179 protein-coding genes, 7 tRNA genes, 3 rRNA genes, 4 pseudogenes and 1 riboswitch (2 of these 194 running past the window's edge) are annotated in these 230686 nt (G+C 65.5%); of the genes and pseudogenes, 60 read left to right on the top strand and 133 right to left on the bottom strand.

Going from position 1 to position 230686, the window contains the following annotated elements:
* A protein-coding gene (locus BBSC_RS03785) for a metal ABC transporter solute-binding protein (protein WP_231649038.1) crosses the window boundary here: on the bottom strand, positions 1–711 show its 5' portion. 225 nt of this gene lie to the left of the window's left edge; only the first 711 of its 936 coding nucleotides appear in the window; the start codon lies at positions 709–711; its stop codon lies beyond the left edge, outside the window.
* Between the two features lie 210 nt (positions 712–921).
* The gene (locus BBSC_RS03780; RefSeq protein WP_046726084.1) at positions 922–1689 is read right to left on the bottom strand and encodes a hypothetical protein; all 768 of its coding nucleotides are present in this window, start codon (positions 1687–1689) and stop codon (positions 922–924) included.
* 49 nt (positions 1690–1738) lie between these two features.
* Here BBSC_RS03780 and rpmB point away from each other — a divergent pair, with 49 nt between their 5' ends.
* The 9 genes from rpmB to BBSC_RS03735 all read left to right on the top strand — a co-directional run bounded on the left by rpmB (position 1739) and on the right by BBSC_RS03735 (position 7435).
* A complete protein-coding gene (gene rpmB, locus BBSC_RS03775) occupies positions 1739–1966 on the top strand; it encodes a 50S ribosomal protein L28 (RefSeq protein ID WP_046726085.1) in 228 nt (75 codons plus the stop codon).
* Between the two features lie 97 nt (positions 1967–2063).
* Positions 2064–2234 carry a 50S ribosomal protein L33 gene (rpmG, locus tag BBSC_RS03770; RefSeq protein WP_033518232.1) on the top strand — a complete coding sequence of 57 codons (171 nt, stop codon included), beginning with the start codon at positions 2064–2066 and terminating at the stop codon, positions 2232–2234.
* Positions 2235–2418: 184 nt separating this feature from the next.
* Entirely contained in the window at positions 2419–2724 is a 306-nt protein-coding gene (gene rpsN / locus BBSC_RS03765) for a 30S ribosomal protein S14 (protein ID WP_033518234.1), read from the top strand.
* A 65-nt stretch (positions 2725–2789) separates the two neighbouring features.
* Positions 2790–3047, top strand: coding sequence for a type B 50S ribosomal protein L31 (locus BBSC_RS03760; protein WP_033518235.1), 258 nt, complete (start codon positions 2790–2792; stop codon positions 3045–3047).
* 24 nt (positions 3048–3071) lie between these two features.
* On the top strand, positions 3072–3194 hold the full coding sequence (gene rpmJ, locus BBSC_RS03755; protein ID WP_033518237.1) for a 50S ribosomal protein L36: 123 nt from the start codon (positions 3072–3074) through the stop codon (positions 3192–3194).
* Positions 3194–3361, top strand: coding sequence for a 50S ribosomal protein L32 (rpmF, locus tag BBSC_RS03750; RefSeq protein ID WP_033518238.1), 168 nt, complete (start codon positions 3194–3196; stop codon positions 3359–3361). Before rpmJ ends, rpmF begins: the two co-directional genes overlap by 1 nt.
* A gap of 151 nt (positions 3362–3512) precedes the next feature.
* Positions 3513–5186, top strand: a complete 1674-nt coding sequence (locus BBSC_RS03745; RefSeq protein WP_033518240.1) for a metal ABC transporter solute-binding protein, Zn/Mn family — start codon at positions 3513–3515, stop codon at positions 5184–5186.
* Between the two features lie 156 nt (positions 5187–5342).
* A complete protein-coding gene (locus BBSC_RS03740) occupies positions 5343–6578 on the top strand; it encodes a permease (protein WP_046726086.1) in 1236 nt (411 codons plus the stop codon).
* Positions 6579–6610: 32 nt separating this feature from the next.
* Positions 6611–7435: a TIGR03943 family putative permease subunit gene (locus BBSC_RS03735; RefSeq protein WP_033518284.1), complete on the top strand. Its 825-nt coding sequence runs from the start codon at positions 6611–6613 to the stop codon at positions 7433–7435.
* 306 nt (positions 7436–7741) lie between these two features.
* On the opposite strand, the gene BBSC_RS03730 is transcribed toward BBSC_RS03735, so the two are convergent.
* The 5 genes from BBSC_RS03730 to BBSC_RS03710 are packed head-to-tail and all read right to left on the bottom strand — an operon-like array spanning position 7742 to position 14608.
* The gene (locus BBSC_RS03730) at positions 7742–9286 is read right to left on the bottom strand and encodes an ABC transporter ATP-binding protein (protein ID WP_197074442.1); all 1545 of its coding nucleotides are present in this window, start codon (positions 9284–9286) and stop codon (positions 7742–7744) included.
* On the bottom strand, positions 9283–10053 hold the full coding sequence (locus tag BBSC_RS03725; protein WP_051923258.1) for an energy-coupling factor transporter transmembrane component T: 771 nt from the start codon (positions 10051–10053) through the stop codon (positions 9283–9285). Before BBSC_RS03725 ends, BBSC_RS03730 begins: the two co-directional genes overlap by 4 nt.
* 4 nt (positions 10054–10057) lie before the next feature.
* Entirely contained in the window at positions 10058–10690 is a 633-nt protein-coding gene (locus BBSC_RS03720) for an MptD family putative ECF transporter S component (RefSeq protein WP_081893045.1), read from the bottom strand.
* Between the two features lie 34 nt (positions 10691–10724).
* Entirely contained in the window at positions 10725–12698 is a 1974-nt protein-coding gene (locus BBSC_RS03715) for an ABC transporter ATP-binding protein (protein WP_144414405.1), read from the bottom strand.
* Complete coding sequence (locus BBSC_RS03710) at positions 12695–14608, bottom strand: ABC transporter ATP-binding protein (protein ID WP_046726087.1); 1914 nt, start codon at positions 14606–14608, stop codon at positions 12695–12697. The genes BBSC_RS03715 and BBSC_RS03710 overlap by 4 nt, the downstream gene beginning before the upstream one ends.
* Before the next feature lie 370 nt (positions 14609–14978).
* Here BBSC_RS03710 and BBSC_RS03705 point away from each other — a divergent pair, with 370 nt between their 5' ends.
* Together BBSC_RS03705 and BBSC_RS03700 are read left to right on the top strand one after the other, a co-directional pair.
* The gene (locus tag BBSC_RS03705; protein WP_033518242.1) at positions 14979–15431 is read left to right on the top strand and encodes a Fur family transcriptional regulator; all 453 of its coding nucleotides are present in this window, start codon (positions 14979–14981) and stop codon (positions 15429–15431) included.
* Positions 15432–15628: 197 nt separating this feature from the next.
* Positions 15629–15976: a hypothetical protein gene (locus tag BBSC_RS03700; RefSeq protein ID WP_033518244.1), complete on the top strand. Its 348-nt coding sequence runs from the start codon at positions 15629–15631 to the stop codon at positions 15974–15976.
* Positions 15977–16044: 68 nt separating this feature from the next.
* Here the strand turns inward: BBSC_RS03700 and BBSC_RS03695 are convergent, their stop codons facing one another.
* On the bottom strand, positions 16045–16644 hold the full coding sequence (locus BBSC_RS03695) for a TetR/AcrR family transcriptional regulator (RefSeq protein WP_033518246.1): 600 nt from the start codon (positions 16642–16644) through the stop codon (positions 16045–16047).
* Between the two features lie 285 nt (positions 16645–16929).
* Here BBSC_RS03695 and BBSC_RS03690 point away from each other — a divergent pair, with 285 nt between their 5' ends.
* Genes BBSC_RS03690 through BBSC_RS03675 form a run of 4 tightly spaced genes read left to right on the top strand, consistent with a single transcriptional unit; the run spans position 16930 to position 21838 of the window.
* Positions 16930–17631 (top strand): ABC transporter ATP-binding protein, encoded by a 702-nt coding sequence (locus BBSC_RS03690; RefSeq protein WP_033518248.1) that lies wholly within the window; start codon positions 16930–16932, stop codon positions 17629–17631.
* A 4-nt stretch (positions 17632–17635) separates the two neighbouring features.
* Positions 17636–21049, top strand: coding sequence for an ABC transporter permease (locus tag BBSC_RS03685; protein ID WP_231649042.1), 3414 nt, complete (start codon positions 17636–17638; stop codon positions 21047–21049).
* A 7-nt stretch (positions 21050–21056) separates the two neighbouring features.
* Entirely contained in the window at positions 21057–21506 is a 450-nt protein-coding gene (locus BBSC_RS03680) for a hypothetical protein (RefSeq protein ID WP_033518251.1), read from the top strand.
* Positions 21503–21838: a hypothetical protein gene (locus tag BBSC_RS03675; RefSeq protein WP_152600880.1), complete on the top strand. Its 336-nt coding sequence runs from the start codon at positions 21503–21505 to the stop codon at positions 21836–21838. Before BBSC_RS03680 ends, BBSC_RS03675 begins: the two co-directional genes overlap by 4 nt.
* Before the next feature lie 259 nt (positions 21839–22097).
* Here the strand turns inward: BBSC_RS03675 and BBSC_RS03670 are convergent, their stop codons facing one another.
* The 4 genes from BBSC_RS03670 to BBSC_RS03655 form a co-directional block, all read right to left on the bottom strand.
* Positions 22098–22511: a Fur family transcriptional regulator gene (locus tag BBSC_RS03670; RefSeq protein WP_033518295.1), complete on the bottom strand. Its 414-nt coding sequence runs from the start codon at positions 22509–22511 to the stop codon at positions 22098–22100.
* 215 nt (positions 22512–22726) lie between these two features.
* Positions 22727–23884 (bottom strand): 5-(carboxyamino)imidazole ribonucleotide synthase, encoded by a 1158-nt coding sequence (gene purK, locus BBSC_RS03665; RefSeq protein ID WP_033518254.1) that lies wholly within the window; start codon positions 23882–23884, stop codon positions 22727–22729.
* Positions 23868–24365 carry a 5-(carboxyamino)imidazole ribonucleotide mutase gene (gene purE, locus BBSC_RS03660; RefSeq protein WP_033518255.1) on the bottom strand — a complete coding sequence of 166 codons (498 nt, stop codon included), beginning with the start codon at positions 24363–24365 and terminating at the stop codon, positions 23868–23870. The genes purK and purE overlap by 17 nt, the downstream gene beginning before the upstream one ends.
* Before the next feature lie 146 nt (positions 24366–24511).
* Complete coding sequence (locus tag BBSC_RS03655) at positions 24512–25501, bottom strand: zinc-binding dehydrogenase (RefSeq protein ID WP_033518257.1); 990 nt, start codon at positions 25499–25501, stop codon at positions 24512–24514.
* Positions 25502–25754: 253 nt separating this feature from the next.
* Here BBSC_RS03655 and BBSC_RS03650 point away from each other — a divergent pair, with 253 nt between their 5' ends.
* Complete coding sequence (locus BBSC_RS03650) at positions 25755–27710, top strand: 1-deoxy-D-xylulose-5-phosphate synthase (protein WP_033518258.1); 1956 nt, start codon at positions 25755–25757, stop codon at positions 27708–27710.
* A gap of 382 nt (positions 27711–28092) precedes the next feature.
* Here the strand turns inward: BBSC_RS03650 and BBSC_RS03645 are convergent, their stop codons facing one another.
* The 3 genes from BBSC_RS03645 to BBSC_RS03635 all read right to left on the bottom strand — a co-directional run bounded on the left by BBSC_RS03645 (position 28093) and on the right by BBSC_RS03635 (position 31879).
* The gene (locus BBSC_RS03645; protein WP_033518260.1) at positions 28093–29622 is read right to left on the bottom strand and encodes an ABC transporter permease; all 1530 of its coding nucleotides are present in this window, start codon (positions 29620–29622) and stop codon (positions 28093–28095) included.
* Between the two features lie 8 nt (positions 29623–29630).
* Positions 29631–30995 (bottom strand): COG1361 S-layer family protein, encoded by a 1365-nt coding sequence (locus BBSC_RS03640; RefSeq protein ID WP_046726089.1) that lies wholly within the window; start codon positions 30993–30995, stop codon positions 29631–29633.
* Positions 30996–31156: 161 nt separating this feature from the next.
* On the bottom strand, positions 31157–31879 hold the full coding sequence (locus tag BBSC_RS03635; protein ID WP_144414514.1) for an ABC transporter ATP-binding protein: 723 nt from the start codon (positions 31877–31879) through the stop codon (positions 31157–31159).
* A gap of 306 nt (positions 31880–32185) precedes the next feature.
* Between BBSC_RS03635 and BBSC_RS03630 the strand changes: the two genes are divergently transcribed.
* Positions 32186–32506, top strand: coding sequence for a zinc-ribbon domain-containing protein (locus tag BBSC_RS03630; RefSeq protein WP_051923259.1), 321 nt, complete (start codon positions 32186–32188; stop codon positions 32504–32506).
* Between the two features lie 276 nt (positions 32507–32782).
* On the opposite strand, the gene BBSC_RS03625 is transcribed toward BBSC_RS03630, so the two are convergent.
* A tRNA-Arg gene (locus BBSC_RS03625) sits at positions 32783–32856 on the bottom strand.
* A 408-nt stretch (positions 32857–33264) separates the two neighbouring features.
* On the opposite strand from BBSC_RS03625, the gene BBSC_RS03620 reads away from it, so the two are divergent.
* The 3 genes and pseudogenes from BBSC_RS03620 to BBSC_RS03610 form a co-directional block, all read left to right on the top strand.
* A complete protein-coding gene (locus BBSC_RS03620; protein ID WP_033518262.1) occupies positions 33265–34269 on the top strand; it encodes a DsbA family protein in 1005 nt (334 codons plus the stop codon).
* Positions 34270–34366: 97 nt separating this feature from the next.
* The gene (locus BBSC_RS03615; RefSeq protein WP_051923260.1) at positions 34367–35137 is read left to right on the top strand and encodes a GNAT family N-acetyltransferase; all 771 of its coding nucleotides are present in this window, start codon (positions 34367–34369) and stop codon (positions 35135–35137) included.
* Positions 35138–35274: 137 nt separating this feature from the next.
* Positions 35275–36798, top strand: a pseudogene (locus tag BBSC_RS03610) (aldehyde dehydrogenase family protein); the annotation flags it as partial.
* Positions 36799–36919: 121 nt separating this feature from the next.
* On the opposite strand, the gene BBSC_RS03605 reads toward BBSC_RS03610, so the two are convergent.
* Both BBSC_RS03605 and BBSC_RS03600 read right to left on the bottom strand, forming a co-directional pair.
* Complete coding sequence (locus BBSC_RS03605; protein WP_033518264.1) at positions 36920–38116, bottom strand: SLC13 family permease; 1197 nt, start codon at positions 38114–38116, stop codon at positions 36920–36922.
* A 229-nt stretch (positions 38117–38345) separates the two neighbouring features.
* The gene (locus BBSC_RS03600) at positions 38346–40736 is read right to left on the bottom strand and encodes an alpha-L-arabinofuranosidase C-terminal domain-containing protein (protein ID WP_081893047.1); all 2391 of its coding nucleotides are present in this window, start codon (positions 40734–40736) and stop codon (positions 38346–38348) included.
* Between the two features lie 192 nt (positions 40737–40928).
* Here BBSC_RS03600 and BBSC_RS03595 point away from each other — a divergent pair, with 192 nt between their 5' ends.
* The 5 genes from BBSC_RS03595 (at position 40929) to phnX (ending at position 47946) form a co-directional block, all read left to right on the top strand.
* A complete protein-coding gene (locus tag BBSC_RS03595) occupies positions 40929–41798 on the top strand; it encodes a MurR/RpiR family transcriptional regulator (protein ID WP_033518266.1) in 870 nt (289 codons plus the stop codon).
* A gap of 308 nt (positions 41799–42106) precedes the next feature.
* A complete protein-coding gene (locus tag BBSC_RS03590; RefSeq protein WP_033518268.1) occupies positions 42107–42892 on the top strand; it encodes an ABC transporter ATP-binding protein in 786 nt (261 codons plus the stop codon).
* A gap of 1 nt (position 42893) precedes the next feature.
* Positions 42894–45764: an extracellular solute-binding protein gene (locus BBSC_RS03585; RefSeq protein ID WP_081893048.1), complete on the top strand. Its 2871-nt coding sequence runs from the start codon at positions 42894–42896 to the stop codon at positions 45762–45764.
* 109 nt (positions 45765–45873) lie between these two features.
* Positions 45874–47082 carry a 2-aminoethylphosphonate--pyruvate transaminase gene (locus tag BBSC_RS03580; RefSeq protein WP_070098291.1) on the top strand — a complete coding sequence of 403 codons (1209 nt, stop codon included), beginning with the start codon at positions 45874–45876 and terminating at the stop codon, positions 47080–47082.
* Positions 47083–47160: 78 nt separating this feature from the next.
* Positions 47161–47946, top strand: coding sequence for a phosphonoacetaldehyde hydrolase (gene phnX / locus BBSC_RS03575; protein ID WP_033518270.1), 786 nt, complete (start codon positions 47161–47163; stop codon positions 47944–47946).
* 33 nt (positions 47947–47979) lie between these two features.
* Here the strand turns inward: phnX and BBSC_RS03570 are convergent, their stop codons facing one another.
* The 4 genes from BBSC_RS03570 to dnaG all read right to left on the bottom strand — a co-directional run bounded on the left by BBSC_RS03570 (position 47980) and on the right by dnaG (position 53582).
* Positions 47980–48192 carry a helix-turn-helix domain-containing protein gene (locus tag BBSC_RS03570; RefSeq protein WP_438837811.1) on the bottom strand — a complete coding sequence of 71 codons (213 nt, stop codon included), beginning with the start codon at positions 48190–48192 and terminating at the stop codon, positions 47980–47982.
* Positions 48189–48857 carry a DUF2975 domain-containing protein gene (locus BBSC_RS03565; RefSeq protein ID WP_049184912.1) on the bottom strand — a complete coding sequence of 223 codons (669 nt, stop codon included), beginning with the start codon at positions 48855–48857 and terminating at the stop codon, positions 48189–48191. The genes BBSC_RS03570 and BBSC_RS03565 overlap by 4 nt, the downstream gene beginning before the upstream one ends.
* 192 nt (positions 48858–49049) lie before the next feature.
* A complete protein-coding gene (locus BBSC_RS03560) occupies positions 49050–51194 on the bottom strand; it encodes an LTA synthase family protein (protein ID WP_051923261.1) in 2145 nt (714 codons plus the stop codon).
* A gap of 255 nt (positions 51195–51449) precedes the next feature.
* Positions 51450–53582 (bottom strand): DNA primase, encoded by a 2133-nt coding sequence (gene dnaG, locus BBSC_RS03555; RefSeq protein ID WP_033519325.1) that lies wholly within the window; start codon positions 53580–53582, stop codon positions 51450–51452.
* A 456-nt stretch (positions 53583–54038) separates the two neighbouring features.
* On the opposite strand from dnaG, the gene BBSC_RS03550 reads away from it, so the two are divergent.
* Positions 54039–55061: a nucleoside hydrolase gene (locus BBSC_RS03550; RefSeq protein ID WP_051923262.1), complete on the top strand. Its 1023-nt coding sequence runs from the start codon at positions 54039–54041 to the stop codon at positions 55059–55061.
* Positions 55062–55103: 42 nt separating this feature from the next.
* On the opposite strand, the gene BBSC_RS03545 is transcribed toward BBSC_RS03550, so the two are convergent.
* The 5 genes from BBSC_RS03545 to alr all read right to left on the bottom strand — a co-directional run bounded on the left by BBSC_RS03545 (position 55104) and on the right by alr (position 63793).
* Positions 55104–56423, bottom strand: coding sequence for a deoxyguanosinetriphosphate triphosphohydrolase (locus tag BBSC_RS03545; protein WP_033519326.1), 1320 nt, complete (start codon positions 56421–56423; stop codon positions 55104–55106).
* Positions 56424–56588: 165 nt separating this feature from the next.
* Positions 56589–57236 carry a hypothetical protein gene (locus BBSC_RS14160; RefSeq protein ID WP_051923263.1) on the bottom strand — a complete coding sequence of 216 codons (648 nt, stop codon included), beginning with the start codon at positions 57234–57236 and terminating at the stop codon, positions 56589–56591.
* Positions 57237–57493: 257 nt separating this feature from the next.
* Complete coding sequence (locus BBSC_RS03535; protein ID WP_051923264.1) at positions 57494–59143, bottom strand: SpaH/EbpB family LPXTG-anchored major pilin; 1650 nt, start codon at positions 59141–59143, stop codon at positions 57494–57496.
* Between the two features lie 222 nt (positions 59144–59365).
* Positions 59366–62005 carry a DUF7604 domain-containing protein gene (locus BBSC_RS03530; RefSeq protein WP_144414403.1) on the bottom strand — a complete coding sequence of 880 codons (2640 nt, stop codon included), beginning with the start codon at positions 62003–62005 and terminating at the stop codon, positions 59366–59368.
* A gap of 429 nt (positions 62006–62434) precedes the next feature.
* Positions 62435–63793 (bottom strand): alanine racemase, encoded by a 1359-nt coding sequence (gene alr / locus BBSC_RS03525; protein WP_033519329.1) that lies wholly within the window; start codon positions 63791–63793, stop codon positions 62435–62437.
* 295 nt (positions 63794–64088) lie between these two features.
* Here alr and BBSC_RS03520 point away from each other — a divergent pair, with 295 nt between their 5' ends.
* Complete coding sequence (locus BBSC_RS03520) at positions 64089–65504, top strand: amino acid permease (protein ID WP_033519330.1); 1416 nt, start codon at positions 64089–64091, stop codon at positions 65502–65504.
* 77 nt (positions 65505–65581) lie between these two features.
* On the opposite strand, the gene BBSC_RS03515 is transcribed toward BBSC_RS03520, so the two are convergent.
* From BBSC_RS03515 to BBSC_RS03485, 7 genes are all read right to left on the bottom strand, one after another.
* Entirely contained in the window at positions 65582–66067 is a 486-nt protein-coding gene (locus BBSC_RS03515; protein ID WP_046726090.1) for a histone acetyltransferase, read from the bottom strand.
* A 363-nt stretch (positions 66068–66430) separates the two neighbouring features.
* Positions 66431–66913, bottom strand: a complete 483-nt coding sequence (locus tag BBSC_RS03510; protein ID WP_033519332.1) for an S-ribosylhomocysteine lyase — start codon at positions 66911–66913, stop codon at positions 66431–66433.
* A 186-nt stretch (positions 66914–67099) separates the two neighbouring features.
* Positions 67100–69136, bottom strand: a complete 2037-nt coding sequence (locus tag BBSC_RS03505; RefSeq protein WP_033519334.1) for a RecQ family ATP-dependent DNA helicase — start codon at positions 69134–69136, stop codon at positions 67100–67102.
* A gap of 212 nt (positions 69137–69348) precedes the next feature.
* A complete protein-coding gene (locus BBSC_RS03500) occupies positions 69349–70530 on the bottom strand; it encodes a cystathionine gamma-synthase (RefSeq protein ID WP_033519335.1) in 1182 nt (393 codons plus the stop codon).
* A 96-nt stretch (positions 70531–70626) separates the two neighbouring features.
* On the bottom strand, positions 70627–71649 hold the full coding sequence (locus BBSC_RS03495; protein ID WP_033519336.1) for a pyridoxal-phosphate dependent enzyme: 1023 nt from the start codon (positions 71647–71649) through the stop codon (positions 70627–70629).
* 1123 nt (positions 71650–72772) lie between these two features.
* On the bottom strand, positions 72773–74122 hold the full coding sequence (locus BBSC_RS03490) for a hypothetical protein (RefSeq protein WP_033519337.1): 1350 nt from the start codon (positions 74120–74122) through the stop codon (positions 72773–72775).
* Positions 74123–74230: 108 nt separating this feature from the next.
* Entirely contained in the window at positions 74231–74692 is a 462-nt protein-coding gene (locus tag BBSC_RS03485; RefSeq protein ID WP_081893050.1) for a PadR family transcriptional regulator, read from the bottom strand.
* A 192-nt stretch (positions 74693–74884) separates the two neighbouring features.
* Between BBSC_RS03485 and BBSC_RS14400 the strand changes: the two are divergent.
* Positions 74885–75307 (top strand): annotated as a pseudogene (locus BBSC_RS14400) (GNAT family N-acetyltransferase); the annotation flags it as partial.
* A 107-nt stretch (positions 75308–75414) separates the two neighbouring features.
* Here the strand turns inward: BBSC_RS14400 and BBSC_RS03475 are convergent.
* Complete coding sequence (locus BBSC_RS03475; protein WP_033519338.1) at positions 75415–76149, bottom strand: GntR family transcriptional regulator; 735 nt, start codon at positions 76147–76149, stop codon at positions 75415–75417.
* A gap of 223 nt (positions 76150–76372) precedes the next feature.
* On the opposite strand from BBSC_RS03475, the gene BBSC_RS03470 reads away from it, so the two are divergent.
* Positions 76373–77803, top strand: a complete 1431-nt coding sequence (locus BBSC_RS03470) for a PTS transporter subunit EIIC (protein ID WP_033519339.1) — start codon at positions 76373–76375, stop codon at positions 77801–77803.
* A 37-nt stretch (positions 77804–77840) separates the two neighbouring features.
* Positions 77841–78875, top strand: coding sequence for an ADP-ribosylglycohydrolase family protein (locus BBSC_RS03465; protein WP_033519340.1), 1035 nt, complete (start codon positions 77841–77843; stop codon positions 78873–78875).
* Between the two features lie 77 nt (positions 78876–78952).
* On the opposite strand, the gene BBSC_RS03460 is transcribed toward BBSC_RS03465, so the two are convergent.
* The 3 genes from BBSC_RS03460 to BBSC_RS03450 all read right to left on the bottom strand — a co-directional run bounded on the left by BBSC_RS03460 (position 78953) and on the right by BBSC_RS03450 (position 80563).
* Positions 78953–79690 (bottom strand): AAA family ATPase, encoded by a 738-nt coding sequence (locus BBSC_RS03460; RefSeq protein WP_033519341.1) that lies wholly within the window; start codon positions 79688–79690, stop codon positions 78953–78955.
* A gap of 9 nt (positions 79691–79699) precedes the next feature.
* Complete coding sequence (locus tag BBSC_RS03455; RefSeq protein ID WP_033519342.1) at positions 79700–80131, bottom strand: hypothetical protein; 432 nt, start codon at positions 80129–80131, stop codon at positions 79700–79702.
* 210 nt (positions 80132–80341) lie between these two features.
* A complete protein-coding gene (locus BBSC_RS03450; RefSeq protein ID WP_033519343.1) occupies positions 80342–80563 on the bottom strand; it encodes a helix-turn-helix transcriptional regulator in 222 nt (73 codons plus the stop codon).
* Between the two features lie 365 nt (positions 80564–80928).
* Here BBSC_RS03450 and BBSC_RS03445 point away from each other — a divergent pair, with 365 nt between their 5' ends.
* Positions 80929–81939: a D-2-hydroxyacid dehydrogenase family protein gene (locus BBSC_RS03445; protein ID WP_033519344.1), complete on the top strand. Its 1011-nt coding sequence runs from the start codon at positions 80929–80931 to the stop codon at positions 81937–81939.
* A gap of 239 nt (positions 81940–82178) precedes the next feature.
* On the opposite strand, the gene BBSC_RS03440 is transcribed toward BBSC_RS03445, so the two are convergent.
* From BBSC_RS03440 to BBSC_RS03430, 3 genes are all read right to left on the bottom strand, one after another.
* Entirely contained in the window at positions 82179–83114 is a 936-nt protein-coding gene (locus BBSC_RS03440; protein ID WP_033519345.1) for a hypothetical protein, read from the bottom strand.
* Positions 83111–83998, bottom strand: a complete 888-nt coding sequence (locus tag BBSC_RS03435; RefSeq protein WP_051923265.1) for an ATP-binding cassette domain-containing protein — start codon at positions 83996–83998, stop codon at positions 83111–83113. Before BBSC_RS03435 ends, BBSC_RS03440 begins: the two co-directional genes overlap by 4 nt.
* Before the next feature lie 100 nt (positions 83999–84098).
* Entirely contained in the window at positions 84099–84467 is a 369-nt protein-coding gene (locus tag BBSC_RS03430; RefSeq protein WP_033519346.1) for a GntR family transcriptional regulator, read from the bottom strand.
* Positions 84468–84721: 254 nt separating this feature from the next.
* Between BBSC_RS03430 and BBSC_RS03425 the strand changes: the two genes are divergently transcribed.
* Complete coding sequence (locus BBSC_RS03425; protein ID WP_033519347.1) at positions 84722–84952, top strand: hypothetical protein; 231 nt, start codon at positions 84722–84724, stop codon at positions 84950–84952.
* Here BBSC_RS03425 and BBSC_RS03420 read toward each other — a convergent pair.
* From BBSC_RS03420 to BBSC_RS03400, 5 genes are all read right to left on the bottom strand, one after another.
* Positions 84925–85725, bottom strand: a complete 801-nt coding sequence (locus BBSC_RS03420) for an ABC transporter ATP-binding protein (protein ID WP_046726091.1) — start codon at positions 85723–85725, stop codon at positions 84925–84927. The genes BBSC_RS03425 and BBSC_RS03420 overlap by 28 nt on opposite strands.
* Complete coding sequence (locus tag BBSC_RS03415; RefSeq protein ID WP_081893053.1) at positions 85722–86576, bottom strand: ABC transporter ATP-binding protein; 855 nt, start codon at positions 86574–86576, stop codon at positions 85722–85724. Before BBSC_RS03415 ends, BBSC_RS03420 begins: the two co-directional genes overlap by 4 nt.
* Complete coding sequence (locus BBSC_RS03410) at positions 86573–87481, bottom strand: ABC transporter permease (protein ID WP_161787661.1); 909 nt, start codon at positions 87479–87481, stop codon at positions 86573–86575. Before BBSC_RS03410 ends, BBSC_RS03415 begins: the two co-directional genes overlap by 4 nt.
* Positions 87482–87600: 119 nt before the next feature.
* The gene (locus BBSC_RS03405) at positions 87601–88578 is read right to left on the bottom strand and encodes an ABC transporter permease (RefSeq protein WP_033519348.1); all 978 of its coding nucleotides are present in this window, start codon (positions 88576–88578) and stop codon (positions 87601–87603) included.
* 130 nt (positions 88579–88708) lie between these two features.
* Complete coding sequence (locus tag BBSC_RS03400; RefSeq protein WP_033519349.1) at positions 88709–90406, bottom strand: ABC transporter substrate-binding protein; 1698 nt, start codon at positions 90404–90406, stop codon at positions 88709–88711.
* Between the two features lie 134 nt (positions 90407–90540).
* On the opposite strand from BBSC_RS03400, the gene BBSC_RS03395 reads away from it, so the two are divergent.
* A complete protein-coding gene (locus BBSC_RS03395) occupies positions 90541–91308 on the top strand; it encodes a type III pantothenate kinase (protein WP_033519350.1) in 768 nt (255 codons plus the stop codon).
* A 360-nt stretch (positions 91309–91668) separates the two neighbouring features.
* On the opposite strand, the gene BBSC_RS14040 is transcribed toward BBSC_RS03395, so the two are convergent.
* The gene (locus BBSC_RS14040; protein WP_197074443.1) at positions 91669–95376 is read right to left on the bottom strand and encodes an oligopeptide:H+ symporter; all 3708 of its coding nucleotides are present in this window, start codon (positions 95374–95376) and stop codon (positions 91669–91671) included.
* Between the two features lie 328 nt (positions 95377–95704).
* Here BBSC_RS14040 and BBSC_RS13620 point away from each other — a divergent pair, with 328 nt between their 5' ends.
* Positions 95705–96661 (top strand): helix-turn-helix transcriptional regulator, encoded by a 957-nt coding sequence (locus BBSC_RS13620; protein WP_051923266.1) that lies wholly within the window; start codon positions 95705–95707, stop codon positions 96659–96661.
* 93 nt (positions 96662–96754) lie between these two features.
* On the opposite strand, the gene BBSC_RS03380 is transcribed toward BBSC_RS13620, so the two are convergent.
* The 5 genes from BBSC_RS03380 to BBSC_RS03360 all read right to left on the bottom strand — a co-directional run bounded on the left by BBSC_RS03380 (position 96755) and on the right by BBSC_RS03360 (position 104781).
* Positions 96755–98131 carry an ABC transporter substrate-binding protein gene (locus BBSC_RS03380; protein WP_033519969.1) on the bottom strand — a complete coding sequence of 459 codons (1377 nt, stop codon included), beginning with the start codon at positions 98129–98131 and terminating at the stop codon, positions 96755–96757.
* 232 nt (positions 98132–98363) lie between these two features.
* Positions 98364–99722 (bottom strand): ABC transporter substrate-binding protein, encoded by a 1359-nt coding sequence (locus BBSC_RS03375; protein ID WP_033519966.1) that lies wholly within the window; start codon positions 99720–99722, stop codon positions 98364–98366.
* A gap of 547 nt (positions 99723–100269) precedes the next feature.
* Complete coding sequence (locus BBSC_RS03370) at positions 100270–102345, bottom strand: beta-galactosidase (protein ID WP_033519967.1); 2076 nt, start codon at positions 102343–102345, stop codon at positions 100270–100272.
* Between the two features lie 410 nt (positions 102346–102755).
* Positions 102756–103745, bottom strand: coding sequence for a carbohydrate ABC transporter permease (locus BBSC_RS03365; protein WP_046726279.1), 990 nt, complete (start codon positions 103743–103745; stop codon positions 102756–102758).
* A 100-nt stretch (positions 103746–103845) separates the two neighbouring features.
* Positions 103846–104781, bottom strand: a complete 936-nt coding sequence (locus tag BBSC_RS03360; RefSeq protein ID WP_034535508.1) for a carbohydrate ABC transporter permease — start codon at positions 104779–104781, stop codon at positions 103846–103848.
* Between the two features lie 212 nt (positions 104782–104993).
* Here BBSC_RS03360 and BBSC_RS03355 point away from each other — a divergent pair, with 212 nt between their 5' ends.
* Positions 104994–105983, top strand: coding sequence for a LacI family DNA-binding transcriptional regulator (locus tag BBSC_RS03355; protein ID WP_033518902.1), 990 nt, complete (start codon positions 104994–104996; stop codon positions 105981–105983).
* 324 nt (positions 105984–106307) lie between these two features.
* Here BBSC_RS03355 and BBSC_RS14455 read toward each other — a convergent pair.
* The 11 genes and pseudogenes from BBSC_RS14455 to BBSC_RS14345 all read right to left on the bottom strand — a co-directional run bounded on the left by BBSC_RS14455 (position 106308) and on the right by BBSC_RS14345 (position 118174).
* Positions 106308–107184 (bottom strand): annotated as a pseudogene (locus BBSC_RS14455) (pseudouridine synthase).
* 106 nt (positions 107185–107290) lie between these two features.
* Positions 107291–109183, bottom strand: a complete 1893-nt coding sequence (gene glmS / locus BBSC_RS03345) for a glutamine--fructose-6-phosphate transaminase (isomerizing) (RefSeq protein ID WP_033518903.1) — start codon at positions 109181–109183, stop codon at positions 107291–107293.
* Between the two features lie 120 nt (positions 109184–109303).
* Positions 109304–110134 carry an amino acid ABC transporter ATP-binding protein gene (locus BBSC_RS03340; RefSeq protein WP_081893056.1) on the bottom strand — a complete coding sequence of 277 codons (831 nt, stop codon included), beginning with the start codon at positions 110132–110134 and terminating at the stop codon, positions 109304–109306.
* Positions 110135–110150: 16 nt separating this feature from the next.
* Complete coding sequence (locus BBSC_RS03335; RefSeq protein ID WP_033518904.1) at positions 110151–111134, bottom strand: amino acid ABC transporter permease; 984 nt, start codon at positions 111132–111134, stop codon at positions 110151–110153.
* A gap of 62 nt (positions 111135–111196) precedes the next feature.
* Positions 111197–112126 (bottom strand): ABC transporter substrate-binding protein, encoded by a 930-nt coding sequence (locus BBSC_RS03330; protein ID WP_046726068.1) that lies wholly within the window; start codon positions 112124–112126, stop codon positions 111197–111199.
* 76 nt (positions 112127–112202) lie between these two features.
* Positions 112203–112682 carry an SsrA-binding protein SmpB gene (gene smpB, locus BBSC_RS03325; protein ID WP_033518906.1) on the bottom strand — a complete coding sequence of 160 codons (480 nt, stop codon included), beginning with the start codon at positions 112680–112682 and terminating at the stop codon, positions 112203–112205.
* Positions 112683–112757: 75 nt separating this feature from the next.
* Complete coding sequence (locus BBSC_RS03320) at positions 112758–114146, bottom strand: CHAP domain-containing protein (RefSeq protein WP_033518907.1); 1389 nt, start codon at positions 114144–114146, stop codon at positions 112758–112760.
* Between the two features lie 262 nt (positions 114147–114408).
* The gene (gene ftsX, locus BBSC_RS03315; protein ID WP_033518909.1) at positions 114409–115332 is read right to left on the bottom strand and encodes a permease-like cell division protein FtsX; all 924 of its coding nucleotides are present in this window, start codon (positions 115330–115332) and stop codon (positions 114409–114411) included.
* On the bottom strand, positions 115329–116714 hold the full coding sequence (ftsE, locus tag BBSC_RS03310) for a cell division ATP-binding protein FtsE (protein WP_046726069.1): 1386 nt from the start codon (positions 116712–116714) through the stop codon (positions 115329–115331). The genes ftsX and ftsE overlap by 4 nt, the downstream gene beginning before the upstream one ends.
* Positions 116715–116769: 55 nt before the next feature.
* Positions 116770–117900, bottom strand: a complete 1131-nt coding sequence (gene prfB / locus BBSC_RS03305) for a peptide chain release factor 2 (protein WP_033518910.1) — start codon at positions 117898–117900, stop codon at positions 116770–116772.
* Positions 117901–118042: 142 nt separating this feature from the next.
* On the bottom strand, positions 118043–118174 hold the full coding sequence (locus BBSC_RS14345; protein WP_269429186.1) for a hypothetical protein: 132 nt from the start codon (positions 118172–118174) through the stop codon (positions 118043–118045).
* 94 nt (positions 118175–118268) lie between these two features.
* Between BBSC_RS14345 and dapD the strand changes: the two genes are divergently transcribed.
* Positions 118269–119273, top strand: a complete 1005-nt coding sequence (dapD, locus tag BBSC_RS03300; RefSeq protein WP_033518911.1) for a 2,3,4,5-tetrahydropyridine-2,6-dicarboxylate N-succinyltransferase — start codon at positions 118269–118271, stop codon at positions 119271–119273.
* A gap of 101 nt (positions 119274–119374) precedes the next feature.
* On the opposite strand, the gene BBSC_RS03295 is transcribed toward dapD, so the two are convergent.
* The 3 genes from BBSC_RS03295 to BBSC_RS03285 form a co-directional block, all read right to left on the bottom strand.
* On the bottom strand, positions 119375–120667 hold the full coding sequence (locus BBSC_RS03295; protein WP_033518912.1) for a citrate synthase: 1293 nt from the start codon (positions 120665–120667) through the stop codon (positions 119375–119377).
* A 552-nt stretch (positions 120668–121219) separates the two neighbouring features.
* A complete protein-coding gene (map, locus tag BBSC_RS03290; RefSeq protein WP_033518919.1) occupies positions 121220–122002 on the bottom strand; it encodes a type I methionyl aminopeptidase in 783 nt (260 codons plus the stop codon).
* A gap of 720 nt (positions 122003–122722) precedes the next feature.
* The gene (locus tag BBSC_RS03285) at positions 122723–123631 is read right to left on the bottom strand and encodes an HdeD family acid-resistance protein (protein ID WP_046726070.1); all 909 of its coding nucleotides are present in this window, start codon (positions 123629–123631) and stop codon (positions 122723–122725) included.
* A 164-nt stretch (positions 123632–123795) separates the two neighbouring features.
* Between BBSC_RS03285 and BBSC_RS03280 the strand changes: the two genes are divergently transcribed.
* Positions 123796–125877 (top strand): M13 family metallopeptidase, encoded by a 2082-nt coding sequence (locus BBSC_RS03280; RefSeq protein ID WP_033518920.1) that lies wholly within the window; start codon positions 123796–123798, stop codon positions 125875–125877.
* Between the two features lie 114 nt (positions 125878–125991).
* Here the strand turns inward: BBSC_RS03280 and BBSC_RS12775 are convergent, their stop codons facing one another.
* The 10 genes from BBSC_RS12775 to BBSC_RS03230 all read right to left on the bottom strand — a co-directional run bounded on the left by BBSC_RS12775 (position 125992) and on the right by BBSC_RS03230 (position 138474).
* The gene (locus BBSC_RS12775) at positions 125992–126762 is read right to left on the bottom strand and encodes a single-stranded DNA-binding protein (protein ID WP_081893057.1); all 771 of its coding nucleotides are present in this window, start codon (positions 126760–126762) and stop codon (positions 125992–125994) included.
* 679 nt (positions 126763–127441) lie between these two features.
* Positions 127442–129223, bottom strand: a complete 1782-nt coding sequence (locus BBSC_RS03270; RefSeq protein WP_033518921.1) for a proline--tRNA ligase — start codon at positions 129221–129223, stop codon at positions 127442–127444.
* A gap of 141 nt (positions 129224–129364) precedes the next feature.
* Complete coding sequence (locus BBSC_RS03265; RefSeq protein WP_051923268.1) at positions 129365–130711, bottom strand: polysaccharide deacetylase family protein; 1347 nt, start codon at positions 130709–130711, stop codon at positions 129365–129367.
* Positions 130712–131088: 377 nt separating this feature from the next.
* Positions 131089–131520 carry a hypothetical protein gene (locus BBSC_RS03260; protein WP_033518922.1) on the bottom strand — a complete coding sequence of 144 codons (432 nt, stop codon included), beginning with the start codon at positions 131518–131520 and terminating at the stop codon, positions 131089–131091.
* A gap of 141 nt (positions 131521–131661) precedes the next feature.
* On the bottom strand, positions 131662–133077 hold the full coding sequence (locus BBSC_RS03255; RefSeq protein WP_033518923.1) for a DEAD/DEAH box helicase: 1416 nt from the start codon (positions 133075–133077) through the stop codon (positions 131662–131664).
* Between the two features lie 118 nt (positions 133078–133195).
* Positions 133196–134044: a Cof-type HAD-IIB family hydrolase gene (locus BBSC_RS03250; RefSeq protein WP_033518924.1), complete on the bottom strand. Its 849-nt coding sequence runs from the start codon at positions 134042–134044 to the stop codon at positions 133196–133198.
* Positions 134045–134083: 39 nt separating this feature from the next.
* Positions 134084–134734: an oligoribonuclease gene (gene orn, locus BBSC_RS03245; RefSeq protein ID WP_033518925.1), complete on the bottom strand. Its 651-nt coding sequence runs from the start codon at positions 134732–134734 to the stop codon at positions 134084–134086.
* Positions 134735–135046: 312 nt separating this feature from the next.
* Positions 135047–136591, bottom strand: coding sequence for an IMP dehydrogenase (gene guaB / locus BBSC_RS03240; RefSeq protein ID WP_033518926.1), 1545 nt, complete (start codon positions 136589–136591; stop codon positions 135047–135049).
* A gap of 69 nt (positions 136592–136660) precedes the next feature.
* Positions 136661–137818 (bottom strand): MraY family glycosyltransferase, encoded by a 1158-nt coding sequence (locus BBSC_RS03235; protein WP_033518927.1) that lies wholly within the window; start codon positions 137816–137818, stop codon positions 136661–136663.
* Positions 137815–138474 (bottom strand): L-threonylcarbamoyladenylate synthase, encoded by a 660-nt coding sequence (locus BBSC_RS03230; protein WP_033518928.1) that lies wholly within the window; start codon positions 138472–138474, stop codon positions 137815–137817. The genes BBSC_RS03235 and BBSC_RS03230 overlap by 4 nt, the downstream gene beginning before the upstream one ends.
* A gap of 179 nt (positions 138475–138653) precedes the next feature.
* Between BBSC_RS03230 and BBSC_RS03225 the strand changes: the two genes are divergently transcribed.
* Positions 138654–139322, top strand: coding sequence for a sugar O-acetyltransferase (locus BBSC_RS03225; protein WP_033518929.1), 669 nt, complete (start codon positions 138654–138656; stop codon positions 139320–139322).
* A 7-nt stretch (positions 139323–139329) separates the two neighbouring features.
* Here BBSC_RS03225 and BBSC_RS03220 read toward each other — a convergent pair whose 3' ends face one another.
* The 10 genes from BBSC_RS03220 to BBSC_RS03175 all read right to left on the bottom strand — a co-directional run bounded on the left by BBSC_RS03220 (position 139330) and on the right by BBSC_RS03175 (position 148179).
* Entirely contained in the window at positions 139330–140034 is a 705-nt protein-coding gene (locus BBSC_RS03220; protein ID WP_033518930.1) for an ABC transporter ATP-binding protein, read from the bottom strand.
* Positions 140034–140894 carry an ABC transporter ATP-binding protein gene (locus BBSC_RS03215; protein WP_033518931.1) on the bottom strand — a complete coding sequence of 287 codons (861 nt, stop codon included), beginning with the start codon at positions 140892–140894 and terminating at the stop codon, positions 140034–140036. The genes BBSC_RS03220 and BBSC_RS03215 overlap by 1 nt, the downstream gene beginning before the upstream one ends.
* A gap of 1 nt (position 140895) precedes the next feature.
* On the bottom strand, positions 140896–142005 hold the full coding sequence (locus BBSC_RS03210; protein ID WP_081893058.1) for a branched-chain amino acid ABC transporter permease: 1110 nt from the start codon (positions 142003–142005) through the stop codon (positions 140896–140898).
* Between the two features lie 2 nt (positions 142006–142007).
* The gene (locus BBSC_RS03205) at positions 142008–142934 is read right to left on the bottom strand and encodes a branched-chain amino acid ABC transporter permease (protein WP_033518932.1); all 927 of its coding nucleotides are present in this window, start codon (positions 142932–142934) and stop codon (positions 142008–142010) included.
* A 172-nt stretch (positions 142935–143106) separates the two neighbouring features.
* The gene (locus BBSC_RS03200) at positions 143107–144297 is read right to left on the bottom strand and encodes an ABC transporter substrate-binding protein (RefSeq protein ID WP_033518933.1); all 1191 of its coding nucleotides are present in this window, start codon (positions 144295–144297) and stop codon (positions 143107–143109) included.
* A 273-nt stretch (positions 144298–144570) separates the two neighbouring features.
* Positions 144571–145503, bottom strand: a complete 933-nt coding sequence (gene prmC / locus BBSC_RS03195) for a peptide chain release factor N(5)-glutamine methyltransferase (protein ID WP_033518934.1) — start codon at positions 145501–145503, stop codon at positions 144571–144573.
* A 127-nt stretch (positions 145504–145630) separates the two neighbouring features.
* Positions 145631–146719 carry a peptide chain release factor 1 gene (gene prfA / locus BBSC_RS03190; protein WP_033518935.1) on the bottom strand — a complete coding sequence of 363 codons (1089 nt, stop codon included), beginning with the start codon at positions 146717–146719 and terminating at the stop codon, positions 145631–145633.
* Between the two features lie 170 nt (positions 146720–146889).
* Positions 146890–147102, bottom strand: a complete 213-nt coding sequence (rpmE, locus tag BBSC_RS03185; protein ID WP_033518936.1) for a 50S ribosomal protein L31 — start codon at positions 147100–147102, stop codon at positions 146890–146892.
* 127 nt (positions 147103–147229) lie between these two features.
* Positions 147230–147303: transfer RNA gene (locus tag BBSC_RS03180), tRNA-Ile, on the bottom strand.
* Positions 147304–147411: 108 nt separating this feature from the next.
* On the bottom strand, positions 147412–148179 hold the full coding sequence (locus tag BBSC_RS03175) for an ECF transporter S component (protein ID WP_231649018.1): 768 nt from the start codon (positions 148177–148179) through the stop codon (positions 147412–147414).
* Between the two features lie 240 nt (positions 148180–148419).
* Here BBSC_RS03175 and BBSC_RS03170 point away from each other — a divergent pair, with 240 nt between their 5' ends.
* Positions 148420–150006 (top strand): xylulokinase, encoded by a 1587-nt coding sequence (locus tag BBSC_RS03170; protein ID WP_033518937.1) that lies wholly within the window; start codon positions 148420–148422, stop codon positions 150004–150006.
* Positions 150007–150405: 399 nt separating this feature from the next.
* On the opposite strand, the gene BBSC_RS03165 is transcribed toward BBSC_RS03170, so the two are convergent.
* The 4 genes from BBSC_RS03165 to BBSC_RS03150 all read right to left on the bottom strand — a co-directional run bounded on the left by BBSC_RS03165 (position 150406) and on the right by BBSC_RS03150 (position 156849).
* Positions 150406–151482 (bottom strand): Gfo/Idh/MocA family protein, encoded by a 1077-nt coding sequence (locus BBSC_RS03165; protein WP_033518952.1) that lies wholly within the window; start codon positions 151480–151482, stop codon positions 150406–150408.
* 5 nt (positions 151483–151487) lie between these two features.
* Entirely contained in the window at positions 151488–153506 is a 2019-nt protein-coding gene (locus BBSC_RS03160) for a right-handed parallel beta-helix repeat-containing protein (RefSeq protein ID WP_046726071.1), read from the bottom strand.
* A gap of 392 nt (positions 153507–153898) precedes the next feature.
* Positions 153899–155242, bottom strand: a complete 1344-nt coding sequence (xylA, locus tag BBSC_RS03155) for a xylose isomerase (protein ID WP_033518938.1) — start codon at positions 155240–155242, stop codon at positions 153899–153901.
* A 377-nt stretch (positions 155243–155619) separates the two neighbouring features.
* Positions 155620–156849 carry an ROK family protein gene (locus BBSC_RS03150; protein ID WP_033518939.1) on the bottom strand — a complete coding sequence of 410 codons (1230 nt, stop codon included), beginning with the start codon at positions 156847–156849 and terminating at the stop codon, positions 155620–155622.
* A gap of 288 nt (positions 156850–157137) precedes the next feature.
* Here BBSC_RS03150 and BBSC_RS03145 point away from each other — a divergent pair, with 288 nt between their 5' ends.
* Entirely contained in the window at positions 157138–158079 is a 942-nt protein-coding gene (locus BBSC_RS03145) for a DMT family transporter (protein ID WP_033518940.1), read from the top strand.
* Here BBSC_RS03145 and BBSC_RS03140 read toward each other — a convergent pair.
* Positions 158070–158629 (bottom strand): annotated as a pseudogene (locus BBSC_RS03140) (TSUP family transporter). The gene BBSC_RS03145 and the pseudogene BBSC_RS03140 overlap by 10 nt on opposite strands.
* A 303-nt stretch (positions 158630–158932) precedes the next feature.
* Between BBSC_RS03140 and BBSC_RS03135 the strand changes: the two are divergent.
* The 3 genes from BBSC_RS03135 to BBSC_RS03125 all read left to right on the top strand — a co-directional run bounded on the left by BBSC_RS03135 (position 158933) and on the right by BBSC_RS03125 (position 161958).
* The gene (locus tag BBSC_RS03135; RefSeq protein WP_033518941.1) at positions 158933–159265 is read left to right on the top strand and encodes a DMT family transporter; all 333 of its coding nucleotides are present in this window, start codon (positions 158933–158935) and stop codon (positions 159263–159265) included.
* 417 nt (positions 159266–159682) lie between these two features.
* On the top strand, positions 159683–160630 hold the full coding sequence (locus BBSC_RS03130) for an ROK family glucokinase (protein WP_033518942.1): 948 nt from the start codon (positions 159683–159685) through the stop codon (positions 160628–160630).
* Positions 160631–160830: 200 nt separating this feature from the next.
* Positions 160831–161958: an alpha/beta hydrolase gene (locus tag BBSC_RS03125; protein WP_081893059.1), complete on the top strand. Its 1128-nt coding sequence runs from the start codon at positions 160831–160833 to the stop codon at positions 161956–161958.
* A 317-nt stretch (positions 161959–162275) separates the two neighbouring features.
* Here BBSC_RS03125 and BBSC_RS03120 read toward each other — a convergent pair whose 3' ends face one another.
* The 7 genes from BBSC_RS03120 to BBSC_RS03090 form a co-directional block, all read right to left on the bottom strand.
* Positions 162276–163253 (bottom strand): aldo/keto reductase family protein, encoded by a 978-nt coding sequence (locus tag BBSC_RS03120; protein WP_033518943.1) that lies wholly within the window; start codon positions 163251–163253, stop codon positions 162276–162278.
* A gap of 195 nt (positions 163254–163448) precedes the next feature.
* Entirely contained in the window at positions 163449–163868 is a 420-nt protein-coding gene (locus BBSC_RS03115) for a peptide deformylase (RefSeq protein WP_033518944.1), read from the bottom strand.
* Between the two features lie 6 nt (positions 163869–163874).
* Positions 163875–164723, bottom strand: coding sequence for an aldo/keto reductase (locus BBSC_RS03110; RefSeq protein ID WP_033518945.1), 849 nt, complete (start codon positions 164721–164723; stop codon positions 163875–163877).
* A 101-nt stretch (positions 164724–164824) separates the two neighbouring features.
* Positions 164825–166270: a DHA2 family efflux MFS transporter permease subunit gene (locus BBSC_RS03105; RefSeq protein ID WP_033518946.1), complete on the bottom strand. Its 1446-nt coding sequence runs from the start codon at positions 166268–166270 to the stop codon at positions 164825–164827.
* Complete coding sequence (locus tag BBSC_RS03100; RefSeq protein WP_231649019.1) at positions 166263–166862, bottom strand: MarR family winged helix-turn-helix transcriptional regulator; 600 nt, start codon at positions 166860–166862, stop codon at positions 166263–166265. The genes BBSC_RS03105 and BBSC_RS03100 overlap by 8 nt, the downstream gene beginning before the upstream one ends.
* A gap of 113 nt (positions 166863–166975) precedes the next feature.
* A complete protein-coding gene (locus BBSC_RS03095) occupies positions 166976–167338 on the bottom strand; it encodes a DUF488 domain-containing protein (RefSeq protein ID WP_033518956.1) in 363 nt (120 codons plus the stop codon).
* A 143-nt stretch (positions 167339–167481) separates the two neighbouring features.
* Positions 167482–167558: transfer RNA gene (locus BBSC_RS03090), tRNA-Asp, on the bottom strand.
* A gap of 629 nt (positions 167559–168187) precedes the next feature.
* Between BBSC_RS03090 and ettA the strand changes: the two genes are divergently transcribed.
* Together ettA and BBSC_RS03080 are read left to right on the top strand one after the other, a co-directional pair.
* Positions 168188–169864, top strand: coding sequence for an energy-dependent translational throttle protein EttA (gene ettA / locus BBSC_RS03085; RefSeq protein WP_033520057.1), 1677 nt, complete (start codon positions 168188–168190; stop codon positions 169862–169864).
* Positions 169865–170067: 203 nt separating this feature from the next.
* Positions 170068–170973 (top strand): acyl-CoA thioesterase, encoded by a 906-nt coding sequence (locus BBSC_RS03080; protein ID WP_033520056.1) that lies wholly within the window; start codon positions 170068–170070, stop codon positions 170971–170973.
* 87 nt (positions 170974–171060) lie between these two features.
* Here BBSC_RS03080 and BBSC_RS03075 read toward each other — a convergent pair whose 3' ends face one another.
* The 12 genes from BBSC_RS03075 to BBSC_RS03020 form a co-directional block, all read right to left on the bottom strand.
* Complete coding sequence (locus tag BBSC_RS03075) at positions 171061–171600, bottom strand: DUF3180 domain-containing protein (protein WP_033519843.1); 540 nt, start codon at positions 171598–171600, stop codon at positions 171061–171063.
* Positions 171597–173138, bottom strand: coding sequence for a 2-amino-4-hydroxy-6-hydroxymethyldihydropteridine diphosphokinase (gene folK, locus BBSC_RS03070; RefSeq protein WP_033519844.1), 1542 nt, complete (start codon positions 173136–173138; stop codon positions 171597–171599). The genes BBSC_RS03075 and folK overlap by 4 nt, the downstream gene beginning before the upstream one ends.
* A gap of 274 nt (positions 173139–173412) precedes the next feature.
* Positions 173413–174324, bottom strand: coding sequence for a dihydropteroate synthase (gene folP, locus BBSC_RS03065; RefSeq protein WP_033519845.1), 912 nt, complete (start codon positions 174322–174324; stop codon positions 173413–173415).
* Positions 174325–174420: 96 nt separating this feature from the next.
* Entirely contained in the window at positions 174421–174987 is a 567-nt protein-coding gene (gene folE / locus BBSC_RS03060; RefSeq protein ID WP_033519846.1) for a GTP cyclohydrolase I FolE, read from the bottom strand.
* 161 nt (positions 174988–175148) lie between these two features.
* A complete protein-coding gene (ftsH, locus tag BBSC_RS03055; RefSeq protein ID WP_033519847.1) occupies positions 175149–177239 on the bottom strand; it encodes an ATP-dependent zinc metalloprotease FtsH in 2091 nt (696 codons plus the stop codon).
* Positions 177236–177799 carry a hypoxanthine phosphoribosyltransferase gene (hpt, locus tag BBSC_RS03050; RefSeq protein WP_081893072.1) on the bottom strand — a complete coding sequence of 188 codons (564 nt, stop codon included), beginning with the start codon at positions 177797–177799 and terminating at the stop codon, positions 177236–177238. The genes ftsH and hpt overlap by 4 nt, the downstream gene beginning before the upstream one ends.
* Positions 177768–178871 carry a tRNA lysidine(34) synthetase TilS gene (gene tilS, locus BBSC_RS03045; RefSeq protein ID WP_033519850.1) on the bottom strand — a complete coding sequence of 368 codons (1104 nt, stop codon included), beginning with the start codon at positions 178869–178871 and terminating at the stop codon, positions 177768–177770. The genes hpt and tilS overlap by 32 nt, the downstream gene beginning before the upstream one ends.
* Positions 178871–180322: a D-alanyl-D-alanine carboxypeptidase/D-alanyl-D-alanine-endopeptidase gene (locus tag BBSC_RS03040; protein WP_033519852.1), complete on the bottom strand. Its 1452-nt coding sequence runs from the start codon at positions 180320–180322 to the stop codon at positions 178871–178873. The genes tilS and BBSC_RS03040 overlap by 1 nt, the downstream gene beginning before the upstream one ends.
* A 27-nt stretch (positions 180323–180349) precedes the next feature.
* A complete protein-coding gene (locus tag BBSC_RS03035; RefSeq protein WP_033519853.1) occupies positions 180350–182032 on the bottom strand; it encodes a hypothetical protein in 1683 nt (560 codons plus the stop codon).
* Positions 182029–182964, bottom strand: coding sequence for an ABC transporter ATP-binding protein (locus BBSC_RS03030; protein ID WP_374042862.1), 936 nt, complete (start codon positions 182962–182964; stop codon positions 182029–182031). Before BBSC_RS03030 ends, BBSC_RS03035 begins: the two co-directional genes overlap by 4 nt.
* Before the next feature lie 192 nt (positions 182965–183156).
* Positions 183157–184380 (bottom strand): glycosyltransferase family 2 protein, encoded by a 1224-nt coding sequence (locus BBSC_RS03025; RefSeq protein ID WP_033519858.1) that lies wholly within the window; start codon positions 184378–184380, stop codon positions 183157–183159.
* Positions 184380–185942 carry an AI-2E family transporter gene (locus tag BBSC_RS03020; protein WP_033519854.1) on the bottom strand — a complete coding sequence of 521 codons (1563 nt, stop codon included), beginning with the start codon at positions 185940–185942 and terminating at the stop codon, positions 184380–184382. The genes BBSC_RS03025 and BBSC_RS03020 overlap by 1 nt, the downstream gene beginning before the upstream one ends.
* Before the next feature lie 66 nt (positions 185943–186008).
* Between BBSC_RS03020 and BBSC_RS03015 the strand changes: the two genes are divergently transcribed.
* A complete protein-coding gene (locus tag BBSC_RS03015; protein ID WP_033519855.1) occupies positions 186009–186887 on the top strand; it encodes a glycosyltransferase in 879 nt (292 codons plus the stop codon).
* Positions 186888–187063: 176 nt separating this feature from the next.
* Here BBSC_RS03015 and fucO read toward each other — a convergent pair whose 3' ends face one another.
* The 9 genes from fucO to galE form a co-directional block, all read right to left on the bottom strand.
* Positions 187064–188215 carry a lactaldehyde reductase gene (gene fucO, locus BBSC_RS03010; RefSeq protein ID WP_033519856.1) on the bottom strand — a complete coding sequence of 384 codons (1152 nt, stop codon included), beginning with the start codon at positions 188213–188215 and terminating at the stop codon, positions 187064–187066.
* A 226-nt stretch (positions 188216–188441) separates the two neighbouring features.
* Positions 188442–189269, bottom strand: a complete 828-nt coding sequence (locus BBSC_RS03005) for a sulfite exporter TauE/SafE family protein (protein WP_046726072.1) — start codon at positions 189267–189269, stop codon at positions 188442–188444.
* A gap of 657 nt (positions 189270–189926) precedes the next feature.
* Positions 189927–190043 (bottom strand): 5S ribosomal RNA (gene rrf / locus BBSC_RS03000).
* Positions 190044–190215: 172 nt separating this feature from the next.
* Positions 190216–193290 (bottom strand): 23S ribosomal RNA (locus tag BBSC_RS02995).
* Between the two features lie 456 nt (positions 193291–193746).
* A 16S ribosomal RNA gene (locus BBSC_RS02990) occupies positions 193747–195271 on the bottom strand.
* Together the 16S, 23S and 5S rRNA genes form the textbook arrangement of a ribosomal RNA operon.
* 1582 nt (positions 195272–196853) lie before the next feature.
* Positions 196854–196929: transfer RNA gene (locus BBSC_RS02985), tRNA-Phe, on the bottom strand.
* Positions 196930–196973: 44 nt separating this feature from the next.
* Positions 196974–197047 (bottom strand) — tRNA-Asp (locus tag BBSC_RS02980).
* A 199-nt stretch (positions 197048–197246) separates the two neighbouring features.
* Positions 197247–198266: a DUF4190 domain-containing protein gene (locus BBSC_RS14155; protein ID WP_231648942.1), complete on the bottom strand. Its 1020-nt coding sequence runs from the start codon at positions 198264–198266 to the stop codon at positions 197247–197249.
* Between the two features lie 190 nt (positions 198267–198456).
* The gene (gene galE / locus BBSC_RS02970; RefSeq protein ID WP_033519860.1) at positions 198457–199470 is read right to left on the bottom strand and encodes a UDP-glucose 4-epimerase GalE; all 1014 of its coding nucleotides are present in this window, start codon (positions 199468–199470) and stop codon (positions 198457–198459) included.
* Between the two features lie 138 nt (positions 199471–199608).
* Positions 199609–199708, top strand: a riboswitch (TPP riboswitch).
* An 83-nt stretch (positions 199709–199791) separates the two neighbouring features.
* On the opposite strand from galE, the gene BBSC_RS02965 reads away from it, so the two are divergent.
* From BBSC_RS02965 to BBSC_RS02950, 4 genes are all read left to right on the top strand, one after another.
* Positions 199792–200934, top strand: coding sequence for a phosphotransferase (locus tag BBSC_RS02965; RefSeq protein WP_033519874.1), 1143 nt, complete (start codon positions 199792–199794; stop codon positions 200932–200934).
* An 84-nt stretch (positions 200935–201018) separates the two neighbouring features.
* A complete protein-coding gene (locus tag BBSC_RS02960) occupies positions 201019–201987 on the top strand; it encodes an ABC transporter substrate-binding protein (RefSeq protein ID WP_046725964.1) in 969 nt (322 codons plus the stop codon).
* A gap of 142 nt (positions 201988–202129) precedes the next feature.
* Positions 202130–202942 carry a tRNA (guanosine(46)-N7)-methyltransferase TrmB gene (trmB, locus tag BBSC_RS02955; RefSeq protein ID WP_046725965.1) on the top strand — a complete coding sequence of 271 codons (813 nt, stop codon included), beginning with the start codon at positions 202130–202132 and terminating at the stop codon, positions 202940–202942.
* 123 nt (positions 202943–203065) lie between these two features.
* Positions 203066–203140: transfer RNA gene (locus tag BBSC_RS02950), tRNA-Glu, on the top strand.
* 162 nt (positions 203141–203302) lie between these two features.
* Here the strand turns inward: BBSC_RS02950 and BBSC_RS02945 are convergent.
* The 3 genes from BBSC_RS02945 to BBSC_RS02935 all read right to left on the bottom strand — a co-directional run bounded on the left by BBSC_RS02945 (position 203303) and on the right by BBSC_RS02935 (position 205460).
* Entirely contained in the window at positions 203303–203815 is a 513-nt protein-coding gene (locus BBSC_RS02945) for a low molecular weight protein-tyrosine-phosphatase (RefSeq protein ID WP_033519861.1), read from the bottom strand.
* Between the two features lie 124 nt (positions 203816–203939).
* On the bottom strand, positions 203940–204599 hold the full coding sequence (locus BBSC_RS02940; protein WP_033519862.1) for a dihydrofolate reductase: 660 nt from the start codon (positions 204597–204599) through the stop codon (positions 203940–203942).
* 60 nt (positions 204600–204659) lie between these two features.
* Complete coding sequence (locus BBSC_RS02935) at positions 204660–205460, bottom strand: thymidylate synthase (RefSeq protein ID WP_171818096.1); 801 nt, start codon at positions 205458–205460, stop codon at positions 204660–204662.
* A 195-nt stretch (positions 205461–205655) separates the two neighbouring features.
* On the opposite strand from BBSC_RS02935, the gene BBSC_RS02930 reads away from it, so the two are divergent.
* On the top strand, positions 205656–206069 hold the full coding sequence (locus BBSC_RS02930) for an OsmC family protein (protein WP_033519864.1): 414 nt from the start codon (positions 205656–205658) through the stop codon (positions 206067–206069).
* Between the two features lie 119 nt (positions 206070–206188).
* Here the strand turns inward: BBSC_RS02930 and BBSC_RS02925 are convergent, their stop codons facing one another.
* The 4 genes from BBSC_RS02925 to BBSC_RS02910 all read right to left on the bottom strand — a co-directional run bounded on the left by BBSC_RS02925 (position 206189) and on the right by BBSC_RS02910 (position 210499).
* A complete protein-coding gene (locus BBSC_RS02925; protein ID WP_033519865.1) occupies positions 206189–207226 on the bottom strand; it encodes a universal stress protein in 1038 nt (345 codons plus the stop codon).
* A 190-nt stretch (positions 207227–207416) separates the two neighbouring features.
* Positions 207417–208190, bottom strand: coding sequence for a C40 family peptidase (locus BBSC_RS02920; protein ID WP_033519866.1), 774 nt, complete (start codon positions 208188–208190; stop codon positions 207417–207419).
* A 251-nt stretch (positions 208191–208441) separates the two neighbouring features.
* Entirely contained in the window at positions 208442–209179 is a 738-nt protein-coding gene (locus tag BBSC_RS02915; RefSeq protein WP_231648944.1) for an NlpC/P60 family protein, read from the bottom strand.
* Positions 209180–209449: 270 nt separating this feature from the next.
* The gene (locus BBSC_RS02910; RefSeq protein ID WP_033519869.1) at positions 209450–210499 is read right to left on the bottom strand and encodes a CHAP domain-containing protein; all 1050 of its coding nucleotides are present in this window, start codon (positions 210497–210499) and stop codon (positions 209450–209452) included.
* Between the two features lie 420 nt (positions 210500–210919).
* On the opposite strand from BBSC_RS02910, the gene serC reads away from it, so the two are divergent.
* Together serC and BBSC_RS02900 are read left to right on the top strand one after the other, a co-directional pair.
* Positions 210920–212068 (top strand): phosphoserine transaminase, encoded by a 1149-nt coding sequence (gene serC / locus BBSC_RS02905; RefSeq protein ID WP_033519870.1) that lies wholly within the window; start codon positions 210920–210922, stop codon positions 212066–212068.
* Positions 212069–212221: 153 nt separating this feature from the next.
* A complete protein-coding gene (locus tag BBSC_RS02900) occupies positions 212222–212476 on the top strand; it encodes a hypothetical protein (protein ID WP_033519871.1) in 255 nt (84 codons plus the stop codon).
* A 44-nt stretch (positions 212477–212520) separates the two neighbouring features.
* On the opposite strand, the gene BBSC_RS02895 is transcribed toward BBSC_RS02900, so the two are convergent.
* Positions 212521–213861 carry a sensor histidine kinase gene (locus BBSC_RS02895; protein ID WP_081892819.1) on the bottom strand — a complete coding sequence of 447 codons (1341 nt, stop codon included), beginning with the start codon at positions 213859–213861 and terminating at the stop codon, positions 212521–212523.
* A 175-nt stretch (positions 213862–214036) separates the two neighbouring features.
* Here BBSC_RS02895 and phoU point away from each other — a divergent pair, with 175 nt between their 5' ends.
* Positions 214037–214717 carry a phosphate signaling complex protein PhoU gene (gene phoU, locus BBSC_RS02890; protein WP_033519872.1) on the top strand — a complete coding sequence of 227 codons (681 nt, stop codon included), beginning with the start codon at positions 214037–214039 and terminating at the stop codon, positions 214715–214717.
* A 407-nt stretch (positions 214718–215124) separates the two neighbouring features.
* Here phoU and BBSC_RS02885 read toward each other — a convergent pair whose 3' ends face one another.
* The 3 genes from BBSC_RS02885 to BBSC_RS02875 all read right to left on the bottom strand — a co-directional run bounded on the left by BBSC_RS02885 (position 215125) and on the right by BBSC_RS02875 (position 217982).
* Positions 215125–215865: a phosphoglyceromutase gene (locus BBSC_RS02885; protein ID WP_033519925.1), complete on the bottom strand. Its 741-nt coding sequence runs from the start codon at positions 215863–215865 to the stop codon at positions 215125–215127.
* A 134-nt stretch (positions 215866–215999) separates the two neighbouring features.
* Entirely contained in the window at positions 216000–216977 is a 978-nt protein-coding gene (gene menA / locus BBSC_RS02880) for a 1,4-dihydroxy-2-naphthoate octaprenyltransferase (RefSeq protein WP_306558675.1), read from the bottom strand.
* 87 nt (positions 216978–217064) lie between these two features.
* Positions 217065–217982, bottom strand: a complete 918-nt coding sequence (locus tag BBSC_RS02875; RefSeq protein WP_051923109.1) for a type IV secretory system conjugative DNA transfer family protein — start codon at positions 217980–217982, stop codon at positions 217065–217067.
* A 138-nt stretch (positions 217983–218120) separates the two neighbouring features.
* Between BBSC_RS02875 and BBSC_RS02870 the strand changes: the two genes are divergently transcribed.
* Positions 218121–219302 carry an IS1249 family transposase gene (locus tag BBSC_RS02870; protein ID WP_033519926.1) on the top strand — a complete coding sequence of 394 codons (1182 nt, stop codon included), beginning with the start codon at positions 218121–218123 and terminating at the stop codon, positions 219300–219302.
* 347 nt (positions 219303–219649) lie between these two features.
* On the opposite strand, the gene lysS is transcribed toward BBSC_RS02870, so the two are convergent.
* Positions 219650–221335 carry a lysine--tRNA ligase gene (gene lysS, locus BBSC_RS02865; RefSeq protein ID WP_033519927.1) on the bottom strand — a complete coding sequence of 562 codons (1686 nt, stop codon included), beginning with the start codon at positions 221333–221335 and terminating at the stop codon, positions 219650–219652.
* Between the two features lie 513 nt (positions 221336–221848).
* Between lysS and BBSC_RS02860 the strand changes: the two genes are divergently transcribed.
* The 4 genes from BBSC_RS02860 (at position 221849) to BBSC_RS02845 (ending at position 226474) form a co-directional block, all read left to right on the top strand.
* A tRNA-Pro gene (locus BBSC_RS02860) sits at positions 221849–221922 on the top strand.
* 104 nt (positions 221923–222026) lie between these two features.
* Entirely contained in the window at positions 222027–223214 is a 1188-nt protein-coding gene (locus BBSC_RS02855) for an MFS transporter (RefSeq protein ID WP_033519928.1), read from the top strand.
* A gap of 296 nt (positions 223215–223510) precedes the next feature.
* On the top strand, positions 223511–225718 hold the full coding sequence (locus tag BBSC_RS02850; RefSeq protein WP_070098289.1) for a DUF4037 domain-containing protein: 2208 nt from the start codon (positions 223511–223513) through the stop codon (positions 225716–225718).
* A gap of 135 nt (positions 225719–225853) precedes the next feature.
* Positions 225854–226474 (top strand): DUF4125 family protein, encoded by a 621-nt coding sequence (locus BBSC_RS02845; protein WP_033519930.1) that lies wholly within the window; start codon positions 225854–225856, stop codon positions 226472–226474.
* Positions 226475–226578: 104 nt separating this feature from the next.
* Here BBSC_RS02845 and BBSC_RS12765 read toward each other — a convergent pair whose 3' ends face one another.
* Positions 226579–227337, bottom strand: coding sequence for a hypothetical protein (locus BBSC_RS12765; RefSeq protein WP_051923108.1), 759 nt, complete (start codon positions 227335–227337; stop codon positions 226579–226581).
* Positions 227334–229451 (bottom strand): PspC domain-containing protein, encoded by a 2118-nt coding sequence (locus tag BBSC_RS12760; protein WP_162180132.1) that lies wholly within the window; start codon positions 229449–229451, stop codon positions 227334–227336. The genes BBSC_RS12765 and BBSC_RS12760 overlap by 4 nt, the downstream gene beginning before the upstream one ends.
* 320 nt (positions 229452–229771) lie before the next feature.
* Here BBSC_RS12760 and BBSC_RS02825 point away from each other — a divergent pair, with 320 nt between their 5' ends.
* Positions 229772–230686, top strand: the 5' portion of a protein-coding gene (locus tag BBSC_RS02825) for an ATP-binding protein (protein WP_065422495.1). 480 nt of this gene lie beyond the right edge of the window; 915 of the gene's 1395 nt are visible here — the first part of the coding sequence; it begins with the start codon at positions 229772–229774; its stop codon lies off the right edge, out of view.

Here is a 230686-nt window from a genome sequence, read left to right as displayed (position 1 = left end):
CTCGCTCTCGTTGGCGGAGGCCTGGGCGTAGCCGGTCGGGGTGTCGTCGGTCATGCCCAGATCATCGGCGAGGTACCAGGCCACGGACTCGGTGGCCGCGTACGGCAGCCCCTTGGTCTTCGCGGAGGCCTGCTTGATCGCGTCCTCCAGCTTCTGCTCCTGCTCGTGCCAGGTCTTGTTGAGCTTCTCGTAGTCGTCCTTGTTGCTCGGATCGGCTTTCTGGTAGGCGGCGGTGATCGCGTCGGCGGTGGAGTTGCGCACGGCGGCGGAGAACCAGACGTGCGGGTTGTCGCCCTCCTTCTTGCCGGCGGTCTCGGCCGCGTCGATCAGCGTGGCCTTGGTGGACTTGGCCGCCTTGCTGGCCCACGGGTCGTAGTCGGCGCCGTTCACCACGGCGACCTTGGCGCTGCCGAACTTGGCGACGTCCTGGCTGGTCGGCTCGTAGTCGTGCGCCTCGACGTTGGTGTTGCTCATGATGCTGGTGACGTCGACGTGGTCGCCGCCCAAGTCCTTGGCGACCGATCCCCACTGGTTGATGGACGCGACGACTTCGATCTTGCCGCTCGCCGCGGAACCGGAATCGCTCGACGAACCATTGCTCGCGCCGCTCGTGGAGCCGCAGGCGGCGAGCGAGATCGCCGCCACGCCGGCCACCGCGAGAGCCGCGATGCGCGTGAATGCGGAACGGATGGAACCATGCATGTTATTCATGACCTATACGCTTTCATATCCTCTGCTTGTGTCATCGGCATCGGTGCCGGAACATGCGGCCGGCGGCGCTTACGCCCCCAAACCACGTCCCCCTTGCCGACCATGAGTCACTATACACCGTAATGAGACTCATTTTCATTATCTTTACCAATCGGCGTTTCGCGTTCCTTCGCAGCGCCGGGCACCCCGGCACAACAGGCGCGGCTCCCTCTACAGCAGGCTCACCGCATGGTCCCGCGAGCAGAGCAACTGCAGCGAAACGTCGTGCGCATCCTCATGCACCACCGCGCCGCGCTTGGCGATGGCGCGGATGATGTCGCGGCACGCGCATTCGCCAAGCGCGTCGACGTGACGGGCCAGGCACCCGCTGCCGACCACCGGCAGCTCCAGCACATGCGACGCCTCGCGGATCAGACGGGAGACCACCGCGCCGGTGGAGCGCTCGTCGAACAGGGAATCGTCGGCGCCGACGCCGCACAGGCACAGCAGGTCGTCGTCGAAGAAACGCTCCTCGAACTCGTCCAGACCGACCGCATCGGCGATGGCCGCGACTCGGGACCCCTCGCCCCAGTCGTCGAGCCGGAACAGATCGTCCAGATACTGCGCGACCGGCGTGGCCTCGACGCCGATCGGCAGCGAGATCAGCACCGAGTCGACCCGCCCGGCCACCGATTCGAGCAGCCGGGCGGCATGGTGCTTGACCTCGCAGCTCAGGCAGCAATCCTGCAGGGCGAAGGAATCGGACGTGCCGAACATGGCGCCACCCTCCATCGGCTCATCCATGCGCCAGACGACGTCGAGCCCCGACTCGGCGTCGTCGTCGCGGCGCACGTCGTAGGTGATGGAGCAGACGGACGGGCAGGAGTCGACCAGCGAGAACGCGACCGCGTCCATGCTGAGCCGATCGACCCCGGTGAGCAGCGTCACCGCCATGCCGACCTCCGCGTTTCCCCGTGATTGCAGTACCGAACGAGTCATAACAACCTCTCTGATTTGATAATGATTCTCATTATGCTATATTGGCGGCATGACCAAACAATGTCAAATGCTGGGCAAGCGCGCCTCGAGAGGCAACCGCATATCCCACTCGCACAAGAAAACACGCCGAACCTTCAGCCCGAACCTGCAGTCCAAGAGGTACTGGGTGCCGTCGCTCCAGCGCCACGTCACGCTGACGCTCAGCACGAAGGGGCTCAAGACCGTCGACCGCATCGGCATCGAGGCGGCGCTGGCGCGCATCGCGCGCAACGGCTGAGCGCATCGGAAACCGAAACCGCCACGCCACGCCCGGCGCGGCGACCACATACGCAAGCGGCCACATCGGCCGCGGCGAGCACACATAAAGGACTGTCATGGCAAGCAAATCGGCGGACATCCGCCCGGTGATCACCCTCAAATCCACGGCCGGCACCGGATTCACCTACACCACCACCAAAAACCGGCGCAACACGCCGGACCGCCTCGAGCTGACGAAGTTCGACCCGGTCGTGCGAAAGCGCGTGATCTTCCGCGAGACGCGCTGAATCAGACGCGCCGAATCACACTTCGCCCGGCGGCACATGCAACGCGGCCGCGCCGGCGGCGGATCGCCGTTCCCGGCATCGCCCGCGGTTTCTCCTATCGGCCATCCGCCGCACGCGCGCCGCGCGCCCCTTATCGGGCGCCGTCGGGCGATCATCATCCACCAACATTCCCAAGGAGGCCATTGTGGCCAAAACCAGCAAAATCAACAAGCAGCTGCTGCGCGAACGCATCGTCGCCAAATACGCCGAGCGCCGCGCGCAATACAAGCGGGACAGCGTCAATCCGCATCTGCCGGCCGACGCGCGGGCGGAGGCGATGCGCAAGCTGCAGGCGCTCCCCCGCGACGCCAGCCCGACCAGGCTGCGCAACCGCGATTCGATCGACGGGCGGCCGCGCGCCTACAACCGCAAATTCGGCCTGTCGCGCATCAACCTGCGCGAGAAGGCGCACAAGGGCGAACTGCCCGGAGTCGTGAAGTCCAGCTGGTGACCGCCAGCGGCCGACCGGCCTATCGGAACGACAACGAATAGCACACGAACGACAAGGACAACAACATGAAACCAGACATCCATCCAAGCTACGGCTATGTGGTCTTCCGCGACCGCTCGGCCGGCAAGGCGTTCCTCACGCGCTCGACGCTGGCGGCCAAGGCCTCGAGCCTGCCGACCATCGAATGGGAGGACGGCAACACCTACCCGCTGGTCGACGTGGAGGTGTCGGCCTGCAGCCACCCGTTCTACACCGGCAAGAGCCGCGTGGTCGACTCCGCCGGGCAGGTGCAGAAGTTCAACGCCCGCTACGGCAGGAAATAGCCCGAAAGGAACACAAAGGACACCATGAAGGTCAAGGCATCGATCCGCTCGCTGGCGCGCAAGGACGGCTCATACGTCGTGCGCCGGCGCGGCCACCTGTACGTGATCAACAAGAAGAACCCCCACTGGAAAGCGAGGCAAGGCTGATGGCGCTGCCCAAAGTCAGAACATCACGGGCGAACACGCACGCGCGGCGGGCCAACTGGAAGGCCAAGGCGCCGCAGCTGTCCACGGTGCGCACGCCGGACGGACAGACCGTGCAGGTACCGCAGTACCTGGCGGCCGCCGTGCGCAAGGGCTACGTGAAGCCCTGATCCGTTCCCGGTCGTTTCCGGCCATCTCCGATCGGGGACGACCGGAACACCGCCGAGATACCGCCGGGCGCCGACCCAACGGCCATCCGCCGGCGCAAGAACCACCCATACACGACATCCGACATCCATACGACACGTAGAAAACCAGAGCATGACCGCACCACACACCAGCCCCCACTCCGATTCCACCACGGCCGTCCCCGCAACCGGACCATCGCCGGCCGCCGCAGCGGCGCCGCACGGCAACACCCGGCGCACCGCCGTCCTCAGCATCGCCGTCGCGTTCGTCGTCGGCGCGCTGCTGTCCGGCCTGATCCTCGGCGCCTTCACCTTCCTGCGCCCGGGCCACGCGCAGCCCAACGCCTCCGGCGGCGCCATGGTACCCGCGGCGAGCACGGACAAGGACAGCTGCGACACGACGTTCACCGTGGTCGCCTCGGTCAATCAATGGGGATCACTCGCCCAGGAGCTCATCGGCTCGTGCGCCGAGGTGACCTCGCTGATCAACTCGACCTCCGCCGACCCGCACGACTACGAGGCCACCGCCGCGGATCTGGCGAAGCTCGCCAAGGCCGACATCGTGGTGCTCAACGGCGCCGGATACGACGGCTGGGCCGAAAAGGCGCAGCTCGACAAGTCGCGGCAGTCGATCGTGAACGTGGGCGACCTGATGGGCATCACCGCCACCGACGAGCACTCCCACAGCCACGACGACGCGGATGGCGAGGCCGGCGACTCGCACGCCCACCATCACCACCACGGCTCCACGAACCCGCATCTGTGGTTCAGCCCGGACGCCGTGCTGAAGGCCGCCGAGGCGATCAACGCGGCCTATGCCAAACGCGCCGGCGACGGCTCGGCCACCGCGGCCACCGCGCAGCGGCGGTTCAACGAGTGGAACGGCCGGTACGCCGATTTCGTCACGCTGGTGAACAAGGGACGCGCCGCGGGCGTCACCCGCCGGTATGTGGCCACCGAATCGATCGTCACCTACCTGCTGGAGTACATCGGCGCGGTCGACAAGACCCCGGCCGCCTACACGAACGCGATGAACAACGAGGCCGAGCCGTCAGCGGCCGACCTGAAGAACGCGCTCGCCACCGTCTCGGGCGACGACGTGGACATCCTCGTCGTCAATCCGCAGGAGATGAGCGGCTTCGCCGAAAAGCTCGACGACGCCGCGAAGGCCAGCCACAAGACGATCATCTCCGCCACCGAACAGCTGCCGGAGAACCAGACCACGCTGCTGGGATGGCTGACGCTGATCGCGAACCAGACGCTGGCGACCGACACCACGAACGGCTTCTTCCTGACGCAGGACGTCAAGGACCGCTCGCTCTCCGACTACGAGGGCGAATGGCAGTCCGTGTACCCGCTGCTCAAGGACGGCACGCTCGACGCCGTGATGGAGGCGAAGGCCAAGAAGGGCGGCATGAGCGCGGCGGAATACAAGAAGTACTACGACACCGGCTACCGCACCGATGTGGAGAAGATCGCCATCAGCGGCGACACGATGAGCTTCACGCGCAACGGCAAGACCGCCACGGCGACCTACCGCTACGACGGATACAAGGTCCTCGACTACGCCAAGGGCAACCGCGGCGTGCGCTACCTGTTCACCGCCACCGGCGACGTGCCCGAGGGGGCGCCGAAGATCGTGCAGTTCTCCGACCACGGCATCGCCCCGTCCAAGGCGGCGCACTTCCACATCTTCATGGGTGACGATTCGCAGGAGGAGACGCTCAAGGAGATGGACAACTGGCCGACCTACTACCCCGCCTCGATGGGCAAGGAGGAGGTCGCCACCGAGATGCTGGCGCACTGAGCCGCCCCTCGGGCCGGACCGGACCCCGGCTCGAAGCCCCGATGTTCCCCGTCATTCACGGCGGGGAACATTTTTGTATCGGGAACCATTATCGCTGTGATAGCATGTGGCTTGCCGGGCCGGCATCATGCCCGCACCCCGGCGCAAGGAGCCTGCATGTCAGCAACACCGAACACGACGCCATCGCCTCAGGCCAATGCCGCCATCCGCAATGCCGCCACCCGCGACCAATCGGCGCACTATCTGTTCCTGATCGCCGGCACGCCCCTGATCGCCCTGCTCATCGCGTCCTCCGCGATGTTCGAGGCGCGCGGACTGCCGATCCCGCTGGTGCGCATCGGCACCGGAGCGGCCGGATTGCTGCTGCAGACCATCCCCTTCACCCTGTTCGGCGCGATGATGGCCGCGGCGGTGCGCGTGTGGGCCAACGAAAGCTTCATCGAACGGCATGCGCCGCGGTCACTGGCTTCGGGTCTGGGCATGGCACTGGTCGCCGGGCTGTGCCTGCCGGTCTGCGACTGCATGGTGGTGCCGACCTTCGCGAATCTGGTACGCAAGCGGCTGCCCCTGCCCTGCGCGGTGACCTTCCTGTGCGCCGTGCCGGTGATGAACCCGGTGGCGATCTGGTCGACATGGTTCGCGTTCTCCGACCGGCCCTGGGTGGTGGCGGCGCGCGTGATGCTGGGCATACTCGCGGCGCTGGCGGCCGGCGCGTCCTTCGCGTGCTGGCCGCCCAAGGATGCGCCCATGCGGGAGCGGTCCTGGACGTTTCGCGGCCACCGCGGCGAAGACGCCGGCGATCCGTGCGGCGCATCCCCGTGCGACTGCGCACACGGCCTCTCATGCGGCTGCGCCCCGCAGGCCACCGAACCGGGCCAACCGGACCAATCCCGCGGCGGCGCGCTTCACACCCTCACGCGGTATCTGCGCTACACGCACCACGATTTCATGCGCCTGATGCCGATCATGCTGTTCGGATCGTTCACGGCCGCGATCGTGCGCACGGCCATGCCTTCCGCAACCGCCTCCGCCGGAAGCGCTGCGGGAAGCGGGCAGGGCTCGCTGCTTGGCGACGTCGCCTCCGCATCCGGCTTCGGCGCGGCGGCGCTCGCCGCCGTGATCGCGATCGCCGCCGCAATGGGGCTGGCCTTCCTATGCTCGATGTGTTCCTCCTCCGACGCGGTGATTGCCGCGGGGCTGTCCTCGGCGTTCCCCATGACGGCGATCCTCGCGTTTCTGGTGTTCGGCCCGATGCTTGATCTGAAGAACACCCTGATGCTGGCCGGCGAGTGCCGGCCCCGCTTCGCCGTGCGGCTGGCCGCGACCATCGCCGTCTCGTGCGCCGCCGTCATGCTGGCCGCATCCCCGCTGGTCCTCTGGATGGGAGCATGACCATGCCGCACGACTCCTCACCACACGACATCATGCCGCACGCCGTCACCACGCACGCCGCCCCGCCGCATGCCATTCCGCCGCATGCCACCGTCGCCGACCGTATCGAAGCGCTGTGCCTGGTCGCGCTCGATGCGGCGATCATCCATGCGGTGGCCAGCGGTTCATACACCACGCTGACCACACCCCGCGCGCTCCCCTATCTGATCGCCGCCGCCGTGGCGCTGGTTCCGATCGCCGTGGCGGCGTGGTGCGGCCTGTTCCATGCGACGGCTCGATCCTCGTTCCGGTTGCTGGTCGCGCTGATCGTGCCGGCGCTGATCATCACCGTGCCGTTCCAGCCATCGGGAGGCAGTACCGGCTTCGACCAGTACGCCGGTGGCCGGGCCATCGCGATCCGGCGGGATATTCTCGGCCCCGATGGCGCGAAGCACCTGCACGGGCTTGACGAGCGCCGCCGGACGATCACGATCAGCGACGACGAATTCGGCTCGTGGTATGAGCATATCGACCACAACGCCCGGAAATACGAGGGATACCGCGTGCACCTGACCGGATTCGCCTACCAGCCATCCACCCTCGGCACGGGCGAATTCGTGCTGTCCCGCCAGTTCATGTCCTGCTGCATCCTCGATATGACGCCGTTCGGATTCACCGTGCACGAGGCATCAAGCGCCCGCACCGGCAAGACGGCGGGCGCCATATCCCCGCACGACCACGACTGGATCACCGTCGACGCCACGATCGCATGGGGGTCGTCGGGCACCCCGGGGCACGAGACGCAGGGCCCCATCCTGCAGGTGACGGCCATCACCGCGGCCGACGCCGCACCGACCGGATACTTCTACCGCGCGTAGCGCGCCGGCCGGCAGCAGCCCCACGGTCCGCGCAGACGAACCCTCAAGGTTCGCCGCACCCGCCACGGCCGCCATTCGCCGCTTCATCCCATGGCCGAGCACCCCGAATGAGCCCTACCCTCGAGTTGTCGGTGCGCGCCCCAGTAGCAAAAGCGGTTTCGCATCATCATCGCATCACCAAAACGGCTTGATGCCAACACCGGCAACAGCGAGTCTCCGACCCCGCGCACCGACAACTCGCATCCTCTGAACAATCGTGCCCGAAACGGCCGCCGTCAGGAGCCGTCGCCGGCCGTCACGAGGCCATCACCGGGCCGTCAGCCGGCCTGCAAGCCGCGCACGGCCGCCGGCATCCAAATCGTAGGCGTCCACGACGCGACCGGCATCCATGGTGATGTCGAAATCGCAGGAGGCGATCGCGAATTCCGGATCATGGGTGACGATGACGACGGTGCGCCCCGCGGCGGCCAGGGAACGCACCAGATCCGCGACCTGCCGCATATGGCGCAGGTCGAGTCCGCTGGTCGGCTCGTCCAGAATGACGATGCGCCGTTCGGAGGCCAGCGCGGCGGCGATGGCGACGCGCTGCTTCTGGCCGCCGGACAGGGACAGCGGATGCCGGTCGGCGAATTGCTCCAAATCGAGCCGACGCAGCATGGCCAGCGCGGCGTCCCGGTCTTCGACCGGCTGCGCGAGTTCGATTTCGTCCAACACCGATTCGGCGAACAGCTCGCAGTTGACGTCCTGCATCACGGTGAAGCAGTCTCCCAAGCGGGCTTTGCGATTCAGCCGCGTGCCATCCGGCGTGATCAGGTCGCCTCCGCAACGCCGGTCCAGCCCTTGCAGGCATCGCACGAACGTGGATTTTCCGGCGCCGTTGAACCCGGTTATGGCCGTGGCCCGGCCGGCCGGGAATGCGGTCCGGTCGATGTCCAGTGCGTCACGGCGCTGATGGCGGTATCGGTACCGGAACCCGGACACGGCGTATCGCCCGCCCCCGCTCGGCGACGGGTCCGGCGAGACGGATGCCGGAGGGCCTCCGGCCGCGATCTGTTCGACGCTCACCGGCCGCAGCCCCATCTCCAGCCGTTCCGCATCGGGCAAGGACCGGAACTGCTCGGCGTTCATTTCCCGTTCGATGCGGCCCTCGTGCATGTAGTACACCCGGTCCACCAGACCGGCCAGCCAGTACAGCCGGTGTTCGGCGATCACGATGGTCTTGCCCTGCGCCTTGAGCAGGCCGATGGCCTTGGCGAGCTCGCCGATGGCCCTGGCGTCGAGATTGCTGGACGGCTCGTCGAAAACGAGCACATTGGGCCCGGCCGTGCACACGGATGAGCAGGCGACCTTCTGCTTCTGCCCGCCGGACAGGTCGGCGAGCGGGCGGCCCAGCAGCCGCTCGATGCCGAACCGGCCGGCCTCGCGGGCGATGTCGGCGCGGATCTCGTCGGGAGGCATGACGAAGTTCTCGCAGCCGAAGGCCAGCTCCCCGGTCACGTCAAGGGTGAAGAACTGGCTTTTGGGGTTCTGGAACACCGAGCCGACATGCCGGCCGATCTCCGCCAGCTCGGTGGCCGCGATGTCGAGCCCGTCCACTGCCACCCGCCCGGACAAGGCGCCTTCGAAATAATGCGGGATCAGTCCGTTGATCAGTCTGGTCACCGTGGTTTTGCCGCATCCCGAATCGCCGCACAGCAGCACGGTCTGGCCCGGTTCCACGATGAGGTCGAGATGGCTTACTCCTGACGTGGTCGGGACGCCGGCATCGCCGCCGTTGCCGCTATCATTCCCGGTCCCGTCGCCGACGCTGCCGTAGGCGAAGGTCACGTCCTTGAATTGAATCATGCTCATGGCAGCACTCCAACCGCACTCAGGCCCCAGACCACGAAGCACGCCGCGCACAGGGCCAGCAGCACCGCGTCGGGCGCATGGAAGCCGATGCGCGCGATGCTGGTTCGCCGATCGGCATACCCCAGCCCCCGGGTCAGCGCGGACTGGGTCAGTTCGTCGGCGATGCGCACCGAGTTGGTCATCAGCGGCACCACGCGGTATTCGAGCATCTGCGACACCTTGCCCCCGCCGAACCGCACGCCGCGCATGCGCATCGCGTCGTTGATCGAACGCTGCTCGTCCACCACCACCGGGAAGAACCGGAACATCACGGCGATCGGCACGGTGACGGCCAAGGGCACGTGCATGCGCTGCAGGGAGGCGATCAGCTCGCTGGCCGTGGTGGTGGCCAGCATCCAGTAGGCGACCATCGCACCGGGCAGGATCTGCGTCATCATGCCGATGCTGGCATAGAGCAGCCAACTGACCGCACCGGTCAGCAACGGCAGGACGAATCGCGCGAGCACGGTGAATCCGACCACGCACAGCGTATAGCCGACGCCGGCCCCGATATGCCGGGTCAGCAGCAGCAACGGGATCGGCGTCAAGGAGAGCAGCAACCGCATCACATACACCGAAGGCGAGTCGCCGCCCATCAGCGTCACGCAGAAACAGCCGACGGTGAACACCAGCGCGATCTTGGTGCGCGGATCGCAGCGCAGCCAGCCCCGGTACGGCTGGACGCCGATGGCCGTGCCGGCCGCGGGTTCGGGTCGTGTTCCAGCCATCGGATCAGACCAGGCCGGCACGCTCGAAGTGCTTGCGCATCAGCCGCAGGGCGATCAGCGCGCCGACGCACCCGGCCACGAACAGGCCGACCGGCATCACGTAGGCATACCATTGCGGCAGCAGCGCGGACACCTGGTCCACGTAGTCCTGCCCGTAGCTCTTGGCGATCATCGCCATCGTGGAGTTGCGGTTGAAGAAGAACATCGCGTACCCGGAATAGAACATCAGGTTGAACACGCCGCAGGCCAGGACCAGCTGGATCCTGCCCACGTACCGCCCGCTCAGCGCCACGAGATCGGCGACGAATCCCACGGCCAGCCCCACGAGGATCATCACCGGCAGGCCGAATCCGGCGATCGCGCCGGTCAGCAGGCCGAGCACGGTCAGCGCGCCGAAATGCCTGACCTTCAGCGCCAGCAGCAGCACCGGCGTCTGGCACACGATGCCGTACAGGAACCCGCAGAACGGGTAGATGAACGGCACGTATCCCAGCATGCCGCAGGCATAGATCAGCACGATGTACAGCACGGCGTACACGCCGACGGAGATCCAGTCCTTCGGCCTGAGGCCAAGGCTGCGCCTGGGCGCGGCCGGCCGGGATGCGGTTGGAGTTGTTGAGGTTGATGGCCGGGTCATCCGTTGCTTCTTTCCATGGTTCTCTTGATTGGGTTCACTGCTTGTGCAGGCTCCAGGACTGGGCGTCGGACTGGAGGGCGACCATGTGGGCGAATTCGCCGCCGGCGGCGATGAGCCGGGCCGGCGAGCCCTCCTCCACGACGCGGCCGCCGTCGAGCACCACGATCTTGTCGGCGTTCATCACCGTGCGCATGCGGTGGGCGATGACCAGCACGGTCTTGCCCCGCAGCAGGCGGGAGAGCGCACCCTGCACCTTGGTCTCGTTCTCCACGTCCAGCGAGGCGGTGGCCTCGTCCAGCAGCACGATCGGCGCGTCCTTGAGCAGCGCGCGGGCGATGGAGATGCGCTGGCGTTCGCCGCCGGACAGCGTCGAGCCGTTCTCGCCGATGACCGTGTCGTATCCGCCGGGCAACAGCGAGACGAATTCGTCGCAGTTCGCGGCCCGCGCGGCGGCGAGCACCTCGGCGTCGCTGGCACCGCGGCGGCCCAGCCGGATATTCTCGCGGATCGTGTCGTTGAACAGCACCACATCCTGGAAGACGATCGCGTAGTCGGCGAGCAGGGTCTCCGGCGCCACGCCGGACACGTCCACGCCGCCGACCGTGACCGTGCCGGCATCGGCGTCCCAGAAGCGCGCGGCGAGCTTCGTCACCGTGGACTTGCCGCCGCCGGAGGGGCCGACGAGCGCGGTGACCTCGCCCTGACGGGCGGTGAACGACACGTCGGACAGCACGGTCTCCTTGTTGCCGCCTGCACCGGCGGCGTCCGCGCCGACCTTGCCCGAACCATCCGCATCGCCCGCATAGGAGAACGTGACGTGCTCGAAAGCGACGTCGTGGCCATTCGGCTCGAAGCGTTCGGCGCCCTGCTGCGCCGGTTCGCGGTGGATTTCGCGCAGGCGGGCGGCGTGCGTGCCCACACCCATGAGCTCGGCGATCGATTCGAAGATCACGGCGATGGGAGCGTAGATCAGGGCCGCGCACAGCAGGAACATCACGTAGGTCACGAAGTCGGTCTCGCCGGCGGCGACGAGCTGCGCGCCGACCAGGATGATCGAGGCCTTGCCGACGGTGAGCAGGATCTGCGCGCCGGAAACGATGGTTCCGGGAATCAGCTCGCTGCGGATCTGCGCGCGTTCGGCGGCGTCGATCCTGCGATCCAGCCCGTCGAGGTAGCGGTCCGTCTGGCCGCTCGCGCGCAGCTGGGCCGCGCATTCCAGGCTTTCCTGGATGCCGGAGGCCACGGACAGGCGCGCTTTGGTGAAGGCGCGGGTCAGGGACTGCTGCAGTTTGCGGCTGAGCAGCAGCAGGATCACGGCGATGGGCAGCACCCAGACCATGGCCAGCGCCATGCGCCAGTCGTAGACGAACATGACGACCGCCACCACGGTGGTGGAGATCGTGGCGCCGAACAGCTCCGGCATGACGTGCGAGAACAGCAGCTCCAGCGAGGCGCAGTCGGCGAGCACGGCGGTGGTCAGGTCCGCGATGCTGCGCCGGGAGAAGAACGACATCGGCAGCATGCGCAGCTTTTCGGCCAAGGCCAGTCTGGTGCGCGCGGATTCGCCGTAGATCTCGTTGTAGGTGGAATCGTACTGCCACCACTGCGCGAGGAACATGACGACGAGCACCGTCACGCTCATGGCCACGAACGGCCAGAATTCAGGCAATGGCGCACTGGGGTCGTCCAGATGGCCAACGTAGTGGATCACGGCCAGATAGATCACGCCCATGGGCAGCATCAGGCTGAAGTTGCCGATCGCGCAGGCGATGGCACCGGAGACCAGCGCCTTGACCCCGGTTTCGGTCAGAGCGAAGCGGTCGCGGAAACTGCCCGGCTTCGCGGGCTTGCCGACCAATTGGCGGTAGCTGATGGTCGGTACCGCCGCATCGGCGCCGTTCGCCGCGGCGGCTGCGATCGCCTCGTCGACGGACCTGTCGACGGCGGTGCCCGCCGATTGATTCGAGCGTGCCGCAGCGGTAGCGGTATTCGTGTCGCGCGTGCTCATCGCTGCGCCTCCTTGCTGTTTTCGTCATCGGCGTCCGTGGCATCGGCGTTGTCGTTCGCGCCGTCATTCGCGCCGTCGCTCGCCGCGACGGTCCAGGTCACCGAGGTCTCATAGTCGCGCCACATGCGCGCGTACAGCCCGCCAGCGGCGACCAACTGGTCGTGGGTGCCCTGCTGGGCCACTTGGCCGTGGTCGAGCACGATGATGCTGTCTGCGTCGCGCACGGTGGTGAGGCGGTGGGCGATCATCAGCACGGTACGGCCCTGCGCCAGATGCTCGAAGGCCTTCTGGATGCGCACCTCGTTGTCCGGGTCGGCGAATGCGGTGGCCTCGTCGAGCACGATGATCGGCGCGTCCTTGCAGATGGCCCGGGCCAGGGCAATGCGCTGCGCCTCGCCGCCGGACAGGTACACGCCGCCGGTGCCGATCATCGTGTCCAACCCGTCTGGGAATTTGGCGATGATGTCGTCGCATTGCGCGGCGTGGGCCGCGGCCAGCACCTCCTCGCGGGTGGCTTCTGGCCGGGCGTGGCGGATGTTGTCCATCAGCGACTCGGCGAACAGATGGTCGTTCTGGAAGACGAACGCGACATGCTTCATGAGTTCGGATTCGGGGATGGCGCGCACGTCCGCGCCGCCGATCAGCACCGATCCGGATTGCGGGTCCCAGAACCGGGGCACCAGGCTGGCGGCCGTGGTCTTGCCGGAGCCCGAGGGGCCGACCAGCGCCACGGTGGAGCCCTGCGGCACGGTGAAGCTCAAGTGGTTGAGCGCGGGCTGCTCCGCTCCCTCGTAGGCGAAGGTCACGTCACGGAATTCCACGCTGTTGTCCTGAGGCTCGCAGGCGTGCGCGGCGTCGGGCTGCGGCAGCGGCTTGGCGGAGAGGATGCCGTTCAGGCGGCGCATCGCGTCGTCCGCCTCCATGAAGGACTGCGCGGAGTACATGACCTTGGTCATCATCGGCACCGTGATGGTGCTGAACAGGCAGTAGAACAGGAAGTCGGCCAGGAATCCGCGGAAATCGCCGGTGTTCGAGGCGATGATGATCGACAGGGGCACCAGCAGGGCGAAGGTGCCGTTGATGGCCACCAGCTGCGCGACCTGCGCCGGCTGGCAGAACTTCGAGTAGCGGAACGCCATCTGCCGGTATTCGTTGATGGTCTGGTTGAACACGCGGAAGGAGTACACGGTCTGCTGGAAGGTCTTGACCACGGGGATGCCGCGCACGTATTCGACGGCCGACTTGTTCATGGTGTCGAGCGCCTTCTGGTAGCGGCCCATGAAGTTCGCGCCGGCGCCGGTGCCCATCATGATGCCCATGAGCACGGCCGAGAGGATGGTCGGGATGATGCAGGCGATGCCCGTGCGCCAGTCGAAGACGAAGGAGACGATGATGAACGCCACCGGCGTGGTGATCGCGCCGGCCAAATCCGGCAGGCGGTGCGCCATCACGGCGTGCGTCTCCTCAACCGACCCGTCGATGATGCGGCGCGTCTCGCCGCTGGGGTGCGAATCGAACCAGCCGAGCGGCAGGCTCATCACATGGCGCATGCAGGCCTTGCGGATGTTCGAGGTGGTGCGGAACGCGCTCAGGTGGGTGCACGCCAGAGCGAAGAAGTAGATGACGAGCGCCGCGGCAGCGAAGCCCATGGCCCACCAGGCGTAACGGCCGATGTTGACCGCGCGGCTCCAGTCTGGGGCCACGGCCAGCAGGTCGCGCACCACGAACCAGATGCAGATGAGCACCAGCATGTCCAGCACCGCATGCACCGCGGACAGCACGCAGCCGAATATGGTCAGCGCCTTGTATGGACCGGCGTAGTCCAGCAGTTGCGCGATCGAGGATCGCTGTTTGGTTTTGCTCTTCTTGTTCGCCGCCGATTGTTCCGCGGCCGGACCGGTATCCGTCATTGTGTTCCCTTTTCTCCGCCGTCCATGGCGATTGGCATGCGCGACTGCGCCGTGATTCATGGCTATGCACTAGCCACGGTATTGACTAATTTCATGAAGAACAAGACTGTTCTTTTCCCGGAAAAACGCTTATAATGCTTGGTCCGCGATTCAGCGCGCGGCCGGCGCATCGGCCGAAATCGTTCGGCCACCATGCCTGGTTTCCCGCACGCTTCGCACGCAGTCAACATGCTTCTTTCTACGTCTTTTTTTGATAACGAATATCAATATCATTGATAGACGCCATACCGGACAAACGGGCAGCGACTCACCGCTCTTGCTTTAATAACGATAATGAATATCATTTGTTATCGGAAAGGGGCAGAACGTCATGAGCATCGAGCAAACCGAGACCACCCGGCGCGTGACGCGACCCCGACTCCTCATCACCCAGGTCTTGGCGGAATTGTCCCGATTCGTCACGGCCCAGGAAATCACCGACATCCTACGCGAGCGCGGCACGCGCATCGGCACGGCCACCGCCTACCGCAACCTGCAGATGACGGCCTCCCAAGGCGAGCTCGACGTGATCCACGTCAACGGCGAGGCCCTCTACCGCGAATGTTCCGACCAGCATCATCACCATCACATCGTGTGCCGCGAATGCGGGCGGACCATCGAAATCGAGATTCCCGGACTTGAGCAGTGGATCGACAAAGCCGCCAAGCAGCTGAAGTACCAGGACATCGCCCACGAACTGGAGATTTTCGGCCTGTGTCCCAAGTGCGCGGCGAAGCATGACGCCCAAGGCGATGCGGCTGCGAGACCGGCGATGGTCAAGTAGTCACACCGGCGCAACCGCCCTCCGGCACTTCATATCCTCTTCCGCCAGCGGGAAGGGATGGAGAGCACGGCACAAGCACGCCCTCCCCACCCAACAGGAGGGGCATGGAACGGGCCTGATAATCACTTTCACTAACTTCCGCCGACGACGGGCGCCCGCCTATAGTCTCAGACGAACACACGATGAAAGGACAACTTATGACCATCAAGACTCTTGACCAGCACGCCTACGAGATCGTCACCGAGGAAGGCACCTTCGCCGTCTGCAAGGACACCCTGGCCAAGTTCGATGTCACCAAGCACGAGCACGGCACCGCCGCCTGCGGCTGCTGCGGCTGCTGCTTCACCGGCGACTGCTGCGACGACGCCGACTGCGAGCACGGCAACACCGAGGAGTGCGAGGGCAAGGCCTGCGCGCACACCTGCCACGAGGACCACGAGGGCCACGAGTGCGCGTTCTGCCACCTCGCCTTCGACCCGAGCGAGAAGTGCCACGAGGAGATCCTCGCCGGCCTCAAGGAGCTCAAGGCCGAACTGGCCGCCTGAGGTTAGGTTTCCGCTTTCTCTTGCGGATTGACTCCCTTCAGTCTCACTTCGCACAACAACCGCCGCGTCTATCGCAATATGTCGATGGGCGCGGTGGTTTTGTTTTTCTCGATGATCGCGCAGATCTCCTCCGGCGTCTCCTTGCACCCCCGGCGGATCCACAGCCAGATGATCGACGAGACGGCGGAGACGAGGATCTCCAGCGCATAGTCTCGCGGGATGCCGCTGTAGCGCAGTTCTGCGCCGACATGGGAGGCCTGGCCGAGCAGCATCTGCTTGAGCACGTCCTTGACGCGGTCGTACATCTGCATGTCGTTGCCAGAGCGCGACACCGCATCGAAAAACGCATAGTCGCGCTTGACGTAGCGCAGCGCCTCGGCGATCGCCTCGGGGTCGAAGCAATCGGAGACGCTGCCCGGCCGCCGCTCCCGGCCGCCGGGCCGCGTGATGAGGATCCGCGTCAGATCGGCGATCGTGTCGTCGATCAGCTGCTGGCGCAGATCGAACTTGTCGAGATAATGCAGGTAGAAGGTGCCGCGGTTGATGCCGGCCGCGCGCACGATGCCGCTCACCGTCATCGCGTCGAAGTCCTTGGACTGCATCAGCTCGGTGAACGCCGCCTTGATCTTCGCCTCGGTCATGGTATTGCGCTTGCCGCCGTCAGCCATGGCAACCCCTTTCGCTCGCCTCTCTTCGGTCATGGTTATACGCCACATCATATCAACATGTTGTTCAGATAAAGACAGAATAGACAGCTTTCACCAATATGTTCAAAATGAACATTTTTGCGTTTTCTGCTGATTGACCGGCTTTTCAATCGCCCCATACAATCGGGAACAGTTAAATCAACATGTTGTCTATTCGTAGTGACGATGGCGACGGTCCGCCACATGCGGATCGCACCCGGCGGGTGGGCGGCATGCGCACACGGACACCACCAACGGAAGGGCATCATGGCCTACATCGACATGGTCCACAGCTTCAAGCGCTACCAGATGGGCGACACCACCATCGTCGCCAACAACGACGTGAGCTTCGGCATCGAAAAAGGCGGGCTGGCGATCATCCTCGGCGCCTCGGGCGCCGGCAAATCCACTGTGCTCAACATTCTGGGCGGCATGGACACGAACTCGGAGGGGCAGGTGATCATCGACGGCAAGGACATCTCCGACTACAACGCCCACCAGCTCACCGAGTACCGCCGGCACGACATCGGCTTCGTGTTCCAGTTCTACAACCTCGTCGCGAACCTGACCGCCAAGGAGAACGTGGAGCTCGCCTCCGAACTCGTCAAGGACGCGCAGGACCCGGTGCAGGCGCTGATCGACGTCGGGCTCAAGGACCGCATCAACAACTTCCCCGCGCAGCTCTCCGGCGGCGAGCAGCAGCGCGTGGCCATCGCCCGCGCCGTGGCCAAGAACCCGAAGATCCTGCTGTGCGACGAGCCGACCGGCGCGCTGGACTACAACACCGGCAAGCAGGTGCTGCAGATCCTGCAGGACCAGAGCCGCAAGAAGGGCGCGACCGTGGTGATCGTCACCCACAACTCGGCCATCGCGCCGATCGCCGACCGCGTGATCCACATGCACGACGCGCGCGTCAAATCGATCGACGTGAACGAACAGCCGATGGACATCAAGGATCTGGAGTGGTGAACGGATGACACGCAATCACGCACAACGCCATACGAACGGCCACGCATCGGCCGCCGCCGCAAGCGGCTCCCACGCAAACGGCCGCAACGGCACCCGCACACGCACACGCACACGCACGCGCCTGCGCAAGCGCATGCTGTGGAAGGACATCCGCGTCACGATGGCGAAGTCCAAGGGACGCTTTCTCTCGATCGTCAGCCTGATGGCGCTGGGATCCTTCGCGCTCGTCGGCCTGTTCGTCACCGGCCCGGACATGCGGATCACCGGCACCGACTTCTTCGACGGCAACGACCTGGCCGACGTCACCGTGATCAGCGACTACGGCCTGACCCACGACGACGAGTCGATCATCCGCGGGACCGCAGGCGTGAAAACGGCCGAATTCGGCTATTTCAAGGACGTGACGATCAAGAACAGCAACCACAGCCTGCGCGTGTTCTCCAGGCCGCAGACCGTGTCGACCTACGCCGTGGCCGAGGGGCGCCTGCCGAACAAGGCCACGGAGATCGCGCTGGACACCGACGAACGGGACAAGTTCGCGATCGACAGCACCATCACCGTCACCGAGCAGCCCGACATCGCCGGCGACACCGTGCTGACCAACACGACCTTCACCGTGGTCGGATTCGTCGACTCGAGCGAGGCCATCTCCAACCTGAATCTCGGCCAGTCGACGGCCGGCACCGGCGAGCTCGACGGCTATGCGGTGGTGACCGACGGCGCGTTCGACTCGGACGTGGCGATGATCGGCCGCGTCACGTTCACGGACACCGCCGGGCTCGACTACTGGACCACCGATTACCGCGACCGCGTGCAGGCGCACAAGGAGACGCTCACCAAGCGGCTCGCCGACCAGCCCGAGGCGCGCGAGGCCTCGATCCGCGAGGAACGCCGCGAGCAGATCGACAAGGCGCAGTCCCAGGTCAACGACGCCAAACAGCAGCTGGCCGACGCGCAGCAGCAGCTCGACGACGCGAAATCGCAGATCGACGCCGCCAAGGACCAGGTGTCCGACGGCAGCGCCGAGGCGGTCGATCAGGCCTCCGCCGCCATGGCCCAGCTTTCGGGGGCCACGGCGCAGATCGCCGCGGCCGGTACCCAGCTGACCGGCGCGCAGACGCAGCTGGCGGCCGGCGCGCAGCAGCTGACGCAGGGCCAAGGCCAGCTCGCCTCGTCGTGGAGCCAGCTGTCGGACGCCAAGAAGCAGCTCGACGCGGCGCGCACCGCGCTCGAAGCCGTCAAACCGGCGCTGGACGGCACCGGAACGCTGCTGGGGCAGTGGGCGGACACCGGCCTGACCGGATCGCTGTACAACAGCGTCAAGACGCAGTACGACCAGGCGCTGTCGGGCTACAACGACGCCGCAGCGCAGTACAATGGCAAGCTCAGCGAATACCATACGGCGCTGCGGCAGTGGAACGACGGCGCCGCCAAGCTCGAGCAGGGGTCGGACGACTACCAAAAGAACGCCGCCGCGATCGCCGAGGCCTCCCGCCAGCTCGCCGCCAAGCAGACGGAGCTGGGCAGCGCGGTCTCCACGGCCGCCGGCAGCGTCTCCGGCGGGGCCACGCAGCTGATCGAAGGACAGCGCCAGATCGAGAAGTCCGAAGAGGAATACGACGCGAAGCTCAAGGAATACGAGGACGCCAAGCCGCAGGCCGAGCAGAAGATCGCCGACGCCGAACACGACATCGCACTCGCGCGCGAGAAGGTCGACACGCTCACGGTGCCAGCCTATTCGATCGACGGCCGGCGCGAGTGGCTCACCTCGGAGGGCTACCGCGTGTACGAGATCATCGCGAACATCGTCGAGAAACTGGCGATGATCTTCCCCGTGTTCCTGTACCTGGTGGCCGCGCTCGTCACCTTCACCACCATGGGCCGCATGGTCGACGAGGAGCGCACCAACTCGGGCACGCTCAAGGCGCTCGGCTACGGCGACGCCGACATCATGAAGAAATTCACGTTCTACGGGTTCACCGCCTCGACGCTCGGCACGATCATCGGCGTGGCCGCCGGCCACACGCTGCTGCCGCTCATCGTCGACCACGCGTACAGCACCGGATTCACGGTGCCGCGCATCGCGCTGGCGTTCCACCCGGCCATCACCGCCGTCGCGTTCGCGCTGGCCTGGGTGAGCGCCGTGGTGCCCGCCTGCGCGGCGGCGTCCCGCGAGCTGCGCGAGAAGCCGGCCTCCCTGCTGCTGCCGAAACCCCCTGCGAAGGGCTCGAAGATCTTCCTCGAGCGCATCACCCCGCTGTGGTCGCGTCTGAACTTCACGCGCAAGGTCACCGCGCGCAACATCTTCCGCTACAAGTCGCGCATGTTCATGACGATCTTCGGCGTATGCGGCGCGGTGGCGCTGCTCACCGCCGGCCTTGGCGTGCAGGCGTCGATCGGGCAGATCAACGACCGCCAGTTCGACGATCTGATCCACTACGACATGATCGTCGCCGAGAAATCCGACAACAACGACGAGCAGCGCACGGAAGTCGCCAAGGCGATGCAGGACAAGGAGGTCGACGAATCCTCGCCGATCCGCTACGAGGAGCTCACCAGGATCGCCGGCAAGGACAACGACAAGCAGGACATCACGCTCATCGCCACCGACGACGCCTATAATTTCGGCGACTACATCACGCTGCGCTCGCGCGTCGGGCACAAGCCGCAGGTGCTCACCGACCGCGGCGCGATCATCTCCGAGCGCATGGCCGAGATGCTCGGCGCGCAGCCGGGCGACACGATCAGCGTCACCGACGAGAGCGGCGTGGAGCGCAAGGTGTGCGTCGACGGCGTCACCGAAATGTACATCGGGCATTTCATGTTCATGACCTCGGGCGGCTACGAACACGTCTTCGGCCAGGACTACCGGTCGAACGCGTATCTGGTCAGGCTCAAGGACGGCGATACCGACAACGTCGGCGAGCGGGCAGCCGAGTTCATGACCCTGAGCGGCGTCAGGGGCATCGTGCAGAACACGACATCGAAGAAGCAGGTGGACACGATCGTCGACTCGCTCGACCAGATCATGGAGGTGCTGATCCTCGTGGCCGCGCTGCTGGCCGTGGTGATCCTCTACAACCTGACCAACCTCAACGTATCCGAGCGCATCCGCGAGCTGTCGACCATCAAGGTGCTCGGCTTCCATTCGAACGAGACGACCATGTACATCTACCGCGAGACGATCATGCTGTCCGTGCTGGGCATTCTCGCCGGCTACGGGTTCGGCGGGCTGCTGCACCGCTACATCATCACCGAGGTGCCGCCCGACGAGGTCATGTTCGATCCGGCGCTCGGTTGGCTCGCGTTCGTGGCGCCTCTGGTCGTGGTCGGCGCGGTGCTGGCCGCGCTCGGCGTGCTCGTCTACCGGCGGCTGAAGACCGTGGACATGCTCGCCGCCCTCAAGTCGGTGGAGTGACGGGCCGATGAGATACCTCAGCAAAGTCGATTTCCAGGCCCACTATCCGCCGCCGGTGTATCTGGACTTCCTCGCCCGGCACCACCCGGGCGAGCCGGACGGCTATCCGACGCCCGACTACTGGACCATGGAGTGGCAGCGCGAGAAGATGCGGCTGCTGGACGTGCCCGACACGCATCTGCTGTACGGCTCGGACACGCCTTACACGCCGATCGAGGCGTGCCTCGGGCAGGCGCTGGCCCTGGAAGGCAGCGGACTGATCACCGAAGCGCAGAAACGCAAGGTCTTCACCGGCAACGCGCTGGACGCCAATCCCAAGCTGCGCACGATCCCCGGTCTGGCCTCAGCGGCAGGCACGCCCGCGGCGGAGCCGGAAACGGATCGGGACGCGGCGGCACGTTCCGGGGCCGGCGCGAACGCATCCGCGTGGACACGTCGGCGATGGTCGGCGACATGACCATCATCGCCGACATCGAATTCGACGATATGAGCGACACGCATTTCCACGGGTCGATCACCATGTTCGCCAGCGCGTTCGAGCCCCGGACCGGACAGGTGAGCGGCATGTGGTACCGGATGCAGCGGTCCAACTCACTGGATCTCGACCTCAACCTGCCCTTCGCGCCCAGCCGGCTGACCATCGACGCCTTCTCCGACGCCGAAGGCCGGCTGCACGGGCAGTGGTCGGTGCCCCATGCCGGCCCCCGCCCCATCGACGCGCGCATCATCTTCGACTCGTACGCCTCAGCCCTGCCGCAGCAACCGGGCGGCAGACTGCGCGAGGGTTGAGACGCAACCATCGGACCACCCCCAGTCGGTTTCGCCGACAGCCCCCGCCAGCGGGGGCGGGATATGACAGAATCGACGTAATAAAACCAATAGTCAGAGACGCATGCCCCCGCTGGCGGGGGCTGTCGGCGAAGCCGACTGGGGGTGGTCCGGCGGCGGAACATCAGCATCCGCCATGATCCGCCGACACCTCATGATGGTAATGCGCCGCGCGCTTCGCGCACTGGATAGAACGGTCGATCAGTGACGAGACAGACCGCTAGTGCCTGGCGGCTGCGGCGCGCTCGCGGCAATCGGCGCACAGGCCGAACACCTCGAGCGTGTGGGATTCGACCGTGAAACCGTGGCCGTCGGCGATCTTGCGCAGCCAGGATTCGCTCGGCGGGTCGATTTCGACGGTTTTGCCGCATTCGCGGCACACCAGATGGTGGTGATGTCCCTCGTCGCCGCACAGGCGGAACAGCTGCTGGCCGTTGAGGCGAACCGTGTCCGCGGCGCCCGAGTCGACCAGCGCGTTGAGCTGGCGGTACACGGTGGCCAGGCCGATGCGTGTGCCCTCGTCGTCGAGCTTGCGGTGCAGCTCCTGCGCCGAGACGAAGTCGTCGCTGCTGCGCAGCTGCTGCATCACGGCGTCCTTCTGCTTGGTATGTCGCGCCGGTCCGGTTCCCGTCATCATTCGCTCCCTGGGTCGTGCCGGCATCATCGCGAGCCGACTCTATTATCATTTACAGCTACTTATTGATAATAGCGTCTTCGCGGACAAGAGCAAGAGCGTTATTCCAAAAAAGCAATCGCCCCGCTCGATCGACGGGGCGACAGGAACGGCGAGCCATGCCGCTGCCGGCCGGGCAGGGCATCGAGGCCCCGGCCGGCCGGAGACGACGGCCGCTACTTGAGGTCGTCCCAGCAGCCGGTGGACTCCAGCGCCTTGACGGTGGCGGCCGTATCGTCGGTGAGCACGGTGATGTGGCCCATCTTGCGGTCGTGCTTGACCGCGGCCTTGCCGTAGTCGTGCACGTTCCATTCGGGATGCTCCCCGATCAGCGCTCGAGTCGGCGCGACGTGCTGGCCGAGCACGTTGACCATCACGGCCGGGCTCAGCAGCTTCGGCTGCGGGATCGGCCACCCGGCGATGCCGCGGATGTGCGCGTCGAACTGGTCGATCGAGCACGCCTCGATCGTGTAGTGGCCCGAGTTGTGCGGGCGCGGCGCCAGCTCGTTGACGATCACGCGGTCGTCCTTGGTGACGAACAGCTCGATGGCGAGCGTGCCGGCCAGCTCGAAGCCGCCGGCCAGCGTCCTGGCCAGCTCGTGCGCACGCGCTTCGACCGATGCCGGCACGTCGGCCGGCGCGATCGTCAGGTGCAGGATGTTGTTGCGGTGGATGTTGTGCACGATCGGGAACGTCACATAGTGCTCGCCGTCGCCGGACACCAGGATCGACGCCTCGAAGGCGAAATCGACGAATCCCTCGAGGATCGCCGGCGGGAAGTCGTCATCCGGCCAGACCCGCGCCAGGTCATCCTCGCCGTGCAGCACGATCTGGCCGTGACCGTCGTAGCCGCCCTCGCAGGTCTTGAGCACGGCCGGGTACCCCAGTTCGCCGAGCGCGGCGACCAGATCGGCCCGGCTGTTCACCGCGCGCCACGGCGCGGTCTCGATGCCGTGGCGGTTGATGAAGGTCTTCTCGGCGATGCGGTTCTGCGTCACGCGCAGCAGGTCGGTGCCCTGCGGCACGGCGACCTCGCCGCGCACCTCGTCCAGCGCGTCGGCGTCCACGTTCTCGAACTCATAGGTGAGCACGTCGGACTTCTCGGCCAGCTCGCGGATCGCGGCCTTGTCGTCGTAGTCGGCGACGATCTGGAAGTCGCCGACCTGCGCCGTCGGGCAGTCCGGGGTCGGGTCGAGCACGCCGATGCGGAATCCCATGTATTTCGCGCTCAGCGCCATCATGCGGCCGAGCTGGCCGCCGCCGACGATGCCGATGGTCGAGCCGGGCATCAGGCGCGAGACCGCGCCGTGCGTTTCCTCAGACAAGCTGGGCATTGGATTCGGCCACCTTTTCCTTCAGTCCGTCGCGGTACTCCTGCAGCGCATCCGCCAGCCGCCCGTCGTTGGTCGACAGGATGCTGATCGCGAGCAGGCCGGCGTTGGTCGCGCCCGAGTTGCCGACCGCGGTGGTGGCGACCGGGATGCCGCCGGGCATCTGCACGATCGACAGCAGCGAATCCCAGCCGGACAGCGCATGTGAGCGCACCGGCACGCCGATCACGGGCAGCGTGGTCTGCGCGGCGACCATGCCGGGCAGGTGGGCCGCGCCGCCGGCGCCGGCGATGATGACCTTCAGGCCGTTGGCGCGCGCGTCGTGCGCGAACTCGGCCATGAGTTCGGGGGTGCGGTGCGCGGAAATCACCCGCTTGATGTAGGGGACCCCGAACTGGTCGAGCATGTCGCACGCATGCTTCATGGTCTCCCAGTCGCTTGCCGATCCCATGATCACGGCCACTTCGGGCTTGCTGTCTGCCATACGAACCTCCGTCGCGGAATTGTCACCAATACCGTTCCAACTGTACGCACTGCGGCCTACAGAAAGGCGCCGCGCCGGGCAGCGCCGTACGCCGCGGGGACCCGCCCGACCGCGCCGGCCCGGTCACGCCGCCGGCGCGCGGCTGGTCACACGCGCATCACCACCTTGCCGAACACGTCGCCGGAGAGCACCTTGCCGAAGGCGGCGGGGGCGTCGGCGAGCGCGTACGTCGCATCGATCACCGGATGCAGGTCGGCGTGCTCCACGAATCGCAGCATGCGTGCGAAATCCTCGCGCGAGCCCATCGTGTTGCCCTGCACGCGGATGTCCTGGAAGAAGATGCGGGTCAGTTCGGCGCCGGGCTGGTCGCCGGTCGTGGCGCCGCAGATCGCGATCGTGCCGCCCGGGCGCACCGACTTGACCGAATGGCCCCATGTGGCCGCGCCGACCGACTCGATCACCGCGTCGACCTTGCGCGGCAGCCGCGCGCCGGCCTCGAACGCGGCGTCCGCGCCGAGCGCCAGCGCCTTGCCGCGCTTGGCTTCGGAGCGCGAGGTGACGAACACCTCGAGGCCGGCCGCATGCGCGAGCTGGATCGCCGCGGTCGACACGCCGCCGCCGGCGCCCTGCACGAGGATCGTGTCGCCCGGCTTGACGTTCGCGGACGTGAACAGCAGCGAATACGCGGTGATCCAGCTGGTGCCGAGCGCGGCCGCCTCGTCGAGGGTCAGGTTGGCGGGCTTGGCGAACACGTTCGCGCTCGGCACCTGCGTTTTCTCGGCCATCGTGCCCGCGTATTTCTCGGACAGGATCGTGCGGCGCTCGCCCGGCATCACGCCGGCGCCGTCCGTGCCGACGAAGGTGTAAAGCACGACCTCGCTGCCGGCCTTGAGCCCCTTGCGCACGGGGATGTCCTCGTCGAGCGTGCCGGCCGCGTCGGTGCCGAGGACCATCGGCGCCTGCTCGGCGGACAGGCCGACCCCCTTGAGACTCCAGATATCGTGGTGGTTGACGGTCGTGGCCTTGACGGACACGGTCGACCAGAACGGGCGCGCCTGCGGCTCGGGCAGATCGCCCACCTCAAGCACGGCGAGCGGATTGTCGTAGTCGGTTCCTGCGGCGTATACGGCTTTCATCGGCACTCCTTTGTTCCTGTGTTCCCCGCGGCGGGGGCGGGGCCGCCGTCCGTTGCGGCTGTTCGCGGCGCGCGGCGGATCGTCCGCTATCCATTCAACCACGTTCCGCGGTATTCCGCCGCGGACCGCCGCGGACCGTGCCGGAGCTCGCCGGCGTATACGGAGATGTTGGGGGTATTCGAGCCGATGCGTGCCGCTCGGGATGCGGTTGGGTTAGGATGTCGCATTTGGAACAGCGAGAAAGGACATGCGTATGCGCGACAGCATCCTGGGTACGATTCACGGCCCTGCCGACGTCCATGCCCTCGATGCCGACGCATTGCCCGGGCTCTGCTCGGAAATCCGGCGCACGCTGATCGCGTTCGGCAGGGAGCACGGCGGGCACATCGGGTCGAATCTCGGCCTGGTCGAGGCCACGGTGGCGCTGCACCGCGTGTTCGATTCGCCGCACGACCGCATCGTATTCGACGTGTCCCATCAGAGCTACGTGCACAAGATGCTTACCGGGCGGGCCTCGGCCTACCTCGATCCCGCGCTGCACGATTCGGTCACCGGGTTCACCAACCCCGAGGAAAGCGAGCACGACCAGTTCGTGCTCGGGCATACCGGCACGTCCATTTCGCTCGCCTGCGGCCTGGCCAAGGCGCGCGACATGGCCGGCGGGCACAGCAACGTGATCGCGGTGATCGGCGACGGATCGCTCAGCTCCGCCATCGCGTTCGAGGGGCTGAACAACGCCGCCGAACAGGGCGGCAACCTGATCATCGTCTTCAACGACAACGAGATGTCGATCGCCGAGGATTTCGGCGGCATGTACGGCCCGCTGGCCCGGCTGCGCGCGTCGGGCGGCACGTCGGAGCCGAATATCTTCAGGGCGTTCGGGCTGGACTACCGCTATGTGGAGCGGGGCAACGACGTCGCGGCGCTGGTGCGCGCGTTCCGCAAGGTGAAGGACATCGACCACCCGGTCGTCGTGCACATCCACACGGTGAAGGGCCTTGGACTGCCGGAGACGGCGTCGGACGAGGCAGCGGAACCGCAGACGCTGACCTCCGGCCGCTGCGAGGCGAACCACTGGCAGAATCCGGATTCCGCGGCCGGCCAGCCCGCCGGCGCGCGCAAGCATTACGGGCAACTGGCCATGGCCGCGTTGGAGCCACGATTCGCCCAAGAGCCGGGACTGGTGGTCATCTCCCCCGCGACCCCGGGGTCGAACGGCATCACCAGGGCGTTCCGCGAGCGCGCCGGCCGGCACTATGTAGATACCGGCATCACCGAGGAGCACGCGGTGGCGTTCGCCTCGGGCATCGCCCGGGCCGGCGGGCGGCCGGTGCTGGCCACCTCGGCCACGTTCTTCCAGCGCACCTTCGACCAGCTGCAGCAGGAGCTGGCGCTGAACGGCACCCCGGCGACGCTGCTCGATTTCGGGGGCGGCCTGTCCGGCGCCGACAACACCCATTCCGGCGCATTCGACATCGCCATGTTCGGCAATATTCCGACGCTGACCTGCCTTGCGCCGACCAGCGGGCAGGCGTTTCTCGACATGCTGGCGTGGTCGACCGGCGCCGGCAACACCGGGCCCGTCGTCATCCGCGTGCCCGGCGACACGATTCTCGCCGCGGAACGGGAGGCCGCTCGCATCCGCGAAGGCCGCGATGGCGGCAGCGGCGCGAGCGGAGCCAATGCTGGCGGAACCGATGTTGTCCGAGCCGAAGCTGCCGATGCCGCGCAGCATCAACAACACGGCAATGCCATGCCCTGGAGCGCCTATCGCATCGCGCGGCGAGGCGCCCGGGTCGCGATTCTGGCGTTGGGCAACGCCTACCCGTTGGGATGCGCCGTCGCCGATGCCTTGGCCGGTGACGCCGCGGACCCCATCGTTGCCACGCTGATCGATCCTCAGCAATTCTCCACGCTGGACGAGGAGACCTTGTTGGGGCTGCATACCGATCATCAGGTCGTCGTCACGCTGGAGGACGGGCAGCTCGAAGGCGGCTGGGGCGAGAAGATCGCCGCGTTCTACGCGCGGGCCGATGCGGTTCATGCCGGTGACGAATCGGCCGCCGGTCCGGAACCAATGCGCGTGCTGAATTTCGGCGCGGCGAAGGAATTCACCGATCGGGTGCCCTTGGCGGAACTCGACGAACGCTACGGCCTGACCCGCGACGCCGTGGTCGGCCGCATCCGCAGCGCCTTGGCGGCTCTCTAGCGCCCGCCGTTTCCGGAGCGGTCGTCCCGTCGCGCCGGTTGCGGCATGATCCCGCCGGCGGGGCGTGCGCCACTCTCATATTTATAGTGCGGACCACCAGCATCCAGCGTCCGACCTGTTCGACCGAGCCGCGCAGGCAAAGCAGCTCCACCGTCTTATTCTTCTCGGAGCGTAATGCATTGCCGTGTCTATCAACCCGCGCACCGACAACTCGGGGGTTTGAGACACAGTTATGTCTCAAACCCCCGAGTTGTCGGTGCGCGAATCACGAGACCCTCATTCAGAGCGGTATCGGCACCCCAACAATGCAACATGCATCATCATTCTGTCGCATTATCAGCCCCGTTCGACGGCATACCGCTACCAGCGCCCATGCACTCCGCTACTGCTCGTTCTTGATGGCGTCGAGCGCGGGGATCTTGACCGCCTTGTTGGCCGGGCCGAAGCCCGCTATCAGGCCGACGGCCATCGAGAAGAGGATCGCCGCGACGAACAGCCACCACGGAATGACCGAAATGCGCGCCACGTTTTCGCCCCCGACGATCGCCATCCATATCCTCTCGCCGAGGCCGGCGCCGGCGCCAACCGCACCGGCCCCTCCTCCCCCGCCCATCGAGACGAGGTTGATGATCAGCGACACCAGCGCGGAAATCACGCATCCGATCAGACCGCCGATCAGGCCGATCGCCGAGGCCTCGCCGAGGAACATCACGCGGATGTCGCGCACATAGCAGCCGAGCGCCTTCATGATGCCGATCTCGCGCGTGCGCTCGGTCACGGACATCACCATCGTGTTCGCGATGCCGATCGCCGCCACCAGGAACGACACCGCGCCGATGCCGCCGAGCGCCAGCTGGATGCCCTGCGACTGCTCCTGCAGGCTCTTGCGCATCTCCTCCGAGGACGAGGTGCCGAAGCCCATGTCCTTGATCTGCTGCTCGACGTCCGCGACCTGCGACAGATCGGCGACCTTGACCAGCGCCTGGTCGTAGTTCGAGGCCTTCTTCGCCGCGGCCTTGTCGACCTTGGCGATGATGCCCTTGAGCTGGCCGATATCCATCATGATGCCGTTCGACGTGGCCTCGCCCTTGCTGTAATCCTCCTTGAGGATACCGGTCGTCTTGAGCTTGAACGTGTTCGTCGGCGTCGCCGAGCCGGAGGCTCCCCCGGCCGCACCGGCTATGCCGGCCATGCCGCCCGAGCCGGACATGGAGCCGCCCGAGCCGTCCCCCGCATCGACGGTCATGACGATTTCGGTGTTCATCGGGTCGAAGAACGGGCCTTCCACGTCGCCGGCGGCGACCTGTTCGCATCCGTTATCGTTGCACACCATCATGGTGCCGTTGCCGACGTCGAACGGCTGTTGGCGGATGTTCTGGCCCTCCGGCCGGTATTTGTCGGCGAAGGAGTAGGCGAAGTTCTGTCCGGCGAGCACCTCGCCCTTCCTGGCCGGAGCGGCGCCGGCCGTCAGCTTGTAGCCCATGTTGTCGAGCTGGCCCATGTCGATGGCCTGGATCACGCCGTAATCCGCGTAGTACCTGCCATTGGACGCGGTGAACCTGACGGAGTAGTTCATGTACATCTGACCGGTCGCCCCGGATACGCCGGGAATCCGCCGCATGTTCTCGATGGCCGAATCATCGAGCTTCGCGGCGCCCGATCCGGCGCGCGACGAGCCCGATGACGAGCCGGATCCCATGCCGCCGGAGCCTTGTCTGTACACGTTGATGATGGTCAGATCGCTCATCGACTGGAGCGTCCTCTCGTTCTGCTCGTTGATGCCGGCGCCGAGCGACACCATGATCACGATCGAGCAGCATCCGACGATCACGCCAAGCACGGTCAGTATCGTGCGTGATTTTCGCCGGAACAGGTTCTGGCTGCACATATGCAGGATGTCGGTGAATTTCATGGCATCCCTCAGCTGGCGGAAGGCGCGGCGGCCGGCCCGGATGCGGGCCCGTCGCCGGCGACCGGCCGATCGGCGATGATCTGGGTCGGCGCGCCGTCGGCCTGCGCCGCGGGGCCGGCGGCGTTATCCGCGCCGGCGGCACCGGACGCGGCGCCGGATACGGAACCGCTCTCCCAGTCATCCCATTCCTCGTCGATGCCGCCGTGCTTGCCCTTGGCCTTCTTGCGCCGGCGGACCAGTACGATCGCCATCACGATGACGACGACGATCGCAGCGACGATCGCGACCCACCCCCACAGCGGGAACCCGGCCTGCTGCGAGGCGGACGGGTCGTCATAGGGCAGCCCAGTGTCGGGGTCGATGTTGCTGTGGTCCATCGGTGCCGGCTCCTGTGCGCTGATCGTGATCGGGAATTCCTTGGTCTGCGTCTTGCCGTCCGAGTCCTCGTAGGTGACGCGCAGCTTGGCGCTGATGTCGCCGGCCGTGGTCGGGGTGAACGCGAAGCCGATCGACCCGTTCGCGCCGGACGCCACATTGCCGACGTACTGGGTCTTGACGCTGCTTTCGATGCCCTCACCCTCGATGGTCGCCTCGACGTTGGAGATGTCGCCCTTGCCCTTGTTCACGTAGTCCATCGTGATCGTGTTCTCCTCGCCCGCGTTCACGTGCTCCGGCAGCACCGGGTCGGTGAGCTGGAAACGGTCGGGCTGCGAGACCGGCACCGAGATCTTGATGTCGGAGGAGCTCGCCGAGCGCACGCCGCCGTCCACATACTCGTACTTGAAGCCGACGGTCACGCCCTGGGCGCCGCTTTTCGCGCTGGAAAGCGCCTGCATCGGCAGGCTCTGCGTCATCGCCCACCCGGCGTACAGCGTGTCGAAGTAGAAGGTGTTGGTGCCGCCCGCGATCGCGAAGCTCTCGCCGCCGTCGACGGTGACGACGAGATTGTCGATGGCGACCTTGCCCATGTTCTGGAAGGTGAACGACAGGTTGAAGTCGCTGCCGACCGACACCGAATTGTCGCCATAGGAGAAGTTGGTGATGATGATGTTGGGCACCGGGCCGGCGATCTGGGTGGCGCCCCCGTTGGCGCCGTCCGCGCCCGCCCCGCTGCCGCCCGAGGCGCCGCCGCCCGCACCGCCGTCGACGGTCTTCACGACCGTGCCGGACGTGGCGCTTCCGGCATCGCCGGAGGTGCCGTCGGCCACGCCGGCGCCCTGCGCGGTCTGTACGCTCTGAGCGGTTTTCGCCGCGGCGTCGCCTTCGGCGGTGGCGTAGGCGGCCGGCGTCAGACCCGCCATCGCCGTGCATGCCAGCACGGCGACGATCGCCTTCAGCAGTTTCGCCGTGGTCCGTTGCGTTGCATTTCCCATGAGTCCCTCCGGTCTCCCAGATTGTCGACGCCGAATGTCGGCGATGAGTCTTCCTTGATTGTTGTTCCGTTGCGTGGGTGTTGTGTTGCGTTGCGTTGCGTGCGATGGAGACGAGGCGGCCCTCCATGCGCCCCGGCTGACCGGCGGAGCGGCGCCACCGGTCAGCCGCGCGCGCCGTCCTGGCCGGCGGACCTGCCGCGATGCCGGTCGGCCGGCTCGTCGGCGATGACGCGACCGTCGAGCAGCGTGACGATGCGATCCGCGTACTGCGCCATATTGTCGTCGTGCGTGACCAGCACGATGGTCTGGTTGAAGTCCCGCGCGAACGAGCAGATCATCTCCATCACATCGACTTTGGTGCGCGAATCGAGATTGCCGGTCGGCTCGTCGGCGAACACGACCTCCGGCCGTGCGACGAACGCGCGCGCGATGCCGACGCGCTGCTGTTGGCCGCCGGACATCTGCGTGGGGTAATGCGTCAGGCGCTTGCCGAGCCCGACCCGCTTGAGGATGCCGCGGGCCATCGCCTCGCGCTTGGCCTTGGGCATACCGCGGAACATGAGCGGCATGGCCACATTCTCGACGGCGTTGAGGTTCGGCATCAGATTGTAGGACTGGAACACGAAGCCGAGATGGCGCTGCCGGAACGCGGCCAGTTCCCGCTCGTCCAGATCGGAGACGACCACGCCGCCGATGCGCACGCCGCCGCGCGTGGGCTTTTCCATGCCGGCGAGCTGGTTGAGCAGGGTGGACTTGCCGGAGCCGGATTCGCCGTAGATGCAGCAGATCTGCCCGCGCGGGATGCTCAGGTTGATGCGTTCGAGCGCCACCACGGTCTCGTCCGCGACCGGATACTCCTTGCGCAGGTTCCTCACTTCGATCATCGGGCGCGCGCCGGCTGCCGCCGGGGCGCCGCCCGGACGGCTCTCGGTGCGCAAATCCCCCGTGCGCGCCGTCGACGCGGCCGCTCTCGCGACGGCGCGGTCCTGTTTGGCTGTTGTCTCCATTGATAGAGCCCCTTCTTAGACACTATTGCGTCAAGTGTATAACCCAAACCCTTTCCCGTACAGTTTCCGTCAACAGATGCAGGACGCGCCATCCGCCCTCGGTATGATTCGCCGGGGGGAATTCGATATCATGGAAGCGTGGCGCCTGCGTGGCAGCGGGGCCGCTTCGACAAAGGAGTCGCAATGAAACGATGCCGTCAATGCTCGGCTTCCATGCCCGACGATGTCCGATTCTGCATGGCCTGCGGCAGCGCCATGCGCGCCAAGCCCGTGTCGTTGATCGGCGGCGGATTGCTCGCCTCGCTGGCCAACGGGTTCTCGCTGGCCCCGTTGGTGACGATGGGCGTCGAAAACGGCGCCGGCACCGACCCGCAGACCATCCGCAAGGCCACATCCGCGCATATCCGCCCGTTGCCTGACGGCACCTGGTACTGCCCGGACTGCGGAACGCTCAATCCGAGGTTCGCCTCGTTCTGTTCCGGTTGCGCGCGCGACGCGCTGTGACGGAGCCAAGCGCGGCGGCGGTCCGTATCGACCACCCTCAGTCTCGCTTCGCGAGCCAGCTCCCGCCAGCGGGAGCATGTCCGATTCCGGCGTGACAAAACCGCGATTGTTCAATACTCCATGAGAACGTCCTATGCCGTCTTCCGACCCGCCACTTGAATGAGGCGGTGAGCAACCGCGCTCATGATGGCCCCATGTTGGCCCATGTTGGCCCAGAACAGACCGGCGAGGAACAGTAAACCCCTTGGAACGCCTTGATTCCAAGGGGTTCCGTCGTGACCCCGGACGGGCTCGAACCGTCGACCTTGAGATTAGAAGTCACATGCTCTATCCAGCTGAGCTACGGGGCCAAACGAGAACATACTGTAGCATCCGACGGGTACACCGCGCCATGGATCCGGCCATTGGCGCAAGGTCCGAGGACCGTGACAGCGAAAGATTCCTGCCAGTGCATGGCGGATCCTGCTCATTGAGAGTCCCGCATCGGGATGGTTCTTCCGGCACGCGGCCGGAAAGTCTCTTTGCGGCCCCGCAACAGGAGGTCCCCGCCACGGGCTGACAGAAACCTCTCGCTGAGACACTGCCAGTCGAGCCTATTCCGCCAGGAAATGGCGCGACGCGCTCACCCGGCCGGCATCCGGCTGACGTCCGGCCGGCATCCGGCGAGCGCCCGGCCGGCATCCGGCCCCGCGCCGGCCCGGTATCCCGCGCTTCATATAATCATGGAGGAACGAACACACGATGCAAGGACATGACTCATGACAGGCAACAGCAACAACGCCGGCAAACGGAGGCTGCGCGCCGAACGCCGCGCGGCCGAGGCGGCCGCCGCGAAGGCCAAGGCGGAGCAGGAAGCCAAGGAACGCCGGCAGCAGACGATCATCGGCGCGATCGCGACCTGCATCATCCTCATTCTCATCGCGATCGGCGCATTCGCCATCTACCATGCAACCAGCCAGAACGGCGGGGCAGCCAAGGCCACGGGAAGCGACCAGCAGAGCCAGCAGGCCACCGACACCCAATCGCTCAGCGAGGCGAAAAACGCATTGGCGGCCGTCTCGACCAAACCGGCCCGTGCCGACGACCAGGCCGGCATACTCATCTCGAAGGACGGGTACGGCAAGAAAGCCAGCGGGGCGCCGACCGTCGCCTTCTATATGGAGCCGCTGTGCCCCGGCTGCGCGTCCGTGCATCGCACGCTCGACGGCACGCTGGAATCGATGATCGACGCCGGCCAGCTCAATCTCGAGCTGCATTTCATGACCTTCCAGGATTCCAAGAGCACGGATGAGTATTCGACCCGCGCATTCAACGGCGCGCTGGTCATCGCCGAGAACGACGACGATCCGCAGCATCTGCTCAAGTACCTGTCGAACATCTACGCCGAGGACTTCCAGCCCGGCGAGCTCGACAACTACGAGTCCGTCAGCGACGATCAGCTCAAGCGGCAGGCCCTCGACGCCGGCGTGAGCCAGGAGGTCGCCGACAAGGCGTTCGACGGCAGCACGCCCTATGCCAAGTGGCTCAAGGCCGCCGACGACTACACGATCCTGCGCACCGAGCTGTACGGAGACAACGGCGGATTCTCCTCGCCGACGCTGACGATCAACGGCGCGTATTGGAGCACGCAGGAACCGTCCAAGGCCGGCGTGGAGTTCAAGGCCGGATTCCTGCAGGCCATCGGGCTCAGTGCCGATCAGGTCGGCCAGGCTGGCGCGATGCCATCGATCGGAGCCGACGGCAAGCCGCTCGATCTGGGCTGATCCGCAAGACGCCAGCCGCAGCGCGCGTCGCCGGCGCGGATACCCGTCCGCCTCACGCGCCGAGCGTATCCTCGCCGGGTGTGCTATACCTTGGTCCATGACCGAAACCACCGGCACCGAGCCGACCAAACCGACCGAAACGACCAACGTGACCGAAACGACGGCGCCGGGCGCGGTCGAGCTGCGCACGCCACGCCTGATCCTGCGCCATTGGCGCGCGAACGACGAGGACGACATCGCCGCCAAATACGAGTATGGCCGCAACCCCAAGGTCGCCGAATCGTGCGGATGGCATCATTACGAATCGATCGAGGATTGCCGCGCATACCATCCCGTGCAGGTGAGCGACCCGGAAACCTTCGCGATCGTGCTCAGGGAAACCGGACGGCCGATCGGCTGCATCAGCTTCAAACCGGTCAGCGACGAGACGGAAGCCGTACTGGCGGACCGGCCCGTCGACGATTTCACGCACGAGCGCGAAATCGGCTATTGGCTGGGAGAGCCGTTCTGGGGCAAGGGCATCATGTCGGAGGCCGTGCGCGAAATGCTGCGCTATGGTTTCGAGGACCTGCATCTGACCCGCGTATGGGGCAAGCATTTCCTCAGCAACCGGCGCTCGCGCGCGACCATGGAACGATGCGGCCTCGTATACCACCACACCGAGTACGGCAACCGGTTCCCGCTGATCGGCGAGGTGTGCGACGAGGATGTGCTCGTGATCGACGCCGCCGGCTGGCGCAAGATCCACGAGCAGTCCACGGGCGCATACCGCGTGGCGGGCGAGCCGACGGGCACGCCGAACGGCGGCGTGGCGACCAGCGCGTTCTGGGGCGCCGATCCGAAGGTGGTCAAACGCCCGCAGTGCTGACGCGGTCTGCCGCCGCCAGCATTGCCACACTTCGGCGCTTCCTGTCGAGCGCGGGGAGCGGCCCGGATCCTTACAATGGCATCAGAGCAATGACACCAGAGCATGGCATCGGATGACCGTATTGCGAGGAGGCAGACATGACATCGACGGCGCTTCAGGATGACGCTCGCGGGGAATGCGAGGGACGCGGAGAACGCAGGGAGCAAGAGGCGCATGGAACCGCCGCGCCGGGCTCCCGCCAAGCATCCGCTTCTGCCCCCGATTCCGTTTCCTCCCCCACTCCCGCGCAGGTGGCCGGCGCGCTGCAGCGCGCATTCCGCCAAGGAGTGTCGAAGCCGCTCGCATGGCGCCGCTCCCAATTGGACGCGATGGCCCGCATGCTCAGGGACAACGCCGATGCGATCACGCAGGCCGTGCAGCGGGATTTCGGCAAACCGGCCTCGGAGACCATGCTGATGGAGATCGGACTGGTGCTCGACGAGATACGGTTCGTCCGCCCGCGCATCGCCGGATGGACGGCCCGCCGCTACAAGCCGATGCCATATCTCATGCAGCCGGCGGCCAGCTGGACGGTCGCCGAGCCGAAGGGTGTGGCGCTGATCATCTCGCCGTGGAACTACCCGGTGCTGCTGAGCCTGGAACCGATGGTCGATGCGATCGCCGCAGGCGATTGCATCTGCCTCAAACCGTCGGAGCTCTCCCCCGCCACCAGCCATATGCTGGCCGATCTGGTCGAACGGTATATGGACCGGCGCGCGATCCGCGTGGTGCAGGGCGGGCCTCGGGAGACCGGCGAGCTGCTGGCGCAGCCGTTCGATCACATCTTCTATACGGGCGGAGGGCGCGTCGGGCGAATCGTCATGGAAGCGGCGGCCAAGCGTCTGACGCCGGTCACGCTGGAGCTCGGCGGCAAATCGCCGGTGTTCGTGGACCGCACGGCGAATCTCGCCGTCGCGGCCGACCGCATCGCGTGGGGGCGTTTCATCAACGCCGGGCAGACCTGCGTGGCCCCGGACTACGTGCTGGCCACGCCGTATATCGCCGACCGCCTGGCGGAGCTCATCGCGGCTTCCGCGCGGCGGTTCTTCGGCGACGACCCGCAGCAGTCGCGCAGCTACGCGCGCATCATCAACGAGCGCCATGTCGACCGCCTCAAGGCGCTGATGCCCGACCCTGACGATCCCACGACCGGCCGGCTGGTCTGCGGCGGCACGGTGGACGAGGCCGACCGTTATGTCGCGCCGACCGTCATCACGCGCGTCTCCGCAGAAGCCCCGGTGATGCAGGAGGAGATCTTCGGCCCGATACTGCCGATTCTGGAAGTCGCGGATGCCACCGAAGCCGTGGATTTCATCAATCGCCGCCCTCGCCCGCTGGCCGCCTACGCCTTCACGCGCAGCCGCGCCACACGGCGGCTGTTCGAACGGGAGACCAGCTCGGGTGCACTCGGCTTCAACCTGCCGCTCGGCCATCTGATTTCCAGTCGGCTGCCATTCGGCGGCGTCGGCGCTTCCGGCATAGGCTCCTATCACGGCAAGGCCGGTTTCCTCGAGTTCAGCCATGTCAAGACCGTGGTGCGCAAGCCCGCGTTTCCGGATACGCTGCGGCTCGCCTACCCGCCGTATTCCGGCCTGAGAAAAGTCCTGCTGGAGACCCTGTCCGGCGGCCGGCACGGCGATCGCGACGGTTCCGACCACGCTCCCGGCAATCCATGCCGGCCTACAGCCGCTTATACGCTCACGGGCGACCGTAAGTCAGCACAGAACAGTCCAACCCCGCCCGCTACGGCTCGATGATCCACGAGAGCGTGAGCAGCACGGCCACGAACACGGCGTTGACGCCGGTGTAGACGGCCAAATATTTGCCCTTCTGGTGCGGGTACTTGCGGGTCACGTTCTTGTATCCGATCAGCGAGGCCATCGAGGCGATGAGCGTGCCCATGCCACCCACATTCGTGCCGATGATCAGCGGCCGCCACTGGTCGCAGAACCCGGACAGCAGCAGCGTGGTCGGCACGTTGCTGATGAGCTGGCTGGAGCCGACCGCCACCTCGAGCGGATGCGCGTCCACCAGCGACGCGGCGAGCCGGTAGAACTCCGGCACGCGCTTCATGTTGCCGATGAAGATGAAGAACATGGTGAAGGTGAGCGGCAGACCCCAGTCCACATGCTTGAACACCTTGCGATCGCAGAACAGGAACGCGGCGAACACGATCGCGCACATGAGCCACAGCGGGATGACGCCGTTCACCGCCAGCAGGCAGACGGCGAACAGCAGCGCGTAGACGACGGTGCGCCAGCCGCCGTAGCCCGCGCCGTAGCCGGTGATGCGGATCTCGTCGGGCTGGTGCTTGCCGCTTTCCGGCGCGAGCACGCCCTGCTCGATGCCGCTGCCGTCCAGCTCGTTGAACTCGGAGACCGGCTTCTTGCCGAACACCACGCAGCTGATGACGACGAGCATCACCGCGGCGAGCGCCGAATACGGCGCCATGATGCCGATCATCTCCGTGGCCGGCATGCCGGTGAGCGCCTTGAGGTACAGGTTGTGCGCGTTGCCGATCGGCGTGAGCATGCTGCCGACGTTCGCGCCGATGGTCATCAGCGTGCCGACCAGCACCGCGCGGTCCTCCATGTTCGCCATGATGAGCACGGAGATCGCGAAGGGGATGAAGGTGACGAGCGCCACGTCGTTGGTGATGAGCATCGCGGAAAAGTACGTGAGCGCGATCAGCGTGATCACAAGCCCGCGCGCGGTGCTGACCCGATGCAGCAGCCGCGAGCCGATGATGCGGAACACGCCGATGCGCTGGAACCCACAGACGACAAGCATCAGGCAGCACAGCTGGGAGATCGTGCTCATATGCACGTAGCTCTTGTAGTCGGCGTCCGGCGGCACGATGAGGCACGAGACCAGCGCGAGCACGGATGCGACGATCAGGATCGTCTCGCTTTTGAGCAGCTCGATCAGCCAGCGTCGCATCGGTTCCTCCGTGAATGTTCCAGCCAGTCCCTCGCTTTAATCCTAACCGGGAGGATGCCATACTACGTAGCTTCGGCGTGCTGTTTTCCGACCGTTCCGACGCCGAATCGCCGCCCAGCCTTACTGCGGATTAGGCTGGTTTTCCGACCATCCGCCGGAACCATCCGCCGCAGCTACCCGTTGCAGCCACCCGCCGGCGGCCAAGCACAAGACGCCGGAACGGCCGCCCCTACCCAAGCCGCACCAGGGTGATGCTGTACGGCTCGAGGGCGAGCGCGAACCGGGCCGGCCCGGCGGGCAGGCGCGACTCGCGGACCGTGCGCTGCAGCGCATCGTGCCCGGCTCCCTCATAGGGCAGCGTATTGCGCGCATGCGGATCCGCGTGCAGTGTCTCCACGCGCAGCGCATGGCCGGCCGGATGCAGCGGCACCCGGATCGGCTTCAGATCCGGCACATGCAAACCGTGCGCCGCCGCGATGCCGTCCGCAGCAGAACCCGCCGAGCCATCGCTCGCGCCCGTTCCGCCCATTCCGCCCGCAACGCCAGCAGCGGCAACCGCACGCCCCGCCTCCGCGGAACCGTCACCGCCCGCCAAGTCGCCGAACAGGGCGCCCTGCTGCGCCCCGGCGCCCAGCGCCTGCATCCCCGACGCGATGTCGAGCGTCACGTTGATCCGCTCGCCGCCCGTGTTGATGAGCTTGACGTAGCGGCGAGACCCGCCGTCCCCCGTGGCCGACACGAACAGGTCGTCCCGCGGCCCATCGATCCGGCACGAGTAGGCGAATCGCCCGACATTGGCCGAAAAGAGCCGCTCCGCCTCGTAGTTGACGCTGGGCATCACCCGCGACGGGCTGAACTCGATGAGGTTCTGCTCCCAGCCGTGGCCGGTCACATGCGAGAACAGCGGCGCGTACGACGTCATCGCCACGACGTCGGAGTTACGCTCGCAGCCGGTGAGGAACGCGGCCTCGCCGAGCGCCGAATGCCACTGGCTGGCATGCTCGTAGGTCTGCGGCTGCGCGGCGAAGTAGCCGTTGGCCGAATACTCCCCGAAGTACACGGCGGTGCCGTCGCGCCGGTAGTCGTCGAAGCGGCCGGCCTGCGCGATGAACCAGTCCGCGGAATGGTACGAATGCTCGTCCACCAGTATAGACGGCGCGCCGCCCTCGCGCCCGACGCCCGGCACCCGGCCGGCGGCGACCGCATGCGCGTGGCTCCACGAGCGGCGCATCGGCACCTTGAACGGGAACAGCCCGGCGCTCATCACGCACAGCATGTCGGGGTGGCATTCGTGGATGGCGCGGCAGATGCGGTCGAACTTCTCCACGTAGTCCGCCCCGTAGTTCTCGTTGCCCACGCCGATCATATCGAGCCCGAACGGCTCGGGATGGCCCATGTCACGCCGGATGGCCGCCCATCGGCTGGAGTCCGGATCACCGTTGGCGAATTCGATGAGGTCCAGATAGTCCTGCACCACCGTGCTGCGGAAGTACTCGCCGTCGACGGCGACGTGCTTCGGGTCGCGGTACGGCGACTGGCAGGTGATGCCGGCGAACAGCGTCGGCAGCGGCTTGGCGCCGAGGTCCTCGCACAGGCAGAAGTACTCGTAGAACCCGATCTGGTAGCTCTGCGAGTAGCTGGAGCCGTCAGGCGCCTTGAACGCCCACATGTTGTACTGCTGGCGCCGGGCCGGCAGCGCGCCGATCGTGTCCTTCCAGCGGTACTCGTTGCCCGGCGTGACGCCCTCGACGATGCACCCGCCCGGAAAGCGGAGGAACGCCGGCTTGAGCGCGGCCATGGACTCGACCAGATCGCGCCGCAGCCTGCCGAACCGCCATTTCGGATCGTCTTTGCCCCAGTAGTCGCCGTCCATCAGCGAGACGAGGTCCAGATCGAAGGTCGCGGCCCCGGCCGCCTCCACGTCGATGCGCAGCTTGCCGTACCCGGTGCGCTCGCCCGCCAGCGAGCGCTCGACGCGTATCCAGCCGTCGCTCAGGCTCTCGCCGGCAAAACGGTCGAGATCGAATCGGACCTCGTCGCTCAGCGGCCGGTCCTCGCCGTCCAGCACCCGCACGCGCAGCGCGACCGCGCCGGAGACGGGCCGCACGTATGCGCCGAACGCGTAGTCGTGCCCCTGAACGATCGACATCGCGCATGCGCCGGCGTTGTCGCCGCCGCCGTTGTACCCCAGATTCTCGATGAACGGGCCGTCCGCGGCCGGCGCGTCACCGCCCGCCGAACCGTCGGATTCCGGAGCCGAACCCCAGTCGGCCCCTCCATCGACCGTGACGCGCGCGTACCGGCTGTTGTCGTGCACCGGCGGCGCCGGGCAGTCGGTGTCGACGTATCCGCCGCGTTCGCCGCGCACCCGCGTGCCGCAGCTGACCGCGTCCACGCTGGAAAAACGCCAGAACCGCAGCGGATCGGCCTGCGTGCGCCAGCGCCGGGCCCCATGCAGCCGCAACCGGCTGTGGCTCAGATACACCCCGTCGAAGCTGTAGTTGTTCACCATGTTCGCGTTGAGCCCGCCATCCGCCCCATGGTTGATGTCCTCGAAGAAGACGCCATAGAGCCGGTCGCTGACCGGGTGCGTCGGCTCGTCCACCATTATCGTCGTCATGACTCCCATTATCGGCCATCATCGCCGCTATACCAAGGCCCCGGCGCACGAATTCCCCCTAACGGCGAGACCCCTCGTCCAAAAACTGTTCAACTCGAGTTCATCTGGGGGTCAACTGGCGTCGGTCCTGCGCACACCCTGGTCGGATAGTCTGGCGGATGAATAGTGAGTAAGGCATTCAAGGGAGACGGCATGCAGTCCTCGGTAGGCATCCGCGAGCGCATCGACCATGTGTATTCGTCGCTGCGGCCGGCGGAACGCGCCGTCGCGCAGTTCGTGCGGGACCATCTCGACGAGGCGGCCGAGATGACCGTCGGTCAGTTGGCGCAGGCCACGCAGGTCAGCCAGCCGACGGTGATCCGCTTCTCGCGCAAGCTGGGATTCAGCGGATACCGCGAGCTGCGTTATGTGCTGCGCCACCCCGAGGAGGAGCGCCGGGTCACGTTCGACCCGCTTGAGGGATTCGACCTCAATCCGTGGGACGACGTGGAATCGGTGCCGTCCAAGGCGGTCGCCAGTGCGAAGACGCTGCTCGACGAGCTGGCCGGGTCTCTGGACCAGGCCAAACTGCGCAAAGCCGTCTCCCTGATTGCCGGCGCCCGGCTGATCGACATCTACGGCGTGGAAAATTCCCTGGTTCCGGCCACCGATCTGTTCACCAAGCTCAGTTACCTCGGCCTGACATGCAGGCTGAACACCGACGCCTATCTGCAGCAGATCGGGGCCGGTCACCTCGCCCCGTCCGACGTGGCGGTCGCCTTCTCCTATTCCGGTTCTTCGGCGGACACGGTCAAGGCCCTGCGGCTGGCGAAATCGCAGGGCGCACGCACCGTCGCCGTCACCAACGCCGCCGGTTCGCCGCTGTCGGCGTGGGCTGACGCATGCCTGTACGCCGGCCGCGGCGAGCGCACGATCTACGGCAACGCGATCTTCTCCCGCGTGGCGCATACGACGATCGTCGACATCCTGTACATGAGCGTGATCCTCAGCGACTACGGCAGATTCTCGACCGCGCTCGACCGTTCCGGCCGCATCATCGCCGACCGCGAATTCCACGCCTGACCGGAAGACGCGCGGCGCCGCGGCCGCACATCCGGCATACGCGCCCGATCCAAGGCACACGCGTCAAACAACAAAACTACGTGGAGCACATGTAACTTCGCTTGCAGTTCACCATTCTTTCGTCGAGCTTTCGCCCATTCCGTCCGAAACAGCACCGGATCCGGACGACCATGGAATTGTGCCCGGGATACGCCCCGCAAGCACGCTCGACAACTGAATATCGAACCACGGCGCACCGGCATGACACACCGGCCGGCAGCGCCGCCGTAGCCGCCACGCGCGGCCCATGGAAGGCAAGTTGACGAAATATGCTCGAACTGAAGAACATCACCAAATCGTTCGGGGACGCGAATGTCCTCAACGGCATCAGCCTGACGTTGGACAAGGGCCGGATCATGTCGATCCTCGGTCCCTCCGGCGGCGGCAAGACCACGCTGCTCAACATCATCCTCGGCATCACCGACGCCACTTCAGGCCAGATCCTGTACGACGGCGAGGACCTGACCCACGTGCCGATGGAGAAGCGCGGCTTCAACATCGTGTTCCAGGACTACGCGCTGTTCCCCAACCTCACCGCGTACGAGAACATCACCTACGGCCTGCGCAACAACCCGGGCATCTCCTCCCCCGACGAGATCAGGGAGATGATCGCGCTGCTCGGCCTCGAGGAGCATCTCAACAAGAAGATCGACGAACTGTCCGGCGGCCAGAAGCAGCGCGTCGCGCTCGCCCGCACGCTGGTGATGAAGCCCCGGCTGCTGCTGCTCGACGAGCCGCTCTCCGCGCTCGACGGCGTGATCAAGGAGTCGATCAAGGCCAAGATCAAGCAGATCGTGGACCAGTACCAGCTGACCACCATCATGGTCACCCACGACCCGGAGGAGGCCTGCACGATGAGCGACCGCGTGCTGATCCTCAATCAGGGCCGGATCGCCCAGTATGACACCCCGGAGAACATCATCGAGCATCCGGCGAGCGACTTCGTGAGGACCTTCATCCTGCACCAGCTCGAGGTCAAGCGCAACAACATCTATTCGCTGTTCAACGAGAACACGCCAAACGCGAGCGCGGCCGGCGCGGATAAGGCGGCCTGACATGTCGATCGAATCGATCCAGGCGGGCAAGCAGCTGCCCGGCATCCGCCCCGACCTCGTCAACTACGAGCGCCGCCCCTCCAAGCCGAAGCAGACGGAGCTGTGGACGCTGCTGGCCATCGTGTCCGTCGCGTTCGCCGCGTTCCTGGTGGTGCCGATGGCGATCGTCGTCGTCAAATCCTTCCAGACCGGTTCCGGCGCGGCCACCTTGAGCAATTACGCGGCCGTGCTGGCCCGGCCGGAATTCGGCGCGTCGGTGCTCAACTCGGTCAAGGTGTCCGCCGCCTCCGCGCTGGCGGCCGTGCTGCTCGCGTTCCTGCTGGCCTACACGGTGAACTGCACGAACGTGCCGGGCGGCCTGAAAAAGGCCATCACCCTGCTCACGCAGGTGCCGATGCTGCTGCCGACCATCACCTACGGCTTCGCCATCATCTACTCCTTCGGCAAGCAGGGCCTGATCACCCGGCTGCTCGGCTTCCAGCCCTTCGACATCTACGGGTTCAACGGCCTGCTGATCGGCTACGTGGTCTACACGCTGCCGACCTGCTTCCTGCTCATCCACAACAGCTTCCAGTTCGTGGACAAGAAGTTCATCATCGTCTCGCACATCATGGGAGACAAGCCGGTCACGACCTTCCTCAACACCGTGCTGCGGCCGCTGATCGGCACGATGGCGGTGGCGTTCATCCAGTCGTTCTTCCTGGCGTTCACCGACTACGGCATCCCGACCTCGGTCGGCGGCGAGTACGACGTGCTGGCCATGACCCTGTTCAACCAGATGCTCGGTTCCATCCCGAACTTCAACCGCGGCGCGGTGATCGCCGTGTTCATGCTCATCCCTTCGATCATCTCGATCGTGCTGATGACCGTGCTGGAGCGCTTCTCCATCCGCTACTCGAAGGTCTCGCAGGTGGAGCTGCCGAAGGGCCGCCGCCGCGATTGGCTGTGCGGGCTGGGTTCCGTAGTGTCGCTGGCGTGCGTGCTGAGCCTGTTCGCCGTGATCCTGCTCATTCCGTTCGTGGCCGAGTGGCCGTTCAACACCTCGTTCACGCTGGACCATATCACCTCATTGTTCGCGGATTCCGAACTGACGCAGGTGTACACGAACTCGCTGTACGTGGCGGTGATGACCGCGATCGTCGGCTGCCTGTTCGCCTATGCGGCCGGCCTGGTGACCTCCCGGTCCAAGCTGCCGGTCTGGGCGAAGCGCGCGGTGGATTCGGTCTCCGCGATCATCAACACCGTGCCCGGCATGGTGCTCGGCATCGCGTTCCTGTTCACCTTCTCGGGCTCCGGATTGCAGAACACGTTCTGGATCCTCATCATCGCGAACATCGTGCACTATTTCGCCACGCCGTACCAGATGATCAAGGACTCGCTCTCCAAGATGAACGGCTCGTGGGAGACCACGGCCAAGCTCATGGGCGACAGCTGGCTCAAGACGATCCTGCGCGTGATCACGCCGAACGCCTGGCCGACCATCCTGCAGGTGTTCGGATACTACTTCGTCAACGCGATGGTCACGATCTCCGCGGTCGTGTTCCTGACCGGCGCGCGCACGCAGGTGATCACCACCAAGATCTCCGCGCTGCAGCACATCGCCAAGTTCGACGACGTGTTCGTACTCTCGCTGCTCATCCTGGCCACGAACCTGGCGGTCAAGGGCGTGGTGGCGTTCGCCACCCGCGAGCGCAAGCCGATGGCGGCCAAGGCCAAGGTCCCGGCCAAGGTCCCGGTCGCCGCGGTGCGCAACACCGTGCATGAGGACGACCGGCTGGTCGCCATGCAGCAGGCCGCGACCACCGGCTCGCCCGACTACCCTCTGCCGACCTCGGGCAACCGCCGCGCGCGCAACCTGTTCACCAGCGTGCTCTCCGGCGTGCTGGCGGTGCTGCTCGTGGCCTTCGGCTTCGGCGCGACCTCCACCGCCGCCGCCAACGGCCAGGTCGTGATCTACACGAACGCCGACGACGAGGCCGTGGTGGCCTTCCAGAACGCGCTCGACAGGAACGGATTCAAGGACCAGTACATCATCCAGTCGTTCGGCACCTCGGAGCTCGGCGGCAAGATGCTCGCCGAGGGCAAGGCGCTGGAGGCGGACCTCCTGACCATGAGCTCCTACTACATCGATTCGGCGCAGGAGCGCAACCACATGTTCGCGGATCTGACCGACGTGAAGTCGCGCCTGCTCGGCACGACGGAGAACGCCAAGGCCCCGGCCTGGCGCTCCCCGACCACCGCCCAGGAGGGCGCGATCATCGTCAACACCACGGCGCTGGCCGCGGCCGGCGTGCCCGAGCCGACCAGTCTGGCCGATCTGGCGGACCCGCAGTATTCCGGACTGATCTCGGTGCCGGACATGGAGGGATCCTCCACCGGCTGGCTGATGGTGCAGGCCATCGTCGACGCCTACGGCACCGGGAACCGCGGCCGGGACGTGCTGACCGGCATCTTCCGCAACGCCGGTCCGCATCTGGAGCAGTCCGGATCGGGCCCGCTGAAGGCCGTGCGCTCCGGCGAGGTGGCGATCGGCTTCGGCCTGCGCCATCAGGCGGTGGCCGACAAGGCCAAGGGCCTGCCGATCGACTACGTCGACCCGACCGAGGGCAACTACTCGCTGACCGAATCGGTGGCGGTGCTCGACAAGGGCCGCAACACCAATCCCAAGGCGCAGCGGATGGCCGGCGTGATCATCGACCAGGGCCGCGCGGAACTGCTCAAGACCTATCCGACGCCGCTGTACGAGGGCGAGAAGGCCCCGACCAACGCCTCGAAGCGGTCCAAGTCCTTCCCCAAGGCGCTGACCGTCGACCTGCTCCAGCAGCACCAGGACTTCTCCTCCGAGTGCAAGCGCCTGGCGCAGGGGAAGTAGGCCGGCAGCTTTGCTCCCCTCAGTCTCGCTTCGCGAGCCAGCTCCCCTCATGGAGGGGAGCACACCCCATCCCCACAACAACTTCCAACAACACAGCAAAGGAATACCAATGACCAACGCATACAAGCTGCTCACCCCCGGCCCGCTGACCACCACGCGCACCGTCAAGGAGGAGATGCTCTTCGACCACTGCACTTGGGACGAGGACTACCAGCGGATCACGCAGAAGATCCGCCGCCAGCTGCTCGAGCTCGCCCACTGCAGCGCCGACGACTACACCGTGGTGCTCATGCAGGGTTCCGGCACCTTCGGCGTGGAGAGCGCGCTGACCTCGGTGATCGGCACCGACGAGAAGGTGCTGCTATGCACCAACGGCGCATACGGCGACCGCCAGGCGAAGATCTGCGACCACGCCGGCATCGCGTACACCCAGTACGCCGAACCGTACGACCGCATTCCGGACGCGGCGAAGGTGGCCGAGTACCTGGACGCCGACCCGTCGATCACCCACGTCTCGATGATCCACTCCGAGACCACCTCCGGCCTGCTCAACGACATCGAGGCCGTGGCGAAGGTCGCCAAGGCGCACGACTGCACCTTCATGGTGGACGCGATGAGCTCCTTCGGCGGCGTGGACATCCCCGTGGCCGACTGGGGCATCGACTTCCTCGTCTCCTCGGCGAACAAGTGCATCCAGGGCGTGCCCGGCTTCAGCTTCATCATCTGCAACACAGCGAAGCTCGAGGCCTCGCGCGGCAAGGCCCGCTCGCTCTCGCTGGACCTGTGGGACCAGTGGAACACGCTGGAGAAGGCCAACGGCAAGTGGCGCTACACCTCGCCGACGCATGTGGTGCTCGCCTTCTCCAAGGCCCTCGACGAGATGTTCGCCGAGGGCGGCATCCCCGTCCGCGCGGCCCGCTACGCGACGAACAACCAGCTGCTCATCGCCCGCATGAAGGCGCTCGGCTTCCGCACCTTCCTGGCCGACCACCAGGGCCCGATCATCACCACCTTCCTCTACCCGGAGGGCGCCGACTTCGACTTCCACGACATGTACGAGTTCATCAAGGAGCGCGGCTACGCGATCTACCCGGGCAAGCTCACCGACGAGGAGACCTTCCGCTTGGGCAACATCGGCGAGATCTACGCCGACGATATCGAGAAGGTGACCGAGCTGCTCGCCATGTACATGGGTGAACGCGGTCTGCTGGCCGTAGCCACCGGTTCCGATTCCGTCCCCGCCGCGATCGCCGCGATGGACGCCGCCGGCGCCCCGATCAAGGCCGCCGCCCCCGCCGGTGTCAGGCTCGCCGCCTGATTTCCTATCACCAGCTCCCCTCAGTCAGCTTCGCTGACTGAGGGGAGGGATCTTATTGAGAGACACAAGGAGACACACATGACCAACACCCGTTTCGAAACCGTCATCTTCGACTGGGCCGGCACCACCGTGGACTACGGCTGCTTCGCCCCCGTCCGCGCCTTCCAGGAGGCGTTCCGCGAATTCGGCATCGAGCCGACCATGGACGAGACCCGCAAGCCGATGGGCATGCTCAAGCACGACCACATCAACACCATGCTGCACATGGAGCGCATCGCCCGCGCCTGGGAGGACGCCCATGGCGCCGCCCCGAGCGAGGCCGACGTGGATGCCGTCTACAGCCACTTCGAGCCGAAGCTGCTGTCCATCCTGGACCGGTTCTCCACCCCGAAGCCCGGCGTGCTCGACGCGGTGGCCGCCCTGCGCGGGATGGGCCTGAAGATCGGCTCCACCACCGGCTACACGGACTCGATGATGGACATCGTCGTGCCGAAGGCCGCCGAGGCCGGGTACGCGCCGGACTACTGGATCAGCCCGGACGGCACCGACGGCTACGGCCGCCCCTATCCGTACATGATCTTCCGCAATCTGGAGACCCTGCACGTCACCGACGTGCGCAAGGCCGCCAAGATCGGCGACACCCTCTCCGACATCCGCGAAGGCAAGAACGCCGGCGTCTTCACCATCGGCGTCACGGAGGGCGGCTCCCAGATGGCCCTGAGCCAGACCGAGTTCGAGGCCCTCTCCCCCGCGGACCGCGACGCGGCTCGCGCCGCCGCCCGCACGGCGTTCGTCGCCGCCGGCGCCGATGCCGTCATCGACACGATGGCCGAGCTGCCGACCCTGCTCGCGCAGCTTGCGTGACCCGCACGGGAGGGGCGCCGAACGCCGCCCGGCTCAGTCCTCCTCGTATTCGAGGATGTCGCCGGGCTGGCATTCGAGCGCTTCGCAGATCGCGGCCAACGTGGAGAATCGGATGGCGGAGACGCGGTTGTTCTTGATCTTCGACAGGTTCACGTTGGTGATGCCGACCTGATCGGCCAGCCAGTTGAGCGAACGGCCGCGCTCCACCATCATCCGGTCCAGCCGCAGTACGATATGCCCGCTCACAGCAACCCGTCCACATCCTGCTGCAGGGCCGTGCCATACGCGAAGACGCGCGCCAGCTGCAGCACGATGATGCCGAGCATCACCATCAATGCGCTCATCCACAGGCCGGCGCTGAAGCTGCACCCCAGCAGCGCGCAGATCACCGCCAGCACGAACGCCACGGCCGGAGCCGCGATGAGATACCATCCAACCCGGTTCAGCCGGATCGCGGCGGCCGGGCTGAACGGCGTGCCGTCACCCGAGTCGGCCGCCCCTCCCCAGCGGCCCAGTTCGCCGCACAGCGCCGCCACCTCATGGAACACCAACGCCAGCAGCGCAAATATGATCGCGTCCGTCAAACCGACCATGACCACGACGGGCAAGTCGAGCGGGCCCTCGCCGAAACGCACCAGCCGTATATCGTAGTCCAGCACCGTGCTGCCGATGCTGAAATGCCAGTCGCCGACGTCCATCCGCGCGTCGGCGTCCGGCGACAGGTGGAAGCGGTCGCCGCTGAACAGGAACACGGCGACCAGCAGCACGTACAGCGCCGAGCTGATCCACAGCACCACCTCGCCGATCCGGGCGACGATCTTCGCCGCCGCATTGGCCTTGAGCAGCATGGGAGCCGGCCCCGCCGCGCGACCCTTTTGCCCATTCACACGCTTCACCGTCAGCTGGTTCATGATGACCTCCTTATCATCGAGGCTCCCATGCGGCGTTTCCGCATTCCCGCCATCGCCTCTTGCCTCTAATTATGCGCCCGAATTTATCGTTTGTCAATAAACTTTTAACGGCAAACATATACCGCACTGGTCCGTCGCGACGACTCATCACCTTGGCTCCCCTCAGAGAGGGGAGCCCCCCAATGCGCCACGCTACCGCGGCACGTCCATGAAACCGAGACCGCGCAGGTACCCTTCGCCCGCGGTGACGTCGTACTGGATCATGCGGTAGTCGCTCAGCAGCTGCTTCGTGTCCTTCGAGGCCTTGCTCGCGTCGATCCGTTTGCCCGAGGCGTCGAGGTAAAGCGGCTGGCCGGCCGGAATACGCGTCCATCCCTGCGTTGTGTTGACCACCGGCGGTTCCATGGCCGGAATCGCCCGGTGCATATCCGTCAGGAACGCCAGGAACGGCGACACCTTCGCATTCAGGTGTTCGGCGGTCTGCGCCATGAAGTAGTTCGGCGACGTATAGTCGCTTTCGGCGGCGCCCAGCTTGCGCCCCGAGGCCCCGCTCGCCTTGTTCGACCAGATGAAGTAGTCGGTCTCGTGCAGCGGTAGCGAATTCGCGTCGTCCGCACTGGCGTGCTTGTAGATGCTCGGCAGGTGGTCCCCATAGAAGATCACCGTCACCGGCCGGTCCATCCCGTCGAGCGCGCCGAGAAAGTCCCTGGTAGCCGTATCGGTGTGGCTCATGCCCTTGGCATAGGTATCGACCTGCGTGCGTTCCGCGGCGCTCAGCGGCTGGCCGCCCGTCGCGCTGACGCTGAACTGGTTGCCGTCATACCAGTCGTCGTAGCCCATATGGTTCTGCATCGTCACCAATTGGATGAACTGGCCGCCGTCTTCTCCGCTCTTCCCGGCTGCGCCGCTTTCCCGGCCATTCATCAAGGCGAGCACGCTGTCGTACGCCGATTGGTCGCTGATGTAATGCGACCGGTCGAGCTTCTTCGCCCGGTCGGCGACCAGCGGATCCTTCTGCGAGTAGAAATGCCGGAATCCGAATTTCCGATAGTTGCCGGCGCGCGAATACAGCGCCGGATTGTACGGATGCACCGCCTCGCTGCCGCCGGCCTCCGCATTCCAGATCTGGTTGAACGCCGGAGCCCAGTTCATCCGCGGCACCAGCTGCTGGTACGGGCTCGCCAGCGACGGGTCGAAATTCGCCATGCTCAGCCCGGTCAGCGCCTGGAACTCCAGATTCGCGGTGCCGCCGCCGTACCCCGACGACAGCATCAGGCCGGAGGTCGTCTTCGTCTTGAGATCGCGGATGTACGGCATCGGATCGTCGTTCAGCGTGATGCCGGGCACACGCGTCGGGTCGGAGAAGGACTCCGACAGGATCATGATCACCGTCCCATCGGCCAGGTTCGCGTCGCGGTCCTCGTTCAGTTCGGCCGCGCGGGCCGCGTACCGCTTGGCGATCCGCTTCATCGCCGCCTCGCCGTAGCCGGCCGGCTCGTCCATGACCTTGGGATGCAGCAGACGCTGGAACCCGATCGCCACGCCGTTCGCCTGCGCGTCCGTAATAGAATCCCACAGTTTGGGCTTGTCGCCAAACGCCGCCGCAAAGGAGTTGGCCCACGATCCGGTCTGTCCCAGATCGATCGAGAACGTCACCAGCAGCGCCACGCACATCACCGCGGCCACGCCACGGCGCACGCGGCCGACGATGCGTCTCGGCGTGGCCACCAGCGCGCGCCGGCCGTCGAGGATCGCCGCGGCCACGCAGACCGCGACCAGCACCGCGGCGATCACGCTCATCTGCACGATCGCCTGCACGGATCCGGCCGGCATATTGGTGGCGGTGTCGCCCATGCCGCCGACGCCGCCATTCTGCAGCAGCGTGATGTCGGTCGGCCGTATGGCCTCCGAGCGCACCAGCACCTTCATCCGCTCCAGCACGGCGATGACGCCGATAACGACGGTCAGTGCCGCCGTCGCGGCCCAGAACCGGTTCACGATCAGCACCACCGCCGCATACACCAGTCCGATCACCAGCAGATTGAGCAGGAACTGGCACTGCCCCTGGGTGAACATCTTCACGAAGAAATCCCAAGGGGTGGCACGGGATCGGAATCCCATCATGCTCCACTGCAGCATGGATACGAACGCCGCCGCATACGCGACGAACGCGACGACGTAGGCCCACCACGGGAACGGCGTGCGCCTGCGGGAAGCCGCGGGCAGTGGGGTATCACGCGACGGCGGTTCCGCCGCCGATGCCGATTCGCTCCCCTGCTCCGATCCCACGACCGGCACCACCGACGTTTGCGTTCCATCGTCGCGCCACCGTTCCACTCATGCTCCTCAACCAAGTCATTCGGACACACGGACGCCACCGCATGGCGCCCACGGTTCTCCCGCTTCCCTCCGGTGACAGCATAGAACGCACCCGGGCTCCCGTCATCCCCCGTTCCCAAGAAATCATCGGGGAGGAGCCCATCGTTCATCTTCGCAAGCCGCGCGCCACCCTGCTGGCATACAGCCTGCTACGCACCCATTACAGACCGTATGCCAGCAGACGCGGAATACTCGCGTCGACCGATCGAATCGTCAGCCGACGTTGTTGCCGAAGATCTCGGATTGCAGGTCCTTGCGGGCCGCCTCCATGTCGGTGATCTGGCCGAGCAGCGCGATCTTCTCCGCTCCGTCAGGCATGGCCGCCATCTTGCGCTTGGCAGCGCCGATCCGGCGCATGAAACCCATATCGAGCAGACGGGCCAGCAATTCCGCGGCATACTGCTGTTCGGCCGGCGTGGCCGGACGCAGCTGCACGGCCGCCCCGCCCGTGCCAGCGCCTGCGGCACCGGCCGCGGGGTCTCCCCCGTCGCGCATGTCGGCGTCGCTGGGCGGCAACGGCAGCGGCATCACCGCCAGCTCGTTGACCACCGGTTCGAGCAGCGGACCGCCGGCCTTGGCCAGATTGTGCATCCACAATCCCTGCGGGGTGCCGGCGTCGGGCAGCCCGCCAGCCGCCACGATGGCTTGGAACAGGGACCGGAACACCGGCGTCATGAAGTTCGACAGCGACAGCGAGGCGAACATGTCACGGTTGATCGCCCGGGGCACCTGAATCAGCGTGGCCATGAATTGCTGCTCGCAGATGAACACCGCGTCGTCGATCCGATAGTACGTCTGCTCGCTGGCGCCGCGGCGCTCCAGCGCCTTGCGCACGACGGGATTCTCGTACGGGTTCTGCCCAGGCATCGCGCGCCCGGTCTCCCCGGCGCCCATGCCGGCTCCGGCGCCGATGCCCGCGCCGCCGCCGAACCGGCGCTTCGGCGCATAGGCGTCCTCGTCGCGCACATGCAGCTGCTGGTGGGCCATGCGCACCTCGCGCTGCATGATGTCCAGATCCACGCCGATGCGCCGCGTCGCCTTGCGCGCGTACAGATCCCGCTGCGAGCGGTCGCGGATCTGCGCGATCAGCGGGGCCACGGCCTTCACCGCACCCATCTGGCCGGTCGTGTAGGTGGTGTCGAAGCGGTTGATCGCGGTGTCGATCACGAAATCGTACAGCGGCCGCGCATGCTCCACCAGCGAGCGCACCGCCTCGTTGCCGCGTTCGATACGCAGGTCGCACGGGTCGAGATTGTCGTCGGCCACCGCCACGAAGGTCTGCGACAGGAATGCGGAATCCAGTCCGAAGGCGTGCAGCGCGGCCTTCTGGCCGGCCGCGTCGCCGTCGAAGGTGAACACGATGCGCGAGCTCAGCGACTGGCCGTCGACCTTGAGCGGGCCGACCAGCTGCACGGCGCCGAGCGAATCGTCGGCGATGAGACGGCGCACGATCTTCGCGTGCTCGGCGCCGAACGCGGTGCCGCAGGTGGCGATCGCCGTGTCCACGCCTGCCAGATGCATGGCCATCACGTCGGTGTACCCCTCGACGATCACGACCTGGCGCTTCTTCACGATCGCCGATTTGGCCAGATCGATGCCGTAGAGCACCTGCGTCTTGCGGTAGAGCTGGGTGTCGGGCGTGTTGATGTATTTCGCGTTGATGGCGTCGTCCTCAAACAGCTTGCGCGCGCCGAAGCCGAGCGTGCGGCCTGTCGAATCGCGGATCGGCCAGGTGACGCGGCCGCGGAAGTAGTCGTAGATGCCGCGCTGGCCCTGCCGGGCCAGTCCGGCATCGAGCATCTCCTGCTGCGTGAAGCCCTTCGACGCCAGGTGCCGCACGAGGTTGTCCCACCCCTGCGGCGCATAGCCGCAGCCGAAGCGCTCGCAGTCGGCCTGCGAGAAGTTGCGGCCGTCGAGCAGCTTGTGGGCGGCGAGCGCGTCCTTGGTCATGAGCTGCGCGGTGAAGAAGCGCTGCGCCTCCTCGTTCGCATCGAGCAGGCGGGTGCGCTTCGAGCCGGTGCGCTCGGTGGTTTTCGCGCCCGATTCGTAGTGCAGTTCGATGTGGTACTTGTCGGCGAGCAGCTCCACCGCCTCGCGGAAGTCGATGTTCTCCTGCTGCTCGACGAATCCGAAGACGTCGCCGCCCAGCCCGCATCCGAAGCAGTGCCATACGCCCAACGCCGGGCGCACGTTGAAGCTCGGGGATTTCTCGTCATGGAACGGGCACAGCCCGACGAAGGTGCCCGTGCCCGACGCTTTGAGCGTCACGCTTGCGGACACGATGTCGTACAGGTCCGCTGCCGCGCGCACCTTCTCCACGTCTTCCTTCAGAATCATCCCGGCCATAACGCCCTACCTTACCGCACGCCGCCATGCCACGCGGCGGTGTCCCGGCTCAGGGCGCAACACGAGCCCCCATGCGTCGTACCGTTGTCGGTGCATGGCATTGAAGAACCGGCCGGCAAAAGCCCTTTCCCGGTGAATTATAACGTTACAATCACGGTCGTCTACCGACCCGCGCACCGACAACTCAAAGGTAGCGCGCATTGCGACCCCGATTCGGCTCCGTCTCGGCGTGAGGTGACGTCACCATACCGATTCCGCCCGGTTTTCCACGCCATGAGAACGCCCTCTAACCAACGCCGATAGCCGCCGCCCCGACGACGCCATCGCCAAGGCGTACAAGGGGGCGGCCAAGCCGGCGTTCACGTACTGAGCGCCGAACCCGCGCCGGCGCGCCCGGCGGCGCGGCGCGGGTTACGATGACGGGTATCGGGGCAACGGCAATCGCGAGGAGAGCATATGACAGCGCATTCCGCACACTCACCGGGGGAACGACCGACACCCAAGGCGGGCACGGCGAGCCGGGCGGAGGACAACCGCCGCCGGCCGGTCATCGTGGACACCGATCCGGGCATCGACGATGTGGCCGCGTTGGTGCCGCTGCTGTTCGACGACACGGTCGACGTGAAGCTGATCGCCACGGTCAGCGGCAACGTCGATGTGAGGCGGACCACCGCCAATACCTTGGGACTGCTGGAATTCCTGGGACTCGACATACCGGTTGTCAAGGGAAGCGAAGCCCCGCTGCGGCGCCCGGCCGTCTATGCGCCGCAGGTGCACGGCGAGTCGGGCATCGGCGGGGTCGCACTGCCGGCGCCCGATCCGTCGCGATTGGTGAACGGCGACGTGGTCGAGGCCTACCGCGACGTGCTTGAACGGTCCGCGGAACCGGTCGACGTCATCGCGATCGGGCCGTTGACCAATCTTGGGACACTGTTCGGCGCATATCCGCAAGCGGCGGAGCGCATCGGGCGCATCACGCTGATGGGCGGCAGCTTCGGCCCGAAATATAGCTGGGCGTGCGATTTCAACATCGCGGTCGACCCCGAGGCCGCGCGCATCGTGTTCGGCGCGGGAGTGCCGATCGACATGATCGGCGCGGAGATCGGGCGGAAAACCGTGCTTGACGCCGACGATCTGGCCGCGCTGGCCGGTTCCGGCCCGGTCGGCGGCCTGATCGCGCGCATGCTCGAGTCGTATCACGACGACGCGGCCACGGCCAAGCCCGGCGTCCAGCTGTACGATCCGGCGACCGTGCTGTTCTATCTGCAGCCGGAACTGTATGTGGCCGCCGAAGCGCGGGTGGACATCGTCCCGCAGCCGTATCCGTCACTGCACACGATCACCGAGGTGCGGTTCATGGACGTGCCGGTCAGCGAGCGCACGGTGCGGGTGCCGATCGACGTCGACGTCTACCGGTTCCGCGACGCCTATCTGGAGCGCGTCGCGCGCGTAGACAGGATCCTTGCCGCACGGCGCTAGCGTCCCATATCATCCACCGGCGCCGCACGCCGATAGCGCGGCTCAGCACAGGATGGAGTGCATGGCCAGCGCCGAACTGTCGGTGAGCGAGGCGACCTGATCGACGGCCACGCGCAGTCGCTCGTCGTCGTTGGTGGCCTCGTTCCAGTCGGCGAGGAACACGCTTTCCAGCGCGTCCGACGCCCGCGGGCTGTCGGCCATGAACACGTCGATCAGATCCTCGACGATCTTCTGCTCTTTCTGGTGGAACGGCTCACGCTCGCGCGGGGCCATGACGAAATACACGGCGATGCCCTTGAGCGCGACGATCTCGTAACTGGTCTCCTCGGGGATGACCACGTTGGCGGAATACCGCACGAGCGGGCCATCGCCGTACGTGTCGCGCGTGGCGGTCTCCACTGACCACGCGAACCGGCCGATCAGGTCGGAGGTGATGTTCTTGAGCTGGGCAAGCGCCGCCCTCGACCCGTTGAAATGGGCGGGGAACATATGCAGCCGCTGCAGCCGCTCGAACGCGGCGACCAGCTTGTCGCCGTCCCATTGCGGCCCGTACCATGCACGGGCCTCCTCGACGATGCGATCGATGATGCGCGGATCGGCGAGCGCCAGCGGATTGAACGCGCCCGTGGCGATCGCGTCCTCCACGTCGTGCACGCTGTAGGCGATGTCGTCGGACAGGTCCATCACCTGGCATTCCATCGGCTTGGCGGCCTCGGGCGCGCCGATTTTCAGCCAGCGAAACACGTCCTCGTCGTCCGGGTACACGCAGAATTTCTTGGACCGCTCCCCCTTGGGATGCGCGTCGGCCTCGGCGAGCGTCCACGGATACTTGACCGCCGCGTCGAGCGAGGCACGGGTCAGGTTCACGCCGGCCGACCGGCCATCGGCATGGAACACCTTCGGCTCGAGGCGCGTCAGCAGGCGCAGGGTCTGCGCATTGCCCTCGAATCCGCCGATATGTTCGGCGATGGCGGCCAACGCGTGCTCGCCGTTGTGTCCGAATGGCGGATGCCCCAGATCGTGGGCTAGGCACGCGCAGTCGACGATATCGGGATCGCAGCCGAGCAGCGCGCCGATCTGCCGGCCGATCTGGGCAACCTCCAGCGTATGGGTGAGCCGGGTGCGTGCGAAATCATCGGTTCCGGCGACCAGCACCTGACTTTTGGCGCCGAGCCGGCGCAGTGCGGATGAATGGATCAGCCGCGCGCGATCACGCTCGAACGCCGTACGCGACTTCGATTTGGGCGGTTCGGGTGCCCAGCGCTCCTCATCGAACGCACCATACGCCTCGCCGGCCGGGATACGCTCGCGCCCGGAGGGCGTGGTTCCGACGCCAATGCGATCAGCCTGTATATGCCCCATGCTGAACCTCCCCTCACGCCCAGCTTATCAGCGCGGGTGTCGCTTGCAGCGAACATCGTGGGCCGACGGGGATGACGCGCATCACTCATGCGCATGGTGGAGGGGGTATGACGGCGTTATTCCTGATCGGGGTACACCGGAGCAAGATCGTTTGCCGCATGACGCTCACCACGGCGCGTTCGGCGCATCGACCGGCGCATCGACCGGCGCATTGACCGGCGCATTGACCGGCGCTACGGAGCCGTCACGGCCGTCGGCATCGGACAGCGTCGAATCCACCGACCGAACCGGCGCCGATGCCGTCGCTCCGCGCGGCGCAATCGCCGTAGTCGGCACAGACGGCACAGACAGGTCACCCGTCACGACAGTTCCGTCATCCGAACCGTGGTACCGTCCGTCGATCCACGCATGCAGCTGGGCCACTTCCCGTTCCAGTTCGTCGATGCGACGCACCTGCTGAGCGATCAGCAGATCGCGCAGGTCACGCTTGCCCGAGCGCAGATGCAGGCTCGGCGAGAAGCCGCGCGCCGATTCGTCGTCCTTAGGCTCACCGGTATCCGCGGCGGCGGTCGCGGACACCGAGGAATCACGCCAGCGGGAAATGCACCGTTCGATGCGTTTGTATCCGATCAGGGAGGAATCCAGACCGGCCTCGTGGAAGATCTTGGCCGGAGACTCCCCCGCCGCGTACCGGCGCATGCATTCCCGCCGGAAGTCCTCGGTATAGCGGATGCGCCCGTTCGTCACCCGCGACACCGCCGGCAACGAACGCAGATACGCGATCTCCTCATTGGTGAACTCACCGGTTTTCATGCATCCTCCTTACACGGATCGGGCAATACCGCCCCGCTCCGCTTTGGCGACGCCGTTCCGCCGTCACCGCCTGGTAGCGCCTGTGATACTGACTGTAATCATTATGGGGTGGGATGGCCCCGATGCCAGCCTATTCCCCGATAACGGGGTTTGATAATGGGGGTTGTGAAGCTATGCGAAAGGGGTGGGCTTGCCTGGTAAGGCGAGCCCACCCCTGTGTCATGAACGCCGGTCGACGCTCATGTCACTGACACGGATCAGGCACGCAGGGCGCGCTTGGTCTCGCGGGACTTGAGCGCCACGGTCGCGGCGGCACCGGCCAGCAGCAGGCCGATCACCGTGAACAGCGCGGTGCCGGCGGCACCGGTCAGCGGCAGCTGGGAGAGAGTCTTCACGTTCAGCACGCTGGAACCATCCGCAGTACCCTGCACCTGGCCGAGGGCATCCTTCGCAAACGTGGCGTTACCCTTCGCATCAATGGTGACCTTGAAGGTGACCTTGAAGTTCTGGGCGTAACCGGTCGGCGCCTTGGTCTCCTTGACCACGTACGTGCCCTTGGCAAGACCGTTCACCTTGACGGTACCCTTGTTATCGGTTCCGTTGGAGGAGGTCAGGGTCGAAGTACCGGTCGTCTGGTCCTTAGCCAGCACGTACACGCCGTTGCTGCCCGTGAACTTAAGCGCAGCACCGGTCTCCTTGCCGCTGGCGTCCGTGGCGTACACTTCGAACTCGGCGCCGGCCAGACCGTCCTTGTCGCCGTCGACACCGATCTTCTTGAAGTTGAAGTCGCCGACGTACGTGGTCGTCGTGCCTTCACCGGAGGTACCGGAGTTGGTGGTCACGGTCGCCTTGTTGGTGACCTTGTCCACCGCGGACTCGTTGACGGTCGCCGTGTAGGACAGCACCAGTTTCTTCGAGTCCTTCGCAAGGGCCTGCTCGATGGCGGCCTTGTTCAGCGTCACGGTGAACGCAGTGGCGCCGTTGCCGTCGAACCCGGCGGTCAGGTTGTCGCTGGCCGTAGCCGTAGCCGGCGCAACGAACTCGGAGAGCTTCAAGCCGTTGACGGTCAGCGTGCTCGCTGTGCCCGCGGCGAGGGTCAGGCCAGTGTCCGGAACATCGGTGAAAGTGAAGTCGTACGACTCATACGAGGCAAGGTTCTTCGGCGCGGCGGCGGTGACCTTGTAGGTCAGCTCCTGACCGACCTTCGCGGTGCCCTCAGTGTCACCGGAGACTTCCTTCTTGGGCTGGTCCGGGACCTGGGCCTTGGCGACCATCTCGCCAAGGGCATCCTGAACCGGGGTCTGACCCGTGGTGGCGTCTTCGTCCAGAGTGAACTTCGTATAGGTCTTGGAAGCCGCCGAATCGGTGATCTGCGTGGCGACCACGCCGAGCGGGCCAGCCGCCTTGCCGTTAAGCGTATCGAAGACGAAATACCAGCCCTCGGTCAGACCAGTGGAAATGGCCTTGTCCGCAGCCTCCGTGCCGTCATTCGTCACGGAACCCGCAGCGGTCGGAGCGGGAGTCGGCAGCGCGAAGTTGTTCGCGAACGTGCGCAGCTTGGCGGCATCGAACGTCGCCACGTAAGCGGCGAAGTTGTTCGCGTACAGGGCCGCATCCCCGGCGGACGGCGTCGTCGATGCATCCTTGTCCAGTGCAGTCTTGATCGCGGTGTTCCACGACGCGTCAGCGACATTCACATTGACGCTGGCAAGCGTGCCCTCCGTGTCGCTCGCGACAGGGTTGGCGAACGTCGCGAACTTGTACGCGGTGTACGTGTGACCCGGCTGAGCGGACTTGACCGTGACGGTCGCATCCGTAGTCTCATCCGCGTTGGCGGTGGAGGCGCCGAGGGCCAGACCACCCAGCATCGTCGCCGCAGCGACGACGCCTGCGAAAAGTTTCCTCATCCTCATGAGAAATCCTCTCTTCCTTACTTGTTATTTCCTACTGTTTTCTGCAATCGCGAAAGGCCGAGACCACACAAGCCTCTGCGATCCGCAAATCCTTATTAACTTTTCGGACCACTAGGAACCTTCGCTCCCCTCAGTCCGCCTGCGGCGGCCAGCTCCCCTCACAGAGGGGAGCCAAGACCACCCCAATCCGGCTATCGCCGGCGGGTGCGGTGAAGATCACACCAACTGGCGCTTGCGCCAGATGGTGTAGCCGGCACCGGCGAGCAGGGCCGCCAGGCCCATGCCGCCGCCGTAGATCAGCCAGTCGCGGCCGGTCGTGCCACCGGTAAGCGGCAGGGAGGAGACCGCGACCAACTTGTTGGTGATCTTGCCGCCCTCGACCGCATCGACCGTGAATTCGGCATCAGCCGTCGCATCGCCCGCGGGCAGCACCGTGACCGTGTAGGTCTTGTTGGAAGGCTGGTAGCCGGCCGGCGCCTTGGTCTCCTCCAGCGTGTACTCGCCCCACTTGAGGCCGGTGACCTTCAACGAGCCGGGCTGGCTGGCCGCCGCATCGTTGTTCCCGTCATCGACCACGGTCATGTCGGCGAAACCGGCCACATCGGTGCTGGTCAGCTTCCACTCGGAATCCTTGAGCGTTTTGTTCGTGTCGTTCGCCGCGACCTTCTGCCACGCGATCGACCCCGGCTTGGCGGTATTGACCACCGTGCAGGTGACATCGGTCCCCTGTGCCAGGTTCACGGTCTGGGTACCATCGATTTTCTTGGTGACCTTGACCGTATTGCCGTTGGCATCCACGCATGACCAATCGCCTTCGGTGTAGCCGCCGAAGTACTGATAACCGCTCGCGGAGTCAGCGGCTTCGCTCAGCGTGTAGGTTCCGGGAGCCAGCAGCGTCTTGACCACGGACTTCTTGGACACGGCGCCATCAGCAACGGCTTCACCGGACGGATTCGTGGGATTGATGCCGTAGGCCCCACCGTTCTTCAGCGCGGACAGCTTCCAATTGGATGCATCAGCGCCATACTTGCCGGCATTGGCGTTATCCACGCCCTTCGTCAGCGTCAGGCTGGGCACCTTCACCTGAATGACCGGTCTGTCGTATGCGGAGCTTTGCTGCTCACCTACGGTTTCCTGGCCATTCACGTTGGTGACCACCTTGTAGTACACATTCGCCTGGTTCTCAGCATTGGAGAAGAAGCCAGGCTTGCCGGAGCTGGTGTCATTGCCTTCCGCGTCGGTGCCTTGATCACCGGTGTTCGGGTATTGGCCGGAGTGCTCGATGAAGTACTGGTACGCATCGTCGGACGGTTTCAGCAGAATCGACACGGTATATGTGACATCAGGGCTGAGCTTGGTGCCTGCGTCGAAGCTCAGCGACAGCTGCTTGGATGTCTGGTTATAGTCCACATGCATCTTCGTGGCAGCCGGATCGGTCTTCGATACATCGGTGCCATCCTGATCGCGTGCGGACGCCGACGTCACATATCCGGTACCACCCTGCGCATCGGTCGACACCGCATATCCGGACAGCGTGTCCCTGATCAGCACATCCTGATAGGTGGAGTTCTTGTTGATCTCTTCGACGATGGAATCGAATGCAGCGGCAAGCTTGTCCGCATCCGTGCCATCGAAGAAGGTACCGGCAGGCTGGATTTCCTTGGCGAACTGCTCCATCTTCACATTCGCCTCGGAGCCGGTGCTCACCGCATACAGCGTGGCGCCGGAACGATTGTTGGCGACGTTGACGGCGGCGTCGTAGTTCTTACCATTGTTGTCATTCTGGCCATTGCCGTATACACCATTGCTACTATAGCTACCGCATTCCTCGTCCCGACGGTTAGGACAGCTGGTACCCATGGAACTATTGCGGAAAGTCGGCGTACCATCCGAGACGAAGATGATGTACTTCTTCGTCCCTGCGCGGTTGCTGCTCAGAGAATTTGCGTTACTCAGCGCAGCTTCCCAATTGGTGCCTCCGCCATTGGCGTACGTGGCATCCATCGTGCCAAAGGAATCAACGACATCCTGGGCGGAAGTCGTCCAACTGCTTTGCCCGAACCGCTTAATGGTCGATGCAGTGTCAAAGTCCACCACTGACATCTTCACTTGTTCCGCTTCAGGAAGGGCAGCGTTCTCAGAGGTAAGCAATTCCTGAGCCAATGTCGTAGCCGCGGACGTGGCGATATCCCAACGAGAAGGGCTGGCATAGGCAGCGCAGTAATAGTTACCCTGATGATCCTGTCGCGTATCCGTACACGACGCCATGCTTCCGGAAGAGTCCATGACCAGCACCACGTCGACGGGCTGATGCTTTTCCTCGGTACTCGCACGGGAAGCGCCGGTCACGTCAAGGCTCAGCCAATATGTGCCGTCGTTGTTGTACTTGATGTACTTGCGATGGGTCGGAGCGCCCAGATCTTCGGTATCATCCGCCGCCTGCGCCTCAGGCTTCAGCGCAAGCGTTTCGGCAGCCGCTTCCTTGTTCGAGGCCTCGCCTTGCGCCGTGTCGGACTGCTGGGCGGTCGTATCGCCAGCGGCTTTGTCGTCAGCCACGGTCGTGTCATCCGCGGCGGCTTCGCCAGTCGTGGCCTCGTCCGTCGTTGCGGACTGATCGTCCTGCGCGGCCGCATCACCGGCCTGCGCGACGGCGCTGGCATCCGTCTGGACGCTGGCATCGTCGCCGGAGGTCAGATCCTGCGCGACGGCGGTGGCGCTCACGCCGGCGACCGCGCCAATCATCGCCATCGTGGCCACCAGGGCGATCACCTTGGCGGCAGCACCCTTGCATACCTTGCCTATCGCAACAAGCACATCCACAATCTTCTGCATCGCCGTCCACATCTCTTCCCGCACGGAACATCCGCGCTACAGTGCAGCGAGAATCCGCATCGCTTGTTTCGGGCACAGACTCTCTGAAGGTTCTTCTGGAACGGCATCCTATCAGGTTTCCCCCTTCTCACCCCCACCCCTTAAAACCCCCGCAACTTTGCGATACACCCTCATAACTTCGCACTTTGCCCACTATTGTAAGGAGGGTATAAATACCCCCCTTATTAGAAAAAAGTCACGAAACGCCGCAATGTGCGGCACCGATCACGGCCAACCTGCGGTATCGGCACCCGCAACACAATCAACAACGACGGCAACAACAAAAAAAAACGGCTTTCCCCCGACCGGCGGTGCCGACCAAGGAAAAGCCGTAACGCGGCCCGCGCCCTCCGGCGGCCGCGCCTTGAAAAACTACCGGAAACTACCGGAAACTACACAACAGCAACTCCATCACTACAGCAGACTCGCCGGGTCGAGCTTGCTCAGGTCCGCCGGATCCAGCACGTCGGCGGCGTGCAGGTACAGGCGCGGGATGCGGTTGCGCAGGCAGGTGAAGATCTCGTAGCTGATGGTATCGGCGGCATGACCCCAGTCGTCGGCGGTCGGCTCGTTGAACATCTCGCCGCGGCCCGGGCCGAACAGCTCGACCGTATCGCCCTCGTGCACGCCGAGCTTCTCGGCGGAACCGTGCAGATCCAGCATGAACTGGTCCATGCACACGCGGCCGGACACGCGGTACAGCTTCGGGCCCTCGGTGGTCATCACGCGCACCGGACCGCCCTTCTTCTCCACATGCTTGGTGCCCTGCATGTCGAATCCGGAGGCGGAGCGGTGGATGCCGTCCGCATAGCCGAGCGGCACGATCGCGGTGGACGTGTTGTCCGGCGTCAGATAGGTGCGCCCATAGGAGATGCCATGCCCAGCCGCCACGTCCTTGACCGTGCCGAGCTGCGCCTGCAGGGTCATCGCCGGCTTGAGGTGCCAGTCGCGAGGCGTGCCCATCGCCGGGTCCGGCTCGTAGCCATACAGCCCGATGCCCGGGCGGGTCAGCTCGAAATGGATCTCCGGCCGGCTCAGCGTGGCCGCCGTATTGGCAAGATGGCGGATCTCCGGCGGAATGCCGGCCTTTTCCATACGCGCCGTGAACGCCTTGAAGTTCTCGATCTGCCGGTCCGTCGACGCCACGAACTCGGGCACGTCCGGGCTGTCGGCCACCGCCAGATGGCTCCACTGCCCGACGATATGGAGCACACCCTCCTTCGCCAGCGGCACCAGCTTCGACAGAGCCTCGTCGAAGGACTCCTCGGTGAACCCGTTGCGGCCGAACCCGGAATCGACCTTCACATGCACGCGGGCCGTCTTGCCGAGCCGGCGGGCCGCGGCGGCCACCGCATCGATGCCCGGCAACGACCCGACCGACACGTCGATGTCCTGATCGATCAGCTCGTCGAACGGCACTTCCATGCCGTTATATACCCATGTCAATATGTGGCAGCGGTCCGGCCCGATGCCGAGCCGGCGCAGCAGCAGCGCCTCGTGCGACTGCGCGGTGCCCAGCCACGTCGCGCCGCCGGCGAGCGCCGCCAACGCTCCGGCCATCAGGCCATGCCCGTACGCGTCGGCCTTGACCACGCCCATCACGGCCGTGCCCGAATTCGGGCCGCCGACGACATCCACCAAGTGCCGCATGTTGTCGCGCATGGCGGCGAGGTCTACGATCGCCTGCGCCGGGTAGCGGCGGCGGGCCGCCTGATAGTTCGCCTCGCCGACCGGGGATGAAAAGTGCCATTCGGGTGCTGCATTCAACGTCATGGCTCTTATTGTGGCGCGTCTATGTGACGAATCGCCGCGCTACGCTCCCGGCTCCCCCGCCTCCTTACGATTCCCTTACCGTTTTCCGCCACATGGCCGGCGTTGTCCGCGGCCCTGCCGTACACTGTCCCCCTGTGCGCGCGGTGTCGCAGGCTTCGGCTCCACCGCGGCAACCCCTCGATTCCCGGCGTTGAGGCGTGCCGGGGTCCCGGAATGCCGTCCGGTCCAGCCAATAATCCACTGCTGGCCGCACCGGTGTCCCCTCTGCGGCCGCACTGTCCGTTGAGAGAAGATCATGGATCTGCTTCGTAAGAAATCCGTGGATCAGCTTGTCGCCGAATCCACACCGCTGAAACGCACCATGCACACGTTCGATCTGACGATGCTCGGCATCGGCGCGATCATCGGCACCGGCATCTTCGTGCTGACCGGCAAGGGCGCCCTGACCGCCGGCCCGGCGCTGTCCGTGTCGTTCCTGCTGGCCGCCGTCTGCTGCGGTTTCGCCGGCCTGTGCTATGCGGAGTTCGCCGCCATGGCACCGGTCTCCGGTTCCGCGTACTCGTACGCGTACCTCGCCTTCGGCGAGCTGATCGCGTTCGTGATCGGCTGGGACCTGATCCTGGAATACGCGCTGCAAGCCGCCACCGTGTCGGCCGGATGGTCGGGCTATTTCAACAAGCTGCTCGAGGGCTTCGGCCTGCATCTGCCGGTCGAGCTGACCGCGGCGTACGGCACCACGCCGGGCGTCACCACGTATTTCAACCTGCCCGGATTCGTGATCGTGCTCGCCATCACCTGGGTGCTGTCGATCGGCATCAATCAGACCAAGAAGACGAACGACATCATGGTGATGATCAAGCTGGCGATCATCGTGCTGTTCATCGTGTGCACCGTGTGGTACGTGAACCCGGAGAACTGGAAGCCGTTCTCCCCGTACGGCATCTACACGTTCCAGCCCGGGTCGACCCAGCCCTACGGCATCGTGCCGGCCGCGTCGATCGTGTTCTTCAGCTTCATCGGCTTCGACGCCGTGTCGTCCTCCGCCGAGGAGACCGTGAACCCGAACAAGACGCTGCCGCGCGGCATCCTGATCTCGCTCGCCGTTTCGACCGTGCTGTACATCGTGATGACGCTGATCATGACCGGCGTGGTGCCGTACCAGGACTTCGCGCAGTTCATCGACGCCCCGGTCGCCGGCGTGATCCTCGAGACCGGGCTGAACTGGCTCGCGTTCATCGTGAACCTCGGCGCGCTGATCGGCATGACCACGGTGATGCTCGTGCAGCTGTACGGCCAGAGCCGCATCTGCTACGCGATGAGCCGCGACGGCCTGTTCCCGAAGTTCTTCGGCGACGTGCACCCGAAGTACCGCACGCCGTTCAAGGGCACCTGGTTCTTCGGCCTGCTCACCGCGTTCGCGGGCGGATTCATCAACATCAACGTGCTGTTCGAGCTGGTGAACATCGGCACGCTGAGCGCGTTCATCATCGTTTCGGCCGGCATCCTGTGGATGCGCAGGACCCAGCCTGACACCCACCGCGGGTTCCGCGCGCCGGGCGTGCCGTTCACGCCGATCCTCGCCATCGCGTTCTGCCTGATCCTCATCGCCGGCCTCAACTGGGAGACCTGGCTGCGCTTCGCCGTGTGGTTCGGCCTCGGCCTGATCGTCTACTTCGGCTACAGCCGCAAGCGCTCCAAGCTCAACCAGTGAGCTCGGGCCGGCATCCGTTCTGGCTCCCCTCGGCGAGGGGAGCCAGAACGGTCACATGGCCCAGGCGAAAACCGCTTCTACCATTCGTGGCGCTGATAGGCGATGCGGGTGGTGTCGGCGTCCCGGTCGATCAGCTGGATCAGGCCGCAGCGGGCGAATCCGCTCGTCTCCAGCACATGCTGCATGGCCTTGTTGTTCGGATGCGTATCCGCACGCACGTTCCCGTAGTGCTTCAGCGCCCATGCGATGCAGTCTCGCGCCGCATGCTTGACCAGCCCCGACGCGGCGACCCGGTGCATGGTGACGTAGGTGTCGTCGTCGAGCCACGCCCCGTCGATGGTCTTGTAGGTCGGGTCCTCCCCCGGGCACAGCGCGAACTGCGCGAGGATGCGCTCATGGCCGTGGTGCGTATCGACCAGCAGCATCGTGCGCTGGTTGGCGATGTCGTCGAGCACCACCTCGGCCCGCGGGAACGCGTTGCCCCACTGCGTGGGGTTGCCGTTGCGCGCCATCAGCTCCCTGGCATGCGCGTAGATCTTCTGCATCTGCGGGAAATCACGCATCGTGGCATGGCGGAACCGCCGGGAAGACGCACTGGTATTCACAGGTCACCTCATATCACGCATAACAACAACTGACGGCAAACTACCACAACGTCGGCACATCGGGGGCCGCCGTTCCACCGGGATCCCGACAGGCGGATCCGCCGGCGTCCCGGCCGCCCGGACCGGATCGACCGCTTCGTCAGTCACTCCCCTCGAACCACCCCTTCATGAATCACCCCTTCACAACGACAAAGGGCCGCGCCACAATAGCGGCACGACCCCATAGGAGGCCCGCATGGGACGCATCGGCTCAAACGACGAACCGATCAGCCCGACCGGCCCGCCCGTCAATCCTGATCGGATCCGGACCAGACGACCGGATCAGACGACCTTACGCACGAACGGATCGGAGCTGATGCCCTGCTCGAGGATCTGCTTGGCCCATTCCTTGGCGGTGAACAGGCTGTGGTCGCGGTAGTTGCCGCAGCTCTCGATCGTGGTCGCGGGCACGTCATCCCACGTCGCCTTGTACGCGATGAACTCCAGCGACTCCTTGAGCGCCTTGGCCACATCCTCGGTGGAGTGTTCGCCCCAGGTGAGCAGGTGGAATCCGGTGCGGCAGCCGAACGGCGAGCAGTCGATGTAGCCGGGGATGCGCTCGCGCAGCAGCACGGCGATGGTGTGCTCGATGGTGTGCAGTCCGCCGGTCGGGATGGCCTGCTCGTTCGGCTGGGTCAGGCGCAGGTCATAGTTCGAGATCACGTCGCCGTGAGGGCCGGTTTCGGTGTCGATGTAACGCACGTACGGCGCCTTCACCTTGGTATGGTCCAGCTGGAAGCTTTCGACTACGGGCTTTTCTGCCATGTTTTCACTCCTCGTGTTCATTACCGGCTCGTATGATCGTCCGCCGGCATCAGCTATCTATTCTTCCACGGACGGCCCGTGGCGCAACCCAACATTCCGCGTTCGGCTATAGGCGTTGCTTATGGCGACTTGCAGCCGACAGCCCCTTCGCATCCGGCCGGCATGCCGGCGCATGGCACAGACGCCCTAGGCGGCGCCGAACGCGGCGACCGCCTCCATGAACCGCCTGCCGTACTGGCGCAGCTTGCTCTCGCCGACGCCGTTCACCGCAAGGAACTGCGCGTCGGTGACGGGCCGGATGCGGGCCATATCGCGCAGCGTCCTGTCGGAGAAGACGATATACGGCGGTTTGCCGATCTCCTGCGCGATGTCGCGGCGCAGCTCGCGCAGACGCTGGAACAGCGCCTCCTCGTCGTCATCGGGCACGTACGCGCCGAACGCGACGCCGGAATCGCCCGCCACGGAAGCCGAGGCAAGTCCCCGGGCACGCGAGCCGGACTCGCGCTTACGCTCGATGCGCTTGATCTCATAGTGGAAGTCGGGAGCCACGGTCTGCGCCGCGCGCGTGCCGAATCCCACGATCGGCAACCGCCCTTCGGAGATGAACAGGAAACCGTCGGTCGCCATCTGGCTGAGCACGTCGCGCACCCGCGCCTCGGGCGCGTCCTTGAGCTGCCCGTAGCTGGGGCAGCGGTCGAAGCCCCGGCTCAGCAGGTCCTGCGCCCGCGACCCGCGCAGGATCGCGACGATCTTGCCCGAACCGAGTCCCTGGCGCACGGGCATGCGCGTGGGGCGCCCCTGCTCGTCGAAGTCGTACATGACGTCGTGCACGCACCGGCTGATCGCCCGAGCGATGTCGGTCACGTCGATGGTTTCGAAGGTGCTGACGCAGTTCGTGCACCCGCCGGCGCATTTGCCGCCGTCTGTGGTGCACGGCGTGGTTTCGCCGAAATACCGGGTCATATAGGTGTGCAGGCACTCGGTGGTGCGGCAGTAGCCGATCATGCCGTCGAGCAGGCGGCGCTTGGACATGCGCACGATCTCCTGCTCCTGCGGGGTGAGCCGCTCGTTCTCATAATCGTTGTCGAGCAGACGGCGGCGCGTGACGATATCCGACTCGTTCCACAGCAGCGTGCACCGGCTGGGTTCGCCGTCGCGCCCGGCGCGACCGGCTTCCTGGTAGTAGGCCTCGATGCTTTCCGGCATGTTGTGGTGGATCACGTAACGCACGTTCGACTTGTCGATGCCCATGCCGAACGCGTTGGTGGCCACGACCACGGGCACGCGGTCGGTGACGAAATCGCGCTGCGCCCGCTCGCGCACATCCGGCGACATGCCGCCATGGTAGGCGACGGCGACCGGGCCGTTGGGCATGGCGCTTGCGACACCGGCCCCGGAACCGCCCGCCGCATCGGACGCACCTGCGCCCGCGCCCGCGCCGCGCAGCATCGGCACGGCATGGTTGAGCGAGGCGGCCAGCGCCTCGGTCTCCTTGCGCGTGGCGCAGTAGACGATGCCCGACTCGTCGGCGTGCTCGGCCACGTACTGCGCCACCCATGAGGCCTTGCGCTTGGTTTCCATGCGGATCACGTCGAAATACAGGTTGTCCCGGTCGAAGCCGGTGACGGTGATCTGCGGGTTATTGAGACCGAGCATGGACACGATGTCGCGGCGCACGCGCTCGGTCGCGGTGGCGGTGAACGCGGCGACGATGGGGCGGGAGGGCAGGCCGGCGATGAATTCGCCGATGCCGAGATACGAGGAGCGGAAATCCTGGCCCCACTGCGAGACGCAGTGCGCCTCATCCACCGCGATCAGCGAGATGGACACGCGCGAGGCGAAATTGCGGAACCGCTCCGTCTCCAGGCGTTCGGGGGCCACGTACAGCAGCTTGACGTCGCCGGCCGCCGCCTGGGCCAGTACCATGCCCTGCTCGTCGCCGGCCTGCGTGGTGTTGATGAACGCGGCCGGGATGCCGGCGTCGTTGAGCCCATCCACCTGATCGCGCATGAGTGAGATCAACGGCGAGATCACGACGGTGACGCCGGGCAGCAGCATGGCCGGGATCTGGTAGCACACCGATTTGCCGGCGCCGGTCGGCATCACGCCGAGCGCATCGCGCCCGGCGAGGATCGCGTCGACCAAGCCGGACTGGCCGGGCCGGAACGAATCGTAGCCGAAGTACTGTTTGAGCGCGCCAAGCGCCGCCTCGTTTGCTGTCATGCCCTCCAGTGTAGGGCACGAACCCGGCCCCGATCCGAACCTCGGTCGGCCATCTCGCCAGAGCGCCCCGCCTGTCGCCCGACATGCCGACGGCATGCCGGTTAGGCGGTCCCTTCATCCGCCTACCTACGACATGGATAATCTGCCTAAGAAGTGCGGCGAACATGACCAGGGGCCGCTCCCCCAACGGGGAATGGCCCCTTCAACGGCGATCAGATCGCCTTGAACGCCTGCTCGAGGTCGGCGATCAGATCGTCGGCGTCCTCGATGCCGACGGACAGACGCACCAGGTTCGCCGGCACTTCAAGCGTGGTGCCGGCCACGGAAGCGTGGGTCATCGCGCCCGGGTGCTCGATCAGCGACTCCACGCCGCCCAGCGACTCGGCGAGCGTGAAGACCTGCGTGGCGCCCACGAAGCGCTTGGCCGCGTCGAAGCCGGCCGCGATCTGCACGGAGACCATGCCGCCGAAACCGCCATGCATCTGTCGGGCGGCGATCTCATGGCCGGGGTGCGATTCGAGGCCCGGATACAGCACGCGCTCCACCTCGGGGCGGGTTTCCAGCCACTGCGCGATCTTCAGCGCGTTGCGACTGTGCTGCTTGACGCGCAGGTCCAGCGTCTTGAGACCGCGGATATCCAGCCACGAATCGAACGGCGAAGGCACCGCGCCGGCCGCATTCTGCAGGAACGCCACCTTCTCGCGCAGCTCGTCGTCGTTGAGCAGCACCGCTCCTCCGACCACGTCGGAATGGCCGCCGATGTACTTGGTGGTCGAGTACACCACCACGTCGGCCCCATCGGCCAGCGGGTGCTGCAGGACGGGCGAGGCGAAGGTGTTGTCCACCGCCACCTTGACGCCATGGGCGTGCGCCACCGCGACGGTCGCCGCGATGTCGGTGATGTTGAGCAGCGGGTTCGACGGCGTCTCGACCCAGATATAGGCGTACTGCGCGGCTTCGAGCGCCTTGGACACGGCCACCGTATCGGTGATGTCCACCACGTCGAGGCCGATGCCCCACGGCACGAACACCTTGGACAGCAGTCGGTAGGTGCCGCCGTACACGTCGTTGCCGAGCAGGATGCGGTCGCCGGGCTTGAGCGTCGAACGCAGCAATACGTCGATCGCGGCCAGTCCGGAGGAGAAGCTCAGCGAGTACTTCGCGCCCTCGACGGAGGCGAGCTGCGCGTCGAAGGAGTTGCGCGTCGGGTTGATCGAGCGGCTGTAGTCATAGCCGTTGCGCAATCCGCCAACGCCGTCCTGCTTGAAGGTGGAGGTCATGTAGATCGGCGTGACGACCGCGCCGGTGGTCGGATCGGGCTCCTGCCCGGCGTGGATGGCGCGCGTGGCGGGCGCGGTTGCGGCAAGGGCTGCGGCGTTGGTGGAGATGGTCATGATGACTGGTTCCTTTCGGGATGATTCAATTCGAGGGTAAAACGATGATGGGTGTTTTTCAGGGGTGTCGGTATCGGTTGTGGTGATAACGCGCTATCACAGATACTGTTCGGCGAGGGACGGCTTGGTGGTGCGGTCCACGATGTCGCCGTAGCCGTGCGCGCGCATCCAGTCGTCGTTGAAGATCTTCTCCAGGTAGCTGCGGCCGGAATCGGGCAGCAGCAGCACGACGGTCTGGTTCTCGTCCAGATCGTGCTCGAGCGCGTACTTGATCGCGCTGACCACGGCCATGCCGGACGACCCGCCGACCAGCAGGCCCTCTTCGGCGGCGAGCCGACGCGTCATCTCGAACGCCTCGCGGTCGCTGACCTGCACGATGGCGTCGGTGATGTTGCGGTCGAACGCCTTCGGGTAGAAGTCCTCGCCCACGCCCTCGATGTCGTACTGGTGCACTTCGGCCTCGGAATCGGCGGAATAGATGGAGCCTTGCGGGTCGGAGCCGATCACCGTGACCGCGCCATTCGATGCTTCCTTGAGATATTTGCCGGTGCCGGAGATCGTGCCGCCGGTGCCGATGCCGGCCACGAAATGCGTGACCTTGTGGTCGGTCGCCTCCCAGATTTCCGGACCGGTGGTGTAGTAATGGCTCAGCGGGCCGTTGGGATTGTCGTACTGATTCGGGCGGAACCCTCCCGGAATCGTGTTGGCCAGGCGCTCGGCGACCTGGTAATAGGAGCGAGGATCGTCCGGGCCGGCGTCGGTCGGGGTCACGACGACCTCAGCGCCATAGGCGCGCAGCACCGCGCGCTTGGATTCGGAAACCTTGTCGGGCAGCGTGAAGATCGTGCGGTAGCCGCGCTGCTGGGCTACCAGCGCCAGGCCGACGCCCGTGTTGCCGGACGTGGGCTCGACGATCACGCCGCCGGGCTTGAGCTGGCCGGAACGCTCGGCCGCGTCGATGATGCGCTCGGCGATGCGGTCCTTGGAGGATCCGCCCGGGTTGAAGTACTCCACTTTGACCGCGATGGTGGCCTTGACGCCCGCCGCCTGCGGAATGTGGTTGAGCTTGACGAGCGGGGTGTTGCCGATGAGTTCCGAGAGGCTGTTGTGGATGGTCATGATATGCGTTCCGTTTCTGCTGCTTGCGATCCGAGGTACCGTTCCGGGCCCGGGATTGGTTGTTTTTTCGATTGGATTCCGGTTGATGCGCCGGGCTCATCGGTTGAGGTGCAGATGAAACGGGAGGATTCTTCGCTTTCGGCGCTGCGGCGGTTGCCGCCGGGCTCCGGTCACTTCATTCGGTTCGGAAGCGTTCCGGACCAGCATCCGGCGATCATTCCGAGATACCGCGAAATCCGCCGGAGCGATGCCGCGCGACCGGTACGGTCGGCATGGTTTCCGTTATCGTTCCGATCTGCGATGCGATGTTCCTTGAACATAGCCATGGAGCATTGCCGCACGCCGCATGCGCGATTCACGATGATTGCCGCCCCGCCCCTATTTGCGGGATTGCGAAGAATGAATCCTATTTCAAGTTATGCGTTGTCAACCGCGCGCCTAAGGGCGTCGGTTCAGCGACAACAACAACATGAAAAATAGGTCATGGCTCATACGATACCACGCGCAACGACATCCGCGTGTCGGATTCGGCCGCGATTCCCGGCGGAGGCCTTCCATAAGCGATGCTTCGAGCGGATTGGATTCCAGCGCGAGGCAGGGCACCTATCTTGCAGAAGCATCACTCCGCCTAGGATCATCCCCACCCTGCGACGCCAGACCATGAGACCATATCGGAAGCACCACGCCATAGCAGTCCCAGCGAGGCACCCCTCCTATCCTCCAGAAGCAAGGCCACTCCTGATCGCATCCCGGCGAAGCACAACCACCACCTCGTAGAAACAATGCCATGCCCAGACCCGATCCAGCGAGGCACAACCATGAGACCATGGCGGAAACACCCCGCCGCAACTACTCCAGTGAGCCACCCCTACCACCCTGTGGCAGCAACGTCCCTCCCGGAGCCGTCCAAACGGGACACTTTCACCACCCTGTGGCAGCAACGTCCCGCCACGCCATACCAGCGGGACGCCACCGCCATCCTCCAGAAGAAACGCCCCGCTAAGGCCCGCCCCACCGAGACATAATCGCCATACCCCAGACAAAACGGATCGCTCACGAGCCCGAGAACGGGCCGATACGCACCTGCGATCGGGGTGCGCATGAACGCCCCGGACGGCACGGATCACCGACAAGCCTGAATGGCGGCCCGCCGATAATCGCGAATCGCATCAATCAGCGCATATAGCACACCGACGAGCATCAGGGCATACACCACCGCGGGAACGGTCAACGACGCACTCCATTCGCCATGCACGGCCAGCAGAATCAGCACCGCCACAAGCGTAAGCATCATCACGGTCGACAAGATGCATCCCATCAGCGCCCGGCGCGCACGGACCGCCGTCGCACGCAGCCGATGCGCATACTCGGCGGGCGTGCCGAATTCAGAGACCAGGCTGGAACCGGTTTCAGTGGCATAGTCCCGGGCATCACGGCATATGCGTCTCGCGGCGCGATCGGTGATATCCCCACGCTCTCGCAACAGGCGCCCAACCTCCCGCAGCCATGTGGCGTCATCCACGAATGGGCTCGACGCGGGATCGGCCCCCTCACGCCTACGGGGCTCCTTCCATATCCTGCCGACCACACAGCTTGCGATCCCGCTGAACACCGCCGTCGCCAGCATCCACGCGGCGTTGACATGTCGCGCGCCGAACAGCCACTCGGTCAGGGCCGCGCATCCCACGCCACCACCCACCGCCACGATCGCCGTCGTCACCACCGCCAATGCGTATGACACATCCCGCAGCACGCGGCGATACACACTGGTGGCCAAACCGGAAATCAGCATTACAGCCAGGGGCCACAGCAGCGAAGACATGGGGAACATGCCGTTCCCGCTCCACAATCCCGCATCCGCCGGCAACGCGCCGGCGATCGGCGCGGACGGAACGAACGCCAACGGCAGTGTCAACGCATGACGGCCAGCCGCACTCCACAGCGCGGCCACCCAGAACAGCGCGCACACCGGAGCCGAAGCGCCCAGACCCGCGACCACGATACGTCGCACCGAATCGGGTTTCTCGTACGAAAACACATCGATGCCGTCCTCGCTCCACCGTGACGCCTGCTCGGAGGCCCACCGCTCGGGCGTCCCGAATAACGTCTCGGCGGAGGCGGACGCATATTCGGTCTGCAGCGGATCGCCCGAAACGGCATCGTCATCACGATCGCGGCGCTCCGAAGCCGATCCGCACACCGTAATGGCACCGGAGTCTTCAGCGCCATCGGCGACACCGTTCCCATCGCCCCCGCGGTCATTATCCGCACGGCAAGCGCCCTCGCATCCATGACGAAATTCATCCAGCTGGGCAAGCAGCGCCTCGTCGACCTTCAAGGCCTCGACATGCTGCCGTTCCGCGAGTTCGCAGGCGGCGGCCGCCGCCCATTCGCTGTCCTCGGACCGGCCGCGAACCCGGCCATAGTCCCGTATGGTTCGCATGGTCGAATCCGACCATCGATTGTCGGTCATATATCCCCCATCATGATGATCATCGATTGCTTCGCCGATACGCGCATCTTGTCACCGCCGATCGTCGACCGCCGAACACCCCACCAGCAACGTCGGCAGACAGCGGCATCAGACCGGCCACGAACGCCGCGACCGGCTCGACACAGCATGCATGATGCCATCAGCCGAGACAGCAGCATCAGCCTCGGTGCAACCACTGACCTTGGCGTCATCGCCGGATCGAGCGACCCCGCCGCCTTCCAGCGCCAGAACCATCGCACCCCACTGCCCGCGCTCACGCGCCAGACGATCTTCGCCCGCTGCGGTAAGCCGGTAAACCCTGCGTCCCGGTCCACCTTCGCTCTGCTCCCATTCATCCTCGACGGCGTCCGCGGATTTGAGCTCCTCGAGGATCGGATACAGCGAACCGCCCTTGGGCCGCCCGAAGCCAAGGCCCTCCAACGCGAGAGCTATGGCGTACCCATGCAGCGGACCGGCCTCAAGACAGACGAGAATCGCCGTGCGCATGGCTGCGCGCACCCACAGCGCCGGCCACCTCGCCTCCTGCGGATCATGTTTTATATCGTTCATATATCTAAGTATATAACATATCTAGCCGATCGAGCGAAGCAATTCACCCGCGATCCATCATATGGACGAGCGCTCATCCTTCGGATGGCATCGCAATACGATGAACGGTCAAGCGCGCCCGGCACCCGCATGCACGGTACGGCGCGGAGCACGATACGCCAGCAGATCATCGACAGCACAGGGGATACACAAATGGCCACCACGAATACCGACATCACATACACCGAAGAGAAGAAGTTCACGCAGGATCAGGTGCAGCAGCTGTTCCTGTCGGTCGGATGAGCGTCCGGCCAATACCCGGAACACCTGCACCGGGCGCTGCTCGGCTCGTCGACGGTGATCTCCGCGTGGGACGGCGACCGCCTGGTCGGTCTGGTGCGCACGCTGGACGACGGCGCGATGCTCGCGTACATGCATTACGTGCTGGTCGACCCCGCATACCAAGGACGCGGCATCGCCGGCCATATGGTCGAGATGGTCAAGGAGAAGTACCGCGACTACCTGTATGTCGAAGTCATGCCCGAGGAAAGCAAGAACGCCACGTTCTACCAGAAGCACGGATTCACGCTTATGGCCGACGGCGTAGCCATGCAGACCGTCAACCCCGATTGGCGACGCGACCGATACCGGCACCAGCAGGGATATGCGCTAATTCAGCACAATAATGTGGTCGGGGGCACTGCGCATCGCGTAACGCTCCAACCACATTCAAGTATTTTTTGTCAGCCTTCCGGCACTGCATCCGCATCAGGAGCCTGCAGCTGAATCCGATAGTGGTATTGGTCCCCACGGTAATATATCTCGGCATACTCGACCCGGGTACCAATCCGGTCCTCAGTGATTCTTTGCACGTAGAGCAACGGCGTACCGCTCTGAATCTTCAGAAGATCGGCTAACCGATCATCGCACAAGGCCGCTTCGATGGTCTCCTCAGCCTTGTACACAGCGTGCCCCTTCGCCGACAACGATTCATAAAGACTTACCTCTGGAAGCGAAAGCTCCTTGTCCGTAAGACCGATGGTGGATGGAACATACACTCGCTGGAATCCCAGAGGAACCCCCTCTCCGACACGAACCTTCTCCTGACAAGCAACCTTCGAACCTGGCGTGATATTCAGCTGCGAACACACCAAAGGGGATGCCTCCATTGCCGGGTCTGACATCACAACAACTGAAGATGTTTTTCGAGACTTGTTCTCGTCGGCAAAGCTTACAAGGTTTTTAAGCTGCAAAGTCTGCTTATCGCTGATCACCACGGTACCGACGCCCTGCATACGCTTGAGGAATCCTTCATCCACCAGCATCTGCACCGAACGACGGATCGTAACACGGCTTGCATCAAATCTAGTTTGCAGTTCCGGCTCCGAGGGGAACGTATCCCCCGGCCGATATTTCCCGTCCAGTATCTCGGCTTTCAGCTCATCATGGATGATCTGATATTTGATTGCCGTCTGCATTTGCGAATCCTCACGCGTAGCGTCAATAGTATTGCTGGGATACCAATGTATTCCATGCACTACGACACAGCATGCATTACGCGTGTCTGCAACACCATGCGAATGTTGCCTTTTCTTCGTTCTGCCCCTACAATCAATAGTAGACCTTAAGACGTATTAACGTCTTAAGGTCTGTTCTACTGGATAAAACGTCTCAACGAAGAGAAGTACACGGAGGACAATCATGAACAACGAACAATTCGCAGAACGGCTGCTGGACCTGATGGGAGGGCCCGACAACATCATCTCCGTGACGCACTGCGCCACTCGACTTCGACCTCAAATCAAAGATCGCAGCAAGGTCGATATACCAGGACTAACGTCATTGCCCGAAGTGGCGGGTATCGCCGACAACGACTCAGGCCTGCAGATCGTCATCGGACTGACAGTGGGTGAGGTGTACGAGGCGTTTGTTGCGGCATGGCAAACGGCTCGATCCGGAGTCCCGGATGACGGAATCTCCGCCAAGGGGGAAACCGCCACCTCCGGAGATAAAACCGCACCACAATCCAACAAACGACACAAATGGCTCAACGCTTTCATTGCGCTCGTCGTCAGCATCTTCTCCCCGCTGCTGCCTTTGCTTGCCGGCTCCGGCCTACTGCGCGGATTCACCATTCTTGCCAACGAAACCGGTCTTCTACCGGAAGACAGTAATGCCAACCTGCTCCTCAAACTCGCCGCGACCAGCGTTTTCTATTTCCTTCCGCTACTTGTCGCCCTGACGTCCGCAAAACGATTCGATACGACTCCATACATCGCCATGGCGGTTATGGGGGTTCTCATCATGCCTGACTTCATATCGCTCGTTCAAGGCGACGGCGGCAATTTCGTCAGCTTCTTCGGACTGTCCATTCCGGTTTTCAATTACACCAGCCAGGTAATTCCCGCAATCATCACCACATGGCTGCAATCCAAGGTCGACCACTGGTTGAAGAAGCGGATCCCCAACAGCCTGCACATGATCGTCATCCCCACGGTGCTTCTACTCATTTTCGTTCCCCTAGCCGCATTCCTTATCGGACCCCTGGGCAATTACATCAGCGTCGGCATGGCCGCAGGAGTCGCGTGGCTCGCGAATATCAACCAGATCGTGACTGGAGCCATCACCGGCGGTATTTGGAACATTCTCATCATGTTCGGCGTACACTGGGCTCCTAACACCATGGTCATCATCCCGGAAATCGCCAAAACCGGCAGCAGCCCGTTCATCGCGTACGGCGCCAACGCCAATTTCGGCATGGCTGGCGCCGCATTCGCCATCTTCCTCAAGTCCCGGAATAAGACACTACGCAACTTCTCACTGACCGCCATCGCGTCCGTGATGCTCTCCGGCATCGTGGAGCCGGCCATCTACGGTCTGGGAGTACGATTCAAATCCCCATTAGTCGCAGGATGCCTTGGCGCAGCGATGGGAGGCGCATTCATGGGACTGTTCAGCGTCGTCGGAAACGCGTTCGTCTTCGGAGGCCTGACCACCATTCCGGCATTTGCCGGCCCGACCCTGTGGGCGTACATCATCGGACTGGCCATATCGTTCATCGGAGGCATGGTTCTTACGCTCATCTTCGGAGTCAAGGACCCGGAAGCCGAAATGGGAACAATCAACAAGTAATCGGCATCAGACCATTCAACAGCAAGGAGACACTGCAATGACTACGGAAAACAAAATCCAAGGAGTGCTGGCCATGGCCGCGATCGGCGATTCGATGGGGGCCGCGACCGAGAATCTCACTTTTGATCAAATCAGGGCCATGTATCACGGTCCCGTAAGCACCTTCCTGAAACCAGGAAAACAGAATTTCGCGCTAGGCAATGAAGCCGGGGAATGCACTGACGACTTCTCCCAGATCTGGTTCCTGTCCAATGCGATAGTGGACAACCAAGGAACAATAGACAAGGAGACCGTCATCCGGGCCATGCTGGCCTGGTCCGATGTGCCGAAATACTTCGACCGCTTCGCCGGACCAACAACTCGCACCGCGATCGCCATGTACCGGGATCCAAACCGCAGGATGCAGCCACTTCCCGGAGCCGTGACCGTGGACTACGCATCCAAGGCCACCAATGGGGCCGCGATGAAGATCGCCCCCGCCGCCATGCTGCATTCCGACGATATCGAAGGTGCAGTAGCCGACGCCGTCACCATAACGCAGGTCACTCATGACAACTCACTGGCGATTAGCGGCGCATGCGCCACTGCCGCTGCATCCAGCGCAGGATTGGCAGAGCACGCAACCTATCGCGACATCATTGCGGCGGGAGTCTACGGCGCCATCCGAGGCGAGAATATTGCGGCACGAGTGTCGCGCGTCGTTTCCGGCCCAAGCGTCATTCGCCGTATCAAACTCGCTCTGGAAATCGCAGACAGCGGTCACGCCAAAGACGAAAAACTGCGCGCATTGTCCGAGGTTGTGGGCAGCGGGTTGCATATCAGCGAAGCAGTGCCGTGCGCATTCGGCATTATCGCGCTGAATAAAGGAGATGCCCTGCAATCCGTCATTGATGCCGTCAACATAGGGTACGACACCGACACCGTCGCCACGATCACTGGAACCATGGTCGGAGGACTGGTCGACTGGGACGATCCAAAGGTCAATACACTCTATCAGCAGGTGCAGAAGGCCAACGACATGAATCTGACCGAACTCGCGACGAAACTTGCCACCGCGACTCAACGATCATAGGAATCGACACCATTGCCGTGTGTCCGACGTATGTCCATCGACGCAATAGTCCAGCCGCACGGCAATGGCATCATCCCTCATTCATCAAGCAGATGACGCAGCACCGCCTCGTGGTGGTTGACGAACAGTTCGGTGACGCGGTAGCTTGCGGTGTCCTCGTAGGCGCAGGGGCGTATCGCGCCGCCGTCGAAATCGAGGATCGCGACGCCGGGAAGGCCGAGCAGGATCGGCGAGTGGGTGGCAATGACGAACTGCGAGCCATGGCGGGACCGGTCATGGAGCTGCCCGAGCAGGGTGAGCTGACGCTGCGGGGACAAGGCGGCCTCGGGCTCGTCCATCAGATAGAGCCCCGGGTCGCCGAACGCTTGGAAAAAGTCCAGAAAACTCTCGCCATGAGACCGCTCATGCAAATGCGTCAGTACCGCCGATCTCGGAACGGAACCCCCATATTCCCGCGCCTTGGTCGCCACATTGAAGAAGCTCTCGGCACGGAAGAAATAGCTCGACTGCGTTTTGCCGCGCCCCCGCCCGACGCGCATGGCATCGCCGAGATCTGAGACATCGTCATAGGTGGAGAACCGGTAGTTCAGCGTGCCGCCTTCGGCGTTGAACCCGTAGGCGACGGCGAGCGCCTCCAACAGCGTCGACTTGCCGGTGCCGTTCTCGCCGACGAGAAAAGTCACCGGCTCGTCGAAGTCCAATCGTTCCAATGCGCGCAGCGCCGGAATCCTCCTCACATACGAATGAGGATCGACGGCGTCCCAATCGATTGCGATTCCCTCGATGAATCGCCCATCGTCATACGGATTGCCCATGAACGCCCCTCACAGCACTTTCTGGTAGTACACGGACAGCACCGTGCCGATCACGGTTATGAGCAGCACCACCGCGAACAGGGCCACAGCGGCGTATTCCAACTCGACTCGGCCGAGCCCGCTGCTGACGAAATGCAGAACTATGCCGCATACCAGAATCACCCCTTCGACGATGCGCAGCGTCATCGCATTGGTCTTCATCACGATGAACCGGTCGCGCTCATCCTCGGGCTTGTCGATACCCGCCGCCAGCCGGACCGCCGGGGAAAACGCACCCAGCACGTGGGTGATTCCCAGTACGACGAACATCGCTATGCATATGATCCGAATGGCGTTCACCGGCAACGAATCCGCCGATTGGAATACATCCCGCGCATAGATCACGATCAATATGATGTCAGCCACGGCATTGCCCAGCAGAGACATCTTCCGCGTTTTCATGCCACACCTTCCTTTTACGCTTGACCCTTCGAATTACGCAACGCCATGGCGATAAACCAGTTCGCACGGTTATGGCGCCGGCCTGACTGATGCGTACGCCGGCTCACATCCGGCTCTCGTAATACCGCTGCGCGACGAAGGTCGCGACGAGATGCACGATGTACACAACGTCGACTCCCAGCATCACCAGCGCCAACTCCCTGGCATAGTTCACTCCCCCTCGCCTTCCATGCGCAGATTGTCTTCCAACAGGCACAACTCCTCGACGCTGGTGCCGAACAACCGCGCCATGCGGTAGGCGAGCATGAGCGAGGGGCTGTACTGCTCCTTCTCGATGGAGATGATCGTGCGCGCCGAAACGCCCACGGCATCCGCCAACTGCTGTTGCGTCATGCCGGCCATCCGCCGGTATTCGCGAACCTTGGTCCTCATCGACCCGCATCACCTCCCGCCGGCGCATGAACGGCGCCCACCTTCGCATCGCCGCAAATCTGAAGTTCACTTCATATGAAGTTAACTTCATAATAGCGCATGTCGGCCATTCGAACAAGCGAACGACGCCTCCCCGCCGCCGGAAAACGGGCCCCGCTCCGACGCACGGACTCATACGGCGCCCGTTTGCGCCGTACCCTCAAGTTGTCGGTGCGCGAATCGGAAGACGGCATGATTTCTGCGGCGATATAACGATACATCAGAGAAGATATAACGTTTCATCGCAGGATCTCTACAACCCATCGCACCGACAACTCGGCATACCGGCGCATTCACTCGGGTACCGGACGGTTTAGGGTACAGGTATGAGCACGAGCGAAACCAATCCCCTCATTGAAACGCAACCGGAACGCACCGATCTGCCGCTGGTCGTGATGCCGGTGGTGCTGCATGCGATGATCGAACCGTTCAAGGCGAATCTGCCGCTATTGCACGATATCGCGCGCGTGCGCATGTACACCGACTACACCCTGGACGAGGACACGATCCTCTCGCGCACCGCCGACGCGAGCGCGGTGATGGTGGTCGGCTTCCATGTCACACCCCATATGCTCGACCGGTTCAGCGGCCATGTACGCTGCTTCGCCTTCAGCGGCACCGGCGTGGCCAGCTACATCGATCTCGCCGAAACCCGCAGGCGCGGCATTCGCGTCTGCAATGTGGTGCACTACGGCGACCACGCCGTAGCGGAACACACCTTCGCGCTGCTGTTCGAACTCGCCCGCGAGGTTGGGCGCCTGAACGCCGAGGTGCGCGCAGGCGACTGGACCGGCGCCGACGGCTACGCCCTGCATGACAAGAAGCTGGCGCTGATCGGATTCGGCGGCATCGGCCAGACCGTGGCGCGCATCGCCAACGGATTCGGCATGCAGGTGATGGCGTGGAATTCGCATACGGATCAGGCCGTGGCGGACGCACTCGGCGTCGAGCTGGTCGACGACATGGGCGATCTCATGGAACGCGCGGACATCGTCAGCCTGCATATGCCGCTGCTGCAGGCGACCGCGGGCATCGTCAAGCCGGAGCACCTCGACCGCATGCGCCCGGGAACGCTGTTCATCAACACGGCGCGCGCCGAAGTGATCGAACCAGGCGCCCTGACCGCCCGCCTGCTGCGCGGCGACATCCGCGCAGCGCTCGACGTGTACGAGCACGAACCGTTGCCAATGGACGATCCGCTGCGCGACGTGCCGGGCATCATCCTCACCCCGCATGTCGCCTGGCGCGATGACGAGGCGTATGTGAGCATGACCCGCCAGATCGTGCAGTCGGTCGTCTCGTTCTACACCGGAGGCGACTTCAACATCGCCAACTGAAACCTCCGGTGGCGCGTGCCGCCGGAGGGCGGTCGGATGCTTGGCGTTGTGGTGTTTTCGACCGCCCCCAGCCGGCTACGCCGACAGCCCTCCGCCAGCGGGGGCGTGCACCACTCAATTGCGCACAAGACAAACCACTGCCGCGCCATAAGTTCGTGTACTATGTCTGGCTCCCCTCTTTGAGGCTGAGCCTCAAAGAGGGGAGCCAGACATAGTAAGCGAACCAATGACGCCAATCGCTAGATCAGGCGCTGGCGGGCGGCGTGCAGCTCGCGGCGCCGAGTCAGCAGATGCGCGCCCCACGCGCACAGGCCGAACAGGACCAGCGACGCCATAAGCGGAATCCATACGACATAGGTGTAGATGATCCGCCCCTGCCCCGGGTATGCGGCCAATTGGCCGCCGATCAGCTGCGCCAATCGGTTGAACGGCGATCCGGCCTCGTTCAGCCGCGCCAGCCACGGCATCCGTTCCACGGTCGCCAGCTGAAGCACGCCGTTGCCGACCATCCACAGCATGACGACGGAACACCCAAGCGCCACGGTCCCCTTGCCACCGATCCAGGCCAGCAGCGCGCCAAGCGCCATGCCCAACGCCACGCAGGCGAGCATCAGCGAGAGAAACCCCAGGAACATGAACAGCGTTCCGGCGGGCAGCATCCCGGAATATTCCGGCCCGTGGGCGATCACAACCTTCTCGCCGACGGACTCGTACCATTCGCTTCGCCACGCATACAGGAACCGCTCGGACAGCGGCGCGTGGAACGGATCCTCCACCCCATGCCCGCCGGCTGCGCCCACCCCGCCGATCATCAACACACGGCGGGCGGCGACGACCACCACCGACACGGCCAGCGCCGCGATGCCGCCGCCCGCCGCGGAAACCTTCATGTACGACCGGCGCGATACCCCGTGGCACAGCGCCCCGTCGAAGAAGAACCACTGCCACGCCAGCGCCGCGAACACCATGATCGGGAACAGGAACCACTCGACGTCGACGCTTGCGGCCATGCCGAACCACATATCCTGCAGATGCCAGCGCTGGTAGCACAGTATGGCGAGCACGGCCAGCGCCGCCGCGAGCATCACGCCGTACAGCGTCAGGCACCGGCGCAGGGTGAGCCGGAACTGCCGGCTGAACCTCGGCCTTCCGGAGGCCAATCGTGCAGTGGTCATTTCGATCCCTCCTCGACTCGCGGATCATCGCCGCCCACGGCAGTGGCGCGAATCACGTATTCCTGCAATCCCAGCCCGCTGGCGACGATGCCTTCGGGCAGATCGTTCGCGTCGATCCCGCCGCGAACGGTAACGGTCGCCAGTCGGCCCATATCCTCGCGGGAGATGACCCGTAGCCCGCATTCCTCCACGAACCGCATCACGCGCTCCGCATCGCCGACGAGCGCGGTGGCACGGGAGCCGACCGATTCGGCGGTGAATTCGTCGACGATGCGCCCGCGGTCGAGAATCGCCACGCGCTCGACCACATGGGCGATCTCGTCGATGATGTGCGTGGACACGACGATCGTGCGCGGCCGGTCGTTGTAGGACTCCAGCAGGAACCGGTAGAACAGCTGCCGGTTCGCCGCGTCGAGCCCGATCACCGGCTCGTCGAGCAGCAATACGTCGACCGGCACGCACAGGGCCGCCACCAGCCGCACGATCATGCGCTGGCCGAGCGACAGCGCGCCGTACATCACCCCAGGCAGAATGCCGAATTCGGCGAGCATGCGCGAGCTGAACCCCCAGTCGAAACCGCCATAATACCGGCCCTCGCGGCGGAAGATCGTACTGACGCGCACGCCCATCATGAACGGCACCGTCTCGTCTACCAGGTAGATACGACCCTGCGCGGATTCGTTCTCGCGCACGTTCGCCCCATCAAGCGCGACCGTGCCGCCGCTGGGCAGCAACCGGTTGGCGATGATGCCCATCAACGTGGACTTGCCGGCGCCGTTGCGCCCGACCAGCCCGTAGATGGCCGGCTGCAGGGTGAGATTGACCTTGTCGAGCGCGGCCACGCCGCCGTAGGTCTTGCTGAGATTGGTAATGGTCAGGCACATGGCGTACGCCCCTCCTCTCGATCCCGACCGACGAGCCGCGGCACACATAGCAACAGCCCGGACCCGCCCGTCGCCGCCACCGGCGAATATCCGTTCACCGTCATGACGCATACCCCTTTCTGATCAGCTCGACCAGCTCGTCGGCGTCGAATCCGAGCCGCTTGGCCTCGCCGATGAATTGCTTGAGGCCGGTATCGAGGAATTCCTCGCGTTTGGCCCGCTGCGCGCGCCGCCCCGCACCGGCGGTGACGAACATGCCCAGACCCCTGCGCTTTTCCAACAAGCCCTGATCGACCAGCAGGTTCATGCCCTTGAGCACGGTCGCCGGATTGATGCGGTATGCGGCGGAGATTTCTGTGGTACTGGGCACCTGTTCGCCCTCGCCGTAGACGCCGGCCGCAATCGCCTCGCCAAGCTGGTTCGCCACCTGCCTAAACAGCGGCACGCCGCTGGAATCGTCGAAATGCACGGCCCGACCACCTCCTTCATCCCGGGCGGCCGATACGCGCGCCGTCCGGTCGGCACCCCGACAACCTCATTGGTTAATTACTTATGTAACTAACCATAGCACCAAGCGGCCTCCGCGTCAATCGGCAAAGGTACGCTATCAGTGCACACACGACAGTCAAGACCACCCCCAGTCGGCTGCGCCGCCAGCCCCCGCCAGCGGGGGCATGCACAGAGCAAAGAGCATCTCAGCGCCATACGGACCAAGGAGAACGCATGAGCGCCGTGCATCATCCCAAAACCATCGACGACTACCGCCGCGAACGCGGCATCAGCGACGAAGGACTCGCCGAGACCAACCGCATCACGCAGCGGTATATCGACGACTATGACCGCCGGCATCACCCGCTGCGATATCTGCGCCGCAAGATGCTGCAGCGCGCCGACCGCCGGCATCGGCCGGCGCAGCCCCAACGCGACTACAACGAGGCGGCCTCGATGAGCTGACGGGTGTATGCCGATTGGGGGGCGCCGAGCACGTCGGCCGTGGGGCCGGCCTCCTCGACGCGGCCGTCGTGCAGCACGAGAATGCGATCGGCGATATGCTGCACTACACCCAGATCGTGCGACACCATGATCAACGCCGTTTCACGCCGTGTTTCACGGATCGCGGCGAAGGCGTCGAGGATCTGGATGCGCGCGGCCACATCGATCGCGCTCATCGGCTCATCGGCCAGAATCACCTTGGGCTCGTTGACGATCGCACGCGCGATGACCGCGCGCTGCGCCTGCCCGCCCGACAGGTCGACCGGATACCGGTCCAGAAACACCGCCGGGTCCAGCCCGACCGTCGCCAGCGCCTCGGCCGCACGCGCGGCGATGCGATCCTTCGGCCAGTCACGCCGTTGCAATGCCAGCGGTTCGGCGACCGATCTGCCGATACGCCAGCGCGGGTCGAGCGACGAGAACGGATCCTGGAACACCAGCCCCGATTCATGGCGCAGGGCCCGCAATCCCGCGGATCCGCGCCCGCCGAAGACGGGCAGCCCCCCGTATTCGACCACGCCGGCGTCCGCGGATTCCAACCCGAGCAGAATCCGGGTCAGCGTCGACTTGCCCGAGCCGGAGCCGCCGATCACGGCAAGGCACTCCCCCGCATGCACCTCGACGTCCACGCCGAACAGCACCTGCCGGCGCCCGGACCTCCGGCCGAACGACTTGTCGATGGCCCGCCCGCGAAGCAGCGGCGCTCCATCACGCGCATCAGACCGACCGCTCATGACCGACCTCCCTTGCAACCGTCGCCGCCAACGGAACCAACGCCGGACGCCGGACCACCGTCATCCGCATACGCTTCGGAGCCGCGCACCAGCGACAGGTTACGGGCCGCGTCGACCAGCCGACGGGTCTGCGGCTCGGCCGGGGCGTCGAGCAGCGCCGCGGTTGGGCCGGTTTCGGCGATGCTTCCCGCGTCGAGCACGTAACAGCGCGTGGTGGCGTGGGCGAGCACGGCGAAATCATGGGTGATGAACAGCATCGAGGCGCCGGCGTCGTCGACCAGCGAGACGAGCAGCTCGACGATCTGCCGCTGGATGATCGAATCGAGCGCGGTGGTCGGCTCGTCGGCGATGATGAGCTTCGGCGAGGTGACGAGCGCCGTCGCGATGCCGACGCGCTGCTGCTGCCCGCCCGACAACTCGTGCGGATACTTGCCCTGCGCATCCTGCGGCAGACCGACCTTGTCGAGCATCGCGCGCACGCGGTCCAGCCGCTCCGCGCGGTTCAGGTCGTAGTGCAGCCGCAGCGGCAGCGCGATCTGCTGCGCGACGGTCATCACCGGATTCAACGACGAGCCCGGATTCTGGAACACCATGCCCGCATACCGGCCACGCAGGTCGGCGAGCGCGGCATCCGACGCGCCGACCACCTGCGCGTCGCCCATGAGAATCGACCCGGACACGCTCGCCGTAGCCGGCAGCAATCCCATGATCGCCTTGGAGATCATCGACTTGCCCGATCCCGACGAACCGACGAGCCCGACACGCTCGCCGTCGGCGATGTCCATATTCACGTCTCGCACAATGGACTTGCCGCCGATGGTAATGTTCAATCCCCGAATCGCAACGCTCATGACAACTCCTTTGCCGTTCCGGGCGCGACCTCGGCACCGGACGCATCCGCAGCGTCTGGCGCATCCGCCGATCCTGCCGCACCCGCCGACCGCAGCGTCGGATTGGACAGCGGGTCGGCGGCGTCGCGCAGCAGATCGCCGAACACGTTGAGCGCGACGACCACCAGCGTGACGATCAGGCCGGGCCACAGCACGGTCAGGGGGTATACGTTGATGAATTTGACCGAGGTGGCGAGCGAATGCCCCCAGCTCGGCACGCCGGACGGCACGCCGATGCCCAGATAGGTCAGCCCGCTTTCGGCCAGCACCGCCGTTCCGGCGGACAGCGACAGCTGCACGGACAGCACCGGCATGATGTTCGGCAGGATATGCGCGGCGAACACGCGCGAACCCGAAGCCCCGTTCGCCAAGGCGGACTCCACGTAGGATGACCGCGCGGCGAGCAGTGCGGTGGGCCGTGCCACACGGGCCAGATTCAACCCGTATCCGAACCCGCAGGCGACCACGATCACGGTGATCGACGCGCCGAGCGGCACCGCCAGGATCAGCGCCAGCAGCACGGTCGGAATCGAGATCAGCGCATCGACCACCACGACGGACGTGCTGGCGAGCGCGGTGCTGCGCGCGACCATCGCGGCGACGAGCAGCATGCCGAACGCGGCCGCGAACAGCACGGTCAGCACGACGATGAGCAGATTGGTGCGCGAGCCGGCCATCAGCCAGCTGAACACATCCGCGCCGGTGCCGTCGGTGCCCAGCCAATGGCCGGCCGAAGGCGCGGCCCAGACGTGGTATCCGTCGGTTTCGGAGAGCGGGCGCGGCACCCATACGATCGACACCGCGGCCACCGCCAGCCACAGGCCCAGTACCGTCAGTGCGAATTTGCCCTCGCCGCGCCGCCACATGGAGCGCAGGACGATCGGGACCATACCCGGCGCGCGCGAGGCGCCCGGCCTGTGCCCGGCAACGCCTGCCATGCCGGCGGAAGATGGGGAGGATGCGGATGGGGATGGTTCGTGCACGCTCATGCGCTCACCTCCGTGGTGCTGGTGGCGGTTTTCAGGCGCGGGTCGAGCACGCGATGCGCCAGATCGACGATCAGTCCGATGAACAGGAAGAACGCGGCGAGCATGAACAGCTCGCTCTGCACGGCGATCAGATCGCGGTTGCCGACGTCGGTGACCAGCCCGGAGCCGATGCCGGGCAGCGCGAACAGGTTTTCGATGACCATCACGCCGGTGATCATCTCGGCGAAGGTCAGTCCGATCACCGACACGAGCTGCGGGGTGGCCAGCCGCAGGCCGACGCGCAGCACCGCCTGCGTGCGGGTCATGCCGCAGGCCATCGCCATGTCGATGTGACCGGTCGAGGCGACGTCGCCGAGCGCGGACCGCGTGTACCGCATGATGCCGGCGCCGACGATGATGCCGACCGACAGGGCCGGCAGGATCAGCGAGACAATCGCCGAGCCGGGCGACGCCCAACCGTCGAGCGGGAACCCCTGCGAGGGGAAGATGCCGATCAGTCCGGTGCCCTTCGAGAACAGCAGGATCAGCAGCAGGCCGCTCCACAGGGCGGGGATCGCGCCGCCGATCAGACCGGCGACGTGGAACGCGGCGCGCACGCGCGGCGAACGGGCGAGCGTCGCCGCGCAGCCCAGCGGGATGCCGATCGCCATGGCGATCGCCAGGCCGAGCACGATCAGCGGGAACGTGATCGCGGCGCGCGAGCCGACCAGGGCCGTCACTGATCGGCCGGTCAGGATCGAGGTGCCGAAGTCGCCGCGCAGCAGCGCGCCCATCCAGTCGGCGTACTGCGCGACCAGCGGGCGGTCAAGACCGAGCTGCGCGCGCAGCGCGGCGACGCGCTCGGGCGGCGAGTTGAGGCCCGCCATCACCGATGCCACGTCGCCGGGCAGGATGCGCAACGCGGCGAACACGACGACGGACACGCCGAACAGCGCCGCTATGAACAGCAACAGGCGCCGGGCCACGAATCGCATGGCGGTTCCTTTCCGAGAAAGCGATGAGGCGCGGAAGGCGGGGCCGAGAGCGGCCGGGATTCCGCGTCATTGCTTCGCTTACGAATTTGTTTACGGTGTTTGGCTCCCCTCAAGGAGGGGAGCCAGAGCGTTACTTGGCGGGCGTGTAGGCCAGGTTGTAGAGCGGCAGGAGCGTCTGGTTGAGGTTGACGGGGAAGCCGGTCACTCCGTTCGCCCACGCGGTGGTGACGCGGTAGTTGAACAGCCAGTCGGCCGGCGCATCCTCGGAGACGATCTTCGCGGCCTTGGCCAGCAGCTCGTCGCGCGTCTTGTCGGAGGTCGAGGCGATGGCCTGCTGGTAGAGCTTCTGCACCTCGGCGTTGTCGTAGTTGTAGTAGTAGTCCGGCGTGGCCCACTGGTAGAAGTCATGGCTCTCGTTGTGGTCCACGAGCGAGATGTCGTAGTCCTTGTTCGTGTACACGTCCTGCAGCCAGGTGGAGAACTCGACCACGTTGACCTTCAGGTCGATGCCGATCTTCGCCAGCTGCGAGCGCAGCTGGTCTCCGAGCTCGGTGCCGTACGTGTTCGCGTAGGTCAGGCGCAGCTCGAGCGGCTTCGACTCCGAGTAGCCGGCCTCGGCCATCAGCGACTTGGCCTTGTCCAGATCGTACGGGTACAGGCCGGTCAGGTCCTCGTAACCGGGGTCGAGCGACGGGATCGGGCCGCCGAGCGCCGTGTCGGCGCCACCGCGCGAGGCGATGAGCTCGTCGTGGTTGATCGCGTAGCGGATCGCCTGGCGCACGCGCTTGTCGGAGGTCTTCGCGCCGATGGAGTTGAAGGCCATCACGTACTTGTCGGTGTCGTCGCCGGCCTTGACCGTGAACTTGGCGCTGTCCAGGGACGAGGACAGGTTCGGGCTGATCGGCGCGAGCACCTGCACGCTGCCGGACTTGAGCGCGTTGACCGCCGCGTTGTCGTCGGCGAAGTACTTGACGACGACGGTGCCGGTCTTGGCCTTGTTCTTGCCCCAGTACTTGTCGTTGGCCTTGAAGGTGATCGAGTCGTTGGTCACGAATTTGGAGACGGTGTACGGGCCGGAGCCGATCGCCTCGGTCTTCGCGTCATACTTCGCGTCCTTGTCGAACACCAGGCCCGGGCGGCCGGTAAGCGTCCACAGCAGGTTCGCGTTCGGGGTCTTCAGCGTCAGCACCACGGTGTCGTCGCCCTGCGCCTCGACCGATTTGACCATGCTCAGCGAGTCGGCGTCGTGGTACTGGTTCTTGATGAGGTCGTTGATCGACCACACCACATCCTCGGCGGTGAGCGCGTCGCCGTTGGAGAAGGTCATGCCGCTGTTGAGATGGAAGGTGTAGGTCAGGCCGTCGGAGGACTCATCCCAGCTCTTGGCGATGGCGGACACGACTTGGTTGTCCGAGTCGCGCGCGACAAGTCCCTCGTACACGTTGCCGATGAGCACCTGGTCGAGCGAGGAGCCGGACTGGTTGCGGATGTCAAGATTGGTCGGGGCGAGCTTCAGACCGATGGTGACGGTGCCGGCCGCGCTGCCGGAGTCGGCCGCGGCGTTGCCGTTCGCGTCGGATTTGGGCTTGAACAGGGTGACGCCCAGTACGACCGCCACCACCGCGATGATGGCGATGACGGCGACCACCCACCAATTGAAGCCCTGCTTTGCGGTCTTGGCGCGTGATTCCAGGCTCGCGTCGGTGCTGGCCGCGCTGCCTGCGCCGGGCGCGCTGCCTGCGCCGTTCGGCGCGTTGCCCGCGCCGGTCGTGTTGTCGATGTCGTCGGTTGCGCCGGATTCGCCGTGCGCACCATTGTTTTCGGACATGGTTCCCTCTTTTATTTATGTGATATGCCGGCTGGCCGCCCTTGCGGGTCGTCCGCCGCACGCCATTATAGCGACGGGGCTACACTGGAAAGCCGGGCACCACGCTGGGTCCCACGTCGGATTAAGGGGGCATCATGCTCATCGCGGTCGATATCGGCAACACGAACATCGTTCTGGGCTTTTTGGACGGCGACGACATCGTCGGCACATACCGCATCACCACCAAGTCGAACCACACCTCGGACGAGTACGGGCTGATGATCACCCAGTTCCTCGCGCTGAGCGGCTTCGAACCGCAGGATGTGGACGACGTGATCATCGCCTCCGTGGTGCCGAAGGTCATGCATTCGTTCCGCGCGAGCATCGTCAAGTTCCTGCGGATCGACCCGATGGTCGTGGGCCCCGGCATCAGAACCGGCATCAACATCCGCATCGACGACCCGAAGTCGCTGGGCGCCGACATGCTCGCCGACAGCGTCGGGGCCTACGTCTCCTACGGCGGGCCGGTACTGGTGGCCGATTTCGGCACGGCCACCACCTTCGATTACGTGGACGCCTCGGGAACCATCACGGCCGGCATCATCACCACGGGCATCCGCACCGCCGCCGCGGCGCTGTGGGGCGAGACCGCGCAGCTGCCCGAGATCGAGATCACGCGCCCGCAGTCGATCCTGGCCACGTCCACGAAGACCGCGATGCAGGCCGGCCTGTACTACAACTTCCTCGGCGGCATCGAGAGGACCATCCAGCAGTTCCACGACGAGATCGACGAGGACTTCAAGGTCGTGGCCACCGGCGGGCTCGGCCGCGTGTTCAAGGACGACACCACGCTGATCGACATCTACGACCCCGACCTCATCTTCAAGGGCATGGCCGCGATCTACGACCGCAACACGCGCTGAGGGCGCGTGGGCCGGCTTCTTGCACCGAAACCGGCAGTCCCCCGTTGGGCGGTCAGGCCGCCCAACGGGGGACATGGAGTGCAGGTTGCATACGATAAGCGGGAACTGAAGGCGAAATGAGACTGGGGACAGCCCGGCGCCCCCCAGTCTCGCTTCGCGAGCCAGCCCCCGCTAGCGGGGGCATGTGGCAACACATCCCTCGATTCGGGCCCGCTCGCACGCTCCATTGCGATCTAACGTCGAGTTGTCGGTGCGGGGCTCGCTATAGCAATCGTTTGCATATGCCGTTCATCATGTGATATAACGCTTCACCACACGCCGGCCCGACACCCGCACACCGACAACTCGCGTGTACGGCTCCTACCGCACGCGGATCACGCGCAGGCCGTAGGGTTCGATGTCGAACAGCCCGGCCAGGCGCTTGCCGTCGAACACCGACGTGCCGCTCAGGCGTTCGGGCAGGTCGACGGTCTGCGTGTCGCCGCCGTTGTTGAGCACGAACACCAATCGCCGGCCGTCGTCGTAGTCGCGCACGCGCACCTCGACGTCATGCGGGGTCTCGACCGTGTCCAGCCCGGAGTCGCGCACCAACACGTCGGCCAGCCAGTCCATGCCGGCCTCGTCCATATCGGTGCCCACGTAGTAGGCCTTGCCCTCGCCCGCCTCGTTGACGGTCGCCGCGGCCACGCCGGCGTAGAAATCGCTGGCATAGGAGGCGAGCACCCTGGAGGAGACCGGGTGGATGAGCTCGGCCACGATGGAGCCGCTCACCTCGCGCCCGTCCTCCAGCCGCACGCTGACCGGCCGCTCGGGCGGCAGCGCGTCGATCTCCTCGCCCCACGAGCCGACCAGCTCGCGGAACGCGCCCGGATAGCCGCCCAGGAACACCTGATCGTTCTCGTCGGCGATGCCCGACATCGTGGTGGCCACGAACCGGCCGCCGCCGCGCACATACGACTCGACCGCCTCGGCCACGCCGGGCTTGACCATGATCAGCGCCGGCGCGAGCACCACCTTGTACTTGGCCAGCTGGTCGGCCGGCGTGGTGCTGGGGATCATGTCGACCTGCACGTTGCGCCGGTACAGGGCCGCGTAGTAGCGGTGGACCTCGTCGACGTACTTGAGCAGCACGGACGGGCCGGACGAGTAGTACATCGCCCAGTAGCTCTCCCAGTCGAACATGATGGCCGCCTGCGATTCGACGCTGCCGCCCATGTACTCCTTGCCGTACGTCTTCAGTTCGGCGCCGAGCTGGCTCACCTCGCGGAACACGCGCGTGTTCTCGGTGTCGGCGTGGCTGATCACCGCGCCGTGGAAGCGCTCGGTGCCGCCGATGGAGCGCCGCAGCTGGAAGAACTGCACGGTATCGGCGCCGTGCGCGATGGCCTGATAGCTCATCACGCGCATCTGGCCGGGGCGCTTGAGCGAGTTGTACGGCTGCCAGTTCTGCTGGCTCGGCGTCTGCTCCATGAGCATGTACGGCTTGCCGCCGCCGACGCCGCGCATCAGATCGTGGCGCATGGCCACAGCCGAGGCCGGGAAGTCGTAGCGCGGATAGCTGTCCCAGCTGATGACGTCGAGCTCCTTGCCCAGATCGAAGTAGTCGATGTCCATGAACACGCTCATCAGATTGGTGGTGATCGGCGTCTTCGTGTCGAACTGGCGGATCGCGGCCTTCTCGTCGGTGAAGCAGCGCGTGATGGACCGGCTCATGAACCGGCGGTAGTCGATGGCGGCGGCGGACAGCGTGGCGCACCCGGGCGTCCATTCGTCGCTCAGGGCGTTGGGCACCACGATGTCGTCCCAGTCGTAGATCGTGTGCCCCCAGAAATGCGAGTACCACGCCTTGTTCAGCGCCTCGACGGTGCCGTACTTCGCCTTGAGCCACTCGATCCACGCCTCGCGGCAGTTGTCGCAATAGCAGTAGGCCCCGTATTCGTTGGAGACGTGCCACGCGACCAGGCCCGGCGTGTCGGCGTACCGCTCGGCGAGCTTGCCGGCCAGTTTCGGCGCGTACTTGCGGAAGGTCGGCGAGTTCGGGCAGGGGTTGTGTCGATCGCCGAACTTGTGGCGGGCGCCGTTGAAGTCGGTGTACATCACGTCCGGATGGCGGCGGGCCATCCACGCGGGGATGGCCGCGGTGGACGTGGCCAGCACGATGCCGAAGTGGTGGTCGACGAGCAGCTTGACGATGCGGTCGAGCGTGGAGAAGTCGTACTCGTCCTCGCTGGGCTGCAGCTGCGCCCACGAGAACACGTTGATCGTGGCCTCGTTGATGCCGGCGTCCTCCAGCATCTTGATGTCCTTGAGCCAGACGTCCTCGCTCCACTGCTCCGGGTTCCAGTCGCCGCCGTAGTAGAAGCGGTCGAATATCGGTTGTGCCATTATCGGTTCCTTAATCGTTGCGAATGATTGATGTCTTTGGGTTCCTGTTCCCCTCTCCGCCAGGAGAGGGGAACCGCCATTCGGCCGGCTGGCCGGTGAGTCCGAGCCGGGGCTCAGTCGCCGTTCAGGGTGTTCCCGACGCCCATGGCCCGGGTCAGCTTCTTCGAGAAGATGAGCACGACCACGCCGACCACCAGGGTGAGTCCGCCGACGAACAGGAAGTACGGCGCCTCGCCGCCCTTGTGGTAGAAGTTGATCGACAGCGAGTTGAGCGCCGAACCCGTGGACTGGGACAGGGCCCAGACGGTCATCATCTGCGTGGCGAACGCCTTCGGCGCCACGTCGGAGGCGGCGGCGTATCCGGCGGGGCCACCGCTGGCCTCGCCGATCATGATGAGCACCCAGAACACCAGGATCCACAGCGGGCTGACCTTCACCCCCCGCCGGGTACAGCATGAACGGCAGGATCATGAGCAGCGGGCCGGCGGCGTACATGATGGTCGAGAAGCCCATCTTCGCCGCGTTCGACGGCCGATGCGAGCCGAGCTTGGTCCACAGGGTCACGAACAGCGTGCCGAAGGCCACGGCGAGGAAGCTGCCCCACGTCTGGAAGGCCGCCGGCGTGATCTCGAAGCCGAACAGGTTGCGGTTCACGGAGGTCTCGGAGTAGATCGAGATGATGGTCATGGTCTGCGTCCACACCCACATCGCCACGGCGTTGCAGACGAACAGCGGAAGGATCGCGATCACATGGCCGGATTCGGCCGGCGTGGTCTTGCGGCTCTTGATGATGTACGCCAAGTAGACGATCGGGATGAAGATGGCCGCCGTGCTCACGGCGTTCGAGAACGAGTTGATGGTGATGACGCCGGCGATGAACAGCACGGCCACGACGGCGATGACCACCACCACGATGGAGACCAGGCGGACCACGAAGGCGCGGCGCTTGTCCGGGGCGATGGGATCGCCGGGGTACAGGCCGATCGGGCCGAAGAACTTCTTCTCGGTCAGGAAGTAGGTGAGCCAGCCGACGAGCGCGAACACGGCGCCGAAGGCGAAGCCGGCCCAGTAGCCGGCGAACTGGGAGATCGTGCCGACGATGAGCGGCGTGAAGATGCCGGCGATGTTCGAGAACACGTAGGTCATGGTGAACGCGGCGGCACGGCGGCCGTCACCTTCCGCATACAGCTTGCCGAGCAGCGCCTCGAGGCTGCGGCCGCCGCACATGGCGGAGATGCTCAGCAGCGTCAGGCTGGCCATGGTGCCGGCGATGCCGAGGAACGGGAACACCAGCAGGGTGAAGCCGATGACCTGCCCGAGGCGCGCGTAGCGCAGTCCCCTGCGCGGGCCGAGGATGCGGTCGGCCACGTAGCTGCCGACCAGACCGCACAGCACGAGGATCGTGCTGTACAGCGAGAAGATCTGCGCCGCCTCTGCCTGGCTGAAGCCGAGGCCGCCCGGAACCTTCGCGTACATGTAGTAGATGAGGATCGCGTTGATCGATCCGTGGCCCACGCCCATGCCGAGGTTGAGCAGGGACAGCGACCCCGTGCCCCGCGGGTGGCCCAGGAACTTGCGCTCCTTGTGGATCTGTTCGATGCGGCGTTCGTCATCGAGTTCGCCGGCCTTCGTGCCGACGGCACCGGCCGCCGACGCCGTGCGTGCTGTTGCCGCAGATGCCATGTTCCCTCCTTGTGCATACTGCTCTCCGGGCTGGCGCCACATCAGCGTCGCGCCGCCCCACGCGCCTGCCGGGCGGCATGGCCGCGTACCGCCACTGTCGCCGCGTCATCGCCGCGCCGTGGAGCCGCCTGCCGTGTGCCGTCCGCCCTGCGTTCAGTGGCCACTATACGATCGTCGGCCGGTTGCGCGCCATGGACGAAATCAGAAGAATCATGCACAAAACCTGATCGAAGAATCATGCACAAAACCTGATCGAAGAATCATCCACCTGCACTGCGATGCGGCGCTGCATAGAATGGGCATACACAAAAACGGAAAGGCTTTCGGCATGTATGTCAACAACGCCTACCTCACTTTCGAGCACGACGAGGTCGTCGACGACGTCCATCCGCTGACGGTCGGCAGCTGCGGATGCTACCGGATGATCAACCGGCCGAGGCTGCGCACCTGGCGGCCCGAGGCACGCAAGGACTACCAGCTCGTCTACATCAACGCCGGCCAGGCCTGGTTCGACAAGACCATGGACGGGCAGGGCACGGTGTACGGCGCCGGCACGATGGTGGCCTATCTCCCCAACGAGCCGCAGTGGTACACCTACACCGCCGCCTATCACACCGACGCCTGCTGGGTGCATTTCTCCGGCACCGAGGCCGGCGCGCTGCTGCGCGACGCCGGGTTCAACGAGGAGAATCACGGCGTGCTGCAGGCCGGGGCCGACCCGGAGATACGCCGTCTGTTCGAACTGATGATCCGCGAGCTGCAGCTGCGGCGCGAGGGGTTCCGCGAACTGCTCGAGTACGAGCTGCGGTCGCTGCTCGTGCGGGTCCGCCGCCAGCGCGTGGAGAGCGGGTCCCCGTCCGACGATGCCGCCGCGACGCTGGTGCAGAACGCGATCCTCTACTTCAACGAGCATTTCAGCGAGGCCATCAGCATCGCGCAATACGCGGAACAGCTGCATGTGAGCGAGTCCTGGTTCAACAACGCGTTCAAGAACGCGGTCGGCGTGCCGCCGAAGCGCTACATCACCGCCATCCGCATGCAGCGGGCGCGAGGTCTGCTGATCGATACGGATTATCCGATCAACGAGGTCGCCTTCCTGGTCGGTTACGACAATCCCCTGTACTTCTCCCGGCTGTACGGCAAGTATGCGGGGCTGTCCCCCTCGCAGCAGCGCGCGCAGGGCGCCGCGCCGCTATCCATCACCGTCGAGCCGGCCATGGACGGTTCCCTCGCCGACCCCGCCGACAAGCCCGCGGCCAATCCCGCCGACAAGACGATGCGATAACCCGTCAGCCAGTGTTTCTTCATGCTGGCTCAGCCTCCCTGAGGGGAGCCAGAATTAATCAACGAATTAATGGCGCGGGATGCCAATGATCGGTCAGCGGATCGTGAAGCCCTGGTTGAAGCCGTATTCCTTGAGATCCTTCTGCCAGTCGGCGATGCCGTCCATCAGCGTGATGCGCTTGCCTGGGTGCTCCGGCAGCTTGATCTCGCTGCCGTCCTCGTTGGTCAGCCCGGCCTCGATGCGGTCCTTGGCGGTCTCGTACTCGTATTTCGCGCCGGACCATGCATACGCCTTGCCGACCGTGGTGCTGAAGTCGCTGCGCGCGTACACCTCGAACGGCAGGTACTGGTACCCGGTCGATACGTTTTCCGCCGCCTCGGAGAGCACGGAGTTGAACTTCTGCCCGCCGAAATACGGTATGGAGATGCCGCGCTGGTCCTTGACCGTCGTCTTGTTGAGGAAGTCGGCGCTGGCGAGCGTCTCGTTGTCGGCAGGGAACGCGCCGCCGTCTACTCGCTCGGCGATGCCGGCCGCATCATGGCAGACATAGTCCACGAAGCGGAACGCGGCGTCCGGCTTGCGCGTCGACTGCAGCACCGCCAGCGACGACCCGCCGTTTTCCGCGTTGGTCCGGCGGCCGTCGGCGGTGGGCATCTGGGCGACCCGCCACAGCCCGGCGCCTCCGGGCACATCGGACAGCAGCATGGCGGGCATCCACGCCCCCGCGAACACCGAGGCGACATCGCCCGACCCGAGCTGGCGCTTCCACTTTTCGGACCAGGTTTCGGCCTTGGTGTCGATCAGCCCCTCGTCGATCATCTTCTGCCAGAATTCGGTGAAGATCTTGGTGCCGTCATCGCCGGTCAGGTCGACGGTCACGGTCTTGCCGTCGGCCGAAGTGGCGAACGGATGGCCGCCGGCCAACCATATCATCGCGTCGTAGAAGCTGGCGTCGCCCGTATCCGCCGCGATGTAGACGCCGATTTTCTTGAGTTTTTTGGCGGCCTCGTAGTAGTCGTCCCACGTCCTGATCTTCGTGGCGTCCACGCCGGCCTGCGCGAACACGTCCTCGTTGTAGAAGAACGCCATCGGGCCCGAATCCATCGGCAGGCCGTAGGTGCTGCCGCCCAGCTGCACCGACGCCCAGGTGCCGGGCGTGTAGAAGCCGCCGTAGCCGGACACGCGGTCGGTGATGTCGAGCAGCTGGCCGCTGACCGCGTACTGCTGGATCGCGAAATACTCGAGCTGCGCCACATCCGGCAGCCCGTAGCCGTCCTGGATGGCGCTGTTGAGGTTCTCGTAGCCGCTCGTGTTCCTGATCGTAACGCGGATGTCGGGATTGTTCGCCTCGAACTGGCGCGCCACCGCCTCCATGCTGGGTTCCCACGACCATACGACGATCTCGGTGCGGGTGTCGGTTTCGCCGCAGGCTCCAACGGCCAGCAGCACGCTGGCGCACGCGGCCGCCATGATGCGTTTCGTCCGATCGACCATCGTCCCTCCTTGCCCGCCCGACAATGCCATCGAGGGTAGTCTACGGCACGCGCCTGAAGAACGCCGCCGCGCGGGTCAGGCGCCGTTCGCGTGCGCGCCCGTACAGCAAACCCATACAGCAGAACAGGGCCCCCGATGATCGGGAGCCCTGTATCTCATGCGGTCCGCGACCGCCCGGCCTTCCCTGCCGGGAAGGTCCGGGCGATGGTCACTTCACATCGAAGCCCTGGCGGCCGGCGTAGGCCTTGAGGTCGTCCTGCCAGGCGGCCACGCCGTCGGACAGCTTCTGGTTGCCGGTGTAGGACTTGCCGACGAAGTCGCCGAACTTGCCGCGGGCGTACACCTCGAACGGCAGGAACTTGTAGTCGGTGGAGACGTTCTCGGCGGCCTTGGCCAGAACCTCGTTGTACTTCTGCCCGCCGAAGTAGTCGACGTCCTCGCCGTCGGCGTTCTTGACCGTCGTGGCGTTGAGGAAGCTGTCGGACTTCATCGAAGCGGTGTCGGCCGGGAAGGCGCCGCCGGCCACACGGGTGGCCACGCCGTCGCCGTGGTTCGCGTACTCGATGAACTTGAGCGCGGCGTCCTGCTTCTTGGAGGAGGCGAGGATGGCCAGCGACGAACCGCCGTTCTCGGAGTTGGTCGTGGAGCCGTCAGCGGTCGGCATCTGGGTCACGCGCCACTTGCCGGCGCCGCCGGCGGCCGAGTTGGCGAGGTTGGCGGGCATCCAGGCGCCGGTGAACAGCGAGGCGATCGTGCCGTCGACCATGCCCTTGAACCATTCGTCGGACCAGCCGGAGGTCTTGGTGTCGAGCAGGCCCTCATCGAGCAGCTTCTGCCAGAAGTCGTTGAAGGTCTTCACCTTCGGGTCGCTGGTCAGGTTGATCGACACGGTCTTGCCGTCGGCGGAGGTCTGGAACGGCGTCGCGCCGGCCAGCCACGTCATCGAATCGTAGAAGCCGGCGTCGCCGGTGTCGGACGTGATGTAGTAGTTGTCGCCGAGGGCGTGGATCTTCTTGGCGGCCTCGTAGTAGTCGTCCCAGGTCTTGATCTGCTCGGCGTCGACGCCGGCCTTGTCGAAGACCTCCTTGTCGTAGAAGAAGGCCATCGGGCCGGAATCCATCGGCAGCGCGTAGACCTTGTCGCCCCAGTGCACGGAGGACCAGGTGCCGGGCGTGTAGTAGCTGTCGTAGCCCGAGGTCTTGTCGGTGATGTCCTGCAGCGCGCCGTTGATGGCGTACTCGGGGATGGCGTAGTACTCGATCTGGGCCACGTCCGGGGCGCCGGAGCCGGCGTTGATCGCGTTGGTCAGCGCGGTGTAGGTCTTGTTGCCCTGACCGGAGTTGGTGAGCTTGACCGTGATGTTGGAGTTGGCCTTTTCGAAGTCCTTGACGACCTGGGTCAGCGTCGGTTCCCACGCCCACACGTTGAGTTCGACCTTATCCCCGCTGGAGGATGCGTCGCTGGAATTGTCGGCGCTGTTGCTGGAATTACCGCACGCCGCCACACTGACCAGCATCGCTGCCGCACCGGTGAGCGCCACGACTTTCTTTCCCATAGTGAACTTCATCGTTCTGTATCTCCTTCCGTACGCCGCCGTATGGCGAGCGATGAAATGTTTGACGTTACCATCAGTCTTGTTCCTCAGCGGCACTGCTATCGAGTAACAACCATCGTGTATCCTCACCGCCGAGGATCGGCTTGTTATCGCCGATTTCAACTTATGATTGCGTTAACATGTTTTATTATACACAGCTCCGTGAAGATTGCAAACGAACCACCGGTATGTCGCGAATGCTATCGCAATCATTTTTTATTCATACTACGCGGCCGTTCCCGGATATGATTCGTCCCGTCCCGCCCCTGTTCGGAGGCGAAACGGGACGAATCCCCGATGGTCTACTGTGAAAGCCGCTGTTATCGCGCTAGGATCCCCTCGCAGAGGGGAGCCGTCACGAAACGGACCCGCCACCTCTGGCTCCCCTCTGCGAGGGGAGCCAGAGATACGATGCCAACCCAATTCCGCGGTCAGCTCCCCTCAGAAAAGGGAGCCAGATACGGAGCCGCCCCGCCTCACGGACAGCTTATCCGCGATTGACGAACGGGCCGATCCCGCGCTACCGCTTGACGACTGCCACGCCGTTGGGGTCAATGGCGACCGTGCCGTCATCGCCGGTGTGGGCCAGCGAGGCGACGACGACTTCGCCGCCGGCCGGAACGGTCACCGTGCGATGCGTGCGGTTGAACAGGAACGAGAACGCGCTCTCCCCCGCGGCGTCGACGCGGTCGACGCGCAGCAGGTCGCCGGCACCGGACTCGGCCGGCGCCTCGACGTCCATCGCCTGGAGCAGCTCGGGCAGGCTCGCCGCCAGACCCTCGCGGCCCAGACGGCAGCCGACGTACGCCGCCTTGCCGTCGCCGTATTCGTTGACGGTGATGGCGGGGACCCCGTTCATACCGGTCCACGGATCGGCCTGATACGAGGCGAGCACGCGGGTCGTGTCGGCGGTGGACGTGATCCAGTCGGCGAAGTCGTGCGCGACCGTGCCGTTGGTCAGATCGAGGTGATCGAGCGTGCCGGCGTAGTCGTCGCCCATCGGGGCGAATTCCTCGACGCGCACGCCGACCACATCGCGGATCGAACCGGGATAGCCGCCCAGCCAGATGTGGTCGCGCTCATCGGAGATGCCGGTGTAGTAGGTCACGAACAGCTTGCCGCCCTTGGCCACGTAGTCACGCACGCGGCTCGTGGCGTCCTCGCTGAGCAGGTAGAGCGACGGCAGCACCGCGGCCTCATACGTATCCCAGTCGGAACGGACCGGCACCACATCGGCGGTGATGCCGTTGTCGGCCAGCGCGCGGAACCAGTCGAGCGGCTCGGTCCAGTGCCGCACCTGCTGGGTCGGCGTGGCGGTGTGCTCGGTGGCCCACTGCGACTCGTAGTCGAAGACGACGGCGACTCGGGACTTCGCCAGGCGCGTGTCCAGCAGACCCTCGTCCGACAGGCGGTCCAGATCGGCGCCCAGCTCGCAGACGTCGCGGAAGTCCTGCGAATCCTCGCCGGCATGCGGCACCATCGCGGTGTGGAACTTCTCGGCGCCGGCCTTGGACTGCCGCCACTGGAAGTAGCAGATCGCGTTCGAGCCCATCGCCAGATGCGCCAGCGCGTCGCGCACCAGCTGACCCGGTTCCTTCTTGTAGTTGATCGGGCGCCAGTTGACCGCGCCGGTGGAATTCTCCATCAGGAACCACGGGTTCTTGCGCGCGATGCCGTCGGTGAGCGAGGCGGAGTACGCCAGCTCGTCGAGATGCGACTCGCCGGGCGTGAAGTAGTGATCGTTGGAGACGAAGTCGACGTCGTAGCCCCACTTGTCGTAATCGATGCCGGTGCCGCCCGCGGAGATCATGAAGTTGGTGGTCTGCGGCTTGGGCGCGATTTCGAGCAGCGCGTCGCGCTCGGCCTTGTAGAAGTCGAGCAGGGCGTCGGAGCTGAACCGCTTCCAGTCGAGCAGCTTGCCCGGGTTCATGAAGTTGCCGTCGCCGATGAAACGCGGCGGGATGATCTCGGAGAAGTTGTTCATGCGCTGAGCCCAGAAGGCGGTGCCCCACGCGTCATTGACGGCGTCGATGGTGCCGTACCGCTTCTCGCACCACTTCTGGAAGGCGCGCTCGGCGTCTTTGGAGTAGTCGAAGCGGTTGTGGCAGCCGTACTCGTTGCTCACGTGCCACGAGACCACATGGGGGTTGTCCTTGTAGTGCTCGGCCATCTTGCGGCACAGGTTGAGCGCATAGTCGAGGAACACCGGGCTGGTGGCGCGCCAGTGCTGGCGGGCGCCGGGCTGGCAGACGTCGCCGCGGTAGTCCACCCAGAGGATCTCCGGGTGAGCCTGGGTCAGCCACATCGGCGGGGACGCGGTGCCCGAGGCGAGATCGACGGCGATGCCGGCCTTGCCCAGCTTGTCGATGACCCGATCGAGCCAATCAAAGTCATACACGCCTTCTTCCGGCTCGAGCTTGGCCCAGGAGAAGATGGCCACGGAGACGAGATTGACGCCGGACTTCTTCATCAGCTCGATGTCCTCGTCCCACACCTCTTCGGGCCACTGGTCGGGGTTGTAGTCACCGCCGTACCAGATGCGCTGCGCCTGGCCCTCCAGGGGCTGAGGCCATCGGAATGGTCTGTGTTCTTTCATGTATTCCATCCTTTTCGTGCAATATAACAATACGACTTCACTGCGGGGAGGTCGACGGCCATCCGCCGGGATGCCCATCGACCCCATCTTCGAGTAGAGACATATCCGGGAACCGGACGTTACCCCAACATGTTCTACACCATATCGAGTTGTTGCGTACAGCGTGTCCGAGAATCAGGGTGTTTACCCAACCATTCTCTACGCCGAACGAGCTTCCCGCGTAGAGAGTGTCCGAGAACCAACCTGTTACCCAAACGTTCTCTACGCCAGAGAGCCTCACAGCGTTGAAAACGTCCGAGAACCAACCTGTTACCCAACCACTCTCTACGCCAGAGAGCCTCACAGCGTTGAAACCGTCCGAGAAGCAGGCTGTTACCCAGACGCTTTCTACGCCGGGAACGTCCCGGTGGTTATTCCTTGACGGCGCCGGCTGCCAGGCCGGACTGCCAGTACTTCTGCAAACACAGGAACGCGATCACCAACGGGATGATCGTGATCAGCGAACCCGTGATCACCAGGTTCTGGATCGCCTGCCCACCAGCCGTGGACGCCTGGTCCTTCCACTGGTTCAGACCGATCGTCAACGGATACCAATCCGCATCCTTGAGCATGATCAGGGGCAGGAAGTAGTTGTTCCACGTCGCCACGATCGTGAACAATGCGGTCGTCACGATACCGGGGGCCAACAGGGGCAGGCTGATCGTCCAGAACGTGCGGAACTCACTCGCCCCATCCACGCGCGCCGCCTCCAGCAACTCCGTGGGCACGGCCTGCTCCGAGAAGATCCACATCAGATACAAGCCAAACGGACTAATCAACGACGGGATGATCATGGCCCACGGCGTGTTCGTCAAATTCAGCTTCGCGAACAGCAAAAACTGCGGGATCGCCAACGCGATGCCCGGCACCGAAATCGCGCCGATGATCACCGCGAACACCGCCTTGCGGCCCGGGAAACGGAACTTCGCCAACGCGTAGCCGCCCATGATCGCCAGCAGGGTCGCCCCGCCCGCGCCCACCACCACGTACAACAGCGTGTTGAACAGCCAACGCGCGAAGATCCCGTCCTGATAACCGAACACCGTCGCGATGTTGTCGAACAAGGCGAACGTGCGACCGAACCCCAACCCGAACGTCGACGTGAAATCCGCCTGCGTCTTCGTCGCGTTGATCACCAGATACACGAACGGGAACAAGCAGTACACCGCGAACAGGGCGCACACCACCGTCATCACGGTCGAACGCCGCGGATTGTTCACGTTCGCGAACCCGCTTTTCGCCGCCCGCCTGCGCTCCGCGGCCTCATCGACGGCCACGCGCCTCTGACGCTCACGCTCCGCCCTCTTCGCAGCACGCTCACGATCACGCAACGACACGGACCGCGCATCCACACCACTCATCACACACACTCCCTCACGAACACGCCGGACACCACCGACACCGACACCGACACCGACACGACGGGAACCACGCGCCCGCCCGCACGACGCACACGCACCGTCACTTCATCTGCTCCCTCATGCCGCGCAACTGGACCGCGTACGCGATGCCCATCGTGATCACCGCCATCACGATCGCCAACGCCGCCGCATAATTGCTCTGGTTGCCCGTGAACGACAGGTTGTACGCGTACATGTTCGGCGTGTAATACGTCGTGATCGCATTACCCGGCACCATGTTCTGCAAAATGCTCGGCTCATTGAACAACTGGAACGAACCAATAATGCTGAAGATCACCGTGATCGCCAAACTGCCCTTCAACTCCGGCAACTTGATCGACTTGACGATCCCCCACTCCGACGCGCCATCAATCGACGCCGCCTCATACAACGAATGCGGAATCGTCGACAGGGAACTGTAGAAGATCAGCATGTTATAGCCCGTGAACTCCCACGTGTTGATGTTCCCGATCGCCGCCAACAACACCGACGGGTCCAACACGTCGATATGCGTGCCCAACACGTCGTTCAACGAACCCACCAAACCGTACTTCGCGCCATACACGAAACCCCAGATCATCGTCGAGACCACCGCGGGCACCGCATACGGCAAAAACGTGCTGATACGGAAGAACTTCGTGCCGTGCAACTTCATCGAATCCAAACACAGGGCCATCGCCGCCGCCAGGAACAACATGATCGGCACCTGCACCACCGTGAACAAGGCCACACGACCAACACTGCTCCAGAACTGCGCGTCACCAAACAAACGAACGTAATTCGCCACACCAACGAACACGTTCCCACCAATCATCTTCTTCTGAAAAAACGAGATATACACCGCATACACAATCGGCACGATGAACACAAAAACAAACACCACCGCAAACGGCCACATAAACTTCCAACCACGCCAATCAGCCTTACGCCGATTCACACGCACATCACTGTGCGCATTCAACGGCGAGGCCACGGCCGAGACATCAACTGAGGTCATGCCAACCCTCTCCTTCGAAGGACTTCATTATCGGATATGCAATGTTCGAGGCACTGTATACCCTCCAAAATGTTTGCGTTACCATAATATCACCATCGCCGATTTTGTCCACCTTCGGCGTGGTCAGGCCACCATATGACGTGTTACAATTTGATAACGAAAACACTGTCGCTTGATGGAGTGGCGCAATGGGAAACACATCAACGGCCTCAATGCAGGACGTCGCCAGGGAAGCCGGCGTATCGCCCCAGACCGTCTCGCGAGTGGCCAACGGCAGCAACGCCGTGCGCCCGGAAACCCGACGCAAGGTCGAAGCCGCCATGGACAAGCTGGGATATCGTCCGAATTACGCGGCACGCGCGCTCAAGCACGGCAAGTTCAAGGACATCGGCGTGGTCATGTTCAACATGACCACCTTCGGCAACGCCCGTATCCTCAACGGCATCGCCGCAGCGGCGAACGACAATGGCTACGCCACCACCGTGCAGTCCATCGGCCGGGGCCGCGAACGGACCCTGCAGGCCGCCATCGAACGCATGAAGCAGCTGCCGGTCGACGGGGTCGTCGTCGTCATGGAAGAACGAGTGCCCGACTTCGACGAGTTCCAGCCGCCGCAGGATCTGCCGGTGGTGCTGATCTCGGAGGACCCGGCCAACCACTGCCCCACCATCGACGCCGACCAGTACGGCTGTTCCACCGCCATCGTCGACTATCTGCTGAGCAAGGGCCACCGGACCGTGTATCACATCGCCGGACCGTCCTCGTCCCGCGCCGCCGAAAGCCGCGCCCAGGGATGGCGCGACGCGCTGGAACAGATGGGCATCCCCGTGCCGCCGACCTATGTGGGCGATTGGGAGGCCGACAGCGGATACCAGGCCGGGCTGTCGCTGGCACGCGACCCCGGGTGCACCGCGATCTACGCGGCCAATGACCAGATGGCCTACGGCGCGATGCTCGGTCTCAGGGCCGGGGGCAAGTGTGTGCCCGAAGACGTGAGCGTGGTCGGCGTCGACGATTCCCTGGTCGGCATGGTGCCGCGGCTCAATCTGACCACCATGCGCATGAAGTTCACCGAGATCGGCCGCGAGGCGTTTTCCATAGTCAAGCGCATCTGCGAGGGCGAACGCATACCATCCGGCGTCAAGACCGTGATCCCGCCCGAATTCATCGAACGCGGTTCGGTGCGCGATATCGCGCGCTAGTGGTCCGCGCCATAAGCTCGTGTACTATGCCTGGCTCCCCCTCTTGGAGGCTGATCCGTGAAGCAAACGCCGGAGGCGTTTGTAGGCGAAGGCGAACGACAGTGAGCGGATAGGACTACGGCCGTAAGGCCGTCCGTGATTGCAGGACGAGCTGACCTCGAAGCGGCCTGAGGGGAGCATTACCGCGAACGCCTGAATCAAGCCGATTCGCATGGCCTCCCCTCAGTCGGCTGCGCCGACAGCTCCCCTCGGAGAGGAGAGCCAGAATTACCAAACGAATTAACGGCGTGGGATACTAGCATCCTGCGCCGTCGGTTCGTTGCGTCATATGCCGAGCGGCACCTGCGACACGAACTCGCGCGGCTCATGGGTGATGGGGTCCGTGAACGACAGCCTTCTGGCGACCAACTCGAGCGGCTGACTGAAATCGTCGTAGGCGCGCTCGATGATGCGTGGGTAGAAGTCGTCGCCGAGAATCGGCAGTCCCAGTCACGCGCAGCTGGTGCGTCTTGCCGGTGCGCGGGTGCAGCGTATATGCGCGCACGGCACAGCCGGGAGGCGGCACAGCCGAATCCCGCGCCGACGCGGTAACCAAACCACCAGGAACGCCAAAACCACCAAAACCACCAGAAATGCCCGAGCCACCCGGAACGCCACCCACCATGCCCGAGCCACCCGGAACGCCACCCACCATGCCCGAGCCACCCGGAACGCCACCCACCATGCCCGAGCCACCCGGAACGCCACCCACCATGCCCGAGCCACCCGGAACGCCCAGTTCGATCACCGTCTCCGCATTGACCGCCCCCGGTTCCTCGTACGCCTGCAGCACCCCGCGCCGCTTGACGATGCGCGAGCGCCGCCGCAGCGGGAACACGCGCGGCGGTTCCAGCCGTTCGATCGTGCCGTAGCGGGGCCTGCGAACCGGCCGGGCCGGCGCCACGCACTCGTAGGTCTTCACGGCCCGGTGCCCCTGGAACAGCATCTGGTAGGCGCCGCGCACCGCTGGGTCGCGCACGAACACCACGATTCCGGCGGTCAGCCGATCCAATCGGTGCGCCGGAATGATGCCCGGGTCGCCGTACCGCTCGCGCAGCCGGATCAGCGCGGTCTCGCGGTGCCACATGCCCCGCGGCGTCGTGGCGAGGAAATGCGGCTTGTCCACGACGATGATCCGCTCGTCCTCGTACAGCACACTCAGGTCGAACGGGATATGCGGCTCGTCGGTCACATAACGGTGCGGTTTTCGGGGCCTGCTTCCGCCGCCCGCGGCCGAGCGCTCCCCTTCCGGGGCCAGTCGGGCCGCGCTACTCAACGGTGACGGACTTGGCGAGGTTGCGCGGCTTGTCGACGTCGTAGCCCTTGAGCTTGGCCATGTCCATCGCGAACAGCTGCAGCGGCACGACATCCACCAGCGGGCTCATCAGCGTCGGGCACGCCGGGCGCCAGAAGACGATGTCGGCATACCGCTCGACGTCCGTATCGCCCTCTTCGGCCACGGCGATGATGGTCGCGCCGCGAGCCTTGACCTCCTCGATGCCGGAAAGCACCTTGGCGTGCAGCACGTTGCGCCCGCGTTCGGGCGGCACGATGAACACCACCGGTTCGCCCTCGTCGACCAGCGCGATCGGACCGTGCTTCAGCTCGCCGGCGGCGAAGCCCTCGGTGAAGGTGTAGGCGATCTCCTTGAGCTTGAGCGCGCCCTCGAGCGCCACCGGATAGCCGACATGCCGCCCGAGGAACAGGAAGGACTTCGCGTCGACCATCTGCTTGGCGGCCGCGCGCACGGCGTCGGTCTGCGTGTCGAGGATCCACTGGATCTTCGCCGGCATGGCCTTGAGCGAGTCGAGCACCTGATTGATCTCGTCGCGGAACATCGCGCCCTTGACCTGCGCAAGGTACAGTCCAAGCACATAGGCGGCGGTGATCTGCGCGACGAAGGCCTTGGTCGAGGCGACGGCGACCTCCGGCCCGGCGTGCGTGTAGAGCACCGCGTCGGATTCGCGCGGGATCGACGCGCCCTGCGTGTTGCAGATCGCCAGCACCTTCGACCCCTGCTCGCGCGCGTGGCGCAGCGCCATCAGCGTGTCCATCGTCTCGCCGGACTGCGAGATCGCGACGACGAGCGTGCGCGGCGTGAGGATCGGGTCGCGGTAGCGGAACTCGTGCGCAAGTTCGACCTCGACGGGGATGCGCACCCAGTGTTCGATCGCGTACTTGGCGACGAGCCCCGCGTAGGATGCGGTGCCGCACGCGATCACGATGATCTTGTCGATCGCCTTGAAGTCATGCTCGTCGATGCGCACCTCGTCGAGGTTGAGATCGCCGTGCGCGTCGAGACGACCGAGCAGCGTGCGCTGCACGGCGGCCGGGTCCTCGTGGATCTCCTTGTCCATGAACGAGTCCCAACCGCCCTTCTCGGCGGCCGAGGCGTCCCAGTCCACGGTGTAGGTCTTCGGGTCCTCGACCACGTTGCCGAAGAAGTCGGTGACGACGACGCTGCCGGCGGAGACGCACACGGCCTGGTCCTGATCGACTTCGAGCGCGCGGTTGGTGTAGGCCACGAATGCGGCCACGTCGGAGCCGAGGAAGTTCTCCCCATCGCCCAAGCCGACGACGAGCGGCGAATCATGCCGGGCGCCGACGACGATGTCGGGCTGGCGGCAGTCGGTGGCGAGGATCGTGAACGCGCCCTGCAGCATGCGGGCGAGTCGGCGCACCGCCTTGAACAGATCGGGCCTGCCCTCCTCGGCGATGATGGTATCGACGATCTTGCCGAGCAGCTTGGCGGCGACTTCGGTGTCGGTGCTCGAGGAGAACCGGTATCCCTCCGACTGCAGGTCGAGCCGCAGCTGGGAGGCGTTTTCGATGATGCCGTTGTGGATGATCGCGACCTTGCCGTCGCGGCTGGTATGCGGGTGCGCGTTCACGTCGGACGGCACGCCGTTGGTGGCCCAGCGCGTGTGGCCGATGCCGACGGTCGCGGCCGGCATGGGCTTGCGCTCGATGCTGTCGACCAGATTGGAGAGGCGCCCGGCCTTCTTGCGCACGGCGACCTGCTCCATGCCGGGCGCACTCAGCGCGACGCCGGCCGAATCATAGCCGCGGTACTCCAACCGCGCCAGTCCCTGCAGGCAGACCTCCAGGGGCTTGCCGCACGCGGTCGCTACGTTTCCTGCATATCCAACGATTCCACACATGGTTCACCACCCTACCGGACTCATATTGCCAAATGTGAATCCGACCCACCGCCTTTGCAGTATTGGAACATGCGAGCGCCCTTGCCCTTCAAGAGAGGAGCCAAAACGGGCCGTACGGCGCTACAGCACGTGCTGCAGGAAGTCCTTGAACCGCGGTTCGCTCGGGTGGTCGATGATCTCGGGGCCGCCCTGCTCGACGACCACGCCGCCGTCCATGAACACGACCTGATCGGCCACCTCGCGCGCAAAGCCGATCTCGTGCGTGACGACGATCATCGTCATGCCCTCCCTGGCGAGCGAGAGCATCACGCCAAGCACCTCGCCGACCAGCTCGGGGTCGAGCGCGGAGGTCGGCTCGTCGAACAGCATGATCTCGGGCTTCATCGCCAGCGCGCGGGCGATGGCCACGCGCTGCTGCTGGCCGCCCGAGAGCTCGGACGGGTAGTAGTCGAGCCGGTCACCGAGCCCGACGCGACCGAGCTCCTCGGCGGCGAGCGCACGCGCATCGGCACGGCTCATATGCTTGACGTGCACGGGGGCTTCCATCACGTTCTCGATGGCGGTCATGTGCGGGAACAGGTTGAACCGCTGGAACACCATGCCGAGCTTGGAGCGCTGCGCGGCGATGGCCTTGTCGTCGAGGGTCTGCAGCACCTGCCGCCCGCCCTTGTCCACGCGCTTGTAGCCGATCAGCTCACCGTCGACCTCGATCGAGCCGCCGGTCAGGGTCTCCAGCTGGTTGATCAGACGCAGGAACGTGGATTTGCCGGAGCCGGAGGGGCCGAGGATCACGGTCACCGTGCCGGGCATGATGGTCATGTCGACGCCCTTGAGCACGTGCAGCGAGCCGAAGGCCTTGTGCACCTGGGTGGCCTTGACGGCCGGAGCGCGCCCGCCGGCGGGCTCCGGGCGGTCCGCCGTGGGCCGGATGGAATCGTTCTGTCCGCTCATCGCTGTTGTCTCTCCCCTATGCGGTCAGGCCGTTGAATGCGGCTTCGTTGAGCTTGTTCACGTCGTCCTTCGGCTCGCCGTCGGTCTTGCCCGGCAGCGGCGGCTGCTTGCCGCGCGTGCCCATCGCGCGCGCGTCGAAGCCCTTGCCGAAGTGCTTTTCCAGCCGCGACTGGACGACCATGAGGATCGAGGTGATGAGCAAATACCAGAAGCAGGCCACGATGAGCAGCGGGATCGGCTTGTAGATGCGATTGGCGATCGCGTTGGTGGCGAACTGCAGCTCGAGCGTAAACGGCACGGCGAGCACGAGCGACGTGGTCTTGAGCATGCCGATCGTCTCGTTGCCGGTCGGCGGGATGATGATGCGCATGGCCTGGGGCAGGATGATGCGCCGCATGATCAGGGTGCGGTTCATGCCGAGCGCCTTCGCGGCCTCGGTCTGGCCGGGGTCGACCGCCTCGAGGCCGGCGCGCACGATCTCCGACAGGTAGGCCGCCTCGTTGAGGGCCAAGCCGATCCACGCCGCGTTGAATGCGGTGATGACCACGTCGGAGTCGATGCTCCAGAAGCTGATCGACGTGAACGGCACGCCGAGGCTGATCTTCGGGATCAGCACGGCGAACAGGCCCCAGAACACGAGCTGCGTGTACACCGGGGTGCCGCGGAAGAACCAGATGAAGAACCAGCTGACGCCGCGCAGCACCGGGTTGATGGACTTGCGCATGATCGCGAGGATCACCGACAGGATGATCGCCACCACCATCGAGATCACGGTCAGCAGCAGCGTGTAGCCGATGCCCTCGAGCACGTTCTCGTTGAACAGGTACTTCCAAACGGTCGGCCAGTCCAGCTTCGGGTTGGTGATCAGCCCCTGGACCAGCATCGCGGCAAGCAGCACGACGATGACGGCCGCCACCACCGGGCCGACGCGCCTGACCGGCAGCGCCGTGATGCGGTTCGGGATGTTCAGGCCATCGCCGTCGGCCTGTTTCTTCGCCATAATCGTGGCTCCTCTGTGTTCGCTAGCGTTTCACGGGGTGTTTCACATGCTGGCCGGCCGTCTCACGACAGGTCGGTCGGATTGATCTCGGCCTTGTCGAGCGCGCCGGACTCGACGCCCCAGTGCTTGAGGATCTTCAGGTACGTGCCGTCGTCCATGAGCTTCTGGACGGCCTGGCGCACGGCCTCGTCCATCTGCGTGTCGCCCTTCTTGATGGCGATGCCCTGCTTGGCGGTACCCTCGACGTCGCCGAGTGCCTCCAGCTGGCCGTCGGTCTGGGTGATCGCGTAGGCGCCGACCGGGGAATCCGCGTAGAACACGTCGGCCTTGCCGGTCACCACGCTGGTGGCCGCATCGGTCTGCAGCTTGGTGGAGAGCACCTCGACCTTGTCCTTGCCGTCGGCCTTGCACTGCTCGGCGGCCTTGTTGGCGTCCTCCTCCTGCACGGTGCCGGTCTGCACCGCGATCTTCAGACCGCACAGGTCGGACGTGTCCACCTTGTTCGGGTTGCCCTTGGCCACCACCCAGCTGGAGCCGGCCTTGTAGTAGCTCACGAAGTCGACGGCCTGCATGCGGTCCTCGTTGATGGTCATCGCCGTGATGCCGAGATCGTACTTGGCGCCCACGGACGGCACGATCGAATCGAAGGTGGAGGAGACGATCTTGGTCTCCAGACCGAACACCTTGCCGAGCGCCGTGGCGATGTCCACATCGTAGCCGACCGGGGTCTTGCCGTCCTCGGCCAGGAATTCGGCCGGAGCGTACGACAGCTCCATACCGACCGACAGCTCGCCGTCCTTGGCGACCGACTCGGGCACGAGCGCGGCGATCGCATCGTCCTTGGCGACCGCGCTCACGTCGTAGCCGGTGGTGGTGTTGGATGCCTTGCCCTGCCCGTCGGTGGCGGCGTCGCTGGTGCCGCACGCGGCGACGGCCAGCAGCATGGCCGCGCTCAGCGCCGCCGCGGCCGCGGATTTCATGATCTTGAACATGGGGTTCCGTCCTCTCTGCTTCTCAGCTCTCACTATGCCACCGATTATACAGAGAGGGTGGTGCTTCGCGCCCCCGTCAGCGGGCGCGCATGTTCTTGTAGCGCATGACGCGCAGCGCCTCACGCTTGTCCTGCTCCTCGCGCAGGGCCTGGCGCTTGTCGAATTCCCTCTTGCCCCGGGCCAACGCGATTTCGGCCTTGACCCGCCCGTTCTTGAAATACAGGCTGATCGGGATGATGGTGTAGCCCTTCGCCTCGGACTGGCGGGACAGCTTGACGATCTCGCGCTCGTGCAGCAGCAGCTTGCGCTTGCGCTTGGGCGCGTGGTTGTTCCACGTGCCGTTCAGGTATTCGGGGATGTTCGCGCCTTCGAGCCACATCTCGCCGCGCCGGTCGATGGAGATGAACGCCTCCGCCAGCGAGGCCCTGCCCTCGCGCAGCGACTTGACCTCCGTGCCGGTCAGGACGAGGCCGGCCTCGTAATGGTCCTCGATGGCATAGTCGTGCCGGGCCTTCTTGTTCTGCACGATCAGCTTCGTGCCGCTTTCCTTGGCCATGTGCCTCCTCCTTTCGCCATGCAACGCAACATCCGAGAATATCACAGATGCCTTTGTCCCGCAGGCGCCCGAAGGTCAGTGCACGAACCAGTACTGGCCCATATTGGTCAGCACGCGGCTGTGCAGCTGGTACGGACCGCCCCAGTTCATCTCGGAGATCAGGAAAGTGCCGTCGCCGTACACGGCCTCGACCACGGCGACATGGCCGTAGACGCCATCGGAGAAATCCTGACCGGGGATGAACGACAGCGCCGCGCCGACCTGCGGATTGTGGTCCACGCGCAGCCCGTAGCTGGGCGCGGTGCGCCACCAGTCGCCGCCGTTGCCCAGGTAGGAGGGCGTGCCGATGCCCATCTCCGCACGGCGGTTGTAGACGTACCACGTGCACTGGCCGGCCACGTACGCGTTGCCGTAATCGCCGTTGGACGTGCCCTGGCCGGTGGATGAGCCGCCGGTCGATCCGCCGCCCGTGGAGCCGCCTCCGGTCGAACCGCCGGTGGTGCCGCCTCCGGTGGATCCGCCCGTGTTGCCGCCGCTGCTCGGCGGCTGGTAGGTGCCCTGCCCGTCGGTGTTCGGCTTCTGCGCCGCGGCTGCCTGCTCCTGCAGATACTGGTTGTTCAGCGAATCGACCTGCGACTGGATGAGCACGGTCTGCGCGGCCTGCTTGGCGCTGTCGCTTTCCAGCTGCCCCTGCAGCGACTCCAGTTCGGCGCGCTTCGCCTCGCCGCTCTGGCGCAGCTCCTCCAGCGAATCGCGCTTGTTCTGCGCGGCGGTGGCGGACGACTGCGCGGCCGCGGCGGCCTCGTCGGCCTTGGACTTGAGCTGGGTGATCTGCTTTTCGATGGCCGCCAGGCGGTCGCTGCGGTTCATCGAGGTGTTCAGCGAGACCGCGGCGTCGGATGCCGCGTTGGCCTCGGTGCGCGACAGCGCGTCGCGCGTCTGCATCGAATTGACGAATTCCTTGGTGCTGGTCGACCCGGTGACCACGCTCATCACGTCGGATGCGTCCGAGCCGTGCATCGAATCGCGCGCCATCTGGGCGACCGCCGCGTGCGCGTCGTCGTAGTCCTCGCCGGTCTGCGCGATCTGCGCCTCGAGGGTCTCCTTGTCCTTCTGCGCGGCGGCGAGGCGCTCGGCCACGGCGTCGGCCTCGCTCTGGGCGGCGGCCGCTGCCTCGTTGGCCGCGGTCACGTTGTTCTGCGCTTCGGGGATCGTCGTGTTGGTCAGCGTATCCAGCTCGATGATCTTGTCGGCCAGCTCGCTGTTGACACCCGACAGCTGCGCGCGCAATTCCGCCTCGCGCTGCGCGCTGGACTGCTGCTGCGCCTGCGCGTTGACCAGATCGCTGTATGTGTCGGCCCGCGCCTGGGGCACCGGTGCGGTCATGGCGAATCCCAGGGACGCGCACATCGCGGTGACGGAAAGCGCCGCCATCGCCGGCCTGCTGATTCGGGTCAAAGACATCAGACCATCCTTTCGTTAACGGGCATCACCATAACAGATGAACCTGAGAGGCGACGACGCCGTTGGCGCGGGGCCGTCCCCCTCGATCCGGCCCGTCGCAACCTCGCCGCGGTCCCCGTCACGGGCTTTGCCGCGGGGCAGCGGGCTTATCCGTGGGAGCGCCGGCCGCTTCCCCGGCGATCCCCCTCGTTCCTTGCGCGTTCTGCGTGTTCTTTGCCGGCGAACACAGGCACCGGCCGCGGCTCGCCGGCGGCGGCGGAAACTACGCCTTGAGATACCGCCGCAGCGAGATCGTCGAGGCGATCACCGACAGCAGCACGGCGCCGAGCACCAGGAACGGCGACATCAGCAGCACGGTGGTCTGGTCGACGTAGGGGATCCACGTCACCGACTGCGACAGCCACCCGGTGATGAACACCCTGACGATCACCGATATCGTCACGCACGACAGGATCGAACCGACCAGCGAGGCGAGCGTGCCCTCCAGGATGAACGGCAGGCGGATCGTCCAGTTCGAGGCGCCGACCAGCCGCATGATCTCGGTCTCCTTGCTGCGCGAAGCGGCCGACATGCGGATCGTGGTGCTGGTGAGCAGGATGGCGACCAGCACCATCACGGCGGCCAGCACCGCCGTCGTCACCGTCGCCCGGTTGAGCACCGCGAACACCGGCTCGAAGATCTGGCGCTGGTCGGAGACCTCCTCCACGCCGTTCTGCCCGGACAGCACCTCGGCCACGACCTGGTATTTCTCCGGATTCTTGAGCTTGAGCCACAGCGAGTCCTGCATGTCGTCGGCCGTCATCGTGCGGCCCTGGTACTCGCCGTTCGGATACTGCTTGAGGAAGGTGTCCTTGTAGAAATCCTGCTTCGACACGTACGTGATCTTCGACACCACATCGGGCAGCTCGTCGCGGATCGTCTTCTGCAGGGCGTCGATCTCAGGCGCGGTCGGCGACTTGCCGCTGGCGCAGTTCGCCGACTGGCTGGTCCCGTCCGGGCACAGCCACACCACGACCTCGACCTGGTCGTACCACCCGGCCTTGGCCTTGGTGATCTGCGCCTGGGTCAGCACCGACGCGCCGATGAACAGGAACGAAATGAACGTGACCAGCATCACCGACAGCAGCATCGGCACGTTGCGCCTCAGGCTGGTCCACGTTTCGGACAGAATGAATCGCGCTCTCATCGACGGTCCCCCTTCGCGTCGTGCTGATCATGGCGATGCCCGGCAACCGGCGGTGCCGGAGGAGCGGGCGGAGCCGGCGGCAGATCCCTCGTTGCCGGCGGCACGGGCCGCTCGTCGGCGGAACCGCCGTCGGACGGCGTGTCCGCGGGCGATCCCCCGTCCGATGCCGACGATGCCGCTGCCGACGACGATGTTGCCGACGATGCGGACGATGCCGTCGCCGGGGCATCGGCCGGATGCGCATCCGCCTGCGCCGACGGCTGCCCGGCCGAGGCCGCGTCCTTCTCCTTCTGGGCCGCGTATTCGTCCAGTTTCAGGCCCTTGCCCCAGGTCAGCGTCTGCTCGACAGGGGCAAAGGCCTCGCCGTAGCGGCCGGTGCGCCCGGAATGCACGGAATTCGCCAGCCGCGCGATCCCCGCATCCGTCTCGTCGGCGTTGATCGACGCGGAAACGGCGTCCACCACGCGCTCCGCCTGCTCGACGCGCGTGACATGCCCGTCACGGGCATCGGCTTGCTCGATCACGGTCTGCGATTCGATGGTCTGCACCCTGCGGAAACGCTCGTCGCCGGCCGTGCCGGAAGTACCGGAAGTGCCGGAGCCGGCGGCTCCATCGTCGGCCGACGCGGCTGGCGCCGTGGCACCGATCGCCTGCTGGCTCTTCGACTCGGTCTCGGCGTCCGGGAAGAACAATGCGGAATCATACGATCCCTGGGCCTCGTCGCGCACGATCCTGCCGGTGTGCAGCTCGACCACGCGCTTGCGCATCGAATTGACGATCTCCTCGTTGTGCGTGGCCATGACGATCGTGGTGCCGGTGCGGTTGATCGCGTCCAGCACCTCCATGATGCCCAGCGACGTGGTCGGGTCGAGGTTGCCCGTCGGCTCGTCGGCCAGCAGGATCTGCGGGTGGTTCACGTAGGCGCGGGCGATCGTCACGCGCTGCTGCTCGCCGCCGGACAGCTCGTGCGGGTAGCTGTTCTCCTTGCCGGTCAACCCGACGGTCTGCAGCACCTTCGGCACCAGCGACTTGATGGTGGAACGGCGGGTGCCGATCACCTCGAGCGCGAACGCCACGTTCTGCCAGACCGTCTTGTTGTTGAGCAGCTTGTAGTCCTGGAAGATAAAGCCGATGGAACGGCGGTACTGCGGCACCTGCCGGTTCGTCAGGCGGCGCAGGTCGCTGCCGGCCACGTGGATCTCGCCGTCCGAGGCCTCCTCCTCGCGCAGCAGCAGGCTCAGCAGCGTGGTCTTGCCCGAGCCGGACGCGCCGACCAGGAACACGAAATCGCCGCGTTCGATGTGCAGGTTGATATCGTCCAACGCCGGACGCGTGCCCTTGGGGTAGATCTTGCTCACATGGTCCAACGAGATGAGTGCCATGGCTGGTCGCTTCCTTGTATGCCCGGCCCCTCTGCCGTAAGGAGCCGGAAATGGCTTAGTTCTCCGCTTCGGCTGCGGCTTCGCGGCGCTGTTCGTGGCGCCAGCGGATGCCGGCCTCGATGAACGCGTCGATGTCGCCGTCGAACACCGCTTGGGTCTGCGACGTCTCGTACCCGGTGCGCAGATCCTTGACCATCTGGTACGGGTGCAGCACGTAGGAACGCATCTGGTCGCCCCAGCTGGCCTTGATGTCGCCGGCGATCTCCTTCTTCTTCTTGGCCTCTTCCTCATGGCGCAGCACCAGCAGCCTGGACTGCAGCACGGCCATCGCGGCCGCGCGGTTCTGGATCTGCGAGCGCTCGTCCTGCATCGTCACGACGATGCCGGTGGGCAGGTGGGTGATGCGCACCGCGGAGTACGTGGTGTTCACGCCCTGACCGCCGGGGCCGGACGAGCAGTAGGTGTCGATGCGGATATCGGTATCCGGGATGTCGATGTGGTCGGTCGCCTCGACGAGCGGCACCACCTCGACCGCGGCGAAGCTGGTCTGGCGGCGGCCCTGGTTGTCGAACGGCGAGATGCGCACCAGGCGGTGCGTGCCGCCCTCGACCGACAGGCGGCCGAACGCGTACGGCGCGTCGACCTGGAAGGTGGCGGACTTGATGCCGGCCTCCTCGGCGTACGAGGTGTCCATCACCTTGGCCTTGTAGCCGTTGCGCTCGGCCCAGCGCAGGTACATGCGCAGCAGCATCTGCGCGAAGTCGGCCGCGTCGACGCCGCCGGCGCCGGAGCGGATCGTGACCACCGCGGAGCGCTCGTCGTACTCGCCGTCAAGCAGCGTCTGGATCTCCATGTCGTCGAGGTCCTGCTGGATGGAACCGATCTCGGTCTTCGCCTCGGCCAGGGAGTCGTCGTCCTCCATCTCGCGGCCGAGCTCGACCAGCGTCTCGACATCGTCGATGCGCTGGCTGGCCGAGTTCAGTCGGCGCAGCTGGGCCTGCGCGGCCGACAGCTTGCTCGTGATCTTCTGCGCGTTCTCGGGATCGTCCCACAGGCCGGGTTCGGCCGCCTTGGTCTCCAGATCCTTGATATCGGCCTTGAGCCGATCGAGGTCCAGCGCCTTGGCAATGGATTCGTATTTGGCGCGCGCGTCGCCAATCGCCTGGGAATAGTCAAATTCTGCCATCGTTACCACCGTACATTGTTGTTATCGAAAAATCCGGTTGTTCCCTGAGTTTGCACACAGTGCGCAAAACCGCGCATACGGTGCGGATTCGCGCGTATCCTCCATCGGGTCCCCTCATGGGGATATGCGCGCGGAAGGCGCGTCAAAGACCCGCGTAGATCGCGGGGACGACAAGGCTGACGAGCATGGCTGCAGCCACGACGATGCACACCGCGCGCATGATGTTGCGGCGGCGGCGTTCGCGCTGCTCTCGTTCGGTCCTGTACTCGTTCACAGTCCGCCATTGTAACGAGGGAGGCGGATTTATGCCGTATCCGCCTTATGCTTGAAGCATCAACGGAACCCCGTACATTAAGGAGAACATCGCAATGACGAACGAACGCACCGCATGGGGCTGGGGTCTGGCCTCGGTGGACGCCGCCGGCAACACACTGGACGTGTGGTATCCCACGCTTTCCCTCGGCGAGGCTCCCGCCGAAGCCGACCGTCCGAACCACGGGTTCGGCGCGCTGACGCACGAGACGGCCGACGCCCGCGGCGTGCGCCGCATCCCCGTGTTCACGGTCTCCTCGCTGGACGAGCCGATCGCCGACACCGCCGACGCATACCTGCGTCTGCATCTGATGAGCCTGCGCCTGGCCAAGCCGAACACGCTGAACCTCGACGGCATCTTCGCCAAGCTCACCAACGTGGTGTGGACCAACTACGGCCCGTTCGCCGTCGACGATTTCGCGCTGCGTAAGATCGACGTGGAGTCCGCGCTGCGCGCCTCCGCCCCGGCCGCGGCCGGCGTCCCCGCGCCGATCGCCACGGTGAACGTGTTCGGCGTGGACAAGTTCCCGCGCATGATCGACTACGTCACGCCGACCGGCGTGCGCATCGGCGACGCGGACCGCGTGCGTCTGGGCGCATATCTGTCCGAGGGCACCACCGTCATGCACGCCGGATTCGTGAACTTCAACGCCGGCACCCTCGGCGTCTCCATGGTCGAGGGGCGCGTCTCGCAAGGCGTGGTGGTCGGCAACGGCTCCGACATCGGCGGCGGCGCCTCGATCATGGGCACGCTCTCCGGCGGCGGCAAGCTGCGCAACTCGATCGGCGAGCATTCGCTGCTCGGCGCGAACGCCGGCATCGGCATCTCGCTGGGTGACAACTGCGTGGTCGAGGCTGGCCTGTACGTGACCGCCGGCACCAAGATCACCATCTGGGACAAGGCCAAGGCCGCCGCCGGCGAACCGCTTGAGGTCGTCAAGGGCGCCGACCTGTCCGGCAAGGACAACATCCTGTTCATCCGCAACTCGGTCAACGGCCGCATCGAGGCCCGCTACCGCAAGACCGGTATCGAGCTCAACGCCAAGCTGCACAAGAACTGAGCCCGCTGCGGCGGCGTTTGGCCGCAACGGCAAGACGGAGAGGCCCGGACGCTTGTTGAGCGTCCGGGCCTCTTGCTGTTCGAAAAATGTATGCTGGCGGGCTACCGCTCGTCCATCGGCACGTAGTCGCGCAGGTCCTCACCGGTGTAGACCTGGCGCGGGCGGCCGATCTTCGTGTTCGGGTCGGCGAGCATCTCGCGGTACTGCGCGATCCAGCCGGGGATGCGGCCGAGCGCGAACAGCGTGGTGAACATGGCCGGGTCGAAGCCGATCGCGCGGTAGATCAGACCCGTGTAGAAATCGACGTTCGGATACAGGTGGCGAGACACGAAATATTCGTCGCTCAGCGCGATGCCTTCCAGCTCGGTGGCCACGTCGAACAGCGCCCGCTCGTCGGCCGGCAGCCGAAGCGTGTCCTCGCGCTCCATGATCTTCTGCAGATACGTCTTGGCGATGGCCGCGCGCGGATCGTACGACTTGTACACGCGGTGCCCGAGCCCGGAGATGCGCTTGCCGTTCTCCTTGGCCCATTCCACGAATTCCCCGACCGTCTTGCCCGAATCGCGGATGGCCTTGAGCTGGCGCAGCACCGCCTCGTTCGCCCCGCCGTGCAGCGGGCCGGACAGCGCGTTGACGCCGGCGGCGACCGCCGAATACAGGTTCGCATGGGCGGAGCCGGCGATGCGCACCACGGAGGTCGAGCAATTCTGCTCGTGGTCGGCGTGGATGATGAGCAGACGGCCGAGCGCATGCACGTACAGCGGATCGGATTCGAACGGCTCGTACGGCACGGCGAAGCACATGCGCACGAAGTCGTCGACGTAGCCGCGCGCGTAGTCCGGGTAGAGCATCGGCTCGTCACGGCGGCGGCGGAAGATGTAGCTCACGATCGTGCGCACCTTCGCCATGATGATCGTCGCGGCCTCATCCAGCTGGTCCGAGTCGTTGACGTCGGTGGTGTCCGGGTAGAACGTGGCGAGCGCGTTGATCGCGGAGGCGAGCACGCTCATCGGGTGCGCGGTGCGCGGGAACGAGCCCATGAAGGTGCGGAAATCCTCGCCGACCATCGTGCGGTGGTTCACGTCGGAGCAGAATTTGTCGTACTGGTCCTTGGTCGGCAGCTCGCCGTGGCGCAGCAGCCAGGCGACCTCGAGAAAATCGGACTGCTCGCACAGCTGCTCGATCGGATAGCCGCGGTAGCGCAGGATCGAGTTGTTGCCGTCGATGAAGGTGATCTTCGACTCGCACTGCGCGGTGGTCAGGAATCCGGGATCGAGCGTGACCCAGCCGTCGTTGCGCAGATCGGAGACGACGATGCCGTCCGGCCCCGCGGTGGCCTTGACGACCGGAAGCGTGTACTTGCCCTCATCCACATTCAGCTGGGCGGTTGCCATATCCGCGCTCCCCTCGTTCTATCGATCAGATGCCAGAAGTATGGCTCACTATATGGCATATCTGTTTCAACGCCAATTCCCCGTCTCATTTCCACCTTCGGCGCATGGACATCCCGCATCAGACGTCACCGCCGGGAATCCTCAACGTTGATGATCCGATCTCGTAAGGACCGTCATGCCGGCACGCCACCGCAGTACGCCGTTGTTATCGCGCGGAACCCCGCCGTGTAACGCGCGTTGCGGCGAAATATCGAGTTGTCGGTGCACGGGTGACGAGAGAACGGGTTTTGGAACGTTATACAAGCACCATTTGGCGCTAGGCAACCGGTTTTCTATACTGATCCATGCACCGACAACTCGAAGGTAGCGATCATCGGAGTTCCGGGTACGGGCCCGATACCTATGACACCGCGGCACCGCGGCAAAACGGGGCGCCCATCGGCATACCCGGGCGGCAATACGACGCAGGCGGCGCCGACCCCTGAGGTCGGCGCCGCCTGCGTTCATGCATTCAGCACACTCAGCACGTTCAGCGCGCGCGATCGGTCATGATCACAGATTGGTGCGATCGGTGAAGATGATCGGGCCATTGTCGGTGATGGCGATCGTGTGCTCGCTGTGGGCTCCGCGCGAACCGTCCTGGGCGCGCAGGGTCCAGCCGTCCTTCGGATCCTGATAGATCTCGTCGGTGGTCTTGAGGAACCACGGCTCGATCGCGATGACCAGACCCGGGCGCAGACGGTAGCCGTGGTGAGCCCTGCCGTCGTTGGGCACATGCGGGTCGCCGTGCATGATATGGCCGACGCCGTGGCCGCCGAAGTCGAGGTTGATCGGGTAGCCGTACTCGCGCGCCACATCGCCGATGGTCGACGAGATGTCGCCCAACCGGTTGCCCGGCTTGGCCACATCGATGGCGGCGGCGAGCGCCTCCTCGGTGCACTTGATGATGCGCAGGTCGGAGGGATCGGGATCCTTGCCGACCACGAAGCTGACGGCCGAATCGGCCACCCATCCGTCGACGTTGATCGCGAGGTCGAGGCTGACCAGATCGCCGTCCTTGAGGCTGTAGTCGTACGGCACGCCATGCAGCACCGCATCGTTGACCGAAGTGCAGATGTAATGCGCGAACGGGCCGGTGCCGAAGTCCGGCGCATAGTTCACGTAGCAGGACTCGGCGCCTTTGCGGTCGACGATCTTCTTGTGGACGAACTCGTCGATCTCAAGCAGATTGGTGCCGACCTTGGTGGTCTCCTTGAGTTCCTTGAGAATGCCGCCGACAAAACGACCCGCCGGCTTCATCTCCTCGATTTCCTTCGGTGTTTTCAGTTCGATCATGAGGCTCTTTCTACCTTATTGAGAGTTGTTCTCACATTATCGCGTCGCCTCGTCAATTACGCACGCCCATCGAAGGTATCACCGGCCACGGATCATCTCTGGTCAAGAACACTCTTCATGCACATACAGCGAATCTTCCGGCCTCGAGGAGCAAATCTCCTAGCTTCCAAAGGTTTCGTCCTGCCGATTTGCACCCTAGCGGGGCAAAGCTCCCAGCCTCTGACAAAACCGCCTTCATCGAACCGTCTTGGCGCGGCAAAGCGCCAAACCCATAGAAGCCCAGCCCCGCCAAGCCCATATAGAGCGAAGCAGAACTCCCATCCAATAATGGGAGCACCCCGCCAGCATGCTCCTCAGCGAGGCAGAACTCTTACCCCTTACCAGCAACGCCTTACCGGCCGACCGCGGCAGAGCAACGGTCACAACATCCAGAAGATTGGCCCCGCCGAGGGCATGCCAAGCGAAGCAGAGCTTCTACCCTCTAACGGGGCCGCTCCGTTGATCCGCCTCAGCACGACAACACTTTTAACCTATAGGAGCCTTGCCCCGCCGGCATACTTCCCAGCGGGGCAAGGCTCCTAGTATCTAGCAGAAAAACCGTGCTAGCCGGCCCTAACGGAATAACAGCCATAGACCCTAGAAGCCCGGCCTCGCCGAAAATACGCCAGGTGAGGCCATACTCCTAGAGTCCCAAAACATGATCCGCGCGCGGGAAGCGACCTACTTCTTCGACGGCTTGCCGAAGGTGAAGGCGCGGACCACGGAGGAGATGCCCATCACGATCAGCGCGCAGCCGGCGAAAACCACCAGCCACACGGTCGAGTTGACCGGGGAGAACAGGATCACGGCTCCGGCGATGATCGAGACGATCGCATACAGCACGGCCCATCCCGAACTCGGCATGCGCCAGGACTCCGCCAACGCCATCACACCTTCCAGAATCCAGCCGATGCCCACGGTCAGCGTGACCAGCATGGCCAGCGTGGTGCCGGAGAGTGCGATGTTCTTGAGCACGGAGACGCCGCCGATCGTCAGCAGGAAGCCGATGAAGATGTCGAGGATGCGCCACCCGGCGGGCAGCCCCAGCTCCACGATGGCGCTGACCATGCGGATCACGCCGGACACCACGAAGTAGATGCCCAGCGCCACGGCGAACACCATCAGCGTCTTGCCCGGCCAGAACAGCAACGCGGCGCCGAGCACGATCGCCGCGACGCCGATGACGCCGTAGATCGCGCGGATGGCGCTCTTGGCCTTCTGCGGCAGCATCTCCTCAATCAGCTTGAACGGGTTGAACTGCCGCCCCATGTTGGGCCACTGGCCACCCTGCTGCCCCTGCGCATTGGGATCGGTGTAGGCGTATGGCTGCCCGTACGGGACCTGCCCATACGGGTTCTGCCCGTAGTACTGGCCTCCGTTGGGATTTGAATACTGCCCCTGCTGGCCGTATTGGCCATTGGGGTTGCCATTCGGATTGGCCGCATACGGCCCGTACCCGGGCTGACCATTCTGGCCGTACTGCTGCCCGGCGTTCCCCTGGGCGCCTGACTGGTTCGGCGCATAGGCGCCGTATTCCGGCTGCCCCTGCTGGCCTGACTGGTTCTGCCCATTGGCGTTCGGATCGCTCATCGTGGCTCCTTCCATCATCGATGCTATTGATGCGTTGATACTAATTCTAGGCAACTTGTCTAATTCTCACCGCCGGCATAATAGGCCATTATGTCTAATTATTCGGCCATGCATCCCTTGGCTCGGTCCGCCGATTGTCATTCAACGCGAATAGGCTTTGAACCATGACTACAGATTTGACTTCCGGCATCGATCCGGCATCGTTCTCCTCCGTCATCGCCCCTTCCCATGACCTGTTCCGCTATGTCAACGGCCCGTGGATCGACACCTACCGCCTGCCTGACGACAAGGCGCGGTACGGCTCCTTCGACAAGCTCGCCGAGGAGTCCGAAAACCAGATCCGCGACATCCTCGAGGAGGACGGCTGCCCCGCGACCAAGTCGCGCATCCTCTACCGCTCCTTCACCGACACCGACGCCGTCGAGGCCGCCGGCGTCACCCCGATCAAACCAGCGCTCGATGCGGTCGACGCCGCCGCGGACAAGGCCGAGCTCACCCGCGTGCTCGGCGCGCTCAACCCCACCGACATGACGCCCAGCCCGTTCGACATCGGCACCGCCGGCGACCCGGCGGATCCGGACACCTATATCATGTTCGTCGAACAGTCCGGCCTCGGCCTGCCCGACGAGGCCTACTACCGCGAAGATCACTACGCCCCGATCCGCGAGGCGTACGTGGAGATGGTCGCCAAGCAGCTGTGCCTGGCCGGCTGCGCGGATACAACGCACGCCGAGGACCAGGCCCGCCGGTTCCTCGCCATCGAGACGCGCATCGCCGCGAGCCACTGGGACAACGTCACCACCCGCGATCCGCAGAAGACCAACAATCCGACCGACTACGCCACGCTGACCGGCGAGCTCGCCCACTTCGACGTCGCGGCGTGGGCCAAAGCCTGGCAGACCGCCTATGACAAGACCGCGGCGGCCGCGGCCCAGCCCGTGGACCTGGTCGCCGCCCTGCAGCGCACGATCGTGCGCGAGCCGAGCTTCCTCACCGGCTTCGACGCGTTCTGGGACGAGGCCGACCTCGAGGATCTCAAGCTGTGGGCCCGGGTGCACGTCATCATCGGCTCCGCGAGCATGCTCAGCCACGATTTCGACGCCACGAACTTCGACTTCTACGGCAAGGTGCTCTCCGGCACCACGCAGCAGCGCGACCGCTGGAAGCGCGGCGTATCGCTGGTCAACAGCGTCTGCGGCGAGGAGGTCGGCCAGGAGTACGTCAAGCACCACTTCCCCGAAAGCTCCAAGCAGCGCATGGAGCAGCTCGTCGCCAACCTGATCGACGCCTACCGCGTGTCCATCACGAACAGTACCTGGCTGGGCGAGGAAACCAAGACCAAGGCGCTCGAGAAGCTCTCCAAGTTCACCCCGATGATCGGCTACCCGGATCGCTGGCGCGACTACAGCGCGCTCGACGTGCGCGAGGGGAACGGCCTGATCGCCAATATGGCCGCGGCGGCCCTGTATGAGTATGGTTACCAGCTGGCCAAGGCCGGCAAGCCGGTGGACAAGAGCGAATGGTTCATGAACCCGCAGACCGTGAACGCCTACTACGAGCCGAGCATGAACGAGATCGTGTTCCCGGCCGCGATCCTGCAGCCGCCGTTCTTCAACCCGCAAGCCGATGATGCGGCCAACTACGGCGGCATCGGCGCGGTGATCGGTCACGAGATCGGCCACGGATTCGACGACCAGGGGTCACAGTACGACGGCGACGGCGCGCTGCGCGACTGGTGGACCGCCGAGGACAAGGCGAACTTCAAGAAGCGCACCACGGCGCTGATCGAGCAGTACAACGCGTTCGTGCCCCCGCAACTCGCCGAGAAGTACGCGGACGACCCGAGCAGGGCCCCGCACGTCAACGGCGCGCTGACCATCGGCGAGAACATCGGCGATCTGGGCGGCGTGAACATCGCGCTCAAGGCGTACGCGTTCGCGCTGGACAAGGCCGCCGGCCGCCCCGAGGATGGTTCGCCCGAGGCGATCGAGGCGTCGCTCGCCACCGCCCCGGTCATGGACGGCTTCACCGGACTGCAGCGCTTCTTCCTGAGCTACGCTTCGATCTGGCGCTCGAAGAACCGCGACGAGCTGGCCGAGCAGTTCCTGCAGATCGACCCGCACTCCCCCGCCGAGTGCCGCACCAACGGCATCGTGCGCAACGTCGACCTGTTCTATAAGGCCTTCGACGTGCACGAGGGCGACGCCATGTGGCTCGCGCCCGAGGCACGCGTCGCGATCTGGTGACGGCCGCCGGAGATGATGCCGACGCTGCACACGGCGTCGGCATCATCTCCGGTATCGAACCGCCGTCTTACGGGGATGTGAACCGAACCGCCTCATTATTTGCAAGGTAGACCGCTAGAACTCCGGTCCGGCGAATTCCCCGCTCGCAGCAACCCCGGCACTTGGCGCGCTGCCCCCATCCACCGCGGCCGCGCTGTCGGTGGACGCACCACTGCTGGTTACGCTTTCGCCAACCGTGCTTTCACCAACCGCATCGGGGCCGCCATAGGAACCTTCGCCGGAACCACCGTCGGAGACTCCGGCCGCCGCGGCGGCTTGATTTACGCCGGCCTGGCCCGCACCGCCCTGCCCTGCGCCGGAATCCCCTCCGGTCTGGCCCATCCCATGCTGATTCAGGCCGCCCTGATTTGGCTCCGGCTGCGGATCGATCTGCACACCGAGCGGCATGCCGCCCTGAGGCCCGATCGATGCGCCCTGCGGCGAACCGTTCCGTTGGTCGCGCGGCGCATCGGTGGCCTCCCGTCTTGGCCGGTTCAGATAGGTGGTGCCGTAGTTGAGGTCGTGACCGATATTGCTGGCCACCAGAAACGTCCTCGCACGCTTTTCGTTGGTTTCGGTCTGCCATTCCTCCGTGCCGAGCACCCCGGTGACGATGACCGGATCGCCGACGCGCAGGGACACCAGCACGTTCGAGGCCAGCGCGCGATACGCCTTGACCGTGATCCATGTGGTCGGCAACGACACCCATTGACGATTGGCGTCATAGTAGCCGCGGGAGCATCCCAGCCGAAAAGAACACACCGTTGGCGGATTGTTGGTTCCGTATGCCTGCGGGGCTCCGCCCACTCGCCCGGTCATAGTGATGACGCCCTGCTGCAATGCCATAATGGTCCTTCCGCCGATTGCCAAGTTGGACTGCGCGAGCCACAACGCAAGGGACCTTCGGGAACCGTTCCCTCGTCAACCAGCACTGTGAACCGCGCGGTGCACACCACTATGCCCCGATCCCGCGCGGCGCCGGACGGTTCGCGGGCATTGTGCACGCAGAGACGACCCTTCGGCGTGTTGTGGATAACTTTTTGTGGACAACCCAGCATGTTATCCACACCATGCCGCTCCGGCGCGATGCGACCGGCTCCGTCACACCACAATTGACACGCTCCCGCCAGCGAGGCGAAATACGTCGAAACCAGTCTGGTATCCTGCGTCGTAAGTTCGTGTACTATGTCTGGCTCCACTCTTGGAGGCTGAGCCGTGAAGCAAACAGCGGAGCTGTTTGCAAGCGAAGGCGAGACGACAGCCGAGCAGACAAGGCTGCGGCCGCAAGGCCGTCCGTGATTGCAGGACGAGCCGGCCGCGAAGCGGCCTGAGGGGAGCATTACCACGAACACCTGAATCAAGCCGATTCGCATGAGTTCCCCTCAGTCGGCCACGCCGACAGCTCCCCTCAGAGAGGGGAGCCAGAATTACTCAACGAACTCACGGCACAGGACATTGGCCATAAAAAATCCCCCGCCCGCAACATACGGGCGAGGGATCGGAAGCAGCGAAAAACGGCAGCCGATTACAGGCGATCCGCGATCACCTGGGCGGCCTCGGCGACCGGCACGGCGACGGAGTTGCCGCCATCGCGGTCGCGCACCTCGATGGTGCCGTTGTTGACCGTGTCGCGGCCGGCGACGGCGATCAGCGGCACGCCGATCAGCTCGGCGTCCTTGAACTTGACGCCCGGCGACACCTTCTTGCGATCGTCATAGATGACCTCGACGCCTCGGGCCTCCAGCTCGCCGACCAGCTTCTCGGCGGCCTCGAACGCGGCCTCGTCCTTGCCGGTGGCCATCACATGCACCTGCGCGGGGGCGATGACCGCCGGCCACGCCAGGCCCTTGTCGTCGTGATGGGTCTCGGCGATGCAGGCGAGCACGCGGGAGACGCCGATGCCGTAGCAGCCCATCCACACCGGCACGGTCTTGCCGTTCTGGTCGAGCACCTTCAGGTCCAGTGCCTTGGAGTACTTGAGGCCCAGCTGGAACACCTGGCCGATCTCCACGCCGCGCTCGAAGCTCAGCGGGCCGGAACCGTCCGGGCTCATGTCGCCATGACGCACCTCGACGGCCTCGACGGTGCCATCGGCCACGAAATCGCGGCCGTACACGGCGTGGAAGCGGTGCTCGCCGGCCTTGTCGCCGCCGATGATCCACTCGGAGCCCTCGGCGACGTGCGCGTCGATGAAGAACCGCACCGGTTCCTTGACGCCCGCGGCCTCGCCCTGCTTGCCGAACACCATCGGGCCCATGTACCCGGCGACCATTTCGGGATGCGCCTTGAGGTCCTCTTCGGTGGACTCCTCGATCTCGGCGGGCGCGAACTGCGCCTCGAGACGCTTCATATCGACCTGGCGATCACCCGGCAGCGCCACGGCGACGACCTCGCGCCACGGCTCGTCGTGGTCCTCGTCCTCGGCATGCAGCAGGGTGACGGCCACGGTCTTGAGCGTGTCGGCGGCGGTCCATTCGCGGCCGTCCTCGCGCGGATACAGCTTGTTAGCGGTGGTGACCAGCGCCTCGATGGTCTTGGAATCCGGGGTCTCATGGCTCGCCATGGCGGGCGTTGCGGAGCAGTCGACGGCCGGCACCTCGGGCGTGGTCAGCGCCTCGACGTTCCAGGCCTTGCCGGACGGGGCGAGCGCGAAGGTGTCCTCGCCGATCGGCATCGGGGCGAGGAACTCCTCGGACGCGGAACCGCCCATCGGGCCGGACATCGCGAACACCGGCACGTACCTGAGATCGAGGCGCCGGAAGATGCGCTCATAGGCGCCGCGCTCGTCGTAGTAGGCCTTGCGCATGCCCTCCTCGTCGATGGTGAACGAGTAGGCGTCCTTCATGATGAACTCGCGGCCGCGGATCAGGCCGGCGCGCGGGCGGAACTCGTCGCGGTATTTGGTCTGGATCTGGTAGAGCGTGACCGGCAGGTCCTTGTACGACGAGTACATGTCCTTGACCAGCAGCGTGAACATCTCCTCGTGCGTGGGCGCGAGCAGGTAGTCGGCCTCGTGGCGGTCCTTGAGACGGAAGATGTTGTCGCCGTACTCCTCCCAGCGGTGGGTGGCCTCATACGGCTCGCGAGGCAGCAGCGCGGGGAAATGCACCTCCTGGGCGCCGATGCCGTCGATCTCCTCGCGGACGATGGCCTCGATCTTGTTGAGGACGCGCAGGCCGAGGGGCAGCCACGTCCAAATGCCGGGCGCGGCCTTGCGGATATAGCCGGCGCGCTGCAGCAACTTGGCGGAATCGACATCCGCATCGGCGGGGTCCTCGCGCAGGGTGCGCAGGAACATGGTAGACATACGAAGTGCTGTGGAACTCATGGGTTCCAAGGTACTCAATCAAGGGGACGTATACGGGACCTTCTGCCGGCATACGGCCCCGTTCGGCGCCCCGGCGGGCCGTATGCCGGCAAGTGCCGGCCCGGCGGAACGTCCGACCGCCTACGCGGGATCGCCGAGATAGTAGTACATGGCGCCGGGAGTCAGGTCGCCGTCGAGCAGGTGCGGGATCGTGACCGGGGTGAGCCCCTTGTCCCTCAGCCCCTGCACGATGCCGGGGATCGCCTCGATCGTGTCCTCGTTGCCGTCATGCAGGGATATGATCGACCCGCGCGTCGCAGCGCCGACGACGTTGTCGCGGATGCCGGGCGCGCTGGCGCCGCGCTCCCAGTCGCGGGAGTCGACGTTCCACAGGATCATCGTCTGACCGCTGGCCTTCGCCTGCTCCCTGACCGCATCGCTCCATGCGCCGTCCGGAGGCCGGAACAGCGTGACCGGCTGCCCGGTGGCCGCCGAAATCACGGCATCGGTGTCGTCGAACCATTTCTTCAGCTGGTCGGCCGGCATGTCATGCAACTGCGTGTGGCGCCACGACATGCTGCCCACCGCGTGCCCCTCGGCGACCTCGCGCTGCACCAGTTTCACGTTGCTTCCCGATACGTACTGCCCCTGCACGAAGAACGTGGCCTGGACGCCGGCCGCCGCCAGCGCGTCCAGCAGTTTCGGCGTGAGCTGCTTGTTCGGCCCGTCGTCGAAGGTGAGGGCCACGCAGGCGTGGAAGTGGCAGTCGTTCGGCAGCGCGCCGACCACTGCGTCATAGGAGGATTGCAGCGAGACCAGTATGTCCAGATACCGGTCGTTGCCGACGTCGGTTCCGCCGTTCATCGCCTGGTTCGCCGCATCGACGGCCGACTGCAGCGCGGCGCGCAGCCCCTCGTCGGCCTTGCCGGCGCTACGAGACATCGCCAGCGTGGCGTCGGGCAGCAGCGCCGCGATCTGGCTGCGCGAATCGCTGTTGCGCTTGCCCTCGATGCTCTGCTTGACGATGTCGGCCTGATACTGCACGGTAATCATGCGGTTGGTCATCTGGCTGTCGGCCCGGCCGAGCGCGTCGGCGCGATCGTCGAGATTCGCGACCGCCATATCCTCGGCGCATGATCCGCTCGCCAGCTCGTCCATGTCCGTGCCGTCGCTTCCCGACGTCATCGGCGCGATGGTCGACTTGAGATCGTCGAGGTATTCGGGATTCGCCACATACGCCGGGTCGGTCCGCGCCAGTTTGCCGGCGGCGCCGACCGTGGACGCATACGAGGTGTAGGTCTTGGCGAAGTCCGACTGCGCGCTGACGCAGGAGGCCAGCGCCTTGGCGTGATTCGCCGCGCGGACATCGAGGATACGCTTCGTGATCGTGTACCCGGCGAACACCACCGCGGCAACGAAGGCGCCGATCAGTATCACCGTCAGCGGATGCACGCGGCGGGCGCCGCGCCGGGAACCTCCTTTGGCCATCCCGTGCTCCTTCCTCGCCGCGAGACGCAGACATGCGGCCGCCTGCTTCGCGCCTGCGGACCGGCCACGGCCGCATGGCCCGTTCCCGCCCGCAGCGCCGCATACGCGCCGGTCCGCAGCGCTTCGTCAACGCCAACGATACTCCCGCGCGCCCGTTGTACGGCATGTGGTATCAAAGACGCGAGTTGTCGGTGCGAGGGGTTTTATGCAACCGATTGTTGTAACGTTCAAAAGCCCCGTTAACCCCATGCGCAACCGGTTTCTATACCGAGCCGCGCACCGACAACTCGCCATTACCGTGCAATTCGCCGAACCCGAGCCGCCGATTCGGCCATCCGCCGACGCGAACACGCATCGGCGGATGGCCGTTCACCGGTTCACCGCCGCGATTGCCCGTCGATCTGCTCGTCGATCTCATCCTCGAGTATCTCCCGGTTGAGGTCGAACATCGGGTAGGCGAACACCGGCAGGATCAGCAGGCATCCGACCAGATAGAACAGATCCGCCAGCGGGAACAGCCCAAAAAAGCCGACCGCGTTGGGGATCAGCAGGCCTACGCACACGACGGCCATGCCGACCGGCGGCAGCGTATACCAGATCACCCGATTCGGCGCATCGTCGGCGGTCTTGCGCGCCACCGAATCCTGATAGATCGGCACGATGAACATCAGCCCGCCGACGATCATCATCACGTCGGTGAGCTTGACGGTGCCGAGCGCCGGCACCGCAGGCGTCTGGAACATCAGGAACGCCAGGAACAACACCACCATGCCGGCCAGGGAGACCACATACTTCCATGTACGCTTCATCACGCACCTCCTGATTCATCGCCCGGCAAACCACGCCCAACGATGCGCGAAGCCGCCGAGATACCCCCATCCTACCTCGCACGCGGCGCCGGGTCACGGTACGACGCGGCATCGCCCCGGCCCGCTTCGCGTAGCGGCGCGTCAGAACAGCTCCGCCTGCTCGAATTCCCCGCCGGAATCGGATTCCGGATGCTCCGGCGCCGGTTTGAACGCGGCGACGCCCTCCTCGGCAAGCCGGTCCGAAGCCGCAGCCGAACCGGAACGCAGCGTGCCGTCGAGCATCACCGCGTCAGGGGACACGAAGAACATGCGTTCGCTCACCCCGGCCAGATACAGGCCGTTCATGCTTTCCACGCGGGACAGCGCCACGTAGCCCATGCCGGGCGCGAAGGTGCGCTTCAGGTCCATGACGGCCCGGTCGAGCGTCATGCCCTGCGACTTGTGGATCGTGATCGCCCATGCGCAGCGCAGCGGCACCTGGTTGACGGACGCCAGCACGGTCTCGCCGTCCATCATCTCCCACGCGGCCTGCTTCATGGTCACGATGTTGCCGTTCTCGAATTCCACGATGGGCCAGCCGCCCTTGGCCTCGGGCGCGAAGCCGCGCACCGTGCCGATCGACCCGTTGACGTACTGGCGGTCCGTGTCGTTGCGCAGCGCCATGACCGCCGCGCCCTCCTTGAGCACGAGCTTGTCCGGGGCGAGCATGTTCTTCTTCAGCCGTTCGACCAGATTCGCCGGCCCGGCCTGCTCGGCGAAGAAGGTGTGCTCCTCGCTGGCGATCTGCGCGAGCCGCAGATCGTTGAGCCCGTCGGCCTGCCGGTTGACCGGGAACAGATGCACGGCCACCTCGCCGGGAGCCGGGGCGAGGCCGAGGCGGGCGGCGAGCACGTCGTGGTCCTCGGCCGACACGCAGCCCTCGCGGATGTCGGTGAGCACGGTGAGCAGCTGGCCGTCGTCCTGGCGATGCTGCTCGGTCAGATAGCAGATCACCGGGTCGAGTTCGTCCCACACCAGCGATTCGGTGACGAACCCCTCGGGATTGCGCCCGGCCTTCGCGTACCGCTCGCGGGACGCGAGGAATTCCGGCGTCGGAGAGACCATGTCGTTGTTGCGGCCGGACACGCTCACCGGCGGCAGCTGGAAGAAGTCGCCGGAGAGCACCACCTGCAGCCCGCCGAACGGACGGGGGTCGCGGCGCACCTCGCGGCACACCTGATCGACCATGTCGAACAGCCACGCGTGCATCATCGACACCTCGTCGATGACCAGGATGTCGGTGGACTGTATCTTGCGCCGGCGCCTGGTCTTGATGAGCTTGAGCAGGTTCGCGCTCAGCGACGTGGCCACGCCGACGCCGCTCCACGAGTGGATCGTCTGGCCGTTCACATGCGTCGACGCGATGCCGGTCGACGCGGTGACGGCCACGGAGGCGCCGTCCGCCCTCGCCTGCCGGATGAACTCGTTGAGCACGTAGGTCTTGCCGGCACCGGGCGCACCGGTGAGGAACACGTTGGCTCCGGCGTTCAGAATCGCCAGGGCTTCGGATTGACGCATGCCACTCCCCTCTCATTCATGCCGGCACGCCGCATTCGAACCGCAGCGACCCGAACCGCACCGAACCGACCCCGGCCCGCCCGGGAACGACCCGGCCGCACGGCCAGTGCGCCCTACGCTACACCAGCCGATCGAGCACCGCGAGCACGCCGTGGTCGGCGTTGGACGGGGCGATGTACCGGGCCGCCTCCTTGAGCGCGGGATGCGCGTTGCCCATCGCGAACGAGTAGTCGCCGGCCCCGAGCATCTCCAGATCGTTGAGATAGTCGCCGAACACGGCGGTCTGCGACCGGCTGACGCCCAGATCGCGCTGCAGGGCCTCCACGCCGCGGCGTTTGTCGGCGTCCGGATTCATGATGTCGACCCAATGCGCGCCCGACACGACGACCTGATGGTCGCGCGAGATGTCCCCGAGCAGGTCGGCGGCCATCGCCTCGGCGTCGGCGAAGTCGAAGATCGCGAGCTTCAGGATCGTCTCGTCGGCGTTGTCCAGCACCGCGTACAGATCGTCCACGATCTCCAGCGCCGCATAGTACTTGCGGCATTCGGCGACGAACGCCTCGTCGGCGCGCTGCACGTAGGCGGACGCCAACCCGCATACCACCAGTCCGATGTCATGCGCCCCCGATGCCACCGCATCGTTCACCATGCCGATCACCCGGCGCGCGAGGTCGAACCCGATGCCGTGCACCTCGACGATCCGGCCGTCGGCGGCCACCACGTTGCCGTTTTCGGCGATGTACGACAGTTCGCCGCCGGCCCGGTCTGCGAACATGGCGCGCAGGGTGGCGTACTGGCGGCCGGACGCGGGCACGAACTCGACGCCCCGGGCGCGCAGCCGGTCGAGCACGCCCCAGAATTCCTCGGGAATGCGGCTGTGCTCGTCGAGCAGCGTGCCGTCCATGTCGGCCACGACGAGCCGGATGTCCAGAGGCCCGGCGATGGCGGCCCAATCAGTTGCGGTCATATGGGTCCTTTCGGAGCGGATGGCCGGAATCCGGCGGAACTACTTGTTGAGGATGCTGGTGGCCGTGATGTCGGCGCAGATCCGCTGCGCGGTCTCGGCGTCCGGGCCGGGGGCCGGGGCCATGAACGCCTCGCGGTAGTAGCGCAGCTCGTCCAGCGACTCGATGATATCGGCGAGCGCGCGGTGCCCGCCGTTCTTGGCCGGGCGGTGCTCGTACACGTCCGGGTACCAGCGGCGGGCGAGCTCCTTCAGGGTGCTCACGTCGACGCTGCGGTAGTGCAGGTGGCTCATCAGACCGGGCATGTAGTGGTCGAGGAACTTCTTGTCGGACCCGATGGTGTTGCCGGCGAGCAGCGGGCGCACGCCGTCCGGGGTGAAGCGCAGCACGTACTCGGTGACCTTGCGCTCGGCCTCGGCGAGCGGCAGGCCGTGCTCCCACTCGTTAATCAGGCCGGAGCGGGTGTGCATGTTGCGCACGAAGTCGTTCATATGCGCCACGGCGGCGTCGGACGGCTTGATCACGTAGTCGACGCCCTCATCGAGCACGTTCAGATCGAAATCGGTGGGGACGACGGACACTTCGACCAGCTCGTCGCCGCCGAAGATATCGAGACCCGTCATCTCGCAATCGATCCAGATCAGGCGCGATTCCTTCGCGCCGTAGGTTTCCGCATCATGGCTGTCCACCATCGCCGTACCTCTTTCCGTTACGTGCTGAACATCCGAGACTATCGCGCGGCCGATACAAAAGCGCCGCCGCGAACGGCTTCGGAAACATCGCCCGATATCTCGCCGATCACCCCTGCTGGCATACAGCCGGATCCGGGGCTTCTGCGGGCCATATGCCAGCACGGGTGGACGGTGGATGGATAGATGGATGATGTTGCGTCTCGCGGACCCGCAAAAAGCTAGGTCTGAGCATGCCGAACAACGAAAAACGCCCCCCTGCGGATGCAGGGGAGCGTTGCGTGGGCTAACGGCCGAAACGGCCCGGGATGCGCCTTACTGGCGGCCCGAGTAGTTCGGGGCCTCGGCGGTCATCACGATGTCGTGCGGGTGGGACTCGCGCAGGCCGGCGTCGGTGATGCGGATGAAGCGGCCCTTCTCGCTCATCTCCTTGATGTTGTGCGCGCCGATGTAGAACATCGACTGGTGCAGGCCGCCGATCATCTGGTAGAGCACGGCGTTGAGCGGCCCGCGGTACGGCACCTCGCCCTCGACGCCTTCCGGCACGACCTTGTCGCTGCTGGTCACGTCGGCCTGGAAGTAACGGTCCTTCGAGTAGCTCTTCTTGCCGCGCGGGGCCATCGCGCCGAGCGAGCCCATGCCGCGGTACAGCTTGTACTGCTTGCCGTGCAGGAGCACCTTTTCGCCGGGGGCTTCCTCGCAGCCGGCGAGCGTGCCACCGAGCATCACGGAGGAGGCGCCGGCCACCAGGGCCTTGGCGATGTCGCCGGAGTAGTGGATGCCGCCGTCGGCGATGCACGGCACGCCGGCGGCCTTGCAGGCCAGGGAGGCTTCGTACACGGCGGTGAGCTGCGGGACGCCGACGCCGGCGACCACGCGCGTGGTGCAGATCGAGCCGGGGCCGACACCGACCTTGACCGCGTCGACGCCCGCGTCGATCATGGCCTGGGCACCGGAGCGGGTGGCGATGTTGCCGCCGATGACCTGCACGTCGCGGAACGCCGGATCGGACTTGATGCGGCGGATCATGTCAAGCGCCAGACGGGCCTCGCCGTTGGCGGTGTCGACGACGAGCACGTCGACACCGGCCTCCATCAAGGCGGAGGCGCGCTGCCAGGCGTCGCCGAGGAAGCCGACGCCGGCGGCCACGCGCAGGCGGCCCTGGCCGTCCTTGGTGGCGTCCGGGTACTGCTCGGTCTTGACGAAGTCCTTGACGGTGATCAGGCCGGTCAGGTGGCCCTCGCCGTCGACCAGCGGCAGCTTCTCGACCTTGTGCTCGGCGAGCAGGCGGTGCGCGTCGTCCTTGGAGATGTCGGACGGACCGGTGACCAGGTTCTCCTTGGTCATCACGTCGCGCACCTTGAGGTGGTCGTAGTCGTCGGACGCGATGAAGCGCATGTCGCGGTTGGTGATGATGCCGACGAGCTTGTTCTCCTTGTCCACGACCGGCAGGCCGGAGATGTGGAACTTGCCGCACAGCTTGTCGAGGTCGGCGAGCGTGACGTCCGGGTTGACGGTCAGCGGATCGGTGATCATGCCGGACTCGGAGCGCTTGACGACGTCGACCTGGGCGGCCTGGTCGTCGATCGACAGGTTGCGGTGCAGCACGCCGATGCCGCCGTTGCGGGCCATGGCGATGGCCATCTCGGACTCGGTGACGGTATCCATGGCAGCGGAGATCGCCGGAACCTTCATGGTGATCTCGCGGGTCAGATGCGTGGTGGTATCGACTTCGGAGGGGATGACGTCCGTCTCGTTCGGCAGCAGCAGCACATCGTCATAGGCGAGGCCGAGCTGGGCGAAGATCGGAGGAAGGGGGGCGTACGAGGAATCTGCATTCATGTCAGGAGTTAAAGCCATAGAACCACTATATGAGCGCGGGGTGACGAACTGGCGGCTCGCTGTCGGGACCCGTGTCTACCGCCCGATCTACCGCTTCCCCGACTTCTCCCCCGTGGAGTGCTTGGCCCTGTCCAACGCGGCGTTTTCCGCGCGCAATTCGGGCAGGCGGTGGCGCAGGTACGGATACATCGTGACCACGGCGAGCACGACCGTCGCGACGGCCATGCCGATCGCCACATAGCGCGCGCGGAAGAACAGGATCATGATCGAGCCGAACGAGATCAGGGCGGCCCAGCCCCACAGCGTGAGCACCGCGCCCTGCACGCTGTGCCCGATCTTGAGCATGCGGTGGTGCAGGTGCATGCGGTCCGGGTGCATCGGCGACTGCCCCTTGGCCAGGCGCCGCACGATCGCCATGCACATGTCGAGCACCGGCAGGAACAGCACGAGGATCGGCAGCAGGATCGGCATGAACACCGGCAGGTACACGCTGGCGTGGATCGAGGCCGGGTCGAGCCGGCCGGTCATGATGATCGACGCGCAGGTGATGAGGTAGCCGAGCAGCATGGAGCCCGAGTCGCCCATGAACAGCTTCGCCGGGTGCCAGTTGTGCAGGATGAACCCGACGCAGATGCCGACCATCGCCACGTCGATCAGCGTCGCCATCGATGCGTAGGACGGCGAGCTGCGCGCGATGATGTACGAGTAGATGGCGAAGGCGATGCCGCCGATCGCCACGATGCCCGAGGCGAGGCCATCCAGCCCGTCGACGAAGTTGACGGCGTTGATCGAGGCCACGATCAGGAACGCGGTGATCGTGATCGAGATGCTCGGCGATGCGGTGACCAGCGACCCCAGCGGCAGCGAGATGATCTGCAGGCCGCCCCACGCCACGAACACGGCGATGAGCAGCTGCCCGGCCATCTTGAGCATCCAGTCGAGGTCCCACAGGTCGTCGGCCATGCCGAGCAGGCAGATCAGCACCGCGCCGGCCATCACCACCCACGCCTGATGGCTGGATCGGAACAGCACGGAGATGAACGGCACGCGGCTGGCCACCAGCATCGCACCGATGAATCCGGCGAGCATGCCGAGCCCGCCCATGCGCGGCGTCGGGATCGTGTGCACGTCGCGCGCACGCACCTTGCCGACCGCGCCGATGCGGATCGCGATATGGCGGATCAGCGGCGTGATCAGCCAGGTGATGCCGCCGGCGACCGCAGCGATGAACAGATAGACCCTCATGCGCCGAGTCCCCCGCCGTTCAGGTGAATGGCACGGCGGATCACCGACTGGGGGATCACGCCCTCGCGCAGGATGTCGATGCCATCACGGGACAGCGGGTTGGCGGCCACCACGGTGCTGGCGACATGGCCTTGGGTCGGGCCGCCGTTCAGATACAGGTCGACGGCGTCGCCGAGCGAGGCCTGCGCCTCCTCGACGGTCTGCGCGCTCTCCTCGCCCGAACGGTTCGCGCTGGATGCCGCCAGCGGGCCGATCTGCCTGAGGATGCGCAGCGTGACCGCGGAATTGGGGATGCGGATGCCCTGCGTGGCGAAGCCCTGCCGCGCGCGGTTGACCGTGGCCAGGTCGCAGTCTTCGCGGGCCACGGCGATCGGGGAGAACGCGCCGGGCAGGAACTGCGCGGCGAGACGGTTCAGCGGCGCCGGCAGGTCGAGACCGAGCTCGTCGAGCTGGTCGACGGAGGCGAGCAGCACCTGCAGTGCCTTGAAGCGGGGGCGGTGCTTGGCCTCGTAGATGCGCGCGATCGCCTTGGCGTTGCGCGGGTCGCAGGCCACACCGTACACCGTGTCGGTCGGAATGACGACCAGACCGCCATTGCCGATGATGGTCCTCGCCTTGGCGAGGGATTCGTCATCCACCGTGCGTACTGAACTCATGGCACCTCCCATTGTCGTTCACCACAACCAACTATTGCACCATTGTGCCGCGACTTGGAACCGGGAGGGCTCCCGAGCGCCTGCCGCCATGCCGATGCCGGCCCGGCGCCGCCTTATTCCGGGCGATCGGCGGCGGCGCACGGCGTGTCCCGGCACTGACAGGCGCGAATATATGACGTATGACCATTCACAACGCCACGACCCCGCCCGTCGAACTGCGCCTGCCGCGCCGCTCCGAACGCGAGGAGATGCTTGACGGCAAACTGTACAATCCCGCCGATCCCGAGCTCAGCGCGCTGCGCGAGCGCTCCGCCGACCTGTGCTCGCGGTTCAACGCGCTGCCCAGGGGCGCCCACGCCGAGCGCGCGGCCGTGCTCGACGAGCTGCTGCCCCACCACGGCGAGGGGCTCGACGTGCTCGGACCGGTGTTCTTCGACTACGGCTGCCATACGACGATCGGCAGCCGCGTGTTCGCGAATTTCAACTTCACCGTACTCGACTGCGCGCCGGTGACCATCGGCGACGACGTGCTGTTCGGCCCGAACGTGTCGCTGCTGCCGCCGATGCACCCGCTGCGCTGGCAGGACCGCAACACGCGCATCGCCGACGACGGGTCGTCGTACGACTACGAGTACGGCCGGCCGATCGTCATCGGCTCGAACTGCTGGTTCGGCGGCAACGTGACGGTGCTCGGCGGCGTGACCATCGGCGACGGATGCGTGATCGGCGCCGGCGCGGTCGTCACCCGCGACATCCCGGCCGGCTCGGTGGCGGTCGGCAACCCGGCGCGCGCGATCCGCGCCATCACCGACGCGGACGCCTCCGTATACCAGGAGTACGCGCGGTAGGAGCGGATCAGGCGCCGAGGTACGCCTTGCGCACCTTCTCGTCGTGCAGCAGGTCGGAGGCCTTGCCCTCCATGGTGATCCGCCCGGTCTCCAGCACGTAGGCGCGGTCCGCGATGGACAGCGCCATCTTCGCGTTCTGCTCGACCAGCAGCACGGTGATGCCCTTGTCGCGCAGCGTGACGATGATGTCGAAGATCTCCTTGACCAGCAGCGGCGACAGGCCCATCGACGGCTCGTCCATCAGCACGGTCTTCGGATGGCTCATCAGCGCGCGGCCCATGGCCACCATCTGCTGCTCGCCGCCGGAAAGCGTGCCGGCCAGCTGGCGGCGGCGCTCCTTCAGGCGCGGGAAATAGTCGAACACCATGTCGAGGTCCTTGCCGAGCCCGGACTGGTCCTTGAGGCTGAACGCACCCATCTCCAGGTTCTCCTGCACGGTCATGCGGGTGAACACGTGGCGCCCTTCGGGCACGTGGGCCATGCCCAGCGTGACGATCTTGTTGGGATGCGTCCTGAGCAGGTCGTGGCCGTCGTAGGTGATGGAGCCGGACTTGGCCTGCACCAGACCGGTGATGGTGTGCAGCGTGGTCGTCTTGCCGGCGCCGTTGGCGCCGATCAGCGAGACGATCTCGCCGTCGTCCACATGCAGGCTGATGCCCTTGACCGCCTCGATGGCGCCGTATGCGACGCTCAGATCCTTGATGTCCAGCATCAGCGTTCACCTTCCTGAATCGTCGTGGCGATGCTCGGCTCCGCCTGCGCGTGGCTGGTGGAGTCGCCCGCGGCGTCATCGTCGTCGCTGCTGCCCAGATAGGCGGAGATGACCTGCGGGTTGCTGGCGATCTCCTCGGGCGTGCCGGACGCGATCGTGCGGCCGTAGTCGAGCACCTGGATGCGCTGGCACACGCTCATCACCAGGCTCATGTCGTGTTCGATGAGCAGGATGGCGATGCCGAAGCGGTCGCGGATCACGTTGATGCAGCGCAGCAGGTCCTCGGTCTCGGTCGGGTTCATGCCGGCCGCCGGCTCGTCGAGCAGCAGCAGTTTCATGCCGGTCGCCAGGGCTCGCGCGATCTCCAGCTTGCGCTGCTGGCCGTACGGCAGGTTCGCCGCCTGCGTGGAGGCCAGGCCGTCGAGGTCGAAGATGCGCAGCAGATCCATGGCCTTGGCGTGCATCTCGCGCTCCTGCCGCCAGAACGCGGGCAGGCGGAGGATGGCGCCGCCCATGCGGTAGGAGAAGGACCGGTCGAAGGCGACCAGCACGTTCTCCTCGACCGTGAGCTGCTTGAACAGGCGGATGTTCTGGAAGGTGCGGGCGATGCCGGCGCGCACGACCTGATAGGTCTTCTTGCCGTTCATCCGCTCGCCGTCCAGGCGGAATTCGCCTTCGGTCGGCCGGTACACGCCGGTGAGCAGGTTGAACACCGTGGTCTTGCCGGCGCCGTTGGGGCCGATCAGGCCCACGAGCTCGCCCTTGTTGATGGTCATGGTGAAGTCGGACACGGCCTTGAGGCCGCCGAACGTGATGCCGAGATGCTCGGCCTGCAGGATGGGCTGCGCGTTGTCGCTCATATCAGGCCTCCTTCGATGACGTGGCTTGCGGCTTGGCCTGTGCCCCGGCCGGCAAGCCGGGGACCCCGAGCGTGCCCGGCGCCCCCGGCTTGCCGGCCTTGGTGGCCTTGTTGCGGAACAGCAGACGGTTGACCACGCGCGGCAGCGAGAACTCCCACGAGCCGAAGATGCCCTGCGGGCGGAAGATCATGACCAGCACGAGCACCACCGAGTAGGCCAGCATGCGGTAGTCCGCGAAGGCGCGCAGCAGCTCGGGCAGGATGGTCAGGCCGACGGCCGACACGATCGAGCCGGTGATCGAGCCCATGCCGCCGAACACCACCATGATCACGTAGTTGATGGAATTGAGCCAGCCGGCCATCGTCGGGTTCAGCGAACCGATGTACTGGGCGAAGATGCCGCCGGCGATGCCTGCGAAGAACGCGGAAATCGCGAAGACCAGCACCTTGAGGTAGGTGGTGTTCAGGCCCGACGCCCCTGCGGCGATCTCGTCGTCGCGGATGGCCTTGACGGCTCGCCCGTAGCGCGAGCGGCCGAACATGAACAGCACCACCACGGTGACGACCATGATCCAGAACACGACGTACAGGTTGGCGGTGCGGTCGATGCCGATCAGCGCCTGCCCGGCCGCGCCCTTGTCGAGGCCCATGCCGCCGGCGACCTTGAGGTTCTGGATGATCACGCGGATGATCTCGCCGAAACCGAGGGTGATGATCGCCAGATAATCGCCGTGCAGGCGCAGCGCCGGGATGCCGATGAGGATGCCGAACACGCAGGCGACGACCCCGCCGAGCAGCGTGGTGACCAGGAAGCGCGTGGTCGGGTCGAGCGCCATGCCGCTGGCGACCATGTACTTGCTGGCCAGCGCGGCCACGTAGGCGCCGATGGCCTCGAAGCCGCAGCAGCCCAGCGTCAGCTGGCCGAGCACGCCGATGGTGAGGTTCAGGGAGGTGGTCATGATGATGGCGATGCACGCGGTCATCATGATGCCCTTGATGTAGGAATCGGCCAGTCCCGTCTCGCACACGGCCATGACCGCGCCGAAGATGGCGAGGACGCCGACGAGGCACACCAGATAGGACTGTGCGGTGGAAAGCATTGTCTTCTTCATCGTCAGACCTTCTCTCCCTCGTTCTTGCCCATGATGCCGGAGGGCTTGACAAGCAGCACGATGATGAGGATGGCGAACACGATGGCGTCGGAGAACGCCGAGGTGATGATGCCACCGGTGATGGTGCCGATGTACGCCTTGGTCAGGCTCTCGATCAGGCCGATGGCCAGACCGCCGACCATGGCGCCGGGGATGGACCCAATGCCGCCGAGCACCGCGGCGACGAAGGCCTTGAGGCCCAGCATGGCGCCCATCATCGGGGAGACCTGCGGATAGGCGGCGCAGTACATCAGCGAGGCCACCGCGGCCAGGCCGGAACCGATGGCGAAGGTCAGCGCGATGGTGGAGTTGACGTTGATGCCCATCAGCACGGCGGCCTCCTTGTCCTCGGAGACGGCGCGCATGGCCTTGCCCTGCCGCGTGAACTTGACGAACAGCTGCAGCCCGACCATGATGACGATGCCGATGACGATGGTCAGCAGCGTGTCGCCGGCGAGCTTGAGCTTGCCGAAGGTGATCGAGGGCAGGTGGAAGATCGTCGGCACGGTCTGGAAGTCGGCGCCGAACACGGCCTGGGCGCCGTTCTCCAGCAGCAGGGACATGGCTATGGCGGTGATCAGGGCGGTCATCGAGTTACCCTTTTCGCGCACCGGCTTGTAGGCGGCCTTCTCGACGATGACGCCGACGGCCACGCACACGAGGATGGCGGGGATGATGGCCAGCCAGGCGGGCATGCCGAGGCTGACGACGACGGGAATGGTGAGCATCAGCACATAGGCGCCGACCATGATGAAATCGCCGTGGGCGAAGTTGATCAGTCGGATGATGCCGTAGACCATGGTGTAGCCCAGAGCCACCAGCGCGTACACGCTGCCGATCTTCAGGCCGTTGAACAGCTGGCTGACGAACATGATGAGTTGATCGGTCATCGTTCCCCCTTTCTGAATCTCAATATTCTGAATCTCAATATGTTGAATACGGTTATCGAATGTCCGGAAACGCGCCATGAAAACGCGAAAGGGAGAGGGCCGGGCAAACCGGCCACTCTCCTGCATCGCATCCCATGCTAGAGCGCGGGGACTGGAATCATGCGGCGGTGATTCACTCGGGCTGGACGGTGGTGTTGTAGACGGGCTTGCCGTCCTTGAGCTCCAGCACGATCACGGACTTGGTCGGCGAGCCGGACTTGTCGAGCGTGAACTTGCCGGTCACGCCGTCGAAGCTCATGCCGGACACGGCGTTGCGCACGTCCTCGCGGGTGGCGTTCTTGCCGGCCTTCTCGATGGCCTGCTTGAGCATGTAGATGGTGTCGTAGCCCAGGGCGGCGAAGGTGTTCGGGTCGCTGTTGTTCTTGGACTTGTAGGACTTGATGAAGTCCTGCACCTTGGAGTTGGAGGTGTCGTCGGCCGAGTAGTGGGTGGTGTAGAAGGTCTTGTCGTACTGCGCCTTGTCGCCCACGAGCTTGAGGCCGTCGTAGCCGTCGGGGCCCATCACGTAGCCGGTGAAGCCGACGGAGCGGGCCTGCGGGATGATGTACGGCCCGGCGACCGAGTAGTAGTACGGGGCGTAGAGGAACTCGGCGCCCGAGGCCTGGATCTTCTGCAGCTGGGCCGAGTACTCGGTGTCGTCGGCCGAGGAGGAGCTCTCCTTGGCCACCACGTCGAGGCCGAGCTTCTCGGCGGCCTTGGCGAAGGCCTCGCCCACGCCGGAGGAGTACGGGTCGCCGGTGCCGTACAGCACGGCGACCTTCTTGACCTTCAGGTTCTCGGCGGCGAAGCGGGCGGCCACCTCGCCCTGGTACGAATCCTTGAAGCAGGTGCGGAACAGGTAGTTGCCGGTCTCGATGGAGTCGGAGGTGGCGGCCGGGGCGATGGCGACCAGCTTGGACTGGTCGGCCAGCGGCGCGACGGCGGCGGTGGTGGCGGAGATGGTCGGGCCGGCCACGGCGAGCACGTTGTTGTCGCCGGCGAGCTTGTTGAACGCGTTGGAGGCCTCGGTGGCGTCGCCCTTGTCGTCCATGGACTCGAGCTTGACCTTCTTGCCGTTGATGCCGCCCTTGTCGTTGATCTCGGACACGGCCAGCTCGAAGCCCTTGACCTCGGCCTCGCCGTATGCCGCGGCGGTGCCGGAGTTGGTGGTGACCGAACCGATGGTGATGGTGTCGCCCGATGCGGCGCTGGAGCCGGAGTCGGACGAATCGTCCATGCTGCCGCCGGAGCAGCCGGCAAGCGACATGGCCATGGCAGCCGCGGCGCCCGCGGCAACGAACTTATTGGAGAGCTTCACACTCATTCCTGAATTCCTTCTTCTGGATTCTTCCGAAAAAACATCGACGATATGGCGGTGTATCCCGCTGTCGTCCGTATCGATTCATGATTGCTTCATGCTTCATCCGCCCAGGTTGCGGCGGATATACCCATATGAAACACATCCGTGAGCGACGGCTTGTGGCCAGCTCACATAAACCCCTCATGATGTCTTCAGGTGACTGTTATACGGGCACCCCCGCGAAAAGCGCAAGGCCCATGTCCTCATCGTGAGACGCGATGCCGGAGGAATGCGAGGCTAGACCGCCCCGCGCGCGTCCGCCGAGGCCACGGCGAACAGGTAGCGATCCCTGCCGGTCCAGTCCTTGCCGGTGTATGCCCCGGTGAATCCGGCGTGTGCGGCGAAGGACACCAGCCGGTCGCCCTGCGAGACGTCGTGTTCCATGATCAGGACGCCGCCGGGCCTGAGCAGCCGGCGGGCGCGCGTGATGATGCGCTCGGGGATCAGCGTGCCGTCCGCGGACCCGCCGTACAGGGCCAGTTCCGGATCGTGGTCGCGCACTTCGGGCTGTTGGGGGACCTGCGTGAGCGGCACATACGGCGGATTGGAGATGACGATGTCGATCGCGCCGTCGAGATGGGCCAGCGTGGTCAGCGCCGTGGCGTCGGCGATCTCCAGCTGGTAGTTGGACGCGATGGAGGGGTGGCTGCGCGAGGCCTCCATCAGATTGCGCCGGGTCCATTGCGCGGTGTCCCGGGACAATTCCACGGCCCATACCCTGCTGCCGGGCAGTTCGGTGGCCACGGACAGGCCGATCGCGCCGGAGCCTGCGCACAGGTCGACCACGCGCGGGTGGTCCAGCCCGTTCGCGGTCAGCCAGTCCATGCCGGCCTGCACCACGGTTTCGGTCTCCGGCCGCGGGATGAACACGCCGGGGCCGACCTTGAGGTCGAGATAGCGGAAGGGCGCGTGCCCGACGATGTACTGCAGGGGCTCGCGCTTGGCACGCCGATCGAGCATGGCCCGGAAATCGGCGAGCTGTTCGGAGGTGCCGACGCACTCCCCCATCATCATCGCCCTGTCGACGTCGCGCAATTCGGCGCCGGTGGCCTCGGCCAGCAGCAGCTTGGCGTCATGTTCGGGCGTGTCGATGCCCGCCTCGCGCAATTGCGAAGAGGCTTGGCTGATGATGTCGGTAATAAGCACTGGCGGTCTCCGTTGGTCGGGCATTAGGCTCCCCTCAGTCTCGCTTCGCGAGCCAGCTCCCCTCAGAGAGGGGAGCCATTGGAATAGCTCTGGCTCCCCTCTCTGAGGGGAGCTGTCAGCGGAGCTGACTGAGGGAAGTCGCCCGACAAAATCACTTCTGGTTGGCGAGGCGTTCGGCCTCGTCGGCCTGGATGTCGGAGTCGATCACGGCCTGCAGATCACCGTTGAGCACCGCGTCCAGGTTGTACGCCTTGTAGTTCGTGCGATGGTCGACGATGCGGTTCTCCGGGAAGTTGTACGTGCGGATGCGCTCGGAGCGGTCGAGCGAACGCACCTGCGAGTGGCGCATGTCGGCGGCCTCGGCGGCCTCCTGCTCGTGCTTCATGGCCAGCAGACGGGACTTGAGCACGCGCAGCGCGGCCGCGCGGTTCTGGATCTGCGACTTCTCGTCCTGCATGCTCACGACGATGCCGGTGGGGATGTGGGTCATGCGCACCGCGGAATACGTGGTGTTCACGGACTGGCCGCCGGGGCCGGAGCTCATGAAGATGTCGATCTTCAGGTCCTTCGGATCGATCTCGATCTCGTCGTCGTCCTCATCAGCTTCAGGGAACACGATCACGCCGGCCGCCGAGGTCTGGATGCGCCCCTGCGATTCGGTGACGGGGATGCGCTGCACGCGGTGCACGCCGCCCTCGTATTTCAGGCTGGCCCATACGCCGTCCTCGGGCGCAGGGGTGCCCTTGGCGCGGATCGCGATCTGCACGTCCTTGACGCCGCCCAGCTCGGTTGTGTTCTCGGACTGCACGGCGACCGTCCAGCCGCGCTTCTCGGCGTAGCGCGTGTACATGCGCAGCAGGTCGCCGGCGAACAGCGCGGCCTCCTCGCCGCCGGTGCCGGCCTTGATCTCCATGATCGTGTCGCGGGCGTCGTCGGGGTCGCGCGGGATCAGCGCGTTGCGCAGCTTGTCCTCGGCCTGGGGCAGCTCGTTTTCGAGGCGCTTGGCCTCCTCGGCGAAGTCGGCGTCCTCGCCGGCCATCTCGCGCGCGGCCTCCAGATCGTCGCGGACCCGCAGGTATGCGGTGTATGCGGAGACGATGGCGCCGAGTTCGGCATGGCGCCGTCCGAGCTTGCGGATCTTGTCCGGATTGGACACCACGTCGGGATCGGCCATCTGCATTTCGAGATCGCGATACTCCTTGAGCGCGGTTTCGGCCGCGGGGAACTGTTCTTCTGCCATGTCGATCCTTATGTCCGATCCTTGTGTCCGGTGGCGCCCGCCCGGAAGGGGCGGCGCCTGTTGCTGGGCGCGGCCGGCCGCGCAGGCCGGAGTGCCGCATATACAAAAACGCCAGTCCGCGACACGGTGCGCCGAAGCGCGCCGCATCGCATGGACTGGCGTCGTGGAAGCTACTTGGCCTTCTTGCCGTAGCGCTTCTCGAAGCGAGCCACGCGGCCGCCGGTGTCGAGAATCTTCTGCTTGCCGGTGTAGAAGGGGTGGCACTTCGAGCACACGTCGACCGTCATGTGGTCTTCCTTGGCGGTGGAACGGGTGACGAAGGTGTTGCCGCACGAGCAGGTGACCTGCACGGCATGATAATCGGGGTGGATACCCTGCTTCATGGTATGTCTCCTATGGAATTCGGGGGACCCGGGTCGCCAGCCCCTATGGCGGGCGTGAACCGGAACCTATGGGATTGTACGCCGGGGTGAGGACGGCATGCGCCGCGCCCGGCGCGCATGCGGAAAGTGGGGCCGCAGGGGCTTGAACCCTGGACCGGCGGATTATGAGTCCGATGCTCTAACCGACTGAGCTACAGCCCCACGCTGGACGCCCAGCTTGCGGGAAACCAACCTGACCAGTGTAGCAAACCGCCTGACCGGCCAGGCCGGCGCACCGGCGCCGGGGTGTCGGGCGCCGTACCCGCGCCGTCACGCCTCGCGCTGGCGCTGCGACAGCGCGCGCCCGGACGCGAGCCGTTCCAGCACGCCGGTCTTGGCGAGCGCGATATAGAGCCACCAGCTCATGACGCCGCTGAAGACGACGCCGCCGACGAGCTCGGCGATCATGTGCACGATGCCGCGCGGGCTGAGGAACGACACGCCCTGATAGTAGAACAGCATGAGATAGCAGCCGTAGACCAGCGCCGTCAGCGCGCCCGAGACGATGGCCGTCGGCAGGTTGAACACGCGGTACCGCGTCACCGCGAAGGGTATTTCGGCGGCGAGCCCCTGCAGCAGGGTGGAGATGAGGATGAGCGCGATGGAGAATTGGCTGCCGATGGTCGACTCGATGAGCGAGCCGACCAGGTTGACGTAGACGGCCGCGCCCGGCTTGCGCAGGATCAGCAGCGCGAGCGTGCCGGAGAAATACCACATGGCGTGGAACATGCTCATCAGGCCCGGCAGGATCGCGCCGAGCAACGCGGAGAGCGGCGCATACCCGAAGTTGAGGCCCCAGAACAGCACGCCGCACGCCGCGCCCAGCGCCGCCCCGACGGCGATGTCCTGCGGCTTCCAGCGCAACCGGGAACCGGCTTGGCCGCCGGCCGCCGGGCTGGACGGCGAATCGGACGTTGATGGATTGACTGACTGATCGATCGGATGCTTGGCCGCATCGGACATGGCATGCTCCTGCCTGCTACCGCCGCACACGGCATGGGCATGGCAGCCGGCGCAAGCGGCGCCGCGACCCGCCATGAGCGCTCCTTGACCTGTGCGGCTCGGGCGGGAACGCCGCACGTCACGTTAGCATCGGCCCGGCCCGGGCGCAATCGCCGCCGTTTCCGTCCCGCGCGCGGCACGGCCGCAGGGCGGAAACGACATGACCGTGACATGACCGCGGAAAACGACAGGGCAGGTGTTACACTGAAGTTATAGTTCATTCATCTAACTATGTTCCTCGGGCCCTTCGCCCGAGGCCGTTTGCAAGGAGGCACCATGGCCCGAATTCTCGTAGCCGGCGTCGATACCTCGACCCAGTCCTGCAAGGTGCGCGTGACCGACGCCGCCACCGGGGAGCTGGTCCGTTTCGGTCAGGCCCGGCACCCGGACGGCACCAGCGTCGATCCGAACGCGTGGTGGAGCGCCTTTCAGGAGGCCGCTGCCCAGGCCGGCGGCCTCGACGACGTCGCCGCGCTGGCGGTCGGCGGCCAGCAGCACGGCATGGTGCTGCTCGACCGGCAGGGGCGCGTGGTGCGCGACGCGCTGCTGTGGAACGATACCCGCTCCGCCCCACAGGCCGCGTCGCTGATCGCGCAGCTTGGCGCCGCACCGGCCCGCGCGGACGAGATCGCCGACGGCATCGCGGACGGGGACGACCCGGCCGCCGCCGAACTGCGCGGCAAGCAGCGCTGGGTGCGCGCCACCGGGTCCTCCCCCGTCGCCTCCTATACGCTCACCAAGCTCGCCTGGACCGCTCAAGCGGAACCCGACAACGCGCGGCGCGCGGCGGCCGTCTGCCTGCCGCACGACTGGCTCAGCTGGCGCATCGCCGGATTCGGCCCGGTCGGCGACGGCAGCGCCCGGCTCGACACCCTGTTCACCGACCGCTCCGACGCCTCGGGCACCAGCTATTACGATTCCGCCGCGAACGTCTACCGCCGAGACCTGATCGCGCTCGCCCTGGCGCCGGCCTACGGCGCCGAGGGGTCCATCGATGCGGCCGGCAACATCGACGTCCCGGCACAGGCCTTCGACCATGCCAACGCGCTGGTCCTCCCGACCGTGCTCGGCCCGCGCGACGCGGCTCCGGTCAAGGCCGATCCGTCGATCGCCGGCAAGGACGTGCCCGGCGGCTGCATCATCGCCCCCGGCGGCGGCGACAATGCGATGGCGTCGCTGGGGCTCGGGCTGGAGGTCGGCGACGTCTCGATCTCGCTGGGCACGTCCGGCGTCGCGGCCGCGATCGCCCAGAACCCGACCTACGACATGACCGGGGCGATCTCCGGCTTCGCCGACTGCACCGGCCACTGGCTGCCGCTGGCCTGCACGATCAACGGCTCGCGCATCGCCGACGCCGGCCGCGCGGCGCTCGGCGTGGACTACGACGAGCTGGCCGATCTGGCCTCGCAGTCGGTTCCGGGAGCCGAGGGCGTCACCCTGACCCCCTACTTCGACGGCGAGCGCACCCCGAACCGCCCGGACGCCACCGCCACGCTCCACGGCATGACGCTGGCGAACACCACGCGCGCGAACATCGCCCGGGCCTTCGTCGAGGGGCTGCTGTGCTCCCAGCGCGATTGCCTCGAACTGGTCAGGGGGCTCGGCGTGGACGTCAAGCGCATCCTGCTGATCGGCGGCGGCGCAAAATCCGCGGCCGTGCGCGCCTACGCGCCGGGAATCCTCGGCATGGACGTGCAGCTGCCGGCCACCGACGAATACGTGGCGATCGGCGCCGCGCGCCAGGCCGCATGGGTGCTCGGCGGCGAGGGCGAGCCGCCGGCATGGCCGCTGACCATCGAGGGGACGCTGACCGGCGACCCCACGCCGGAGGTCTACGCGCAGTACGCCCGGTATCGCGGCTGACCGGCACGCCCCGCATCACACGGCAAGGGCGCTGTTCCTTCCGGAGCGGGGCCCTTGCCATCAGACAGCACGACCCAGTGGCCCGCGTCGTTAATTCGTTGAGTAATTCTGGCTCCCCTCTATGAGGCTGAGCCGTGAAGCAAACGCCGGAGGCGTTTGTAGGCGAAGGCGAACGACAGTGAGCAGATAAGACTGCGGCCGTAAGGCCATCCTTGATCGCGGACGAGCTGTCGGCGTAGCCGACTGAGGGGAGAGCACACGAATCGGCTTGATTCAGACGTTCTCGGCAATGCTCCCCTCAGACCGCTTCGCGGCCAGCTCCCCTCAGAGAGGGGAGCCAGAATTACTCAACGAATCACATGGGATGCCGGCGGCCCGTCTCGTGCATAATGAGGCGGGTCATGCCATCCAGGCCTCGCCTTCGACGGCCACGTCGCGGCCGAGGCGAGCCGACTCGTCCATGGCCAGGGCGATCGCATGATCGTGGATGCCCTCGGCGAGCGGATAGACCGCTGGCCCCTCGCCGCGCGCGTACCGGCCCATGGCCACCAGATGATCGGCGACGGCGAGGTCGTCCTCGGACAGGCGCGACTCCATGTACGCGTTGCGGTACACGATGTTCCCGTCGAAGCTGGCGGTCGCGATCCCGTTGCCCTCCAGGTTCATGTCGACGCCCAGCCGTCGGTATTCGATACGCGACGGGATCGGCGCGCCGTCCTTCCACCGCATCACCCGGTCGTCGACGATCTCCCCGAGGGTGCCGCGGACGGCCGCGCGCCGGCTCAGCAGCGGGTTCCACCACTGGTTGTCCACGAAGTTGTACAGCCCATACCGCCCCTCGCCGAAATCGATGGTGGCGATGGTCGTCTTCAGGTCGCTCAGCCGGGCCGGGTCGTCCCAGCCTTCGACCTGGCGGGGGTTCATCATCGGGGCGGTGAACTCGCGCGCGTTCACCGTGGCCCGGATGGCGCCGACGCCCAGATACGCCCGGATCAGCGCGACCGCGTGGTACATGTGCGTCGACGCGATCTCGGCCGAGTTCGGCGTGCCGATCGCCCCCGACCGGATCACCGCCAGCCGCGCCGCATGGCCGGGCATGCGATGGTACTGCTCCCCGACCTGCACCAGTTCGGCCCGGTCGGCCACACGCGACCACAGCCCGCGCAGCCCTTCAAGATCGGGAGCCGGCGGGGTCTCGCACAGCACATGGCACCCCTCGCCGGCCATCGTCTCGATCATCCCCGGCATCGCCGGCCACGACACCGCGAGCGCCACGAAATCAGGATCGCACCGGCGCAGCAGCGCCGCATCCGTCGACGCACGCACGCCGTACTCCCGTTCGATCGATTCCAGGCGGTCTCGGTGATGGCCGATCACCGCCCGCACCTCCAGGGCATCGGGGATCGCGGCCGCCATGCGGCAGAAGAAGCGCGCACGCCAGCCGTCCCCGAAGACCACCATCGAGTAGGGCGCCATCGCGTTCACCGCCCCTCCCGATCGCAGGGCGCATCCGGGGCGCGCCAGACGAGCCGTTCGCCGCCGCCGAGCGCCGCGAGGGGGCCTCGGGCGGACCGCGGCGCACGCGGCGCACCGGTGATGTCGCGGTCCACGACGATGGGCGATCCGTCGGCGTGCTCGAAGTACTCCTCCACGATGCGCGGCTGCCCAAGGTCCTCGGTGGAGACCACCGGCCCCGTGGCCCCGGATGCCGCCTCGGGCAGGGCGAGGGAGAGCCACAGCCCGTCGTCGGCCTCCCGCAGGTTCAGCGTACCGGGCTCGCCGCTCACCGTGGCACCGGGCTCCCCCGTCGCCGGGACGGCGCCGCCGAGGTAGGTGTTATCGGCCAGATACACGGGCTGGGGCATCTCACGGTACAGCTCCTCGTCGCCGAGCCCGGCCTCGTCGACCGCGCGTTCGTAGTCGGCCAGGGAACGCGGATTGTCGGAGAAGCGGGCGGTGCCGCAGTCGGCCAGGTACCGCTCCCTCGCGGCCGGCGCGTCGTCGGCCTCGCCCGCGAGCGACGGGCGCTCGGCGCCGACCGCCATGAAGACGTTGTTGAAATACCGGTCGTCGCCGCCGTAGACGAACGCCTCGCCGGCCACGTCGGTGGCGTGGGGGAAGTGATACGGCGTGGAACGATCGAGCACCTGGGTGTGGCGCACGCGCCCGGCGAACAGGTTGTTGACGAAGGCCGCGCCCTGCGCGAAGTCGTCGAAGCTGAACGCCGAGGCGAAGACGTTGTTCGCGAAGGTGATCGGTCCGTGCGTGACCTCGGTCATCACATCGCGCGTGTTGCGGTAGAACACGTTGGCGTCCACGAAGGTGCCCTGCGCCTGCCAGTCGAGCCACATGCCGAGCACCGAGTCATGCACGCGGTTGGCGCGCACCACCGTGTCGACCGCGGCGTGCATCTTGATGGCGGCGACCTCCCAGCCGAAGAACTCGCGCTTGGTGCCGATGCGGTAGATGTGATTGCGCTCCACGGTGCTGAACGCGCAGCCCATGTGGCCGACCACGCCGTTCTGGCCGCAATCGCGGATCACGTTGCCGCGCACGGTGTGGCCGCCGACGACGCCCCGCTTCCAGCCGACGCGCAGGGCCTTGTACACGGCCTCCTTCTGGTACTGGTAGCCGGATTTGCGGTGCGTGCGCGTCGAGTCGTTGTCGCCGGTGGAGATCTCCTTGCCGAGACTGATCGCCGAGCATTTGGCGTCGTGGATGACGTTGTCCTCGATCACCCATCCGCGCGACCAATGCGGGCCGATCAGGCCGACCTGATCGGCGGTCGGCGGCGTGTACGGGCAGGCCGCCTGCGCCATCTCGAAGCCGCGGACCGTGATGTAGTTGACGAACGGCCGGCTCGGATAGAAGCACGTCTCGCGCACGTTGATCTCGACGAGTTCCGCGTTCGGGTCGGCATCGTGGAAATTCGCCCAGATGGTCGTGCGTTCGGCATCGGCCTCGCAGTACCAGACATTCACCGTAGCGTCCGGGTCGATGAGCGGCACCACGGTGCCGGTGGCCGCGTCGCGCCCGGTGCCCCACCGCTCGGGGTCGCGCACCTTGCCCAGCGAGGAGACCTCATAGAACGACTTGCCGTTGAGGTACACGTCGCCAAGATGGCGCACCTCGACCTTCGGGTCGGGGTACACGGTCCAGTCGCCGAACACGGTTTGCCGGTACGGGTTGTAGCCGCCGAAGAACGCGTCGGGAAGCGTCACGCTCCACACGCCGCCGCCCTGCGGCTTCCACGACCCGATCCGCTCCGATCCCTTGACGACGGGGCGGGGTTCCCCCTCCGCCGCCCGATAGACGATGCGGTCCGTCGCGCTTTCGCCGCCGTAACGGGGGTCGACCGACTCGCGGTACGTGCCCGCGTGCACGATCACCTCGTCGCCGGCGCGGGCTATCGCCGCCGCCTGCCCGATGGTGCGGAAGGGATCGGATTCGGTGCCGGCGCCGGCACCGACCGCGCTCGCCGAAACATGGTATTGCGTCATCGCATTGCTCCTTCGCATGTGGACGATCACATTCATTGATCGATTTAACTATATTGCATGCAAACGACGCAAGGCGGCAGCAGCGCGCATGCCCCGTGCACGGCGCATGCGGGAAATCAGAGCCGGCCGTCGCGGCGCAGGCGTGCACGCATGACGATGCCGAAACCGGACAGGATGAAAGCGAGGCATGCTGCGATGGCCATGATGGCACCGATCCTTTCTCACGACGGCATCCGAATGACAATGCCCATGGTATCAAGCTGAGATTTCGTGGAATATTGCGCGATGTTGCGGGACTAGCCGGACGCGCCGGCGGGGCGCCGCCCGAAACGACGAACCCGCCCATGGTGCGGGCCATGGGCGGGTTCGTCGGGAAGGAGACGGACGGTCGCTTACTCGGCCAGGACGTCGATGATGTAGTTGTTGATCGTGGCCTTGACGGACTCGAGGTGATCGGACTTGGTGGCGGCGATCAGCTCTGACTGCGGCTTGTCGATCGCGTACGCCTCGAGGGTCGCCAGCGTGGCGGTGCCGTTCTCGACGGTCGCGCCGATGCCGGAGTCGAAGGAGCTGTAGCGCTCGGCCTGAAGATCCTCGATGTAGTTGTCCTCGTGCATTTTGGCCGCGACGAGCAGACCGGCCGCGTAGGCGTCCATGCCCGCGATGTGCGAGCGGAACAGATCCTCCGGCGTGAAGGAGGTGCGGCGCGGCTTGGCGTCGAAGTTCAGGCCGCCGTGGGGGCCGATCGAACCCGCGGCGAGCACCTCCCACATGACGGCGACGGTCTCGTACAGGTCGGTCGGGAACTCGTCCATGTCCCAGCCGATGAGCTTGTCGCCCTGGTTGGCGTCGAGGGAGCCCAGGAACCCGGCCTCGCGGGCCACGCGGATCTCGTGCTGGTAGGTGTGGCCGGCCAGGTTGGCGTGGTTGCCCTCGAGGTTCAGCTTGAAGACGTCGGTCAGGTCGTAGGTCTTGAGGAATTCGATGGCGGTCGCGGCGTCGAAGTCGTACTGATGCAGCGTCGGCTCCTTCGGCTTCGGCTCGATCAGGAACTGGGCGTCCATGCCGATTTCCTTGGCGTAATCCGCGCACATGTGGAAGAACTTGGCGATATGGTCCTGCTCGCGCTTCATCTGCGTGTTCCACAGGTTCTCATAGCCCTCGCGGCCGCCCCAGAACACGTAGTTCTCGGCGCCAAGGCGCTTGCCGATCTCCAGGCTCTTCTTGAGCTGGCCGCCGGCGTAGGCGTAGACGTCGGCGAACGGCGAGGTCGCGGCGCCGGAGACGAAGCGCGGGTTGGTGAACAGGGAGGAGGTGTTCCACAGCAGCTTGACGCCGGTGACCTTCATGTTCTCGTCGATCTTGTCGACGACCTTGTCGAGGTTCGCGTTGGTCTCGCGCAGGGTGTCACCCTCGGGGGCGATGTCGCGGTCATGGAAGCAGAAGTACTCGACGCCGAGCTTCTGGAACAGCTCGAAGGCGTAGTCGACCTTGGCCAGGGCCTGATCCATCGGATCGGTGTACTTGTAGTACGGGCGCTGCGCGGTGCCGGTGCCGAACGGATCGACGAGCTCCTGGTTGAAGGTGTGCCACCAAGCGACGCCGAAGCGCAGCCAATCCTTCATCTTCTTGCCGGCGACGACGCGGTCGGCATCGTAATAGTGGAACGCCAGGCTCTCCTGAGGCCCCTTCGCGCGGCCGACGTACTCGATCTTGTCGATATCCCACAGACCCATAAGAATCTCCTCATGTAACTTCGTTGTCTGTCCCGCTTCCGCATGTCCCGCGCTGCCGCGCGTTCCGGAAGCGGATTTGGCTTACACATATAATATACGACCGTTTAACTTTGTTTGTCAAATCACTTAACTTTAAAGGATATATGAGCGTGTCGCCTGGAATTCCAAGGAAACCATCTCTTGCGCAGCATGCGCTTCAACGCATTGGCACCGCTGTTTTCAAATCCCGCAACCGACACATAGTTCTATGATCTAACTCATAAATGCCGTTCTATGATCTAACTCATAAATGCCGTGCATGCCCGCCCTCTCCATGAAGGGGGAACGTGCGCATCGTCCCGATTCGGGCGTTCGCGGCGCCCCGGACGGAACCAACCCTATTCGACGGTCATGAACGACAGCGGATCGCGGAACAGCCGGTCCAGACCCATCACGGCGGCGCCGTACATCGCGGGATGATCGGTGACCGGCGGGAACATCAGCCGCACCTTCACCGAGTCCCGGGCCAGTATCTGCGACTGGACGCGCTGCTCGAGATTCCCGCGCAGGTCCTCGCCGAACTCGCTCCACAGGCCGCCGAGCACGATGTTCTCGGTGTCGATGACGTTCAGCGTGGAGGCCAGCGCGCTCGCCAGCGCCGCCACCGCGTTCTCCACGGCGAACACGGCCTTGGTCTCCCCTCCCCGCCAGGCCGCGTGCAGCCTCGGCAGCAGGTCGGTGCGCGCGGCGTCCCGTTCGCCGGCGATGCCCGACGCGACCATCATCGCGCGCCGCCCGGCGTACAGCTCCAGGCATCCATGGCGCCCGCAACGGCACTGCGGCCCGCGCATATTGACGCTGATATGGCCGATCTCGCCGGCGAAGCCGTGGTCCCCCTTGACGATCTGCCCCTCGCGCACGTAGGCGCCGCCGATGCCCACGTCGGTGGACACATAGACGAACGAATCCAGGGTGTCGATCGGCCAATCCCGTTCCGGCCGCTGCGAGGCGTAGCCGGGGATCTGCGCGATGGCCGCCAGCGTGGCCTCGTTGTTGGCGTCGGCGCCCAGCCTGCGGAACACCTCGTACCGGTTCAGGTCGATGTCGCGCCAGCCGAGATTGCGCGCCACCAGCAGCGTGTTGTGATTGGTCACCAGCCCGGGAAGGGCCAGCTCGGCGCCCGTGATCGTATAGCCGTAACGCTGCAGGTTGCGCTCAACCGGCCTCATCAGCTCGTCCAGCTGGGCGAAGACGTCGTCGGGGTCGACATCGTCCATCGTGCGTTCCCGCCATGCCGTGTCCACGATGGTGCCGTTCAGATCGAGCACGGTGTACCCGAAGCCGTCGGTGTTGATCTGCATGCCGACGCCGGCCCACCGCCCCGAGTCGAACGCCAGCGGCGTGCTGGGCCTGCCGAACGAGGAATCCGACGTGGGCTTGAGCTGGCGTATGACCTCGTTGCGCAGCAGGATGTCGCTCAGCAGCGACAGCGTCGCCTTGGTCAGGCCGGTCTCCTTGGCGAGCGCCGCGCGGCTCATGGGCCGCTTGGAGCGTGCCATCGACGAGAGCACCACCGACAGATTGTGATTGCGCAGATCATCCTGGTTGATCCTTCTTGCCACCGGCATAGCAATCACTCCCTTATTCGTAGGTCCCGCCGCCACGGCCGGGCACATCGATTTTCCTCTACCATAACTTATCCCGCAAGCATTCCCCGGCCGCTCAGCGAAAATCCCGGCGGAACGGCGCTTGCACGGTCATGCCGTCTGACGGATGGACCGCCGCACGCGCCAGCCCGATATGACAAAACGGGGTTCGGGGCACTATGCTGTTCTCGGCTTGAACGCGTGCCGTGCGGGCGCAATGGCGCAGACGCGCCCGATGCAGGCGCGACGATATGGAAGGAGCATGCCGCGATGACGCGCAAGATCACGCTCTCCCCCGCCCTCGGCAAGATGATGCTGCTGGGATGCGCGATGCTCTGGGGCGGCAGCTATCCGATCGCCAAGGTCGCCATGAGCGTCGTCACCCCGCAGTGGCTGATGTGCTTCCGGCTGCTCGCGGCCTCGGCGATCATGCTCATCCTGTTCCGCAAGCAGATCATGCCGTATCTCAACCGTTCCATCATCCTGCCGGGGCTGCTCGTCGGCCTGACCTACTGGGGCACCATGGTCAGCCAGACGGTCGGCCTGACCATGATCGAGCCGGGCCGCAGCGCCTTCCTGACCGCGGCCTACTGCGTGATCGTGCCGTTCACGTCGTGGATCCTGCTCAAGCAGCGCCCGACGCCGCGCAATCTGCTGTCCGCCGTGCTGTGCCTGATCGGCGTCGGATTCGTGTCGCTCAGCTCGGGGCTCGGCGGATTCTCCATCGGGACCGGCGATCTGCTGACGCTGACCTGCGCGCTCGTCTTCTCCTTCAATCTGGTGTGGTTGGGCAAATTCGGCCAGACCATCCATCCGGTGGCGCTGACCTTCGCGCAGTTCATGGTGGCCGGCGTCTGCTGCCTGATCGGCGCGGCCCTCACCGAACCGGCCCCGACCGCGGCATGGCTGCGCCCCTCGATCCTGGCCTGCCTGGTCTATCTGTTCTTCGGCGCGACCATGATGGCGCAGATCATGCAGAATTTCGGGCTGAAGGTCACGCCGCCGTCACAGGCCTCGCTCATCATGTGCCTGGAAACCGTCTTCGGACTGCTGTTCTCGGTGGCGTTCTACGGCGAGCGCGTCAGCGGCGCGTCCGGCGTCGGCTTCGCGCTGATCTTCCTGGCGATCCTCGGCTCGCAGATCCGCCTGTCCGGCCGCATGCTCGAGCGCCGTCCCCGCCGGCCGCGCGCCGGCGGACCGGATCACCAATAGGTCTTCATCGCCAGGTCGAGCGTGAGGATCACGCCGGCGATCACGGCGGCGGCGCGCATGACGTTCGCCGGGATGCGCCGGGTGATCGGAGGCGCGATATAGCCGCCGATGAAGCAGCCGATGCACAGCATGATCGCGGCCGGCCAATCGACCACGCCGCGGATGATGAAGATCACCGACGCGCTGATGTTCGCGCCGGTGCCGATCAGCGTCTTCAACGCGTTGATCTGGTGGAACGGGCCGACCTTGCCGGCATCCAGCACGGCCAGGCCGCAGGTGCCTGCGCCGGCGCCGAAATACCCGCTGTACACGGCCACGAAGCACACGCCGAGCCACACCCACCACGGATCGCTGCCCATGGGCTGGGTGACGGCCGGCTGAACGGCGGCGCCCCATTCGACGCGTTCGCCATCACCGGCGGTATGCCGAGCGCCAGCAGCGCGGGGTACGACACCAACGACGACGCGCCGACCGCGTATCCAACGAATCCCGCGCCGACGCCGGCCACCAGAATCAGCAGCAGCGTCGTCACCGACAGTCCGGCAACCATCATTCGTCAGCCTCCTCAGCACCCGATGCGCATCCAACTCAGGGAGGATACATCAGCGTGCGGCGCGGCCCCCGAAACTGTCAACATACTGAAACGCGAAGCAACGAGCCGGCGTTCGCGAGGCCGGCGCGATTCACCCCGTCTTCGCCGGACCGACCCGCACTGTTCACCCCGGCCGGCGCGACACGGCTCCGGCACGGCCCGCTGCACCGCTACCATTGATCCGGTACCTACGACCCGGTACCTACGACCCACAGCTACGACCATAGGGGTGGCGATATGACTCAAGGAGGGCGCGGTTCGATGGCGGTGACATGGATGCTGCTGTTTGCGACGATCATCTGCGAGGTCATCGCCACGCTGTCCCTGCGGGCGTCGGCCGGCTTCTCCAAGCCGGTCTGGGCGATCCCGGTCGTGATCGGCTACGTGGTGTGCTTCTATCTGCTGTCGGTGGTGCTGGAGCGCGGCATGCCGACCGCGCTGGCGTACGGCGTGTGGTCATGCGTCGGCATCATCCTGACGGCGGTCGCCGCGCGGTTCCTGTTCCACGATCCGCTGAACTGGAGGATGTTCCTCGGCATGGCCATCATGATCATCGGCATCATCGTCATGCAGTGGGGCACGCACACCGCATAGCGCCCTACGTCATTAATTCGCGTATTATTTTCGGCTCCCCTCCATGAGGGGAGCCGGCCGCGCAGCGGCCTGAGGGGAGCATTGCCACAGACGCCTGAATCAAGCTGATTCGGATGCCTTCCCTCACCGTTTTCGCTTGCCCGCCGGCCGGCGCCGGCGCCATGCAGACATTCGCGCACCGCGTGTCGCATCGTGATTCCCTCATCCCCCGAAGACCTACGCAGAGTTCGCGATGACGCATCTGATGCAATCGTTTGCCTACCAAATGGTAGTTATTTTCCGGGTGTCGCGCGCAGTGAACGCTAACAAACGGTGCACGACATGCGACAGGTTATGAAACGCTTGTGGCGCAAGGTCTCACGCTATAGTTATCATTTCGTTATCCAATAGGCATAGCCCAATGATCAAAGGAGAATCATGTCCACACTTGCCATCGATATCGGAGGAACCAAGATCGCCGCCGCCGTGTGCGATGCAAACGATGCCATCGTGCAGCGCTGGCGAGTGCCCACGCCGATGGACGCCGACGCGATCAACAACCACATCGCCGAGATCTACCAGGAGGCCGCCAAGGCGCATCCCGGCATCGAGGCGATCGGCATCTCCGCGGCGGGCAACGTCAGCGCGGACCGCAAGACTCTGACCTTCTCCGCGAACATCCCCGCCTGGATCAACTACAACCTGTCCGAGCACATCGGCGAGCTCATCGGCAACGCCGTGCCGGTCATCGTCGAGAATGACGCGAACTGCGCCGGCTGGGGCGAATTCGTGCACGGCGCCGGCCAGGGCACGTCCAACATGGTGGCGCTCACCGTCGGCACGGGCCTCGGCGGCGCGATCGTGATCAACGGCGAGCTGTACCGCGGCTCCTTCGGCATGGCCGCCGAGCTGGGCCACCTGCCCATGGTGCCGGACGGCGACACCTGCGGCTGCGGTCTGCGCGGCTGCGCCGAGCGCTACACCTCCGGCAGCGCGCTGGAGCACTTCGCCAAGTCGGCGGTGCGCCGCCGCCCGCAGGACGCCGCCCGCCTGCTGGAACTGTGCGACGGCGACGTGAACAAGCTGGAGGGCCCGATGGTCTCCCAGGCCGCCCAGGAGGGCGACGTGCTCGGCCTGTACGCCTTCGGCAAGATCGGCGAATGGCTCGGCCGCACGATGGCCGCGACCGCCGCCGTGCTCGACCCGGACGTGTTCGTGATCGGCGGCGGCGTGGTGGCCGTCGGCGACATCCTGCTTGAGCCGGCCCGCTACAACTACGCGCGCTTCCTCGAGGGCAGCGCCTACCGCGGCCACGCCAAGATCGTCGCCGCGACCGCGGGGCAGGACGCCGGCCTGATCGGCGCCGCGAACCTCGCCCTGCGCTGACCCTCCAACGCGGGCGGGCATCCCGCTCTCCCGCACATGCCAGGAAGGCCCGCCCCGACGCGTCGGAGCGGGCCTCTCGCGGCATTCCGGCCTACAATGCAAGGCAACGGCACAATCCACACCAATCCGCGATGCGGTTCCCGTCCGGCGCGACGACGGCCCGGCGGAAGCATCCGGAGCGACACGAAAGGCGGCGCGCGATGGCGGCGATCACCTCCACACCTATCCACGGCACGACCGACGGCGGCAGCGGCAACGCCGGCGCCGGGGTCCCCGAATCCCCTGTTCGCTATGACCCCGAACTCATCAGCCGTTTCGAGACGTGGACGGAAATCGACGCCGATCTCGCCGGCCTGCCCGAGAGCACGGCCGAACGCTTCCGCCGCAACCGATACGACACCGCATCCTTCGACCTGCCCCGCAGCGCCTTCTGGCACGACCCGGACACCGTCGACGCGATATGCGATCTGCACTACCTGCCCGACGGCGGCACCGACCGCACCGCCGGCCAAGTGCGCGGGCACCTGCTCGACGTCTATCTGCCGCACGACGCCACGGTGCGCGGCGGCCACACCCTGCCCGTGTACATCGACATCCACGGCGGCGGGTTCACCTATGGGTACAAGGAGCTCAACCGCAACTTCAACACGCATCTGGCGGCACGGGGCTTCGCGGTCTTCTCGCTGAACTACCGCCCGGCCCCGCAGACCGACCTCAAGGGCCAGCTGGCGGACGTACAGGCCGCACTGCGCTGGATCCGCGCCAATCTCGCGGACTATCCGGTTGACCCGAACGCCGTGTTCGTCACCGGCGACTCGGCCGGCGGCGCGCTGGCACTGCTGACGCTGGCCATCGAGAACAGCGCCGAGGCGGCCCGCGCGTTCGGCGTCGAGAAGCCATCGGGACTGAGGTTCTCCGGCGGCGCGCTGGTGTGCGGCGTCTATTCGCTCGCCTCGCCGGCCAGGGCCGGAGCCGACGGGCTGGGGTACGATTCCGGCAAGCGCGCGATGCTGGAACGCATGCTCGGCGCCGAATTCTTCGCCGGGCTGGACGCCGCCGACCCGACCTATCTGACGCCCGAGGGCATTGTTGGCAACGTCGACCTCCCGCCGCTGTTCCTGCTCACGTCCAGCGACGATTTCCTCGAAGCGGACGCGCTGGCCCTCGCCACCGCGCTGTCGCGCAAGGGCGCCGATTTCGAACTGAACGACCGCAAGGTCGGGCGCCACGAGTCGCTCGGCCACGTATACCCGATCGGCATGACATGGCTCGACGAGAGCCAGCAGGCACTCGACGCGATCCGCCGCTTCTCATACGAACGCTGCTGACCGGCGATGTACTCGACGGTTGGATAAGTACCGGCATGCCCCCGCTGGCGGGGGCTGTCGACGCAGCCGACTGAGGGTGGTCGATGCTGCCACCTTCGAACCACCCCCAGTCTCGCTTCGCGAGCCAGCCCCCGCCAGCGGGGGCATGACGTGCCGCGGTAGCACATGGTCCGCATCGCGTTCCGACAGCCGCGCCAGCGGGGGCATGACCCCTTCTGGGCGAGAAGGATCACCGGGGCCGCAAGACCCCGCGCCGAATACGGAAACGGCCCGGGCCCCGCGAACGGGACCCGGACCGCATGCGTCGGCGACGGCGATCAGCCGACGTGTCGCTCGAAGCGGTGGAAGCCGAGGATCTCCTCGATCTGCGCCATCGCGTCGGCCGGGATCACGAAGCCGGAGGCCTTCATGTTGTTCTCCAGCTGGCTGGGCTTGCTGGCGCCGGCGATCACGCAGCTGATCTCCGGGTGCTGCAGGATCCACGCCATCGCGAGGATCGGCATGTTGGTGCCCAGCTCGTCGGCGATCTTGGACAGGCGCTCGACCTTGTCGAGGTTCTCGTCGGTGAGCAGATCGTTGATCTGGTGGTCGGCCTGCCACGTGGCGCGCGAGCCGGCCGGCAGCGGCTGGCCCTTGCGGTACTTGCCGGTCAGCAGGCCCTGAGCCAGCGGCGAGAAGGTGGTGATGCCGATGCCGTGCTTGCGGCAGGTGCCCATGATCTCGTGCTCGATGTAGCGGTCGACCATGTTGTACTGCGGCTGGACCACGGTGATCGGGTACAGGTTGTAGCGGTCGATGATGTTCTGCGCCTCCTCGAGGCGGGCGCTGCCCCACTCCTCGGACACGCCGTAGTACAGCACCTTGCCCTGCGCCACCAGATCGCTCATCGCGCGCAGCGTCTCGGTCAGATCGCAGGTCTCGTCGAAGCGGTGGCAGTAGTACAGGTCGATGTAGTCGGTCTGCATGTTCTTCAGCGTCTGGTCGATGCTCTCGAAGATGTGCTTGCGCGACAGGCCGTGGTCGTTCACACCGGGGCCAGTGCCGAAGAAGACCTTGCTGGAGATGACCAGCTCCTTGCGCGGATACTGCTTGAGGGTCTCGCCGAGGAAGCGTTCGGCCGCGCCGCCCGAGTAGGCGTCCGCGCAGTCGAAGAAGTTGACGCCGGACTCATAGGCGAGCTTCACGGTCTGCTTGGCGACGTCCTCGGCCGCCGTGCCCTTGAGGTCGGTCACCCAGCTGCCGAGAGCGACCTCGCTGATCTTCAGTCCCGACTTGCCCACGTTACGATACTGCATATGCCATCCTTGCCTGTGATGCACGACTGTGTTGTGCATGCATGCGATGGCGGTCGCCGTAACCGCTGCGCCCGCCACCTATCTTCGTTTACACGATTCATCAAAACACTTCAAGCACACTTGAGCGCAAATCGGCGTGGCATACCGACACTCCGGGGACGGAGCCGGGCGGCACGTCCCCGGCACGGAACGGTCTCAGATCACGATGCCGTTGCAGTGGTCGACCTCATGCTGGATGATCTGCGCGGTCCAGCCGGTGAACGTGGCGTGGCGCGCCCGGAAGCGGCGGTCCTCGTAATTGACCTCGATGCGGCGGTAGCGCAGGGTGCGGCGCTCGCCGGTCAGGGACAGGCAGCCTTCCTGGGTGTCGAAGGCGCCGTCCGAGGCGGTGATCACAGGGTTGAGCATCACCGTGATACGGCCGCCGAGATCCTCGTCCACGACGGCGATGATGCGTTTGCCCACGCCGATCATGTTGGCGGCCATGCCGACGCAGCGGGACCGGTTGGCCTCCAGCGTGTCCACGAGATCCTGAATGGTCCCCTCGTCGCCGGGCCCGGCCGGTTCGGACGGCGTGCGCAGGAACGAGCGGGAGGTCATGATGGGGCGTTGCATATCGAATCAGGCTTCCTCGTGCCAGTGCGGGTTCTGGGCGTGGGTGTAGCCCTCGGGATTGTCCAGCGCGGCGATGTCGGCCATGTCCCGCTCATCAAGCTCGAAGGCGGTCAGCTCGAGGTTCTGGCGCTGGCGCTCGGGGTTCAGGGACTTCGGGATGGCCACGTCGCCGAGCTGGAGGTGCCAGCGCAGAATGGCCTGCACCACGGAGATGCCGTGCTTGGCGGCGATGCGCTTCAGATCCGGGTCGCGCAGCATCTGGTTGGCGCGGCCCAGCGGGCTCCACGCCTCGGTGATGATGCCGTGCGCCTGGTCGTAGGCCAGCTGTTCGCGCTGCTGGAAGTACGGGTGCAGCTCGACCTGGTTGACGGCCGGGGTCACGCCCGTGTCACGGATGAGCAGGTCGATGTGGCCGGGCAGGAAGTTGCTGACGCCGATATGCCTGACCAGGCCGCGTTCGCGGGCCTCGACCAGCGCCTCCCACGCTTCGACGAACCGGCCCTGGCTCGGGTTCGGCCAGTGGATCAGGTACAGGTCGATGTAGTCGAGACCCATGCGGCACACGCTCTCCTCGATGGTGAGCAGCGCCTCGTCATGGGCGTGGTGGCGCCCCGGCAGCTTGGACGTGACGATGATGTCCTCGCGCGGCACGCCGGACTCGCGGATGGCGCGGCCGACCACGCCCTCGTTCTCGTAGTTGAAGGCGGAGTCGATAAGCCGGTAGCCCTGATGGATGGCGGACTCGATGGCCTCCACGCCGGCCAGGCCGTTGACCTTGTAGGTGCCGAAGCCGGTGGCGGGCAGTTCGAGTCCGTCGTTGGCCTTGCGAATCGGGGTGACTGGTGGTTCAGGCATGGTGATCCTCCTGCTGTGTTTCGTTCATGGAATCGTTCCGTTCATGGGATAACGGTTCAATCATAGAACTTGCAGCCACGCCGCAGGCGCACCGCTTGGCCTCACCTGACTTCCACGAGCTCCGGCGGGCGGCGCGTGGAGAAGCGGAACATGAGCGCGGCGAGAATCACACCGAGCACGGCCATGACGGTGAACACCATCATGCTGCGCGGGAATGCGGTCATATACGAACCGGCCGCGTCCGCCCCATCGTTCACGGCGATGGCGGAGAATTCGGAAATCAGCGCGCTGGCCACGGCGGTGCCGATGGCGCCGGCGAGCTGCTGGATCGTGTTCATCGCGGCGGATCCGTCGGCGTTGAGCCGCGCGGGCAGCTGGTTCAGGGCGTGCGTCTGGTCGGGCACGAGCACGAATCCGGAGAAGGCCATGAAGAAGGCGTAGGCGATGGCCACCACCCACACATTGCCGGACAGCGTCACGAATATCACATCCATGATCATCGTGCCGATGAATCCGATGATGATGAACTTGGGCGGGAAGTGGTTCTTCAGCATGCCGCCGATCACCGGCGCGGAGACCGCGCCGGCCACCGCACCGGGCAGCAGGGCGAGCGCGGCGACCAGGCTGCCCATGCCGAAACCGCGCTGCAGCAGAATCGGCAGCAGGAAGTTCAGGCCGAGCACGCTGCCGGAGGCGATGAGCAGGATCAGCATGCCGAGCGAGAAGCCGGAGTAGGCGAACACGCGCACCTCGATCAGCGGATGGTCCATCCTGAGCTGCACCCAGGCGAAGGCGGCGCTCATCGCCACGCCGAACATGAGCACGACCCAGAATCGCCAATCGCCGTTCCATTCGGAGAAGAAGCTGACGGCCAGAATCACGCTGGCCAGGCCGACCGCCACCATGAGCAGCGACGGCACGCTGATCGCGGCCTTCTCGCCGTGGCGGATTTCCGGCACCGTGCCGATACCGAGCAGGAACGCGAGCAGCAGGAACGGCAGCATGATGTAGAAGATCCAATGCCAGTTGAGGTATTCCATGACCACGCCGCCGAACACCGGGCCGATGGCCGGTGCGGCGCAGGTGACCAGGCTGACGATGCCGAGCATCGAGCCGCGCTGCTCAAGCGGCGCCTTCTCCAGAATGATGTTGGTGATGAGCGGCAGGGAGATGCCGGTGCCGAGCGACATAATCAGTCGGGCGGCAAGCAGCATCGGGAAGTTGACGGCGAGCGCGCCCAGCAATGTGCCGGCGGCGAAGATCACGATGGCCATGATGAACAGGGTTTTGGCGGCGAACTTGCGCACCATGAACGGCGAGCTCGGAATCGACACCGAGAGCAACAGCAGGTAGCCGGTGGTGAGCCACTGCACCACCGAGGCGTCGAGCGAGAACTCCTCCATCAGCGTGGAATAGGCGATGTTCAGCGAGGTCTCCGACAGGATGCCGAGGAAGGTCAGGATCGCCAGCGAGACGACCGCGATGACGAGTGTGGTCGAAACGGCCCGTTTGCCGCCGTTGGGCAGTGTTGTCGATTGTTCATTCATGATGGTTGCGCTCTCCTCCGTTCATTCGTTGCGCTGCGGCGTCGGCGTTGTCCCGCTGCATGAGCCGCAGGACCTCGGTCAGTGTGCGCACCGTGGTCTCGCATTCGCCGGCGGGCAGACCGCCCAGCAGCCGGCTCAGATGTGCATGGTATTCCTCGACGTACGTGCGGTGCAGGTCAAGCCCCCGCTCGGTGAGCGTCAGCGTCACCACGCGGCGGTCGGCGGCGTCGTCATGCTTGACGACGAGCCCGAGGCGGGCCATTTCCCCGACGAGCTTGGTGACGCTCGGCGTGGTCACGCCGAGGAACGCGCTGACGTCGCCCACGCGCGCGGTGCCGACCGCCTGGCCGGCCGACGCGTTGAGGTGCCAGACGGCGTCGATGACATGGATGTACCGCGGTTTCAGCCCCCGCGGCAGCGCCGGCATCAATTCGGCGACGGTCTTCGCCTTCCAGCAGGCGTCCATCAGCCGGCGCACCTCCTCGACCGGCAGACCGGCCGGAGCGGAGCCGGAACCGCCTTGGATCCCGACCCCACCGGTTTCGGCGGCATCCGCGGCAATTCCCGCGGCAGCGCCCATGATGGCACCCATACCTAGTCACCTCCAAATTAGTTACCTATAGTCATTACCTTTAGTAACTATATGACGGGCCGCGACAATCCGACACACCCCCGAATCGCAGGCCCGCCGCATCCGCGCCGCGGTCACGCCTTCGGCATGCCCATCAGATAGTCGCGCAGCACCAGCGCATGGTTGACCGCCGGGTCCTTGGCCGCATACAGCAGCGTGACCGTATCATGCCGCGCGCAGATGCCGCGCAGACGACCGACCGCATCCGGCGCCGCGTCCAACTCCGCGACGTATCTTGCGCCGAATTCGGCAAACCGCGCCGGATCATGGCCGAACCACTTGCGCAGCTGCGTCGACGGCGCGACGTCCTTGTCCCACAGATCCAGCGCCGCCCGCTCCTTCGACAGACCGCGCGGCCACAGCCGATCGACCAGCACACGGTATCCGTCCGATGGCTCCGCCGGATCATACGCACGTTTGATTGATATCGTCCCCATCATCGCCCCCCATGCCATCCATGATGGAACCCACCGCCCGACTCCGCAACCCCCGTTCGCCCCACGGCGATCCCGGTGCCACGGCGAGGCGGGAAACGAAGACAGAAAACAAAAAAGGCTCCCGACGAGTGACGGAAGCCTGATGGCGACCCCGGCCGGACTTGAACCGGTGACCTCCGCCGTGACAGGGCGGCGCTCTAACCAACTGAGCTACGGGGCCGTTGCGCCTCTTCACAAGGCACAAGAGGATATATTACAGGATCGCCGGACCTCGGCGTGTCGCGTCCGCCCCTCCGCCCCGGCAGACCGGCTGATCACCCCACGCACGTCTCATCCCAAAACCGCGGATCATCAGACTCTCTCGTCAAACGGGATGCCGTCTCAAGGCATTCATCATATGGCGTATTTGCGTGTCACCTATTTGGCCGGTACGATAACTTGTACGCAGATCAGCGACAACGCGAGATCTCCAAGAGCCGGGGGTTGTCCCCCGGCATTTTTCGTTCCGGGGCGGGAGCGGCCGATGACAGACATCTCGATTTACGAGTCCTCGTCTTCCATACCAAAGCGATATTAGCTGACGTCGTACCGGTTTGCTCGCCAACCGGTACGATAGTCGATATCATTCATTCATCCCGCACGCCACGCAAGCCCCGCCATTCCAGCCCTTCCGATACCATGGTGGGCGGTGGTTTGGCATGGAGACGACCGTTATGCGGACAGGGCATCGCATGGCCCGGTCCGGTTCATCGGAGTCGCGACCCATGCCGGACAGGACTGCGCAACCCGCGTCCCCGCACAGGCTAGAAACGGTGGAATTCCAACCTTCTTAAGGAGCAACTGCACGATATGGCAGAATTCGTATTTCAGATGATCAAGGCGCGCAAGGCCTTCGGCGACCGCGTGATCCTCGACGACGTGACCCTGAGCTTCCTGCCGGGCGCCAAGATCGGCGTAGTCGGCCCCAACGGCATGGGCAAGTCCACCCTGCTCAAGATCATGGCCGGCCTCGAGACCGTGAGCAACGGCGAAGCCACGCTGACCCCCGGCTTCACGGTCGGCATCCTGCAGCAGGAGCCGCCGCTGGACGACACCAAGACCGTCGGCGAGAACATCAAGATGGCGTTCGGCCCGATCGCCGAGAAGGTCGCCCGATTCAACGAGATCGGCGAGGAGATGGCGAATCCGGACGCCGACTTCGACGCGCTGATGGACGAGATGGGCAAGCTGCAGACCGAGATCGACGCCGCGAACGGCTGGGATCTCGATTCCCAGCTCGAGCAGGCGATGGACGCGCTGCAGTGCCCGGACCCGGACACCGACGTGGCCGTGTGCTCGGGCGGCGAGCGCCGCCGCGTCGCGCTGTGCAAGCTGCTGCTCGAGGCGCCTGACCTGCTGCTGCTCGACGAGCCCACCAACCACCTGGACGCCGAGTCGATCCTGTGGCTGGAGAAGTTCCTGCACCAGTACAAGGGCGCCGTCATCGCCGTCACCCACGACCGTTACTTCATGGACAACGTGGCCGAGTGGATCTGCGAGGTCGACCGCGGCCACCTGTACCCGTACAAGGGCAACTACTCCACCTATCTGGAGACCAAGGCGAAGCGTCTGGAGATTCAGGGCGCCAAGGACGCCAAGCTCGCCAAGCGCCTGAAGAACGAGCTGGATTGGGTGCGCTCATCCCCCAAGGCCCGCCAGGCCAAGAACAAGGCCCGTCTGGAACGTTACGACCAGATGGAGAACGAGGCGCGCAACAACAAGAAGCTCGACTTCTCCGAGATCCAGATCCCCGCCGGCCCGCGCCTGGGCTCCACGGTGCTGGAGGCCAAGCACATCCACAAGGCGTTCGGCGACCGCGTGCTCATCGACGACCTGTCCTTCACGCTGCCGCGCAACGGCATCGTCGGCGTGATCGGTCCGAACGGCGTCGGCAAGACCACACTGTTCAAGACGATCGTCGGCCTGGAGCCGCTCACCAGCGGCGAGCTGAAGATCGGCGACACCGTGAAGATCAGCTACGTCGACCAGAACCGCGCCGGCCTGGACCCGAACAAGAACCTGTGGGAGGCCGTGTCCGGCGGACTCGACTTCATCGAGGTCGCCGGTGTCGAGGTGCCGACCCGCGCCTACGTCGCCAGCTTCGGCTTCAAGGGCTCGGACCAGCAGAAGCTCACCGGCGTGCTTTCCGGCGGCGAGCGCAACCGCCTGAACCTGGCGCTGACCCTCAAGCAGGGCGGCAACCTGCTGCTGCTCGACGAGCCGACCAACGATCTCGACGTCGAGACGCTCGAATCGCTGGAAAACGCGCTCATCGAGTTCCCCGGCTGCGCCGTGGTCGTCTCCCACGACCGCTGGTTCCTCGACCGCGTCGCCACGCACATCCTCGCGTGGGAGGGCGATGACGAGAACCCGGCCAAGTGGTACTGGTTCGAGGGCAACTTCCAGGCCTATCAGGAGAACAAGGTCGCGCGTCTGGGCGAGGAGGCCTCCAAGCCCCACCGCCTGCACCGCAAGCTGACCCGCTAGTCTCTTCTGCATACACAAGGCTCCCCTCTATGAGGGGAGCCACTTTTTTTATTCAGGGATCGGCCCCCGCCAGCACTCCTCTTCACCCCATGTTCACGCTCGTTGTTCGCTTGTTACAAAACCCCGCGACACTCTTTACCTGCGCCCGGTAGACTGCTCACAGCACAATCAAATAACCGAACGTCGTGACAGGAGTTGCAGCAATGACACAGACGGATGATCTCACACCACTGGAGCGGCTGGTGAAGGTGCTGAGACTGGGGGAACCGTCCGAATACCGCGGGCACACCTACATCAACGGCGAAAGCATGTATTTCCCGACCGGCCGCGTGTACGGGGGCCAGGTGATCGCGCAGTCGCTGGTCGCCGCCTCGAAGACCGTGGCGCCGAGCCGTCTACCGCATTCCATCCACGGCTATTTCATCACCGCCGGCGACATCCGCCAGGACCTGCTGTTCGACGTGGAGTCGCTGCGCGACGGCCGTTCGTTCTCCGCCCGCCGCGTGAACGTCACCCAATCGCAGGGGCCGATCCTCACGGCGATCGCCAGTTTCCAGGAGACCGGGCAGGCCGGGGTCGAGTTCGCCGATCCGATGCCGTCCGACGTGCCCGATCCGGAAGGCCTGACCTCCGCCAAGGAGCTGATGGCCCCGTTCGCCGGCAAGTCGCCGTTCGCGGATTATTACGCGGAGAAGTCGCCGTTCGACATCCGCCATGTCACGCCGACGATCATGTTGGGGGCCGACAACGACAGCGCGAAGCAGGATTCCGGCAAGCAGCTGGTGTGGATGCGCGCCGACGGCCACGCCGACATGCCGCAGGTGATGCACCGCGCGATGCTGGCGCTCGGCTGCGACCAGGTGATGATGGAGCCGGTGCTGCGCCGCGCAGGGCTGAGCATCGCCACGCCCGGCATCTCGTACGCGTCCATCGACCACTCGATGTGGTGGTACCGCGACGTGGACATCAACCAGTGGCATCTGTACGTGCAGGACACGCCGACCGCCGCGCACGGACGCGGGCTCGGCGTCGCGAAGGTCTACTCGCAGGACGGCGAGCTGGTCGCCGCCATGGCGCAGGAGGCCATGATCCGCGTGCCGCAGGACTAACGGCCCGCGTTATTAATTCACTTAGTATGTCTGGCTCCCCTCTTGGAGGGGAGCTGGAATCACTAAGCGAATTGACGACGCGGACCACTAATTCGAGGTCTTGGCCGTGGCGGGGCTCACGCCGCGGCGGCGCTGGGCCTCCTTCATCTTGGGGTGCTCCGCGCCCTCGCTCGGCGGCAGCTGGCACAGCCACTCCCCCACGATGCCGATGATCATGTCGGCAAGGCACACCACCGCCGCGACGGCGCATTCGGCGACGGCCTGCGTGTAGAAGGCCGCTTCGATATGGCCGACGATCATGATGATCTGGCCGCCGTACCAGCCGACAAGGGCCGCTCCGGCCAGTCCGAGCGCCTTGGCGAGCACCAGCGTGTTGACGGCCCTGTCGGGGTTCAGCGGCTTCATGTCGGCGCGCTTGCGCGGGTCGGTCGTGGCGTACTTGTGCACCTGCAACGCCAGTATCAGCACCGTGATGCCCAGAACGCCCAGCAGCACGGATACGATCCATGGCGCCCCGATCAGCGACAGATCGGACGATTCGCTGTACCGCGCCAGCCCGATGCCGGCGAGCAGTCCCAGCGCGCAGGCGACCACATAATGCCACCATGGGGTTCGTCTTGCTCTCATACCGTGCCTCCGATGATCCAATTGTCGGATATCATGCCGACACGCCCCGCATCCGGGGCCATGGCCAGCAGGAACGACACGGGGTCCTTGCCCAGCCGGGCCTCCGGATCCATGTCCATCCACGGCGCCAGCACCGAGGCGTGCTCGCGTGCGCTCGGCCATGGCACGCGGCAGTCGGGCTCGTCCATGGTCACGCCGGCCATGTCGACTAGGTCCAGATCGATGTCGCCGGGCAGCGACGATTCGACCGTGCCGAGCGCGGCGACCAGCGCCCTGGCGTCCAGCTTGGTGGTCAGCTGCATCACCGCCGACATCATGTCCGGACCGTCGAAGTCGCTCACATGGTAGAGCGGCGAAATGCCCTCCACCTGATTGCCCGGAATGCCGTCCAGCGCCACGATGGCCGTACGGAACAGATGCTCCGCGTCCTTCGACACGCTGTCCATCGAAACGACCGCGGTACGACTCACCGGAGCCTCGTCATCGCGCGGTGAGACTCCGGATGCACGGGAACCGGATTCCCCGTCAACGCGAGCCCCGTTCCCGGCGTCGGCATCGGCATCGGTGCCGACGGAGACGTCGGCGGCGGCGGGGACGTCTCCGCCCGCGCCGCCCGCGCTCATCCACCCGCGCGATTCGAGCCGCACGTCGTCGCGGTCGGGCGCGGCGGACAGCAGCTCGGCGACGGGTCCCCCGTGTCGGCCGCCCAGCACGGCCAGCGGATCGAGTTCATGCCACGGCGCCAGCACGAAGGCGCGCTGCCATGCACGCGGATGGGGCAGCGTCAGCTGCGGATCGTCGCGGGCTTCCCCCTCGAAATCGATGATGTCCAGGTCGATGGGGCGCGACGCCCAGTGCGATTCGCGCGTGCGCCCATGCACCGCTTCGATGGACTGCAGCGCGGACAGCAGCTCCTCCGGGCGCTGCGTGGTCGACACCTCGACCACGGCGTTGCGGAAATCCGGCGTGCCCTCGGCCATGCCCCACGCCGCGGTGCGGTACAACGGCGACACCCCGGTCACCTGCGTGCCGTCGAGTCCGTCGATGGCCGCGATCGCGGACCGCATCGACGCCGCCACATCACCCTGATTGCCGCCGAGCGCGATCACGGCATGCCGCGTCAGCGGAGCGGCATGCGCGTCCGCGGCGCCGGCTGGGGCGGCGGTTGCCCCGTGGCCGTTCCGCCACCGGTCGATGGTGACGCTCACGTCGGCGAACGGCACGGTGATCGGTGCCTTGGGCTTGTGCACGGTGACGGTCACGCCTTGGACCGCGGGATGGTCGGCGATCACGGCATCCGCGATAAGGGCCGCCAGCCGTTCGATCAGATCGACATGATCCCCTTCGATGACGGATACGATCCGCTTGGCGACGCGGCCGTAGTCGACCGTATCGTGCAGGTCGTCGCTGGCGCCGGCGCGCGACAGGTCAAGGTGCAGCACGGCATCGACGACGAACGGCTGCGCGCGCTGATGCTCATAGTCCAGCACGCCGTGCGTGCCCATGCCCTGAACGCCGGTGAGGCGAATCGTGTCCATGACTACGTCCTTTCGCATACGTTAAGTTGAGTGTGGTGAGGGGCGGAACACATCGCGAAGTGGCTCCCCTCTGGCGGTCTGTCTCGTAAATGGCTGAGTAGTTCATGCCCCCGCTGGCGGGGGCTGGCGGCGAAGCCGACTGGGAGTGGTCGAAAACAATGCAACATCAAACGTCCGACCACCCTCCGGCGCTGCGCGCCACCTCCCGCCAGCGGGAGGATCAATCAATTATTCACGGAACAAGCCGTTAGAGGGGAGCCAGCTGCATGATCCGCTAGCGCGCGGATTCCCGGTACTCGCGCCAGAGCGAACCCATCGTCACGGCGGCGCGGGAACGGGCCACATCGTGCACGCGCACGCCCCAGGCGCCGTGTTCGGCGCACAGCGCCGACAGCGCGGCCGTGGCGTTGTCAAGGTCCGCCAGCGAGGGCTGGTCCGGTGCAGTGGCGCCGGCCGGTTCCCCGAATCCGGGCCGCGCCTGCGCGAGCGCCGCCTTGACGAAACGCTTGCGCGAAGCGCCGATCAGCACGGGGTATCCCGAATCCCGGAAGGCGTCCAAACCGGCGAGCAGCGGCAGATTGTGCTCGATGCCCGGCTTGGAGAACCCGAGTCCCGGATCGATGACGATGCGCTCGGGGGCGACGCCGGCGGCGACCACGGCGTCGACCTGCCGCAGCAGCTCGTCGCGCACGTCCGCGAGCACGCCATGCTCGTAGTGCGAGGTGTCGGCGTCGGGCGTGCCGCCGTGCGCCCCGGTCAGCCAGCCCCGCCAGTGCTGCACGATGTACAGGCAGTCGTGATCGGCCACGACGCGCGGCAGGTCGGCGTCCAGCGTGCCACCGGACACGTCGTTGATGATCAGCGCGCCCTTATCGAGCGCCGCCGCGGCGACGGAGGCCCTCGTCGTGTCGATGGACAGCACCGCGCCGTGGGGCACCAGCGCCTCGACCGCGCCGGTGACGCGCGCGAGCTCGTCCTCCTCGCCGACGCGCTTGGCGCCGGGACGGGTGGATTCCGCGCCGATGTCGATGATGTCGGCGCCCTCGTCGAGCATCGCGAGGCCGTGCCCGCAGGCCTTGTCCGGGTCGAGCCACAGCCCGCCGTCGGAGAAGGAATCCTCGGTGATGTTGAGCACGCCCATCACCAGCGTGCGGGTCGGATTGTGCAGATCATTCAGACTGGTCATACGATGTACGCTCCTTGGTTGTCGTCCGCGGTTTATCATGTGCGGCGCCGCGTCCAGGCCCGGCGCCATTCGCACCATTGCGGCGGACCCGGCCCGTCAGTGTTTGGCCATGATCAGGCTCATGGCCTCGGCCCGGGTGGCCGGATTGCGCATGACGCCGCGCACCGCGGAGGTGACCGTGCGCGACTGCGGCTTGTTGACGCCGCGCATCGCCATGCACATGTGCTCGCATTCGGTCACGACGATCACGCCGCGCGCGTCCGCGTATTCCATCAGCGCGTCGGCCACCTGCTGGGTGATGCGCTCCTGCACCTGCGGGCGGCGCGCATAGAGTTCCACGAGCCGGGCGAGCTTGCTCAGCCCGACGACCCGCCCGTTGGACGGGATGTAGCCGACATGCGCGAACCCGTGGAACGGCAGCAGATGATGCTCGCACACCGAGTACAGCTCGATGTCGCGCACCAGCACCATCTCGTCGGTGTCGACCGGGAACCGCTTGGACAGCACCTCGCGCGGGTCGCGGCCAAGGCCCGAAAAGATCTCGCGGCAGGCGCGGGCGATGCGGTCGGGGGTCTCGACCAGCCCCTCGCGTTCCGGATCCTCGCCGATCGACCGCAGAAACAGGCGCACGGCCTCGCGCACGCCCTCCTCATCGTATGGCATGATTCCTCTCCTTACATCTCGACATCTCGCATGGCATTCGCGGCACGCCGCAACGCGCGGCCGCGCCACGTCCATCCCGCCCCAGACATACGTTGCGGCGTGCTGCACGCCTGCAGCACGCCGCAACGTAGTCATTCAGGGCACGATGGCGATGGCATCGGTCACTCGCCGGGCTTCATGCCGACCGAACGCTTGAGCGATTCGGGGATCTCGACCGGGGGCTTGTCCGAATCGGGCCGGCGGTCGTTGGACAGCCAAGTCTCGCGCACCGGGGCCTTCTTCACGTTCGCGAAGATCGCGGCCAGCTCCTTCTCGTTCAGAGTCTCCTTGACGAGCAGCTGGCGCACCAGCTCATCAAGCACGTCGCGGTTCTCGTTGATCACGTTCCACGCCTCGGTGTGCGCGGTCTCGACGAGCTTGAGCACCTCGTCGTCGATGACCTGCGCGGTGCGGTCGGAGTACTTGCGCGGCTGCAGACCGTCCATCACCGTGGTCTGCTCGTCCTCGTCGCCCCACTTGATCGCGCCGAGCTGGGCGGAGAAGCCATACTGGGTGACCATCGTGCGGGCGATGGCGGTCGCCTTCTCGATGTCGTTGGACGCGCCGGTGGTCGGGTCGTGGAACACGATCTCCTCGGCGGTGCGCCCGCCCATCGCGTAGGCCATCTGGTCGAGCAGCTGGTTGCGCGACTGCGAGTATCGGTCGGTGGTCGGCATGACGGCGGTATAGCCGAGCGCGCGGCCTCGCGGCAGGATGGTGACCTTGGTCACCGGGTCGGTGTCGTGCATCGCGGCGGCGACCAGCGCGTGGCCGCCCTCGTGGTACGCGGTGTTGCGCAGCTCCTCAAGGGCCATGCCCTTGGACTTGCGGCGCGGGCCGGACTGGACGCGGTCGATGGCCTCGTCGATGGCGCGGTTGTCGATGAGCTGCGCGCCGACGCGGGCGCACAGCAGCGCGGCCTCGTTGAGCACGTTGGCCAGATCGGCGCCGGTGAAGCCCGGGGTGCGCACGGCGATCATGTGCAGGTCGACGTCCGGCACGAACGGCTTGCCCTTGGCGTGCACCTTGAGGATCGCCTCGCGGCCTTCCAGATCCGGCGCGGCCACGCCGACCTGGCGGTCGAAACGGCCTGGGCGCAGCAGGGCCGGGTCGAGCACGTCGGGGCGGTTGGTCGCGGCGATGATGATGAGGTTGGTGTCGTTGTCGAAGCCGTCCATCTCGACGAGCAGCTGGTTCAGCGTCTGCTCGCGCTCGTCGTGGCCGCCGCCCATGCCGGAGCCGCGCTTGCGGCCGACGGCGTCGATCTCGTCGATGAAGATGATGGCGGGGGCGTTCTTCTTCGCCTCGTCGAACAGGTCACGCACGCGGGAGGCGCCGAGGCCGACGAACATCTCGACGAAGTCGGAGCCGGCCATCGAATAGAACGGCACGCCGGCCTCGCCTGCGATCGCGCGGGCGAGCAGCGTCTTGCCGGTGCCGGGAGGGCCGTACAGCAGCACGCCGCGCGGGATGCGCGCGCCCAGCGCCTTGTACTTGGAGGGGTCCTTGAGGAAGTCCTTGATCTCCTCGACCTCGGCCACGGCCTCGTCCTCACCGGCGACGTCGGAGAACTTGGTGGTCGGCGTCTGGCCCTCGAGCAGTTTGCCGCTGTTCTTCTTGCCGCCCATGCCGAACATGCCGTTGGCGCCGCCCATGTTGCGCATGAGCAGCCACCATAGGGCCACCAGCAGCAGGATCGGCAGCAGCGAACTGAGCATGTAGCTCATCATGCTGGACGACTGCATGTCGGAGGTCCAGCCCTTGGACGGGTTGGCCTTCTCCACGGCCTGCACCACCTGGGCGCCCTGCGCGAAGGTGTAGTAGAACTGCACGTCCTTGCCGTAGTTGCGCTGCCGTCCGGTGTCCGGGTCGGTCTTGGTGTAGTCGCTCGTCAGCTCGAGCTTGACCAGCTGCTTGTTGTCGATGATCTTGGCGTAGCTCACGGTGCCGTTCTTGAGCAGCGCGAAGCCATCCTTGGTGTCGATGGTCTGCGTGCCGGAACCGGCGAAGATCTGGAACGACCCGATGGCGATCAGCACCACCAGCACGCCCCACAGCCACGGCGACTGCCAGAACGGGCGCTGCCCGTTGCCGTTGCCGTTCTGCCCGCTGTTCCCGCCGTTGTTGTTGCGGTTGAACGGGTTGCCGTTAAACGGATTGTTGCTGGGCCGGTTGTTGCCCGGCCCCTGTTGCGGCCCCTGGGGATAACTCATGCATGCACTCCTTGATACACTTCGGGCTTCAGCACCGCGATCGAATCGAGATTACGGAACCGCTCGTCGTAGTCCAGCCCGAAACCGACCACGAACTCGTCCGGGATCTCGTAGCCGCGGTATTTCACGTCCACGTCGACTTCGCGGCGAGCCGGCTTCTCCAGCAGCGCGAAGATCTCGACGGATGCCGCGCCGCGGCGCTTCAGCTCCTCGGACAGCCATGCGAGCGTCCGCCCCGAATCAACGATATCCTCGACGATCAGAATGTGCCTGCCGCGAACATCGGTCGACAGATCCTGCCGGATCGTCACGCTTCCGCTGGACTGGGTGCCCGAACCATAGCTGGACAGGCTCATGAAGTCGATCTGCACGGGAATGCTCACGGCCTGGGACAGCGCGGCGAGCGTGTTGACCGCCCCCTTCAGCACGGCGACGAACAGCGGGTTCTTCCCGGCGTAGTCCGCGCTCACCCGTGCGGCGACCTCTTGGATCTTATGGTCTATCTGTGTTCTGCTGACCAGCTCGTGGTCAATCTGATCTTGAACGTCGGCGATACGCATGCCCACCATATTGGCACACACGAATGACGTGTTTCTGACGGAAAGCTGAATAACCACTGGGAAGTGAGACCGGTCCCTGACCGTGCCAATCGGAGACCAGACGCTCCACCGACGCCACCTGCGCGGAGGTCGCCCCGGCGCCGGCCGACGCCAGCAGATGGGCGATGACGCGCAACCGGATCGCCGGATGCTCCCGTTCCAGCGCCTTCACGCCCATGCGCAGCAGGTCGCCGTCCGGCTCCAGCGCGATGCGGGCGGCCGCCGCGTCGGCCTGGCCGTCAAGATAGTCCTTGTCCAGACGCAGCAGGCGGGATCCGCCGGCCAGATGCGCAACGATATCGCCGCCGGCGAACCGGCGCAGGAACGGCATCAGCTGGTGGCGAATCCGCGAGCGCAGCGGCAGCCCCGCGTCCTCGGATGCGGGGACGCCGTCGCCGTTGGTCGGATCGTCCCACCACGTCAGGCCCAGATCCTCGCAGATGCCGGTCGTGTCGGCACGGCTCAGGTCCAGCAGCGGGCGGGCGTAGCGCACTCCCCCGCGTTCGAAGTGTTCCGGCATGCCGGCGAGCGCGTCGACGCCGGCGGAGCGCAGCAGCCCGATCAGGACCGTCTCCGCCTGATCGTCGCTGGTGTGGGCCAGCAGCACCACGGCGGCGCCTGATTCCCGCGCGATGGCGCCCAGCGCCCGGTACCGCGCGTCGCGCGCCGCGGCCTCGGCGCCCCTGCCGTCGCCGGTGACCTCGACGGCCCGCACGGTCACCGGGTCCAGTCCGAGCGCCCGGCAGCGCCGTGCCGCCCGCTCGGCCACGTCGGCGGAACCGGGCTGCATGCCGTGGTCGATGACCGCGGCGCCGCAGCGCACGCCGAGCGTGGCGCACACGGTGGCGGCCAGCGCGGCCAGCGCCATGGAATCGCGGCCGCCGGAACAGGCGACCAGCACAAGCGGCGCATCCGCATCGGGGCGATGCTCGCCGTGCTCGGCGAACCGCCCGTCCTGCCGGCGCACGCCCGATGCGGCGAGCGAGGCGCGCACCGCGCCGATGCCGGCCCTGATCCATGCCGAATACGCCATTACAGTGATGCCAGCCGATCCACGAACGCGTCGATCGCATTGCGCGCCGCCGTCATGTCGTCGGGCTGGTTGACGATCACGGCGAACGCCAGCGCCCCGCCTTCGGTGCGCGAGACGTTGCCGACCATCGAGGTGACCTCGCCGAGGCTGCCGGTTTTCACGCGCAGCAGGCCAAGGGTGCCGCCGCTGACCGCGCGGTTGGCGGCGGTGCCGACCAATCCGGGGACGGACAGGCCTTCGGCCGCGCCCGCAGCGCCCGAGGCGGTGAGGTTGCGGGCCTGCACGGCGACCATCGTGCGCACGCTCACCTTCGACCCGGTCGACAGGCCGGAGCAGTCGGCCATGGTCAGGCCGGCAGTGTCGATGCCGAGATCGCCAAGCACGGCGCGCACGGCTGCGGTCCCGCCCTGCGGCGAGTTCTCCTGGCGCCGCGCGATCGCGGTCAGCCGGCCGAACTCCTCGGCGAGCGTGTTGTCGGAATGCTGCAGGGTGAACGCCAGGATCTCGCTCAGCGTGGCGGAGCTGACAGAGGCGATCGGCTCAAGCCCCTCGGGCACGGTGCCGTCGGCGGCATCGCCGTCGACGGTGATGCCCTGTTCGGCGAGCCCGGCGACGAATACGACCGTCGCGTCCTGCACGGTGGTGGTACTCAGGGTCGGATAGGCGCTGAACACGTCCGGATCGGCCGGGGCGGCGCCGTCCGCCCACTGGCGGCCGCCGTCGATGGCCATCGACGTGACGCCGGTGTAGTACAGGTTGTCCGGATTGTTGAACGCGATGGTGGCCGGGTAGCGCTCGCTGCCGAACAGGCTGTCGTCAACGGTCAGCGACACATGGGTCACGCCGCGCTGGCGCAGGGCCTGGGCGGTCCGCTCGGCGAGCGTGGCCAGCCCGGCGCGCCCGTTGACGTGGTCGGGGTCGCTGGCTCCGGCCGACAGCAGCATGTCGCCGTTGCCCTTGAGGAACAACGTGTCGGACCCGTCGCCCTGGACCAGATAGGTCTGCGTGTCGAGGGTCGATCCCATGTCGAGCGTGCTGGACGCGGCGAGCGCGGTCAACGTCTTCATCGTGGAGGCGGGTTCCCTGGGCGTATCGACGGCGCGCTGCGCGACGATGGTACCCTGCGCGTCGGCGATGGCCACGGACAGGGCATCGCCGACGCCCTCCGCCGCGGCGAGCTGGTCGATCAGCTTGGCGGCGGCCGAGGCGTCGACGGCCTTGGTCGCATCGAGCGCGCCGGCAAGCTCGCCGGCGGGGCGCGACCGGCGTGCGGCGGGGACCGCAGGCCGTTCCACCGGCTGCAGGGTCAGCACCCCCGGAGCCAGATCGGCGATGTCGGCGATCAGATATCCCGTAAACAGCGCGACCGTGGCGCATGCGGCGATCGTGACGGTGACGGCTCGGCGCCTTCGAGGATCCCGGGATCGGTAGACCGTCGATCTTCTGGCCACGCCGTGCTCCTTGTCTGCGACGAACGGTTATTTCTGCAGCGAGGCGAACGAATCGAGCGTCTTGACGATCGACAGCATCCGCGCATCCATCAGCTTACCGCCAAGCCATGAACCAATCGCAAGCGCCGCGGCGCCGTTGACGAGCGCGATCGGGATCAGCAGCCAGTACGCCGTATCCCACACGCCGGTCAGCGCCAGCGCAACCGCGGCGATGCCGGTCGGCAGGACCAGCAGCAAGCTGCCGAGCATGTAGATGAACGGGAAGAAGCCCTGCGCCATCGCGCGGCCCTGCGGCGACGAGAACGGCTTGTCCATCGAGGGCACCGGGTACATGAACACACAGGAGACCACCTCGGCCAATCCCAGCGAGCAGAAGGCCGCGTCATAGCCGAGCGCCAGGAACACCAGACCGGTCAGCGCGCCGGACGGCGTGAACCAGTCGCCGGTGTACAGGCCGATCGCCACGGCGAGCACCGCCAGATAGACCACGATGATGCCCGCGTAGACCCGGACTCGGCCGATGCGGTCGTCGAGACCGCGCACGCCGCTGATCGCCTGCATGGTGAAGCCGCGGCCGTCGTAGGACAGGCCGTTGCTCTCCACGATCGAGAACATCCAGCCGCCCCAGATCAGCGACTGCCAGACCATGACGTTGATGTCGTGGGACTGCAGGCCGAAGATCACGGCGAAGAACGCCGGCATCGCGAACATCATGGCCAGGCGCGGGTCACGCCGCAGATAGGTGACCAGGCGCGCGGACACCGCGCCGGAGACGCTGTCCGGCATGGACCGGAACGCGCCGACCCCCTTGATCCTGACGGCCGGGCCCCCCGCTCCCAAAGTCAGGCGCTCCCGCTTGAGGCACCAGGTGCAGCCCAGAAAGCACACCGCCCAGGTGGCGGCCAGGATGGCGACGCGCGCCGCCAAGGGCAGCCAATCGCCGGCCATCGCGTCGAAGGGCAGCTGGAATCCGGCGCCGAGCGGCGTCCATGCGGCGACGGCAGCGAACGGGGCCAGCTGGCGCAGGTCGAGGTTGATGCCGGGGCCAAACCCGTTGCCGGGGTCGAACCCGTTGTTGAGGAGGATCGACGGGATCTGGCAGATCGTGACGAACACCAGCACGGTGACTATGTAGAAGACACTCTTGCCCCGCTTGGAGGTGACCAGCGTGGTGGACAGCGAGATGATCAGCTTGGCGATGCTCATCATCGTGACGATGATGAGCGGCGCGGCGACCAGCTCGGCGACCACGGCGGCCGACCCCATCGGCCGGTAGGCCATGGCCCATGCCAGCATGCACACCACGCCGGTGATCGCCGGCAGTCCGGACAGGCCGGAGGCCAGCAGACCGAACTGCAGCCGCCGGTCCTCGATGCCGTACAGCGCGAACCTGCGCGAGCTCATCGTCGATCCCTCGCCGATCAGCATCAGCTGGATCATCGCGATGAACAGCGTCAGGGACGTCCCTCCGATGACGACGAGGCTGCGAATGACGCCATCGGAGCCGTATACCCGCTCAAGCAGATCCGCCGGTATGGCGGCGTGGAACTCGCCGCCGACCTGGAAGGCGAGGGCGGCGGTGCCGACCATCGCGCCAAGCGCCATCAGCGAGGCGATGATGTAGCCGATGGTCTGCAATGTGGACTTGCGCAGGATGGCCCAGGTGAGCGCCCAGCGCAGTTGTATCAGCGTGCGTGCGGTGGCGATCATCGTTCGCCCCGCATGCCGTCGGCCGGTGCTCCGGTGCTGCCGGCATCGGGCTGGTCGACCGGACGACCCGTCTGCCCGCCCGCCGGATCGTCCGGGCCGCCGCCGTCGAGCCATGCAAGATGCGCGGCCTCGTGGCGCCCGCCGACCAGCTGCAGGAACCGGTCCTCAAGGTCCTCGCCCGCGGCGACCTCGTCGACGGTGCCGGCCGCGCGCACCTGGCCATTGTTGATCACAGCCACATGCGTGCACATCTTCTCGACCAGGGACATCACGTGCGAGGAGATGATCACCGTGCCGCCGGTGCGCGCGTATTCGATGAGGATGTCCTTGAGGTTCGCGCTGGAGACCGGATCGACCGATTCGAAGGGCTCGTCGAGCACCAGGATGCGCGGGCTGTGGATCATCGCCGAGGCCAGGCAGATCTTCTTGGTCATGCCGGCCGAATAGTCGGTGACCATGGTGTTCGCCGCCTGGGCGAGGTCGAAGGCGTTCAGCAGGTCCTTCGCGCGGCGCATCGTCTCGTCGCGGGACATGCCGCGCAGCATGCCGGCGTACACCAGCAGCTGCAGGCCGGTGAGCCGATCGAAGATCTGGTCGGGCTGGGGCATCACGCCGATCATGCGCTTGGCCGTGTTCACGTCGCTCCACACGTCGCGCCCGAGGATCATCGCCGTGCCGGCGTCGGGCACCAGCAGACCGGTCACCATGTTGAGCGTGGTCGTCTTGCCGGCGCCGTTCGGGCCGACCAGGCCGTAGAACGAGCCGATCGGGATGTCGAGCGCCAGCCCGTTGACCGCGATCTTCCGGTCGAAACGCTTGAACAGGCCGCGGATGGAGACGGCGGCCTGCGGGTTCGGCGGCACCGCCGGCATGGCGGGGGCCGGCGCGGCGGGCATGGCCGGCGGCATGGCGGTCGGCGCGCCCGGTTGCATCACCGGCAGCGGCTGCCGCGCCGGCGCCGGCCGCCCGGGCTGCACCATCGGGCCAAAATTGACATTCGCCTGATCATTGTCTGTACTCATGGATTTCAGTCTAGCCGAGGCGCACAGCGGGACCGCATCCGTGTACACAAATCTCGGCGCGCGCCTCAGCCTCCGCCCGCCGCTACCCGACGCTACCCGCCGTTACCCCTTATGCGCGATGGGTTTCCACTGGGCCTTCGCGAAGATGGCCTGGAACGAGATCGGCACATAGCTGAGCATGTAGATCGGGAAGCTCAGCACATACGCGAACAGCTCCTTGTTCGTCGCGCCGATCTGGTCGCGCTCGGCGATGATCGTCAGCGCGGCGAGCGCCATCATGCCGAGCACGCTCAGCACGATGCCCGACGCCCAGCCGCTCATCGAGGCGATCTGGCTCTGCCAGGTCACGAACCCGAACGCGACGAACAGGCATCCGAGCAGCACGCGGGTGATGCCCAGCACGGTGAACGGGCACAGCAGCAGCGTGAAGTCCACGGCGGAGAAGTCGCGCTCGCGCACCGCGCGCTTGATGAGGGCGGGGCCGTAGTAGCGGAACACCTGCAGGAATCCCTTGCTCCAGCGCAGGCGCTGCCGCCAGCTCTGCTGGAAGGTGACCGGCTGCTCGTCGTAGAGGATCGCGGTGCCGCAGTAGCCGATGCGGTCGCCGTGCAGCACCGAGTCCATCGTGAATTCGAGGTCCTCGGTGAGCAGGTGGAATTTCCAGCCGTTGTTGCGCTTCATGACCTCCTTGGAGAACATGAAGCCGGTGCCGCCGACGTGGCAGCTGTTGCCAAGCCGCATGCGCGAGGCGCTCAGGAACCGCGACTCGCGGATGAACCACAGGGCCGAGCCGGACGAGACCCAGTTATCCGACAGGTTGACCGAGTTGCGGTAGCTGGTGAGGATGCGGAACCCGGCCTGGAAGGCCTTGTTCATCTCCTCGAAGTAGTGCTTGTCGAGGCGGTTGTCGGCGTCGAACACGAAGAACGCGTCGTACTTGTCGGACGCGCCGGACTCGTTCATGCGGTCGAGCAGGTAGGTCAGCGCGTAGCCCTTGCCGATCAGCTGCTTGTTGAAGCGTTCGATGACATGGCAGCCCTTGGACCGCGCGACCTCGGCGGTGCCGTCGTCGCAGTTGTCGGCGACAAGCCAGATGTCGATCAGCTCTCTCGGATAGGTCTGCGTCTGGATGCAGTCGATGAGGTTGCCGATCACCTGCTCCTCGTTGCGCGCCGAGATCAGCACGGCGTAGTGCCGGTCCATCGGGGCCGTGGGGAAGGTGACCGGCTTGGCGAACAGCGAGATGAGGATGCACAGCGCCTGGTAGCCGATGCCGACGGCGCCGACGAGGACCATCAGCAGATCGAGAACGGACAGTAATGCCATCAGCGCCACTTGCTCCTTGGGTTGTCGTGCGTCGTATCGCTTGCGGGGCCGGCCGCCGGGCCGGCTTCCGGTTTGGTTCCGGACGTGGCTTCGGGGTCGGTTCCGCGATCGGTTCCGGGGTCGGGGGATGCGTCATCCGCGCCGGGCTCGTCGGCGCCGGGCCGCGCGTCCGCCGGCTCCGATCCGGCCAGCCCGGCGAACCCAGCCTTGCCCCGCCCGCCGAGCACGCCCTTCGGGATCGCCACCGTTTCCGAATCGTCGAGCTGCTGCGCGGTCGGGCGCCGGTACACCTGCTCGGTCAGCTCCTGCAGCTCGTCGTTGATCGGCACACGGGCGCTCGTGCCCTTCGCCGCGCGCGGCATATGGTCGCTCATCGGCTTGATGACGCGCTCGCTGAACGCCTCGGCGCCTTCCACGACCTTCGATTTCTTTTCCGGATCCGGGTCATACAGCAGCGGCGAGTCGACCAGCTCGTAGCGCTTGGTGTACACCTTGAAAATCGCCTGCAGGCTGGCGGTGATCGGCAGGGCGAGGAACGCGCCGAGCGCGCCGAACAGCGATCCGAACACCAGCACGGCAAGGAACGCGATGGCCGGGTTGAGGTCCATGGTGCGCTGCGAGATCTTCGGAGACAGGATCAGGTTCTCGATCTGCTGGTACACGATGATGAACACCAGCACGCCGACCGCGTACGTCGCGCCGTTGGATCCCCAGGCGAACAGGACCGGCAGCGCGCCGCCGATGTACGTGCCGACGGTCGGGATGAACTGGGATACCACGCCGCAGAACAGCGCCAACGGCAGCCAATAGGGCACGTTGATGATCTCCAGGAAAATCGCCGTGCACGTCGCGTTGATCAGCGCCAGGATCGTGCGGGAAAACAGGAAGCCCGAGATCTGGTCCTGCACGATCGTCCACGCGAGCAGGAAGCGGCGCTGCTGCGATTCGCCGAGCCACTGGCAGGCCGCCCGGCGCATCTTGGGACCGGCCGCGGAGATGTAGTACGTCACCATGTACACGGTCAGCAGGTTGATCAGCACGCTGAAGAGCCCCATCGTCGTGGTGATCGCCTGACCGGCGACGTTGGTGACCCAGGAGGTCTGCAGGTTCTTGAAGATCTCGCCGCCCAGATTGGCGATGTCCGGCATCCTGAACGAGGAGTACTGCTCCACGGCATCCTTGATCTGGTTGTACAGATCCGGCAGGCCGCCGACCATCGAGATCATCTGCTGCACGAACACGCTGCCGAACAGGGTGAGCATCGCGACGACGATCACCGTCAGCCCCAGCAGGGTCACCGCCGAAGCCGCGCCGCGCTTCCAGCCGTGCCGGACCATCATCACCACCATCGGTTCCATCGCCAGCGCGAGGAACATCGAGATGACGACGTCGAGCACCACGTACGACACCTCGCCCCACGAGCGCCATACGAAAATCGACAGGAACACCGCGATGGCCGCGTACAGCAGGCCCCGCCCCCACCAGTCCGGCGGCCGGCGCGAGTCCCCCTTGGCCGGAAACACCGATGCGAAGTCAATCCTCTGTTCATCCTGTTGCGTCATGGCTCCCTATTCTATCGTCCCGCCGGCACGTCGCCGTCGGTAGCCGCGAAAATGTATGCTGTAAGCATGCTGAACGTTTCGATCATCATTCCGGCCTGGAATGAACAGGACAGGATAGCTGACTGCCTGACCAACGCGATCCGTCAGACCGTCATGCCCCATGAGGTGATCGTCGTCGACAACCGGTCCACCGACGACACCACCGGCGCGGTTGAGCGGTTCATGGAGGCTCATCCCCAAGCGCCGATCCGGCTGCTGCATCAGGACGCCGAACAGGGGCTCATCCCCACGCGCAATTTCGGGCTGAACGCGGCGACCGGCGACGTGCTGGGCCGCATCGACGCCGACTGCATGCTCAAGCCCGACTGGGTCGAGGTCGTGGCCGGCATCTTCACCGAGGACGCCGAGGCGATGGGGGCCACCGGCCCGGTGGTGTACTACGACATGCCCGGCAAGCGCGTCGGTCTCATGGGCGACGACCACGTGCGCAGGCATACGTACCGCGCGGACGGCGGGCAGGTGCTGCTGTTCGGCTCGAACATGGCGCTGCGCGCGACCGCATGGCACCGCATCGCCGACGAGGTGTGCCCCGACAAGGAAGACGTGATGCACGAGGACATCGACGTCTCGCTGCACCTGCTCGGCCTGGGGATGAAAACCGTGTATTCGCAGCGCATGATCTGCGGCATCTCCGCCCGGCGCATGGACACGTCCTTCAAATCGTTCCACAGCTACATGCGGCGGTTCAGAAACACCTTCGAGGCGCATCCCGAGCACTGGCGCGAGCACCGCTCGGAGCGGCGCCTCTACGCGATGTACCCGTGGCTGCACGCGCTGTACCCGGTATACCAGAAGCTGCTCGAGGCGCAGGACGTGAACCCGGCGGAGCAGGTCTGGTTCAAGGAGCAGATGGAGCTCGCCAAGCGCGAAGGCGAGGACCTGTAAACCGAGAGGCGCCCCTCTCTGAGGGGAGCTGGCCGCGAAGCGGACTGAGGGGAGTAAAACCGTGACGACTGACGGTTGAGGGGAGTGAAAGCGGCATGTTCCGCTTTCACTCCCCTCAACCGTCAGTCGTCACGGTTCGGCCCCGTCGGGGCCGGCCGGATCACATCAGCGAAGTATCACATCAGCGAGGTGTAGATCTTGAGGATGTCCTCTTCGGTGGCCTGGCGCGGGTTGCCCGGCGTGCACACGTCGTTGAAGGCGTCATGGGCCAGCGGGGCCAGATCGGCCTCGGTGGCGCCGACCTCGGAGATCGTGGTCGGGTTCTTCAGGTCCACGGTCAGCTGGTGCACGGCCTGCACGGCCTCCTCGCGCACCTTCTCGAGATCGCCGGTGTAGGCGTCCTCGACGCCGAAGGCGTCGGCGATGTCGCGGTACTTCTCGCCGGTGAAGTCCTTGTTGTACTCCATCACCGGGGCCAGCAGGATGCCGTTGGCCACGCCGTGCGCCACGCCGAGGCGGCCGCCCAGCGGATGGGCCATGCCGTGCACCAGGCCGAGGCCGACGTTGGAGTACGCCATGCCGGTGATGTAGCTGGCGTAGGCCATCTGCTCGCCGGCCGGAATGTCACCGTCGGCGGACTTGGCCAGGTTCTTGGCGATCATGCGGATCGTCTGCATCGACAGGCAGTCGGACAGGCTCCACGCGCCCGGCGTGATGTAGCCCTCGATCGCGTGGGTCAGGGCGTCCAGACCGGTGGCGACCTTGAGGCCGCGCGGCATCGTGTCGGTCAGATCGGGGTCGACGAAGGCGACGATCGGGATGTCGTGCGGGTCGACGGCCACGAACTTGCGCTTGTTCGCGGTGTCGGTGACCACGTAGTTGATGGTCGTCTCGGAGGCGGTGCCGGCGGTGGTCGGCACGCCGAAGATCGGGACGGACGGGTTCTTGGTGTCGGCCACGCCCTCGAGGGACAGCACGTCGGCGAACTCCGGGTTCGCGGTGATGATGCCGATGCCCTTGCAGGTATCCTGCGGGGAGCCGCCGCCCAGACCGATCAGGAAGTCGGCGCCGGACTCGGCGAACTTCTTCACGCCGTCCTGGATGCACTCGACCGGCGGGTTCGGCTTGACGTTGTCGAACACCTCATAGGGCAGCCCGGCCTCGTCGAGCACATCCGTGACCTTCTTGACGGTGCCGGTCTTCAGCAGGATCGGATCGGTGACGATGAACGCCTTGGTGAAGCCGTGCGACTTCGCGACGGCCGGGATCTCCTTGATCGCGCCGCGGCCAAAATACGCGGTCTGATTAAAGATCATGCGGTATACCATAACTGGTTCTCCTTCGAAACAGCGACTGCAACGGGCGCCATGCCCATCCGTGTCCCTTGTGTACGTGGACGGTTCCTATCGTACCCGCAAAACTGGGAACATGCTGGTAACGCTAACATAAAAAATTGCGGTTTCTCGTGGAGATCACGGCATCGTGATCACCCGACGATTGCCGCCCTGGGCGTGGCGTGACCGGTTCCGTTGGGACGGCCCGAATACGGGGCAATCAGTCGGCGGATTCCGCGCGGCTGCGCTTCGTCGCCTTGATCGCGGTCCAAGTGCTGCGGACCGCCAGAAAGGCCAGCCACAGCGCGAACAGGACCGAACCCTCGCGCGGCGATATCCAGCCGGCGATCATCGTGCCGAGCGGCGCGGTGACGATCGCGCAGCAGCCGATGATCAGGCCGCTTTTCAAATGGACGATGCCGCGCTTCCAGTTGGCCACCGTGCCGGAGATGGCCCCGGGGAACATGACCAGCAGCGACGTTCCGCGCGCCATGAGATCGCTGGCTCCGAACAGCAGGGACAGCGCCGGCATCATGATCGCGCCGCCGCCGATGCCGAGCACGCCGGCGATGGCTCCGACCACCACGCCCAGCAGCATCAGGAACACGCCGGACCAGAAATGCAGTTCGAGATGGCCGTCCCGCGGAGGAGTGAACGAGAGCTGCTGGAAGATCACGAAGATCAGGAACACCACCCAGACCCAGCGCAATACGACTTCGGGCAGCCGATTGAGCAGCAGGCTGCCGAGCTGGCTTCCCGCGATAACGCCGATGGCCAGCAATGCGGCCGCCAGCCAGTTGACGTTGCCCTCGAGCGCATATGAGACCACGCCGGAGATCGACGTCGGGACGATGGCCGCCAGCGAGGTGGCCGCGGCGTGGCGCTGGCTCAACCCCAGCCACACCAATGCCGGCACGATGATCGTGCCGCCCCCGATGCCGAACAGCCCCGATAGCAGCCCACATGCCAAGCCCACGCAGACCAGGACGATGATGCCCCGCTTGGTCAGCTGATTCGTCTGGTTGGTGATCTTCTCGCTCTTCGTCACACGCGATACTCTATCCCCGCCGCGCCCCGTTACGCGCCGGCTGTCCGTGTTATGGCACAATGCAAGCACGATCAGCCCCGTTAATCCGTCGGTTGCTGTTTGTGGTTGGTCGTGTCCGGTGTGTGACAGGCTGGTCCCGTTGTCGTCCGGTTCGTGTCCGCCCCCGTTCGACCGGTCTCGTCGTCCGATGCTTGTTGTGATGATTGACCGTGTCCCGTGCGTGACGAGTCGATCGCTCCCGTCGTCGGTGTCTGGTCGTGTCTGGTGTGTTGTGGTGTTGGTCGTTCTCGTCGTCGGATGCTTGCCGTGGTGGTTGTTCGTGTTCGGTGTGTGGCGGTCTGGTCCCGTTGCCGTTGCCCGTTGGGTTTCCGCCCCGTCCGGCCGGTATCGGCGCCGTGCGCGTGGTGTGTGGTGCGCGCGGTGTGTGGTATGTGTGTTCGTGCCCCCGCTGGCGGGGGCTGGCGGCGCAGCCGCCTGGGGGTGGTCCCACGCCGCCCGCCGCGCCTACGCTGTTTTCGGCTCCCCTCTTGGAGGGGAGCCGGCCGCGAAGCGGCCTGAGGGGAGAAGGACCCCCACACGGGAGAGGATCCGGGCGCATGGGCTCGCATACGCGAAAAGCCCCGACACCAAGTGGTATCGGGGCTTTTCTTACGTGTGATGCGGCGGTGTGCTACTCTCCCACACCCTGTCGAGTGCAGTACCATCGCCGTGCCAGGCCTTAGCTTCCGGGTTCGGAATGGGACCGGGCGTCTCACCTGGGCCATGACCGCCGCAAATCTTCAATTCTCACGGCCATCCTGTAAGGGATGCCGGTCTTGTGGTGGTTCGGGAACCGGATAGTGGACGCGAGTTCCATGACTTGTGTTTGACCGCAAGTGACGTAGTGTTCCTTGCCATCAATCGTTTCCCGCAATAAAGACTCATCGAACCCCCGCAAGGGGGGTTTGCGTGATTGCCTTTCGTCCGTTAGTACCGGTCAGCTCCACCCCTCGCGGGGCTTCCACGTCCGGCCTATCAACCACGTGTTCTGCATGGGGACTACAGGCACTCGAGGGTGCCACGGAATCCTGATCTTGGAGGAGGCTTCCCGCTTAGATGCTTTCAGCGGTTATCCCTTCCGAACGTAGCCAACCGGCCGCGCCACTGGCGTGACGACCGGCATACCAGAGGTTCGTCCACCCAGGTCCTCTCGTACTATGGGCAGGTCTCCTCAAGATTCCAACGAGCGCAGAGGATAGAGACCAAACTGTCTCACGACGTTCTGAACCCAGCTCGCGTGCCGCTTTAATCGGCGAACAGCCGAACCCTTGGGACCTGCTCCAGCCCCAGGATGCGACGAGCCGACATCGAGGTGCCAAACCATCCCGTCGATATGGACTCTTGGGAATGATCAGCCTGTTATCCCCGGGGTACCTTTTATCCGTTGAGCGATGCCGCGCCCGTGCGCCGGCACCGGATCACTATCTCCGACTTTCGTCCCTGCTCGACCCGTCGGTCTCGCAGTCAAGCTCCCTTGTGCGATTACACTCAACACCCGATTGCCAACCGGGCTGAGGGAACCTTTGAGCGCCTCCGTTACTCTTTGGGAGGCAACCGCCCCAGTTAAACTACCCGCCAGGCACTGTCCCTGACCAGGATGACTGGTCGAGGTGAGACATCAAACGAGAACAGAGCGGTATTTCACCTTGCGGCTCCACGGATGCTGGCGCACCCGCTTCGAAGCCTCCCGCCTATGCTACACAATCCGCGCCTAATGCCAATACCAAGGTATAGTAAAGGTCCCGGGGTCTTTTCGTCCTTCTGCGCTTAACGAGCATCTTTACTCGTACTGCAATTTCGCCGAGCTCCTGGTCGAGACAGTGGGGAAGTCGTTACGCCATTCGTGCAGGTCGGAACTTACCCGACAAGGAATTTCGCTACCTTAGGATGGTTATAGTTACCACCGCCGTTTACCGGGGCTTGAATTCACCGCTTCACCCCAACAAAGGGGCTGACGGATCCTCTTAACCTTCCGGCACCGGGCAGGCGTCAGAGCGTATACAGCGGCTTGCGCCTTCGCACGCTCCTGTGTTTTTGGTAAACAGTCGCTACCCCCTGGTCTGTGCCACCCCCAACAGCTCCCCGGGCAAGCCGGTTCACCATCAGGGGCCTCCCTTATACCGAAGGCACGGGAGTAATTTGCCGAGTTCCTTGACCAGGATTCGCTCGATCGCTTTGGTATTCTCTACCTGACCACCAGTGTCGGTTTGGGGTACGGGCGGCACAAGCCCTCACGCCGAAGCTTTTCTCGGCAGCATGGGATCACCGGATTCGCGCCCAACGGCGCCCATCATCGCACCTCACCCTCGCGCCCCCCGGATTTGCCTGGGGGACGGGCCGCGTGCTTGACCACGGAAAACCACCTCCGCGGCCGGCTACCCTCCTGCGTCACTCCTGCGCTGACCTACTACAAGGACCGGTCCCAACACCACCACGCATCCCCCTCCCGAAGGAAAGGTAAGCCCGGGGGCGGAGGTTAGTACTCCAAGCCTCGGTTTTGCCGGTCTCATGCCGGTACGGGAATATCAACCCGTTCATCCATTCGACTACGCCTGTCGGCCTCGCCTTAGGACCCGACTCACCCGGGGACGACGAACGTGGCCCCGGAACCCTTGGTCATCCAGCGGCGGGGATCCTCACCCCGCTTTCGCTACTCATGTCTGCATTCTCACTCCCGCCAAGTCCACGGCCGGCTTGCGCCGCCGCTTCGCCCCTGACAGGACGCTCTCCTACCCAGCACGCCAAAGGCATGCTGCCGCGTCTTCGGTGGTGTGCTTGAGCCCCGCTACATTGTCGGCGCGGAACCACTAGACCAGTGAGCTGTTACGCACTCTTTCAAGGATGGCTGCTTCTGAGCCAACCTCCTGGCTGTCTATGCGACTCCACATCCTTTCCCACTTAGCACACGCTTGGGGACCTTAGACGACGATCTGGGCTGTTTCCCTTTCGACGACGGAGCTTATCCCCCGCCGACTCACTGCCGGGATACGCATCACGGGTATTCGGAGTTTGGTTGCTGTTGGTACCCAGTACGGGCCCGCAAGCATCCAGTAGCTCTACCCCCCGGATGTAATGAATCCGACGCTGCACCTAAATGCATTTCGGAGAGAACCAGCTATCACGGAATTTGATTGGCCTTTCACCCCTAACCCCAAGTCATCCCCCCGGTTTTCAACCCAGGTGGGTCCGGTCCTCCACGCGGTCTTACCCGCGCTTCAACCTGCTCAGGGCTAGATCATCCCGCTTCGGGTCCAGGACACGCGACTCAAAACGCCTTTTAAGACTCGCTTTCGCTACGCGTACCCCACACGGGTTACGCTCGCCACATGCCACTGACTCGCAGACTCATTTTTCGATAGGCACGCCGTCACCCCGAAAGGCTCCGACGGTTTGTAGGCGCACGGTTTCAGGAACTGTTTCACTCCCCTCCCGGGGTGCTTTTCACCTTTCCCTCACGGTACTAGTACGCTATCGGTCGGACAGGAATATTTAGGCTTACCCAACGGTCTGGGCGGATTCACGCGGGATTCCACGAGGCCCGCGCTACTTGGGAAAAACGACCGGCAGACCATGCGCGTACGGCTACGGGGCCATCACCCTCTGCGGCCCGGCATCCAATCCGGTTCGCCTCGCACACGGTTTTATCACTGCCGCCAAGCCCGCCGGAGGCTCGGACGCATTCTCCCACAACACCACGCGCGCAACGGCCGGCGCCTATCACACGCGCGTGGTTTGGCCTGATCCGCTTTCGCTCGCCACTACTCACGGAATATCCTTTCCTGCAGGTACTGAGATGTTTCACTTCCCTGCGTACCCCCCGGCCAAAGCCGGTGACCACCCATGACGGTGGCCGGGTTCCCCCATTCGGAAATCCTCGGATCAAAGCCCGCTCGACGGCTCCCCGAGGCTTATCGCAGCCCGCTACGTCCTTCATCGGTCCTGTCCGCCAAGGCATCCACCACACGCCCTTGCAAGCAACCCAACACGGATCAACCCGCAACAAGCCCACGGCGAAAAACGCTGACGACAAATCATCACACTAAACGATCACAAAACGATCAAACAAAAACCCACGACCAGCAACAACAAGAAGCCGGCCGGAGTCATTGAAATCACAGAACAGGAAAACACCAACAACGGCGTTCTCCCGCTCGCGTCCACTATCCAGTTCTCAAACCACCACGCACCCGCCGAACCAACCGCACGCGAACCAACGCGCCGGCGATCCCGCGGGGCCGACAGACCGCGCCGGGAAACCAATCCCGGGGTGGCGGTCCGGGAACCCAAAAGCATGCCCGCACCACCCCACGGGCCACCCCACGACGGGCGGACCCACAAGCCAACGACCATCTTCCACACCAGCAACCCCCGACCGGCCGGACCATCCGGCCCCGGGGGCACACACCGTCGGACAAACATCCGACCGAATTCTCCGTAGAAAGGAGGTGATCCAGCCGCACCTTCCGGTACGGCTACCTTGTTACGACTTAGTCCCAATCACGAGCCTCACCTTAGACGGCTCCACCCCTCACGGGTTAGGCCACCGGCTTCGGGTGCTGCCCACTTTCATGACTTGACGGGCGGTGTGTACAAGGCCCGGGAACGCATTCACCGCGACGTTGCTGATTCGCGATTACTAGCGACTCCGCCTTCATGGAGTCGGGTTGCAGACTCCAATCCGAACTGAGACCGGTTTTCAGGGATCCGCTCCATGTCGCCATGTCGCATCCCGTTGTACCGGCCATTGTAGCATGCGTGAAGCCCTGGACGTAAGGGGCATGATGATCTGACGTCATCCCCACCTTCCTCCGAGTTAACCCCGGCGGTCCCCCGTGAGTTCCCATCCAAAATGCTGGCAACACGGGGCGAGGGTTGCGCTCGTTGCGGGACTTAACCCAACATCTCACGACACGAGCTGACGACGACCATGCACCACCTGTGAACCCGCCCCGAAGGGAAGCCCCATCTCTGGGGCCGTCGGGAACATGTCAAGCCCAGGTAAGGTTCTTCGCGTTGCATCGAATTAATCCGCATGCTCCGCCGCTTGTGCGGGCCCCCGTCAATTTCTTTGAGTTTTAGCCTTGCGGCCGTACTCCCCAGGCGGGACGCTTAACGCGTTAGCTCCGACACGGAACCCGTGGAATGGGCCCCACATCCAGCGTCCACCGTTTACGGCGTGGACTACCAGGGTATCTAATCCTGTTCGCTCCCCACGCTTTCGCTCCTCAGCGTCAGTAACGGCCCAGAGACCTGCCTTCGCCATTGGTGTTCTTCCCGATATCTACACATTCCACCGTTACACCGGGAATTCCAGTCTCCCCTACCGCACTCCAGCCCGCCCGTACCCGGCGCAGATCCACCGTTAAGCGATGGACTTTCACACCAGACGCGACGAACCGCCTACGAGCCCTTTACGCCCAATAATTCCGGATAACGCTTGCACCCTACGTATTACCGCGGCTGCTGGCACGTAGTTAGCCGGTGCTTATTCAACAGGTACACTCAACCGAAGCCTTGCTCCCTGCTAAAAGAGGTTTACAACCCGAAGGCCTCCATCCCTCACGCGGCGTCGCTGCATCAGGCTTGCGCCCATTGTGCAATATTCCCCACTGCTGCCTCCCGTAGGAGTCTGGGCCGTATCTCAGTCCCAATGTGGCCGGTCGCCCTCTCAGGCCGGCTACCCGTCGAAGCCACGGTAGGCCATCACCCCACCGTCAAGCTGATAGGACGCGACCCCATCCCACGCCGATAAATCTTTCCCAACACGCCATGCAGCATGCTGGACCATCCGGCATTACCACCCGTTTCCAGGAGCTATTCCGGAGCATGGGGCAGGTCGGTCACGCATTACTCACCCGTTCGCCACTCTCACCAACCAGCAAGCTGGCCGGATCCCGTTCGACTTGCATGTGTTAAGCACGCCGCCAGCGTTCATCCTGAGCCAGAATCGAACCCTCCACAAAAAAACATGAAAAGCATCCGAAAGATGACTCACAAACTATTTTCCAAAAAAGAAAATGACAGAAGAATCCTATAAGGAAGGATCCTCACACTAAAAACCTCACTCCAATTCAACCCCTCCCAGGGAACCCCACCACAAGGCAAGGCTTGGAATGAACTGGCAATCATTGACTATAAAGAAGTAGTACAAACACACTCTTGAGTTCTCAAACCACCACCACACCAGCGAACCGGACCCCGAACCAACCAAGGAACCAGAACCCGCCGCGCCGGGCAGCAAGAGATAAACTTACACGAAACCACCCACCAGCGCAAACCGACATCATCTGCAACATCGCAAACCATTGAAAACATTGACATCCATCGGCGTGTCGAAAATTGCGAAAACAGCGCTTTCCGATCCCATATCACAGCCTTTTCTCCCGCCTGCAGGCCAAATTTTCTTCGCATCCGGGCGTGTCGCGCTTCTTGCCCGTCCGAGACGGACGAATGCCGTCATCCAAGCATCCAAGCATCCAAGCATCCAAGCATCCAAGCATCAGTTTCCATCCGGAGCATCCATATGCCCGGCATGGGCCAATGCGCGCATCCGATCCAATAAGCCTTGTGCCCAGTTACAACCGTAAACCGGCACAATCACATCCGCGCATCCCCGCTGGCATACGGTCCCCTACTCAACCAACCACGACCGCAAGCCAGCATGCGCCTCCGCATCCATGCTGGCATCCAGCCTTTTACGCGGCCAATAGCAACCGCAAGTCAGCAGCATGCCCATCCGCACCGGTATATGGCCTGCCCATATACGTGCGAATGCGCCAGGACGTGGTCGCGCCGATGGAGCAACCACGTCGCAATACACACTCGAACACCCACCAAGCGGCGGTTTGGCTATGGGCCAGACGATCCAACCCGCTCAGGTATCGCCGGGTGAGGCAATGCCATGAGCGGCTCGACGGGCCACCCCGCGTAAAGAAACATGGCAAAGCGCACGTCGTACAGGGTATATGACTTGCCCCGCCTAGCTATGGCCAAGCGAGGCAATGCAATTACACACTCGATGATCCGCCCCGAGTATAGACGCGCAACAAAGCGCAATCCCCACAGGATATACGATCCACCTCGCTCAAATACCCGTCAGCGGAGCAACACGAATACAGGCCCAACATTCCGCGCCACATGCAGAGCGCGACAAGGCCCAACTTCCACTCGGTATACGATCCACCCCGCTCAGACGCTTCTCAGCGGAGCAACACGAATACGGTCTCAACATCCCGCACCCCATACAGCACACAGCAGAGCACGATTCCCACAGGATATATGCTTCGCCTCGCTCAAATACCCGTCAGCGGAGCATCTCGCCCACAGGCTCGACAACGAGTCCCGTTCGGAAACCGGGTTACAGGAACTAAATGTGGTGTTTATGTTCCGGGTTTAGTCTTGTGTCAGTAGGCGTGTCGGGGTGGTTTTAATACGACGCCGCATTAAAACCCGCCGGTTCGGCCGCCCCTCGCCTGTTCCATGGGTATATGAGGACAAAACGAAAACCCCGCAAGCCTTGTGATGCAAGACCTGCGGGGTTCCGCGTGGTGGCTCCGAGCGGCATCGATCCGCTGACCTAACGATTTTCAGTCGTTCGCTCTACCAACTGAGCTACAGAGCCATGGAGTTGAAAAAACCCGGAGGATCCGGGTTCATCGCTTCCAGCGACCCCGGCCGGACTTGAACCGGTGACCTCCGCCGTGACAGGGCGGCGCTCTAACCAACTGAGCTACGGGGCCGTGTTGATCCTCACTTGTGCGAGGCAACGAGTAGTTATATTACAGATATCTCAGCCACACGCAAATCACGGCGTGTCGCCACTCGCGAAGCCGTGCCGGCGACCCGTCCGCCAAGGCGCCGATCCGCGCGATCATGCGGAAATCGCCCATCCGAAACCACTCGCTCCGACAATCACCCGCGTGGCACCATGCGAGCCGGTCACTCCCCCAGCACGTCACCCAGCGACGCTCCATACTCCACCGCGTACCGCCCATCGGCATTGGCGAACGCGCCGGAAGCCGACTCCCGCGGGGCAACGGCATCACCGGAAGCGCCGTACGCGCCGGCATATTTGGCGGAGAAATCATCGGCGTAATCGTCCCACGCATCCGAGCCGTCGCATTCGCCGTCCATCGAATAGGAGCAATCGTCATACATATAGGACCGATCGTACGGATAGTTGGACACCGCGTTGATCGCCCAGCCGATGAACATGATGATCAGGATGAGCAGCACGGTGTTGATCGCCCCGATGACGATGCCGGCGACCGACAGTCCCTTGCTCTTCTCCCGGGATTTGTTGATCTGCACCAGAGCCACGATCGAAAGCACCAACCCCACCGGCGGCAGGACGAACGCCAGCACAAAGCCCACGATGCACATCACGTTCCATTTTTCATAGGGCGCCATGTAACCCGGCACGCCCTGCGGAGGATAGGGCTGACCGGCAGCCGGATATCCGTACTGCGGCGGATAGCCATACAGGTTGCCCTGCTGACCGGCCTGTCCCGCATACGGCTGCCCGCCTTGCTGCGCGTACTGCCGACCATCGTCGCCCGGCCCGCCATACGCCGGCCCGCCCGGCCGGCCATATGGCACCTGACCGTAAGGCTGCTGACTGTAAGATTGCCGGCCGTAGGACTGCTGGCCGTACGCCTGACCATACCCCACCTGACCGTCCGGGCGACCGCCCGGTTGACCGCCCACCTGACCGTATGCCGGCTGTGCGGGAGACGGCTGAGCGGAAGGCGTCTGCGCATAGGAAGACTGCCCGCACCCCGCCTGCGGCGCGGATGGAGCCGATTGGGAGAAGGAGCCCGGCTGACCGGATGGATTCGATGGATTCGACTGGGAGGACCGCCCCTGCTGGCCCTGCGCCTGATCCCGCGCTTGCCCCCGTGCCGGCCCCTGCTGGTCGTACGGCACCTGCGGATCTGAATTCGGAGTGGTATCGCTCATGGCTTCAAGTCTACGCCCGGAAAAGCACGGGACGCAGCCGGTTTCCCGGACTGCGCCCCGTAATCTCAGTCAGCTCAATCACCGCCTGATCGCGGCTCGACGAGCCGTTCGCTCACCGCGCAACGGGCGACCGCCGGCCGCCGAATGGCGGACGACGGCACACCCGCCCCGCGGCGGAACGGCGACGCCGCTAGTCGACCTGCTTCCAGGTGGCGACGTCGATGTGGTGCTCGGGGTTGGCCTGCCACGCATCCCATGCGGACTTGACGATGTCCTCGACATCGTACTTGGCGTGCCAGCCCATCTCCTCGTTGATGCGCTTCGGAGAGCCGATGAGGTGCGGCGGATCGCCGGCACGGCGGGCCATGACGGCCTCGGTGAACGGCAGGCCGGTGACCTTCTTGACCTCGTCGACGATCTGGCGCACGGAGGTGCCCTCGCCGGTGCCGACGTTGAAGGCGTCGTACTTGCGCTCGTCGCGGTCGAGGTACTTCAGGGCGGCGATATGCGCGTCGGCCAGGTCGGAGACGTGGATGTAGTCGCGCACGCAGGTGCCGTCCGGAGTCGGGTAGTCATCGCCGAAGATGGCCGGGGCCTTGCCCTGCTTCAGGCGGTTGAACAGCATCGGGATGAGGTTCAGGATGGCCGGATCCTCAAGCTCGACGGGGCCGCAGCCGGCCACGTTGAAGTAGCGCAGCGCGCAGAAGCGGATGCCGAACGGCTGCTCGCAGGCGCGGGCCATCCACTCGCCGAAGAGCTTGGTCTGGCCGTAGGGGTTGATCGGCAGCATCGGCACCACGTCCTCGGGCACCACATCGACCGGCGGCACGCCGTAGGTGGCCGCGGAGGACGAGAAGACGAGCTTCTTGGCGTTCTTGGACTTGGTCATGCCGGTGAGCACGTTGAGCATGCCGTTGATGTTCTGCTGGTAGTACCACAGCGGCTTCTCGACGGATTCGCCGACCTGCTTGCGCGCGGCGAAGTGGATGACGGAATCGACGTCTTCGGCGTCGAGGATCTCGGCGAGGCGCTCGCCGGCGCCCGGCGCGGCGATGTCCATGCCGTACAGACGGGAGCCTTCGATGCGGGTGGGCTTGCCGTAGCTCAGATCGTCGACGACGACGACCCGTTCGCCGGCCTCGTGAAGCGCGTGGACGACATGGGCGCCGATATAGCCGCACCCACCAGTGACGAGAACTGTCATGTCTGGCCTTTCGATTGTTCAGTGGGCTCCTGCGAACAGAGGCTACCATTCGAACCTTTGTTCACTTTTGCTCTGATTTGTTACTTTTTGTACAATTTGAGTATAGCACGTTGTACACGCTTCGGCCTACTGTGTTTTTCCATCAGACACGGGGGCTCATACGAGCTGAGAGGGGACGATCCCGACCGTAGAACGTGATTCGGCTAGTACCGGCGAACGAAGTCTCAGGTCCGCTTGCGCGCCACCAACGTCACGCGCCGCACGGGCCACGGATCGCCGTCGATCCGCACGATGGGGTCCGCCCAACGAAAGGACTTCGTCATGGAGAACGCCGACAACGACCCGCAGCTGGACATCGTCGCGCAGCGATGGCCCGACGTGACCCTCGACGAGGCGGGCCGCGTGCTCGCGGCGCTCGCCGAGCCGATGCGCGCGCAGGAGGTGCTGGCCCATAGCGGGCGGCCGACCGCGTCCGGGTCGACGGTGCGCACCGATCACGGCGACGTATTCATCAAGCGCTACGACCGCTCGGTGCGCGATACGCCGTCCATACTCCCCTATCACCGGTTCGTCGCGCATCTGGCGAGCGCCGGCATGCCGTGCCCGGCATTCCTCGAATTCGACGAGCACGCCGCTCCCGGCGCGCTGCGGACCACGCTCGCCGTCGGGCCATCCGTATATGAGGTCTGCCCGCGGGCCGACGGCGAGGACCGCTATGCCGACGCGCTGACCTGGGATCCCCCGCGCAGTCTCGCCGAGGCGGAGGGGCTGGGCGCCCTTCTCGCCCGCATCGCGCTCGCGGCCGCATCCTTCGACGAGCCCCGGCCGGAATCCGTCTCGCCGTTCCAGGACCGTTTCGGCCTGTTCGCCAGCGACGACCTGGACGCCGCGCTGGAGGACTGGCTGGCGCAACGCCCTTCGGTGGCCCGATATCTCAAGGACACGCACCGCGATCTGCGCCGTGATCTGGCGGAGCACCGCCGACTCTCGGAACGCATCAGCGGCGCCTACCATCAATTGCCGTCCTGCTGGACACACGGCGACCCGCATGTGTCGAATTTCCTGTGGCGCGGCGACGCGCCGTCCGCGGCGTTCGACTTCGGCCTTGCGGACCGCAACGCGGCCGTGTTCGACTTGGTGGAGGCGCTGGAGCGCAACGCCATCCAATTCGTGCAGATCATGAATGGGGACGACACCGCCTGCCGGCCCGACATCGCCGGCGCGATCATCCGTGGATACCAGCGGGTGCGCCCGCTCGGCGACAACGAACGCGCGTTGGTCGCCGACATGCTGCCCGTCGCCCAGGCGGAGGCGTCGCTGAACTGGATCGGCTACTACGCCGACGGCACCGGCCGCGCCGACGATGCGGCGTGGTGCTATGACGTGTCCCTGATCGCGCACACCGCATGGTTCTTCCGCCCCGCCGGGCGCGCGTTCCTCGACGCCGTGCGCGCCGCCCTGTAGGAGATCCCAGCACGGCAACGCGGCTCCCGCCCCCGCCTTTCCGATTCCCAACCAATCAACCCCCACAATCAAAGGAGAACACCCATGCTCAGAGTCCGTCTGGAATATGTGCATCCCTGGACCAACCACGCCGGCATGTACCTGGCCCGCGAGCGCGGCCTGTACGCCGAGCGCGGCATCGACGTCGAGTTCACCAGCGGCGACTTCTACCGCGGCGACCCCGCCTACCTGCTGGCGCGCGGCGAGGTGGACATCGCCCTGGTGCGCCTCAACCAGCTGCTGTTCCACCAGCAGGGCGAGTCGTCGCTGCTCTCGTTCGCCGTGATGAACCAGTGCCAGATCGGCGGCATCATCACCAACAAGTCCACCGGCATCACGCGATTCCGCGACCTGGAGGGCAAGCGCGTCTGCATCCCCATGGGCGTCAAGCGCCTGTACACGGAGCTGCAGCAGGCCGTCGAGAAGGACGGCGGCGACTTCTCCAAGCTGATCACGATCGACCCGGGCGAGTGGGAGCCGGATATCCGCTCCGTGGAGCGCGGCGAATTCGACGCGTTCATCAACGTGGCGTGGTGGGAGCCGTACCAGGGTTCCGAGCCGTTCGACCAGCTGGTCGTGCTGCCGTTCGACGCGATCGACGTGGCGCCGCACCACTCGTACTTCGTGTCCGTGCGCCGCGAGATGCTCGACCGCAACCCGCAGCTGGTCCGCAACTTCGCCGAGGCGACCGCGCAGGGCTATGCGATGGCCAGGGAGGATCCCGCGGCCGCGGTGCACGCGCTGCAGCCGCCGCTGTGTCACATCGACCCGAAGGTCATCGCCGCCTCGCTCGAGGCCGTGACCCCGTCCTGGTTCGACGCCGACGGCAACTGGGGCACCGCGAACATCGACATGGTGCGCAGCTACACGACGTGGATGGCCGAGAACGGGCATCTGAACGTGCAGCTCGACCGCGCGCTCGCCTCGATCGACGGCGGATGCATCACGAATGCGCTGCTGCCGCACTCGAACGACCCGATGCCGCAGCCGCTGCACCTCGAGGAAGCCGTCTGATCCGACCGCCGGGCAGCGGCCGGCCCGCCGCCGGCGAACCGCGCACCGCGACCCATCCACCATTCGCCCGCGAACCGACCGCGTCCCGTCCCCACACGGCGGGCCCCGGTCCCGTTCGCGGGCGAACGGTATAAATGGGAGCATGACTACTCAAGATGATGACAAGCCGGCGCTGTACGGCCGCAAGGTGCTGTCGTTCGTCCGCCGCTCGGGCCGCCTGGACGACCGTCTGCAGCGGGCATGGGACCGGTACGCCGACCGATACCTGCTGGACGCCGCGGCGGGCGAGGGCTCGCTGAACGTGCGCGACGACGTGCGGTTCGACGCCGACTTCGTGCGGAACGCATGGGGCAACGACAATCCGCTGATCGTGGAGATCGGCACCGGGCAGGGCGAGAACATCGTGGCGGCCGCGGCCGCGCGCCCCGACGTGAATTTTCTGGCGCTGGAAGTGTACGACCCCGGCGTCGCGCACACGCTGCTGCTGGCCGGCAAGCAGGATCTGGGCAACATCCGCATCGCGCAGGTGAACGCGCCCGAGCTGTTCGCGCATGCCGACGCCGGCGTGGTCGGCGAAGTGTGGACCTTCTTCCCCGACCCCTGGCCCAAGATGAAGCACCACAAGCGCCGCATCGTGCAGCCGGAGCTCGCCGCGAGCGTGCGGCACGCGCTGGCGGACGGCGGGGTGTGGCGCATCGCCACCGATATCGAGGACTACGCGCTGCATGTGCACGAGGTGATGGACGGCATCGCCGGGTTCGAGAACGCCGGCGGGCTGACGGTCAGCCTGCCGACCGGGCACGTCGGCAAAGGCAACGCCGAACTCGCCGCGGACATGCCGCACGCCGACTTCGCCGAATCCGAACGCTTCGGCGGCCGGGTGCTCACCAATTTCGAGAAGAAGGGCCTCGCCGCCGGCCGCACGATCCACGACTTCACCTATCGCGCGGTGTGACGGCGTGTCCGGATGCCGGGAGGAGCGCGCCCGGCGCCACGCTCCTCCCGGGCGCGCCAGCCGCATAGCGACACGCCGATTTGCGCAACCTAGGGCGCTCGCGTATCATCAATCAAGTTGTCCGCCCCCATCGTCTAACGGTTAGGACACCAGACTTTCAATCTGACAACGAGAGTTCGACTCTCTCTGGGGGTACCAACCCGAAAAGACCAGCCGCGGCTGGTCTTTTTTCGCCTCCGGGCACTGCCCGCCCTCACGTCTTACCCGCCCCGGCCAAGCATCCCCGGAACCGTCCCAAAACGATGGGTGCCCGACTCCCCACAAGAGGAGACGGGCACCCGGACTCGGCCGCCGCAACCGTTACAGCTGCGTCTCGACCCAGTCGACGATATACGGCGCGACTTCCTTGATCTGGTCGATGGCGACCTGGAACTCGCGCGGACCGCCATACCACGGGTCGACCAGATCGATGGCGTCCTCGCGGCCGGGGGTCACCGCAGGCAGGTTCGGGTCGAAGCTGCGGTACATGTGCACGCTGCCCCGCTTGTCGGCGGGCAGCTGGCGCAGCAGGGCGCGCATGTGCGAGGCGGTCATCGGCAGGAAGAGATCGCTCTCCTCGATTTCCTCGCGCGTGATCCGGTGCGCGAAATGATGCGTCGGAATCTCGTAGCCATCGGCCTTGAGCACGCGCACCGCGCGCCGGTCGATCGGGTTGCCGTACTCCTCGTCGGACACGCCGCTGGACATCACGCGCACGCGATCGGCAAGCCCGCGGCTTTCGAATTCGGCGCGCAGGATGATCTCGGCCATCGGCGAGCGGCAGATGTTGCCGGTGCATACGGTCATCACGGTATACGGGTGATCTTGCGTCATCGGTAGTGCAAACTTTCTCTTGCGATCCGCCCACGGCGGCCGGATACGTGCGGACGGGCGGCTGACGGTCGGCCGGCCCAAGGCGAGATGCCCGGAGCCGGAGCCGGCGGTCAGCGGAAGCCGTTCAGCGGGCCTTCTGATAGGTGACGAACTGGTACGCCGCCACATTGCCGCTCAGGTCGGCGGGCTTCCTCCATGGGCTTTCGCCCACGACATGCCACATGCCGGAGTCGACCATGTCGCGCAGCGACGGCGCATAGGCGTCGGCGTCCACCACCGCGTCCAGCAGCGTCACGTACGCCTTGGACGCCAGCGGCAAGGCCTGGCGGAACAGCTGCGCTCCCCCGATCACCCAGATCTCGCTGCGATCAAGGCCGTCGTCGGGAATGGCCTCCTGGCGGGCGAGGTCGAGCGCATCGTCCAGGCTCTCCACCACCGTGGCGCCCGGCGCATGGTAATTCACGTCATGCGATATCACGATGTTGTCGCGGTTCGGCAGCGGGCGGTACTTGGCCCCCAGGGACTCCCACGTCTTGCGGCCCATGATCACCGGGTGCGAGACGGTCAGCTCCTTGAAGTGCTTCATGTCCTCGGCCAGGTGCCACGGCATGCCGCCCTCGAAGCCGATGGCGCCGGCGCGACCTTCCTTGTCGCGGGCCTCGGCCCAGATAAGATTCACCGAGAAGGTCTTGGGGTAGTCATCGCCCCAATCCTCGGCGGTTTCCAGCCCGGCAGATCCGGGCTCGGGTTCGTGATAGCCACTGCGGCTACTATCATACTCCATTTCATTCACTCCTTGGGATCGAACTGGGTCAGAAGTCTAATAGACGCCTCAGACCGTGCGTCAGACCGCCACCGGCGCCTTGATCGAGGGATGGTGCCGGTAGCCGACGATCTCGAAGTCCTCGTACGCGTAGTCGAACAGCGAATCGGCCTTGCGGATGGCGATGCGCGGGTACGGGTACGGGTCGCGCCCCAGCTGCTCGAGCACCTGATCGACGTGGTTGTCGTACACATGGCAGTCGCCGCCGGTCCAGACGAATTCGCCGGGCTCGAGCCCGGCCTGCTGCGCGATCATCAGCGTCAACAGCGAATACGAGGCGATGTTGAACGGCACGCCGAGGAACATGTCGCAGCTGCGCTGGTACAGCTGGCAGCTCAACCGCCCGTCGGCCACGTAGAACTGGAACAGGGCGTGGCACGGGGGCAGCGCCATGTTCTCGACCTCGGCCGGATTCCACGCGGTGACGACCATGCGGCGCGAGTCCGGATGGTGCTTCACCAGATCGAGCACGTTGCTGATCTGATCGATGGTGCGGTTCGGATCCTCCGGGGTCGGCGCCGGCCAGCTGCGCCACTGCACGCCGTAGACCGGGCCGAGATCGCCGTTCTCGTCGGCCCACTCGTCCCAGATGTGCACGTTGTGCTCCTGCAGCCAGCGGATGTTGCTAGAGCCCTTGAGGAACCACAGCAGCTCATAGGCGATGCCCTTGAAGAACACCGTCTTGGTGGTCAACAGCGGGAAGCTGTCCTTCAGATCGAAGCGCATCTGCTGGCCGAACAGCGAGATCGTGCCGGTGCCCGTGCGATCGGACTTCAGGGTGCCTTCGGTCAGGATCCTGCGCACCAGATCCTCGTACGGCATGGGAATGTCCGTTTCGGGGCGCGCCGGGATGCGGGATCGGATATCTGCGAGCTGTTCTTGAGTTAAAGCCATGCGCACCAGTGTACCAATCCGACTGTCTGTTGAGCGGCTACGCGCATGGCACAACGTTTTTGGGATAGATTAGTCAGTGGACGGGCGCGAGGGGCGCGACCGCGCAATGCACGAGGAGGCATTATGGGCAAGCGACTGTGGGTCGAGCGCAACAAGGACGGTTCATGGGACGCGTTCAGCGACGACGGCGCGCACATCAAGTTCGGCAAGGGCAAGGGCGTGTTCACCCCGGGCGACCTGGTCAAGATCGCGCTGGCCGGCTGCGCGGCGCTGTCGAGCCAGTTCGCCATCGAGCACACCCTCGGCGAGGGCAAGGGCGCACGCATCGTCGTGGACGGCACGTATGACGCCGACAGCGACGCCTACATCAACTTCAACGAGCAGCTGGTCGTCGACGCGACCGACGCCGATCTGAGCGACGAGGACGCGGACAAGCTCAAGGAGCGCATCACCCGCCATGTGGACAAGGGATGCACCGTCAAGCACACGTACGTCCAGGAGACGCCGGTGCGCATGGACGTGACGATCCGGCGCTAGCGCACACGGAACCGGCACCGAAACATACGACGGCGCCATAAGCAGTGAGGGGGCGTGGAGACTCGGTCTCCACGCCCCCTCACTGCTGTATCGGGTCTGCCAAGCGCTCCCCGCGGCCGCTACTGGCGATCGGGATCGATCTTGGCCTCGATGGTCTTGGCGACCTCGGCGTCCGCCGTGGGCACCGCGATCTCCTCGACGCCGCTGATCTCCTCGAGCGACTTGACCGGCACTTCGGCGGGCGAGCTCGGCACGGTGTCAAGGCGGCTTTCGGCCGCCTCCACGTACTTGCGCGGCACCACATACACCGGGGTGACCGCGTGCTGCAGCAGCCCCTGGCTGGTGGAGCCGAGCAGCAGGCCGGTGAATCCGCCGCGCCCGCGCGAGCCGACGACCACGACGTCGTGGTCGTAGCTGGCCTTGGTCAGCGCGGTGACCGCGGAACCGGGCACGACCGACTTGTTGATCTTGAGGTCCGGATGCGCCTCCAGCAGCGGCTTGATGCGCACGTCGAGATCCTCCATGTAGGATTCCATCACGCCGCTTTCGCCATCGATGCCCTGCACCTTCGGCACGGCGGAGATCACGTCGAGCTCGGCGCCCCACGCGTCGGCGAAGGACGCGGCGATCTCCAGCGCCTTGAGGCCCCACTTGGACTCGTCGGAGCCGACCGCCACCTTGGTGATGGTGTTGTTCAGGTGCATCAGGTTGCCGTCGTCGTCGGTGTAGGGCACCACGACGATCGGGCAGTACGCATAGGCCGGCAGCGACGAGGACGTCGTGCCGAGCAGGCGCTCGGCCAGACCGCCCTTGCCGCGGTTGCCGATCACGATCAGGTTGTAGTTGCGGGACAGCTCGACGAACACGGACGCCGGATCGCCGGTCACGATCAGCGTGGCCGCCTCCACGCCCTGCTCGTCGGCGATGGCCTTGGCCTTCGACAGGATCTCCTGCGCGTCGCTGTGCGCCGCATTGTCGTCCCCCATCGCGGTGTACGTGGCGTCGAAGGACACCGCGGCATAGCTCGGCAGTGAGTATGCGCACACGATCTGCAGCGTCAACCCTGCATGCTTGGCGTAGTTCGCGGCCCACCATGTGGCCTTGTAGCTGGCGTGGGAACCATCGACGCCAACAAGAATGGCCTTGTCGTTGATCATGACGACCTCCTTACGTTATCGGCGCGACCATGCGCCGCCTTCACTCTCAACAATACCCGTTTTCGCCGTATATGCGTGTTTTTCCATACGAAAAAACGTGAGCGGCGTACCCCCACGGGGACGCCGCTCACGTTACGGACACGGATGCCGCGCATCCTGGCAGCCGACGGGAGACCGCCGGCATACCGGCTTACAGCACGCGACGGATGGAATACCCTCCGTTGAACACGCCAAGACCGGTGATCTGGGTGCCCTGCGCCGGATTCAGCGCATTGACCACCAGACCGTTGCCGATGTAGATGGCCGCGTGGGCGGAATTGGCGATGATGTCGCCCGGCTGCGCCTCGGCGATGCTACCGACCGCGGTGCCGACCGCCGCCTGCGCACCGGAGGTACGCGGCAGGCTGATGCCGAACTGTGAGTACACATAGGCCACGAAGCCGGAGCAGTCCCAACCGCTGGGGGAGGAACCGCCGTACACATAGGGAGCCCCGACAAACTGCGAGGCATAGGAGGCCACGGCCTGCGCGCTGGCACTGGCCGGGGCGGACACCGCGCCGGAGGACGAGGACGAAGATGAGGACTGCGAGGACGAGGACAGCGTCTCACGCTGCGACGAACGGCTCGCCGCCTGAGCCTGCGCCTGAGCCGCGGCTTGGGCCTGCGCCTCGGCAGCGGCCTGGGCTGCGGCCTCCGCGGCCGCCTTGGCGTCCCTTTCGGCCTGGGACTCGGTCTGCGGCACGTCGAGGTTCTCGACGCCGCCCCAGTTCTCGTTCTCACCGGCACTGGTGGACGTGGACTCGGCGAACAGATTCTTTCTCACGGACTGCGTCTTCGGGAAGGAACGCGAAGAGGTCACGACGGCATTATCGTCCGCAGCCTCGGCGGACGGCACCGTGAAGGCAAACACACAACTCGCGGCTGCAACCGCCGCGAACAGAGAGATACCACGTTTCGTATTCATCGAGACGACAGCCTAGCACAATGGGCTCCCATATCCTCGGGCGATCTCACGAATGGCCCGATGAACGATATCTCCCGCGGGCGGACGCGGCGATCCCATGACGGTGCCGCGGCCGCCTCCGCGGCGATACGGCGGCAATGTGGCGTTAATACGACGAAGCGGCATCCGCATCGGATGCCGCTTCGTCTTGCATACTGTCTTGCATGCCGTCGTGCACGCCCGGCCGGGTCCGGCCGGACGTCGCCGCCGACTCAGAACACGCGCACGACCATATCGGGGTTCAAGGTGCCGGCGATGGCCACGGTGCTGCCGTTCCAGCCGCCGTGGATGGCCTTGCCGCCGCCCACGTACAGCGCCACATGGTCCCAGTGCGCGCCGCCGTTCCAGCCGCCGGTGTACCGATAGATAAGGATGTCGCCGGGCTTGAGCGTGCCATCGGTGACCTGCTGGCCGACGCTGGCGTACTCCTCGGGATATCCATGGAAGTTGATGCCGGCCGCGGCGAGTGCGGCGCTGACCAGCGCGGTGCAGTCCATATGCTGCCCGATCAACGCGTACGCGGCGTTGACCATCGAGCCGGCGCTGCCGGAAACGGAGGAATCGTCAACGGTGTAGCGCTGCTGCACGGATGCGCGCTGCTGGCTGCGGCTGGCCGCCTGGGATTGGGCTTGCGCCAACGCCTGCGCCTGCTCCTGCTCGGCCTTGGCACGGGCCTGCGCCGCGGCGGCCTCAGCGGCCTCCTGATCACGCTCCGCCTGGGACTTGGTCTGCGGCACGTCGAGGTTCTCGACGCCACCCCAGTCGGTGTTCTCCTCGACCGCGGTGGAGGCGTGCTCGGCGAACAGGTCTTTGCGGGCCGAGACGACGGAGGGGAAGGAACGGGAGGACGTGACCGCGCTGGTGGTGGACTCGGTACCGTTGATGTCGGCATTGGCTGACGGTACCGCGACGACGGATACGCACAGGGCTGTGACGATGGTCGTGAGCATGGACGCAATCGTTGATTTTGAGCTCATAGTTCACCGACTGTAGCATAAGGGCATGCACCGCCCGTCGCCGGCGAACCACGACCGGAAGTACGCAAATAGCACAAAATAACGCGACACGCCGTAATGACCGGCACAAATCCGAACATACGACGGTTGATCAATCAGTACATCACACAACCAACCATGGGGAGCCCGAGACGGCGGCGAATGGACCGGCGGTGAACGGACCGCGGTCGGCGAACCGGCGGATCAGCGGCCCCAAGCCGACGATCAGTAGTGGACGAACTGCAGCTGCGAGGCGTCGGCGGCGGAGAACGTCCTGCTGGAGATCACGCCGAGCCCCTTGGCGTTCGACTCGGAAATCTCGATGGAGCCGTCGGCGTTGATCTTCTCGATGATCGCGACGTGCCCGTACGTGGTGTCCGCATTGAACTGGCCGCCCTGGAAGACGACCATGTCGCCGACGTGGCGGGGCGTATTGTCCACCCAGTAGCCCAGGTTGCGCGCCGAATCGGCCCACATGTTGCCGTTACCGAAATATGAACCGACCGGCAGGCCCATCTCGGTGCGCCGCTGATATACCCACCAGGTGCACTGGCCGTACGGATAGGCGTTGCCGCCGTTCTCGCCGGTGACATGGTTCGGATCGAAGCCGTCCGGCACCACGCCGGCGTCCTGGTCCATCAGGGTGGCGACGTTCGGATTGTGCGCGTTGGAGCGGGACACATTGTTGACGTTCAGCGTGGAGCCGGCGTCGCCCAGCTGCCAGTCACCCTCGTTGGTGGTCTGGTCGGTGGCCTGCCCGCTCGCCGCGGACGCATTGGAGGAATCGGCGGCATCGGAGCCGCTCTGGGACGCATCGGCTTCGCCGGAGTCCGACGCCACCGTGCTCGACAGCTCACTCAACGGCGTACGGCTCTCGGAACGCGAGGCGACATTGGTGTTCACGCGCTGCAGCTGCGTGGTCGTGGTCGACGGGTCCTGCGCCAGGGGGCGGGACGTGTCGGCGGGATTGGCCAGAGCGATCGTGCTGGCCGCGGTGCCGACCAGCGCCGCAAGGGACGCGGAGGCGATGATATGGGAGCGACGTTCGGCCGCCCGTGCGGCCTGACGCATCGCGCGGCGGGTCTGCGGCGCGACCTCGTTGAGCTTGTCGGCCAGAGCCTGATCGATGCCCAGCAGCGCTGCGCCGCCGTCGGCGGGCTGCATCATGGCAACGGCGGTCGCGCGATGACTACCGCGGCTGGCAGCGAACAGCGTCCTCGAAGTCCGAATGGTCTTATTCGAGCTTTGGGATGCCTTGTGGGCTCCATGCCTCATACTTACACACTCCTTGCCGGATTCGACGTCCGTGCACAACAGATCACCGACGTCACACTACCGTCACAAGTGAGCACTTTACAACGGAGCCCCGTCAACGGCCAGTCCCTTCGCCGGAGCGACGCCATGCTCGCATTCCTCCCCTCACCCGCGCAGCCCCTGAAATTCGGTGGATGCGAAAGTTCGGTCCCGCCCTCCGTCCGGAGGCCGAGCCACGGCACGCCGGGCGTGTCACGCCGGAGGACCGCGATCCGGCCAGCAGCCGCCGCGGCGGAGGACGAAACCGGCTGATCGCATACGGGGCAGGCCGCCACGCCCGCCGCCGTTTCCGCCGCCGTTTTCCGTTCTCGTTTCCACCGTCGTTTCCGGCTGCCGGACAAGGGCTTTACGCCCATCCAGCTTGTCACTACGCTTGGGTGCATGAGCAATGCAATTGACATCCCCCAGTCCATCTTGCCCGAAGACGGCCGTTTCGGCTCCGGCCCGAGCAAGATCCGCCCCGAGCAGGCACAGGCCCTGTATGACGGCGGCGCCACGCTGCTGGGCACCTCGCACCGCCAGACGCCGGTCAGGCAGCTGGTCGCCTCGATCCGCGAGGGGCTGACGTCGTTCTTCCACGCGCCGGACGGCTACGAGATCGCACTCGGCAACGGCGGCGCCAGCGCATTCTGGGATATCGCATGCGCCTCGCTGATCACTCGCAGGGCCGCGTTCGGCACCTACGGCTCCTTCAGCGCCAAATTCGCCAAGTCGGCCGCCTCGGCGCCGTTCCTCGAGGAACCGGTGATCTATCAGGGCGAGCCGGGCACCTATCGGCTTCCCGAGTTCACCGAAGGCGTGGATGCCTACTGCTGGGCGCACAACGAGACCTCTACCGGCGTGGCCGCCCCGGTGACCCGCGTCCCCGGCAGTCTCGAGCAGCAGGCGCTCACGCTGGTCGACGGCACCAGCGCCGCCGGCGCGCTGCCGGTCGACGTGTCGGCCACCGACGCCTATTACTTCTCCCCGCAGAAGGCCTTCGGCTCCGACGGCGGCCTGTGGCTGGCCGTGCTCTCCCCCGCCGCCATCGAGCGCGCGGCCAGCGTGGAGCACAGCGCCACGCTGGAGGGTGCCCGCCGGTGGGTTCCTCCGTTCCTGTCGCTGACCTCCGCCATCGACAACGCACGCAAGGACCAGACACTGAACACCCCGTCCGTCGCCACGCTGATCATGCTGGAGAACCAGGTCCGCTGGCTCAACGACAACGGCGGCATGGACTGGTCCACCGCACGCTGCGCCAAGTCGGCGTCCATTCTGTATTCGTGGGCCGAGCACTCGGACTACGCGCGTCCGTTCGTCGCCGACGAGCAGGCGAGATCGCATTCGGTGGTGACCATCGACCTCGATGACGCCATCAGCGCCAGCCAGGTGGTCTCGGCGCTGCGCGACAACGGCATCGTGGACACCTCCGGCTACCGCAAGCTCGGCCGCAACCAGCTGCGCATCGGCGTGTTCCCCTCCGTGGAACCGGCCGACGTGGCGGCGCTGACCGCGTGCATAGACTACGTTGTCGATCATCTGCAGTCATGACCCGACACCGTGTCCGGCGTGACGGCACCGCCGACACGCCGGACACGCCGGACACGCCGGATACGGGCGGCGGCCAGTCTGGTCGGCCGCCGGCGGATGGCCGCGCCCGCGGCGATCGGCTGCCCGTATCCGCCCCGTACTAAGGTAACGGTTATGAAGTTCGCACCGATCATCAATCCCGATGTGTGTCGCCCGACGCCGAAGCCCGTTCGCGTGGATCTGCGCAAGGTGTTCCTTATCGGCACCAGCCTGTGGGCCCTCGCCTTGATCGTGTGCACGATTCTGCTGTTCCTCGAGTTCGACGTGCTGCGCGTGCTGATCGTGTGCACGGCCGGGACGGTCATCGGCGTGGCGATGCTGATCTGGGAGCATTTCGATCGATGGGACTATCGCCGGCTGGGCGCCTGACTGATTCCCCCCTCCCGGTGTCGGCGGCCGCATCGCCGCGGCCGTCACTGCGCCAGAGGTAGCGACAACGAGAAGGTGCTGCCGCTGCCCTTGGAGCTCCAGACCGCCACGCCTCCGTGATGCGCCAGGGCCACGTGCTTGACGATCGCCAGCCCGAGCCCGATGCCGTCACGCGACTGCGGCGTCTGGTTCGTTCCGCGGTAGAACCGCTCAAAGATGCGGGTCTGCTCGTCCTTGTCGATGCCGACGCCTTGGTCGATCACGCGGACGACCGCCTGCGTGCCGTCGTCGGAGCGGGATGCCGTCACGCTCACCGCGCCGCCGCGATTCGAGTAGACGATCGCGTTGGACACCAGTTTGGACACCGCCGCGCGGATCTGCTCGCCATCGCCGTTGACCGTCAGCGCATCGTCGCCGGTGACGGAGAGCTGCACGCCGAGCCGTTCGCTCTGCGGCTCCAGCTTGGCGCACGCGGCGCGTACCTGCTCCATCATGTTGAGCCGGTTCGCGGACGACGGCATGACCGGCTCCTGCGCCTGGATCAGCAGCAGCAGATCGGCCACCATACGGTTCAGGCGGCCGCACGCCGCACTGACGTTATGGGCGTTCCACGATATCTGTTCGGCGTCCAGCGCATCGTCCTGCAGGGAATCCGCCAGCTGGCTCAACGCCTGCGTCGGCTTGAGCAGCTGCTCGGACACATTGGTGATGAACGAATCGCGCACCTGCGAGAAACGAATCGCATTGCTCACATCATCGATCAGCACCACCACGAATCGATCGTCGATGCGCCCGACCGTGATCTTCAGCCAATTCGGGCGCGCCACGCCATACACCTCGACGGGATCTGCGCCGCTCGGGCCCCTGTCCGCCGCGGCGACAAAGCGCTCCGGGGTGCTGGTGGTGAGGTCGAAGCGACGGCGGCCGCCGGACTCGCGCACCTGCCGTATCGCCTCGCGCACCTCGGCGCTGACGATACGCTCATCGTCGACCACGCCCAGCGTATAGGCCGCGGGATTCGCCCGGATCACCTCGTCCTCGCGGTTCACCACCATCGACGCGGTCGGCAGCATGGACAGCAGCGTGGCCGTCGAGTCGTCCAGATCCTCCTCGCCGTCATCGGGATCGTTCCGACGGCGGTCGGCGAGATGGCGGAACCAGTCGGCCGCGGATCGCAACGGGGAACGGGGGGATTTCTCCCGCCCGTCATCGTGCTCGTCGGAGGCGTCGGAGTCCTCGCCGGACGCCGCCGACTTGGCCACCGCGAAGTTGTCGATCAGCGGACGGATCCGGTCGTACACCCAAAACAACGCCAAGATGATCACCGCGGCTGCGATGATCACGAACGGCACAAACACGATAACCGTGGAAAGCTCCTGCGACATACGCTCATTCTCCCATACGAACCAACGACATGCCGGCAGGTGAACCCCCGGTAAACGTATGCGTGAACTTTACGAAAACGAGTGGTTGCTTTTAGCTACGTTGTGGCCGAACGCCAGTGCCGGATAATACACTGGTATAAGTTGGAATTGGCGCCGGAGTGAAAGGCAGAAGAATATGCGTGTTATTTTCAACGAGGAGATGAAGGCCGTCGCCGACGACCTCGATCGTATGGTGCGCAATGTGCGCAAGGCGATCGACGGTGCCGGCAGGGCCCTGCTCGATTCGGATGTGGAGGCCGCCCAGGCGGTCATCGACGGGGACATCGAGATCGACGCCCTCGAGTCGAGCATCATCGACCAGTGCGTGAAGCTGCTGGCCAAGCAGAACCCGGTCGCCACCGATCTGCGCGTGGTGGTGTCCACGCTGCGACTGGCCGCGACCTTCGAGCGCATGGGCGATCTGGCCCGGCACATCGCCGAGGCCGCCCGCCGCTCCTACCCCGAGTCCCCGCTGTCCGACGAGGCCAAGGACCTCTTCTCGCAGATGCAGGACTTCCTTGACGAAACCGCCGACAACATGGTCGCCATGCTGGCCGACCGCGACGCCAAGGTCGCCGAGCGCATCATCCGCAATGACGACAAGCTCGACGCGCTGCATGCCAAGACCTTCGACCTCGCCCTGTCCGACGAGTGGACCGGGTCCAAGCAGCAGCTGATCGACGTGGTGCTGCTCAGCCGCTTCATGGAGCGCCTTGGCGACCACGCCGTGTCGGCCGCCCGCCGCGTCGTGTTCATCGTCTCCGGCTTCGACCCGAGCAAGGAACCGAGCCGTGACGAGGATGGCGCCGTCGAGTAAGGCTTCTTGCCGATCGGGCTTCGGACACCGGCAATGATTTCGCAGAGGGCGGGTGCGCAGCAGTGCGCGCCCGCCCTCTGTCGTATCCGCCGTCATATTCATCGTCGTACCCGCCGATATGCGTCAGGATATGCGCCAAAATATGCGTCAAGCAGGCCCTCCCGCGCGCACCTTGGTATGCCAACCTCGAGTTGTCGGTGCGCGGGCAAGTAGTGAAAACGGTTGTCCATCGAACATCAATCGATTGACACGCCTCTCAACACAGAAATCTCGGCATCGGCGCACCGACAACTCGACATTGCCGCGCAAAACCGTGGATGCGGCGGCATAAGCGCAACAAAAAAACGGGAGTCGCATCAGCGACTCCCGTTCACGGTGATCACGCCCGGCATATCACCGGGACTTCATCACTTCTGGCCCTGGGCGGCGACGGCGGCGGCACCGGCGGCGGCGGCCTCCGGGTCCAGATATTCGCCACGCGGCTTGATCGGCTTGAAGTTCTCATCCAGCTCGTACAGCAGCGGGATGGCGGTCGGGATGTTGACCTTGGCGATCTCGTCCTCGGACAGGTTGTCCAGCATCTTGACGATGGCACGCAGCGAGTTACCGTGGGCGGCGATCAGCACGGTCTTGCCGGCCTTGAGCTCCGGCTCGATGGCGGACTCGAAGTACGGCTTCACGCGCTCGACCACGTTGGCCAGGCACTCGGCTTCCGGAACCGGATCGCCGGCGTAGCGCGGATCGTTGTTCTGCGCGTACTGGTCGTTCGGATCGATCTCGGGCGGCGGGGTGGCGTAGGAGCGGCGCCACAGCATGAACTTCTCGTCGCCGTACTCCTCGCGGATCTCGGTCTTGTTCTTGCCCTGCAGAGCGCCGTAGTGACGCTCGTTGAGACGCCAGTCACGCTGGACCGGGATCCACAGGCGATCCGCGGCATCCAGAGCGATGTTGGCGGTGTTGATGGCGCGGCGCAGCAGGGAGGTGAACACGATGTCCGGAAGGACGTTCTTCTCCTTGAGCAGCTCGCCGCCACGCTTGGCTTCGGCTTCACCCTGCTCGGTCAGCGGGACGTCGACCCAGCCGGTGAACTGATTGGTTTTATTCCATGCGCTCTGACCATGTCGGAGCAGTACTAATTTGTAAGTCATACGGATCAGTCTACCGCCCGATGCGCCCAAACACGAGCATCCGTCTTACGTATTTCATCTCAATTGGGTCACGGCGCGCCCTCTTTCCGGATCATCGTGGAAGAACCACCGGAAAAGCGCCGGCCGGACGGGGATCACAGCGCGACGGAAGCCGCAAGCACCACCGCGAACAGCAGCGTCTGGAAACTGGCGGCGGTCAGGGCGGAACGGAACCAACCCTGCGACACGCTGCGTATCAGGGTTCCCGCCACGCCGGCACCCGACAGCATCAGCACGCCGCCCCACGGCCACCACAGCGTGGAGCACATCAGCAAGGCGATCAGCCAAGCGGCCGCGCAGCACGCATTCAGCAATATGCGCGCCCCATGCTCTCCCAGCCGCACGGCCAAGGTATGTTTGCCGTGTTCACGGTCCTCGTCGATGTCACGGATATTGTTCACCATCATGATCAGGCAGGAGAACAGGCCGGCCGCCACCGCGCCGAGCAGGCCGCCGACGTCCACCGTGCCGCACAGCGCGTACTCGGTGCCGAGCACCGCCGCCAGACCGAAGAACAGGAACACGCCGAGTTCGCCGAAACCGGCATACCCGTACGGATGCTTGCCCCCGGTATAGAACCATCCGGCCAGCAACGATGCCACGCCGACGGCCAGCAGCCACCACGCCTTGGCGAGCACGACCGCGGCGATGCCGCACACGCAGGCGATGCCGGCGCAGACCACCGCCGCGGCCAGCACATGCTTTGCCGGCACCAACCCGGATGCGGTCAACCGCTGCGGCTTGCCCGATTTCGATTCGTCCGCGCCGCGGCCGGCGTCCGTGCCGCGGATGCCGTCGGAGTAGTCGTTCGCGTAATTGACCGCGATCTGCAGGAACAGCGCCACCAGCAGGCACAGGATGGCAACCGGCCAGAATCGTCCCAGCAGCAGGCTCTGCTGCGCCCGGCTCGCGGCGCACGATGCAGGTTCGGGATGGATTGCGATGCAAGTGCCCATCTGCCCGATATGCAGCCGAGCCATCGCCGCGCCGACCATCACCGAAGCGACGGAGGTGGTCAATGTCCTGGGCCGCGCTCCCCTGATCCACAATCTCAGATTCACGGCTTCCAACATATACCACGCGCTCCGCATCCGGCAACGAGGGGCCTGCTCACGCGGGTTCGATTCCCGTCACCGGTTCGGCGCGGCGGGGCCCGGGGCTCATCGCTCGTACGGCGCCCGTGCGGCGAGCTCAGCGAAGGTCTCGTCGGCGGCCGCATCGGCGCATGCGGCCGCGCGCACGCCCCCAGCCCGACGGCCTTCAGGCGTTTCGCGGTACAGGGGATGCGCGGTCAGATCATACGGACGCACCAGCTCCGGCTTGCGGCCGCGCTCGAACAGGTAGGCCCGGTCGAGCGGCATCTGCATCACCGTGTCCAACGTCCGGCAGGCCTTGACGCTGATCTGCTTGGCCGTGTTCACGTCCTGACCGCCCAGATACAGCCAGTGGTCGCAGTTGTTGGCGATGCTGGAGGCCACGGCGACGCCATACATGCCCTCCAGCTGGGTGAGCGATTGCAGGATCACACTGACGGAGATCCCGCGCGAGCGGATCACCGCGATGACCTTGTCGAAATCGGGGATACGGCAATTCGTGGCGAAATCGTCGAGATACAGGCGCACCGGCACCGGCAGCCGGCTGCCTTCGCAGGAGGTGTCGGCGAACCGGCACAACTGCTGCAGCGCCTGCGTGTAGAACAGGTTGACCATGCCGTCCATCGAACGGTCGGTGTCGCTCACATTGACGAACACGGCCCAGCGCTCCGTGGCGAGCTTGGCGAAGTCGATGCGTTCCGGACGCGTGAACATGCCGTCGGCACCGCTGAACGACATCGGCGCGATCTTCGATTCCAGGATGCCGCGGATGCTGGAATCCATCCGATCCGCCTTCTGCGAGGCCTTGATGGCGCGCCACCGCCGGGCGGTCATGCCTTGCGGATCGATCTCGCACATCTCCTCCATCATGATGGCGATGGAGTCCTCACCCATCACGCTGACCATGCGCTGCACCGAGGCGAAGGTCTGCTCGTCACGCGGCAGGCACTGCATCGTGTACGCGATGAAGGCAGACAGGTACATGGCCGCGGCGGGCTATAGGAACTTTTGTGGTGCTTATAACCGGTGTCTGGCCTTGTGGCAGTAGGCGTGTCGGCCTATCATTTTCAATGACGGGGAAATAGCCGGCCCGCGGACGAGCCGGGTGATGGGCTGGATGACGTGAGAACGAAATCCAGCAAAGCGAAGCAATGCCCGATCTGTGGTCGGGCGATGAAGAAGAACGGCAGGACCGCCAAGGGCGTCCAGCGGTGGAAGCGCCCCGATTGCTCGTTGAGCTCGACGATGCCTCAGGAACGGGCCGCGCATGCGCGCGTGCCGGGCGAGTTCCTCGCCCGGCTGCCGGGCAGGCAGCCGCAGTGCGCGCTTGACCCGTCCGGTGATTCGCGCGCACTGCGTAAGCGCACCGCCTGGTGCTGGAACATTCATCCGTCGATACCGCCCGTGACGGCCCGGCATCATACGGTGATGGCGGACGGCACGTACATGGGCCACGGCTGGTGCCTGATCATCGCCATCGACGGCGAGAGCGGCGAGACGCTGGGATTCCAATGGTGTGGGCACGAGTCCAAGGCGGCCTACACGGCGTTGTTCTCCCGCATGCCCGCGCCGGACGTGCCCATCACCGACGGGCTGCGCGGCGCGGAGGCCGCCTGTCAGGAGGCATGGCCCGGCACGCGCATCCAACGCTGCCTTGCGCACGTGCAGCGCAACACGAGGACGGACCTGACCTCCAAACCCAAACTTGAGGCGGGCAGGCAGCTCAAGAAGCTCTCCGACCGGCTCACCAAGGTGCATGACGGTGAAACCGCCGTCAAATGGGGCGAGGCGCTCAACGCATGGCATATCACATGGGGGTCGTTCATCAACGAACGCACCCATGCGAAGGATGATCCAACCAATCCGAAGGCAATGAGACGGCAATGGCGGTGGACCCACGAGGACGTGCGACGCTGCCACCGGAGATTGGAGAGGCTGTTCCGGGAGGGCAAGCTGTTCGCGTTCCTCGACCCCGCCCCCACCGCCGGCGGGCCGGTGGCGCGCACCACGAACCGATTGGAAGGCGGCGTCAACTCGCCGCTCAAGCACGTGCTCCTCGACCACCACGGACTGCCCGAGGAGCACATGCGACGCGCCCGCGAATGGGTGTGCTACATGAAAAGCGGCAATCCCGACCCCGCGTCGCTGATCAAACCGGAACACTGGAAACCCGCCAAGGCCGTTCCGGAACCGGACGGGGACGACGACGGGCCGAGATCCTACGACACCGGCATCCAGGCCAACAACCACGACGACCCCGCAAGCGAGCCCGGCTTCTACATCCGCAAGGGACACGTCCGATGATCCGCGGCCGATCCGCATAGGCGTCGGCATGATTCAAAACATCGCAACCCTGCTGGGACTCGTCCAAGTCGTATTCGAACTCATCGACGCCATCGGTGACGGAAGCCTGCCGGCACTCGTCGCGTCCGGGGCCGGGGCCCTGGACGTTCATCTTGCACTTCATCCGCCCGCTCATCAAACACCGCGGACGCCACGCCCGGCACAGCCAGCACGCAAACCGGAAAGGAACCTAAAGCACCACAAAAGTTCCTATAGCCCATAATTTACGAAAACATGACGAGACCCCCTTCCAAGAGGGGGGTCTCGTCACGGATGCTGCCGTCCCGCGGACGGCACGCAGCGAGTCATCAGCCGAGCGAGATCGGCTTGACCAGCGGGAACGTGATCGTCTCGCGGATCGTGGCGCCGGTCAGCGCGATGAGCAGACGATCGATGCCCATGCCGGTGCCGCCGGCCGGCGGCATGCCGACGCCGAGGGCCTCGAGGAAGTCCTCATCGATGTCGCAGGCCTCCTCATCGCCAGCGAGCGCGTCCTTGGCCTGCTGCACGAAGCGTTCGCGCTGCACGATCGGGTCGTTGAGCTCGGAGTAGCCGGTGGCCAGCTCGAAGCCGCGCACGTACAGATCCCACTTCTCGACCACGCCGGGCTTGGAGCGGTGGCCCTTGACCAGCGGGGAGGTCTCGACCGGGAAGTCGCGCACGAAGGTCGGTTCATAGAGCTTGTCCTCGTAGAAGTGCTCCCACAGATGCTCGACGAGCTTGCCATGGTTCTCCACCTCGTCGCGCTCGACGCCGAGCTTGTCGGCGATCGCGCTGAGATGCTCGACGGACGTGCCGGGGTTGTCGGGGCCGCCGTTCGGGACGATCTCCTCGCCGAGCGCCTCGGAGAGGGAGCCGTACATGCTCATCGACTTCCATTCGCCGCCGAAGTCGTACTCGGTGCCGTCGAGCAGCGTGACCTTGTGCGAGCCGAACACGTCTATCGCGGTCTTCTGCACGAGCTCCTTGACCAGCGCGCCGATCGTGTCGTAGGTGCCGTAGGCCTGATACGCCTCGACCATGGTGAATTCGGGGGCGTGCGTGGCGTCGACGCCTTCGTTGCGGAAGTCGCGGTTGATCTCGAACACGCGGTCGATGCCGCCGACCAGGCAGCGCTTGAGGAACAGCTCCGGGGCGATGCGCAGATAGAGGTCCAGATCGAAGGCGTTCATATGCGTGGTGAACGGGCGGGCCGCGGCGCCGCCGTGCACGGTCTGCAGCATCGGGGTTTCGACCTCGATGAAGTCGTGGCCGGCGAAGGTGTGGCGCAGCGAAGCGACCGCCTTGGAGCGGTTGCGCACCATATCGCGGATCTTCTCGTCGGCGATCATGCCGATGTACGGCTTGCGCGTGCGAGTATCGTCGTTGAGCTCCTTGTGCAGGGCCGGCAGCGGCTGCAGCGCCTTGGACGCGATGGCCCACTCGGTGGCGAACACGGACAGCTCGCCGGTCTTGGAGGAGATTACGCGGCCCTTGAGGTACAGGTGGTCGCCCAGATCGACAAGCTGCTTGAACCGCTTGAGGGAATCGGCGCCGATCTCCTTCTTGGAGATCATGCCCTGGATCCTGGTGCCGTCACCGGCGGACAGCTGCACGAAGCACAGGCCGCCCGCGTTGCGCAGGAACAGCACTCGACCGGCGATGCCGACGATGTCCTCGGTCTCGGCGCCGGCCTCGAGCTTGCCGTCGTACTGGGCGCGCACCTGTTCGATGGTGTGTGTCACGTCGAGGTGCACCGGATAGGGTTCGATGCCTTCCTTGAGCATCATCGCGCGCTTGGCCACGCGCATCTGCACCTGCTCCGGGTGCGAGAGCGGGCCGAACTCCTTGTTGGACGGATCGATCGCCTCGTCCAGCGTGGCGCCGCCGTCGATGCGGGCACGGATCGCCGCATCCTGCTCGAGCAGCATTTCGGCGCGCTCCACCGTGGTCATCGTGGTGGCAGCGCCCTCTTCCTCATTCTCATTCGCTTGGGATTCTTGGGTTTCACACATAGGTCCCAGTGTAGCGAGAAGGCGATACACGTCAGGAGCCGGCGCTTGCAGCCCTTCCCCACATCGTCCATTCCGCCCGCTTCACGCATCCGCCTAACCCCGCACGGATGCCACCCAACCAACTCAGGCGCCATCCAGCCCCGTCAAGCACCCAGATTCTTCCCTCTCACCCCTTACCCAACCTTCCGGCGAGCGAATGCCTCCTCACGTCTATGGGAATCTCTCACTGGGCGCCTCTCAGCGAGCCATTCCCGCCGTTCGACGGAACCCTCCTCCCATTGACCCGCTTCAGCGAGCGACAACCGCCATCACGCGGCGCCCCCATCCCGGTGACGCGCCTCTCAGCGAAAGCTTTCCGCCTCCTAGTGGCACCCGCTGCCCGCCCCACCCCGAAGCAGCCGCGCATCGGGAAAATGCCCTGTGTCAGCACCCCAAAGCACCCCTCCGAATCAAAAACGACACGCCGACTTGATTGTTCCCCGATTCGTTGTAAGATAGCGGACGTTGCCAAAACGGGCTGTAGCGCAGCTTGGTAGCGCGCTTCGTTCGGGACGAAGAGGCCGCGGGTTCAAATCCCGCCAGCCCGACGAATAAGGGATCATCGAGTAATCGATGATCCCTTTTTCTCATGTTGTGCCTTCCATAGCCGGAATCAATCCGGAACCAAAATGAACGAGTCTGAGGAAACCCCATGAAGAAGAGTCTGCTTGCGCTGGCATCCGGCGCGTTTATCCTCGGCGCCGCCGAATTCGTGATGATGGGCATCCTTCCGCAGGCCGCGGCCGCGACCGGCGTGGACATTCCAACCGCAGGCCACTACATCTCGTCCTATGCGATCGGCGTGTGCATCGGCACGCTGATCCTGGTGTTCGGGCGCAAGGTGCCGCCGAAGAACCTCATCATCCTGTTCATGGTCATCGCCCTGGTCGGCAATGCGATGTCGGCGCTGTCCGTCAACGCCACGATGCTGATCGTCGCGCGATTCATCTCCGGCCTGCCCCACGGCGCGTTCTTCGGCACGGCGACCCTGATCGCCAAGACCCTGGCCGACAAGGGCAAGGAGGCGCAGTCCATCTCCGTCATGGTGACCGGCCAGACCGTGGCCAACATGCTGGGCGTGCCGGCCGGCACGCTGATGGCCGAGTTCATGTCTTGGCGCCTCGCGTTCGGCGTGCTCGCCGCATGGGCCGCGATGACGATCGTGCTGGCGATCGTGTGGATCCCGTATGTCGCCCCGATCAAGGACGCCGGCATCGCCGGCCAGTTCCGTTTCCTGACGCGCCGCGGCCCCTGGGTGATCCTCGCCGCCGTGTTCACCGGCAACGCAGGCGTGTTCTGCTGGTGGAGCTACGTCTCCCCCTGGCTGCAGAAGACCGGAGGGTGGCCTTCGAGCCTGGTGCCGCTGATGATGATGCTGGCCGGCTTCGGCATGGTGGTCGGCGGACTGGTCGGCGGGCACATCACCGATCGCTGGCGCCACGCCGGCACCGCGGCGCTCGGGCAGATGATCTCCTGCATCGGCCTGCTGATGGTGCTACTGCTGCCCGGCAATCAGGGCACCTCCGCGCTGCTGACGTTCTGGATCGCGTTCGGACTGTTCTTCATCTCCGCGCCCCAGCAGCTGCTGATGACGGAGGCCGGCCAGGGCGGCGGCGAACTGATCGCCGGCGCCGCGGTGCAGGTCGCATTCAACTTCGGCAACGCCATCGGCTCGATCGTCGGCGGCGCGATGCTCGGCGCCTTCTCGATGGACTACCGGTTCACCGGTCTCGGCGGCGTGCCGCTGGCGCTGCTCGCCGTCGCGCTGCTGGCATTCTATTCATGGCGCTGCGAGACGAACACCGACGCCGCGCATCGCATGCGCGAGATTCAGGCCTGATCCGAACGCCGCATCTCGCCGGCCCCACTCCCGCAAGCCACCATTCGGCCCCATGCTTCATTTCTTAGGCGGATTTACCATTTCCTAGGCAGTCACGCCCCATGCGCGGGTCCGAGGAACGGTTGAATTGCCGGCCTCCATACCGCTTGTCTTCGTCAGTAGCTGCCTAAGAAATGAAGCAACCGCCTAAGAAATGAATGGCGCTTGAATTTGCGCAGGGAAAAACACCGCATCGTCGCCACATCGCAGGCCCCATCACCGTAAACTGAAACCGTACACTCGGCGAGGTGAGGCAGATGGACGACGACGAACTCATGGAGCGGCTGAAAGCCGCCAACAATCCCCTGGCGTTATACGGCACCGGCACCGAAGCCGGCGAGGACGCGAACGCCAAACCGCAAGACGGCGGCACCGGCACCGAAGCCGGGCAAAGCGAGGAAGACGGCGACTCCCCGGCAGCCGGCCACTTCGACACCGATCAATTCCTCGCCGGACTCGACGCGATCTACGACGCCCATGAGGCCTCCACCAAAGCCGGCCCTTATTTGGAGCAGGCGATGGTCGACGCGGAAAACGCCGGCGATGACGCCGGCCTGCTCACCGTGCTCAACGAAACGATGGGATTCTATCGCTCGCAGGGCCGGCACAAGGACAACCAGTGGATCATCCAGCGCGCGATCGAATTGGCCACGCGCATGGGGCTGGAGGGCACCGAAGCCTGGACGACCACGCTAATCAACGCCGCGACCGGCATGCGGGCCGCGGGCAACTACGATCAGGCCGAAGCCCTGTACAAGATGGCGCAGGCCGATAGCGAACGCACGCTCTCCCCCTCGGACCGGCGTCTGGCCGCCCTGCACAACAACCTGTCGATGCTGTACAGCGAGACCGGGCGCACCCATGAATCCGAGTTGGAACTGCGCGAGGCGCTGCGCATCCTGGAGACGTCCAGCCCCGACGCCGACGCCGATCTGGACGTGGCGTCCACCAACACGAATCTGGCGCTGGTGCTGCTGAGCGAGAACAAGCTGGAGGGCGCCGACTGGCACGCGGCCAAGGCTCTGGAGATCTACCGCAACGGGCATCTGGAGCACAGCGCGCACTACGCGTCGGCGCTGGCCGGCTACGCACAGGTGCGCTTCCACGCGCATGACTATGCGAAGGCCGTGTCGCTGTACCGCCAAGCGCTGTCGGTGATCGAAGAGTGCTACGGCACCGACACCGACTACTATCGCATTACCGCGCAGAACCTGCGCGAGGCGGAGACCGCGCTGGCCCGGCAGGAACCGGCGGATCCGGCAGCGGCGGGTACCGGCACGCCCGGCACGGAAGCGTCGGCTGCCGGAAGGCCCCTACCGGGAGACGCGGCCGACTCGACCGTCACGGCCGACGCCCCTTCGCCCGACGGCACGGCAACCGGCTCGCCCCGGGATATTCCCGATGTCGTTCACAAGCCCTCCGCGCCCGACCATGATTCGGGGCAGCACCCCCGGCTCTCCGGGCTGAAACTCGCCCGCGCATACTGGAACGAATACGGCAAACCGCTGATCGAAGAGCGTTACCCGGAGTACCGGGGACGCATAGCGGCAGGACTGGTCGGCCACGGATCGGAATGCTACGGCTTCGACGACGAGCTGTCGCAGGACCATGATTTCGGCCCGCGATTCTGCCTGTGGCTCACCGATGAGGACTATGCGGCGATCGGCCGGCAGCTGCAAGACGACTACGAGACGCTTCCCAAGACCTTCATGGGATACGGGCCGCGCGAAGCGACCGCCCGGGCTCAGGGAACAAACCGCCGCGACGGCGTGTTCTCCATCGGGGACTTCTTCGCCTCGATCACCGGATATCGCCGGGCGCCCGGCGACGGCATCCCCCATGAGTGGCTGATGCTCAGCGAGGCCACGCTTGCGGCCGCCACCAACGGCGAGGTGTTCGCCGATCCGCTTGGCGAGTTCCTCGGCACCCGCCAAGGGTTCAAGGCCATGCCGGACGATGTGCGGCTCTCCCTGATCTCCAAGCGTCTCGGCATGATGGCCCAGGCCGGGCAATACAACGTTCCCCGCATGCTCACGCGGGGCGACGGGGCGGCGGCATGGCTGTCGATCCGCGAATTCGTGGATGCGGCCGCTTCGCTCGTCTTCCTGATCAACGAGCCGATCACCGCCGGATACATGCCGTATTACAAATGGCAGTTCGCCGCATTGCGCCGGCTGTCCGCAAGGCTCGCCACGCGGCTTGCCGACGTATGCGAACAGTTGGAGGCGCTGATGCGGCTGAGTTCGGCCGCTTGCTACGGCGGCGCCGGATTCGGCGAGGGAGGCAAAGGCGCGGCCCCGGCCGCGGCGAGGATCGAGCAGGGCATCGACCGCATCTGCGGCGAGGTCGTCAAGGAAATACGGCGCGAGGGACTGACCGACAGCGACGAGACCTTCCTCGAATGGCAGCGCCCCTATGTCGAGGAGCATATCCACAGCACGCAGCCCTGTCTGCACAGCCTGTGACCGCGCGCGGAGCCACGGCGGCGACGCCGGGCACCCGAAAAACACGAAACCCCCGTCGCCGGCGACCGGCTGCCGACGATACCGACGCACTTCCCATGGCGCCGGCCCATATGCGGCCGGCAGAAAGGCCGATCCATGATCGACGAGGAACGCAACACCCTGATCCAGCGCATCGTCCGGCGCGAGTGGGACCAGTTCCAGCGCACGAACAACGAAGGCGGACGCGCCGCATGCCAGGGCAACTGGCCGGTGTTCAACCAGATGCGCACCAGCCAGTTCTCCACATGGAGCCAGCCGCTGCTGGTCGGTTATCTGGACGACCTGACGCAGGCGGACCGCGTCGGGCGCAACCTGGTCACCGAAAAGTACGGGCGCATGATGGCGTCCACCGCTCCGGCCGAGTACCGGGCCGATATCGAGCCGTACATCCCCCGGCTCTCCGGCGAGCGCATCGCGCGGCAGGAGCGGGTGATCGCCACGCAGGTGTCATGGGCGCGCGACTTCCGGACGCGCTATCCCAAGCTCGGCGAAGCGATGCGCGTGCTGACCACCGATGAGGACACGCCGGATGCCACGTCGTTCGAGACGTACCTGCGCGGCGAGCTCGGCACGTATTCGGACCGTACATTCGCTCTGTACGAAGCGTTTGTCGACGAGTTGAACAACAGCCACCGCAATCTCACCGAGGAGACCATCCTGCATACGGTTCTGCTCGGAGGCTTTACCGATCTGGACGAGGCGGAGGCCGCGCAGTAGCGGCGCGGCGTCCGGACCATGCCAGCCTCCGCGCCGGCGCGCCCAGCCGGCGGAACGTCCCACGAAGCATGGCTTGGCATGACAGGGCAGGCTGTGGGACCGTGCTATGCGGCGGCGCCCTTCATCCCGGCATCCGCCGACTGGGCGGCCTGCGCACGGTCGGCCCTGTCCTGCTTATGGGAATGGATGATCGTGGCGAGAGACCAGACGATCGCCACCACGATCAGGAGCCCGCCGAGCGCGGCGCAACCCATCGCGATCGCGACGCGCGGATCCATGGTGAACCAGTTAAAGCTGGTCAACGGAAAATACAGCCCCATCGCCAGCGACACGCCCCCGACCAGCAGCATGAACACGGCAAACACGATCGTCGCCCCGCTCGGCCCGCGCTTGCGCATGACCTTCGGCGGCATCGGTGCCTCACGCGGCACCTGCACATACGAGGGCACCGACGGGGGCACCGACCGATCCGCAGGCCGTGCCTCGGATCGATTTGACGCCGATGGCCGGGATCGATCCCCGTCAGGCCGTGGCGACCGGTTCGCGGCCCCGTCGCAGGCCGACGCACCGAGGACCGCCGTGTCAAGCATCGACGTATCGGGCGCGCTGCCATCCGATGCGGCGATGGAGACCGTGTCGGCAGAGACCGTGTCGGAAGCCGCCGTATCGAGCACCGACGTATCGTTCAATGCTGCGTCGTTCGCCGCCGCGTCAAGCACCGACGTATCAAGCGGCACCGTATCCAGCGACACCGTGTCGGACGCCTCGTTCCGCCCCGCTTCGTCGGCGACCTGAGGCATGGCCACGGTCGTCGCCTCGTTCACGGCATCCGCGGCATCATTCATATCGCTGCGCTCACTCATGATCGGTCTCCTTGCTTGATGTACCGGAACGGAACGTCGTCCGACGAAGCCATGGTCGTCAGGCCGGTCCAGCCCCGATCGAGGACGTTCCGGGCGGATGCGCCCGGCGTGGCGCCGCCCTGCCGGGAATCGTCCGCCTGGGACGAATACGACGACGCATGCTCGCCGGCCGCCGGATATCTTACGAAAATGCGTCCCTGCATCGCGTACGGTACGGCGATGATCAGCTCGGGACCATTCTGCGGCAGGTAGGCGGAGCTGGGATCCCCCCAGTCGGCCTGGTCGGAGCCATTGGCGGAATACATGCCGTCGGCCGAATAATCCCCGCCGGATCTGGCATAATCCGCATACACGTCATACAGGCCGATGGCGCTCTGCCACATGCCTTTGACGACCGAATACCGGTTGCCGAACGAATTGGAGCCGATATCGTAGGCCCCGTATTCGTTGCCGAACGCGAATGAGCAGTTGTCGGGCAGCGTGATGTACACCTGCGCCTTGGACACCGCCAAGCTGATCGTTCCCGTCGGGCAGACCGACTGCACCGTGTCCCCGTTGTTGAGCGTCACCTTGTGCGGGGCGTCATCCGCGAAATCGCTCAGGTCGAGGTGCACGCGGTCATTGTCGTAATCGGCCCCGTCGAACGCGACGCCCTTGCGCAGCTGGTTCATCATCGCGCTGTCGTCGCCGTGCGCGTCCTTGCCCGGATACGTGGCGTATTCGGTGACGTTGACGCTGGTATGCGTCTCGTAATACGTGGAATATCCGAAATACAGCACGCTGTATGCGCCGTTGACGGCGATCACGCATGCGGCCACGATCGCGGCGATCCATGCGATGGGGACCAGTCCCCCGGCGCGGCGGCCGGCCAGGCCGAGCACGAGCATGACCGCCCCGATCAGCAGGCACACGGCGGCGATCCATATCGTCGCGACCCGAATCGTATGTTCGACGGCGAAATCCTGCATCAGATACAGCGCGCCGGCCGCACTCAGCAGAATCAGGCCGGCCGTCACCGCGACGATGAACGGGCCGGCGGGCTTCCGCCGCTCGTACCGGGGAGCCGGCTGCGACACCGGCGCACGGTAGGCCGAGGTCATCGTCGGCGCGGGGGCCGACGCCGCGAACATCGGAGCGGACGAAGCCCCGGCACCGAACGGGGCCGAGTCATGCGGCCGAGAACCGTCTCCGGCGCTTCCGCCGGCGCGGTCTCCCCCGGGTCGAAGCCCCGGCACCCCTGCGGACGGATCGGGCTGCGGCATTCCGCCGTATGGGAAACCCCCGGACGGCACCGCCGGCCCAGCAGGCGCCGGTCGCGCGTCCGTGCCGGACGGCCGGGCCGCGAAGGTCGGCGCCGCACCGGCGGCCGGCGGCGTCTGCCAGCTCATCGGCTTGTCACGGTATTGCGAATGGTCCTGCGCCCCGGCCCACGACCGGCTCCCCGGCTGACCGTTCCCGGCATACGATCCGAACGAGCCGCCGAAGGAACCGGCCCGGGCCGACGACGGGCCATACTCCGTCGGACCGCCGCCCATCGGCCCATACCCCGTCGGACCGCCGCCCATCGGGTCACCGTTCATCGGGTCACCGTTCATCGGACCGCCACCCGTCGAACCGGAGCCGAACGGACCGGAACCGGACGGGCCGTCGAACAGGCCGCGCTGCCCGCGAAGCATACGCGACTGCCGCTGTATCAGCAGCCACAGCATGCCGGCAGCCAGCAGGGTCGCCGCCCAGCCGGCACCGGGCATCGCCATGCCGATCACCAGCAGCACCAGGCACCCGGCGCAGTTCCAGTCCGCTTTCCCCGCAAGCAGCCGCTCGCACAATATCGACCCGTCCCGGTCGTCAGGCAGCACAAACCACGCGAATGCGTAGAATGAGGCGCCGAAACCGCACAGCAGCACCGATCCAAAGACCACGGCACGGACCAGGGGCGGGCTGACGCCGAAGGACCGCGCCAATCCCCCGCATACACCGCCGATCCACCGATCATCGGACCGGGTCACCCCGCTGCCGCGGATCCACCGGAACAACCGGGCCGCGGACATACGGTTCGGGTCTCCCTGGCCCCCATACGGCGGCTGACCAAACGTGCCATTCATATTGCTCATGCCTCCATTACACCAGCATGTGCGTGTCGCGCGTATCGGTGAACACCCTGATTCTCCCCTGAAGATCGGCTTGGAAACCCCCAAGCGCCGCCAGGAGGCGGCACAATGGAAGTATGGCTCAGCCGCAGACCTCGCCGCAACCGCCGTATGGCGGGTCTTACCATGCCGCGCCGGACCGCGGCGCGCCCCGATCGCGGCAATACGATCGGCCATCGTACGGCTACGAGCAATCCGCGTATCCCCCGTATGGGCAGCCGGGAGACCCCGCCGCCCGGGGATACCAGGCCGCCGGTCAGCACGGGCCGCAAAGGCTGCCCCTGATGCGCCCCCAGCGGCAACGCATGCTGTGCGGCGTCTGCCGCGGGCTGTCCCTGCATCTGGGCGTTTCGGTATGGACGATCCGACTGCTGTTCATACTGACGGCGTTCGTGTATGGCGCCGGCATCGTCGCCTACGTATTCCTGTGGATGCTCGTGCCGGCCGGGGACCCGGTCGCCGCGGCCCGGACCATGGCGCTCTCGAACGCGCAGGCGCCTCTGTCGCGGGGCAACGCCCCGTACGCCGCCATGCCCGGCGACCGTTTCGGCGATCCCTCGTTGGGCAATGCCGGCGGTCAGCCCGGGGCACCTGCGGCCGGCATGAACGAGAGCATCGCCGAAACGCTGCGGCATACGCCGAAACCGGCGCTGTTCGCGCTGGCGGGGGTGCTGCTGATCGTCTTCGGGCTCACGCTGCGCTCGCACGGCATCAGCGTCGATATGATCGTTCCGCTGGTATTGGCGGCATGCGGCATCGGCGTATCCTGGCTCCGGTTCAACGCGAAAGACGGGCAGCTCTGGACGATGATCGGCGGGGTCGCGCTGATTTTCGGCGCCTACGCGCTCTACATGTCCACCACTTGGCGGATATGGCATTCGACGCTGCAGATCCTGCTGCCCGCGCTGGCCCTGCTGGCCGGCGTGGGTCTGGCCATCGTGCCGTGGATCATTTCGCTGGTCCGCGATCTCGGCACCGAACGCGCACTGAAGGAGCGCGAGGAGGAGCGCGCCGACATGACCGCCCATCTGCACGATGGCGTGCTGCAGACGCTGGCGCTGATCCAACTGCACAGCGACGACCCGTCCATGGTCTTCACGCTGGCCCGCCAGCAGGAACGCGAGCTGCGCGAATGGCTGTATCAGGAGCGCACCACGTCGGACCGTTCGGTGAGTGCGGGACTGAAGGACATAGCGGCC

Source organism: Bifidobacterium scardovii JCM 12489 = DSM 13734, assembly GCF_001042635.1.
GTDB classification, from domain to species: domain Bacteria; phylum Actinomycetota; class Actinomycetes; order Actinomycetales; family Bifidobacteriaceae; genus Bifidobacterium; species Bifidobacterium scardovii.
Note: the sequence above shows the minus strand (reverse complement) of the source record. Positions and strands in the feature narration are given on the sequence as shown.

Coding starts and splice junctions, on each gene's coding strand:
- BBSC_RS03685 (WP_231649042.1), top strand. CDS start 17,636: ATGACACGCAATCACGCACAACGCCATACGAACGGCCACGCATCGGCC.
- BBSC_RS03605 (WP_033518264.1), bottom strand. CDS start 38,116: ATGCGACGCTGGCTGATCGAGCTGCTCAAAAGCGAGACGATCCTGATC.
- BBSC_RS03735 (WP_033518284.1), top strand. CDS start 6,611: ATGCCGCACGCCGTCACCACGCACGCCGCCCCGCCGCATGCCATTCCG.
- BBSC_RS03715 (WP_144414405.1), bottom strand. CDS start 12,698: ATGAGCACGCGCGACACGAATACCGCTACCGCTGCGGCACGCTCGAAT.
- BBSC_RS03370 (WP_033519967.1), bottom strand. CDS start 102,345: ATGAAAGAACACAGACCATTCCGATGGCCTCAGCCCCTGGAGGGCCAG.
- BBSC_RS03645 (WP_033518260.1), bottom strand. CDS start 29,622: ATGAAATTCACCGACATCCTGCATATGTGCAGCCAGAACCTGTTCCGG.
- BBSC_RS03720 (WP_081893045.1), bottom strand. CDS start 10,690: ATGACCCGGCCATCAACCTCAACAACTCCAACCGCATCCCGGCCGGCC.
- BBSC_RS03200 (WP_033518933.1), bottom strand. CDS start 144,297: ATGAGTGTGAAGCTCTCCAATAAGTTCGTTGCCGCGGGCGCCGCGGCT.
- guaB (WP_033518926.1), bottom strand. CDS start 136,591: ATGGCTTTAACTCCTGACATGAATGCAGATTCCTCGTACGCCCCCCTT.
- BBSC_RS02935 (WP_171818096.1), bottom strand. CDS start 205,460: ATGCCGTACGAGGATCTGGTGCGCAGGATCCTGACCGAAGGCACCCTG.
- BBSC_RS03250 (WP_033518924.1), bottom strand. CDS start 134,044: ATGACCGCAACTGATTGGGCCGCCATCGCCGGGCCTCTGGACATCCGG.
- BBSC_RS02895 (WP_081892819.1), bottom strand. CDS start 213,861: ATGTCGCAGGAGCTTTCCACGGTTATCGTGTTTGTGCCGTTCGTGATC.
- BBSC_RS03295 (WP_033518912.1), bottom strand. CDS start 120,667: ATGGCAACCGCCCAGCTGAATGTGGATGAGGGCAAGTACACGCTTCCG.
- BBSC_RS02910 (WP_033519869.1), bottom strand. CDS start 210,499: ATGAGGCATGGAGCCCACAAGGCATCCCAAAGCTCGAATAAGACCATT.
- fucO (WP_033519856.1), bottom strand. CDS start 188,215: ATGGTATACCGCATGATCTTTAATCAGACCGCGTATTTTGGCCGCGGC.
- BBSC_RS03580 (WP_070098291.1), top strand. CDS start 45,874: ATGACCAACGCATACAAGCTGCTCACCCCCGGCCCGCTGACCACCACG.
- BBSC_RS03125 (WP_081893059.1), top strand. CDS start 160,831: ATGGCGGCGATCACCTCCACACCTATCCACGGCACGACCGACGGCGGC.
- BBSC_RS03420 (WP_046726091.1), bottom strand. CDS start 85,725: ATGAGCGGTCGGTCTGATGCGCGTGATGGAGCGCCGCTGCTTCGCGGG.
- BBSC_RS03175 (WP_231649018.1), bottom strand. CDS start 148,179: ATGGCGGGTCGCGGCGCCGCTTGCGCCGGCTGCCATGCCCATGCCGTG.
- BBSC_RS03160 (WP_046726071.1), bottom strand. CDS start 153,506: ATGACGCAATACCATGTTTCGGCGAGCGCGGTCGGTGCCGGCGCCGGC.
- BBSC_RS03700 (WP_033518244.1), top strand. CDS start 15,629: ATGACCATCAAGACTCTTGACCAGCACGCCTACGAGATCGTCACCGAG.
- BBSC_RS03260 (WP_033518922.1), bottom strand. CDS start 131,520: ATGAAGCGTACATGGAAGTATGTGGTCTCCCTGGCCGGCATGGTGGTG.
- BBSC_RS03630 (WP_051923259.1), top strand. CDS start 32,186: ATGAAACGATGCCGTCAATGCTCGGCTTCCATGCCCGACGATGTCCGA.
- BBSC_RS03330 (WP_046726068.1), bottom strand. CDS start 112,126: ATGTTCAAGATCATGAAATCCGCGGCCGCGGCGGCGCTGAGCGCGGCC.
- BBSC_RS03515 (WP_046726090.1), bottom strand. CDS start 66,067: ATGCGTGATTTCCCGCAGATGCAGAAGATCTACGCGCATGCCAGGGAG.
- BBSC_RS03025 (WP_033519858.1), bottom strand. CDS start 184,380: ATGGCATTACTGTCCGTTCTCGATCTGCTGATGGTCCTCGTCGGCGCC.
- BBSC_RS03505 (WP_033519334.1), bottom strand. CDS start 69,136: ATGACAGCAAACGAGGCGGCGCTTGGCGCGCTCAAACAGTACTTCGGC.
- prfB (WP_033518910.1), bottom strand. CDS start 117,900: ATGGCAGAATTTGACTATTCCCAGGCGATTGGCGACGCGCGCGCCAAA.
- BBSC_RS03280 (WP_033518920.1), top strand. CDS start 123,796: ATGACTACAGATTTGACTTCCGGCATCGATCCGGCATCGTTCTCCTCC.
- BBSC_RS14040 (WP_197074443.1), bottom strand. CDS start 95,376: ATGGCATCTGCGGCAACAGCACGCACGGCGTCGGCGGCCGGTGCCGTC.
- BBSC_RS03210 (WP_081893058.1), bottom strand. CDS start 142,005: ATGAAGAAGACAATGCTTTCCACCGCACAGTCCTATCTGGTGTGCCTC.
- BBSC_RS03145 (WP_033518940.1), top strand. CDS start 157,138: ATGACGCGCAAGATCACGCTCTCCCCCGCCCTCGGCAAGATGATGCTG.
- BBSC_RS03670 (WP_033518295.1), bottom strand. CDS start 22,511: ATGACGGGAACCGGACCGGCGCGACATACCAAGCAGAAGGACGCCGTG.
- BBSC_RS02925 (WP_033519865.1), bottom strand. CDS start 207,226: ATGATCAACGACAAGGCCATTCTTGTTGGCGTCGATGGTTCCCACGCC.
- galE (WP_033519860.1), bottom strand. CDS start 199,470: ATGACAGTTCTCGTCACTGGTGGGTGCGGCTATATCGGCGCCCATGTC.
- BBSC_RS02900 (WP_033519871.1), top strand. CDS start 212,222: ATGAAGTTCGCACCGATCATCAATCCCGATGTGTGTCGCCCGACGCCG.
- BBSC_RS03780 (WP_046726084.1), bottom strand. CDS start 1,689: ATGACTCGTTCGGTACTGCAATCACGGGGAAACGCGGAGGTCGGCATG.
- BBSC_RS03485 (WP_081893050.1), bottom strand. CDS start 74,692: ATGAACGATATAAAACATGATCCGCAGGAGGCGAGGTGGCCGGCGCTG.
- BBSC_RS13620 (WP_051923266.1), top strand. CDS start 95,705: ATGTATGTCAACAACGCCTACCTCACTTTCGAGCACGACGAGGTCGTC.
- serC (WP_033519870.1), top strand. CDS start 210,920: ATGAGCAATGCAATTGACATCCCCCAGTCCATCTTGCCCGAAGACGGC.
- rpmE (WP_033518936.1), bottom strand. CDS start 147,102: ATGAAGCAGGGTATCCACCCCGATTATCATGCCGTGCAGGTCACCTGC.
- BBSC_RS03745 (WP_033518240.1), top strand. CDS start 3,513: ATGACCGCACCACACACCAGCCCCCACTCCGATTCCACCACGGCCGTC.
- BBSC_RS03415 (WP_081893053.1), bottom strand. CDS start 86,576: ATGAGCGTTGCGATTCGGGGATTGAACATTACCATCGGCGGCAAGTCC.
- BBSC_RS03400 (WP_033519349.1), bottom strand. CDS start 90,406: ATGTCCGAAAACAATGGTGCGCACGGCGAATCCGGCGCAACCGACGAC.
- BBSC_RS03695 (WP_033518246.1), bottom strand. CDS start 16,644: ATGGCTGACGGCGGCAAGCGCAATACCATGACCGAGGCGAAGATCAAG.
- BBSC_RS03435 (WP_051923265.1), bottom strand. CDS start 83,998: ATGTGCCTGACCATTACCAATCTCAGCAAGACCTACGGCGGCGTGGCC.
- BBSC_RS03150 (WP_033518939.1), bottom strand. CDS start 156,849: ATGCCGGTGGCAAGAAGGATCAACCAGGATGATCTGCGCAATCACAAT.
- BBSC_RS03425 (WP_033519347.1), top strand. CDS start 84,722: ATGAGCGCCGTGCATCATCCCAAAACCATCGACGACTACCGCCGCGAA.
- rpmG (WP_033518232.1), top strand. CDS start 2,064: ATGGCAAGCAAATCGGCGGACATCCGCCCGGTGATCACCCTCAAATCC.
- BBSC_RS03730 (WP_197074442.1), bottom strand. CDS start 9,286: ATGAGCATGATTCAATTCAAGGACGTGACCTTCGCCTACGGCAGCGTC.
- BBSC_RS02850 (WP_070098289.1), top strand. CDS start 223,511: ATGGACGACGACGAACTCATGGAGCGGCTGAAAGCCGCCAACAATCCC.
- BBSC_RS03740 (WP_046726086.1), top strand. CDS start 5,343: ATGTCAGCAACACCGAACACGACGCCATCGCCTCAGGCCAATGCCGCC.
- rpmJ (WP_033518237.1), top strand. CDS start 3,072: ATGAAGGTCAAGGCATCGATCCGCTCGCTGGCGCGCAAGGACGGCTCA.
- BBSC_RS03650 (WP_033518258.1), top strand. CDS start 25,755: ATGCGCGACAGCATCCTGGGTACGATTCACGGCCCTGCCGACGTCCAT.
- BBSC_RS03680 (WP_033518251.1), top strand. CDS start 21,057: ATGAGATACCTCAGCAAAGTCGATTTCCAGGCCCACTATCCGCCGCCG.
- folP (WP_033519845.1), bottom strand. CDS start 174,324: ATGACCAGTCTGAATGATCTGCACAATCCGACCCGCACGCTGGTGATG.
- ftsE (WP_046726069.1), bottom strand. CDS start 116,714: ATGGCACTCATCTCGTTGGACCATGTGAGCAAGATCTACCCCAAGGGC.
- BBSC_RS03545 (WP_033519326.1), bottom strand. CDS start 56,423: ATGGGGCATATACAGGCTGATCGCATTGGCGTCGGAACCACGCCCTCC.
- BBSC_RS03640 (WP_046726089.1), bottom strand. CDS start 30,995: ATGGGAAATGCAACGCAACGGACCACGGCGAAACTGCTGAAGGCGATC.
- BBSC_RS12765 (WP_051923108.1), bottom strand. CDS start 227,337: ATGAGTGAGCGCAGCGATATGAATGATGCCGCGGATGCCGTGAACGAG.
- BBSC_RS03110 (WP_033518945.1), bottom strand. CDS start 164,723: ATGCCTGAACCACCAGTCACCCCGATTCGCAAGGCCAACGACGGACTC.
- BBSC_RS02885 (WP_033519925.1), bottom strand. CDS start 215,865: ATGACTTACAAATTAGTACTGCTCCGACATGGTCAGAGCGCATGGAAT.
- BBSC_RS03020 (WP_033519854.1), bottom strand. CDS start 185,942: ATGACGCAACAGGATGAACAGAGGATTGACTTCGCATCGGTGTTTCCG.
- folE (WP_033519846.1), bottom strand. CDS start 174,987: ATGCCATACGATGAGGAGGGCGTGCGCGAGGCCGTGCGCCTGTTTCTG.
- BBSC_RS03205 (WP_033518932.1), bottom strand. CDS start 142,934: ATGACCGATCAACTCATCATGTTCGTCAGCCAGCTGTTCAACGGCCTG.
- BBSC_RS02940 (WP_033519862.1), bottom strand. CDS start 204,599: ATGGAGTATGATAGTAGCCGCAGTGGCTATCACGAACCCGAGCCCGGA.
- BBSC_RS03135 (WP_033518941.1), top strand. CDS start 158,933: ATGGCGGTGACATGGATGCTGCTGTTTGCGACGATCATCTGCGAGGTC.
- BBSC_RS03760 (WP_033518235.1), top strand. CDS start 2,790: ATGAAACCAGACATCCATCCAAGCTACGGCTATGTGGTCTTCCGCGAC.
- BBSC_RS03595 (WP_033518266.1), top strand. CDS start 40,929: ATGCAGTCCTCGGTAGGCATCCGCGAGCGCATCGACCATGTGTATTCG.
- BBSC_RS03615 (WP_051923260.1), top strand. CDS start 34,367: ATGACCGAAACCACCGGCACCGAGCCGACCAAACCGACCGAAACGACC.
- BBSC_RS02920 (WP_033519866.1), bottom strand. CDS start 208,190: ATGAATACGAAACGTGGTATCTCTCTGTTCGCGGCGGTTGCAGCCGCG.
- smpB (WP_033518906.1), bottom strand. CDS start 112,682: ATGGCCAAGGAAAGCGGCACGAAGCTGATCGTGCAGAACAAGAAGGCC.
- BBSC_RS03270 (WP_033518921.1), bottom strand. CDS start 129,223: ATGTCTACCATGTTCCTGCGCACCCTGCGCGAGGACCCCGCCGATGCG.
- BBSC_RS03375 (WP_033519966.1), bottom strand. CDS start 99,722: ATGAAGTTCACTATGGGAAAGAAAGTCGTGGCGCTCACCGGTGCGGCA.
- trmB (WP_046725965.1), top strand. CDS start 202,130: ATGACTACTCAAGATGATGACAAGCCGGCGCTGTACGGCCGCAAGGTG.
- BBSC_RS03510 (WP_033519332.1), bottom strand. CDS start 66,913: ATGGCAGAAAAGCCCGTAGTCGAAAGCTTCCAGCTGGACCATACCAAG.
- BBSC_RS03230 (WP_033518928.1), bottom strand. CDS start 138,474: ATGAGTTCAGTACGCACGGTGGATGACGAATCCCTCGCCAAGGCGAGG.
- prfA (WP_033518935.1), bottom strand. CDS start 146,719: ATGGCAGAAGAACAGTTCCCCGCGGCCGAAACCGCGCTCAAGGAGTAT.
- purE (WP_033518255.1), bottom strand. CDS start 24,365: ATGGCAGACAGCAAGCCCGAAGTGGCCGTGATCATGGGATCGGCAAGC.
- orn (WP_033518925.1), bottom strand. CDS start 134,734: ATGGTGGACAGCCATGATGCGGAAACCTACGGCGCGAAGGAATCGCGC.
- BBSC_RS02965 (WP_033519874.1), top strand. CDS start 199,792: ATGGAGAACGCCGACAACGACCCGCAGCTGGACATCGTCGCGCAGCGA.
- BBSC_RS03335 (WP_033518904.1), bottom strand. CDS start 111,134: ATGGCGAAGAAACAGGCCGACGGCGATGGCCTGAACATCCCGAACCGC.
- BBSC_RS03620 (WP_033518262.1), top strand. CDS start 33,265: ATGACAGGCAACAGCAACAACGCCGGCAAACGGAGGCTGCGCGCCGAA.
- BBSC_RS03600 (WP_081893047.1), bottom strand. CDS start 40,736: ATGACGACGATAATGGTGGACGAGCCGACGCACCCGGTCAGCGACCGG.
- BBSC_RS03470 (WP_033519339.1), top strand. CDS start 76,373: ATGAACAACGAACAATTCGCAGAACGGCTGCTGGACCTGATGGGAGGG.
- BBSC_RS03690 (WP_033518248.1), top strand. CDS start 16,930: ATGGCCTACATCGACATGGTCCACAGCTTCAAGCGCTACCAGATGGGC.
- xylA (WP_033518938.1), bottom strand. CDS start 155,242: ATGGGTCTGTGGGATATCGACAAGATCGAGTACGTCGGCCGCGCGAAG.
- rpmF (WP_033518238.1), top strand. CDS start 3,194: ATGGCGCTGCCCAAAGTCAGAACATCACGGGCGAACACGCACGCGCGG.
- BBSC_RS03360 (WP_034535508.1), bottom strand. CDS start 104,781: ATGACCTCAGTTGATGTCTCGGCCGTGGCCTCGCCGTTGAATGCGCAC.
- BBSC_RS03710 (WP_046726087.1), bottom strand. CDS start 14,608: ATGACGGATACCGGTCCGGCCGCGGAACAATCGGCGGCGAACAAGAAG.
- BBSC_RS03235 (WP_033518927.1), bottom strand. CDS start 137,818: ATGAGGGTCTATCTGTTCATCGCTGCGGTCGCCGGCGGCATCACCTGG.
- BBSC_RS03590 (WP_033518268.1), top strand. CDS start 42,107: ATGCTCGAACTGAAGAACATCACCAAATCGTTCGGGGACGCGAATGTC.
- BBSC_RS02855 (WP_033519928.1), top strand. CDS start 222,027: ATGAAGAAGAGTCTGCTTGCGCTGGCATCCGGCGCGTTTATCCTCGGC.
- purK (WP_033518254.1), bottom strand. CDS start 23,884: ATGCCCAGCTTGTCTGAGGAAACGCACGGCGCGGTCTCGCGCCTGATG.
- BBSC_RS03635 (WP_144414514.1), bottom strand. CDS start 31,879: ATGATCGAAGTGAGGAACCTGCGCAAGGAGTATCCGGTCGCGGACGAG.
- ftsH (WP_033519847.1), bottom strand. CDS start 177,239: ATGAGTTATCCCCAGGGGCCGCAACAGGGGCCGGGCAACAACCGGCCC.
- dnaG (WP_033519325.1), bottom strand. CDS start 53,582: ATGGCCGGGATGATTCTGAAGGAAGACGTGGAGAAGGTGCGCGCGGCA.
- BBSC_RS14160 (WP_051923263.1), bottom strand. CDS start 57,236: ATGAAAACCGGTGAGTTCACCAATGAGGAGATCGCGTATCTGCGTTCG.
- map (WP_033518919.1), bottom strand. CDS start 122,002: ATGATCGAACTGAAAACACCGAAGGAAATCGAGGAGATGAAGCCGGCG.
- BBSC_RS03675 (WP_152600880.1), top strand. CDS start 21,503: ATGACCATCATCGCCGACATCGAATTCGACGATATGAGCGACACGCAT.
- BBSC_RS03320 (WP_033518907.1), bottom strand. CDS start 114,146: ATGTCTTTGACCCGAATCAGCAGGCCGGCGATGGCGGCGCTTTCCGTC.
- BBSC_RS03475 (WP_033519338.1), bottom strand. CDS start 76,149: ATGCAGACGGCAATCAAATATCAGATCATCCATGATGAGCTGAAAGCC.
- BBSC_RS03450 (WP_033519343.1), bottom strand. CDS start 80,563: ATGAGGACCAAGGTTCGCGAATACCGGCGGATGGCCGGCATGACGCAA.
- BBSC_RS03380 (WP_033519969.1), bottom strand. CDS start 98,131: ATGGCGGCCGCGTGCGCCAGCGTGCTGCTGGCCGTTGGAGCCTGCGGC.
- hpt (WP_081893072.1), bottom strand. CDS start 177,799: ATGCGTATCGCCGACGTTCAAGATCAGATTGACCACGAGCTGGTCAGC.
- BBSC_RS03030 (WP_374042862.1), bottom strand. CDS start 182,964: ATGCAACCGGGCGCGCCGACCGCCATGCCGCCGGCCATGCCCGCCGCG.
- menA (WP_306558675.1), bottom strand. CDS start 216,977: ATGTTGGAAGCCGTGAATCTGAGATTGTGGATCAGGGGAGCGCGGCCC.
- BBSC_RS03115 (WP_033518944.1), bottom strand. CDS start 163,868: ATGCAACGCCCCATCATGACCTCCCGCTCGTTCCTGCGCACGCCGTCC.
- BBSC_RS03705 (WP_033518242.1), top strand. CDS start 14,979: ATGAGCATCGAGCAAACCGAGACCACCCGGCGCGTGACGCGACCCCGA.
- phnX (WP_033518270.1), top strand. CDS start 47,161: ATGACCAACACCCGTTTCGAAACCGTCATCTTCGACTGGGCCGGCACC.
- BBSC_RS03015 (WP_033519855.1), top strand. CDS start 186,009: ATGCTGAACGTTTCGATCATCATTCCGGCCTGGAATGAACAGGACAGG.
- BBSC_RS03100 (WP_231649019.1), bottom strand. CDS start 166,862: ATGGGTGCCATCATGGGCGCTGCCGCGGGAATTGCCGCGGATGCCGCC.
- BBSC_RS03405 (WP_033519348.1), bottom strand. CDS start 88,578: ATGCGATTCGTGGCCCGGCGCCTGTTGCTGTTCATAGCGGCGCTGTTC.
- BBSC_RS03455 (WP_033519342.1), bottom strand. CDS start 80,131: ATGAAAACGCGGAAGATGTCTCTGCTGGGCAATGCCGTGGCTGACATC.
- BBSC_RS03725 (WP_051923258.1), bottom strand. CDS start 10,053: ATGGCTGGAACACGACCCGAACCCGCGGCCGGCACGGCCATCGGCGTC.
- BBSC_RS03495 (WP_033519336.1), bottom strand. CDS start 71,649: ATGACCATCCACAACAGCCTCTCGGAACTCATCGGCAACACCCCGCTC.
- rpmB (WP_046726085.1), top strand. CDS start 1,739: ATGACCAAACAATGTCAAATGCTGGGCAAGCGCGCCTCGAGAGGCAAC.
- BBSC_RS03120 (WP_033518943.1), bottom strand. CDS start 163,253: ATGCAGTATCGTAACGTGGGCAAGTCGGGACTGAAGATCAGCGAGGTC.
- BBSC_RS02875 (WP_051923109.1), bottom strand. CDS start 217,982: ATGTACCTGTCTGCCTTCATCGCGTACACGATGCAGTGCCTGCCGCGT.
- BBSC_RS03220 (WP_033518930.1), bottom strand. CDS start 140,034: ATGCTGGACATCAAGGATCTGAGCGTCGCATACGGCGCCATCGAGGCG.
- lysS (WP_033519927.1), bottom strand. CDS start 221,335: ATGTGTGAAACCCAAGAATCCCAAGCGAATGAGAATGAGGAAGAGGGC.
- BBSC_RS02915 (WP_231648944.1), bottom strand. CDS start 209,179: ATGCTCACGACCATCGTCACAGCCCTGTGCGTATCCGTCGTCGCGGTA.
- BBSC_RS02845 (WP_033519930.1), top strand. CDS start 225,854: ATGATCGACGAGGAACGCAACACCCTGATCCAGCGCATCGTCCGGCGC.
- BBSC_RS03365 (WP_046726279.1), bottom strand. CDS start 103,745: ATGAGTGGTGTGGATGCGCGGTCCGTGTCGTTGCGTGATCGTGAGCGT.
- BBSC_RS03080 (WP_033520056.1), top strand. CDS start 170,068: ATGACACAGACGGATGATCTCACACCACTGGAGCGGCTGGTGAAGGTG.
- glmS (WP_033518903.1), bottom strand. CDS start 109,183: ATGTGTGGAATCGTTGGATATGCAGGAAACGTAGCGACCGCGTGCGGC.
- BBSC_RS03550 (WP_051923262.1), top strand. CDS start 54,039: ATGACAGCGCATTCCGCACACTCACCGGGGGAACGACCGACACCCAAG.
- BBSC_RS03535 (WP_051923264.1), bottom strand. CDS start 59,143: ATGAGGAAACTTTTCGCAGGCGTCGTCGCTGCGGCGACGATGCTGGGT.
- BBSC_RS03460 (WP_033519341.1), bottom strand. CDS start 79,690: ATGGGCAATCCGTATGACGATGGGCGATTCATCGAGGGAATCGCAATC.
- BBSC_RS03170 (WP_033518937.1), top strand. CDS start 148,420: ATGGCCCGAATTCTCGTAGCCGGCGTCGATACCTCGACCCAGTCCTGC.
- BBSC_RS03355 (WP_033518902.1), top strand. CDS start 104,994: ATGCAGGACGTCGCCAGGGAAGCCGGCGTATCGCCCCAGACCGTCTCG.
- BBSC_RS02930 (WP_033519864.1), top strand. CDS start 205,656: ATGGGCAAGCGACTGTGGGTCGAGCGCAACAAGGACGGTTCATGGGAC.
- BBSC_RS03340 (WP_081893056.1), bottom strand. CDS start 110,134: ATGAGCGGACAGAACGATTCCATCCGGCCCACGGCGGACCGCCCGGAG.
- BBSC_RS03285 (WP_046726070.1), bottom strand. CDS start 123,631: ATGAGCGATCCGAACGCCAATGGGCAGAACCAGTCAGGCCAGCAGGGG.
- BBSC_RS03585 (WP_081893048.1), top strand. CDS start 42,894: ATGTCGATCGAATCGATCCAGGCGGGCAAGCAGCTGCCCGGCATCCGC.
- BBSC_RS03165 (WP_033518952.1), bottom strand. CDS start 151,482: ATGGCGCCCTACTCGATGGTGGTCTTCGGGGACGGCTGGCGTGCGCGC.
- BBSC_RS03225 (WP_033518929.1), top strand. CDS start 138,654: ATGACCATTCACAACGCCACGACCCCGCCCGTCGAACTGCGCCTGCCG.
- folK (WP_033519844.1), bottom strand. CDS start 173,138: ATGGACACGATTCGCCTCACCGGCGTTCAGGGCATGGGCACGCACGGC.
- BBSC_RS03035 (WP_033519853.1), bottom strand. CDS start 182,032: ATGATCGCCACCGCACGCACGCTGATACAACTGCGCTGGGCGCTCACC.
- BBSC_RS03105 (WP_033518946.1), bottom strand. CDS start 166,270: ATGAATGAACAATCGACAACACTGCCCAACGGCGGCAAACGGGCCGTT.
- BBSC_RS03565 (WP_049184912.1), bottom strand. CDS start 48,857: ATGAACCAGCTGACGGTGAAGCGTGTGAATGGGCAAAAGGGTCGCGCG.
- BBSC_RS12775 (WP_081893057.1), bottom strand. CDS start 126,762: ATGGCATTGCAGCAGGGCGTCATCACTATGACCGGGCGAGTGGGCGGA.
- BBSC_RS03500 (WP_033519335.1), bottom strand. CDS start 70,530: ATGACCATCTCCACCAACGCCGCAGCCCTTGCCGCAACCGCGCCCGCC.
- BBSC_RS03095 (WP_033518956.1), bottom strand. CDS start 167,338: ATGGGGACGATATCAATCAAACGTGCGTATGATCCGGCGGAGCCATCG.
- phoU (WP_033519872.1), top strand. CDS start 214,037: ATGCGTGTTATTTTCAACGAGGAGATGAAGGCCGTCGCCGACGACCTC.
- BBSC_RS12760 (WP_162180132.1), bottom strand. CDS start 229,451: ATGAGCAATATGAATGGCACGTTTGGTCAGCCGCCGTATGGGGGCCAG.
- tilS (WP_033519850.1), bottom strand. CDS start 178,871: ATGGCGTATTCGGCATGGATCAGGGCCGGCATCGGCGCGGTGCGCGCC.
- BBSC_RS03395 (WP_033519350.1), top strand. CDS start 90,541: ATGCTCATCGCGGTCGATATCGGCAACACGAACATCGTTCTGGGCTTT.
- prmC (WP_033518934.1), bottom strand. CDS start 145,503: ATGCCCGACCAACGGAGACCGCCAGTGCTTATTACCGACATCATCAGC.
- BBSC_RS03130 (WP_033518942.1), top strand. CDS start 159,683: ATGTCCACACTTGCCATCGATATCGGAGGAACCAAGATCGCCGCCGCC.
- BBSC_RS02945 (WP_033519861.1), bottom strand. CDS start 203,815: ATGACGCAAGATCACCCGTATACCGTGATGACCGTATGCACCGGCAAC.
- BBSC_RS14155 (WP_231648942.1), bottom strand. CDS start 198,266: ATGAGCGATACCACTCCGAATTCAGATCCGCAGGTGCCGTACGACCAG.
- dapD (WP_033518911.1), top strand. CDS start 118,269: ATGACGAACGAACGCACCGCATGGGGCTGGGGTCTGGCCTCGGTGGAC.
- ettA (WP_033520057.1), top strand. CDS start 168,188: ATGGCAGAATTCGTATTTCAGATGATCAAGGCGCGCAAGGCCTTCGGC.
- BBSC_RS03655 (WP_033518257.1), bottom strand. CDS start 25,501: ATGAAAGCCGTATACGCCGCAGGAACCGACTACGACAATCCGCTCGCC.
- alr (WP_033519329.1), bottom strand. CDS start 63,793: ATGACGTTGAATGCAGCACCCGAATGGCACTTTTCATCCCCGGTCGGC.
- BBSC_RS03520 (WP_033519330.1), top strand. CDS start 64,089: ATGGATCTGCTTCGTAAGAAATCCGTGGATCAGCTTGTCGCCGAATCC.
- BBSC_RS03265 (WP_051923268.1), bottom strand. CDS start 130,711: ATGGCCAAAGGAGGTTCCCGGCGCGGCGCCCGCCGCGTGCATCCGCTG.
- BBSC_RS02960 (WP_046725964.1), top strand. CDS start 201,019: ATGCTCAGAGTCCGTCTGGAATATGTGCATCCCTGGACCAACCACGCC.
- BBSC_RS03255 (WP_033518923.1), bottom strand. CDS start 133,077: ATGCGTCAATCCGAAGCCCTGGCGATTCTGAACGCCGGAGCCAACGTG.
- BBSC_RS03410 (WP_161787661.1), bottom strand. CDS start 87,481: ATGTGGCGGCGCGGCGAGGGCAAATTCGCACTGACGGTACTGGGCCTG.
- BBSC_RS03075 (WP_033519843.1), bottom strand. CDS start 171,600: ATGAGAGCAAGACGAACCCCATGGTGGCATTATGTGGTCGCCTGCGCG.
- BBSC_RS03445 (WP_033519344.1), top strand. CDS start 80,929: ATGAGCACGAGCGAAACCAATCCCCTCATTGAAACGCAACCGGAACGC.
- BBSC_RS03440 (WP_033519345.1), bottom strand. CDS start 83,114: ATGACCACTGCACGATTGGCCTCCGGAAGGCCGAGGTTCAGCCGGCAG.
- BBSC_RS03490 (WP_033519337.1), bottom strand. CDS start 74,122: ATGACCGACAATCGATGGTCGGATTCGACCATGCGAACCATACGGGAC.
- ftsX (WP_033518909.1), bottom strand. CDS start 115,332: ATGAGAGCGCGATTCATTCTGTCCGAAACGTGGACCAGCCTGAGGCGC.
- BBSC_RS03465 (WP_033519340.1), top strand. CDS start 77,841: ATGACTACGGAAAACAAAATCCAAGGAGTGCTGGCCATGGCCGCGATC.
- BBSC_RS03215 (WP_033518931.1), bottom strand. CDS start 140,894: ATGAGCGACAACGCGCAGCCCATCCTGCAGGCCGAGCATCTCGGCATC.